Here is a 230,686-nt window from a genome sequence, read left to right as displayed (position 1 = left end):
CTGGTCCGCGGCATTGAGCGGGGCAAGGAGATGCTCGACGAGCTGGCCGCCGAGCTCGGTGGGCCCGACGCGCCGATCCTGGACTATGCCCGGATGCGTGCGCGGGTGACCGAGATGGAGCGATCCCAGGCCCGTGCATCCCGGCTGCAGCGTCGGCAGGAGGCCAGCGAAGCGCTGGCCGCGCTGCGCAAGGGAGACATAATCACCATCACGCACGGACGCCGTGGCGGGCTGGCAGTGGTGCTGGAATCCGCCCGCGATAGCTCCGACCGGAGGCCGTTGGTGCTGACCGAAAACCGGTGGGCTGGGCGGATTTCGTCGGCCGACTACACCGGCGAGTCGCCGCCGGTCGGATCGATGACACTGCCCAAGCGTGTCGAACATCGCCAGCCGCGGGTCCGCCGCGATCTGGCCTCGGCACTGCGGTCGGCCGCCGCGGGTATGACGGCGCCGGCGGCCCGCCGCGAGAAGACGCGAGCGCCGCACCATCCCGATCTGGCGTCGCTCCGCGAAAAACTGCGCCGGCATCCCTGCCACAACGCGCCCGGAGTCGAAAGCCAGATCCGTCAAGCCGAGCGTTACCTGCGCATCGAACGGGACAACGCGCAGCTGGAGAACAAGGTCGCCGCCGCCACCAATTCGTTGGCTCGCACGTTCGACCGGATCGTCGGCCTGCTCACCGAGCGTGAGTACATCCACGGCCCAGCCGATGATCCTCGGGTCACCGATGATGGCCGCTTGTTGGCGCGGATCTACAGCGAGAGTGATCTGTTGGTGGCCGAGTGCTTGCGCACCGGCGCGTGGGCGGGGTTGAAGCCGCCGGAGCTGGCGGCGGTGGTGTCCTGCGTGCTCTACGAAACGCGCGGCAGTGACGGTGGCGGTGGCCGTCCCGGGGTCGAGGCGCCGACGCCGCGGTTGCGTCAGGCGCTCATCCAGACGTCGCGGCTGTCGGTGGCGCTGCGTGCCGACGAACAAGCGCACCGGATCGGCCAAAGCCGCGAACCCGAAGATGGCTTTGTCAACGTCGTTTATCGCTGGGCGCGCACCGGGGACCTGTCGGCGGCATTGGCCGCCGCGGACATCGAGGGCCCCGGTTCTCCCTTGTCAGCGGGGGATTTCGTGCGCTGGTGCCGCCAGGTGCTCGACCTGCTTGACCAGGTGCGCAATGCCGCCCCGGACCCCGAAGTGCGGGCCGCCGCAAAGCGCGCGATCAATGACATCCGGCGCGGCGTCGTCGCAGTTGACGCCGGGTAGGCTGGGCCGCAGCTACGGTTAGATCCGGAAATGTGATCGCAGGACCACCAGAGGACACTTGGGGCCAGTTCGTGGCCAGGACAGACGAACGAACTGAGGAGAAACGATGAGCGGACCGCAGGGACCAGATCCTAGACAGTCGTGGCAACCACCCGGCCAGGGCGGTGACCATTCCTCAGACCCGACCATGGCTGCCGGATCGCCCTGGCAGCAGCCAGGCCAGGAAGGGTCGTGGCAACCGCCGTCGTATCCGGCCGCTGACTACCAGCAGTACCAGCAACCTGTCGAGCCGGCTTATCCGCAGCAGTACCCGGCCGCACCCGGCTATGGGCAGTCCGACTTCGGTTCCCAGCCCACCCAGTTCGGGGCGCCTCCACAGTTCGGCCAGCCCGGTCAATATGGCCAGCCCGGTCAATATGGCCAGCCCGGTCAATATGGCCAGCCCGGTCAATATGGCCAGCCCGGTCAATATGGCCAGCCCGGTCAATATGGCCAGCCCGGTCAATATGGCCAGCCGGGGCAGTCAGGGCAACCGGGGCAATACGGTCAGCCGGGCCAGTACCCGGGCCAATTCAGCCCGTACGACCAGTCGGGTCAGGGATCCAAGCGCTCGATGGCGCTCATCGGCGGGGTGGTCGGCGGAATTGCGCTGCTCTTCGTGGTCGTCATTCTGGTGCTCGGGTTCTGGGTGCCGGGATTCTTCGTGACTACCAAGCTCGACGTCAGCAAGGCCAATGCCGGTGTGCAGCAGGTTCTGACCGATGAGACCAATGGCTACGGCGCCAAGAACGTCAAAGACGTCAAGTGCAACGACGGCACCGAACCCACCGTCAAGAAGGGTGCCACCTTCGATTGCACCGTCAGCATCGACGGCGCATCCAAGCACGTGACCGTGACTTTCCAGGACAACAAGGGCACCTACGAGGTCGGCCGACCGCAATAGCGGTCGGAAGCGTTACGAAGGCAGCGCGTCCAGAGCGTTCTGTAGTCGCGCGATCGACGATCCGACGCCATATTCGGTAGCCAGCTCGGCGGTGCGCTGAGGGTCGGCGGCAACCAGCGGCAGCGCGTCGGTGGGCGTCGTGAAGGTGACCGGCGCATCGGTGGCCACCCGTACCACCGAGCGGGCGGCATCGATATAGGCCGAGGCCGCAAGCAGTTTCGTCCGCACACCCTTTGCCATCGTGGACTTGGGGTCGTGCGCGGCGGCCACGATCCGATCCAGCGAGCCGTGCTGGGCCAGCAAGGTGGCCGCGGTCTTTTCACCGACCCCGGGCACCCCGGGCAGGCCATCGGAGGGGTCGCCGCGCAGCAGGGCCAGCTCGGCATAGGCCGCCCCGGCCCGCTCCGCGGGCAACCCGTACCGTTCGGCGACCTCGGAGGGCCCGAACAGCGTGGCTTTGGACAGCCCGCGGCCCAGGTAGAGCACCCGAACCGGGACCGGGTCGTCGGCCACGACCTGCAGCAAGTCGCGGTCCCCGCTGACCACGACCACCGGGTCCTGCTGTTCCTGGGCTGCCAGCGTTCCCAGCACATCGTCGGCTTCAAAACCCGCTGCGCCCGCGGCCGGGATTCCGAAGGCGTCAAGCAGTTCCATGATCATGTCGACCTGCGGAGTCAGCTCGTCTGGCACTTCCTCGACGTCGGGCTGTCCGGCGGGCTCGGGCTCGGCGACCCGGTGCGCCTTGTAGGACGGGATGAGGTCCACCCGGAATTGCGGGCGCCAGTCCAGGTCCAGGCAGACCGCCAGCCGGCTGGGCCGATGCTGGGTGATCACCACCGCAATGGAGTCGATGAATCCGCGGACGGCGTTGACCGGCCGGCCATCCGGAGCGGTGATCGACGAAGGAACGCCGAAGTAGGAGCGGAACCACATGCTGGCTCCATCCAGCAACAGCAGGGGTGCAGGCATGCGGGCTATCCTGCCAGCGCCGGTGCGGGGGCGGTCACCCTGGCGACGATGTGGGCGCGCAGCGGGTGAGGATGAGGTTGGCAACCGCGCATCCGCCAGTCGCCGGGCATTAGCCTGGCTGGCATGGATTCTGGGCGATTCGACACCGCGGTGTACGCGCGACGTTTGGCCGCGGCGGCGGCCGCGACCGAGCAGGCCGGCCTGGCCGGTCTGTTCATCACTCCGGGCTATGACCTGCGCTATCTCATCGGCTCGCGCGCCGATACGTTCGAGCGGCTCACCGCGCTGGTGTTGCCCGCTTCTGGGGTGCCGACCATCGTCTTGCCGCGCTTGGAGCTCGCGTCGCTCAAGGAGTCGGCCGCATCGGATTTGGGCGTGTGCGTGCGCGATTGGGTTGACGGCGATGACCCGTACCAGCTGGTGGCCGAGGCGTTGGGGGGTGCGCCCGCAGCTACTGCGGTTACCGATTCGATGCCGGCCTTGCACTTGTTGCCGCTGGCCGATGCGCTGGGGGTGCTGCCGGTATTGGCTACCGATGTGCTGCGTCAGCTGCGGATGGTCAAGGAGGCGGCCGAGGTGGACGCGCTGGCCAAGGCCGGCGCCGCCATTGATCGGGTGCATGCCCGGGTACCGGAGTTTCTGGTGCCCGGCCGCACCGAGGCACAGGTTGCCGCCGACATTGCCGAAGCGATTGTCGCCGAGGGGCATTCGGAAGTGGCATTCGTCATCGTCGGATCCGGTCCACATGGCGCCGATCCGCACCACGGATATTCGGACCGAAAGTTGCAGGTCGGCGACATTGTCGTGGTCGATATCGGGGGGACATACGAGCCCGGATACTACTCGGACTCGACCCGAACCTACAGCATCGGCGACCCTAGTCCTGATGTGGCACAACAGTATTCGACCCTGCAGCGGGCTCAGCGTGCGGCCGTTGATGCGGTCCGTCCGGGGGTTACGGCGGCACAGGTCGACGCTGCCGCCCGTGACGTGCTGGCCGACGCCGGATTGGCCGAATACTTTGTGCACCGCACCGGACACGGTATCGGGCTGTGTGTGCATGAGGAGCCCTATATCGTCGCCGGCAACGAGTTGCCGCTGGTCGCGGGCATGGCGTTCTCGGTCGAGCCGGGCATCTACTTTCCGGGCCGGTGGGGAGCCCGCATCGAGGACATCGTGGTGGTTACCGAAAACGGTGCGCTATCGGTCAACAATCGGCCGCACGAGCTGATGGTGGTGCCGGTGTCTTAGCGTCCAGATGTCGGCTGCGCCAAGTAGGTTGGTGGGGTGTCATTGGTGGATCTAGCGCTGCTTCCTTTTCGTATCGCGCGTAGCGTTGCCGAGGCCGTGGTGCCCGTGGGGCAACGTCCGCCGACACCCCCGGCCGAACTCATCGTGGTCGACGGGATGCCCGAGGGGGTGCCACCGGCCGCGCGACGGCCTGAGCCGACGCTTCCGGTACCGGCGGGATGGCCGTTCGGCGAGGAATTCCCGCGTACGTGTGGCGCCGCTCGCCTGGCCGGCGGGGCGCTGTTTTGGACCGACTTCATCTACGACGATTATGGCGCGACGGGTCTGCCGGTCGGCGATCTGAAGATCCAGGCGCCGCCGCGGGGCACTTACGTCTATCCCGATGGTCCAGCGGCCGGCAACGGCGCCGACATTTTTCGCGTGGCGATCGGGCTCACCGAGACGCACACCCGGTGGCGCGTCGACTGGAACACGCTGCAGGACGCCACCGTGCCAGTCGCGCTGTTCACCTTCGACACCGATCGCAGCCGTAGCGCGTCAGCGGACTGGCCGGCTGGGGCCGGTGTGCGCTCGTAGGGCATCGACATGGCGCTGCTGATCTCGGGGCGCAGCGCCCGGCTGATCGATCTGGTCACGCACGTGCAGACTCCCGTCGAACACAGCGTCGACCTGCCGGCACGGTCGTTTCTGGCGCGGGTGCCGCGGTCGGTGGTGGAGCCGTCGGGGACTTGGACGGTTCGGCTGGCCGCCGGATTGGCTAACGCGGCGGGGGACGGGTTCGCCGACGTGCCCGCCGAACGGGGTGCCCTGCCGGGCCAGCCCAACGTCTACAACGTGGCGTTTCGCACCCACGATCAGGAGCAGCCGCATCTGAACTTCTGGTCCGACGAGGCCCAAGCTGCCGCGCTGACCAGTGGTGACGTTTCGGAATTCGGGGTAGCCGTGGCGTGGGACCAGTTGGCAGGCCGCGAAACCGCACCCGAACCGGTGATCACCGGTCCCTCGACGCGCTGGTATGTGTCCTCGGTGGAGCTCGGGCAGGGTGTGGCTGCGGGAAACGTTCTGGACACCGATCCGCAGTTTCTGGGCCGGGTGCAGCCGTACTCGGTGTGCTTGCCCTCGACCTATGCTCCCGGCCGCGCGATGCCGCTTACCTTGCTGCTGCATTCGCTTGCGCTGGGGCAAAACCAGTTCGCTTCGATCGATCCGCGCCTGCTGCACGAGGTTTGCGAAACCCGAGGCTCGGTGGTGGTCACCCCGCTGGCGCGTGGTCCGTCCACTTGGTACTTCGGCGCCGGTGAACTCGACGTGTGGGAGGTCTGGGCGCGGGTGGCCGAGCAGTTGGGGACCGATCCCAACCGCACGGTGGTTTCTGGCTATTCGATGGGCGGCTACGGCGCTTACAAGCTGGGCTTGACCTATCCCGAGGTGTTTGCCCAGACAGTTGTGCTGGCCGGGCCGCCGACGTGTGGGGTGCGCCTGGTGCCCAACGTCGACATCCCGGCCGATTTCAACCTGGACTCGCCCTGCGCCCGGGAGGGCGATAGCTGGGAGCTACTGGGCAACGCGCGCTGGCTGCCGCTTGTGATCGCCCATGGTCTGCTCGACGAGCTGGTGCCGTTCCCGTCGGTGGCCGAGCAGGTGCTCGAGCTGGACCGCCTCGGCTACCGGCACCGATTTACCGTCTATCCGTTCGAATACCACATCGCCTGGATCCTGCAGGACAAGTTCAACGATCCGATCGCGCACATGGGAACCGGCCTGCGCCAATCGGATCCGGGGCACATCACCTTTGCGTCGTATCCGCAGTTGGTGCGGGCCGATTTGGGGATCGGGCCGCACCAGGTGTGGTGGTTGTCGGAGCTGACCGCCGACCCCGCGGTGACGGCGCGCCGCGGGGCCACCGCCGAGGTCGATGCCCGTTCCTATGCCCGACCGGACCCGATGCACAGCATTCGGCGCCATCGCGGTTTCGTTCCGCATTTCGATCCCACACCTGGCCTCTACACCGAGCTGGATTGGCAGGTGGGAGGGCCCGTGGACGAGCTGCCGTATCTCACCCTGCGGCTCACCGGGGTGGCCAGCCTGACCGTCGACGTCAAGCGCGCGGGGTTGGCCTCGCTGCAGTCATCGACGATTCAGGTGGCTACCGACACCGCCGCACAGATCACGCTTGGCGCGTTGCCCGCCGGGGTGGAGGTGAAGCTGGATGATCAGCCAGTAGGTACGACGGTGTCGGTTCCTGTTGGGCGGCATAGTATTACGTTGACGCGTAGCTGAGGCGTTGCGGCGGGTAATGGGCCGGCTAGCCGCCGGCGCAGCGGGCCTTCATTGTGGCGTCCTTGGCGTTGACGTCATCGGCCACGCGTTGTCCGCGCACCCCTTGCTAGGGGCTGTGGACTGGTGGCTGGTGCTCCCCACCGGGCGTCGCTAGATTTAGCGCGCAAAAACAGGGTGAATACCGCGACGCGGCGCTTTGGGCAAAAATCCGGGCGTGGCTCCGTTGTCGGTTGATCCCGAGGCGCTGTCGGGTGCCGGCAGTGCTGTGGCCGCCGCGGGCGATGCCTTGGCGGCGGCATTGAGCTCGCTGACCACGGGCTTTTCGGCCAACACCGGTCAGGATGCGGCCGGCGAGGTGTTCGGGCTGGCTTATCAGGACGCGGCGGAGTCGTTGGTGAAAGCGGCGGGGGCCGGGATCAACGCTTTGCGCCACAACGGCGCCAAGATTCAGCTCTCCGCGTCGAACTACTCGGCTGCCGAGGCGGCCTCGACGCTGGGCGGGGGAGCCGGCGTCTTGCCTGCGCCGTCGGAACCGGCGCAGTTCACGGCTCCCGGAGCGCCGGGGACGCTGGGTTCCGGGGTGCTTGCTCCGGCGTTGTGGTCGGTGGTCGAGGCTTTCGTCGGTGACCTGTGGCCCAACGGGGACGTCGCGGGTTTGCACGCGGCCGCGGGGCACTGGCGCGAATTCGCGGCGGCCCTCAACGGCGTGCAGGGCGCACTGAACTCTCCGAAATCGGTGGTGGCCGGACAAGAGATTCCCGAAGGCGCACAGATTCAGCAGGTCCTATCGGCCATCGGCTCCGATCTGGCCGGGGTGGGGGCACAGTGCCAGAAACTGGCCGGCGCGCTCGACGATTTCGCCGATGAGGTGGCCGACACCCAGAACGCGATCCGGGATCTGTTGGATCGATTCGGGTCCGTCTCGGGGCTGTGGAATCAGGTGGCGGCCCTTTTCGAGGGTGATGTGCTCGACGAGATCAAAGAGATCGCCAAGGACATCCAGGCCGTGCTGAACAACCTGGGGCGTCAGGCCCGCGCTCAACAGCAGCTGATGCAGCAAGGGATGCAGGCCATCGACGGCTTGGTGGTGGGAATGCAGCGCTACGTGCGCGGTCAGCTCACCCAGTTCCTCGGTCAAGACGTCGGCAATCCACTGGCGACCGTGTTCGACACCTACACCAATACGCAGGAAGGAGTTTTCAAAGCCGCTGTCGGGATGGTGGAAGGCATCGAGCAGCTCAACCCGCAACGTTTCCTGATCGACCCGCAGGGGGCGGCGGAAACCTGGAAGGCCATGACCAAGACGGGATTGATCAACCACTTGCTTAACCCTGAGGAGGCAGTCGCCGCGGACAAAGAGATGGTCAAAGGACTTCTCCACCTTGAGGATTGGCGCCGCGATCGGCCGGGACTGGGTTTCGGGGGAAACTTGTTCGACGTCGCGACACTATTTGTTCCGGGAGCCGGGGGAGCCGGCGCGGGTGCCAAGGGCGCTGCGGGAGCCGCGCGGGCAGCCGAGGTTGGTGGCGAGGGGGCCGATGCCGCTGCGGCAGTCGGTCGGGGTGGTCGACTGGCCGGTGAGGTTGGTGACCTCGCGGGCGCCGGCCGCACACTGGGCGACATCGGCAGGACCGGTCGTGGTCTGACCGAGGATCTGGCAAATCTGGGCGGTGATCTACCCAGGCTGATCCCCCCGTCGGCGGTCGCCCGGTGGCCCTGCCGCCCCCGAAGCCGGCAGGTGCCCCGGCCGAGCCGACGCCGCGTCCAGTGGAATCGGTGCCGCCCGGCAAGCCGGCCCTCGAGGCGCCTTCCGGGGCGCCCGGTTCGGTCGTCCCTGGCAGGTCCGAACCTGCGTTCGGCCCGCATGACCCGGCATCGGCGCCAGTGGCCGGATCTCATCCAGCAGCAACGGCGGTGACGCCGGGTGAGCGGGTGTCGCCGGTCACCCCGCACGTGGGTGAACCGGCACGAGCGCCGGGTGTTCCCGTCGGCGCTGCCGCTGGGCCGGTACCTGCTGGCGCTCATTCGGCACCGGCCGCAATACCGGCCGCGCCCGAGGCCCACGTGATGACCGGCGCGGGTCGCCCGGCCGAGCTATCAGCGCCGCACGGCGGTGTTCCACACGGGCTTGGCGACGCCGGTCCGTCCGGGGGACATCCGCACGGATTGCCCCCGCACGGCGGTGGCCCACATGGACCGGGCGACGCGTCCCACGGCGCTCGCGACGCTGAACCACCGCGCGACGGCACGGCTCATGGGACTGCAGATGGAGGTGATGCCCACGGGGACGATGTGTCAGGTCACGGATTGAGCGCGGAGAAGCGTGACGAAATCATCGCGATGCCAAAGGGGAGTCGCCCCGACCCATCCGAGTACTTATCACCCGAATATATTCAGGGTCGTCTCGACAGATTCACCGACGGCGCGACCCGATTTATTCCGGAAAGCAATCTCGATAAATATGGGATCGCCCAACGTGACGGCACCTCATTTGTAATGCCAAAAAGCGAAGCCGACGCTATGATCGCGGGCACGGGCGGTGACTTGCGTCTTATGGAGGAAGAATTGGGCTTGCCCGAGGGATTTCTCGACTCAAACCAGATCGTCAGGATCGACATAGAGGATCCTCGGCAATTTAACCTCCGGATTCCTTCCGGTAATGAAGCGGGTGCCAACGAACAATGGATTCCGGGAGGGCGCCTGCCCACTGGCGCCTCAGAGGCGGTTGTGGACGGCGGAAAAATCCCCCAGGGTGACTACACTGTCACGGATGTCTTCGAGGAGAAATGAGATCGAATGAAGTTTGATGACACATATTTTTCACGAGAAGACAGATACTCGATTGGCATCGAATCCACTTCCGGCCGGTACTACGCATCGATACCGGTCAGCAACGGGATCGTTGACTACGAGGAGTATTACGATCTTACTCGAGACCAATACGATAATTTCTTGCGCGACAGCTCGGCGGCAATTGCCTTCATCGAGGCTTGTCGGCGCCGTGAACACGATGACTTGCTCCTGCAGCGGCCTGGCAGCAACAGGGGGACGCCGGTGTGATGTGGTGCCATTCTGGGCATTGGTCAGACCTGCATTGAAGTCATGAGCGGATCAATTCATCAACATAAGGATAGATTCGAAGACTCATTTGCCCTGACATTGGTTTGAAGGGAATTTTGGTGCATTGCGATAGCGGCGCGAGAAGGGCCTCTGTGGATATTCGGTCGTGCCCTTCTGATGGGTTAAATATGGGATGAATAATACGTGCCATTGACTTTGGTAGATGTTGGCGAATTTTGCGGTGGAGGTCGTTGCCATCGGGGTGGCCGATGGGCTACCGAATTACCTTGATATCGGCGCCGAGGCAAAGCTTGCTGCGTTCCTGGCCCCCGACGCCTGCGCCGGCGCCACCTAACCCGCCGTCCAACAACACGGGTCCATCTCTGTTGCCATCGATCAACGCGCGCCGCCGGGCATACCGGGAGGTTCGTCACGGTGACGCTCAGCTGGTGTGCCGACGAACGCCGGGCTTGGTGCGCGCTGGCGTGCACACCCCGAAAGCACCACAGGCCTCACAATCCACAGAGACACCACAAGTTCGCTGAGTCGGCGCAAGCCTTGGGAGAGCGAACATTCCGCTGACGTCGGTAAACATGCGCGTTGACGAAAATCCCGCCCGACACGGACTGGGCCCACACCAGAGATGTCGCCCTCTTGCCCTATGTTGAGGCGTCCGACCAACTACAGATCGAGGACGCAGATGCACGACGACAACGCGGGACTGTCGGCGACCGAGCTGCTCGATCTCAATCGCGACTTGCAGGGTTCTCGCGCCATTCGCCTGCTCGCCACCACCAACCTCAGCCTTTACGCGACGCTCATGGAGCGCCACCTCAGCGACGGGGCGCTGTCTGAGACTGAGCTCGTCGTACAGCTCGAGCGCGACGTCGAAGACGTCAACGATCCGCAGCCCGGGCTCGCCCTGATCAAGTCCTGGGCCGCGCAGGGCTGGCTGCACCGCATCGTCGACGAGCGCCACGGCCAGAATGTCTGCTATCTGACCCAGGACGCTCGCCGGGCGCTGGACTTTCTCCGCGGCTTGCGTCGCCAGGACACCATCGCCACCGGCGGCTCGATTACGGGGATCGCCGCGCGCCTCAAGCAAGTGGCCGTCAAAGTGGATAACGACCCCGCCCGCATCCGCAAACACATCGAAGCCGAAATCGCCGCGCCCCACGAGGAGCTTGACCAGCTCGATGCCGGCCAGCGTCCCCAAACCGATGTCACCGACTGCTACGACGAGGCCCGGGCGATCGCCCTGCAGATGGAACGCCTGATCACCGATATCGGCCAGTACGGCACGATGATCGAGCGGGCCACTTCCGCCCTCGATGAACCCATCGATTCCAACGCCGAGTACCGCGACCGCCAACGCCAGATGTACAGCGACTACCAGGCCGCATGGGACTCCCAGGGCCGTGACTCCCACCGCGCCTTCCTGCGCATGATCAACGACCCCGACCAACGCGCCGAGTTCGAGGCCGACGTCGCCGCCGTCGCCGACGCCCTGCCCACCCTCGACCCGGCCCTGCGCAAGGTCATGGCCGGCTTCTTCGAGCTCGTCGGCCATCAGATCGACGAAGTCGAGCGCATCCAGCAACGCTGCGCCCAGCGCGTCAAACGCTTCACCGCGTTCGGCACCATGGAACAGAGCCGCGGTGTCGCCAGCCAACTCAACGAAGCCATCGCCGCAGCCCGCGCCCTGCTCAAGTCGTCGTTCACCGACTCACGCCTGGACATCGAGGTCCCGCTGGCGCGGCACGCCATCAGTTCCGTCGGTGCCCTCGGCTTCCGGATCGGTGACCTGTCCAACCCCAAGCCCGCCAAACCCGGCGACACCGAGGTCGACCTCACCAGCTTCGCCGCCTTCACCACCCAGGTCGACGCGCCCGCGATGTCCGACATGCTCAACCACGCGATCACCGCGGGGCCTGTCGCGCTACCCGACGCCGTCGCCATGCTCGACACCGCCTACCTGGGCCACGTCATCGTGCTGTGGTCCTGGGCCCTCAAACAGCCCAACCCCGACACCGCTGAGTCGACCGCCGTCCGCTTCCGCTCCCTGGACGGCCGTGATCTCGAAATCGCGGTACCTCGTTTGACATTCACCGAACCCATCAACACCATCGCCGGAGCCAGCACTTGACCCTCCAAGATGATGAAGTCGACATCGACTTCTCCTCACTCCCTCAGGTCGACCAGAACGCCCGCCCACCCGTTCAGCGCCGGCCGCGCTGCGACGGCGACGTCTCCGAACTGCCGGACCGGGCCTGCTAGGTCCTGCAGCACCTGCTTACCCGCCGCTACATCAGCGCCGAAGCCGACGCCGACGTCTACAGTTGGGTGCTTGAATACCGCAAGGACCTGGCCGTCCGGCTCTCCGAACTCGACTTGCTGCTGCGCATCGTCGACGCCGCCGATGTCGCCTTCGTCGAACAGGCCCGCTACGAGTCTGCGAGGGGAATCAAGCTTTTACGCCGCGAGCCGCTCGGCACCTACGACTCGAGCCTTGCCCTGCACCTGGCCCAGATGATGCGTGCCTCCGGTGGGCAGACCGTCCTGATCAGCCGTGAGGAGATGCACGGCCTATTCTCCGGGGTGCTCAACGACACCGACCGCGACGCGGTCTCGTTCGCCGGCCGCATCGACGGCGCCATCGCCCGGCTGACCGGCCTGGAGATCCTGCGCAAGACCCGCGACGACGAGGACAGCTACACGATCAGCCCCGTCATCACCGCCGTGATGACTGCCTCGGTGATCACCGAGCTGCAGCAGCAGTTCGAGCAGCTGCTCAACGGCGGTGCGCCAGCAGAGGAAGAAGAACCCGAAGGTGACTGAACAGTTCCACCTGTCTCGGCTGCAGGTCATCAACTGGGGCGTGTTCGACGGCTACCACTCGATCCCGTTCAGTGTAGGCGGCGCACTCATCGCCGGAGCCTCCGGCAGCGGCAAATCGGTACTGCTGGGTGCGATTTCGCTGGGATTCCTGCCGTTCAACCGCCGCAACTTCAACGCGTCCGGAGACAACACCGCCGCGGGATCCGGCGCCGGGCGCCGGACTGTCGACAAGTACGTCCGCGGCGCCTGGGGCCAGCGCAGCGACGGCGGCACCAGCCGGGTGATGTATCTGCGCGGCGACGGCACCGCCTGGTCGGCCGTGGCCGTCACCTACGCCAGTGACTCCGGCCGCACCGTCACCGGCCTGGTGCTCAAATGGCTGACGGGCGAGTCCCGCAACGACTCGTCGAGCCGCTTCGTGCTCGGTGACGGTGACCTCGACATCGAGGAAGTCTGCAACCGCTGGGCCTCCGGCCGTTTCGACGCAGGAGTCTTCAAAGAAGACTGGCGGTTTTCCACCAAGGTCGAATCGCAGTACCTCGCTCAGCTCTACGCGGCGATCGGCATTCGCGCGTCCGACGCCGCCCAGCAGCTGCTCGGTAAGGCCAAGTCGCTGAAAAGCGTTGGTGGGCTGCAGCAATTCGTCCGCGAATTCATGCTCGACGAACCCGACAGCCTGGCCCGGCTGCCCGAGGCGCTCAAGCAGATCGACCCCCTGGTCGAGGCTCGCGAACTGCTGGCCGTTGCGCAGAAGAAACGCAAGATCCTGGGCGATATCGAACAGATCCAGCAGCGCTACGCCTCGGAGTCCTCCGACCTCGGCATCATCGACCTCGTCGACGCGCCGATGGTGCGCGCCTACACCGACCACGCCCGGCTTGCGCAATGTCCCGCCCAGATCGCCACGCTCGACGGCACCGTCGACCAGCTCGAGAACGAATACGAGGACGTTACCCGCAGCCTCAATCTGGCCAAGGCCGAGGCGGATTCGCTCAACGCGCAGATCAGCGGTTCCAGCGCGAACATCGCTCCGCTGCAATCGCAGGTCACCGCCGCGGAGACCGAGGCCGAGCAGGTGGAGCGCCGCCGAACGACCTACGAGGACATGCTGGCCGCCCAGGGTATCGAAATACCCGACACCGCAGACGAGTTCTGGAACCTTCGCGAGGAACTGCTCGCGCAGGCCACCGAACTGCTTGCCAAGGTCGAACGAAACCGAGAGGCATCCACCGACGCCGAGTACGCGCAGAAGGCTGCCCGCATCGCCCGCGACGATGTCGCCAAGGGGCTCAAGCGCGTCGAACACGTCGGTTCGGCGCTGCCGGAGTTCGCGCTCGCGATGCGCGACCACATCTGCGCTGCAATCAAAGTCGACGCCACCGAGCTGCCCTACATCGCCGAACTGCTGGATCTCAGGCCCGGCCAGACCCGCTGGCGCCTCGCTGTCGAGAAGGTGCTGCGCGGGGTGGGCCTGCGGCTACTGGTGCCCGACCAGCATTGGGAGAAGGTGCTGCGGTTCGTCAACGAGACTGACATGCGGGGCCGACTGCAGCTGCACCACGTGCGGGCGAAGTTCCTCGGCGCCGAACCTGCTGAGCCCGAGCCGAACACGTTGGCGGGCAAGCTTTTCCCCGTCGATCCGAAGCATCTTTGTGCCGCCGAAGCTGTCGATGTCATCACCGGAGCCGGCGACCACGTGTGCGTCGATACCCCCGACGTATTCTCGCGGTTCCGCCGCGCGGTCACCGACACGGGGCTGTACAAGGACTCCGACCGGCTGGCCGTCAAGGATGACCGGCGACCGGTCAAGCTGTCCGAGTACCTCTACCAGGGCGACGTCACCGCGAAGATCAACGCGCTGACCGTCGAGCTGGCGGCCACCGAGGAGGCCTATCAGAAGGCCCGCCGCACCGCCGACGACATCGCCGCCCAGCGCCAGCAGTGGCGCGACCGGGCGGCGGCGTGCAAGGCGATCTGCGAGCAATACCCGCAATGGAGTCAGATCGACACCGAGACCGCCGACGGGCATGCCGAGCGGCGGCGCGAGCAGTACGAACTGCTGATGGCCGACAATCCCGACATCGAGGCGCTCAACGCCCGCGCCGACGAATGCTGGTCGCAGATTCAGAAACTGATGACGCGCCGCGGCGCGATCCAGACCCGCCGCGACAGCCTCGACGAGCGGCGCACCCGGCTGCTGGAGCTACAGGAGCGGCTGTCCCCGGCGTTCGTGTCCGAGCCGTTGACAGAGCTGCTGCAGCGCTACGCCGCACAGCTGCCCGTCGCGCTAGAGCTGCTCGACCCGGAACCTCACCGCGATGCGCTGTTCGCCGCGATCAAGAAGGAAAGTGAACAACTGCGTGAAAGCCGCCGTCGCTCCTATGACGAATTGGCCCGCATCCTGAACACGTTCGACACGTCGTTCCCCGACGCGATTCCGAATGACTCCGACGATTTTGACGAGCGCGTGCACGACTACGTCGCGCTGTGCCGTCACATTGACGAACGCGAACTTCCCGAAGCCTACGAGCGGATGATGCGGCTGGTCAGCGAGCAGGCGCCCGATGCGATCCTCACGCTGCACCGCGTCGCCGACCAGGAGGCGCGACGGATCAGCGGCCAGATCGACCGCGTCAACACGGGTTTGGCGGCGGTGGAGTTCAACCGTGGCACCAGGCTGACGCTGCGGGCGACCCCGCGGCACCTGGTAGCGGTGGATGAGCTGACCCAGATCGTGCGGTCCATCTCGCGACGCATCGCCGAGGTCGGGCTGGGCGACAAGCAGGCGATCCTCGACCAGTACGCCGACATCCTCCGACTACGCAACCGGCTGGCCTCCACGGCGCCGGAGGACAAGGCGTGGACGCGCGACGCGCTCGACGTGCGCAACCGGTTCACGTTCGACTGCGCCGAATGGGACGTCGACACCGAGGAACTGATCCGTACGCACAGCAACGCCGGCGACAACTCCGGTGGCGAGCAGGAGAAGTTGATGGCGTTCTGCCTCGCCGGCGCGCTCAGCTTCAACCTGGCCAGCCCCGAAAGTGACAACAACAAAACGGTTTTCGCGCAGCTGATGCTCGACGAGGCGTTCTCGAAGTCCGACCCCCAATTCGCGCAGCAGGCGCTGCACGCATTCCGAAAGTTCGGCTTCCAGCTGGTGATCGTCGCGACGGTGCAGAACGCCACCACCATCGAGCCCTACATCGACAGCGTGGTGATGGTGTCCAAAACCGAACCCACCGGCGGCAACGCGCGACCGGTGGCGTCGGTGGTGACCAGGACGATCTCGGAGTTCACGTCGCTGCGACAAGAGATGCGCAAGACGGCGGAACGAGTACCAGCCGGGGTGTGATGCACACCGGACTGGTTCGGTGGCTGGTTGTGGCGCTCCGCGGATCTTCACGCATCGGTTTGCGCGCAAACCGGGTCGAACGCTGACCCCGCGTCGTTACTCGCTGCCGTCCGTCTTCTCATCGGAGATATTGCGTCCGATTTCGTTGCGATCAGGGAGCAGGATTCGCCGCGTCGATCGGGTGACCACGGGTGGTTTGCCGTCGACGGATTTGACCGGGACGCTCGGCGGAACCGTCAAGCGGCCTTTGACCGGCTGGCCATTGGGCACGCCCGGGGCGGTCACCCGCTTTTCGGCCGGCTTTTCCTTGCTGCCCCCGGTGCCGCCGGCACCCATTGCGCCCGGCGGCATCATGGGCATGCCGGTCGCCCCCATCGGTGTGGAGCTCGACGGTGTGCCACCCGTGGACATCATCGATGCGGGCTTGGTCGGCGCCCCGGCAGGAGTAGTGGGCGGCGATGACGTCGGTACGGGTGGCGGGCCCAGATAGCCCGTCGGGATGGTGCCACCGCCACCGCCTCCGCCGCCTGTACCGAGCTCACCAGCTCCGCCGCCGCCGAGACCGGGTTCGCTTTGAAGACTGTCGACCAGCCTGGCCCCGTCCGCGGCCTCCAAGCCCTCAACGCCGGCGGATTGCTGAAGTGCGCCCATCAGCGGCTGCAGCGCGCCCTGCCCGGCCTGCAGCGCCTGCTGGGGTATTTGCGTCAGTGGGCCGAGCACACCGCTGAGCGCACCGCCGATACCCGATGCCATCTGCGGGATCATTTGGGCCATTCCGTCGGCGCCCACGCCTTGGAACTGTTGGGCGGCATCGGCCTCATTCGCCGGGAACTTCGCCGCGGCATCGGCCGCGTGGGCTCGACGATCGGCATCATCGGCGGCGATCTCGCCGTTTACGGGTCCCAGATCGGCGTTGGTGGCCATGCCGAATCCCGCCACCGCAGCATCAACCGGTGACGTTCCGCCAGGGTGGACAGGTCCGGGTGCCAGCGGTATCGGCGCCGGCATGCCTGTCGCGTGGCCATAGCTTTCCGGAACGGAGTTGATGGTCATGTGGGTCTCCTCATTGACATCGCCGCCATTGCCCAGGCTAAGTGATAGTTCGCTGCCGTGCGGTTGCCGTCGATCAGGGCGTCAATGGCTGCCAGCAGCATCCAATCGGTGGCCTCAGCCAAATCATGGTGCGGGTATGCCGCCAGAACCGAACGGTGAATCTCGCTGGCCCTGTCGCGCAGCAACTCCGCCTCGTTGTCCGGAACCCCGTAATTGCGTGCGGCGGCAACCGCCACCACCTGCGCAACCCGGGGCAAGCCGTCGCGGCGACGCACATGCTCGGCCAGCGTTGGCCCGAGCTCGTCGATCTCGGGAGCGATCCGCGCCGCGCGGTCCCCGGCCAGTTTCGGCGCGTCTCTTCCCGGCTCGCCAATGTAGCCGTGCGGTTGGTGCACTGCCGAGATGGTGACCGCACCCAGCAAGTCGACCGCGCGGATATCACTGCGCCGCGTGGCCGGTTCCAGCAGGGTCACGTGCGAGGGCAGCCGAACATGGGGTGGAATCCAGCCGCCAGCGAGGTCGGTGACCAGCAGCGTGGTTCGTCCGTCGTCGCGTAGTCCGGCGGCCCACGATAGTCCCGGTTCTTGACGGGCTACCGCATCGACGATGCGACGCAAGCGTTGCTGCTCGGCAGATCGTTTCGCTGAGTCGCCAGTCACCGCCCCGGTGGCGGCAGCGGCTGTCGCGCCGGCCATCGACGTCGGCCCGCTCGTCGTTTGAGCCTGGGCGGCATCGTGGGCGGCGGATTTTGCGACCGGTGACACCATCGACCCACCGGCGGACGGTGACGATGAGGGTGAGGCCACCGGCGCGCCTGACACTGGGCCGGTCGGTGCTGAAGGGACGGCTGGCGGCGCAACGGTTGGTGGACGCAGATCAGAGCCGTAGGCGGGCAGCGGCCCCGCGGGCGCCCCGACCGCCGGTGCTACCGATCCAGTGACCGGGCCTCCGGCCATCATCGGGGCTACGGTCGTCACGCCGCCGGTCATGTCGCTGGCCGGTGGTGCCACGGGCGGAGGGCTTGCGGGGGCCGTGCCAAGGCCTGCGTCTGGAACATGGGTGAAACCCGCACCAGTGGCTGGGACGGTCGAGGGGGGTATGAGCGGCGCCGCCGGGGGAGCGGCCGTCGGGGGCGGGGGCTCGGTGGCCGCGGTCATTGCGCCGGCAGATATGGAGTTCGCACCGGCTGCCGCCGGGGCGCCCGTCGACATTCCATTCGTAAAAGACTGTGCCAGGGACTGTGGCGATAAAGGGGGAGCAGACGCTGCAGGTGTCGAGACGCCGGGGATTGATGGGCCTCCGACGCCGACTGCGGGGGCGCCGGGTGACGGAGGCGCTAGTGGTGGTGGCATGTTGCCCCGTGGCGCGGAGATGGGCACCTGAGTTCCGCCGTAGGCTAGTGTTGCCGGCGGATCCGTTGGTGCGACATCCGGCAGCGATATATTGAGAGGCTGAGTGCCGCCATATGCTGCTGGTTCAGTCGGCGCGGCGGCGTAGGGGCCTGAGGTCGTAGTCGCTTGAGCATTTGCATACGCTGAAAGTGTCGACGGTGCTGCTAACTGGGCGTTCAGATCCAGAGCGGTGATGGGCCGCGACGGCGGCGCGTTATCGAGGTCCACACCATGCTCTCGCAGCCACGTTCGCGCGTTGCCACCGATGGTTGTGTCGAGCACCCGTTGCGTGGCATCGATGATGTTGGACATCGCGGCTGCTCCCGCGTTGGCGGCATCAGTGTTAGCTCGAGCGATGACTGCGTTCACCGCAGCAACTTTTGCTTCTATTGGTCTTTTCTCGGAAAGAATGCGGTCGATCTCGCCATTGCCGGAATGAGCGATGTCGCGTAGGCGATCACGCAGATTGTTGACTGCATCGACGACACGGCCGCTCTGGACACTCTTGGTGTCACACAGCTCGCCGGTAGTGGCCTGACCCCGATCGGTTGATCCACGGCTTGTGAGAGTCTTGTGGCCCACGTTGTGGGCAGGAAGGCTCGACAAGATCATGGCGACGAGGAAACGGCACAGTCCGGAGCAGATTGTGCGCAAGCTGATGACCGCGGACGGGCTGTTGGCCGAGTGCAAGGACACCGCGGCGGTCTGCCGCGAGCTGGGGGTCTCTGAGGCTACCTACCACCGGTGGCGCAACCAGTTCGGCGGCCTGAAGGCCGAGGACGCTAAACGGCTCAAGGACCTCGAACGCGAGAACGCCGCACTCAAAAGGTTGTTGGCCGATGCCGAGTTGGAGAAGGACGCGCTGTGGGAGATCGCCCGGGGAAACTTTTAGGCCCGGAGCGCCGGCGGGCGGCCGTTCGTCATCTCCAGCGCGTGCTGGGGGGTCAGCGAGCGGTTTGCCTGCCGCGTCACCGGGCAGCACCGCGCCACCCAACGCCACGAACCGGTTGCGGGCACGCCGGCCGATCCTGACGCCGCTCTGAGGGAGTGGCTACGCGACTACGCCAACAAGCATCCTCGTCGCGGGTTCCGACCGGCCTACCACGATGCCCGCGGCGAAGGCTGGGAAGTGAACCATAAGAAGGTGCAACGGCTTTGGCGTGAGGAAGGACTGCGGGTCCCGCAGCGTCGCAAGTGCAAACGGCACGGCACCTCCACCGCCCCGCCAGAGGTAGTCGCCGATGCACCCGATCGGGTGTGGGCGGTGGACTTCCAGTTCGACGTGACCACCGATGGGCGGCCGATCAAGATCGTGTCGATCATCGACGAGCACACCCGCCAATGCCTCGGCGGTATGGTCGAGCGCAGCATCACCGGTGATCACCTCACCGAGGAGTTGGGCCGCATAGCCGCCGGGCGCGGGGCCTTACCCGCGGTGCTGCGGTGTGACAACGGACCCGAATTGGCTTGCAGCGCAATGGCAGACTGGGCCGAGGGCCAGGTCGGACTCCACTTCATCCCGCCCGGCGAGCCATGGCGCAACGGCTATGTTGAGTCGTTCAACTCCCGCATCCGCGACGAGTGCCTCAACATCAATAGCTTCTGGTCACTGGCCCAGGCCCGTGTCGTCATAGGCGACTGGAAGCACGAGTACAACCATCATCGGCGGCATTCATCGCTGGGCTACCTACCGCCTGCCCGCTATGCTGCCGCCTGTACCCACCGATGAATGACTCTCGTTCGCCGCGGACCAGTTCACGGGGTCAGGCCAAACGTGACTGCGATTCGTACTCGACCAATACAGGCCTTCGTAGTTTCGTTTGCCCGGCCAGGAGAAGAACTCGCGGATGGGGGTCGCGCGCTCGAGCGGCACAGACCCGACGTCGGGTGACAACTGCAAGTTCTGAACGGTGCCGTCGACGCACACCAACGCGCGCGTCACGTCGGTGACGTTCCGCGGCAGTGATCGCAGACGTGGAGCTGCCATTCGACCCCTTTCGGCCTTCGCAGCTGACACTACGGCCGGGGTACGACACTAAGCGCCGCCAACATCACTGCGATAAGCGCGATGCACCGAAAACCGCCAGATACTTTGCGATTACCGCCAGATAGACCGACACCGGACAACAAACAGGTCAGGCGTTGATTCATCTGATGCAATATGCAGTGGTTAACTTGACATAATGTCGCTTATCGGCACATACCCAATGGTTGTCGTACGGTTCGATCACTTAATGAATGATTCGGCTGTTAGGTGAACCATGACGGTGACCCGTACCGGTGCGTCCGCGGCTGGCCGCCGGCCCCGTATGGGCGCACTCGTCGCTGACCGCGTGTCGATAAACGCCTGGCTGGCCGGTACCGCCGCTGTTCCTGCACTTCACGCCAACGCATCTCCGCAGTCATCTACGACCGGTTCTTGCCGCCCTCGAGGCCCGGTTGGGCACCCTCAACGAACTCACCCAAACCACGCCAATCGCCATCCTGGCCGAAACACTCGGCTACAGCCCACAGACCTTGGAAGCCCATGCGCGGGCGTCGGCAACCACCTACGCGCGGTACCTGGCCACTCGTCTTGACTGACGACGAGGGTATGGCGCTCGGTCCGCATAGGCCGAGCAGATCGGGCAGAAACTGATGGCGACCGATCGGGCCGCTTGGCAAGGAAGGAAAGGACACCGCGGCGGTGCGCCGCGCGCTGGATGTCGACTCGAAGATCCGCACGTCACCAGTCGCGTCGGTGCATGCTTACGGCATGGTGAATGTTCCCGAAACGCGCTACGCGCGAGATGGCCCATTGAATTTCGCCTACCAGATCGCGGGAGCTGGACCTGATCTTCTTTTCGTTCCTCATATGGCGTTCCCTATTGATCTGCTCTGGGATGAGCCGACTGTTGCCGCCCACCTTCGTCGACTAGCCTCGTTCAGCCGTCTGGTCTTAACGGATCCGCTAGGAGCTGGAAGCTCGGATAAGTTGCCAATTGGCGACCGGCCGGCGATGCAGTCCTGGGCCGATGGGCTAGGGCGTGTCTGCTTAATGTGAATGGTGTTTTGGCTGATGCTGTTTGGGTGATGCGGACGCATGCGATTTCTGATGATTTGTGGTCGCTGATCGTGGCGGTGTTGCCTGCGGGGCGGCGGCGTGGCCGGCCGTGGAACGATCATCGACGTACTCTGGAGGGCATTATCTGGCGTTACCGTACGGGATCTCCGTGGTGTGACCTGCCCGAGCACTTCGGTCCCTGGCAATCGGTGGCCGAGAGGCATCTACGCTGGTCGGTCGATGGCATCTACGCGCGGATCTTCGCGGCGATCGCCTCTGACCTCGACGCCGAGGACGCCGACCTGGGCGCACTGTTGTCGGTCGATTCGACCAGTGTGCGCGCCCACCGACACGCAGCCGGAGCGCGCTCCGGGCGCCGCACAGGGGGATCTGTCGAATTACAAGAAATATCTCCATGAGCCCGATGACCACGCCATTGGGCGTTCCCGCGGCGGGCTGACTACCAAGATCCACGCCTTGACCGACCAGCTGTGCAGTCCGGTCACCCTGGCACTGTCGGCCGGTCAAGCCGGTGATAATCCGATGCTTTGGCCACTGCTGGCCGCCCGGTGCAGCAACTCATACGCCCCGTTTCGCCTGCTGGCGGACAAGGCGTACTCCCATGACTCGACGCGGGCACAGCTGCGCCGGCTCAAGATCGCCCACACCATCCCCGAGCGCAGCGACCAGATCACCCGCCGCAAAGCCAAAGGCCGCAACAGAGGACGGCCTCCGGGGTTCTCAGGCCGAATCTACAAGCACCGCAACACCGTCGAGCGAAGCTTCAACCGGCTCAAACACTGGCGCGCGGCCGCCACCTGCTACGACAAATACGCCCTGACCTACCTCGGCGGTGTCACCCTGGCCGCCATCATCACCTACCACCGCGTCCGCAATTAGCAGACAGGACCTAGTCGCTGTTCTCGATGCGGCCGCAATCGACTGCGCGTCGATCTTCGCTATGACTGGAGCGGCTCTTCCGGCGATGTTGCTGGCCGCGAGTCATCCCGAGCGGGTGCGTTCGCTGGTGCTGTGGAGCCCTTTCGCACGGTTTCTTTCCGCCGCTGATCAACCGTTCGGTCTTCCAGACGTGGCGCTGGAGAACTACCTCGACAGCTTCAGGGACATCGTCGGGACGGGGCTCAGCCTTGATCGCCAGGCGCCCAGCTGGGCTGGCGATCTGGCGAAGCGGCGTTGGTGGGCGCGCGGTGAACGCCTTGCCGGAGGACCCGGCGACTGGCGCGTGATGTTCGACATATTCGCTCGCACAGACGTGCGTCCTGTACTGGAGAGCGTCCAGGCGCCGACACTGATTTTGCGCCGGAGCGGCGACCGCGACGTGCGATCCGGACATGCGCAGAGCATTGCACGGCATATTCGCGACGCGCGATCGGTGGAGTTCGACGGCCATGACAGCGTGTGGTTCGCCGGCGACGCGGATGCCGTCCTCGACGAGGTGGAGCAGTTCCTGACTGGCCAACGAGGCGCCAGACCGTCCAACCGTGTCCTGTCGACCGTGCTGCTGACTGACATCGTCGAATCGACTCAACGCGCCACACAGTTAGGTGACGCGGCTTGGACGACGGTTCTTGCCGCGCATGACCGCATCGTCGAGCGACACGTGACTGCCTGGCGGGGCAAAGTCGTGAAGTTCACTGGCGACGGTCTGCTGGCGACCTTCGACGGGCCGGCACGGGCAATTGAATGTGCGTGCGCAATCCGAGATGTTTTGAAAGATCTCGGGATACAGATCCGTGCCGGATTGCACACTGGTGAAATCGAGATGGTTGATGGTGATATCCATGGCATCGCTGTCTATGTCGCCGCACGCATCATGAGCTTGGCCGCGCCATCTGAGGTGCTCGTATCAGGTGTGATGCCGCCGCTCGTGCTTGGCTCGCAGATCGCCTTCGACGACCGCGGTAGCCACGAATTGAAGGGCGTTCCGGGCACATGGCCGATCTTTGCCGTTCGCGATTGAAATCGCCGACGGCCGGCGGCCCGGTCCTCAACTCACCGAAGCCCTTGTCGTCACGACTCGACGCATGCCCCACATCAGCAGAACTGGCCCGGCCCCATGGCGGCCCATCGTGGGCATCTCGGGTCCCAAGACACTGCCCATCAAATTCTAGATGCAACCGATTTCTGCGCGCCAACCCACACTAACCACCCCAGAGCCACTAACTCGCACCTGTTGAACACGCACCGTTACCAGTTAACCAGTGCGAGTTGTCTTGTGCTAAGAGAGAAGTCAGTCACGGCGGCGGTTGCGCTGTTGCCGATTGGCACTACGCGTACAGCCGGCAGCGCTCGACGAGGATGTTGGCCAGCCGTTCCGGTTCGCCGACCATCAGCATGTGGCACGTGTCGATCTCAATGAGCGTCTGCACTCCGCCAAGCGCGGCGATGCACTCATGTTGAATCTTCATCGAGACGGAACTGGCCTGACCCCGTGAACTGGTCCGCGGCGAACGAGAGTCATTCATCGGTGGGTACAGGCGGCAGCATAGCGGGCAGGCGGTAGGTAGCCCAGCGATGAATGCCGCCGATGATGGTTGTACTCGTGCTTCCAGTCGCCGATGACGACACGGGCCTGGGCCAGTGACCAGAAGCTATTGATGTTGAGGCACTCGTCGCGGATGCGGGAGTTGAACGACTCGACATAGCCGTTGCGCCATGGCTCGCCGGGCGGGATGAAGTGGAGTCCGACCTGGCCCTCGGCCCAGTCTGCCATTGCGCTGCAAGCCAATTCGGGTCCGTTGTCACACCGCAGCACCGCGGGTAAGGCCCCGCGCCCGGCGGCTATGCGGCCCAACTCCTCGGTGAGGTGATCACCGGTGATGCTGCGCTCGACCATACCGCCGAGGCATTGGCGGGTGTGCTCGTCGATGATCGACACGATCTTGATCGGCCGCCCATCGGTGGTCACGTCGAACTGGAAGTCCACCGCCCACACCCGATCGGGTGCATCGGCGACTACCTCTGGCGGGGCGGTGGAGGTGCCGTGCCGTTTGCACTTGCGACGCTGCGGGACCCGCAGTCCTTCCTCACGCCAAAGCCGTTGCACCTTCTTATGGTTCACTTCCCAGCCTTCGCCGCGGGCATCGTGGTAGGCCGGTCGGAACCCGCGACGAGGATGCTTGTTGGCGTAGTCGCGTAGCCACTCCCTCAGAGCGGCGTCCGGATCGGCCGGCGTGCCCGCAACCGGTTCGTGGCGTTGGGTGGCGCGGTGCTGCCCGGTGACGCGGCAGGCAAACCGCTCGCTGACCCCAGCACGCGCTGGAGATGACGAACGGCCGCCCGCCGGCGCTCCGGGCCTAAAAGTTTCCCGGGCGATCTCCCACAGCGCGTCCTTCTCCAACTCGGCATCGGCCAACAACCTTTTGAGTGCGGCGTTCTCGCGTTCGAGGTCCTTGAGCCGTTTAGCGTCCTCGGCCTTCAGGCCGCCGAACTGGTTGCGCCACCGGTGGTAGGTAGCCTCAGAGACCCCCAGCTCGCGGCAGACCGCCGCGGTGTCCTTGCACTCGGCCAACAGCCCGTCCGCGGTCATCAGCTTGCGCACAATCTGCTCCGGACTGTGCCGTTTCCTCGTCGCCATGATCTTGTCGAGCCTTCCTGCCCACAACGTGGGCCACAAGACTCTCACAAGCCGTGGATCAACCGATCGGGGTCAGGCCAGAACGATCGCGCCGAGTGAGTATCCACGTGCGCGGCACCTCGTCGGGCACGTGATGCATCAAGTCAAGATGCCTGCGAAACCTGGTTCATGCATCAGGTAAGGAATGCCCGCGAAATCGGGGTCAGGTGGTGGTCTTGCTTTTGATGCGGATGCCGGCTTTGAGGGCGGGTAGAGCGGCGGGTATGGCGGCGAGGTAGAGCTGTTCGGTCTTGTCTTTGGCGAGTCTGAGCAGGGCGGCTTGCAGGTCGGCGATCTGGTGGGCGATCGCGGCGGGGTTGAGGCTGTTGCGGTAGGTGAGCAGCTCTGTTTGTTGGGCCGCTGAGAGGACTCCGGCGGCCAGCAGCCGGTCCAGGGGGGTCTGGGGCTTGTCGTAGAGCCGGCGGCGGTGACCGTCGCGGCTGCAGCCGTAGCTGATGGGTTTGATGGTGGGGGTCAGGTAGTTGAGCCGGTCGTTGACCAGGTGCCACAGCCGGTTGAGCACGGCGCGTTCTTCGTCGGTGTCGTAGCGGTAGTAGAACCCGTAGCGACGCACGAGGTGGTTGTTTTTGGACTCGATGGTGGCCTGGTCGTTCTTCTTGTAGGGCCGTGAGCGGGTGAAGAAGATCTCCATGTCCGCGGCCCACTTGATGACCGCCTTATTGAGGAATTCGGTGCCGTTGTCGAAGTCCAAACCCGTTACCTTATAGGGATTTTAGTAATTCCGGTTTTGAGGGCGCCCAGGATGTGGGGGTGGGCGTTGTTGCGCACCGTGCGGGTGAACACCCAGCCGATGTGCATGTCGGTGAGGTTGACCGTGCGGGCGAACTCACCTTTCAGTGTCGGGCCGCAGTGCGCCACGGTGTCGCCTTCGAAGAACCCCGGAGATTCTTCGGCCTCATCGCCTGCTTTGCAGATGGTGATCGAGGACCGCAGCAGCGGGGAGGGTTTCGTCGTCGACACACCCGAGATCTGGTCGCGGGCCTTGGCGCCGCGCAGGTAGCGGTCGATCGTGGCGCTGCTCATCGCCAACAGCTCGGCACGCACCGCCGGGCCGTAACGGTCACGGCCGTCCACCAGTTCGCCGTGGCGTTCTAGAGCATCCAACTGAAGTGCCATGGAAGCGGCCAGGTACCGGCCGCACTGCCCGCCTGAGGCCGCCCACACCTTCTGCAACACCTTGAGCGCATCCTAGGAGTACTTCGGATTGCGTTGCCGGCAAATCCGTTTGGCGACCTGCCGACCCGCTCCCGGCGGCGCGGCCGCCGCCCTCAACCGCCGCCGGGCGTTGTCACGCGACCAGCCGGTGACCGCCACCACCTGATCCAGAATCTGCCCCTTGTCCGCCTTCGGCGCCCCCACATACGCCCTGGCGAACTTCGCGGTGATCTCGGCCCGAGACGACATCGACAGCCCACTTCCCATGCCTGCCAAGGATCGACCGTTTCGCGGGCATTTTTACGTGATCCACCGAGGACGCTTCACGGGCATTTCTCGTGATGCTTGCCGGGGCATACCGCTGCGATCAACTTTTTCTATCATGATGGAGGGTGATTCCTGACAAGACCGAGCCAGCGTGAACCTGCGCTGCGCGGGAGTCATTCCGTTGCAAAATACAAACCCCGCCAACGCAGTAGGCAAACCTCCCGCCGGAACCGAACGGCCTTTCTGCACATAACGTTTCGCGGTGCGACGTGCGTACCAGCTCAGCGCCCCGGGAAGCGTGTCCACCAGGGCGCCGCCGTTGGCTGGTACCTGCGCGGTGGCCAATATCATCTCCCGCACCCGCGCCGAGCCGAGCTTGGTGACAACACCGGGGACGGTCACCCCCGCCAGCGAATGGCCGACGATCACGAGGTCGTCGAGCGCAGCATCCTCGATGTCCGACACCACCGAGTCGACCCACTCGTCGATACAAGCCGTGATCAGGTCACCGGCCTTATCTCGCCGACCTGGCAAATCAATGGCCAGCACCCTTAGCTTCGGCTCCATGCCTTGGGTCGCGTCTACGGTGGGCTCCCAACAATCAGCGGCAAAACCGCCTCCGTGCACCAGGACCAAAGCGGGCAGTGCCATGGCGGGCCTCCTTCAGAGCCGTGGGCGCTGGACCGCATCGTAACGCCCTCGACGCGACGGCGCGCCAGTGTTCGCCACCCGAACAGTTGCTAACGCCGCTCGTCGTCGGCTGCACGCCGGGCCGCGGAACAACTCGCACCTGTCGAGCACGCACCGTTACCAGCTTGGGTGGCATATGGAGATCGCCACACACATCTTGGCGACCGCCGCTTGTTGACACAGCCAGCTCTCCGACGTCGCCTGCCAACACCGCCGCGACGACGTCAACGCCGATGTGCACGCACGCCCCTGGGTACATGTCGACTCGGCGATGCATGACATGCCATTCCTTGACCACTCGGCCGCCTACGCCTACCGACCAACCGAAGTGGGCGCCCGACCTTCCCCGCGGCCCGCCATGCGCACACGTTTTCGTCACGTGACAATAGCCAACGTATGCATCTCCACAAACTATCGAGGCGATCATCGCGACGAGTCACCCCGAGCCGACCAGCCGCGGATCCACGCGACCACGGGACCGGGCCCGATTGCATGACCCCGCTTTGACCATCCCTGGATCACCTAGCCGTGCGTACCCCCCACCACCCAAAGGGCCCGCACCCGAGCCCCAGATCGAGGCCTAGCGCTGCACAGTTACGTCACGTGATGTAATGGCAATCGATGGGCGAGATCCCCGAGCTCAATGGCCAGACGCGTCGAGTACGAAGATCGGCTTATGCCCGGCCTGCTTTGAGGTGAGCACCTCCGGCATCTCGTCCCATCCGTAGATCCCGGAGGTCACCCATTGGGGATGCAGCACATTCGCGGCAACCGCGTCGAGTGTCGGCGTCATGCTGGGCCGAGCGTGACCTTTGCCGTTGTGAAAATGGACTCCACGCAGATAGAGCTGCAGCATCGGCAACGCGACATCCTGGAAGTAGATGCCCACACTGTTGATGTGTCCTTCCGGCACCACCGACCACAGCGCCATTTTGAGCCGGTCCGGATCGGCAGAGGCATCGACCGCAAGATCGAAGTCCTTCTCCCGCTTGCCGTTGATGTCGGCGACTTCGGCTCCAAGTTGCTCAGCGACCGCCATCCGCACCGGGTCGTCGTCGTAGTAGACCGTGTGCGCACCAGCGCAATGCACCGCGGCGTCAACGCAGTAGAGCCCGATCGAACCCGTACCCCCGAAGACCGCCACCCGCGGGTCGGCAGTCTCAGCGACCGTGGGCACCACCACTTCCCATCCCAGAGCTAGGTTGTCGCCGATGGAGGCCAGGTGCACGGGATCCACGCCGGCCGGCAGTGGCGCCAAGTTGTAGTCCGCGAACGGCACCCGAATCAATTCGGAGAACGTGCCACCCCACAGGCCGTTTACGGGCAGGCCATATTGCGCATCTCCGTAACGCAGGCATCGGGCGGGATGGTTGATACGGCACTGCGCGCACGTTCCGCAGGCGATATGCCAGGCCACTCCCACTACATCGCCGATCGCGAAATCGGTACATTCGCTGCCGACCTCGACGACGGTACCCACGCATTCATGACCGAGGGCGAACGGTGCAGCCATGGAGAACGGGGTCTTGTCGGCGATGACGTGATGATCGGGGTCGCACGTGGTGGCTGCCAACGGTCGAACCAGCGCGTCGCCCGGATCCAGGATGGTCGGAGCGTCGACCTCATCGAATCGCAACGTGCCGGGTGCAACGAAAGTCAGGCTCCTCATAGGTACTCCTTGGACCAGTTAGTCAGAGCATTCGACCGAAGAGCCGCCGACATCCCAACGGCCTCTTATAACGATCGTCATAGTGTGGTGTCGACGCTAAACTATAACGGTCGTCATAGCAAGGAGTACCGTCGTGGCCGAAGATTCATCCGGAAGACAGCGCATGGTCGCCGGTGCCGCAGAGATGATCAGCCGTCGTGGGCTCAACGCGACCAGCGTTCGCGAACTGGCCAAACACACTCAAGCGCCCCTGGGCTCGACCTATCACTACTTCCCCGGCGGCAAGTACGACCTCGCGACCGAAGCCGTCCGGTGGGCCGACGACCTCACCGTTGGCGTCCTCGCCCGAGAGCTGGCGGCAGGACCACAGGCCGGTTTGTCGGCCTTTCTGGCAATGTGGCGAAAAATCTTGATTGACAGCAATTTTCATGCTGGATGCCCAGTCTTGGCGGTGTCAGTGGAGGACCTCCCCGAGGAGCATCACGCGCCCCGGCGTGCTGCAGCCACCGCGTTCCAGCGCTGGACGTCAATGCTGGCCGATTCCCTGCGCGACGCCGGCGCTGCGGAGCAAGACGCACAACAGGTCGCAACTCTCATCGTGGCCTCCGTCGAGGGCACCGTCGCGATGTGCCGCGCCCAACAAAGCATCGCGCCGCTGGACCTCGTGACCGCTCAGCTCGGCCGTGCCATCGATGCCGTATTGCCCGGGGCCACGTCACCGGACGCCCACAGCTAGATCTCGTAGGGTCAGCCACCATGGTTGTGCGTTCAATACTGCTGTTCATTGTCGCCGCGGTCGCCGAAATCGGCGGCGCCTGGCTGGTCTGGCAAGGGATACGTGAGCAACGCGGCTTGGCCTGGATCGGCGCCGGAGTCATCGCCCTGGGCCTCTACGGATTCGTGGCCACCCTGCAGCCGGATGCCCACTTCGGCCGGATCCTGGCCGCTTACGGCGGTATCTTCGTCGCCGGCTCACTGCTGTGGGGCATGGCCTTTGACGGCTTCCGGCCCGACCGCGCCGATATTGTCGGCGCCCTCATCTGCCTGGCCGGAGTGGGCGTCATCATGTACGCCCCACGCGCACACTAGATCGCGCCTAAACAAGCCGGAATGGCACTGCCCGGTAGCGACATTCCTAGGAATGCTGCGCCGCTTGCTGAGCGAGTTGGACGCGGGAGTTGAAGCCGAGTTTGGTGTAGACGTGGGTGAGGTGCGTCTGCACCGTGCGCGGCGAGAGAAACAGCCGCTGGGCGATGTCCTTGTTGGAAAGACCTTGCCCCACAAGACGTACAACGTTGAGTTCGGCTCGGGTCAGGGCCGCCCAGCCGCTTGTCGCCCGCTTTCCTTCGCCGCGGCCGTGTTGGAGGTAGTCGATCGCTTCCTCGGCGGAGAATGCGGCGCCGTGGGCCCAGGCGGTGTCGAATTCGTCGGTGCTCATCGTGGCGTGCAAGGCGGCTACCGACTTCTGATAGCCGGCGTCATAGATCTTGAACCGCATCGCGCCGATGCGCTGTCGGATGCCCTCGGCCGCGCCGTACACGCGAGCCGCCTCGCGATCTCTGCCCTGATCGGCGGCGAGCGCGCCGAGGCACTCGAGGATATCCGGCAGGCAGGTGCGCGCCCCGACGTCAGCCGCGCACGTGAGCGCTTCGTAAGCCGCACGTTCGGCTTGTTCCGGCTCGCCCTCGGCCATCGCCACCCGGGCGCGGGTGGTCAGCGCCAGCGCACGGTGCCACCCCGTCGTCACCGAGACGGCCTCATCGGCGCAGCGCTTGGCCCCGGCCACGTTTCCACAGGCAAGGGCGATCTCGGCCCGGAAGCTGTGCCAGAACATCGCCGCGTAGGGCTGCGCACTCAGCTTGTGCCAGGCTAGGTCGCTAGCGTTGCGCGCCGTTTCGACGTCACCACCGGCCAGCGCCGCCAGCGCCACCGTCGAATAGCCCAGTCCCAGAGCATATTCGCTCGACTCGGCGGCACGCTCCAGCGCCGCCTCGGCCGCCGTCCTGGCCGCGTCGACGTCGCCGCGATAGGCCAGCGCGTCGCCGAGCCCCTTAGAGCTCAAAGAAGCAAGGTTTTCCGCTTCGGACAGCGCACCGAATTGTGTGGTGGCACCGGTCAAGTCGCCCTGCCAGAGTTGCGCGTATCCCAAGCTGAGCCGACACAGCCACGAATTGAACCGGTCCCCGATCGCATCCGCAAGATCGCGTCCTTCGGTACCGATTCGCCGTGCCGCAATCGCGTCACCGGCCACCACCGCCGCATTGCTCTGCCAGCTCAGAATCTGGCTCAGGCCCCACTGATTGTCCAATTCCTCAGCCAAGCTGGCCGCCTCGGCAAAATACTGCCCCACCGCTTCGGTGTGATGGCTGAAGCTCGCGGTCAATCCGCAGGCGGTCAGTGCCCGGACCAACGAGGCCGGGTCATCGAGCTCACGTGCGATCGCCAACGCCGCGGCGGCGCTTTCCAGACTTGTTGCGACGTCGACGAACATCGTCAGCACGGCCGCGTCGGCAAGCGCCCGGGCCCGCACCGTCGGGCTGACCTCGAGCACGCTCGCGCCGGCCAGGGCCGCATCAAACCAGCTGCGTCCCTCGCTGATCAGGCCCCGGACCAACCACAGCGGCTGCAGCCGCGACGCCAGCATCAGCGCCGATTCACCATCGGAGCTCTCCAACAACCACGCCGACGCGGCGCGCAGATTCTCTAGTTCGCCCTCGACCCGCGCCAGCAGGAAGTCATAGTCGGCTCGCGCGGGTCGATCCAACGGGGCGACCACAGCCGTGTAATGGTCACAATGACGCGCACGCGCGATATCGGCCTCGCCGGCCGCACGCAGCTTCTCCAAGGCCAGCTGGCCTACCCCCTCGAACCGCCGATAGCGCGTTCTGCCGTTCGAGCTGTCGGCTACCACCAGCGATTTATCGACCAGCTGCGACAAATCGCCGAGCACGTCGCGGGGGTGCACGTCGCCGAAGGCGGCCACCGCTTGCGCCGCTTGCAGGTCGAATCCGCCAACGAACACACCGAGGCGGCGAAACAACACTCGTTCGGTATCGGTGAGCAGACCGTGGGACCACTCGAGTGATGCCCGCAGGGTCTGCTGGCGCGGGACGGCGGTACGCGCGCCGCCGGTGAGCAGCCGAATCTTGTCGTCCAGGCCCGCAGAGATCTCGGCCAATGACAGCGTCCGTACCCGCGCCGCCGCCAGCTCGATGCCCAGCGGCTGGGTATCCAGCCGTCGGCAGATCTGGCTCACGGTCCCCGCGTTGTCATCGGTGAGGGCGAAATCGGGTTGGGCCAGGCGAGCGCGATCGGTGAACAATGCGATCGCGTCGTCAACGGCCAACGGCGGCACCCGCCAGGTCACCTCGCCGGCGACCTTGATCGGCTCGCGGCTGGTGACCAGCAGCCTCAAGCCGGGGCAGTCGCGCAGCATGGCGCCCAGACGCGGGGCGCTGGCATCGAGTAGATGCTCACAGTTGTCGACCAGCAGCAGCATCTGGCGATCACCGAGGTGGTGCAGCAGCGTGTCCATCGCCGAGCGGCCGGGCTGGTTCGGCAGACCCAGCGCGCGAGCCATCGTGATCGGCGCGACGGCGGGATCGGTGATCGAGCCCAGATCGACGTAGCGCACACCATCGACGAACTGCGCCGCCAGTTGGGCAACGACCTGTTCGGCTAGTCGACTCTTGCCCACCCCACCGGACCCGATCAATGTCACCAGTCGGTTCTCCACCACCAGCCCGTGGACCTCGGCCAGCTCGCGGCCGCGGCCCACAAATCTTGTCAGGTGCACCGGAAGACCGGACGCGGCAGCGCTTTTCGTAACACAGAGCGGCGGGAACTCGTTGCGAAGGTTGGGATGGCACAGCTGCGCTACGCGTTCGAAGTGAATGAGATCGCGCAGCGGCGCCAATCCGCGGTCGGTTAACCAGGCCTGCTCCGGAAGCTGGTTGATAACCATGTCCTTGGTCGCGGCCGACAGCAGCGTCTGGCCGCCGCGCGCCAGGTCCCGCAGCCGCGCCGTGCGGTCGATCGTCGGGCCGGCATAGGTGCCGTCGTCACGCGGCTGTGCCACCTCACCGGTGTGTATTCCGATACACAACCGAATGGGCGCCAGCGGCGCCTGCTGCAACTGCAACGCGCACTCCACCGCGTCCTGCGCACGTCCGAACGCGACCACCAGGCTCTCACCGGGGGGCTGCTCGACAGCTCGAACACCGCCGTATGCCGACACGGCATCGGCCAGGATCTGATCCAGCCGTTCCAGCGCCGCACCGAGTTCGGTGGGTTGTGTCTGCCGCAGCCGCGCAGAATCCTCGATATCGGCCGATAGCAGTGTCACCGTGTCCGTCAGCAGCAACTCGTCCACGCTCCAGTCAATGACGGCCGGTCTGCAACGTCATCATCTTAACCAGCAGCTCAACGGCGATAACCCAAATATCGGTCGAAGTACGTATGCCCGGACGACGGAGCTCGCAAAGCTACGACCCCCCGACCGACCGAGTTACGCGTTCCGACCGATTTCTGCGGGCAGCGCGCATGGGACCGTCTGATCATCCGCAATTTCCAGTTCGAGCCCTGAAGGAATTCTGTCGTGCGTCACCCCGAAAAATCGCCAATCCCGCACGTGGTCATTGCCGGAGCAGGGATTGCCGGGATGGCTGCCGCGATGATCCTGTCAGAGGCCGGGGTTCGGGTCACGTTGTGCGAGGCGGCACCCGAAGCCGGTGGTAAAGCAAAGAGTCTGCGCCGCCCGGACGGTCACCCCACCGAACACAGTCTGCGGGTCTACCTGGACTACTACCAAACTCTGCTGACGCTGTTCTTGCGCATACCCACCGAAAGCGGCAAAACCGTTCTCGACAATCTCGTCGGGGTCAATGCGGTTCGCGTATACCGTCACCGCACCTTCGGTCGGGCCGCCGCCCCCGCTCCGGCGCGACGCCGGCGGACGACCTTCGCGTTGCTCGCCAGAGTGTTTGAGCCACTTGCGCAATTCAGCCGGATGGTGGTGCGCAGCGCACTGGTCATCGTCGGCATGGCCTCCAGGGGAGTGTCGCCCATCGATGCCATCCGCTACCTGCATGCACACGTGCGGCTGCTCTGGATATGCCCGGAGCGACTGACTGCGGAGCTGGCCGATGTCGCGTATGAGGATTATCTGCGACTCAGCAAGAAGGCCCCTCGCGCGCAGGCGTTCTTTTCAGCGTTGCCACGCATTTTCGTCGCAGCGCGACCTAATGCCGAGGCAGCCGCGATTGCACCGATCATCCTCAAGGGCCTGTTCCACTTCACCAGCCGACCGGCGGCCCTCAACGGCATTACCGCGCCGTCAATCATGATGATGAACGGCCCGACCAGCGAGCGCATGGTCGATCCCTGGATTCGGCACCTGCAGACCCTCGGTGTCGACCTTAAGTTCGACACGCGCATAGACGATCTCGAGTTTCGAGACGGGCGCGTCACCGCATTGGTGTCGACTGATGGGCGTCGGTTTGGCTGCGACTTCGCCGTTCTTGCCCTGCCCTATCTCACGCTGCGCCGGCCAGCCGAACGAGATTGCGTCAGCCGACATCTCCCCCACCTCACCCAGCAACACGCGATCGCGCTCGAGTCATCGAACGGAATGCAGTTCTTCTTGCGCGACATTCCCCCAACATGGCCTGCGCATGTGCGACCGGGAGTCGTCGGTACGCACTTAGAAAGCGAGTGGGCGCTGGTTTCGGTTCTGCAGGGCGAAGGGTTTTGGGCAGATGTCGCGCTGCCCGCGGGCACCAAATACGTTCTGTCCATCACGTGGAGTGACGTCGACACGCCTGGCCCGGTTTTCGGTCGGCCGGCAAGCGAGTGCACGCCGGATGAAATCGCGACCGAATGTCTGGCCCAATGCGGCCTTGATCGCTCGCACATAGCAGGTTGGCACATTGATGATGAGCTGAAACACCTGAGCGAGGCCGACTATCAAAACCTGGCCAGTGATTTGCCTCCGCATCTCGCCAGCGCGCCGGCCCGCCGACAGCGCATGGTCAATCTGTCACCGCTCACCATTTTGCTGCCCGGTGCGCGCGATCGATCGCCACGCATTCGCACCGAGGTAGGCAACCTCTTTCTGGCCGGCGAGGCCAGCTATTCGCCGGACTTGACTTTTCTGGTCCCCACCATGGAGAAGGCCGCAAGCTCAGGCTATTTGGCGGCCCACAACATCCTCAGTGTAGGCGCTGCCGACGCCGCACCCGAATTACGGATCGACTTCAACGATCCCGTCCCATTCGCGGTTCTGCGACGGGTGGATCGATGGTTTTGGAGCCGTCACCGCCCTCCCGAATCACCCTGCGATCCAGCCGGCGCAGCCTGCCCATCAGAGAACGGAGTCCCCCATGGCTGTCCAACCCCTGTCCCCCACCAAGAAAACGCCCCCCGTCGGTGACGCGGAGCCCGATAGACCCGGGCGCCTTGGCGGCCCTCATTTCCGGCTTGGCCGGCGACGCCAGCCTTCCCCGGCGACGGTGTTGCTGGTAGCGGCCTTCGGCGCCTTCCTGGCGTTTCTCGACTCCACAATCGTCAACGTCGCGTTCCCCGATATCCAGCGGTCGGCAAGCATCACGAGAAATGCCCGTGAAGCGCCCTCGGTGGATCACGTAAAAATGCCCGCGAAACGGTCGATCCTTGGCAGGCATGGGAAGTGGGCTGTCGATGTCGTCTCGGGCCGAGATCACCGCGAAGTTCGCCAGGGCGTATGTGGGGGCGCCGAAGGCGGACAAGGGGCAGATTCTGGATCAGGTGGTGGCGGTCACCGGCTGGTCGCGTGACAACGCCCGGCGGCGGTTGAGGGCGGCGGCCGCGCCGCCGGGAGCGGGTCGGCAGGTCGCCAAACGGATTTGCCGGCAACGCAATCCGAAGTACTCCTAGGATGCGCTCAAGGTGTTGCAGAAGGTGTGGGCGGCCTCAGGCGGGCAGTGCGTCCGGTACCTGGCCGCTTCCATGGCACTTCAGTTGGATGCTCTAGAACGCCACGGCGAACTGGTGGACGGCCGTGACCGTTACGGCCCGGCGGTGCGTGCCGAGCTGTTGGCGATGAGCAGCGCCACGATCGACCGCTACCTGCGCGGCGCCAAGGCCCGCGACCAGATCTCGGGTGTGTCGACGACGAAACCCTCCCGCTGCTGCGGTCCTCGATCACCATCTGCAAAGCAGGCGATGAGGCCGAAGAATCTCCGGGGTTCTTCGAAGGCGACACCGTGGCGCACTGCGGCCCGACACTGAAAGGTGAGTTCGCCCGCACGGTCAACCTCACCGACATGCACATCGGCTGGGTGTTCACCCGCACGGTGCGCAACAACGCCCACCCCCACATCCTGGGCGCCCTCAAAACCGGAATTACTAAAATCCCTATAAGGTAACGGGTTTGGACTTCGACAACGGCACCGAATTCCTCAATAAGGCGGTCATCAAGTGGGCCGCGGACATGGAGATCTTCTTCACCCGCTCACGGCCCTACAAGAAGAACGACCAGGCCACCATCGAGTCCAAAAACAACCACCTCGTGCGTCGCTACGGGTTCTACTACCGCTACGACACCGACGAAGAACGCGCCGTGCTCAACCGGCTGTGGCACCTGGTCAACGACCGGCTCAACTACCTGACCCCCACCATCAAACCCATCAGCTACGGCTGCAGCCGCGACGGTCACCGCCGCCGGCTCTACGACAAGCCCCAGACCCCCCTGGACCGGCTGCTGGCCGCCGGAGTCCTCTCAGCGGCCCAACAAACAGAGCTGCTCACCTACCGCAACAGCCTCAACCCCGCCGCGATCGCCCACCAGATCGCCGACCTGCAAGCCGCCCTGCTCAGACTCGCCAAAGACAAGACCGAACAGCTCTACCCCGCCGCCATACCCGCCGCTCTACCCGCCCTCAAAGCCGGCATCCGCATCAAAAGCAAGACCACCACCTGACCCCGATTTCGCGGGCATTCCTTACGTGATGCATGAACCAGGTTTCGCGGGCATCTTGACTTGATGCATCACGGCGGTACTTCCACAGCGGCATCAGCGATTTATCGTGGGTACTCAACGCCTACAACATCGTCTTCGCCGCGTTCCTGGTGGCCGCGGGCAAACTCGCTGACTTGCTGGGGCGCAAGCGGCTCTTCGTCTACGGCGTCGTGTTGTTCACCATCGCGTCCGGGCTCTGTGCGGCCGCCGACAGCGTCGAGCAGCTGGTTGCATTCCGGGTGCTGCAGGGCATCGGAGCGGCGGTGCTGGTTCCGGCGTCACTCGGGCTCGTCGTGGAGAGCTTTCCCGCCGAGCGGCGAGCCCACGGGGTGAACCTGTGGGGCGCCGCCGGGGCGATCGCGGCCGGTCTCGGCCCACCCATTGGGGGCGCGCTCGTCGAGGCGCTGAACTGGCGCTGGGTCTTCTTGGTGAATCTGCCGCTGGGCACCGTGGCAGTGCTGGCCGCGCGCCGGGCGCTGGTGGAGAGCCGGGCTTCCGGGCGTCGACGGGTGCCCGACGTTAGAGGGGCGGCGCTGCTGGCAACTGCGCTGGGATTGCTTACCCTGGGCTTGATCAAGGGTCCGGACTGGGGCTGGTCCAGCCTGCCCGCAATCGGGTCCTTGGTGGCCGCGGCGCTGGCGATGATCGGATTTTTGATGAGCTCGCGAAGCCATCCGACGCCGCTGGTGGAGCCGGCGCTGTTGCGCATCCGCTCGTTCGTGGCCGGCAGCGCACTCACCGCCATCGCGAGCGCCGGCTTCTACGCCTATCTGCTCACCCACGTCCTGTTCCTGAATTACGTGTGGGGTTACACGCTGCTACAGGCCGGCCTGGCGGTGTGTCCGGCCGCGATCATCGCGGCCGTCACCGCGGGGCTGCTGGGCCGGGTTGCCGACCGGCACGGCTACCGCGTCATCGTCGGCGTCGGCGCGCTGATCTGGGCCGGCAGCCTGCTGTGGTACCTGACCTGCGTCGGGACCAGCCCCCACTTCCTCGGCGAATGGCTTCCCGGCCAGATATTGCAGGGCTTCGGTGTGGGCGCCGCGTTCCCGCTGTTTGGCAGCGCGGCGCTGGCCGGACTGGCCTCGGGAAGCAGCTACGCCACTGCTTCGGCGGTGACCGGAACCATCCGTCAGGTCGGAGCCGTGATCGGCGTCGCGCTGCTGGTGATTCTGGTGGGTACACCGGCGCCTGGTGCGGCTGAAGAGTCTCTGCGCCGCGGCTGGACGATGGCGGCGATCTGCTTCGTCGCCGTCGCGCTCGGCGCGGTTTGGCTGGGCCGCATCCGCCCTGCCCCCGCAGAAGCCGTCACGCCCGAATCCATACCGCCAGCGCAGGCGCCCCTACCGCAGCCGAGGGTGGCCCCGGTTGTGTCGACTTCCCGCGATATCGACGTGCTACAGGCCGTGCCCGACCTGCAGCGCCACGCCGAACACGTTGAGCTGCAAGCGGGTTCGTACCTGTTCCGGGCCGGCGACGTATCGGACTCGCTCTACGTGGTGCGCAGCGGGCGCCTGCAGGTGATCGACGAGCACGGCTTGGTGGCCGAACTGGGCCGCGGCCAGCTGGTGGGCGAAGTCGGGGTGCTGCGCGACGCGCCCCGCAGCGCGTCGGTCCTGGCGGTGCGCGACTCGTCCCTGCTGCGCGTGCCCAAGTCCGAATTCGCTAAGATCGCCGACGCGCGGCTGCTCGGTGTGTTGGCCTCGGTACTGGCCAATCGCCAGGTGCCTACATCGCGCACAGCTAGCCGGCCGCCGGCACGCGAGGTCGTCGTCGCTGTCATCGGTGTCGACGCCGGCGCACCCGCGACGGTGGTGGCCACCGAACTGTGCGCCGCCCTGTCCCAGCGGCTGCGGGCGGTGGCACCCGGCCGGGTCAACGCCGACGGGCTGGAGCGTGCCGAGCGGTCCGCCGACCGGGTGGTGTTGCAGGCGACGGTCGGTGACGGACCGTGGCTGGACTTCTGCGTGCGCGTCGCCGATCGGGTGGTGCTGGTGGCCCGGGACTTCATGGCGCCTCCTCGGCGACTAACGGCCCGAGCGCCGGGCGTCGACCTGGTCCTCACCGGCCCCTCGGCGGCTCCCACGTACCGGCGGGAGTGGGAGGAGTTGATCACCCCACGGTCGGTGCATACGGTTCACCCCGCAACGATTGCCGACGACCTACGCCCTCTGGCCGCGCGCATCGCCGGCCGTTCGGTCGGGCTGGTCCTTGGCGGCGGCGGTGCATTGGCGTGTGCCCGCCTAGGGCGTGTCTGCTTAATGTGAATGGTGTTTTGGCTGATGCTGTTTGGGTGATGCGGATGCATGCGATTTCTGATGATTTGTGGTCGCTGATCGTGGCGGTGTTGCCTGCGGGGCGGCGGCGTGGCCGGCCGTGGAACGATCATCGACGTACTCTGGAGGGCATTATCTGGCGTTACCGTGCGGGATCTCCGTGGTGTGACCTGCCCGAGCACTTCGGTCCCTGGCAATCGGTGGCCGAGAGGCATCTACGCTGGTCGGTCGATGGCATCTACGCGCGGATCTTCGCGGCGATCGCCTCTGACCTCGACGCCGAGGACGCTGACCTGGGCGTACTGTTGTCGGTCGATTCGACCAGTGTGCGCGCCCACCGACACGCAGCCGGAGCGCGCTCCGGGCGCCGCACAGGGGGATCTGTCGAATTACAAGAAATATCTCGATGAGCCCGATGACCACGCTATTGGGCGTTCCCGCGGCGGGCTGACTACCAAGATCCACGCCTTGACCGACCAGCTGTGCAGTCTGGTCACCCTGGCACTGTCGGCCGGTCAAGCCGGTGATAATCCGATGCTTTGGCCATTGCTGGCCGCCCGGTGCAGCAACTCATACGCCCCGTTTCGCCTGCTGGCGGACAAGGCGTACTCCTATGACTCGACGCGGGCACAGCTGCGCCGGCTCAAGATCGCCCATACCATCCCCGAGCGCAGCGACCAGATCACCCGCCGCAAAGCTAAAGGCCGCAACGGAGGACGGCCTCCGGGGTTCTCAGGCCGAATCTACAAGCACCGTAACACCGTCGAGCGAAGCTTCAACCGGCTCAAACACTGGCGCGCGGTCGCCACCTGCTACGACGAATACGCCCTGACCTACCTCGGCGGTGTCACCCTGGCCGCCATCATCACCTACCACCGCGTCCGCAATTAGCAGACAGGACCTAGGCGTGTTGGAGGAGCTGGAGGCGGCCGGGATCACCGTCGACCGCTACGCCGGCACCAGTATGGGCGCGCTCATGGCGGCGCTGGCCGCCGACGGCGTGGACGCGGCCGGAGTGGACGCCTACATGTACGAGTACTTCGTGCACAAGAACCACAGCGACTTCACCCTCCCGAGTAAGGGATTCCTGCGGGGGAAGCGCACCGAGGTCGCCCTGCGCAGTGCCTTCGGGGACCGGCTGGTCGAGGAGTTGCCGAAGCAGTTCCGCTGCGTCAGTGTCGATCTACTGGCCCGCCAGTCGGTCGTGCACCGCAGCGGTCTGCTCACCGACGTGATCAGTTGCTCGATGCGGCTGCCGGTGATGTACCCGCCGATGGCCCATGCGGGGTCCCTGCACGTCGACGGTGGCATCCTCAACAACGTGCCCGTGACCGCGCTCGCCGGGCCGGAAGGCCCGGCGAGCGCGGTGAACGTGGCCGGCGACAATCGGGACAGCGCTCCAGACAGTCGGCATGGTAGGCGGCTACAGGTGCCAGGGATCACCGATACCCTGTTGCGCGCGTTAACGATTGGCAGCGCGATGACCTCCTCCGATGTACTAGCGCACGCCGACGTGGTGATTCAGCCCAATCCCAGCGGCATTGGATTTCTCGAGTTCCACCAGATCGACCGCGCCCGTGAGGCGGGACGCATGGCTGCTCGTCAAGCGCTACCGCAGATCATGAAGCTGGTTTTCCCGTGAACCGACAGGCGGCCAACAAATCCCCCCCGGCCTGACACGCCAGGATGCCAGCGGGGTTGGGCACGAACCACCCACCGCCGGTGGCACCGCCAGCAAACTGAGTGGTCCCCCGTTTTCGACGCCCGTCCAATCTCTTGAATGCTGCGCAGAAACTTGCCGCACCGTCAGAGATCGGCGTTTATCCTGGTGCCCATCATGTTTAACCCCACGGTGATGTCCTACGGGCTACGCGAGACTGCGCGCAGGCTCTGGGCGACGAGATAGTGCGGCCATGACGCAGATCTTCGGCGGCTACCCGCGGATGAGAGGCGTCACACGGCAGTTGCTCGGGCCCCACCGTCGGGGAGGCGCCGACGGTGGGGCCCGACCGGCCCAGCGGTAGTCCCGGCAGCCCCGTCACCGCGGGAGCACCGTCGTGACTCACGGCATGGTGCTCGGGAGGTTCCTGCCACCCCATGCCGGACACGTCTATCTCGGCGAGTTCGCAAGCCGATGGGTGGATGATCTGACCATCGTGATCTCGGTACAGGACGAGGACCCGATTTCGGGTACCCAACGATTTGCCTGGATGCGTGAGCTGTTTCCCTTCGACCACGTGGTTACCGTTGCCGTGGAAAACCCACAGCATCCGCCGGAGCATCCGTCGTACTGAGATATCTGGAAGCAGCGCCTCGAGCGGGTACTCCCCGGGCGCCCCGACTTCGTCTTTGCTTCCGAGCCTTACGGCGAGGACGTCGCCAAGGTTCTCGGAGCGCGTTTCGTGGCGGTCGATCAAGCCCGCAACATCGTTCCGGTGAGCGGAACGCGCATCAGAGCGGACCCGCTTGCCTACTGGCGATACATCCCACGGTGCGTGCGGCCTGCCTTCGCGAAGCGCATCAGCATCATCGGCCCCGAATCCACCGGTAAGACGGCCCTCGTAAGTGCACTCGCCGAAATGCTCGGAACGACGTGGGTGCCGGAGTGGACACCGCGGGACCGCAATCACGCCTCGCTAGTGGGGCCGGATTGGACCGAGATCGTTCGCGGCCAAATCGCGTCGGAAGAAGCCTTGGCGCGCAATGCCGATCGCGTCCTGATTTGCGACACCGATCCGCTCGCGACCGCCGTGTGGGCCGAGCTGCTGCTCGGGCGCAGCCCGCGCGACCTCGACTGCTCCGCCCGGCGTCCTTACGATCTCACGCTTCTCACCAAACCCGATCTGCCCTGCAACTCAGACCAGAGGGGTGGCCGGCCCGGCGATCGCGGCGAGTTCTTCGCGCGCTGCCAACACGCCCTGAGCACGGCCAGACGCCCGTTCGTGGTGGTCAGTGGCGACTGGGACGAAAGGACGTCGACGGCTTTGCGCGCCATCGAAGAGCTAACCCCTGCGGTCCGCGTGAAGGACAGCGGTACGGACCGCGCGGAACGCCAAGTTGGGGCGTCGCGCTCCCCGTGAAAAACTCCATCACCCCCAGTCGGCGCCAACCGCCGGCTCTAGCTCCGGCCGCGGACGCGTCCCCGACCCCAACTTCCGGCGTGGCCCAAGGGTTCCGGATCCTATGGTGATGCGCCGCGCGGGCACACCGCGCCGACCGGAATCACCGGACACTCATCCGGACAACCGAGAGCAACACAGCTATCCCGACAGGCTGGACGCCGGACTGTGGCGGATTGCCGGCGTATGCGTTCTGGGCTCGATCATGACCATGGTGGACACCAGCGTCGTCACCGTCGCACAGCGCACATTCGTCGACACCTTCGGTTCGACCCAGGCCGTCGTTGCCTGGACGATCACCGGCTACACGCTCGCGTTGGCCGCCGTGTTCCCCCTGGCAGGCTGGGCGGCCGACCGATTCGGCACCAAACGAATGTTCATGGGTTCGGTATTGGTGTTCACCCTGAGCTCACTTTTGTGCGCGATTGCGCCAAACATCACCCTGCTGATCGCTTCTCGAGTGGTGCAGGGTCTCGGTGGCGGCATGCTGGCGCCGCTGGCCCTGACCATCGTCAACCGCGAGGCGGGCCCCAAACGGGTCGGCCGCGTGATGGCCGTGCTGGGGATTCCGGGTGTGCTCGCCCCGGCTTTTGGTCCCGCCTTGGGCGGCTGGCTCATCGACAGCTATAGCTGGCAGTGGATTTTCTGGATCAACTTGCCGGTCGGGGTGGCCGCGGTGGGTCTGGCCGCGGTCGTGTTCCCTCGAGATACGCCCGCACCGTCGGAAACCTTCGACGTCGTCGGGATGCTGCTGCTGTCGCCGGGCCTGCCGGCGTTTTTATACGGGATGTCGGAAATCCCCATCTATGGCACCGTGGCCGATCGCCACGTGTGGATACCGGCGGGAGTCGGTGTTGCGTTGATAGTCGGGTTTGTGTTTCATGCCCTCTACCGCGCGGACAAGCCCCTCATCGATCTGCGCCTGTTGACCAACCGCGCGCTCACCTTGGCCAACGTGGCGATGTTTCTCTACATCGTGTCGACTTTCGGCGCCGGGGTGCTGTTTCCCAGCTACTTCCAGCAGCTGCTCAACCACACCCCGATGCAAGCCGGGATGAGCCTGCTGCCCCGCGGAATCGGCGCCGCGCTGGCCGTACCGTTGGCTGGAGCGTTGGTGGACAGACGCGGCGCTCGCGGGGTGCTTGTCATCGGCGTCACGCTGATTGCCACCGGTATGGGCATTTTCGCCTTCGGGGTCGCCACCCAGCGCGACTACCTTCCGATGCTGTTGATCGGTCTGACGATCCTGGGTATGGGCATGGGCTGCACCAGGATGCCGCTTGTCGCGGTGGCGATGTAGAGCCTGGCCCCCAATCAGATCGCGAGGGGTTCAATGCTGATCAAAGTCAATCACCAGATGGCCGCCGCGGTAGGCACCGCGCTGATGTCGGTGATCCTGACCAGCCAGCTCAACAGTGGCGAAAATGCCTCCGGTAGGAGCAAGATCGAGACCTTCTATGAGCACCCTGGTGTCCCTCTCGACCAGCCGGTGCTGCACGAACTTTCGCGCGCGTACAGCGTGGTGTTTGTGGTGGCAGTCTTGCTGGCGGTGTTGGCCTTCATCCCGTTGGCTTTCTTGCCGAAATGGTCGGCGCTGACCGCACTGAACCAAACGTCGTCACGCCAGCGGACGCCCGAACCCGACGCTGCACCCCATGGCGGGCAGCCGCTGCCAGAAGGCTCCCGGCGGAGCGCCGGCCGCAACAGCTCATCGAACGACCTGACGCTATCCGGGCCGGATGGCTGAATCATGCCAGCGCATTGACTACCCGGTGTCGCAAGCTCGTGGTTGGCTGGTTGCATGCGAAGAATCGAAGTCGGTGACGTTCTCGCCGCGCATCAACTCAGCGACATCCATGACCAGACGGTGCCAGTGCCCGACCCGGATCACCTGGTACATCTACAGTTCCGCCGCTTCGCCGGCTGCCCGATCTGCAACCTTCATCTCCGGTCGATCAGCGGACGACACGATGAGATCGTCGCCGCCGGAATCCGAGAGGTCGCGGTGTTTCACTCCAGCGCTTCGGCGATGCGTGAGTATCAGGCGGAACTGCCCTTCGCGACGATCGCCGACCCCGCCAAAGAGCTCTACCACGAGTTCGGTGTCGAGTCCTCGCCGAAAGCCGTGCTAAGCCCGCGGGCCTGGATGGCCGCGAGCCGCGGCATGAAGGGCCAATCGTGGCGCGGCGCCGCGGGGATCGGTGAGGGACACTTGGGACTACCGGCCGACTTCCTCATCGGTTCCGACGGCCGGGTGCTGGCCACCAAGTATGGAAACCACGCCGACGATCAGTGGTCGGTAGACGAACTATTGGGCCTGGCCGCCTCCTCCCGCTGAGACGGCTGGTCACGAAAGGTGCGATCGTGATCGATGAGCCACACCGGTCCCTGAGCCGCCGTCACCTTTTCGGAATCGCGATGCCCGTAACCGGCGCGATCGCCCTTTCGGCTTGCAGCGGTTCACCGCAGAAGCCAGTCGACGCGGGCGCATCCTCACCCGAGCAGGCGGCCGTCACCGCTCCCGAAGACCTGATGCGCGAGCACGGGGTCCTCAAACGAATCTTGCTGATCTACCGAGAAGGGATCCACCGCCTGCAAGTTGGCGATCCAGCTCCCACACAAGAACTCAACGCTGGCGCTCAGATAATCCGAGCGTTCATCGAGAACTATCACGAAGCCCTCGAAGAACGATATGTCTTTCCCATGCTGGAGCAGGCCGGAAAATTCACCGACACCACTTCCGTACTGCGCACCCAGCACCAACGAGGCCGGGGAGTCACCGACCGGATTCTCGCCGCTACCGCCGCAGCGGGTAGCGCGCCCGGCCAGCCGGGGCGAGACGCCCTGGTCCGGGACATGACGGCGTTCATCCGAATGTACGAGCCGCACGAGGCACGTGAAGACACCGTCATCTTTCCGGCGTTGCGGGACGTGATGCCGGCCGGAGAGTTCCGCGACCTGGCCGAGGTATTCGAAGACGAGGAGCACCGGCAGTTCGGCCAGGCCGGTTTTCAAGGGGTGGTCGACCAGGTCGCCGATGTCGAGAAAGCCCTCGGCATCTACGACCTGGGCCAATTCACGGCCAGCTAGCCCCGCCTACGCAACGCCTGCCGCCCTGCGCCGAAATCACCCACTCCGAACTGGCGAAATGTATTGCTAAGCAGCATGTCCCGTTCAATCACACCATTGGCACCGAATAATTTTCCAATGCCATGCATACTGTTTGGCATTGGCAGGCATCCAACGAGCGGCTAGCGACGGCACCTGACTCGACGGGGCCGAGCGCGGCCCCGAGTTGTGGCCTGACCTAGAACGCAAACCGGTTGAGCACGTCGAAGTTACGCACCGGTGTGACATAGACCAGCCGCCATAGCAGTCGTATCGGCGCCGAGGGTATGCGTGCGCAAAGCGCCCCAACATGGGTCTGCTCGAGGAAGCGCAGCCGCGGGTTCCATTGCTGGAGGTCCCGCACGTCACTGATACCCCACTTGGTGATGCCCTTGGTAAAGGCCTTGGACAGCCGCGGCCCCAACGGCGACGTTGTGTCAAAGGCAAGCTCCCCGGCGCCAAACCGATCCGTCACACGCTGCAGCAACATCCGGACCTCGGGCTCGGTGAGATAAATGAGCAGGCCGTCTGCGATCAGCAGCGTTGGGCGATCGGTGGGTATCTCGTCCAGCCACGCCTCATCGGTCACCGACGACCCGATCATCCGGTAGCCGGCGCAGTCGTCGTAGAGCTTGCGCCGCAACGCGATCACATCCGGTTGATCGACGTCGTACCATTGCGCGCTCTGTGGCGGGTGCAGCCGGAAGGCTCGGGTATCCATGCCGCACCCCAGGTGCAGAACCACGGCGTTGCGATAGCGCCCCAGGAAGTCTGTGCACCAGTCATCGAACTGCTTGGCCCGCATGGTGACCATGTATTGGCTGGTTGCGGGCCACATGGTGAGGTCCATGCGGCCCCAGTCGTATTCGATGCGCTCCACCGCCTCCGCTGCCGCCGTGTCGCCCAGAATTGGCGCCGGCGAGCGGCTCTCGCATGCCCGCAAGTACAGCGTGCAGAGATTTGTCCACTCCACCGACCCCACACCGCACATCGCTGAAGTCGACCTTGTGCGTCTCGGTCATTGCTGCCTCCGTTTGGCCGATTACGACTGCATCTACAAACGACGCCTTACCCCGAATTGTGCAGTGCCACTCGAATATCAGATTCCTCCCCACCAGGGTGATCTCCACGATGCCACCGATACGAACTACCCGACAGGCCTGGGCCTGCGATCAAGGCCCCGTTCGGCATTGATAGGCGCCGATTGTTGAACCATTCGAGATGAGTCTTGGACGGTCACTCGCCGGCGCTGCGACGATCCGAGGTATGGCAAAGGCATCGGCCCAAGCCGGTTGCCGCTACCGGAGAGGAACCTTCAATGACCACGACGTCCGACCGCCTCACCACCCACGCCATCTCCCTGTGGGATGGCGAAATCGTTGAGGAAAGCGACCTGGGTTCGATCCGCCGAGTCACCGCTGACACCTTCCCGATCCTGCGAGGCATGTCGATCAAGCGAGTGCTGATCAACCCGGGCGCGATGCGTACCCCCCACTGGCATGCCAACGCCAACGAGCTGACCTACTGCGTGTCCGGAACCTCACTGGTGTCAGTGCTCGACAGCGGAAGCCAGTTCTCGTCATTCACCGTCAGCGCCGGCGAGATGTTCCACATCGACTCGGGGTCGCTGCACCACATTGAGAACATCGGCGAGGACGTCGCCGAGTTCATCATCGCCTTCCGCCACGAACGCCCCGAAGACTTCGGCTTGGGCGCCGCGTTCGGCGCGATGACCGATGCCGTGCTGGGCAACACCTACGACCTGGACGCCGCCGCGTTCGGCACGATCCGTCGTCGCGCCTCCGACCGAGCGCTGGCGGCCCGATCCGGCCCTGCGGTGGTCCCCGGCACTGCCTGGTACAACGACCCGCACAAGTTTGCGGTGGAGGCTCAGCAACCGCCCATCAGCGTCGTGGTCGGTTCGGCGCGGCTCGCGCGGGTGCAGTACTGGCCGGCGTTGAAGGACTTGTCGATGTACTCACTGCGGATCAAGGAGGATGGCATGCGCGAACCGCATTGGCATCCCGTCACGGCCGAAATGGGTTATGTACAACAGGGTTCGGCCCAGATGACAGTCATGGACCCCGATGGCACCCTGGACACTTGGCACCTGAAGGCGGGAGACGTCTACTTCATCCCGCGCGCCTATCCGCACCACATCGAGGTGATCGACTGCGACGAGTGGCACTTCACCATCTTTTTCGACCAACCCACACCCGGCGACATCGGCTACCGCGCTTCGGTGAGCGCCTACTCGCGCGAGGTGCTGGCCGCCACCTTCAACACCCACATCGACGACCTGCCGGACTTCCCGTTCACCCGGACTGACCCCCTGGTCGTCAATCGCATCAATCCCGTCGACCGGCACCTGGTAGGTGAGTGACTGCAAGCCGGCCGAAACCGGACAGCTGCGAATGTGAACGCGGGCCCCGACCAGGTAACGACGAAAGTCCCTAGTGGAGCTGGCGAGGTCCTGCGATCGTTTCTGCCATGCCAATGGGTCGATGATGACCGGGCAGGAGGTAGACATGTCATTTCTCACCGTGCTGCCGGACATGGTGGCCACGTCCGCGGAAAATCTGGTGGATGTTTGTTCGACGCTGGGGGTGGCGAACGCGGCGGCCGCCGTCCCCACGACGGGGATAGCGGCCGCAGCCTCCGATGAGGTATCCACCGCCATTGCAACGCTATTCGGCTCCTACGCTCAGGAGTACCAAACCCTCAGCGCCCGGGCGGCAGCATTTCATGACGAGTTCGTGAGCGTGTTGAAAGGCAGCGGGGCCGCATACCTAAGCGCCGAAGTCGCCAACGCCGAGCAGAATCTGATCAAGACGGTGAACGCGCCCGCTCGAGCATTACTCGGGCACCCGTTGATCCCCACCGATGGTTCCGCAACCGCCGGCCCCGGCACTGGCGTCATCGGGACCGCCGGCCTGCGAACCGTCGATGCCGTAGCGACTGCGGTGCGTAGCGGCGCCAACGCCACGCTGGGCCGGGTCACCGCGGCCGAATCCGTGGTTGCCGCCTCGGCCACCCGAGTCGCCAGCGCGACCACGCTCCTTCCCGGGCACGTCGCGGCCAGCGTGGAATCCGTTTCCGCATCATTGCCTGCCTCGCTCGCGTCGCTGTCGCTGCTCGGCTCCACCGCGGCGCCGGCGGTACAGGCGACGGTGGACATTGCCGCCCCGTACCAGGAACTGATCGAGAACACGGCCGCCAACCTGCAAAGCCTGGGCAGCACGTGGGCCGCCAATCCGGCGCCCTTCTTGAGTCAGATCCTCGCCAACCAGCTGGGTTACGGGCAAACGATCGCCACGTCGCTGCAGAACGCAGCCCAGGACCTCGGTGCCGTGCTGTATGATCCGTCGGCGCTGAATCGGGCGTTGGCTGACCTATCCCCGATCTCGGCCATTGGGGGACAGATCCAGCAAAACCTCATCAATCTCGGTGGCACAGCACTCACCGACGTGGCACCCGCGGTGGCGTTCGTGGCAGCAGGTCCCGCGCTCAGCACCCTGCAGGGGTTCGGAATTAGCTTGAACGCCTTCACCACCGCGGTGCAGAGCGGGGACATTGCGGGGGCATTGGGCGCCCTCGTCGATGCTCCTGCTGTCTTGTCCAACGGCTTCCTCAATGGTGGGGTGACGCTGCCGTTGTTGCTGCCGATCGGTCTGGGATTCGTGGTCCTCGATGTCCCGTTCGACGGGATTCTCGTTGCTCCACATGCCACCACAGCGACCGTGACCTGGTTCCTGCCGTATTTTCAGGAGGTCGTCTCGGGTCCCACCGTTGGCGGCATCGTTAGCACGCTATTGACCTCTGTGCCACAAGAATTAGCGACGGCGATCACTCCCGCCTAGCCGTCCAAGCTGCCGCCCTTCACCGACAATCTGTCGGCACGGGTTAGCCGCGGTTGTCACGGTTGCTCCCGATGATCGGGTGCGGGCAACGGTTTCCACGCCGACGACACCGACGCGCTCCAACGGGGGGCGCGGTGCTGCAGGAACGCCTCGACTCCCTCGCGTGCATCGGCACTGCCCATGACCCGCCGATGCAGTTGTGTCTCCAGCTCGGCGACCTGACGCGGTGTGTAGCCGTTGATCAGGGTGTCCCACAGCAGCCGCTTGCTCAGCGCGGCCGACATCGGTGCGGTGTTGGCCGCGATGTCGCGCGCCACGGCCATTGCGTGTCCGAGCACGTGCGGACCCGGCAGTGTCCGGGTGGCGATTCCCATGGCCAATGCCTCCGCACCGTCGAACGTGCGCCCGGTCAACAGGATGTCCGCTGCCACCGCACTGCCCACCAGGTGCGGCAGGGTCCAATGCGACATGCAGTCGGCAATGACTCCGCGACGGACCTGCGCGACCGCGTACTTGGCGGACTCCGCCATGATCCGGATGTCGGCTTGCAATGCGATGATCAAACCGATCCCGATGGCGTGGCCGTTGACTGCGGCGATGACGGGCGTGCGCAACTCGAACGCCGCGGGATCTATCGGTGCTGCGGTAAACCCGCCGCCACCGTCGGGCGCGTCAAAAGGATTTGTGTCCCCCGAGAAATCGGCGCCGGCGCATAACGCATCACCGGCTCCGGTGACCACGATCGCGCGCACCGCATCATCGTCATCGCACTGCCGGTAGGCCGAGCTGAGCGACAGTCCCATCTCGGCGGTGTAGGCGTTGCGGCGCTGCGGACGGTTCAGGGTCAATACCGCGATGCCGTCGGTGACGCTCACGGTGAGATCGGTCATGTCGAGGTACCGATCGCCGGTGACCACCGCCGATCCATCGCCGCACGAACTTCGCCGGCGAGTGCATCGAGCTGAGCGCTCACGCTGGCATCGAAGCCCTGTTCGGCGATGGCCTGCTGAACGCGGACGAGCCGGTCGGCGACGGCACGTCGATGCACCGGCAGCCGCGCCGTCCAGGCTAGTTCGCGAAGCAGCGACAGCAGTCTGGCCAGCACCACCGGATCTCTGGAGCCATACTGCTGCACCTGCGTGCACACGACATCAAGTAGCGCGGCCAGGTCCGGCGCGGCGACGACTACCCGGGGCGCCCCGTCGTCGTCGCGCAGCACCCGATGGCCCAGCCGGTAGTTGACGAGGTCACACAATACGGCCGCACAAGAACTCAAGCCGTGCACCGCGGTGGTCGGGTCGTTGATGCCCGGGGAAAGCGCCCGGATCACGACATCGGTGAGCTGTCGCAGCCCGTAGCTGATGTCTTGGGTGCTGGTGCGCTCCATACCGGTGCGCATCGCGGCGCAGACGCGTTTGCGCAGCGACGCCAGTCTTTCCGCGTCAAGCGGGAACGACGGATCCGCCGACCAGCAGAATGCGGCCGGCACGCCCGCGATCAGCGAAGACCCGACTTGACGGTCGAGCCAGACGACGGCGTCGGCGTCCACCGCTGCGGCCAGGACGGCGCGCTCATCGACTTCCACCAGGAGACCCGACGCTTGGGTCACGATCATCGAATGCGCCGTCGGAGGTGATGGAATGCGGTCGTCGGGCTCGTCGTCATCGAGCGGATCCAGCACGCGGTGGGCGGTCGCGGTCGCCTCAGCCGATACGTGGCCGAGCATCATCTCGATCCGGATCTGACGCACCAGATGCCCCAGAAACAAGACCAGGGCCAGCACACTCACCATGGCCAACAGATAGGACAGCGTTACCGCGATCTGGGGAACGAACTCGGCGTCTTCACCGCGCTTGTTGCGGACGCTGCGCAGGACCGTCAGCGCATAGGCGAACGTGGCGAGGAACACCGCTAGCGTGCGCTGAACGAAATGATCTGCGGCGAAGGTGCGGAGCAGTCTGGGCGTGTACTGACTGCTGGCCAGCTGCAGGGTGATCAGGGTCAACGAGAACGTCAACGACGTCACCGTCACCAACGAGGTCGCGATCGCGCTCAGCAGTTCCCGCGCCGCATCGGCGCCGCCACCGAATATGTAGCTGGTCAGCGCGGGCGGCATGTGCGGATCGACGGCGCTGTCGACTTCGGGTAGCGCCAGCCCAACCGCGATCGCCATCACTACGCCCAGTGCCGGCGTTGGCCACAATCGGCTGCGCAGGCCTTCGGCGATCGCGACTCGACGCTGGGGGAGAGCCTCCAGAAAGCCCCGCAGGCCCGAATTCCGCTCACCCCCGCGCGACATCCGGCTACCCGCCGCCCGAGCCTGATCGATAGGTGCGTTCTCGGGTGTTCGGGTCCGTCATGGGGCCTCCTCAAACATGCAGCCCAACCAGTCATACACCCGGAGTTGCTCCGCAGGCACCCCTGCGGGCTCCCGCGCGTCGCCTGCCGCGGCCCATCCACGGTCGGTCCAGTGGCGCGCGGGCTCAGACTCCATTCGGCGCGGCGTTAGCAAAGGAGCGCTTCGCCAGGGCGACGGTGGGTCGCGTACCGTCAGCGGCTTCAGTGTCGCCCCATACCGATGCGCGAAGGAGAGCATGTGCAGGCGCCAGCAAAAGCCATTGAAGCCGATTACCTCGTGGTGGGAGCCGGTGCAATGGGAATGGCGTTCACCGACACGCTCATCACCGAATCCGATGCGCGGGTGGTTATCGTCGACCGCGCGCATGCGCCGGGTGGGCACTGGACCACGGCTTACCCCTTCGTACGGCTGCATCAACCGTCGGCGTACTACGGCGTCAACTCACGGCCATTGGGCAACAACACCATTGACGCCGTCGGCTGGAACCAGGGGCTGAACGAACTCGCACCCGTCGGCGAGATCTGCGCCTACTTCGACGCCGTCATGCAGCAGCAGTTTCTTCCCACCGGCCGGGTCGAGTACTTCCCGATGAGCGAATACCTCGGTGATGGCCGGTTCCGGACCCTGAGTGGCGCAGAACACCAGGTCACCGTCAGCCGTCGCATCGTCGATGCCACCTACCTGCGTGCCGTCGTGCCGTCCATGCGGCCGACACTATACCCGGTGGCGCCCGGGATCGACTGCATTGCGCCCAACGATCTGCCCAAGTTCACCGGAAAAGACCGGTACGTGATCGTCGGCGCGGGCAAGACCGCCATGGATGTCTGCCTTTGGTTGCTACGCAATGGCGTCGATCCCGGCCAGCTGACCTGGATCAAGCCCCGAGACGCGTGGCTGATCGACCGCGCCACGCTGCAGCCCGGGCCGACATTCATCAAGCAGTTCCGCGATAGTTACGGCATCACTCTCGAGGCAATCGGTAGAGCAACATCGATCCAGGATCTGTTTGACCGGCTCGAAAAGGCCGGAACATTGCTTCGGCTCGACTCTGCGGTACGGCCAACCATGTATCGGTGCGCGACGGTGTCACAGCCCGAATTCGACCAACTGCGCCGCATCGAGGACGTGGTGAGGATGGGCCACGTCCAGCGCATCGACTCCACCGAGATCGTGTTCGACGGCGGATCGGTCCCCTGCTCAGCGTCGGCCCTCTATGTCGACTGCACCTCCGACGGCGCACCGCAGCGCCCGGCCAAACCCGTCTTCGACGGCGATCACCTCACCCTGCAGGCGGTACGCGGATGCCAGCAGGTATTCAGTGCCGCCTTTACCGCGCACGTTGAACTCGCCTACGACGGGGACGAGGTGAAAAACGAGCTCTGTACGCCGATTCCACATCCGGATTCTGATCTGGACTGGATGCGGCTGACACACTCCGACCTTCGAAACTTTCAGCGCTGGCTCGACGATGTCGAGCTCACCGACTGGCTGAGTTCGGCGCGGTTGAACCTGCTAGCCGACTTGCTCCCGCCCCTGTCGCACAAGCCGAGGGTGCGCGACCGGGTGGTATCGATGTTCCGATCGAAGTTGAACATCGCCAGCGAGCAGCTGGAGAAGCTGCTCAGCGATCATGGTCACGACGGCGCAAGTCAACAACAGTGAGGACAGGACGTGCCGGACAACACTGACGCCCAAGCGCCGTTAGTCGCCCTCCCCGGTGCTGGATACGTATACCGAACAAGCTGGCGACTGGCCACCACCGATATCGACGAACACATGCGGCTACGCCTCGATGGTGTCGCGCGCTACATCCAAGAAGTCGGCGCCGAGCATCTCGCCGATGCCGAATTGGCCGAGGTCCACCCCCATTGGATCGTCCTGCGCACCGTGATCGACGTTATCGAGCCGATCGAGCTACCCAGCGAGATCACCTTCCGCCGTTGGTGTGCGGCCCTTTCCACCAGATGGTGCAACATGCGCGTTCAGTTGGAGGGCTCGCACGGTGGACGGATCGAAACCGAAGGCTTCTGGCTGTGCGTCAACAAGGACACCTTGACTCCGTCACGACTCACCGATGCTTGCCTGACCCGCTTCGGCAGCACCACCGACGACCACCGGCTCAAGTGGCGGCCTTGGCTCACCGAGCCGATCACGGCCGGTGTGAACACACCATTTCCGTTGCTTCGCACAGATATTGATCCGTTTGAGCATGTCAACAACACCATCTACTGGCACGGCATACACGAGATACTCAGCCAACAGACGACCTTGACGGCCCCCACCGCGCCGTGCTCGAGTACCGCAGCCCGATCAAGTTTGGCGAAACGGTCACCATCCGTTCCGAACAACGCGACGGGGTGACACACCTCCAGTTCACCGTCGGTGACGACGTTCGCGCGGCGGCCCTGTTGCGTAAGCTTTAGCGCGGTTATCTCCCGTGCCCGATCCCCAGCGGCGATCGGCCGCTCTGGACCGAAACGCCGATCGAGATCGTCCACCCGGATACTTGTGGACCCCCCAAATATCCTTGCGCTAATTCTGGTGATGAATTCTAGTTCTAAATTCCAATTGTGAATTCTAGTTACGCATTCTAGTCATGAATCCAGTATTGGTTGCACGGTGTCGCGAGCTTTGGTAATTTGACACCGACGGCGTCAGAAAAATTGTCCGATTTGCAGACGGCAGAATTTGCATGAGCCTTCACCAGTAACGGTCTCCGCATGTAATGCCAACGTAGCGTTTAGGTTTCGATGTTTGAAGCATCAAAAACAATGGCATCTACGCCAAAATAACGGCAATTGACCGCATAGTTGCTTTTAAAAAAGCGCGAGCCATAGGATTTGACAGTGCCCCATAATAATTCTGGCGTTCTGCCGCCAGGACCACCACTTTCTCGGTCACTACAAGCCGCATTGATGCTGCTGCGCGGGCCGCAATTTCTGGCCGCCTGCCGGCGCCGGTACGGCGACGTATTCACACTGCGGATCGCGAGGATGGGCACGCAGGTATACCTGGCCGATCCTGGCGACATCAAGACGGTGTTTACCGGCGATACCCATATCTTCCACGCGGGCGACGCGAATGCGCTGTTGAGCGGCTTGACCGGGGACAGCTCGTTGATGGTGCTGGATGAAGAAGCGCATCGATGCCGGCGACGCACCATGCTGGCCCCCTTCCACCGCGACGCCGTTGCCCGCCAAGCCGGGCTGATGGCTGAGATCGCCGCGGACAATGTCGCTGGGTGGCCGGCGGGAAGAACGTTCCCGGTCACCGTGAGGATGTCTGAGATCACTTTAGAAGTGATCCTGCGGACGGTGATCGGCGCCACCGACCCGGCTCGCCTCGCGGCGCTGCGCACGGCCGTGCCGCGGCTGCTGAGCATGGGCCCTTGGGGCACCTTGGCGCTCGCCAATCCGAAGCTACTCAGCCGCCGTCCGTGGCGAGGGCTGCGTAAGCGAATTGCCGATGTGGATGACCTCCTGTACGCGGAGATCACCGACCGTCGCAACGACGCTGAACTAGGCAAACGCGCCGATGTGCTGGCGATGCTGATCCGCGCTGAAGGCAACGACAATGCAATGACGGACCGCGAACTACGTGACCAACTCGTCACGTTGCTAGTGGCCGGGTATGACACCAGCGCGACAGGCTTGAACTGGGCGTTAGAGCGCCTGACCCGCCACCCAACGATCTTGACGAAGGCGGTGGCGGCGGCCCACGCCGGCGCGGCGGGCGATGCCGCCGGCGACGAATACCTCGACGCGGTAGTAAAGGAAACGTTGCGGATCCGCCCGCTGGCATTCGCGGTGGGCCGGGTGCTTGCAGCGCCCGTCGAGGTGGCCGGCTACCAGCTACCGGCTGGGGCATGGGTGCTGCCGGGAATCGGGCTGGTGCATGCCAGCGCCGCGTTCTATCCCGATCCCGACCGATTCGACCCAGATCGGATGATAGGCGTATCTCCGGGGCCGACCACCTGGCTACCGTTCGGAGGCGGCGCTCGCCGCTGCCTCGGGGCCACCTTCGCCCTCGTCGAAATGAGAGTTGTCTTACGTGAGATCCTGCGGCGGGCCGAATTGATAACCACAACGGCGGCCGATGAGACGCCGAAGCTAAAGTACGTCACCTTGATACCAAGCCGCGGCGCGCGCATCAGCGTCCGGACGATCAAGAACATCCCGCCGGCGTCGCCGGTGGGAGCGGAAAAGCCGGCAACAACTCCGGGGTGCCCCGCCGCGGAGAATGCTGGCGCTACCCGGCCGGCGTTTTAGCCGGAGACGTCCTGCGCACTAATCATTCGCGCTTGATTCCGGTGGCATCTAGGTCGCAGCTGTCCAAGCACGATGAAAGATGCGGATCAAAAGATCTGGGGGGACGGATATCAAGGCCGAGCAGCCCATTCGACCATAGCGACAGCGCAGGGTGCGGATCGCGCATGTTCGGAGTCCGGACGAACGTCGGCATCGGACGGCCGCATCCAAGAGTCGGGGTAAATGGGTCCGGGCCGCCGTTCTGCCTCGCGACAGTGCCGCACCACGTGATGCATCAAGTCAAGATGCCTGCGAAACCTGGTTCATGCATCAGGTAAGGAATGCCCGCGAAATCGGGGTCAGGTGGTGGTCTTGCTTTTGATGCGGATGCCGGCTTTGAGGGCGGGTAGAGCGGCGGGTATGGCGGCGGGGTAGAGCTGTTCGGTCTTGTCTTTGGCGAGTCTGAGCAGGGCGGCTTGCAGGTCGGCGATCTGGTGGGCGATCGCGGCGGGGTTGAGGCTGTTGCGGTAGGTGAGCAGCTCTGTTTGTTGGGCCGCTGAGAGGACTCCGGCGGCCAGCAGCCGGTCCAGGGGTCTGGGGCTTGTCGTAGAGCCGGCGGCGGTGACCGTCGCGGCTGCAGCCGTAGCTGATGGGTTTGATGGTGGGGTCAGGTAGTTGAGCCGGTCGTTGACCAGGTGCCACAGCCGGTTGAGCACGGCGCGTTCTTCGTCGGTGTCGTAGCGGTAGTAGAACCCGTAGCGACGCACGAGGTGGTTGTTTTTGGACTCGATGGTGGCCTGGTCGTTCTTCTTGTAGGGTCGTGAGCGGGTGAAGAAGATCTCCATGTCCGCGGCCCACTTGATGACCGCCTTATTGAGGAATTCGGTGCCGTTGTCGAAGTCCAAACCCGTTACCTTATAGGGATTTTAGTAATTCCGGTTTTGAGGGCGCCCAGGATGTGGGGGTGGGCGTTGTTGCGCACCGTGCGGGTGAACACCCAGCCGATGTGCATGTCGGTGAGGTTGACCGTGCGGGCGAACTCACCTTTCAGTGTCGGGCCGCAGTGCGCCACGGTGTCGCCTTCGAAGAACCCCGGAGATTCTTCGGCCTCATCGCCTGCTTTGCAGATGGTGATCGAGGACCGCAGCAGCGGGGAGGGTTTCGTCGTCGACACACCCGAGATCTGGTCGCGGGCCTTGGCGCCGCGCAGGTAGCGGTCGATCGTGGCGCTGCTCATCGCCAACAGCTCGGCACGCACCGCCGGGCCGTAACGGTCACGGCCGTCCACCAGTTCGCCGTGGCGTTCTAGAGCATCCAACTGAAGTGCCATGGAAGCGGCCAGGTACCGGCCGCACTGCCCGCCTGAGGCCGCCCACACCTTCTGCAACACCTTGAGCGCATCCTAGGAGTACTTCGGATTGCGTTGCCGGCAAATCCGTTTGGCGACCTGCCGACCCGCTCCCGGCGGCGCGGCCGCCGCCCTCAACCGCCGCCGGGCGTTGTCACGCGACCAGCCGGTGACCGCCACCACCTGATCCAGAATCTGCCCCTTGTCCGCCTTCGGCGCCCCCACATACGCCCTGGCGAACTTCGCGGTGATCTCGGCCCGAGACGACATCGACAGCCCACTTCCCATGCCTGCTGAGGATCGACCGTTTCGCGGGCATTTTTACGTGATGCACCGAGGACGCTTCACGGGCATTTCTCGTGATGCTTGCCGCACCATTGTCCCGCGGTGTGAATTACATTACGATCCGATCGTAATGGAGCTAACGGCATGGACTGACCAGCCCGAGCCTCGAGCTCGATCGCAGGGACGACCGAGGGATGCCCGCATCGATGCCGCGGTGTTGCGTGCGACGACCGAGCTCCTCGAGGAGATCGGGTATGCCCGGCTCACCATCCCCCTGGTCGCGGCGCGGGCCGGCGCCACTCCCCCGGCCGTCTACCGCCGGTTCCCCACCAAGATCGAGTTGGTATACGAGGCGGTCTTTCCCATCCCGACCAGTACCGAGCTGCCGTTGACCGATGGACTCGAATCGGGCATCCGCGCACTACTGCGTGCCGCCATCGATCTGTTCAGCAGACCGGCGGTGCATTCCGCGTTGTCCGGGCTGATGGCCGAATTGCCCTCCGAGCCCGGCCTTTCGGCCCGGCTGCTCAGCCGGCTACAGAGCAGCAGCTACGGTCAACTGCAGCGCTTCCTCGACCACGCCGCGGCCAGCGGGCAAGCCACCCCCGACGTCGACGCCCGGATCTTGCTGGACATGATCGGCGGAACCGTGATGATGGCCCTGGCAAACGAACGCGATCTCGATGCCGCTTGGATGGACCACACCACCACACTGCTGTTGGGCGGGCTGGCCCGGTGAGCGAGTCAACGCGGCGCGCCATGCAGATGATCGCGTCCTGGCCGCCGCGAATGGACCTCAAGGACGTCGCCGCTTGGGCACAGCGGGTGGAGCGGCTGGGCTTCGACGTGATCCATGTTCCGGAAACCATTCATGACGCGTTCACCGTGGCCACGCTGGCGCTGACTCATACCCAGCGAATCATCGTTCGCACCAGCATGATCGTGGCCTTTCCGCGCAGTCCGATGCTTACCGCCTACGCCGCATGGGATCTGGCGAAGTATTCCGATGGCCGCTTTGAGCTCGGGATCGCCTCGCAGGTGCGCGGCAACATCGTCGGCCGATTCTCCACCGAGTGGTCGGACCCGGTGTCGCGCCTGGGCGACTACGTGAATTCGCTACGCGCGATTTTCGATTCGTTCCAGACCGGCGTGCCCCTGCATCACAGCGGACCGCACTACCGATTCGAGCGGCTGCAGCCCTACTTCAACCCGGGCCCGATAGCTCATCGGGCGCCGCGGATCTGGACCGGTGGCGTGAACCGGCGCATGTGCAACCTGGCCGGCGAGTTGTCGGACGGCTTCGTGTGTCACCCCACCAACTCACACCCGCGCGTGCTGCGGGCGAGCACGCTTCCCGCTCTGGCGCAGGGGGCCGCGACCGTCCAGCGAGCCGACGGCGGTCCCGCCGTGGTGACCAATCCCCAGCCCATGATGGCCGCGACCCACGATGGCGTCGAACGCCTCCGCGAGCCCCGTCGCGCCGAGTTGGCGTTCCTGTACAGCACCCCCGCCTATCGCCGACAGCTGGAGTACTTCGGCCTCGAAGATGTCGGGCTGGCCCTCTCCGAGATGGCCCATCGGGCGGACTGGACGGATCTCGCCGGCCACCTCACCGACGAAGTGATGGATCTCGTTGTGCCCCAGGGCAGCTACCCGGAGATCCCCGACATACTGGCCGAATGGTATTCGGGCGTGTGCTCGGGGATCAGCTTGTCGGTTCCGGGCGATGCCGAGGACGACGCCAGCCTCGCTGAGCTCGTCGGACGGTGCAAGCACATCGAGCCCGCGGCCGCACTGGCGCCACCGGAGGTGGACGAATCGGCGGAATCCCGACCAATATGAACCTAGGTTCGGCAACGCAACGAAGCGACGAGGAGAGGCTATGGCTGGGCGGTTGACCGGAAAGGTCGCATTGGTCAGTGGCGGCGCACGCGGCATGGGCGCATCGCATGTTCGGGCGCTGGTGGCCGAAGGCGCTCACGTGGTCCTCGGCGACATCCTCGACGACGAGGGCAGGGCCGTCGCCGCCGAACTGGGCGACGCGGCCCGCTACGTCCACCTCGACGTCACCCAGCCCGAGCAGTGGACGGCCGCGGTGGACACCGCGGTCAACGAGTTCGGTGGACTGCATGTTCTGGTCAACAACGCCGGCATCCTGAACATCGGGACCATCGAGGACTATGCGCTGTCGGAATGGCAGCGGATCCTCGACATCAACGTCACCGGTGTCTTTTTGGGGATCCGCGCCGCGGTCAAGCCTATGAAGGAGGCCGGCCGCGGATCGATCATCAACATCTCATCGATCGAAGGGCTGGCCGGCACCATCGCCAGCCACGGCTACACGGTCAGCAAGTTCGCTGTGCGCGGGCTGACGAAATCCACCGCACTCGAGTTGGGGCCCAGCGGCATTCGAGTGAACTCGATCCACCCCGGGCTGGTCAAGACGCCAATGACCGAGTGGGTCCCCGAGGACCTGTTGCAGACCGCACTGGGCCGTGCCGCCGAACCCATGGAAGTCTCCAATCTGATCGTCTACCTGGCCAGCGACGAGTCGAGTTACTCGACTGGCGCGGAATTCGTGGTCGACGGCGGCACCGTGGCCGGCCTCGCGCACAAGGACTTCAGTGCCGTCGATGTCGCGGCTCAGCCGGAGTGGGTGACGTAATCGGCAAGCGAAGGGGCGACCGAGCCCGCCAGGTCGATCATCAGGCAACGCCAACCGAAACGCGGCCCAACACAGGCGCCAAGAAACCGGTGCGCGACCTTGCGGTGGACTACTACCGCGTCTCCGGTGTGGTGCTCATCGTCGCAGGGCATTGGCTGGCCGGGTCCGTCACCTACCACGATGGGCGGTTCGGTCGGCAGAACCCACTGGTGGAGTTGCCCTGGACGCAGTGGCTGACCTGGCCGTTCCAGGCGGTGCCGGTGTTTTTTCTGGTCGTCGGCTATGCCGGTGCGGTGTCGTGGCGACACCACTACGACGGCGACCGTGCCTCGCGCGAGGCTTGGGTGCGGCATCGGCTGGCCCGAGTGCTCGGCCCCACGGCGGTGTATGTCGGGCTGATCTCGGCAATAGTGGTCGCGCTGCACGGTTTCGGCGTGCCCGGCTCGGTGCTGGATTATGCGGGTTGGGCGGTGGCGATGCACCTGTGGTTTCTCGCCGTCTACGTGGTGCTCGCGGCCCTCACCCCCATTGCCATTGCCGCACATGATCGCTGGGGCTTGGTCGTACCGCTGGCACTGGCGGCGGCCGTGGTGGCGGTAGACGCGGTTTCCCTGGGGGGCCATCTCCCCCAGCTGGGCTGGCTGAACTACTTGTTCTGCTGGGGCATGCTCTACCAGCTCGGAATCGCTTGGCAAACGGGGCTGTTGACGGGCAGCCGACCCGCGGTGCTAGCTGCCGTGTCAGCGATTGCGCTGACCCTGTTGATTTGGATCGGCCACTATCCGATCAGCATGATCGGCGTTCCCGGCCAAGCCGTACAGAACACCACACCGCCCACGGCTGCCATGCTGGCGTTCGGGTGCCTGCAAGCCGGAATCGCGGTGATGGCCGCGCCTACGCTCAATCGCGCACTGCGATCCAGACGGGTTCATCGGGTGCTGTCGTTCGCCAACAACAACGTGATGGCGCTCTATCTGTGGCACATGGTGCCGGTCGTGATCGTGGCCGTCGTCGCCTATCCGGCTGGGCTGTTGCCACAACCGGAGCTCGGAACAACGGCTTGGTGGTTGGCCCGCCTGGAGTGGGAGGTGGTGCTGATGCTGGTCACCGCGGTCGAGATGTTGTTGCTGTGGTGGCTTCAGCGCCTCTTCGAGGCTCCGCTGCCCACGGTCGGTGTGGCGCTGCCGGCGCGGTGGGCCGAGTCGGTCATGCTGACCGGCGCCGCCATGTCGGCGTACTTCCTGTGGTTCATCGCCACCGAGGGCTTCGCGCCGTCCGGCAGATTTCCATGGGTAGCCGCGATCGTTTTCGCCTTCGGGTTGGTGCTAGTGGCCTGCCGCCCGGCTAGGGCCGAGTGAACTCCCCCATACCGCGACGCCAACACCTGACGGGCGAGGGCCGGCCGCGCACCGAAAAGGACCGGCCGTGCCGGAAACCCGCGACGGCAACCACAGTCACTGATTCGCCCGCCAACCCCACGGCGCACCGATAGCATCCAAGGGCAGGGGGGAACGAGGCAAACCAATGTCCAGGTTCGGCAAACATCCCGGGATTGTGGTCGGCGTCGACGGCTCGCCCGGTTCCAAGATCGCGATCCGCTGGGCTGCGCGCGACGCCGAGTTGCGCAACGTTGCACTGACTTTGGTTCATGTGCTGCCCACCACCGCGGGGACCCGGCTGAGTTCCTCGTTAGCTCCGCAACACACCGGCAAACTGCGAGAACGAGGCCAACAACTGCTCGACGAGGCCCTGCAGATCGCCAACGAAAGCTGTCAGCGCGGCCCGAACCAGATCAACCTGGAAATGCCCAGCGGGACGGCGGTGTCTGCGTTGGTCGACATGTCCAAAAACGCCGACTTGCTGGTGGTCGGATACCTCGGTACCGGCACCCTGCGGGGACGCCACCTGGGCTCGGTGAGCGCCGGCCTCATCTATCACTCGCACTGTCCCGTGGTCGTCATCCACGATGACGTCGACTTGAATCCCGACAGGGAGCGGTCCACGGTACTGGTCGGCATCGATGGCTCCCCGACTTCGGAACTGGCGATCGCGCTCGCATTCGACGAAGCCTCACGTCGCAAGGTCGATCTGACCGTGGTGCACACGTGGCAACCGCCGAATGTGTTTGATCCGATCGTCGGCTTTCCCGGTCCGGGCTGGCGGACGCTGCGTTCCCGAGAGGACCAGGTCGTGGCCGAGCGACTGGCCGGCTGGACCGAGAGGTACCCCGACGTCGCCGTTCACCGCATTATCGCGCGCAACAATGCCGCACCTGAGCTTGTCGACAGCTCGACGCAAGCCCAGCTGGTGGTGATCGGCAGCCATGGCAGTGGCGGATTTGCTGCAATGCTGTTCGGTTTGGTCAGCGCCGCGGTGGTGCTGCTGACCCATGTTCCGGTCATGATTGCGCGACGATCGCCGCCGACGCCCGGCTAACTCTGACCGTAAAGCGCTGTGCGACAGCGCTTCTGACGAGAACCAAGCCACCGGCCAGGCGGCCGGCGAGCCATTCGGGTTGCGCGGTTCATATGGGTAGCCTACCCTAACATCCAGTGACAGAAAGGCTGGTTGCACGCCCATGCTGCCCATCGATCCACACGCCGATGCCTCCCGACGGGCTTGGCTGCCGTGCCCGCGCTGCCCGTGGGGCCGCGACGCATGCCAGGACTGCCGTAACGGCCGCAACTGCGGCACCCATTGGCAATATCTACTGAGCAATCGCGCGACCGAGTTGCACCTGCAGTGCCCGAGCTGCGCGGCCCTGTGGTCGACGGATACGCGAAATCGTCCGCGGACCCACGCCTCCGGCCGACACTAGGGCTACCTGCGCGAACAGCGGCAAACACGCCGCCCTAGGGCGGCCATCACGCGGCCGAGTCGGGTTGATCCCAGCCGTCCAGGTCCGGCAGTGGGCGTCGACAGATGGCGCGGGCCTGCTCGGCATCGAGTCCGAATAAGCGCAATAGGTCTTCGGTCACCGCGTCGGCGGCCGCACAGCCGTCCCGTTGCGGGTCGGCCCGCAACAAGGTGCCCAGGCCCAGCAGCGCCCCGCCTGCCATGGCCAGCGCTAGTTCCGGGTCCTCTACCCGAAACCGCCCCGCATCGGAAGCGGCCTTGATGTCGCGCAGGGCCCGAGGAGCCAGTCCCCGGTCCGAGGACAGCAGGGCCGCGCCATTGGCCAACAGGATCTCGCTCTCTTGCGGGCGGCGACGGAAGAGTCTGCCAGTCAGCCGAAAACTGGCAGCAAACGTTTCGGCGGGGTCTTCGATCGACGCGGTGCACCGGTCCAGCAGCGCCCCGTGCGCGTCCAGCACATCGGCGACAGCGGCCTCGAACAACTGCTCCTTGCTATCGAAGTGGTTGTAGAACGAGCCCATGCCGACGTCGGCAGCTTGGGTGATCTCCAGCACCGGCACATTGAGTTTGCCTTCGGCGATCAATCGTTGCGCAGCCCTGAGAAGGGCCGTGCGGGTGCGCCGCTTACGCCGCTCCGAGCGGTTCGCCTGGGCGGGCGCGCCCCGATCCGATGTCGTCACCAAGGCAGTATGCATCACTTGTGATGATTTCGTCAGAAATGTTGACCGAGTGCGGCCTCGTATGTGACGATTTCGTCAGTTAGTGACCAAGGAAGTGGCGGTGGACGCGATGGTCGACATCGGCGGTGACCTGAACAAGGGCGTACATCAGGACATGCACAGCGAACAGGGCGCCCGGCCCGACGAACACCCCGGCAGGTCCGGTAATCCGATCATCAAAGTTGTCGACCTGGCGTGGCTCGAGTTCGAGAAGCCGGACCTGGTTCGTACCGAGGCGTTCGCGCGCGCCTTCGGCCTACAGACCGCATGGCGCAGCCCCGACGAGCTTCGGTTGCGTGGCACCGATGCGGGCGCGGCCTGTGTGATCGTGCGCCGTGCGCCACGGACCCGATTCGCCGGCGTTGCCTACCGGGCCTGCGATGAGGTCGACGTCCTGCGTCTTGCCGATAAATGCGGGGCAACCGCACGACCACTGCCGGAGACCATCGGCGGGCTTACGGTCGATCTGGTCGACCCCAGTGGAATGTCGGTACGCGTGGTCGCGGGCATGGACGAACTGCCCGCGCTTCCAACGCAGCAACCAAGCGTTCTGAATTTCGGACATGATCTGCCACGCGCCAACCTTCCCCAGCGCCCCCCGCGGGTACCCGCCCGGATACAGCGACTAGGGCGTGTCTGCTTAATGTGAATGGTGTTTTGGCTGATGCTGTTTGGGTGATGCGGACGCATGCGATTTCTGATGATTTGTGGTCGCTGATCGTGGCGGTGTTGCCTGCGGGGCGGCGGCGTGGCCGGCCGTGGAACGATCATCGACGTACTCTGGAGGGCATTATCTGGCGTTACCGTACGGGATCTCCGTGGTGTGACCTGCCCGAGCACTTCGGTCCCTGGCAATCGGTGGCCGAGAGGCATCTACGCTGGTCGGTCGATGGCATCTACGCGCGGATCTTCGCGGCGATCGCCTCTGACCTCGACGCCGAGGACGCCGACCTGGGCGCACTGTTGTCGGTCGATTCGACCAGTGTGCGCGCCCACCAACACGCAGCCGGAGCGCCCCGGGCGCCGCACAGGGGGATCTGTCGAATTACAAGAAATATCTCGATGAGCCCGATGACCACGCCATTGGGCGTTCCCGCGGCGGGCTGACTACCAAGATCCACGCCTTGACCGACCAGCTGTGCAGTCCGGTCACCCTGGCACTGTCGGCCGGTCAAGCCGGTGATAATCCGATGCTTTGGCCACTGCTGGCCGCCCGGTGCAGCAACTCATACGCCCCGTTTCGCCTGCTGGCGGACAAGGCGTACTCCCATGACTCGACGCGGGCACAGCTGCGCCGGCTCAAGATCGCCCATACCATCCCCGAGCGCAGCGACCAGATCACCCGCCGCAAAGCCAAAGGCCGCAACAGAGGACGGCCTCCGGGGTTCTCAGGCCGAATCTACAAGCACCGCAACACCGTCGAGCGAAGCTTCAACCGGCTCAAACACTGGCGCGCGGTCGCCACCTGCTACGACAAATACGCCCTGACCTACCTCGGCGGTGTCACCCTGGCCGCCATCATCACCTACCACCGCGTCCGCAATTAGCAGACAGGACTTAGGCGCCCCATTTAGCCGCTTCGGCTTGGTCACGAGCGCTCATGGCCAGGGTATTGGATTCATGGGTGCTTGCCATCGACTGATAGGCGCGCACCAAGTCCTCCATGGCCTGATTCCACTGGGTCTGCCAACCTTGGTAGGTCAGACCGGTATCGCCCTGCCAGGCATTGGACAGCGCGGCCTGCTCGGCGGCGATATCAGCACCCAGGCCGTGCAGCGAGCCGGCATAGCCCGACATGTCGCCGGCATGAGCCAGCATCGCCGGGTAGTTGTACATGATCTGTGACATATGGATCCTTTCCTCGAGGCAACGTGTTGGGAAACTCAGAAGCCGGGATAGCTCGATGCGGCGGCGGCATCGGTAGCCACATACGTGCCCGCGGCATCCCCGAGGTTTGCCTGCGCCACGTCCAGCAGGGTGTTGACTTTTCCGGCGGCCTCCACAAAGCGGGCATGCGCGGCCTGAAAGGCCGTCGCAGACTCGCCGATGTGGAAGGCCTGCGCCGACAGCGCCGATTGCTCCGCCTGACCGATGGTGTGACGCATCAGCCCGACTTTGCCGGCAAACGCCGACTGCGAGGCCACCAACTGGCCGATGTGGGCATCCAACAGACTCATAAATGTCCTTTCTATCGATATGTTTCGGCGTACTACCTATGACAACGCCAGCTCCACCATCCTGTTCTCGCCCACCGGGGCGAAACAGTTTGGTTGCCAGAGACTGGGCAACAGCGGACTGGCTGCACCGCGCCCGTATTCATCACCGCCGAAGAGCACCAGCCCGGCCGGTTGCACCACCGCCTTGCTGGCAGTAGTTCCGGCAAAGCCCGACGTTCCCGCGTGCTGGCTGCCGGCCTCGAGCGGCATCGGCTCTACGCCGGAAGTGTCGTGTACCGATGAAGGCCGCGCAGCCTGGCCCACCCCCGACACCTCATCCGGCCCGCGCAGCACATCACGGTAAGACCCTTGATCCCCAACGGAAATCGGCACGTCTCCGAGATGCTGGGTGATTCCCAGCGGCAAACTGGCCGACAACGAAACCCCGGCTGCCGCCGCCGGCGAGATGGTGGCCGGCGCCACAGCACCGGCCGCGGCGGCCTGAACCATGGACAGGAGACCGACCGCTAGGGAGGGGTTTTCGTTGAGCAGAGCACCGAACTGCGGCAGAAACTGGTACTGCCAATAGTGGACGTAGTACGCAGCACCGATGTGATGGGCAGCAACGGTAACGCAATCCACACCGATGCTCGATTGATCGAACATGGATCCGAAAGCGGTTGAGTAGGAGGCGTCCGAGAGCACGGATGCCGTGTCGATGAAGCTTCCGAATTCGGCGTGTCCCGAGTCGTCGTTGTCAGCAAGCAGGTCCAAGTGGCTGACCGCGACGGCTGGCGCGTCGATACCGGGATTCACCAGCACCGGCGCCGGAACCGCTGGCGGCACTGCCGCCAACGCAGCGGTCGAGCAGGCCTGATACACGCCCATCACGCCAGCGGTCTTGGCCTGACCCCGTGAACTGGTCCGCGGCGAACGAGAGTCATTCATCGGTGGGTACAGGCGGCAGCATAGCGGGCAGGCGGTAGGTAGCCCAGCGATGAATGCCGCCGATGATGGTTGTACTCGTGCTTCCAGTCGCCGATGACGACACGGGCCTGGGCCAGTGACCAGAAGCTATTGATGTTGAGGCACTCGTCGCGGATGCGGGAGTTGAACGACTCGACATAGCCGTTGCGCCATGGCTCGCCGGGCGGGATGAAGTGGAGTCCGACCTGGCCCTCGGCCCAGTCTGCCATTGCGCTGCAAGCCAATTCGGGTCCGTTGTCACACCGCAGCACCGCGGGTAAGGCCCCGCGCCCGGCGGCTATGCGGCCCAACTCCTCGGTGAGGTGATCACCGGTGATGCTGCGCTCGACCATACCGCCGAGGCATTGGCGGGTGTGCTCGTCGATGATCGACACGATCTTGATCGGCCGCCCATCGGTGGTCACGTCGAACTGGAAGTCCACCGCCCACACCCGATCGGGTGCATCGGCGACTACCCGTGGCGGGGCGGTGGAGGTGCCGTGCCGTTTGCACTTGCGACGCTGCGGGACCCGCAGTCCTTCCTCACGCCAAAGCCGTTGCACCTTCTTATGGTTCACTTCCCAGCCTTCGCCGCGGGCATCGTGGTAGGCCGGTCGGAACCCGCGACGAGGATGCTTGTTGGCGTAGTCGCGTAGCCACTCCCTCAGAGCGGCGTCAGGATCGGCCGGCGTGCCCGCAACCGGTTCGTGGCGTTGGGTGGCGCGGTGCTGCCCGGTGACGCGGCAGGCAAACCGCTCGCTGACCCCCAGCACGCGCTGGAGATGACGAACGGCCGCCCGCCGGCGCTCCGGGCCTAAAAGTTTCCCCGGGCGATCTCCCACAGCGCGTCCTTCTCCAACTAGGCATCGGCCAACAACCTTTTGAGTGCGGCGTTCTCGCGTTCGAGGTCCTTGAGCCGTTTAGCGTCCTCGGCCTTCAGGCCGCCGAACTGGTTGCGCCACCGGTGGTAGGTAGCCTCAGAGACCCCCAGCTCGCGGCAGACCGCCGCGGTGTCCTTGCACTCGGCCAACAGCCCGTCCGCGGTCATCAGCTTGCGCACAATCTGCTCCGGACTGTGCCGTTTCCTCGTCGCCATGATCTTGTCGAGCCTTCCTGCCCACAACGTGGGCCACAAGACTCTCACAAGCCGTGGATCAACCGATCGGGGTCAGGCCAGCCTGAATCCACATCCGCACATAGTCGGCTTCGTTTAGAGCGATGGGAGCCACGTTGACGCCAAAGAAGTTAATTGCAACCAACACCTCGTGCACGGTGTGGTTTTCGGCCAACTCCGTCAACGTTGGCATCTCGGCCAACGCGCCGCTGTATGCCGCTGCGGCGGCCTCAAGGGCTGCGGCAGCTTCGGCACACACCAGGGCCGTCTCGGCCAGCCATGCCTTATACCGAATATGTTCGGCTACATAGCTTTCTGCGCCTGCGTCTTCCCATTGCCAGCTGACTTCACCAAGCACAAAGCTGATGTCAACCGCCGCCAGCGCGAACTTCTCGCCGAGGCCCGCCCAGGCGGCCGCAGCCGCCTGCAGCGGTCCGAGCCCGGGGCCGCTGCTCAGTAACGCTGAATGCACTTCAGGCGGAGCAGCCATCCAAATGGGCGACGTCATCTCGAGTGGCTCACATGAACAACCCATAGGTCAACGCTGCAGCGGCGTCACCACTGGCATAGCTCAGACCCGATTCACCCACACCAACACCGGAACGGCCTAGGTCCTGTCTGCTAATTGCGGACGCGGTGGTAGGTGATGATGGCGGCCAGGGTGACACCGCTGAGGTAGGTCAGGGCGTATTTGTCGTAGCGGGTGGCGACCGCGCGCCAGTGTTTGAGCCGGTTGAAGCTTCGCTCGACGGTGTTGCGGTGCTTGTAGATTCGGCCTGAGAACCCCGGAGGCCGTCCTCTGTTGCGGCCTTTGGCTTTGCGGCGGGTGATCTGGTCGCTGCGCTCGGGGATGGTATGGGCGATCTTGAGCCGGCGCAGCTGTGCCCGCGTCGAGTCATGGGAGTACGCCTTGTCCGCCAGCAGGCGATACGGGGCGTATGAGTTGCTGCGCCGGGCGGCCAGCAATGGCCAAAGCATCGGATTATCACCGGCTTGACCGGCCGACAGTGCCAGGGTGACCGGACTGCACAGCTGGTCGGTCAAGGCGTGGATCTTGGTAGTCAGCCCGCCGCGGGAACGCCCAATGGCGTGGTCATCGGGCTCATCGAGATATTTCTTGTAATTCGACAGATCCCCCTGTGCGGCGCCCGGGGCGCTCCGGCTGCGTGTTGGTGGGCGCGCACACTGGTCGAATCGACCGACAACAGTGCGCCCAGGTCGGCGTCCTCGGCGTCGAGGTCAGAGGCGATCGCCGCGAAGATCCGCGCGTAGATGCCATCGACCGACCAGCGTAGATGCCTCTCGGCCACCGATTGCCAGGGACCGAAGTGCTCGGGCAGGTCACACCACGGAGATCCCGTACGGTAACGCCAGATAATGCCCTCCAGAGTACGTCGATGATCGTTCCACGGCCGGCCACGCCGCCGCCCCGCAGGCAACACCGCCACGATCAGCGACCACAAATCATCAGAAATCGCATGCGTCCGCATCACCCAAACAGCATCAGCCAAAACACCATTCACATTAAGCAGACACGCCCTAGTTCCTCAATGCCTTCCGTAGTGACGGCGACATGCTCGACACCGTGCGCGCTGAACCCGATCGCCGCCTCCAGCGACACCGGATCAGCCGCCGGCGGTACCACCGCAGTAATCAGCGGCGCCAATGCAGCATTGGCAGCTGCCAGCCGAGCGGTCAACGCCTCCACGGCCGCGCTGGTCGCGACCAGACCTTCAGGAACTACCCGCAATACCACTACCTTCCCCCTTCTGACTCATCAACGAAATTCGATTGCTTTCCACCGCGTCTCGCACGGAATGCGAGCCAAAGAAACTGAACTTCAATAGACCTACAGCACAGTGCATTCCATACATTCCGCCGTCGTGACTCCACCGATAGCAACAATGGGTCGCCCGGCGGCCTCGCCTGCACCATCCACTCCTCGCATTCCTCGGCCCGTAGCGAGGCATCAGCCCGTCGTAGCCAGTTCAGCCGTGCCCGTGGTGCCGCCACAGCGACACCACAACCGGTCATCGTCAGGACAGCCCCGTGACGGTGGATGTCCACGCCACCTACGGTGCCGCAACACGGCGACCGTCTCTTGACATTCCAAGACATTCTTTTGACTTTTCAGGACTTCGGCGTGTTGCGTACCCCACAGGCCACGCCCACGTGAGAGTCGCGTTACGCCTGGTTACCAGGTCGCCGGCAGCATCGGCTCCCGCAAGCCGCCCTCAAACTCGCTGCCGCCCAAAACCATCAACCCCGCCGGGCGCACAGTGGACCCTTTGGCGGAGGTGCCGGCAAAGTTCGACATGTCGGCACCCCGCTCAGAAGCCACCGCCGAAGCCGGGTTGCTTGCCGGCACCGCCGATCCAGTCGAGGCCAGTCCCGCCGCCGGCGCCGGCGCGGTTGGCTCCGCCAACGACGGCGCCACCCCCCCGCGCGCGCCCACGAACACCACCTGGTCCTGGCCGGCATCGCCCAACTCACCCCTGCGCGACTGGTCCGCCAGGAACGCGGGAATGCCAATCGGCAATGCCGTCGCCAATGAGACCGGCAGCCCCGTCGACAACCCGATCACAGCGCCGTTGAGGAGCAATGGCGCGGCGATCGTAAGAAGCGGGGGCCCGAATAGCAGCCCCAGGAACCCCACGAAGATCGAGAACATGAGCCCCAGAATCGTGAAGACAAACGCCTCCACAAGGATCAGAAAAGGCAGGACAAAGGCCAAGATGATCGTGTAGGCGACGATGGCATACAGGATCTCGAGCAGTATCAGAATGATCTGAACCAGGATCCACAGAATGGACGGCCCGTCGGCAGGCGCGGCGGGCAGAGGGGCCGCAGAAACGCCCTCCGCCGCAACAGCTTTGAGCACCACCGGGGCCGGCACGCCGCGCGGCGCAGCAGCCAGCGCCACAGTCGAGCCCGCCTCATAGAAACTCATAACCTTGGCCGCCTGGACCCACATCCGCGCATAGTCGGCCTCATTAAGCGCAATCGGTATGGTGTTGATCCCGAAGAAATTCGTCCCAAGCAACACCGCGTGAGCGGCGTGGTTGATGGCCAGCTCCGCGAAGGTAGGCATCGCCGCCAGCGCCGCAACATATTCCGCAGCCGCCGCCTCATGCTCAGCAGCCATCACCGCATAGTCGGCACTGGCCTTGGTCAGCCACGCCGCATAAGGCAGATGAGCCGCCACATAGCTGGCCGCGCTCGGCCCCTGCCACGCCTGAGCCTGCACCCCGCCAAGAAAACCAGCGAGCTCCTCGGCGACCGACGCGTACTCAGCACTCAACGACGCCCACGCTGCCGCAGCGTTCTGCAACGCCCCGGTCCCGGCCCCGTACTCAACGAAGCCGAATGCACCTCAGGAGGTGCAGCCATCCAAATAGCCGCCGTCATGCGCGCACACCCGCGCCGGGCGCCACATCACGCACCCGCCTCACGTGGAAAGACTCGACTACAAGCAAGCCGGTCATGCACTCACTCCTTCCGGCACGGCGAACAAATATGCGGTCACAGGTATCTGGCGCATGGCGCGCAGCCATACGTGACGCCACTACGCAGTGATCTACACCATAGACACGAGCATCACCACGCCCGACAGCGCAGGGGTGTGTTGGATGTTGGCGGCTGCGCATGCCTGCGCCCACGAGTAGCAACGCACCCCCAGCCGATCTCGCCGTCGACGGCTGCTTAGGTTTGCTAATCGCTTCCTTAAAGACTGTGGCGCAGAACACAATGTCGGTGGAATCCGCTGCGGGCGGTTCTAGCGGGAGCCAGCGTGCGAGATCGCCGGCGTCGCGCCGCGGTTTTGCCATCGTGCGTGACGGACCGTCACCGGCCGGATGCTGGGCCAGGCCCAACGGCTCGTGCACGAATGCGCAGCCTGCCCTCGCACCGGAGCGCGAAATGAAATCAAGGCGATCATTTTTCCCGCGGCGTGCCATCAATGCGCGAGCTGCCAGAGGATGGCCAGCTCGTGCCACCAGCTCCGCGGCACGCACCCGGTCCGTCCTCGGCGCGACGGACAATGGCGCCGCAGTGGGCGGCGGTCACACGCCAGGCGCGGTCACGAAGTCGATGAGTTCTTCCACCCGGCCGATCAACGCCGGTTCCAGATCGTTCCAGTCCCGCACCTTGGAGCGGATGCGCTGCCAGGCGCTGGCGATGTCCGCCTGATCGGCATGCGGCCAGCCGAGCGCCTCACAGATGCCGTGCTTCCACTCGATGTGTCGCGGCACATTCGGCCACTGCTTCAGACCAAGCCGCTGCGGCTTCACGGCTTGCCAGATATCGACATAGGGATGACCAACGACCAGGGTGTCGCAACCACCCGGTCCCTGGCGTACCGCCTCGGCTATCCGTGCCTCTTTCGAGCCGGCGACCAGGTGGTCCACCAGAACACCCAGCCGACAGTCCGGACCGGGTCTGAAGTCGGCAACGATTTGGACCAGGTCGTCAACGCCGCCGAGATATTCGACGACGACGCCTTCGATGCGCAAGTCTTCGCCCCAAACCTGGGATATCAGTTCGGAATCGTGGCGGCCCTCGACATAGATCCGGCTCGCGCGGGCAACTCGGGCACGCGTCCCCGCGACCGCGACGGAGCCCGATCGCGTCCGGCCCGGGCCGGACGGGGCGGGCCGCTTCGGCGCGGTGAGAATCACCGGGCGACCGTCAATCAGATAGCCCGGGCCGAGTGGAAATCCGCGGGTTTTGCCGTGCCGGTCTTCGAGATCGATGCGGCCGTATTCGACGCGGACCACCGCACCCACGTAGCCCGACTGTGCGTCCTCGACCACCATGCCGAGCTCCACCGGGTGCTCAACGGATCGGGGTTTGCGTCGCGCTCCCGCGGCCAGCACATCGGTTCCATAGCGATCCACCACGCGGCAATAGTAGGAAACCGGACGGGCGATCGTCGCTGCGGCGCGCCGGTTAGACCTCGAAAATCGCTGCGCTGGAAACATTTTGCACGATGTCGGGCAGCTGATGACGGGTTCGGAAGCTAGCTCCTGGAAAAGCGGGATCCGCGCCGGTGGCCGCTGGTCTGGGCACAACAGGTTTGAGGCAGCGCACCCGCAATCGGCTACCCCTACCCGTTCTGCCCGGCCGAGCCGATCAGTCCTCCCCTGCCACCGGAGCCGCCGGCCGCCGGCGGGACACCGGCTCCGCCGTTGCCGCCCGTACCGATCAGGAGCGCGGCATTGCCACCATTGCCGCCGGCACCGCCGGTGCCCGCACCGCCGCCGGTTCCGCCGGCCCCGCCGTCGCCACCGTCACCGCCGTTGCCGAATAACAGTCCGCTTGACCCGCCCTGGCCGCCGACACCACCGTCACCACCGGCGAAGCCGGTTCCACCCACGCCGCCGTCCCTGGCGTTGCCACCGGCGCCACCGTTGCCGAACAGCAGGCCGCCGCTACCGCCGATGCCGCCGTCGCTGCCGGCACCCCCGGATTCCTGGAGTTCGTTGCCGAAGCCGGTCCCACCGGTGGCCCCGTTCCCACCAGCCCCGCCGTTGCCGATCAGCATCGCGGCTCCGCCCTGGCCCGCCACGCCTTCGAAGCCGCTGCTTCCGCCGCTGCCGGCATTGCCACCGTTGCCGCCGTTGCCGTAGAGGAGCCCGCCCTGACCACCGGAACCGCCTGTTTCGCCAAACTGAACGCTGAGGCTACCGGCCCCCACGTCACCGGCGTTGCCACCGTCGCCGCCGTGACCGATCAACCCCACGCCATCGACGCCGATCGGTCCGAGCGTTATGTTGCCAACCCAGCCGCCCTCGCCGCCAAGGCCGCCGAAGCCCGCGAAACCTTTGGCGCCAGCGTCGCCGCCCTGACCTCCATTACCACCGGCGCCGCCATTGCCCAGTACCAAACCACCCGCACCGCCATCCCCCGCGGAGCCGCCATTGCCGCCGCTACCGCCGAAGATGCTTGCACCCCCTAGCGTGGACCCGGCGGCTCCCTTTCCGCCGCTACCGCCGGCTCCGCCGTTGCCGATGACCCCCGCGTCGCCGCCCCCACCGGCGAGTCCGGCGCTGCCGCCGGTGGCACCGTTCATGACACCGGCTTGGATTTCGTCGCTGCCGCCACCGCCGCCACTGTCCCCGCCATTTCCGGCGTTACCGATCAGCCAGCCACCGTGGGCACCGGAGCCGCCATTGCCGCCAGCGCCTCCGACACCGCCCAAATCCGAGCTTGTTGTGGCGCCGGTCGCTTGTCCACCCACACCGCCGAGGCCCCCGCTACCGCCGTTACCGAACAAGAGCCCGGCGTGACCGCCCGAACCCCCGGCACCGCCCGCGCTGCCGGCTTGACCGCTCGCGCCGTCGGCACCGGTGCCGCCCAGGCCGCCGTTGCCACCGCGGCCCCACAGCCCGGCCGAACCGCCGCTACCGCCATTCTGGCCGACCCCTCCGGACCCGCCGTTGCCCCCGTTGCCGATGAGCCAGCCGCCATCGCCGCCGTTTTCGCCGGTCCCCGCCGCCCCGTCGGCGCCATTGCCAATCAGTGGACGCCCGGTCAGCGCCACTGCGGGGGAATTGATCAGGTCGAGCACAGCTTGCTCGACCGTCTGCAACGGTGACGCGTTGGCCGCCTCAGCGGCGGCATATTGCGCGGCTCCACTACTCATCAGCTTGACGAACTGCTCGTGCAATGCCAGCGTCTGAGCGCCGAGCGTCTGATATGCGTTCCCGTGCGCTTCGAACAACGCCGCAATGCCCGCCGAAACTTCGTCGGTGCCCGCCGGCAGTAGCCCCGTTATGGGAGCCAACGCGGCCGCATTGGCCTGGCTGATCGTCGAACCAATAGTTGCCAGATCGTTGGCCGCCATCTCAACTACCGCGGGCACCACGGTGACCTGCAAGATCGACACCTCCCAGTGACTTTTCGTCGCCGGTCGCGACAAAGTGATCCACGACACACTCGGAATTGGTGCAAATGGTACGTTCGTCCGAGGCAAGTTGGGCGGCATTGACCAAAATCGCTCCGCCGATATCCGCTGAGTCCTCTCGTCCAAGCGCGCCGGGGCAAGACGCTAGGGCGAGGGCGCGGCAGGACTCCCGCACTCAGTCAGGTAGTCGGCGTAATTCCAACTCTGCAAAAACTTGCGGCCCGCCTGTAATCCGCGCCGGTAGAGCGCATCCCGTTGTTCGGACGTGATGTCGAAGTCGATCGGGCTCACGCCGTCAGCCGGTACGAAGATGGTGCGTTGCACGGTACATGGATCGTCGATGTAGGCGTTGTCCTGATTGCTCACCAGCGTCTCAATCGCGGCGATTCCCAATGACACTGGACCGTGCACCGGACGGGTGGGAGGAATTCCCGGGCGCGCCGACCGCCGGATTCCGAAGGTCGGCCACCGCGGTTCGCCGTCGGCACGATCGAACAGTGCCACCGGAAAATTGGACAGCAAACCACCGTCGACCCAAGTAGCTCCGCGCACCCGAACGGGTTCGAAGACGAAGGGGATGGCCGAGGAGGCGTGCACCGCCCGCGCCACCGAAAATTCGTCCGGGTCAAGGCCATAGGAGTCCAGATCCCACGGGATGCGGACCAGCCGGCGCCGGGACAGATCACTGGCGGTGACCACCAGCGACCAGGCGAACTGCTCGGGCTGCTCGCCGGTGCGCAGATCGCCAAAAGTGTGCACGGCAAGATCAGCGAGTAAGCCGGCGAGCAGCTGCTCGAGGTACGCGCCTCGATAGACCCCGTCGGACACCAGCAGCGAGAGCCCGCCACCGATCAACGGAATATGCCCGATCAGGTTACGGTCAAGGAACTTCCGGTAATCGAGGGTGCGCATGATCTCCGCGAGCCGCGACAGCGGTTCACCGGCGGTCTGCAAAGCGGCGACCATCGCAGCGACAATGGCACCTGCACTGCTGCCCGCGACACGCGGAAACTCGTAACCGGCCTCGGCCAAGGCATCCACCGCACCGACCAACCCGATGCCGCGGACGCCGCCTCCTTCGCACACCAGATCGACACGCGCTGCGCTCACGGGCGCCAGGGTAGCCCGATCGAGTCGATTTGCCGGTAGGCGGCGCGCCGGACGACGGAGGGTTCCGGCGCCGGGGCATGAACCCGATCGGAACGCTGCGGCTCAAGCGATACGGCGGCCGTCGACGGTAAAGAAGTGCAATTGCGCCGGTTGTGGATACAGCCGCACCCGACTACCCCGCTCGGGCGGGTTGCTGCCATCCGCTCTAGGGCGTGTCTGCTTAATGTGAATGGTGTTTTGGCTGATGCTGTTTGGGTGATGCGGACGCATGCGATTTCTGATGATTTGTGGTCGCTGATCGTGGCGGTGTTGCCTGCGGGGCGGCGGCGTGGCCGGCCGTGGAACGATCATCGACGTACTCTGGAGGGCATTATCTGGCGTTACCGTACGGGATCTCCGTGGTGTGACCTGCCCGAGCACTTCGGTCCCTGGCAATCGGTGGCCGAGAGGCATCTACGCTGGTCGGTCGATGGCATCTACGCGCGGATCTTCGCGGCGATCGCCTCTGACCTCGACGCCGAGGACGCCGACCTGGGCGCACTGTTGTCGGTCGATTCGACCAGTGTGCGCGCCCACCAACACGCAGCCGGAGCGCGCCCGGGCGCCGCACAGGGGATCTGTCGAATTACAAGAAATATCTCGATGAGCCCGATGACCACGCCATTGGGCGTTCCCGCGGCGGGCTGACTACCAAGATCCACGCCTTGACCGACCAGCTGTGCAGTCCGGTCACCCTGGCACTGTCGGCCGGTCAAGCCGGTGATAATCCGATGCTTTGGCCATTGCTGGCCGCCCGGCGCAGCAACTCATACGCCCGTTTCACCTGCTGGCGGACAAGGCGTACTCCCATGACTCGACGCGGGCACAGCTGCGCCGGCTCAAGATCGCCCATACCATCCCCGAGCGCAGCGACCAGATCACCCGCCGCAAAGCCAAAGGCCGCAACAGAGGACGGCCTCCGGGGTTCTCAGGCCGAATCTACAAGCACCGCAACACCGTCGAGCGAAGCTTCAACCGGCTCAAACACTGGCGCGCGGTCGCCACCTGCTACGACAAATACGCCCTGACCTACCTCGGCGGTGTCACCCTGGCCGCCATCATCACCTACCACCGCGTCCGCAGTTAGCAGACAGGACCTAGCCACAACGGATTGATCGATCATCGCGCCGCCGTTGATGATCCGACCGTAAAGGTAGGCGTCGGCGCCGAGCTCTTCGACCACGTCAATTTCCATTTCGACTCCGAGGTTGCCCACTTCGAAGTGCTCGGGCCGGACTCCGACGACGACCTCGGGTGCCGGCACGGTCACCTCCCTGGGTAGCTGAATCAACCAATCCCCCAGCAACACTGACGAATCGACGATCGGCAGAATGAACATGTTCATGGCCGGCGATCCGATGAATCCGGCGACAAACACATTGTCGGGCCGGCGGTAGAGTTCACGCGGGGCCGCGCATTGTTGTAGTACGCCGTCGCACAGCACCGCAACACGATCGCCCATGGTCATGGCCTCTACCTGATCGTGGGTCACGTAGACGGTGGTGGTACCCAACTGCCGTTGCAGTCCGGCAATCTGGTTGCGGGTTTGCACCCGCAGCTTGGCATCAAGATTCGATAGCGGCTCGTCCATCAGGAACACCTGGGGGCGGCGCACGATAGCGCGCCCCATCGCTACTCGCTGGCGCTGGCCGCCCGAGAGGTCTTTGGGCTTGCGATCGAGATAAGCCTCGAGATCGAGCAGCTTCGCTGCCTGAAGGACCCGGTCGCGGATCTCGGCCTTGGGGGTCTTGGCGACCTTCAGCGCAAATCCCATGTTTTGTGCCACGGTCATGTGCGGGTACAGGGCATAGTTCTGGAACACCATCGCCACGTCGCGACTCTTCGGATCGACATTGGTGACGTCGCGCTCAGCGATCCGGATCCGCCCGGCATCTACCCTTTCCAATCCGGCCAGCATCCGCAGCGACGTCGTCTTGCCGCAGCCGGACGGACCGACCAGCACCACGAATTCTCCGTCGTCGACCTCGAGATCAAGGCTGTCGACGGCCGGACGGTCCGCACCCGGGTATCGACGTGTTGCCCCCTCGAAACTCACCGAAGCCACCCGGGTTACCCGCCCAGTCCAGTCACGGCGATACCACGGATGAAGGCGCGTTGCGCGACGGCGTAGACGACCACCAGTGGCAACAGAATCAGCATCGATGTTGCCATCAGTACCGGCCACCGAGCCACGTACTCTCCCTGCATCCGCACCAGACCGAGGGTTAACGTGGCGATGCTGTCGCGCTGGACCATCAACAGGGGCCATAGGAAGTCGTTCCACACATTGACCCAGGTGAGTACACCGAGCACCATCACCGCTGGCCGGGCGTGCGGCAGCAGGATTCGCCAGTAGATCTGCCACGGCGAACAACCATCGAGAGTCGCGGCCTCCTCCAAGTCGCTCGGCAGCGTCCGGAAGAACTGGCGCATCAGATAGGTCCCGAACGCGCTACCAAACAGTCCCGGCACGATCATCGCCCAGGGCGTGTCCACCAAGCCTACCGTTCGCATCAGGATGAACTGCGGAATCACCGTCACGGTGAGCGGCACCATCAAGGTGCCCAGGTAGAGGACGAAAAGTGTGTCGCGGCCTCGAAACTCGAGTTGCGCAAACGCATATCCGGCCAGTGAGCAGAAGAAGATCTGCCCGGCGGTGACGCAACCGGTATAGAGCACGGTGTTGAAGAACATTCGCCAGAAGGGCATCAAGGTGAATACCTCAGCGTAGTTGGACCACTGTGGGTACGACGGCAACAATCTCGGCTCGCTGACCTCACCGCTCTTCTTCAGTGAGCCGGACAGGGCCCACAGAATCGGAAACAGAGCACACCAAGCGATCACGATCAGCGCCGCATAGAGGGCGACAGCACGCACAATCTTGCGCTGCACCACCCGGTTAGCTGAGCCCACTAGGGCGTGTCTGCTTAATGTGAATGGTGTTTTGGCTGATGCTGTTTGGGTGATGCGGATGCATGCGATTTCTGATGATTTGTGGTCGCTGATCGTGGCGGTGTTGCCTGCGGGGCGGCGGCGTGGCCGGCCGTGGAACGATCATCGACGTACTCTGGAGGGCATTATCTGGCGTTACCGTACGGGATCTCCGTGGTGTGACCTGCCCGAGCACTTCGGTCCCTGGCAATCGGTGGCCGAGAGGCATCTACGCTGGTCGGTCGATGGCATCTACGCGCGGATCTTCGCGGCGATCGCCTCTGACCTCGACGCCGAGGACGCCGACCTGGGCGCACTGTTGTCGGTCGATTCGACCAGTGTGCGCGCCCACCAACACGCAGCCGGAGCGCGCCCCGGGCGCCGCACAGGGGGATCTGTCGAATTACAAGAAATATCTCGATGAGCCCGATGACCACGCCATTGGGCGTTCCCGCGGCGGGCTGACTACCAAGATCCACGCCTTGACCGACCAGCTGTGCAGTCTGGTCACCCTGGCACTGTCGGCCGGTCAAGCCGGTGATAATCCGATGCTTTGGCCATTGCTGGCCGCCCGGTGCAGCAACTCATACGCCCCGTTTCGCCTGCTGGCGGACAAGGCGTACTCCCATGACTCGACGCGGGCACAGCTGCGCCGGCTCAAGATCGCCCATACCATCCCCGAGCGCAGCGACCAGATCACCCGCCGCAAAGCCAAAGGCCGCAACAGAGGACGGCCTCCGGGGTTCTCAGGCCGAATCTACAAGCACCGCAACACCGTCGAGCGAAGATTCAACCGGCTCAAACACTGGCGCGCGGTCGCCACCTGCTACGACAAATACGCCCTGACCTACCTCGGCGGTGTCACCCTGGCCGCCATCATCACCTACCACCGCGTCCGCAATTAGCAGACAGGACCTAGACGCCTCCCACGACCGTCGCCGGGTGATCCGGAGCTGCAGCACGGTCAACACCAGCAAGATGGCAAAGATCACCCAGGCCAGCGCGGACGCATATCCGAACTCCAGGAACGAAAAGGCGTGCTGAAAGAGCATGATGCCCAGCACATAGGTTCCCGTTTCCGGTCCGCCGTTGGGACCGGTGAGGACGTAGACGAGGTCGAACGCCTGGAAGGCGTGAATGATCGAGATGACAACGACGAACGACATTGCGCCACGAATCAGCGGGACCGTGATGGACACGAACTGCCTGATCTCGCCCGCGCCATCGATTTTGGCGGCCTCGTAAACGGTCTCGGGGACGCCCTGCATCGCGGCCAGCAAGACGACGGTGGCGAACGGGACACTTCGCCACACGCTGACCAGACACAGCGAGACCATGGCCCATCTGGGTTCGATCAACCACGGGACGGGACCGACTCCGATCCAGCCGAGGATGATGTTGAGTAGCCCGTTGTTGGTATCGAAGACGAACTGCCACACGACCGCCATCACCACCGACGAGATGGCCAGCGGCAGGAAGACGATTGTCCGAAAGACACCGATTCCGGGCACTTTTCGGTTCAGCACAGCAGCCACCACGAGGCTGATCAGAACGGTCGGCACGACGGTTCCCGCGGTGTAGACCACCGAGTTCCGCAGCGCGATCAGAAACAACGGGTCAGACGTGAACAGCTTGGCAAAGTTCTGCAAACCGACAAAGGTGGGAGCGCGGAACAGGTCCCAGTTCTGAAGGCTCATGTAGAGCGAGAATCCCAGCGGGAACAACAGGAACATCGCAACGGCGGCCAGATTTGGAGCCACGAACATGCGGCCGGCCCACGAGCGGCGTTGCCAGCGGCGCGACCGGCCCGTTTCGGCGCCAGGTTCTGGCGTGCTGCGCGTGTCGATGGACGTCATGGGCTGCGCAGCACTTCGTCAAGGGCCCGCGACATGCCGATCAACGATGTCGCGGGCCGAGATCCGCGCAGAACCGGGCCGAAGTTGCGATCCATCAAGGCGTGGACCTTCGGCCACGCCGGTGTGATCGGTAGCCCCTGTGAGTGGCCCGGCCCCGCGGTGAGCACAGCCAGATTGTCAACCCTGCGGTGGGCTTTGGCGTACCCGGCCGAGTTGAGCGCGGACCCCAGCACAGGGACGAACAGATCGGTCTCGCCGATCAACGCCTGCCCGGCCGGACCGGTGGCGAACTTGACGAACTCCCAGGCTTGTTCTTTGCGTGCACTGCTGGCCGCAATCGCCAGGCCGGCGGCGCCGATGTTGGAGCACGCAGCGCGCCCGTTAGGACCCAACGGCAACGCGGTGACCTCGAACTCCAACCCGTCGGCGCGGTCGAAGGTCTGGTATCGCCAATGGCCGCCCAGGGCCATCGCCGCCTTGCCCAACGAGAAGAGGTCGGTGGTGGCTATCGACTGCAGCTCCGATGCGGTGGGGGCCACCTGGTGCTTGGCGGACAGGTCCGCGTAGAACTGCACGGCCTCGATGAAAGCGTCGTCGTCAAAATTGAGGTGGGTCGGATTCATCCGCGGAGTCGACCACGGTACGCCGTTGTTCAACGCGAACAGCCCGGCCGAAAGCGGCGGCACAAACGTGTCGACAAATCCCCACTGCGTGACCCGGCCCGCGCCGTCGCGCTTGGTGAGCGCGCGGGCCGTGTCCAGAAACTCGGCGAAGCTCCAGGGCTGGTCCCAGCTGGTCGGCGGAGGTGGCACACCGCCGTCCGCGAAGAGCCCTCTGTTGTAGAACAGGAAGTTTCCCGACCACTGCTCGGGAAACGCGTACTGACCCCCATTGTAGGCGAAGGTGTCATACAGTGCCCCGATGCTGTCCGCGGCCAGCTCGTCGGCGAACTTCTGGTCCCGCGCCAGCATGGTGTTCAGATCCAGGAACACGCCTCGATCGGCCAGTTCGGCGTAACTCAATTCCCACGCCATCAATACATCCGGACACTTGCCGCCGGCACAAAACGTCGATATCTGCTGCAAGGCCCCCGGACCTGACAACAACGTCCGCACCTTGATGTCGGGATGACTGCGCCCGAACGCGTCGACAACCCGGATCCGGGCGTCCGCTACCTCAGGATTCGCCGCGAAAAAGAACGTCAGGGCGTCATCGTCGGAAGCGCAACCGGCCGCCACCGGTGCCAGGGCCGCTGCGGTGAGTAATCCAGCACCCCGCAGCAGCTCCCGGCGCCGCAGCGGCTTGTCGAACATTTCGCTCCCGATGGTGGCCCCGGCTCCAACGCCGACGGTATCTAGGTCCTTAGTACCCGCGTTGCGCCGGATAGGCCGCGATCAGCTCGGGAAGTAGCGGACTCGGTGGATTTCATTGCCTCGCCAGGGCAACTCGGCGAACATGATGCCCCGCCCGTGATCAGTGACAACTGACACCGTGACGGTGGATCCGGATCCGATCATCTTCGACCAGGTGGCCCGACGAAGCTGCTCGATGAGTTCAGCCAGCTCCAGCACATCGTCGTCACCCAAAGTTATTGTGGCCGTGTCCGATAGGGTCCGCGTTGCGGCCTGGCTGTCGCCACGAACGACGGCGTCGAGGAAGGTCGACACCAGCGCTTGGTGACGCGTACCCGACCGCCGGAATCCGGTCATGAAACCCGCGGTCCCGCGCAACCCCTGATTGCCCAGTAAACCCCGGGAGAGCATGAGTGCGGGCTTGGCTACCTGCGCTCCCCCGCGCAGGAACTGCAGCATCATCGCCGGCAGGTCCCAATACGCCCGCAGCACGGCGATCTTCCATTCGTCGCTGGCCTTTCGCAGGTCGTAGCGAAGAAAGGCGGGGACGAACATCGTGACGCCCGCAGCCATTGCCACCTCGAGTTCGACATCGCGCAGCACCACCGTGCCGCAGACGATGTCGAGGTCCCGGTGGAACTTGATGTCTCGTGGACCGATGAACGTTTCGAAGAACCGGCCGATCTGTTCATGCCCCACGTGTGGCATCGACCCCACTGGGTCTTCGACGCGGCCGTCGCTGGTGAACAGGCTCACCCAGCCGGCGCGATCGTGAGCCGCGGCGGCCCGTGGCGACCGCTCGACGGCGGCCAGGAGATCGTCGCGCTTGGGTAGGGCCATTACCGGCTCCCGACCAACGCGACCCCGGCGGTACGCATCCCGGCCAGCGCCACCTCGGTTGTCTCGGCCGAAATGCCCGCGGTCAGGTCCAGCAGCACCCGGGTAGCGAAGCCGGCCCGAACCGCGCCTTCGGCGGTCTGACGCACGCAGTGGTCGGTGGCAACGCCAACCACGTCGACCGCATCGATACTTCGCTGTCGCAGCCAGTCCTCCAGCGTCGTGCCGTGGTGATCCACGCCCTCGAATCCGCTGTAGGCAGCGTAGTAGGCGCCCTTTCGGAACACCTCCTCAATCGGGGCGACGTCCAGATCCGGACAAAACTGGGCGCCGGTACTGCCGGCACGACAGTGCGGCGGCCACGACGATGAGTAATCCGGGGAATCCGAGAAGTGAGCACCAGGATCGATGTGAAAGTCCTGGGTGGCCACCACCCGGTCATATCCGGGGCCACCAGCCAGATAGTCGTTGATCGCGCGTGCCACGAGGTCAGCGTTGTGCACTGGCAGCACGCCGCCGGCGCAGAAATCGTTCTGCAGATCGACGATGATCAACGCTCGCACAGCGTCCACCATATCGCCAGCGGGACGTGGTTACCGCGCGGCGGGACAAACCGGCCGTGGGTTTGTTCGCCGGCGCAGCGGGTAATACGAGAGTCATGTTGATCCGTAGAATCGCACGACCCATGCTGTCGGCGGCGTTCATCGGCCAGGGCGTCGAGTCGCTGTTGAACCCCAAGCCGGCGGCGCAGGCCGCCGCACCCGCGGTGGCGGGTTTGCGTACCCTGCCGGAACCGATGGGCAGCAGAGTTCCGGCGGATCCCGAAACCGTCGCCCAGATCAACGCCGCCGTGCAGATCGGCGGTGGTCTGCTCCTGGCGACGGGCCGGTTGCCGCGCCTGGCCTCCGCTGCGCTGGCATTGACCGTGGTACCGGGAAGCCTTGGCGCCCAAATTTTTTGGAACGAGCCAGACCCGGACCGCAAAGCCCAGAAGCGACGGGAGTTTCTCACCGACGTAAGCCTGCTCGGCCGACTGATCATCGCGTCCGCCGATACCGCGGGCAAGCCGTCATTGGCCTGGCGGGGCCGGCGGGCCGCAGAGCAGCTGTCCGGCGCGGTGTCTTCGGCTCTACCGGGGTCTGACGACGTGCGGCTGGAGTCCGAGTTGGGCGACAAGATCGTGCATGGCATACAGGCGGGAGCCGAGCGCGGCCGCGAGCTGGCCAGCACCGCAGCGGAGAAGAGCGCCCCCTACGCGGAAGCCGCGCTGGAACGTGGCCGCGAGCTGGCCAGCACCGCAGCGGAGAAAGGCGCCCCGCTGGCCGAGGCGGCACGCAGGCGGGGCGAGCGCCTGGCCCACAGCGCCCGCGTTCGCGGGGCTGAATTTGCCTAGACCGCACGCCACCAAGGCACCCAGCTCGCCGACACCGCGCGTGCGCGGGTCGAGGCCCCGGTTAGGGGCCGTCGGCACTAGCCACTGGCCAGGAACGCCTCGACGATCGGTTCGACATCGCCGCCCACACCGTCGATGTCCACGGTTACACCTCGCTCGTCGTCACCGAGCGGCTCCAATGTGTCCAGTTGGGAGCGCAGCAGGGTGGCCGGCATGAAGTGATCGGACCTGGCGGCCAAACGGCGGCCGATCAGTTCTGCGGAACCGCTCAGATGCAGAAACGCAACCTGCGGACAGTTCTCCCGCAGCGTGTCGCGGTACCGGCGCGCCAGCGCCGAACAACTGATCACGCCCCCGCCGGGATGGTCGGCCAACCAGCGCCCGACCCGCCGCAACCAGGGGCGGCGATCATCGTCGTCAAGGGGTTTGCCGGCGGCCATCTTCGTGACGTTCGCTTTCGGGTGCAAGGTGTCGGCCTCCATGAACGGCACCCCCAACCGCTGTGCCAGCGCCGCCGCTACCGTCGTCTTTCCTGCCCCGCATACACCCATCACCACGATCGGTGACGGCTTTGGCGACGGGTGAACGCTCACACCTGGTTGCGGTTCCATTCCATCCACCCGACGCCGCTGCGACCATCCGTGGTGACCACAGCGACCCACGCGCGCGGGAAATGGCTCACGCGCCCGTCGGAAGCATTCAGGCGTACCGGCGCGTGGGCACGTACGTCGACCTTCGCCGTGATATCACCCGGTTTCAGAATCAACGTCGTGTTCTGCGGTAAGCCGTTGCTGCCGAAGGCTTCCCGAAAGTTCACGGCCTGCAGCTCGGTGAGGTTCCCGCCGGAATCCTGAACATAGCCGACGCTGAAGGCGGGAGTGCCCGGGAGCTGGATGTTCACCCCATGCAGGTGGGTTCCGTCGTCGAGATGCAGCGCACTCCACATCCAGTCCATGCTCCACCAGTCGCGCACGCCCCAGGAATGGTCACGCTGTCCGGGGACCGCATCGACGCGATAGTGCGTCCCGTCGACGGTCACGGTACCCGCTACCGTGCAAGGGATCTCGTAACGCGACGTCAGCCGGTATCGGTAAGGGACTCCGTTGGTAGTCCAGGCCAGGTTCATCGTTACCTCGACCGGATCCCCGGGCTCCCCGCGCAGCAACGCTGACGGGTCCTCGTATGCCTGGCCTCGCGCCCGCAGCTGCACCGCATAGGTCTGCAGCGGTGCCGTGGCATGGTGGCGCAGCTCGATATCACCGGTTCGCACCGCCCACGGGTCATCGGGCAGCGCGACCTCGATGTCGGCAACAGCCACGGTCGCCATGTCGGGCCCGCACAGCAACGCGTGTACCCACGCCTTCTGCTGGTTCGCTATTCGGCCGAGACGAAACCAGCCGCCCAACCCCTGTGCGGCATCAACGAAATCGGCGTACCAGCTTTCACTCCAGAGCGGCTCATCGGTGGGCTCGTGCGCCATTTCGTCTTGCTCACCCGGGCACAACGGTTCCGGCGGTGCCGCATCCGGCAGCGTGGCCAGGGCGTCGGTGTCCAGAACGTGTTCGCAGTGGCGGTGCAGCATCGTCATGAACAGCCGATCGCCCCGGTCGGTCCGTTCCACCAGCATCGATGACACGATCGCCATCATCACGCCGAAAAAGCTCTGCCGCCGCACCTCTTCGGCGACTTGCTCGAGCGTGATCGGCGCTTGCGGGCCCAACGCATCGTGATAGGTCCGCAGCAGGTCGTCGTAGTGCGCGCGCCGCTCATTCGGCTGCAGGGCACAGCCCAGGAAGTAGGCCAGATCTGTCAGAGCCGGGCCCCAAGATACGGTCTGCCAGTCCACCACTGTCAACGGCCGCTCGGCACCGGCGGCGCCGAAAAGCAGGTTGTCCAAACGGTAGTCACCGTGCACCAAGCCCTGGATTGCGCCTCGGGACGACTCCTGAGCCAGGTAGCCGTCGAACGCCGCCACCAACCGTTCACACACCATGCGACTTCGTGGATCGATCTGCTCGCCGTAGCGGTCGAGGAACCCCTTGTACAGCCCGTTGACCATGGCTTGGTTCAGCGGCGAATCACGTTTGAGCCATGGCGCTTCGGCCAGTGCCGCGTCACCGAGCAGCGGACCGTGCAGCCGCCCCAGCTGACTGACCGCGAGCTGCGCCTGTGCGACCGTGGCACCAGCAATCTCGTCGCCGACCAGCGCTGGCCCCGCATCACCGAGCAGCAGGTCGAATGCGCCCGTTTGGGCGTCGACGGCGGCGTGATAGCACGGCGCTATCGGCCCACCCAGACGCGGCGCCACTTCGGCGTAGAAGCGAACTTCGCGTTCGTAGAGCCCCAGCGCCTGGCCGGTCTGGCGGCTCATCGGATCGGTGGCCGCGACCTTGAGCACCACCGATGACGGACCACCGGGCACCGCGTAGGTGAGCTGGACGCGGTAGCATTCGCTCATCTGGCCGGTGCCGATCCGCTCGACAGTGAATTCGGTGACGTCCCCGGCGCCGATCTTTTCGGTCAGCCACGACGCGGTGAGGTCGCCGGGTTCTTCGATGATGCCCGAGTTCTGGTCGCCCTCGTCGTTCATGACGTTCACTGCGCCAGCGAGAAGCCGTCCCACGCCAGCCTGCGATGCTGGTGCGGATCGATCTCGACGCGACTCTTGCGGTCGATCACCATGACCGCGCGACGCGTGTGCGTGTAGGCCGGCCAGTCCTCGCCGGGCGTACCGGTCTGGCTGAACGAGCGCCAGCGCCGGATCACCTCGTCGCTGACCCGCAACGCGTGTCTACGGTCGGCGGCGGCGGTCAGCAGCGCGCCGAACCTGGTTCGATAGATGTCGAAGACGGCGAACAACTCGGTCGCATGCGTGGCCCCGAACCCGGACCAGCGCAATGTCCGTGGCGCGTAGTCATAGCGATAGAGGTACGTGGGAGCGTGCGCTCCTTGGGCTTCGGCGATCTGCCAGGCCGCGGCGTTGAATGCGAAATCACCGCCCAGCTGTATGCAGGCAGCGGACTCCGGATAGTTCGGGTAGGCCGCGGTGATGCGTTCACGGGTAGCCGGTTCGGTGTCGGCGAGCAACTCATCGATCATCGCCTTGTTGGTCGGCAGCATTTTGAGGAACCGGGTGAACAGGCGGCCCTCGTCGGCGTTGGTGCCGACGATGAGCGGCACTTTGTGTGATTGCCCGGCGCGCATGGCCTCGACGGGGTCCAGCGGCAGACAGTCATCACCGAAGGTTGGGCCGATTGGGAAGGCGCCCAAGCGTTTCTGCATGCCCTGATCGATCAGCCGGTGCTGGGTTTGCACCAGTTGGGCCGCGCTCGCCCGCATCAGCGCGCTGGCGGCGTCGTGCTTGCGCGCATCGAGCAGTTGGGCAAAGCGTGTCGCGAATTCGGCCGCGATTTCCCGCGGACGCACCATACCGGCGGCCGGACTCTCCGAGATCGCCCGGGCGAAAAGACCTTTGGCCGCCGGAACCGCCAGCAGCGTGGCGGTGATATGCGCGCCCGCGCTTTCCCCGAAGATGGTGACGTTGTCCGGATCACCACCGAACTCCGCGATGTTGTCCTGGATCCACTGCAATGCCATCACCAGGTCGCGCAGGTACAGGTTGCCGTCGATGGCGATGTCCGGTGTCGACAGCGAAGACAGATCCAGACACCCGAGCGCGCCCAGCCGATAGTTGACCGAAACATAGACGCAGCCTCGCCTCGCCAGTGCCGCGCCGTCATATATCGGAGTCGCCGAGCTGCCCAGGATGTAGCCCCCACCGTGGATGAAGACCATGACCGGCAGCGGTTGATGCGAGGGGGCTTCGGGTGCGACGACGTTGAGGGTCAGGCAGTCTTCACTCATCGGCTGGTATTTGCCCAGGCCGAGCATGGTGTAGCGGCGCTGCTGAGGCGAGCAGTGAGTGAACCCATGACAGTGGCGGACACCCGACCAGGGTTGCGGGGGCTGCGGCGCGCGGAACCGGAGCGGGCCGATCGGAGCCCGCGCGTAGGGGATGGACCGCCAGCGGTGCACGCCGTCGCGAGTGAAGCCTTCAACGATGCCGGTGGCCGTGCGGGCGCGGACGGTGCGCTCATGCATAACCCGACGTTAGCGGACCCGAAACGCACACGGCGTGCGTACCACTTGAAATCTCCTCAGGGCGGCTAGCCTGACGGGATGCGAATCGCCGCGCTAGTCGCAGTACCTTTGCTGGTTGCCGGGTGCGCACATGACGTCGACAGCAACTCGGGTCGTTCGCAGACCAGCACCCCAGCGACGCCGAGCAGTAGCGTTTCTTCCTCGACTAGCAAACTTCCCACAGCGTTGAAGGTGCCGTCGACCGGGGCGCCGATCTCCGAGGCCATTGCCTGGATAGAGGCTGGTCAGGCCGCTGATCCGGCGCGCTATCACGGTGTGACGCGAGAGGATGTCACCACCGAGCTCGGCGACGATATCGCATTCAGCGCCCAAGGCGGCAAAGTGTCCTGCCTGACCGACACCAAGCACACCGGTGACGCGATGGCCTGCCTGGTCAGCCTGACCAACCCATCTCCCCCACCCCCCACCGCCTACGGCGAATGGAAGGGCGGCTGGGTCGATTTTGACGGCACCAACTTGCGGGTCGGGGCCTCCCGAGGCGACCCGGGACCGTTCACCAACGGCAACGGGCCCGAGTTGGCCAACGGCGATTCCCTGTCGTTCGGCGACTACCGCTGCCGCGCCGATCAGGCCGGCGTTTTTTGCGTCAACTACGCCCATCAGTCCGCCATTGGGCTCAGCAGCGCCGGCGTCGAGCCGTTCGGTTGCCTGCGGTCGGTGCCGCCGCCCGACGGTGTGGGCGCCGCGTTCAGCTGCTGAGGCGTGCCTGTCGCCCGTGCCGCCTCGGCGATTGCCAGTGCAATGGAAAGGTAGCCCCTCCTTGGCGGGCGACGCGGTGGGGCCGACGACTTGCCCGACTGTGGCGGGTTTGTAGACATATCAACAGATTTCACCTCGCGATCTCGCCCGCATCGGCCAGCTACGGTTGACGTCGTCACCTGATTTGCGCAGTGTGGGTGCGGGGATCCGGCGGCGATGCCATGCCGAATTGCTTCCGCTTCCACAAGGTGGCCCCGTTGGTCGGCACCCGCCCCTGAGGGGGGCCGGTGGGCATCGTCGGATTTCCGCCGCTCAGGATGGCGGTTCGCTCACCGCTCCCAACCTCGCCTTCCGCAACACGTCCGGCGCCGCCGACGCGGAAGCAAAGTGTTGCGCCAGACATCGAAATCTGGAAGCATCCGGCGGCGGTGCGATAGGGGCATGATCCGCGGTTGGAGTGCGCCGTAACCGTCGCCATGGAAGCCCTCACGAAGAACCCCCGCGCCCGCGCCTGCAGAGCCCGTCTATCCCAACTACGCGAAGTAGATCATGATCGAATACGACTCGCACAAATGGCTGGACCACTTTTTGACATCCGCGGCTCGCTGGTCCGGGAGATCAGCGGTCGAGTCTCCCTATGTGTCGCGTGGTCGGCGGCGGTTGTTGCCTTTCACAACTATGTCGCTCCGGTCGGCATGCCGTTCCAGCTGCACACCCTGATGGGCCTCGCTCTCGGTCTCCTTCTGGTTTTCCGCACCAATTCCAGCTATGACCGCTTCTGGGAGGGGCGCAAACTCTGGGGAGGCATCGTGAATGAAACACGGAACCTCGTCCGGAGCGCCAGCGTATATATGAAGGGGGATTCGGCGCTGGTGGCCCGGCTCACCCGATGGACAGCCACCTTTGCCTGGGCTTGCATGCACCGTCTGCGCGGTACCGAAGGCCTCGGGCCACAAATCACCGAACTTCCGCCCGCCGAGGCGCAGGAGGCGCTCGACGCCCAGCATCCCGCTCTCGCTGCCGCCGGCAACATGTCCGATTGCCTCCGGGAGGCGCGCGAGCGCGGCCTGATCTCTGACATCATGCTCACGTCGATGGACCAGAACATTCAGCTCCTGGTCGACTATCTCGGTGGCTGCGAACGAATTCGCAAGACGCCCATGCCCTTCGCCTACGCCGTTCACCTGCGCCGGGCGCTTGTACTTTATTGCTTCACCCTTCCCTTCGCCATGGTCGAGACCTTCGGCTGGACCACCATTGTCGACGTCCTGATCATCGCCTACACGTTCTTCGGCATCGAGGAAATCGCCGTCGAGATCGAAAGCCCCTTCGCGAATGACGCAAACGACCTACCCCACGAGGAAATCTGCGAAACCATCCACAAGAATGTCTACGCCCAGGCGGGCATTTAGCAGCTCGCGTGCCCGAGGGGCTTCAACGCATGGCCCGCCGGGCCGGCTGGCGGGTCGACAACGAGCGCATCCGCCAGCTCTGGCGCGAGGAGGGGCTGCGGGTTAGCGCCCGGGTGATTTCTGTGGCTACTAACTCGCCGCCTAGCCCAAGTCAGCGGGATCGCTCTGCGTAACCGATGAATCGCCTTCGGCCGCCAGCTCAAGCACTTGGATCTCCCCGGTGGTGCCGTCGACCTCGATGAGCGCGCCCGGCGGCAAGAACCGGGTGGCCCCCTGGGCGTCCACCACACAGGGGAACCCGAACTCGCGGGCCACCACAGCCGCATGCGACATGGGGCCACCCAGTTCGGTGACGACGGCCGCCGCATAGCAGAAGGCAGCCGTGTAGCCGACGTCGGTGACCTCGGCGACCAGAATTTCGCCCGGCTCTAGTTCGTCGATGGTCTCCGGACGCACGATCCGCACCCGGCCACGCACCCGTCCGCCGCAGACGCCGACTCCGCGCAAGCTGCCCCCGGCCGTTAGCGCCGCCGCCGAGGCGGTCGACGGCTCCCACTTCCCACTGAACACCGTGGGTGGGACGACGGCGGTCAGCCTGCGTTGTTCTGCGCGGCGGCGGGCCACCAACTCGGCCACGTCCGCGGGCAGTGCGTCGAGTTCGTCGACCAAGAGGTAGAAGACATCGTCGGGGGCGTGCAGCACACCGGCCTCGGCCAGCCGGCGCCCATGCTCGCGCAGCAGGGCGCGCAGCACCCAGATCGCGCGAACCATCTTGTTTCGGCGCGCTTCCCGGTCACGCAGTTGACGTGCGGCCAGCACCGCAATCGGCTTGGCCTGCAAGGGAATCGACGGCTTTGGCGGCTGCGGCACCGAGGAGGTGCTCAATGTCTTGGCCACCATGCCGACCAACAATTCCGGGTTGTCGGCGTAGCTGGTCGACATCATCTCGACTTCCGCCGGACCGCGGTGCCCAATCAGCGAAAGCTCTTGGCGCACTGCGTCGTAGAAGTGCGGCGCCGCCACCGCCAGCTTGCCGAGGCGGTCCCCGGGTTCGGACAGCAGCCGAATCACGGCTTCGTCGTGGCGCGCCGCGGCCACCAGGCGCTGTACCGCTTCCACCGAACGGGCGCTGACCAGTTCGGGCCCCGCGGCCGGGGCGGTGTCGCGGCCGCTCACGGCGCGCAACAGCACGTTGAATGCGGCACAGAGCATGAAGGAACCCGAAGCCAGCACCCAGCCGTGCACCACGTGGTCGCGGGCCAGCAGAATCAGGCTCAGCAGGCGCCGATCGTCAAGCGTGGTGACATCGCCCCCGGCAAGCTGTTCCAGGCGGTCGACATCGGCGATGAAATCGTTGGTGTCCAAGGCCGAACCGGCGCTCAGGCCGACCAGGTTGACGCCGAAGACGCCGATATTGCGGACGGTGCGCAGTTGCCGGCGCACGAAGCTGGATTCTGACGGTGGGCGTTCCTCGCCGAAGATGGGCAGCGAGCCCATGCTCGGGCCGAAGAACCCGCTGTTGCTGACGATCATCGCCGGCTTGGCGAATGGCACTGTCTCGGCCATGAAGTGCGCCGATGTAATGGCGCCGTAAAGCCGGTGGGCGAACACCGCGACGGTGCGCATTGCGATCTCGCGCTGAATCACTCCACCTGGCCGCAACCGTTCGGCAATACCGACGCCGCCCGCACGCAGGCCACGCACGGTGACCGATGCCGATGAGGGCGAGAACGGACCGGGCAACGCTTCGGACAGATTGGTGGCCAGAAACGTCGGGAAACGCGGATCGATAGGTGTGTCGAACTCCCCGTTGACGCCTTCCGGGCCCGCCAGCCGCGGAACCACACCGTCTTGCGCGGGAGCGTCGACGGCGGGCAGGTCCTGGATGTTGGCGAGTCGCCAGGGCAGCGATACCACCCGTCTGCCCAACGAGACTCGGCCACGCACGGCCAGCGCGAAGTCCTCGACGGACTCCTCGGCGGTGAAGGCCGGCTGGAATTTCCATTCATCGTGCAGCCGTGCGGTATCCATCACGGGAACGGCATGCACCAATTGGAATTCGGCGACCGACCCAATGCGGCGAAGCGCCGCGCCGACCGGCAGGATGGGGCGTCGCAGTGCCGTGGCGATCTCGCGCAACGTGGGCAGCCCCGGGGCGGCCAGATTGACCCGACCGGTGCCCGCACCGACGTCCGATACCGCGCGCGTCAGCAGCCGAAGTACGTCGTCGAAGTGCACTACCTGCAGTACGTCATCTGCCGAACCGTCGGGGAACGCCGGCAGAGCAAACAACCGGCGCACCCAGTTGTCGATGTTGCGCCCGACGATGAGCGCCGAACGCACGGCAACCCATTGCGCACCGGACTCCTGCAGCATCTGCTCGACGTCCGCCTTGTGCCGCCCCTGGGCCGAAGCTGGCGCCACCGCAACGTGTTCGGTGGCCGGCATCGGCAGACCCGGCCGGTAGACGTGGGGGGAGCTGGTGAACACGATGCGGCCGGTACCGCAGGCTGCCATCGCATCCAAGACGTTGCGGGTTCCGTCGATGTTGATCTGCTGGCTGATCCGGCCGTCCGGACCCGGGTTCCGGGCCCATGCGCAGTGGGCGACCACGTCCGCGCCCGTGATCGCGCGCCGGACCGCGGCCGCGTCGCGGATATCGCCGGCAACGAAGTCGGCCTGACTCGGCCAGCTGTCGGGCCGCCGGCGCGAAATCCCGACGACTTCGTGGCCCTGGCTGAGCAATCGGGAGGCCAGGCCACGGCCCAGTACCCCGCCGGCCCCGGTGACCGCGACCCTCACTGAGTTTCCTCGCTAGTGAGCACCGCTCCTCCTCATCGCTTTACTCTGCACCTCTGCGGGTGCGGCTCATGTCTACTCGTCGTCGTTCATGAACGCCGCGTTGACCAAGGCGTCGAGGTCCATGTCCGCTAGATCTTCCTCGCTGGTCTCCGCGGTCACCGCGGCCTGCCCATTGCCGCCGGTCTCATTTGCCAACGCGAGCAACAGTTCCAGCACCCCGGCTTGGCGCAGGCGCTTGACCGGAATCGAGGCGACCACCCGCTGCAGTTCGGCTTCCCCGGGTGCCTCGGCCGTGGTGTCGCTTTGCGGCGACGCGCCGACCAGTTCCCGGTGCATGTAACCGGCCAAAGCGGCGGAGTTCGGGTAGTCGAAGATGAGCGTGGGCGAAAGCGCCAGCCCCGTCGCCGACTTGAGTCGGTTGCGCATCTCGACCGCGGTCAGCGAATCGAAGCCAAGTTCCTGGAAGGCACGGTCTGGGTCGATCGCGTCCGGGCTGGAGTTGCCCAGCACGGTCGCGATGTGGGAGCGCACCAAGTTCAGCAAGATGGCGTGCTGCTCATCTTCGTGCAGTCCTTCGAGGCGTTGCAGCAGAGCCGATTTCGACTTCGCCGCGGCCAGTGAATCATCGACCTGACGTCGAGTGGGCGCGTTGATCAGATCAACGAACATCGGCGGCAGGGTCCCGCCGTCGAACTTCACCCGCAATGCGGCAAAGTCGATGTGGGCGGGCAACATGAATGGTTCGCCGAGGACCATTGCGGTGTCGAGCAATCCGAGCGCTTCATCGGAGGACATGGCCACGATGCCGTCTCGGGCGAACCGCTTGAAGTCGACCGCTGCCAATCCGCCGGTCATATTGCTGGCCTGATCCCACAGACCCCACCCCAGCGAAATCGCCGGCAGGCCGTGCGCTTGCCGGTGTACGGCCAGCCCATCCAGGAACGAGTTGGCGGCCGCGTAGTTGCCCTGGCCCGACGAACCCACCAGGCCGGCCATCGACGAAAACATCACAAACGCGGACAAATCCATGTCGCGGGTGAGCTCGTGCAGGTTCCACGCCGCATCCACCTTTGCCCGCAGCACCGTTTCCATGCGCTCGGGCGTCAGCGAGGTGACCACCGCGTCATCCAGCGCCCCAGCGGTGTGAATCACGGCGGACAGCGGGTGCTGCACCGGAATATCGGCAATCAGCTTGGCCAGCGCCGCCCGGTCGGCGGCGTCACAGGCGACCATCTGGACTTGGGCGCCAAAGGCGCTCAACTCCTCGGCCAGCTCCGCGGCCCCCGGAGCGTCCGGACCACGCCGACTGACCAGGACCAACTGACGCACCCCGTGGTGAGCCACCACATGGCGGGCCAGCGCCGAGCCTGCCATCCCGGTGCCACCGGTGATGAGTACCGTGCCTGCCGCCCACGCGTCGGGCATGGTCAACACGACCTTGCCGACATGGCGGGCCTGGCTCAGGTAGCGCAAGGCCGCCGGCGCGCGCCGCACGTCAAATGTCATCACCGGAAGAGGCCGCAGCACATCCTCGCTGAACAGCGCGGCGAGCTCGGCGAGGATCTGCGCGATGTGATCCGGCCCTGCCTCGAAGAGGTCGAAGGCCCGGTAACGCACACCGGTGTGCTGCTGGGCGACCACCGCGGCCTCGCGGATGTCGGTCTTGCCCATCTCCAAGAAGACACCGCCGGGGGCAACCAGCCGTAGCGACGCGTCGACGAATTCGCCCGCCAACGAGTCGAGCACCACGTCCATGCCGCGCCCGCCGGTGGCCGCCCGGAACTTGTCATCGAATTCCAGGCTGCGCGAGTCACCGATGTGGTCCTCGTCAAAGCCCATGGCCCGCAACGTGTCCCACTTGCCCTTGCTGGCCGTGGCGAATACCTCGAGACCCCAGTGCCGGGCCAGCTGCACGGCCGCCATGCCGACGCCACCGGTGGCCGCGTGCACCAGGATCCGCTGTCCGGGCTGCACCGAGGCCAAGTCCCGCAGCGCGTAGAAGGCGGTGGCGAACACGACCGAGGTGGTGGCGGCCGCGGTGTCAGACCAACCCGCGGGGATCTTGACCAGCAGCCGGTGGTCGGTAATGGCGATTGTCCCGGTGCCTTCCGGGAACAGACCCACGACCCGGTCGCCCACCGCGAAACGCCCGTCTGTCGAGGCGGTTTCGACGACAACACCGGCGCCTTCCACGCCCATCGCCGCGTCCGGGTCGGGGTAGAGACCCAGCGCGATCATGACGTCGCGGAAGTTTGCGGCCATCGCCGACAAGGCGACCCGAACGTGCCCCGGTTGGAGCGCGGCGTCGGCGTCGGGAATCGTTTCCAGGCGCAGGTTTTCGAACGTGCCCGCGGTGCTCATACCCAAGCGCCACGGGCCATCACCCGGTGGCATCAGCAGGCCGGCAACCGCGCGGCTGCCGTGTACCCGCGCGGTGTACACCTCGCCGTTGCGCCACAGCACCTGCGGCTCGCCGGCGGCCAACACCGCCGCCACAGCATGTTCGTCAAGTTCCGTATCGGTGTCGACCAACACGATTCGACCGGGGTGCTCGGTCTGTGCCGAGCGCACCAATCCCCATACCGCCGAGCCTGCCAGATCGGTGACATCCTCGTCCGGCAGCGCCACCGCGCCGCGCGTGGTGATGACCAATTGCCCTGCCCCATCACGGGACAGCCAGGATCGCAGCACCTCGAGCACGGCGGCGGTGGCCGCATACACACCCGCCACCGCCTCACCGGCCTGAGGCACGGACTCGAACACCACCGAGGCCCCGGGGTCGTCATCGCCTTCGGACTCCGCTGCGCCCCAGATACGTACCGGCACAGGCTGCAATTCGGCCGAGGGCTGCGCCGTCCAATCCACCCCGAACAGGCGATCGGGTCCGGGCCCTGATACCGCAGCCCGCAGCTGCTGATCGGTCACTGGCCTTGCCAGCATCGACGCAACCGAGAGCACCGGTAGTCCCAGCCCATCGGACAATTCGATGGAGACCGCGGATGGCCCCGCGGGCGCGATGCGCGCCCGAACCGCCGAGGCTCCCGCGGCATGCAGCGTCACGCCCTGCCAGGCGAACGGAACCAGGACCGAACCCTCGGGGACCCCGAAATCGTCGGCGCCATCGGAAGCCAGTATCACCGCGTGCAACGCGGCGTCCAGCATCACCGGATGAATACCGAAGCCGGACACCGATACCCCGGCGTCGGCGGGCAAGGCAACCTCGGCGAACACTTCGTCGCCGCGACGCCACATCGCATTCAGGCCACGGAACGCCGGGCCGTAGCCGTACCCACGTTCGGCCAACTGCTGGTATCCGTCGGCGTTTTCCACCTCGACGGCGCCGACCGGCGGCCACGTCGACAGATCGGTGGCCGGCTCCGGCGAACCAGAACCCAGTGAGCCCTCGGCGTGCAGTACCCAGTCCGAGCCGGCGTCGCCACGCGAGTACACCGACACCGCGCGGGCACCAGAGTCATCGGGGCTACCGACTACCACCTGTACCGCGACCGAGCCCCCGGGCGGCAGTACCAGCGGTGCGGCCAGCGTCAGTTCGTCGACCACTCGACAGCCCACCTCGTCGCCGGCGCGAATGGCCAGCTCGACGAAGCCGGCACCCGGGAAGATCACCACACCGCCGACGGCGTGGTCGGCCAGCCAGCCCTGCGCCGCAAGCGACAAGCGGCCGGTGAGCACCACGCCGCCCGATGCGGGGAGCTCCACCACCGCGCCCAGCAGTGCGTGTTCGCCGGCCTGCAGCCCCAAGCCGGCCGCGTCGGCGGCAACTGCATCCCCCGAGAGCCAGAACCGTCGCCGCTCGAAGGCATAGGTCGGCAACTCCACAAAGTTGGACTGCCCCACCACGGCTCGCCAGTCCACGGCGGTGCCGGCGACGAATACCCCTGCCACGGCGCTCACCAGGCTCACCGGCTCCGGTCGATCCTTGCGCAGCGCGGAGGCCGTGGCCACCGGGTTGGTCACCGCAGCATCGGAGAGCACCTCTTCGATCGATGCGGTAAGACCGCTGCTGGGGCCAACTTCCAGGAATCGGGCGGCACCGGCTGACTGCGCGAAGCGGATGCTGTCGGCGAACCGCACCGCATCCCGGACGTGACGCTTCCAGTAGGCCGCCGAGCCGAAGTCCTCTCCGGCCAGCTGCCCTGTCAGGTTGGAAATGATCCCGATGGTGGGCGCACCGACCGTGAGTTCACCGGCCACCGTTGCGAATTCGTCGATCATCGGATCCATCAGCGGCGAGTGGAAGGCATGCGAGACGGCTAGCCGGTGCACCCTGCGGCCGTCGGCGCGAAGCTGCTCGGCCAAGGCGCTCACCGCGTCCTGGGCGCCCGAGATCACCACCGACGCCGGTCCGTTGATGGCCGCGATGGTGACCTGGGCACCGAGTAGCGGCAGAACTTCCTCTTCGGTTGCCTGCACGGCAATCATCGCGCCACCGTCGGGCAGCGCCTGCATGAGCCGGCCGCGCGCGGCCACCAGTACCGCCGCATTCTCCAGCGACAAGACACCGGCGACGTGGGCGGCCGACAATTCACCGACCGAGTGCCCCATCACGAAATCGGGTCGCACACCCCAGGACTCCAGCAGCCGGTACAACGCGACTTCCACGGCGAACAGCGCCGGCTGGGCGAACTCCGTTGTGTTGAGCAGATTTTCGTCGTGGCCCCAGATGACCTCACGCAGTGGGCGCAACAGATGGCGGTCCAGCTCTCCGACAACGGTGTTGAACGCCTCGGCGAAGACCGGGTATCCGGCGTGCAGGCCCATGCCCATTCCCAGCAGCTGGGAGCCTTGGCCGGGGAAGACGAACACCGTCTTACTCGCGGCACCAGCCACACCCCGAATCACCGAAGCCCCACCGAACTCGTCACCGGCCAACTCATCCAACCCGGCCAGCAACCCATCCCGATCAGCCCCAAGCACCACCGCACGATGCTCAAAGGTCGACCGACCCGCCAACGACCACCCCACATCAGCAACATCAAGCTCATCGTGAGACCGCACATGCGCCGCCAACCGCGCCGCCTGCGCCCCCAACGCCGAACCCGACTTCGCCGACACCACCCACGGCACCACCGGCACCGCACCACCAGAGGACCCACCAACCTCAACCCGAGGAGCAGCCTCCACAATCACATGCGCATTAGTGCCACTGATCCCAAACGACGACACCCCCGCACGCCGAACCCGATCCCCCGCCGACTCAGCCGGCCACGGCTGCGCCTCGGTCAACAACTCCACCGCACCCGCCGACCAATCCACATGCGGAGACGGCACATCCACATGCAACGTCGCAGGCAACACCTCATGGCGCATCGCCTGCACCATCTTGATCACACCCGCAACCCCCGCCGCGGCCTGAGTATGACCCATATTCGACTTGATCGACCCCAACCACAACGCTTTTCCAGCCGCCCCAGCCGACCCACGATCCTGCCCATAGGTCGCCAACAACGCCTGCGCCTCAATCGGATCACCCAACGTGGTCCCAGTCCCATGACCCTCGACCACATCAACCTCAGCCGCACTCAACCCCGCATTGGCCAACGCCGCACGCACCACCCGCTGCTGCGACGGACCATTGGGAGCCGTCAACCCATTGGAGGCCCCATCCTGATTCACCGCCGAACCACGCACCAACGCCAACACCGGATGCCCCAACCGCTGCGCATCCGAAAGCCGCTCCACCACCAACATGCCGCCGCCCTCGGAGAACCCGGTGCCGTCGGCCGCGCCCGCGAAGGCTTTGCAGCGTCCATCCGCTGACAATCCACGCCAACGACTGAATTCAACGAAGATGTCCGGGGTGGCATTGATGGTGACGCCGCCGGCCAGCGCCAGATCACACTCACCGGACCGCAACGACTGCACCGCCATATGCAACGCCACCAACGACGACGAACACGCCGTATCCACCGACACCGCCGGGCCCTCCAACCCCAGCACATACGCCACCCGACCCGAAGCCACGCTGGAGAGCTGCCCGGTCAGACGGAAGCCTTCGACGGGTTCGGCAGCGAACACCCCGTAGCCCTGCGTCATCACCCCGGCGAACACACCGGTGGCGCTGCCACGCAAACCGCCCGGCTCAATCCCGGAGCGCTCCAAGGCTTCCCAGGACAGCTCCAGGAACATCCGCTGTTGCGGGTCCATCGCCAGCGCCTCACTGGGCCCAACACCGAAGAAGGCGGGATCGAAATCACCAACTCGGTCTACGAAACCGCCGGTGCGGGTGTAGCAAGCGCCGGGCACGTCAGGATCCGGGTTGAACAGGCCGGCCAGATCCCAGCCTCGGTCTGCCGGGAAGTCAGACAGCACGTCGCGACGAGCCATCAGCATGTCCCACAGGTCGTCCGGCGACTCGATGCCACCGGGGTAGCGACATGACATGCCGACGATCGCGATCGGATCGTCACCGGTGACGCGTACGGCCGGGGTGTGCTTGATCTCTTGCGGGGCACCAGCGAGTTCGGCACGAATGTAGTTGGCCAAACCGTTGGGGGTTGGGTAGTCGAAGATCAACGTCGGCGAAAGCGAAAGTCCGGTAACCGTTTTGATCCGGTTGCGCATTTCGACGGCGGTCAGCGAGTCAAAGCCCAGCTCCTGGAACGCCTTGTCCGGGTCGATGGCCTCGGGCGTGATGGTGCCCAGCACGGTGGCGATGTGCGACCGCACCAAGTCCAGTACCACGGCGTGCTGCTCGGGCTCCGGTAGTCCGTGCAGGCGATGTGCCAGCGCGGATTTCGATTTCGCCGCGGCCAATGCGTCGTCGACCTGACGCCGGGTCGGAGCGCTGACCAGATCACTGAACATCGGCGGTACCGCCACCGCGTGAGCGCGCAGTGCGGTCAGATCTATCCGGGCCGGAGCCAGGAACGCCTGGTTGACGATGAGGGCGGTGTCGAACAGTTCCATTGCCGAATCGGAGGACAGCGCCAAGACACCCTCACGACCCAGCCGGGCCCGGTCGGCGGCATCCATTCCACCGGTCATGTCGCTGGCCTGATCCCACAGGCCCCAGCCCAGCGAAATAGCCGGCACGCCGTGCGCCCGTCGATGTGCGGCCAGGCCGTCGACGAACGTGTTGGCCGCCGCATAGTTGGCCTGGCCCGAAGATCCGACCACGCCGGCCATTGATGAAAATATCACGAACGCAGAAAGATCCAGATCACGAGTCAACTCGTGCAGGTTCCACGCGGCATCGACTTTGGCTCGCAGCACCGTGTCGACACGTTCGGGGGTCAGCGAAGAAATCACCGCGTCATCAAGCACACCACCGGCGTGGACCACGGCGGACAGCGGCCGCTGCGCGGGAATCTCGGCGATCACCTTGGCCAGCGCCGGACGGTCGGCCGCGTCACAGGCCACCACCTCGACCTGTGCTCCGGCAGCGCTCAACTCGGCTACCAGCTCGGTGGCCCCCGGTGCGGCGGGGCCCCGCCGGCTGATGAGCACCAGATGGGCCACGCCGTGGTGGGCCACCAGGTGCCGCGCGAGCGCCGAACCCGCCATGCCGGTTCCACCGGTGATTAATACCGTTCCGCCACCCAGCGCACCACCTTGGTCGGCAGGCATGGTCATCACGACCTTGCCGATGTGGCGGGCCTGGCTCAGGTAGCGCAACGCCGCCGGGCCGCGCCGCACGTCGAAGGCCGTGACCGGCAGTGGCCGCAGCACTCCGGCGTCGAACAGCCCGGCCAGGTCGAGCATGTACTGGTGCATGCGCGGGCGACCGGGTTCGAACAGGTCGAATGCGCGATAGCGCACGCCCGGATATTCCTGGGCGATGACGCCGGGGTCGCGGATGTCGGTCTTGCCCATCTCCAGGAACACCCCGCCAGGGCCCAGCAGGCGCAGCGAAGCATCCACGAATTCGCCGGCCAGCGAGTCCAGCACCACATCGACGCCACGGCCGCCGGTGACCTCGCGGAATTTCTCCTCGAATTCCAGGCTGCGCGAATCCGAGATGTGGTCTTCGTCAAAGCCCATGGCCCGCAAGATGTCCCATTTGCCCTTGCTGGCGGTGGCGTACACCTCCAGACCCAGGTGCCGGGCCAACTGCACGGCCGCCATGCCCACCCCGCCGGTCGCGGCGTGGACCAGTACCCGTTGGCCTGGCTGGACATTGGCCAGGTGCACGAACGCGTAGTAAGCGGTGGTGAAAACGGCTGAGATTGCGGCCGCTTCAGCGTAGGACCAGTCGGCGGGCTTGGGCAGCAATAGCCTGACGTCGCCGGCCACCAACGTGCCGCTGCCGTCCGGGAAGAATCCGTATACCGCATCGCCGACCGCGAATTCGGTTACTTCCGGCCCGATTTCGACGACAACGCCGGCACCTTCGCCGCCGATCAAGGCGTCGTGGGTGAACATGCCCAGCGTGATCATGATGTCGCGGAAGTTGGCGGCGATGGCGCGCATGGCCACCCGCACCTGGCCCGGGCCCAGCGGCGCGCCGGCATTGGGAACCGGCTCCAGCTGCAAATTCTCGAAGGTTCCTGCACTGCTCAGCCCCAACCGCCACGGCCCGTCGGCAGGCGGCACCAGGATGCCGTCTGCGGCGCGGCTGGCGTGCACCCGCGCCGTATAGGGCTGCCCGTTGCGCAGCAATACTTGTGGTTCGCCGACCGCCAGGGCCGTCGCTACCGCCGCAGCGTCGACCGCAGCGTCGGAATCAACCAGGACCAGCCGGCCTGGGTTCTCGGTCTGCGCCGAGCGCACCAATCCCCATACCGCCGCGCCGGCCAGATCGGTGACGTCCTCGCCGGCCAGCGCCATGGCGCCCCGGGTGGCCACCACCAGCACGCCCGAATCATGTTCGGTCAGCCACGACTGCACAGCCGCCAGCGCCTGATGGGTGCGCTGATAGGTCCCGCTGAGCGGATCTCCTTCAGCCGCAACGGATTCAAAGAGTTCATAGGCGGGTGCCGCATCGGTGGCGGCAACCGTCATCGGCGTCCAGACCACCTCGAACAGCCGGTCTGGACCGGATGCGGACACCACGGCGCGCATCTGCTGCTCGGTTACCGGGCGGGCCACCATCGCCTTGACCGAAAGCACCGGCAGACCAAGGTCGTCGGCGAGTTCCACCGAGACCGACGAGGGGCTAACCGGCGCGATCCGTACCCGCACCGCCGCGGCCCCCGCCGCGTGCAGAGACACGCCCTGCCAGGAGAACGGCAACACCAGCTCCGCGTCGGGATTGGCGATCACCGCGGTGTGCAGCGCGGCATCCAGCAGCGCCGGGTGCACGCCGAAACCGCTGGTAGATCCGGCCGCCTCGGGCAACCGGACTTCGGCGAACAGCTCCTCGCCACGCGCCCACATCGCAGTCAGTCCACGGAACGCGGGCCCATACCCGTACCCACGTGCATCCAGCCGCTCGTACCCGTCAGCCACGTCGACCGCGATGGCTCCAGCGGGAGGCCAGGCCGACAGGTCGGCCGCGGGCTGGGCGGAGTCGGCGCCCAGGGTTCCCTCGGCGTGGCAGACCCACACCGAGCCGGCATCGGTGTCGCTGCGGGAGTAGATCGAAACGCTGCGCTCCGCCGAATCGGCGGCGGCACCGACGACCACCTGTACCGCAACCGAACCCGATGCCGGGAGTACCAGCGGCGTGCGCAGTGTGAGCTCGTTGACCACCGAGCAGCCGACTTCGTCGCCGGCCCGGATTGCCAGCTCGACAAACCCGGTGCCGGGAAACACCACTACCCCCGACACCGCGTGATCGGCCAGCCAGCCGTGCGCGCCGAGCGCCAAGCGGCCGGTCAACACGACACCGCCCGATTCCGGAAGCTCCACGACAGCGCCCAGCAGCGCATGCCCGCCGGCGCTCAACCCCAGTCCGGATGCGTCGACGCTGACGCCCTCTCCGGAGAGCCAAAAGCGCCGCTTCTCAAAGGCATACGTGGGAAGCTCGACCAGACCGGCGCCGTCGAGCAGGCCGCGCCAGTCCACATTCACGCCGGCCACGAAGGCCGCGGCGGCCGACGCCAGGAATCGCTGCAGCCCACCGTCTTCCCGACCCAAGGTGGGCACGACGATGGGGTCGGCACCGGAATCGGCCGCGCAGTTGCGGTAGGTGTCCTCGATACCGGCGATCAGCGCGGGGTGCGGGCTGGATTCGATGAAGGTGCGGTATCCGTGGCCACACGCGCTGCGCACGGCCTGGTCGAACTGCACCGTCTGCCGGATGTTGCGATACCAGTACTCGGCATCCAATTCTGCTGTGTCCAAGCGACTTCCGGTCACCGACGAGAAGAACGCGGTCCGCGACGAAAGCGGCTCGATCCCGGCCAGAACTTCGGTCAGCTGGCCTTCGATCGCCTCCACCTCGACCGAGTGCGACGCATAGTCCACGTCGATGCGACGGGTGCGCAGCTCCCGGTCCGCGCACTGCGGGATCAGTTCCTCGAGCGCTGCCACCTCGCCGGAGACCACTACGGCCGAGGGGCCGTTGATGGCGGCGATGCTGACCCGATTGCCAAAGGGCTCCAACAACTCCCGCGCCTGTTGCTCGCCACAGGCCACCGACACCATGCCGCCCGGTCCGGCCAGTCCGACAAGCAGCTTGCTGCGCAGGGTGACCACCTTGGCGGCATCGCGCAACGACAGCGCACCGGCCACGTATGCGGCAGCGATCTCGCCCTGGGAGTGCCCGATGACGGCATCCGGGCGCACCCCGACCGACTTCCACAGTTCGGCCAGCGACACCATCACCGCAAACAGCACCGGCTGCACGACGTCGACCCGGTCAAGCCCGGGCGCCCCCGCAGCGCCGCGGAGCACGTCGAGCAGCGACCAGTCGACGAATTCCGCGAGGGCCTGGCCGCATGACTCGATGTGGCGCGCGAAGACCGGTGCGGTGTCGAGCAATTCGATACCCATGCCGATCCACTGGGAGCCTTGGCCGGGGAGGACGAACACCGTCTTACCCGCGGCACCAGCCACACCCCGAATCACCGAAGCCCCACCGAACTCGTCACCGGCCAACTCATCCAACCCGGCCAGCAACCCATCCCGATCAGCCCCAAGCACCACCGCACGATGCTCAAAGGTCGACCGACCCGCCAACGACCACCCCACATCAGCAACATCAAGCTCATCGTGAGACCGCACATGCGCCGCCAACCGCGCCGCCTGCGCCCCCAACGCCGAACCCGACTTCGCCGACACCACCCACGGCACCACCGGCACCGCACCACCAGAGGACCCACCAACCTCAACCCGAGGAGCAGCCTCCACAATCACATGCGCATTAGTGCCACTGATCCCAAACGACGACACCCCCGCACGCCGAACCCGATCCCCCGCCGTCTCAGCCGGCCACGGCTGCGCCTCGGTCAACAACTCCACCGCACCCGCCGACCAATCCACATGCGGAGACGGCACATCCACATGCAACGTCGCAGGCAACACCTCATGGCGCATCGCCTGCACCATCTTGATCACACCCGCAACCCCCGCCGCGGCCTGAGTATGACCCATATTCGACTTGATCGACCCCAACCACAACGCTTTTCCAGCCGCCCCAGCCGCCCCAGCCGCCCCAGCCGCCCCAGCCGCCCCAGCCGACCCGCGATCCTGCCCATAGGTCGCCAACAATGCCTGCGCCTCAATCGGATCACCCAACGTGGTCCCAGTCCCATGACCCTCGACCACATCAACCTCAGCCGCACTCAACCCCGCATTGGCCAACGCCGCACGCACCACCCGCTGCTGCGACGGACCATTGGGAGCCGTCAACCCATTGGAGGCCCCATCTTGATTCACCGCCGAACCACGCACCAACGCCAACACCGGATGCCCCAACCGCTGCGCATCCGAAAGCCGCTCCACCACCAATATGGCGCCGCCCTCGGACCAGCCGACCCCGTCGGCGGCGCCCGCATAGGCTTTGCTGCGCCCGTCCGGCGCCAGCCCACGATGCCGGCTGAACTCCACGAAGACCGTCGGGGTGGCATTGACGGTGGCACCGCCGGCCAGCGCCAGATCACACTCACCGGACCGCAACGACTGCACCGCCATATGCAACGCCACCAACGACGACGAACACGCCGTATCCACCGACACCGCCGGGCCCTCCAACCCCAGCACATACGCCACCCGACCCGAAGCCACGCTGGAGGTCATGCCCGTCAGGCGGTAGCCCTCGATCTCCTCGGCGAACATGCCGTAGCCCTGGACGATCAGTCCGGCGAACACACCGGTGGCGCTGCCGCGCAAGCCGGTCGGATCGATGCCGGAGCGCTCCAGTGCCTCCCAGGACAGCTCCAGCAGCATCCGGTGCTGCGGGTCCATCGCCAGCGCCTCGCTGGGGGCGATACCGAAAAAGCCGGGGTCGAAGTCGGCCACGGCGTCGACGAAGCCGCCGGTGCTCGCGTAGGACTTGTGCGGCGTGTCCGGATCCGGGTCGAATAGGTCGGCCAGATCCCACCCGCGGTCGGTGGGAAAGTCCGACATCACGTCGCGGCCCTCGGCCACCATCTGCCACAGGCCTTCGGGGGAATCCACCCCGCCCGGGAAACGGCATGACATTCCGACGATCGCGATCGGCTCACTCGACCGCTCCAGCAGCGCACGATTGGTGCGCTTGAGGCGCTCAACCTGGACCAGCGCTTTGCGCAACGCTTCGGTCGCATGCTGAAGTTGATCAACCATTACTGACCTCGCCTAACCCTCATCTAGCAATTGGTCGTCGACCGCCGGCCTTCGCCGGATCACGGAAGTTGCTGCACGAAGCGATGTCGCTGCATTTTCGACCACCGTCGTGCTGCGTTCCGACCGAAGAATGTCGCTGGTGAGTATCGCCAACTCCGGCAAGATTTCAAAACGTCCAATAGTCCCAGCTATTTGCGAAACGGGCGGGCGCCAATGCGGCCGGATAACCCGTGGGCTGGATTTCCGTTGCACTGTGGTCCCGTATACCCCTGCGTACACCAGGCCCGCCGTCCATGGCGCGACTTTACCCGGCGCGCCGAGGCCAAACGGTCAGACACCCACTCGGCGCCAGCCGTCGGCGGCCCTGGCGGCCCGCAGCAGCTCGTCGCACAACTCACGCAGCTCGTCGACGCCGGCTCCCTCGTCAAGCGCGGTGGCGACGTCCTCGGCTGCGCATCGCACCTGGTAAACGCGATCCGACAGGTCGGCCGCCTCGTCCGCCGACAACACCACGGCATCGGCCGGCAGCGCCAATGCGGCCCCCGCATCGCCCCGGGTCATCATGGCCCGTTGCTCGTAGGCCCGCTGCCGGCATGACTGCCGGCAGTACTGACGACGACGGCCCATACCCGCGTCGGTGACGTCACGGCCGCACCAGCGGCATGGTTGAGGGCGAGGACGACGACTCACGCCTGCCGACTTTAGTCGGCCCCGCTCGACGCACTCGGTATCATTAATGGTCGCGTCGTGCGCCCGGGAACTATGTAGCCGGTCGCGACGTTTGGCAATCGGAAAGAATCACCAGTACGGAGCCCACCAGCTCGATGATCCGGAGGAGTAGCGGCGATGGCTGATCGTGTCCTTAGAGGCAGTCGATTGGGGGCCGTAAGTTACGAAACCGACCGCAACCACGACCTCGCCCCGCGTCAGATTGCTCGGTACCGCACCGAGAACGGCGAAGAGTTCCAGGTGCCGTTCGCCGACGATGCCGAGATTCCCGGCACCTGGCTGTGCAAGAACGGCATGGAAGGCACCCTGATCGAGGGTGATCTGCCGGAGCCGAAGAAGGTCAAGCCGCCGCGCACGCACTGGGACATGCTGCTCGAGCGTCGCTCGGTCGAAGAGCTCGAAGAGCTGCTCAAGGAACGTGTTGACCTGATCCGGTCGCGTCGCCGCGGCTGATGCCGCGGCCGGACCGCCGGCTAGCTGTGGTCGTGGGTGTGGGCTCGGTCGCCCCCACCCTCAGAACCCGCGAACCTGCCCTTGACGCCCCACCGGGTGACTTTGAACAGCGCCTCGCGGATGTTGGACCCGCTCATCTTCGATACACCGATCTCGCGTTCGGTGAAGGTAATGGGAACCTCGACGACGACGAAGCCGCTGTTCACGCTGCGCCAGGTCATCTCGATCTGGAAGCAGTAGCCCTTGGAGTCGACGCTGGCGAGGTCGATCTTCTCCAGCACCTCACGGCGGTAGGCGCGGTAGCCGGCGGTGATGTCATGCACCCCAATGCCGAGCGCGAGCCGCGAATAGGTGTTGGCCGTCTTGGACAAGGCCAGGCGCCGCCACGGCCAGTTTCGTACCGTGCCCCCGGGGACATAGCGCGAACCGATGGACAGGTCCGCACCGGCGTCGACGGCGTCCAGCAGGCGGTGTAGCTGTTCGGGCGCGTGGCTGCCGTCGGCGTCCATCTCGACCAGCACCGAGTACCCCCGGCTCAAGCCCCAGGCGAACCCTTCCAGGTAGGCAGCACCCAGGCCGTTCTTGGCCGTGCGATGCAGGACATGAATGCGATCGGGATCGGCGGCGACCAGCTCGTCGGCAAGCCGCCCGGTGCCGTCGGGGCTGTTGTCATCGACGATCAGCACGTGTACGTGCGGGCACGCGTCGACCACCCGCCGATGGATCAGGGGGAGGTTCTCCCGCTCGTTGTAGGTGGGAATGATCACCAGGGTGCGCTCGCTGGGACGAGGTCCCGGGCTCTGCGGCGCAGGTTGGCCGGTGGTCATGTAGCTCCTTATATGTCGCCCGAAATCAGGTTGAGTGGTGGCCGCCCGCCTCAGGCGGGGTGCCGGTTGCTGTCTGCAGGTCGTCCTCGGATTCGTTCCGGGACGCCGCGCCCGAGTCGTCAGCTTCGTCCTGGGGCGCATCGGACTGATCAGCTTCGCCCGCGGGCCCGGACCGCCGACGCGTCGGACGCGGGAACCACCCATTGTGCCGCATCGCGACCAGAATCAGCACGCCAGCCGCCCCTACCATCAGCCATTGCAGGATCGGAGCCCAGCGTGTTGCCGGGGTGAGTCTGGTCTTGAGACGGACCTGTATGTCCAGATACGCGGGCTCGAAGAAATCGGTCCGAACCAGCTCGCGGCCGTCTGGCGCTATCACCGCGCTGATTCCGGTGGTGCCGGCGACCACCACATATCGGTCGTGTTCGACGGCCCTCACCTTCGCAAAGGCCAACTGCTGCTCGCTCATCGTCTTGTTGAACGTGGCGTTGTTGCTGGGCACGGCCAGCAGTTGGGCCCCGTTTCGGACGGCCTTTCGCGGAGCCCTGTCAAAGATCACTTCCCAACAGGTCGACACGCCCACCGGTACGCCTGCGATGTTCACCACATCCGAACCCGGCCGGGGTACGAAGTGCCCGGCCCGGTCGGCATACCCGGAAAGATGCCGGAACAGCCACGGCATGGGCAGATATTCGCCGAATGGCTGCACGATTTCCTTGTCGTGGCGGTCGCCCGGTCCGGTGGTGGGATTCCAGACCAGCACGGTGTTGGTGTACTCCGCGTTCTCCGGGTTCTTCTGGCTGCTGCCGGGCGCGTCGAGCACCGTTCCGACCAGGATCGGCGCTCCGATCGCCACGGCGGCCTTCGAGATCTGCTGCGCAGCGTCGGGGTTGATGAGTGGATCGATATCCGAAGAGTCCTCCGGCCAGATGACGAACTGCGGCTGCGGAGCTAGGCCGGCTCGGACGTCCTCGGCCAGCTCGAGTGTCTCGCGGACGTGGTTGTCCAGGACCGCGCGACGCTGCGCATTGAAGTCCAGACCCAGCCGGGGCACGTTGCCCTGGACCACCGCGACGGTGATGGTGGGTTCTCCGCCGGATCCCGCACCGGCGTGGCGCACCTGCGGCCACACAATGACCGCGGCGAACAACACCAGACAGACGGTGATACCCGGCAGCAGGACCGCGGGGGGCTTGGCCGGCTCGGGGTCGGCCTGCGGAGCGGCCGGGCTGCCGGTGCGCCACCACTTCTCGATCTCCAGGGCGATAGCGGCAAAGCTGGAGCCCACCAGCACTATCCCGGTGGACAGCAGCGGCACACCGCCGAGCTGCGCCAACGGCAGCAGCGGCCCGTCAACCTGGCCGAACGACACCGATCCCCAGGGGAAACCGCCGAACGGAACGATCGACTTCAGCCATTCTTGTGCGCCCCACAGCACCGCGAACCAGATCGGCCAGCCCGGCAATCGGCGCACCACGACCGCCGACAGGCCGAACAAACCCGGGAACAGCGCCGAGGTGGTGGCCAGCACCAGCCAGGGCACCGGCCCCACCAACGTCCCGATCCACGGCAGCAGCGGCACGAAACAGGCCAACCCGAACACGAATCCATAGCCCAGCCCACCGACAGGGGTGGTGGCTGGGTGCATCAGCACCCAGGTCAGCAGCGCCACCGAGACGATGGCAGCCCACCACCATTTGGTGGGCGGGAAGCTGGCATACATCAGGAATCCGGCGACAAGCGACACCACCAACCGCACCAGCCGCGGGCGAGTTGCGGCCCACAGGCCGGGCAGTCGAGCCGCCGCTCCGGCGCCAAATGCCACCAGCCCTTGGCGCGCGGCAGTTCCGAGCCGAACGGCAGCGCTCGGCCCGGCGCTCACCTGCGTGGTCTCGGCCTCGGTCTCGGAATCCTGCACCTCGTCCTGCGCCTCGTCCTGCTCGTCGGCGAGATCGTCGGCGATCGCGGCGTCATCGCCCGGGTCAGCGGTATCGGCGTCGGGCTGTCGTCCATCGCCTAGCTGACCTGTTTGGTCAACGCCGGGCTCAGGTTGCACAACCTCCGGATTGTCCTCTTGAGCATCCACAGGCAGCCTTTCGCGACCGAGCCAGTCCCTAGCCATAAATGACCGCACCTCGATGCACGGTTTGACGACACCGCGGCAGCGGATCCGCCGGATCCAGCCGCGGCAGCGCGGGCACGCGCGACCGCGGGTCGGTAGACCAACGCTGGACGGCATCGCGGGGTGCGCTCACGGTCAGAGCGCCGGCGTCCCACACGGCGTACGAAGCGGGCGCCCCGGGAACCAGGGTTCCGGTCTTTCCGTCCCGCACGCCCGCGGCCCGCCAGCCGCCGCGCGTTGCTGCCGCGAACGCCGCCCGCGCTGACACCGCGCTGCCCGCGGTGTGGTGGTTGACCGCCGCACGCACGCTCGCCCAGGGGTCAAACCCGGTGACGGGTGCGTCGGAACCAAACGCGAGGGGCACGCCTTGGGATGCTAACAGCGCAAGCGGATTGAGCAGGCGAGCTCGCTTCGGACCAAGGCGCCGGGCGTACATGCCCCTAGCGCCTCCCCACAGCGCGTCAAAGTTTGGCTGCACGCTGGCGATGATGCCCCACGCGCCCAGCTTCGCCGCTTGTTCAGCGGTGACCATCTCGGCGTGTTCCAAGCGGTGGCCGCAACGAGCCACGGAGACCACCCCGAGGTCGGCCACGACCCGCTCGAACGCGTCGACCACTGTCGCGACGGCGGCATCACCGATGACGTGAAATCCTGCGGTCACTTCCGCCTCGGTGCAGGCTCGCGCGTGTGCTTCCACCGCTGGCCCGTCGAGGTGGCAGGTTCCGACGCAGCCGGGCTGATCGGCATAGGGCTCATGCAGCCAGGCGGTGCGCGACCCGAGCGCCCCGTCCACGAAGAGATCACCGGCCAGGCCGCGCGCGCCCGTTTCGGCCATCAGCGTGCGCGCCTGGGCGGCAGTGGTGACCGCCTCACCCCAGTAGCCGATCACCTCGACACCGTGCGGCAGGGCGGAGAGCTGCAGCCAGTCGTCGAGGCCACCGATTTCGGGGCCGCCGCACTCATGCACCGCGACGATGCCGGCGGCCGCCAGCGACCCCAGCGCCGCGGTCCGCGCCTCGGCAAGCTGTGGTTGGGTCAGCAGATCGCGGGCGCGGGCGCGGACCAGGTGGTGGGCTTCGCCGGTCAGGGGCCCCTGCTCGGTGAACCCGGCGGCCTCCGACAGCTGCGGGACCAGCCGGCGCAGGCCCGAGGAGGCCAGCGCGGAATGGACGTCGACTCGAGCCAGGTATGCGGGCCGCTCACCGAGCACCGCGTCGAGTTGAGCGGTGCTGGGGGCGATGTGCTGCGGCCATGCCGACTCATCCCAGCCATGGCCCCACAGCGGCTGGCCCGGGTGCGCCGCGGCGTGGTCGGCAGCCAACTGCAGGCACTCCGCCAGTGAGCTCGCGGGCCGCAGGTCCAGCCCACTGATCGTCAGACCGGTCGCGGTCAGGTGGATGTGGCTGTCCACGAACCCCGGCGCAACCAATCCGCCGTCGAGATCCTCTACCTGCGCATCGGGGAACTGGTTGCGGCCGACGTCGTCGCTGCCCAGCCAGGCAACGGTATCGCCGCGCACCGCCATGGCGGTGGCGTCAGGATGCGTCGGGCTGTAAACCCGGCCCTTGACCAGCAGCTTGGTGGAAATCCGCGTCACACCGCAAAACTACGTGGGCGGGCCGGCCAGCTACCTGGCACCCGGCGCCGAGCGGTGGCGCGTCGAGCTACGCACGTTTCCGAAACTGTCGAAGCGAGTGAAGCCGTTGAATCGATCGAAACCATCGAAATCATCGAATTCGTCCAATTCGTCGACCTCGACCACCGCCCGCGGCAAGGTCGGCGGCTCACCATCGATGACGTCGATAACCTCGCCGTCGATGAAGTCGCGCTGCTCACGGGCGTTGCGGCGGTTGAACGCATCAGCCATGCTCGCCGCCGCGGCGCCGGTCAGCGGCACCCGTCGCAGCAAACCTCGCACCGCGATAGCGGTCAGGCCGGGACGGGCTGCGGCCCGGATCGGCGGGGCCAGCAGCAACAACCCGAACACGGTGGTGACCAGTCCGGGAACCAGCACCAGCCCGGTGGCCACGGCAACCAGCGCGCCGTCGCTGAGCACGCTTCGCGGTTCCTGCAGGCCGGAGCGCAACTGCCCGAGCTGACGGCTCAGCTGCCAGCCGCCCATTGGGGCCCAGAGCACCAACCCCAGGACGAAGCTGGCCAACAGCACCAGAACTGCCCAGGCGAACCCGATCGCTGCCGTAAGCCCAATCAGTGCCATGAGCTCGACAACGGCGTAGATGAGAATTAGCCGACCTACCATGTGACGCCAACGTATGGGAACTGCGCCCGAATTCCGCGTACGGTCGCAACACGGCTGCAGTTAGATGACGCTATGACGACGATTGATATCGACACCCCCGCCGGACCAATCGACGCACTGCTGGGCGTTCCCACCGGAGAGGGTCCGTGGCCGGGGGTAGTCGTGGTCCACGACGCGATCGGTTATGCCCCCGACAACGAGGCGATTTCCGAGCGCATCGCTGCGGCAGGCTACCTGGCGCTGACTCCCAACATGTATGCGCGCGGCGGCCGCGCTCGTTGCATTACCCGCGTCTTCCGCGAGCTCTTGACCAAGCGGGGCCGCGCGCTCGATGACATCTTGGCCGCCCGCGACCACCTATTGGCCATGGCCGAATGCTCCGGCCAGGTCGGCATCGCGGGCTTCTGTATGGGCGGTCAATTCGCCTTGATCCTGTCACCCAAAGGCTTTGGCGCATCGGCACCGTTTTATGGCACCCCGCTGCCGCGCCACCTCAGCGAGACGCTCGACGGGGCGTGTCCGATCGTGGCGAGCTTTGGCAACCGCGACCCGCTGGGCCTGGGCGCACCCAGCCGGTTACGCGAAGTGACCCAGGCCAAACAGATCCCCGCCGACATCAAGGGCTATCCGGGTGCCGGGCACAGCTTCGCCAACAAGCTTCCCCGACAACCGCTGCTGCACATCACCGGCTTCGGCTACAACGAAGCCGCGACCGAAGACGCGTGGGGCCGGGTCTTCGCGTTCTTCGGCGAGCACCTGGCCGCCGGGACTTCGCGGGGCTGAGCACCGCCAGAGCGGTTGGCGTTCGGCCCGCGGGCGTCGGTGCGAAATCGCCAGCGCGAGGTTGCATTACGGCAAACGCCGCGGCGTGTCGCTGCCCGAAAACCCGGCAAATTGTCACACTGCCGGTATGTTTCGTCCCTCAACAGACGATCACCGCCAGCAAAGTGGCTGGTGCAGAGTGAGATCCGCACCCCGACCGCGATAGGCGACCCGACTGATGACGGTGGAGCTGCCCCCCAAACCGATGCTGACCGAAATTCCCGGCCGCAGCGCCATGGGCGAGTCCGATGACCGGGCCACAACCGACCCCAAGGGCAGGGCGGTTCCCTGGCGACCAAAGCTATTGCCGGTCGAGGACCGTCGCTCGATCATGGACACGCTGATGGTGACGCTGTCGGGCGGGGCGCTGTGGCGCTTCGCGGCCCTGATGTTCCTGTCCAGCATGGTCGCCTCGATCGGCCTGCTACAGAATTCCGCGGCCGTCGTCATCGGTGCGATGATGATCGCCCCCTTGATGGCCCCGATCATGGGGATAGCCGCCTGCCTGATCATGGGATGGGGACACCGGCTGCTGCGTGGACTGGCGCTGGTAGCGGTATCGGCCATGGTTGCCGTCGGGGTCGGATGGATCACCGCCACGTTGCTGCCCGCGACCGGCACCGGTCTGCCCAGCGAGGTTGTCGCCCGCTCCAGCCCGGACATCCGCGACCTTCTGGTCGCGATGGGTGCCGGCGCGGTCGGAGCGCTGGCCACGGTGCACAAGAAGATCTCTGCGGCCCTGCCGGGCGTCGCGGTCGCCGTCGCGGTCGTTCCCCCGCTGGGCGCGGCCGGTGTCCTGCTCGGGCGCGGACAGCCACAGTTGGCCCGCGGTGCCGTCATCCTGTTTTCGACGAACCTCGTCGGCATCGTGGTGATGGCGGCGGTGGTCTTCCTGCTGAGCGGACTGGTCCCGCTCCGCAAGTTCCGCACCCACCGCCGCCAGATCGTTGCGTCGCTGGGTTTGGCGGCGGTCAGCGCCGTGGCGGTTGCCACGATCCTCACCCCGCGGTTCATCGCGCTTACCGGCCATGCCCGTGATCTCGAGATCGTCACCCAAACGCTGACCGACATGCTCAGTCCGGGCAGCGTGCTCAGCCACATCACCGCCACGGGCAGCACGGTCCGAGCCGACATCACCAGCCCCACCTCGCCCCCAACGGTGCAGACCGTGGCCGCCAGTCTCAGCCGTGCCCTGGGGCACCCAGTCACCGTGGAGTTGAGCTGGATTCCGGTGCGCGATCCCGAGCACAGTCGCCCGGACACACCCCAGCCACCGCTGAACGAACTGGGCCCGGTGATCCGAAGCTGGCTGGGTGCTCAGTCGTTGACCCTGCAAGGGCTCAGCTACGAGTCGGGGACGCTGGTGGTTTCCACCGCCGGGCCATTTCCACCGAAACGGGCCGAGGAGCTGACGTCGCTGATCGACTCGCGGTTCAACTACCGCATCCCGATCAGCCTGGCCTGGACTCGCACCTCAGGCCCAGCCAAGTCCGATGGCACTCAGGCCGCGCTGGATACCGCGCGCGCAACCGCGACCGCCTGGGCCGCCAAGAGACCGGACGTCGCGGTGTTGAGCACCAATGGCACCGCCAGCGCCATCACCATCACCCTGATCGGCCAAACCCAACCGGAAGTCGACTCGTTGGAAGCCGACCTGCAGACCGCCCTGCCGCAGTCCACCATCACCATCCAATGGATTTCCGGCGGCGTGCTGGTCGTCGCCACGCCCACCCCCGAACCCACGCCGGCTCCGGCGCCAGAGCCCGATCCGACGCCCGCAAAGGTGTCCGCCTCGACGCGCTGACCGAGACGGCCGGCTAGGACGGCTAGGACTCGTCCCGGTGACCACCGTGACCGCCGTGCCCCCCGGTTCGGTCGTTGTCCTCGGCGGCGTCGGAGTGGTCGGTCGACGCCGGCTCGAGCGCGACACTTCGCGATTGTTGGCCTCGGGTGTTGGTCGACTGCGCGTTCTTGGTCGGTTCCAGGCGCACCACTCGGCCGACGGCCCGACGTAGTCCGGGCGGACCCTCGATCCGCAACAAATGACGGATCCGTCCGGCGCGATACCTCAGTGGTGAGCCGACGAACTCACCCAGCACTACCCCACTGCCCAAGGCGAGCGCGGTCGCCGCCGCCGACAACAACTGGCTTTGCGCCTCATCGAAATGCGAGTCGGCAGCGAAGTAGAAGACAGCGCGGAAAACCGCCAGACCGGGCAGCATCGGCACGATGCCCGCTGTGGCGGTCACCAGCGCGAGGGCTTGACGGCGAATGGAGATCAGGGTCGCCAGAAAACCGACCCCGACCGCAGCGATCCCGGTGGCGATCACCTGACCGAAACCGGCTGTGCCAAGACCGATCAAGACCAGGTCGGCGAGTCCGGCCGCGAACCCGGCGGTGACGGCCGACCGCAGCGGCGCGTAACTCGCCACGGTCAGGCATGCCCCGGCCAGCATGGCTCCGAGCACCGTGAGCAGGATCGGCAGCGGCCCCTGCGGAACGACGAACCCGCCACTCCCATGGACACGCAGCTCGATCTCGACGCCCGCGGTCTTGGCGATCTGCAGGCCGGCAAGGATGCCGACGACGATTCCCGACGTCAGGAACAATGCCTCGCCGATCCGGGCAACCGCGGTGACCATGTAGCCGGTTATCGCGTCCTGCATCGCACCGACCAGCGTCAATCCGGATAGCAGCATCACGATCCCGGTGGCCACCAGGGCCGCCAGCCCCTCACCGGTGAACAGATAGGCCGCCACCGCGACCAAGGTCGCGACGGCCGCTCCGGTCACCCGCTGGAAGAAGTACGGGGTCCCGATCCGGTTCAGCACCCGGCCCAGTCGATCGATCGTCGCGGCGGTCAGCGCGGCGATGGCGCAGGTCCGCCAGTTGGCTCCCAGCATCATGGCGATGCCGAGGGAAAAGCCCGCCCAGCAGACGGTCTCCAGCCAGCGCGGGTATGGATGCGGCCGTTGGGTCAACTCGTCCATGGCTTCGTGTGCCTCGTCGACGGTGACCCCACCGGCAGTGATCTCCTGGACCAGCCGGTCCAGTTCGGCCAGCCGGGTGAAGTTGGTGGAGCGGGTCCGCACCGAGCGCACGATGGTGACCGGCGCACTCTCCGCGGTCGGCAGGGCCGACACGATGATCGTGGTGACCGTGATGTCGACGACGCAGTCGGTGATCTGATACGCCTGAGCCACGTCGTTGGCGGTGGCGACGACGTCGGCGGTACCCGAGCCGGAGGACAACATCACCTCGGCTAGTCGAATGGTGAGGTCCAAAACCTTGCGGACGTGCTGATCACCCATACCGCTCGAGGTCCGGCTGCGCTGTCCGGCGACAGGCACCGGGTCGCGCCGCCCGCGCAGCGCGATCCGCAGCCCGCGCCGCGAGCCGGCCACGCCATCCAATCGATCCTGCACCCCAGGCAGGATACTGATTTTTGAGGGTGAACCTCGGACCGCGAACACAACCGCCACGACCGTCAGCGGGGCCAGCCCGCCTATGGTGGCCGTCCGTAGCTCGAGTCCGCCGCGCTAGCGCAGGTCAAGACCCCGCATCGGGGTGCGGCGAGCTCAATTTCCGCGATAACACCTGCGCAAACGTGTGCGTATCACCTGGCCAGCGCGCTGACACGTAGCCGCCGTCGTCGACCACAAACGCCGGCCGCGAGTCGGTCGCGGTGTCACGCACCATGCCGGAAGTCTTGAGCCGCCGGTGCGGGGCAGTGCGAGCAACATCACAGAATTCGGTGGGATCTTCAAGCGCGCGGGTGACTTCCGCCTGCACCGACATGTATCCGCGGGCCTGGCCCGGCTCCTCGGTATAGGTGCGGTAGTAATCGGGATCCCAGCGGCGGGTGCGGCGGGTGAGCTGCCAGGCCCGCCGCTCCAACGCCCAGGTCAGTGAGGTCGTCCGGCGCCCGTAGAGCACCGATCTGCCGGTAGCCGGATCGATGCTGCGAGCGGCGAGCAAGACGCCATGACAGATCGCGGCCACGATCAGCCCACCCGCAAAGGCCTCTACCACCAGCCCCTGCAGTGTCTGGCTGTCGATGTAGCTGCGCATTCCGCGGGCCCGGTGCCCGCCCGGAAGCAGCAGTGCGTCGACCCCGGCCAGAGTGGCTTGTGCCCAGCTGAGGGGGTGCTGGAACTCGACCGACTGCCGCATCAGTTCATAGCAGCGGCGACCGTCTTTGTTGGCTCGAAGCATCCGACCGATGAGCGAGACGGAACCCAAGATGGGAAGCGCCGACCAGATGTCCAAACCTCGGCCGCTCACCATGATGTCGTCGGCGATCCCCGCAGCACCGCTTTCGGTGGCAAAAATGACCCGATGGCCGTCTTGGGTCAGCACGCGCCAGCTGACCGCAACCTCAGTGGGGTCGAAATCACGGTCCGGGATCGGAATCAGGACGGTGCCCATGCGGTCGGCCCTAGGCCACCCTGAGCTCGAGTCCGACGTTGTTGTCCATGCCGCCGCGCAGTTTGCTGAATAGGTTGAAGACCTTGCCCGCGATGCCGTAGCGCTTGCCGATCGCGTCGTACACGGCCGCCGTTTGCGACTTGTCCAGGATGGCGGCGGTGCCTTCGACGGCCTCGCTCTTCGGGCGACCGCGCATGTCGCAGATGGCCAGCGTGACCCGCGGTGTGTTGCGGATCCGCTTGACCTTCCACGACTTTCCCTCGGTGATCACCAGCAGGCGGTCACCTTGGTCACCGTCCAAAGCGGCCCAGACCGGCACCGGCTTGGGCCGGCCGTCCTTGGTGAAGGTGGTGAGCAGGATGTATTGCGCCTTGGCCAGGTCAGCGAACGTGGGTGTCACGCTGTCAACCTACCGCGGGCCGGTTCCCCTAGCTCGCGAGCAGACACAGAATCGCGCTCGGAGGGCTGTCCGAGTGCGATTCTGTGTCTGCTCGCGCCGGGGGGGCTACCCCTCCAGATCACCCTCGGTTTCCAGTAGCGCCTGGCGCAGACCGTCGAGCGTCTCGGGCTGCGGCTGAGCCCACATCCCGCGCCCGGCCGCCTCCAGCAGTCGCTCGGCCATGCCGTGCAGCGCCCAGGGGTTGGACTCCGTCATGAACTTGCGGTTCTCCGGGTCCAGCACATAGCGCTCGGTGAGCTGCTCATACATCCAGTCGGCCATCACCCCGGCGGTCGCGTCGTAGCCGAACAGGTAATCGACGGTCGCCGCCATCTCGAAGGCGCCCTTGTAGCCATGCCGGCGCATGGCGGCCATCCAGCGGGGATTGACCACCCGCGCCCGGAACACCCGGGTGGTCTCCTCCGACAGTGTTCGGGTGCGGATCGCGTCGGGGCGAGTGTTGTCGCCGATGTAGGCGGCCGGCGCTTGGCCGGTCAGGGCACGCACGGTGGCCACCATGCCGCCGTGATACTGGAAGTAATCGTCGGAATCGGCGATGTCATGTTCTCGGGTGTCGGTGTTCTTGGCGGCCACGGCGATGCGCCGGTATTGGCGGTTCATGTCGTCGACCGCTTCGCGGCCCTCCAGGTCGCGTCCGTACGCGAATCCGCCCCAGGCGGTGTACACCTGAGCCAGGTCGGCGTCGTCGCGCCAGTTGCGGCTGTCGATCAGCTGCAACAGCCCGGCGCCATAGGTTCCCGGTTTGGAGCCGAAAATCCTTGTGGTGGCTCGCCGTTGGTCGCCGTGCTGAGCCAGGTCGGCCTGGGCGTGCGCGCGTACGTAATTGTCTCCGGCCGGCTCATCGAGTTCGGCCACCAGCCGCACGGCATCGTCGAGCATCGTCACCACGTGCGGGAACGCGTCGCGGAAGAACCCGGAGATCCGGACCGTCACGTCGATGCGCGGCCGGCCCAGCTCGGCCAGTGCAATGGGAGTCAGGTCCACCACGCGCCGGGACGCCTCATCCCACACCGGCCGAACGCCCAGCAGCGCGAGCACTTCGGCGATGTCGTCACCAGCGGTGCGCATCGCCGAAGTGCCCCACACCGACAGCCCCACCGACTGCGGCCACCGCCCGTGGTCATTGCGGTATCGAGTCAACAGTGAATCCGCTAGCGCCGCACCGGCTTCCCAGGCTAGCCGGGATGGTACGGCCTTGGGGTCCACCGAGTAGAAGTTACGTCCGGTCGGCAAGACGTTGACCAGACCGCGCAACGGCGACCCCGACGGACCCGCGGCAATGAAGTGCCCGTCCAGGGCCCGTAGCACCTGGTCGATCTCGGCTTCCGTCCCGGCCAGCCGCGGCACCACTTCGGTAGCGGCGAACCGCAGCACCGCCGCCACCTCGGGATTGTCGGTGATCTGTTCGACGGCAGCGCAATCCCAGTCCGCGGCCTGCAGCGCGGCCACCAGACCACGGGCGGCCGCCTCGATCCGGTCCACTGCCGCACGCTCGTCGGTGCCGTCCTCGGCCAGGCCGAGTGCCTGGCGCAAACCGGGTAGCGCCTGCGCACCGGCGAACAGCTGGCGGGCCCGCAGAATGGCCAGCACTAGATCGAGTTCGGTCTCCCCCGTTGGCTTTTGCCCGAGGATGTGCAGGCCGTCGCGGATCTGGACATCCTTGATCTCGCAGAGCCAACCATCGACATGCAGCAGCATGTCATCGAAGCAGTCCTCTTCCGGGCGCTCGGTCAGCCCTAGGTCGTGGTCCATCTTGGCGGCCCGGATCAGCGTCCAGATCTGCTGACGGATGGCCGGCAGCTTGGCCGGGTCCAGCGCCGCGACGTTGGCGTGCTCATCGAGCAACTGCTCCAGCCGGGCGATGTCACCGTAGGTTTCGGCGCGGGCCATCGGCGGGATGAGGTGATCGACCAGAACCGCGTGTGCCCGCCGTTTTGCCTGGGTCCCCTCACCGGGGTCGTTGACCAGGAACGGATAGATCAACGGCAGATTGCCCAGCGCGGCATCGGATCCACACGCCGCCGACATGCCCAGCGTCTTGCCCGGCAACCATTCCAGATTGCCGTGCTTGCCCAGGTGCACCACCGCATGAGCCCCGAAGCCCGCATCCAGCCAGTGGTAGGCGGCCAGATAGTGATGACTCGGCGGCAGGTCCGGGTCGTGGTAGATCGCCACCGGGTTTTCCCCGAAGCCGCGTGGCGGCTGCACCATCAACACCAGGTTGCCCGACTGCATCGCGGCGATGACGATTTCGCCATCCGGATCATTGCTGCGGTCGACGAACAGCTCCCCCGGGGGCGGACCCCAATGCTGGGTCACCGCATCGGTCAGCTCGGATGGGAGCGTGCCAAACCAGCGCCGATAGTCCTTGGCGGATACCCGGATCGGGTTACCGGAAAGCTGACCTTCGGTGAGCCAGTCCGGATCCTGGCCGCCGCGCTCGATCAGCGCGTGGATCAGCGCGTCGCCATCGGCCGCTTCGACACCGGGTAGCTCGCCCACCTGGTAGCCACGTTCGCCCATGGCTCGCAGCAGCGCCACCGCGCTGGCTGGGGTGTCCAAGCCGACCGCGTTGCCGATGCGCGCATGCTTGGTCGGGTAAGCCGAGAACACCAACGCGACCCGTTTGTCGGCGGGGTCAACGCCGCGCAGTCGCGCGTGCCGCAGCGCCAGGCCCGCGACCCGGTCGCAGCGCTCCGGATCGGCGACATAGGCGATCAGGCCGTCGTCGTCGATCTCCTTGAACGAGAACGGAACTGTGATGATGCGGCCGTCGAACTCCGGTACCGCGACCTGAGTCGCGACGTCGAGCGGGGACAGTCCGTCGTCGTTGGCGCACCATTGCGCCCGCGGGCTGGTCAGGCACAGCCCCTGAAGGATCGGAATATCCAGGGCCGCGAGGTGTTCCACGTTCCAGCTGTCGTCATCGCCGCCGGCGGATGCGGTTGCCGGCTTGACCCCACCGGCGGCCAGCACGGTGACCACCATGGCATCGGCACTACTCAGCGTTGTCAGCAGCTCCGGCTCGGCGGTGCGCAACGAGGCGCAGTACACCGGAAGCGCACGTCCGCCCGCGGCCTCGATCGCCCCGCACAACGCCTCCACATAGGCGGTGTTGCCGGCCAGGTGTTGCGCGCGGTAGTACAGCACGGCAATGGTGGGACCGGTGCTGCCGGCATCCGGTCGCCGCAGCACCCCCCAGGACGGGATGGAAACCGGCGGGCCGAAACCAACGCCCGTCATCAGCACGGTGTCGCAAAGGAACGAGTGCAACTGGCGCAAGTTGTCCACGCCCCCCTGCGCCAGGTAGATGTGCGCCTGCAGCGCGATACCCGCCGGGACCGAGGAGCGGTCCATCAACTCCGCGTCGGCGGCCTGCTCGCCGCTGACCATGACCGCGGGGACGCCGGCGGCCAACACGGCCTCGATGCCGTCTTCCCAGGCCCGGTAGCCGCCGAGAATCCGCACCACCACGATCGCGGCGTCGGTTAGCAGGTCCGCCAGCTCCAGCTCGGACAGCCGTGCCGGGTTGGCCCACCGATAGGCCCTGCCGCTGGATCGGGCACAGATCAGGTCGGTATCCGACGTCGACAACAGCAGGATGGTCGGCTCAGCCACCAGTCATTCGTACCGCAGCGCCCTCATGGCGACGAATCGGGTAGGGTTCCCATATGAGCAGGGGTTTCGTCGTTACCTTCGCGGTCGGGCTGATCATCGCGCTATTCGGGTCGATCTGGGCGCTGCAGGGATTCGGAGTGCTCGGCGGTAGCCCGATGAGCAACACCACCACCTGGTCTGTCATCGGGCCGATCACTGCGCTGGTCGGCATAGTGATCGCGGTGATCAGTTGGCGCAGGATGTCGTCTAAATAGACCTCACTTGTCCACCACGGTGAAGGTCACCGTATGCCAGCCGGTAGCGCCATCGGGAACCGGATCGGCCCGATCTTCGGTTTGCACCGCCCCGGTGTTGTCGATGGCCCGCACAGTAATGGTGTGAGTCCCGGGGCTTTTGGCCTGCCAAGGCAAACTCCACAACCGCCACGTCGCATTGGAATAACTCGCGCCCAGTTCAGCGCGCTGCCACCCGCCGTCCCCGATACGGACCTCCACGGCCCGCACGCCACGATTCTGCGCCCATGCGACACCGCCGAACACCACGGGCCCCACCGGCACCTTCTGACCTCTTTTCGGCACATCGATCCGCGACTCGGTCTTGATCGGCGCCCGCGCCGCCCAGCCCTGCCGCGTCCAGTACGCCTTGGCCCTGTCGAACCGGGTCAGCTCCAGCTCGACCACCCATTTGGTTGCCGACACGTAGCCGTAAAGTCCGGGCACCACCAGGCGGGCGGGGTAGCCATGCTCGACCGGCAGGGGCTGGCCGTTGAGGCCCAGCGCCAGCAGCGCTTCACGGCCGTCGGTGAGGGCCTGCACCGGAGTACCGGCGGTGAACCCGTCGATTGAAGTCGAGAGCACCATATCGGCGTCTTTGTGCACACCTGCGGCCGACAACAGATCCGCGACCCGGTATCCCGTCCAGATGCCCGTTGAAATGAGGTTTCCACCAACGGGATTGGATACGCAGGTCAGTGTGGCCACCGTTTCGACCACGTCGAATTGGGTGAGGTCGTCGAACGTGTAGCTGATTTCGCGGTCCACCATGCCGTGAATGCGCAGCCGCCAGTCACCGCGGCTGAGTTGCGGCACAACAAGTGCGGTGTCGATCCGGTAGAAGTCGGCGCTAGGTGTGATGAAGTCCGGGAGCGCAACACCTTTCGGTTGCACATCGGCCGGTATTGGCGGCGCCGTTGTTCCTGGCTGGGGAAGGGTGAAGGCCTTGCGGTCGGCCGCCACCGAATGCGCCAGGCGCGCGAGCACCGCACCCGTCACCCCGGTTACGACTCCGAATCCCAGCAAGCCCAACATGATCAACCTGCGCCTGCCGGCATCCGACTGGTCGCCGCTGCCGTTCGGATCCTCTGCGTCGGGCCAGAACCGGCGCATCAGCACGCGCAGCAGCAGCACACCGCAGGCGGCGCCGGCGATGGTGGGAATCGTGTCCAGGAGGGTCCCACCCTGGCGCGACAGCACGGCGGCGCAGCCGAGAACACCCGCCGCGGCGATCACGGCGCTGCCGAGCGGGCGGCGCTGGGTCTCGAGGGTCCCGGCCAGCGCCGCCAATGTCGCGATCACTACGAGCACCACGATGGCCAGGAAGGGTTTGTCCAGTTGACCGAGGGCCTGGATCGCCCACTCTTTGATCGGCCCCGGGGTGATATCGATGACCGCAGAGCCGACCGCCGTGCGTGCGTCGGCGCGCGTCCCAAACGGGATGCTGACCACCTGGGCGACACCGAGCGCGACGGACGCAGCGGCAACCCCGGCAAGCATCCGCTCGTTCGCCGAGGGCCCCACCATCCCAGCGACTCTACTCGCGCCGCTCGCTGCCAGCGCAAGAGTTCCGCCGCACAAGCAAACCAGCGCATTCGGCACGTTGCGTCGGCCACTGGCGGCGCCGATGCGGATCCCTCCGTTGATGTGGGTTCCTGGGGACAGTCGCCAAGTCGTACCGTGTAGCGATGACATCTTCGGTTGCCGGAAAAGTCGTCGCCATCACCGGTGGGGCTCGCGGAATCGGTCTGGCTATCGCCACGGCGCTACACGGCTTGGGCACCAAAGTCGCCATCGGCGACATCGATGAGTCCACGGCCAAATCATCCGGCGATCGGCTCGGGCTGCTGCTGGCCTGCGGATTGGATGTGACAAACCGGCAGTCGTTCACCGCCTTCCTCGACACCGTCGAGGACAAGTTGGGGCCACTGGATGTCCTGGTGAACAACGCCGGTTTGATCTCGGTGGGCAGCGCGGTCGATGAGCCCGACGATGCCACTCACCGCCTGTTCGACGTGAACGTCCACGGCGTCATCCTCGGCACCAAATTGGCCACGCAGCGGATGCTGCCCCGACGCCGCGGACACGTCATCAACATCGGCTCGGTGGGCAGCATGCTGCCCACCGAAGGCATCGCAACCTACTGCGCCACCAAGCATGCCGTGCTCGGCTACACCGACGCGGTCCGAATGGAAAACCGCGGCAAGGGAGTCCATTTTTCGGTGATCATGCCGACGCTGACCAATACCGAAATGGTCGCCGGTGTCGGACATGCGAAGGGCTTCAAGAATGCCGAGCCAGAAGACGTCGCGCGGGCGGTCGTCGGCGTGATTGCGAAGCCGGAACCCCATGTGGCCGTGCCCCGTTCGCTGGGTGTGACGCTGTGGGCGCAGCGTCTGATGCCGTTGGGCCTGGCGGAGGCGCTTGGCCGCGCGCTGGGGTCCGGGCGCGTTTTCACCACCGATCTGCGACGCGACCAGCACGACGTCTACACCCGGCGGACCGGCATTTCGTGACCCCGGTGAACACTCGCGTCGACCTGGGGCCGCAGTCGCTGCTCTGGCGCTGGGCGGGCGACATGCGAATCGCTTTCGAGGGCGGTACGGCGGGGCTGATCCAGACGATGCATCCCGCGATCGGCCAAGGGCTCATCGACCACTCGAACTTTTTCGACGATCCGGTCGACCGGGTATTCCGTTCACTGCCCGGCATTCTCGGCACCATCTACGACGGACCCGACGCGGACGCGACCGGGATCAGGGTGCGCGACTTCCACCGCGACATCAAGGGCCAACTGCCCGACGGGCAGCGCTACCACGCACTCATACCCGAGACGTACTGGTGGGCACACGCCACCTTCCAGATGATGGTGCACCGGCTCGCCGAGCACTGGGATGTCCACCGATTGACCGAACGCGAACGCGAACGTCTCTACCTCGAGGGCTGCGAATGGTACCGGCGATACGGCATGACCGACTCGGTGCTGCCCCCGACGTTTGCTGATTTCAACCGTGAATACGAGCGCTACTGCACCGAAGTGCTGCAGCCCAACGCTGCTTCGGATTTTCTGATCGAGTTCATCCAGCGCACGGCGATCCCCGACATGAGCACCTCGCCGGATTATCCGAGCACTCCGCTGCTGCGCCCGATCATGGACGCCCTGCTGCCCACGATGCCGGTTCGCACCGCGCTGGCAACGCCGATGCGCCTGGTCATCTTTGGCGGTCTGCCTCCGGTTGTGCGGGAGCGCTTCGGGATTGGGTGGTCCGGCGTCGACGAGGCAAGCTATCGCGCGTTGCGGACCACCATCAAACAAGGTTGGCGCACCGTGCCCGCGTCGCTGAAGTGGCATGACACCGCGCGCCGGAGCTGGCTTCGTGAGCTGGGCCGCATTCCACGCCGGTTCTAGCCGGGGGCAGCGCAGCACCGTGCTTCGCCGGGACCGACCACCCGCGACAACCGCTAGTTGCCGATCTGGGCCCCGCCGTTCCCGATTTACCCGGTCCGCTCCCCCAGCACTCGAAAGTGGGTGATCGGCGCATCGATTTCCGCCATGGCCACAGCTGCGCACCCCTCCAAGTCGAAATGGTCACGCACCAGGGCCGCAACGGTGTGCGAGACCACCGCGGCGCCCGGCGGCGCCTGGCCGGACACCCGGGTAGCAACGTTGGCGGCCAGCCCGTAAACGTCGTCTCGAGTGATGTCGGAATACACCAGCCCGCGATGCACCCCGGCGCGCACGGCGATGCCCACGCCGAATCGGCGTTGCGCGTAGTCGCTGAGCTTGCTGACCTCTCGGGTGATCTCCAAGCTCGCCCGCACGGCACGGTGCGCGTCGTTGTGCTGCCCCGCCCGATGCCCGAAAACCACCAGCAGCCCATCCCCCTTGGTCGAGGCGATGCGCCCGTCATGGCGGTCCACGATTCGCTGGACCAGATCGCGGTAGCCGCCCACCAGTAGCCGATACGGTTCGGGATCTAGCCGGGTCGACAGCACCGTGGAGTCGACCAGGTCGGCGAACACGATCGTCAAGCGCCGGATCTTGCCCCCGTCGCCCGGGGCCGCCGCCAGCACGCCCTGGGCCTCGATGTTTCCTCGTTCGACCGCCAGCACCTGCTGCGCGAGGGCATCAGCCCAACCACGGTCGCCCCGGTTGAGGGCCAGCACGGCGCGGTCCAGCAGCTCGTCGAGCGCCCCAGCGGCGCGGTTGGGTTGCTCGGGCGCGGCTGACCCTCGCTCACGTCAATATCGTGTCACCTACCCGCATCGGCGTGAAGTAGCGCGATCGGGCACCCGGCGTCGGAGCAGCGCGGCCCGGGGCATTTTCCTTCCCCGATCACCCGCCGACGGTGACACGATTGTTGGCGATGCCCGACTCCAGGCCGCGCGGTGCGGCGAACGACGACGTTGACCATCCAGCTGGGACGTCGATCGATGAATTGCTGGATCAGGCGGTAGCGGCGATCAACCGTGGTGATCGAGGTGCCGCCAGTGAGCTGGCCGGGCAGGTGCTTGCCGTCGACTTGGGCAACGCCGATGCCGAGGATCTGCTGACGCTGCGCAGCACCGGCGGTGAGATCCGCCGCTTGACCATCCTGTTCGCCGACCTGGCCGACGCCACCATTCTTTCGACCCGACTGGAGCCCGGTAGCTACGGGCTGTTGGTGGGCCGCTATCGAGACCTGGTGCTGGACATCGTGAACCGGTTTGGCGGCCACATCGGCTCGCCGAAGGGCGAGGGGCTGCTGGCGGTATTCGGCTACCCCCAAGCCCATGAGGATGATGCGCGCCGCGCCGTGTGGGCGGGTTTGGAAATCAGCCACCAGGTGGCCCGCCTCGGTGAACAGCTGCGCCGCCGCGTCGGGAGTCAGCTTGCGGCCCGGGTGGGGATTCATCGCGGGCTCGTCTATCTGGACACCGGCCAAGACGACGTCTACGGACTCGGTGCCAACCTGGCCGCGCGCGTGGCGGGCCTGGCCCCGCCCGGAGCGGTCGTGGTCTCCGACGTCGTTGCGCCGTTGCTTCAGGGCGCCTTCGAGCTGCAGGAGTGCCCGGCTGCGGCGGTCAAGGGAGTCATGGAGCCGATCGTGCATCACCGGGTACTGGGCGAGCGGGAGACTGCTGCCAGATCCGCGCGGGGGCCCCTGGTGGGGCGCGACCGCGAGGTCGCGCGGCTGCAAGACAACTGGGCAGATGTTCAGGCCGGCACTCGCACCACTGCCGGGCTGGTGTTGTGGGGCGAGCCGGGGATCGGGAAGTCCAGCTTGGCGGCCGCGGCCGCCGGGATCGCCGAGAACTCGTGGGCGGTGGTGCTGGAGTTGGCTGGATCGTCGCTGCACGCCGACGCCGGTCTGCACCCCATCCGGACCTTGCTAGAACATCGCAGCGGCATCAGCCGGCTCACCCCGCAGGACGAGCGGCTACGGCTGCTGGAAGCCGAGGTCAGCGCCCGTGGCCTGGATCCGCTGACCACGGTGCCGCTGTTGGCGCCGGTACTGAGCATCGCGCCCGAGTACGGATATCAGCCGGCGCCGGCCGAAGGCCGCCGGCTCTACGAACTGATCAAGCAAGCGGTGCAGGACTATGTGCTGGCCAGTGTGGGTGATCGCGCCGGACTGGTGATTGCCGAAGACGCGCACTGGTTCGACCCGTCGACCATCGAGATGCTCGGCTCATTGCTGGCCAACGGAGCCGGTCGACTACTGCTGGTAATCACCGGGCGCCCCGGAGACTGGCTTCCGCGGCAGTGGCCGGTCGAAGTGATCGAGTTGAAGCCATTGACCCAGGAACAGACCGACACCCTGATCGACGCTCTGGATCCCGGCCTGTCCTCAGACGATCGCGCGGCGATAGCCGGCCGCTGCGACGGCGTGCCGTTCTACATCGAGCAGGTCGTCACCGGCCTGCGCACCAGCGGAGTTCCGGAGGGCCTCTACGAGCCCCTGCTGGCCCGGCTGCGCGCGGGCGCCAACGTCGTCCCGGTCGTGGAGGCCGCCGCGCTCATCGGCCGCCACCTGGATCGTGGCTTGTTGACCTCGGTGGTCGACCTGAGTGACGAGGTGCTCGACGATGTCCTGGGCGAACTCGAGGATGCGCAGGTGTTCGAGCCGTGGGGTACCAACGGCTGGCGATTCCGCCACGAGTTGCTTCGCGAGGTGGCCGCGGAGTTGGCACCGCCCAGCGTGCGCCGCGAACTGCATTCCAAGGTGGCCAACGCTTTGATCGGCGGGGCGGGCGGCGAACCCGACTGGCAGCTGGTGGCCGCACACTACGAGCGGGCCGAGAACCACGGCGGGGCCGTATCGGTGTACCAGCGGGCATCCACCGCTGCCAGACGCCGCGGCGCCGTCGGCGAGGCCCGCGGCTACCTGACAAACGCACTCACGCAGATCGATCGACAGGGGGCCGAGCGCGCCCGCGATCTGAGGGAGATGGCGGTGCGGCTGGAACGGGGGTTTCTCGCCAGCGTTGCCGAGGGCCCGCTCAATCGCGCCACCGCGACCGACTTCCAGTGCTGCCTGCGGTTGGGCGGGGCCGAGGTCCGTGATGACGAGGTCTTCGAGACGTTGCTCGCCCTGGCCGGGTATTACTTCGCGGTGGGCGACCTGGCGCGCTCTACCGGAGTATTCGAGGCGTTACGCGCTGGCCTCACCGATGGGCGGGAGTTCTTCGGGTTGTTGATCAGGATCTGTCTCGGTATCGCGGCGTGGCTTCGCGGTGCGTTTGCCACCGCGGGCCCGCAGATACAGCGCGCCGCCGAGGAGTTGCTGGCCGCAGACCAGCACACAATCGAGGCCATGTGGTTCGCGCCGACAGATCCGCTGACCATGGCACACGGTGTGCTGGCTCTCGATCGGATCGCCCACGGCGATCTGCGCGCGGCACAGGCCCAGGTTGCTCAGGCCGCCCGGCGGGCTGACGGACTCAGCTTCCCGCACGGGCCCTTCAGCGTCGGCTTTGCGCGGTTCTTCGAGATTTGGGTGGACGTCGAAGCCCACCGGTTCGACCACGCCGCGGCGGCGGCCTTCGGCCTGATCGACCACGCCCAGCGGCACGGGTTCGAGGTGTGGGCGCTGTGGGGTAGGGCGCTGCGGGCCACGGTCGACGCGCTGGCATCGATTGGGTCGGATGACCCGGCTGTGATCGGCGCGAGCATCGCGCGCGCAACCGAATTGGTGCAGACCGTTCGCGCGGCCGGTTTGACGGTGTACATCACCCTGTTCGAGGGTGGACTCGGGCAGGCGCTGGCCGCCGTTGGGCATCGCGAGCAGGCCCGCGCCCGCTTGGAAGAGGCGATCGCGCTGGGCCGTAGCACCGAAATGTGCTTCTACGAAGCCGAATTGTTGCGGCTGCGCGCCCATACCCAGGACGACCCCGCCACCCGTAGGTCGGAGCTGGCCGCCGCCCTGGACCTTGCCCGCCGACAGGGCACCCCGCTCTACGAATTGCGCGCCGCACTTGATGATTTCGAACTACGCGGGGGGCCCGCCCGCCAGGCGCTCGTGGAAGCTTTCAACCGGATGCCCACCGATAGCCCGCTGCCCGAACTGGCGCGTGCCCGCCGCATGCTGGCCTGAGCCGCTGCGTGGGTCACCCCACTTTCGGGGCCGCACCCGGAGTCGGTTGATACGGCGCTCTTGCTGCGTCCCGTACCGTGAGCAGGTGACCCGTGCGCGTGATGCCGACGCCTGTCCGGGTGCGCTGCAGGTGCATCAGGCCGCCGACGGCGCTCTGGTCCGGGTTCGGTTGCCCGGCGGCCGGCTCACCGCCGACGAGTTGGCGGCGCTTGCCCGCGCCTCCAACGAGTTGGCATCGGCAACGCTGGAGCTGACCGCCCGCGGCAACCTGCAACTGCGCGCGATCACCAACGTGATGGCGGTGGCCGACGCCATTGCCAATGCCGGGCTGTTGCCGTCACCCACCCATGAGCGGGTCCGCAATATCGTGGCCTCGCCACTGTCTGGCCGCGTCGGCGGGCTGGCCGACGTGCAGTCGTGGGTCGGCGAGCTGGATGCCGCGATTTGCGCCGAACCCCTGCTGGCGCAATTGAGCGGCCGGTTCTGGTTCAGCATCGACGACGGGCGCGCCGATGTGTCCGGGCTGGGTGCCGATGTGGGTGTGCACGTGTTGGCAGACGGATGCGCGGTGCTGCTGGACGGGCGTGACACCGGTGTCCGGCTGGCCCCCGACGACGTGGTGCCAACCCTCACGGAGCTGGCCGTGAGATTCACCCAGATGCGCGGAAAATCCTGGCGGGTAAACGAATTGATCGATCCGAGCGTCCTGGTTCCCGGCGCCGCGCCGGGCTCGCGATTTCCGGCCGTCACCAAGGCTCCGGTGGGCTGGATACCGCAACAGGACGGCCGCGTCACGCTGGGCGCTGCGGTGCCGCTGGGGATTCTGCCCGCCCGCGTCGCGGAGTTCCTCGCCGCGATCGAAGCTCCGATAGCGATCACCCCGTGGCGATCGGTGCTGGTATTTGATCTCGATGAAGCCGTCGCCGACACCGCACTGCGGGTGCTGGCACCGCTGGGGTTGGTGTTCGACGAGAACTCTCCCTGGCTCAACGTCAGCGCGTGCACCGGCAGCCCCGGCTGCGCCAGCTCGGCCGCCGATGTTCGGGCCGATGCGGCGCAGTCGGTGCGTATCGAAGCCGTAGCTTCCGGGGTGCACCGGCACTTCGTCGGCTGTGGACGAGCGTGCGGGAGCCCACTGGCGGGCGAGATAGTGGTAGCCACCGCGCAGGGCTACCGGCTGCTGCGAAAAGCCTGACGTCTTAGGGTGAGCGAGTGCTCGACTACATCCGTGACGCCGCGGAGATCTATCGACAGTCGTTCGCGACCATCCGCGCCGAGGCCGATCTGAGTCGGTTTCCCGCCGATATCGCACGGGTGGTGGTGCGGCTGATCCATACCTGCGGGCAGGTCGATGTCGCCGAGCACGTGGCCTACACCGCTGATGTGGTCACCCGGGCCGGGACCGCGCTACGCGATGGCGCCCCGGTATTGTGTGATTCCTCGATGGTGGCCGCTGGGATAACCGTCGCACGGCTGCCCGCCGACAATCAGGTGGTGTCGCTGGTCGCCGATCCCAGGGCGGCCGGGCTGGCCGCGCGTCGCGAGACGACCCGCTCGGCCGCCGGGGTGGAGCTGTGGGCGGATCGGCTGGCCGGCGCGGTACTGGCGATTGGCAACGCACCCACCGCCCTGTTCCGGCTACTCGAGTTGATCGACGAGGGGGCGCCAGCACCGGCCGCGGTGCTGGGCGGTCCGGTGGGCTTCGTCGGCTCGGCCCAGTCCAAACAGGAACTCATCGACAGGCCGCGCGGCATGTCCTATCTGGTGGTAGGTGGCCGCCGCGGCGGTAGCGCCATGGCCGCGGCCGCCGTCAACGCGATTGCGAACGACAGCGAATGACCGATCGGGGCACACTGTGGGGTGTCGGGCTGGGGCCCGGTGATCCAGAGCTGGTGACGGTCAAGGCCGCCCGGGTGATCGGCGAGGCGGATGTGGTGGTTTACCACAGCGCCCGGCACGGCCGCAGCATTGCCCGCGGCATCGCGGAACGGTATCTGCGGCCCGGCCAGATCGAGGAGCATCTGATCTATCCGGTGACCACCGAAACCACCGATCATCCCGGCGGTTACGCCGGCGCGCTCGAGGACTTCTATGAGCAGGCCACCGAGCGCATTGCCGCGCACCTCGATGCCGGGCGCAACGTGGCGCTGCTCGCCGAGGGAGACCCGCTGTTCTACAGCTCATACATGCACCTGCACACCCGGTTGACCCAGCGGTTCGACGCCGTCATCGTGCCGGGGGTGACCTCGGTGAGCGCCGCCTCCGCGGCGATCGCCACCCCGCTGGTGGCCGGCGACGAGGTGCTGTCGGTGCTGCCCGGCACCCTGCCGGTTGCCGAGCTGACCCGTCGCCTCGCCGACGTCGACGCGGCCGTGGTGCTCAAGCTGGGACGTTCGTATCACAATGTCCGCGAAGCACTTTCGGCTTCCGGCCAGCTCGATGACACGTTCTACGTGGAGCGAGCCAGCACGCCGGGGCAGCGCGTGTTGCCAGCCGCCGACGTCGACGAAGCCGGCGTGCCCTACTTTTCGCTAGCCATGCTGCCTGGCGGCCGCCGGAGCACGGCGGTCGCCGGCACCGTTGCCGTGGTCGGATTGGGCCCCGGCGACACGGACTGGATGACGCCACAGAGCCGCCGGGAGCTAGCACGGGCGACCGACCTGATCGGCTATGGCCCCTACCTGGACCGGATTTCGGTCCGTGACGGCCAGCGGCGTCATCCCAGCGACAACACCGACGAACCCGCCCGAGCCCGGCTGGCCTGCTCGCTGGCCGAGCAGGGGCGCGCGGTGGCGGTGGTGTCTTCTGGCGACCCGGGCGTGTTCGCAATGGCCACTGCCGTGCTCGAGGAGGCCAAACAGTGGCCGGGGGTGCCGGTTCGGGTCATTCCCGCGATGACGGCGGCCCAGGCCGTGGCCAGTCGGGTCGGCGCCCCGCTGGGACACGACTACGCGGTGATCTCGCTGTCGGACCGGCTCAAGCCGTGGGAGGTGATCGCGGCACGCCTTGGCGCTGCCGCCGCGGCGGACCTGGTGCTGGCGATCTACAACCCGGCATCGAAGACTCGGACGTGGCAGGTCGGCGCGATGCGAGAGCTGCTGCTGCAACATCGGGACCCAGGCACTCCGGTGGTGATCGGCCGCAATGTTTCCGGAGCCGATGAGGATGTCCGCGTGGTGCGCCTGGCCGACCTGAACCCAGCCGACGTCGACATGCGCTGCCTGCTGATCATCGGCTCGTCCCAAACCCATTGGTATGCCGTTGATTCGACCGACCGGGTGTTCACGCCCCGCCGCTACCCCTAGCCAGCTGGGCCGGTATTAAGCGCCACCGCAATGAAAGCCAGCCGCCACAGCGACTTGAAGAGGTGGCGGCCGAACTCTTCGAGTTCGGCGATGCCGCCCCCGGGGCCCTCGCCGCTTTGCGCGACACCGGCCGCGATTTCTCCAATGGTGCGACGGCCGTCGACGTTGCGTAAGAAGGCCAGCTGCTCTGGCTTGGGCGTCATCTGGAAACCGGGCCAGATCATTTCGTTGCCCGATACCGCACAGCGCGTCCGCAGCATCGGAACGTAGTCCAACGCGTCTGCGGCCGAAAAGTCAATCGTGTAAGACTCTTTGGGCCGATCCGGGTGGCAGGCCATGAACAGATGGACGCCGTTCAATGTTTCCACGCGCTCCATCACCGACCACAGTTTCGGCTCCGGCAACGCGTTCACCGCCGCATAGAACTTGCTGTTGGGCACGAAGAAGTCGTGCGGATAGCACGGTGTCTTCTGAAACCAGCCCTGGAATACCAGTCCGGCGTCCGCGACGAGGTCGACGCACTCCTCCACGGTGTAGCTGCGTTGGCGGCCGTGCAGAAACGTATCGACCAGGGCGGCATCGGAGGTCAGGTCTCGAGCCTTTTTCAGATAGTTCTGAACCGGATGGTAGGGCGGCATCAAAGCGATCGCTTCCTTGACCATCGTCACCGAAGCGTCGTCCTGGCCCAGACCCAGGTCGCGGAAAACCGAATCCAGCAGATCGACGCCGATGCGACCGTACTTGCCGTACAGCATCGCCGCGACCACTCCATCGGAGCGCAGGCAACCGGCCAGCGCCTTCATTCCGGTCAGCAGATCTGCCATGTGGTGCAGGACGCCGCTGGATACCACGAGATCGAAGTCACGTCCCAGCGTGCGCAGGTCTTCGATTGGCAGCAAATGCAACTCGAGGTTGGTCAGCCCGTACTTGTCTTTCAGATACTGCTGATGATCCAGTGAAGTCTGACTGACATCGACGGCGACGACCTTCGCCGATCGATTCGTGAACGCGAAAATAGCTGCCTGGTTGGTTCCGCAGCCGGCGATCAAGATATCGAGATCGGGCTGGTATGCCCGGTCCGGCCACAGAATCCGGTGGGAGTACACCGGATCGAACCACTCCCAGTTGGCTGAGGTCCATGCCGGCAAATCCTCGATGGGATGCGGGTAGACCCAGCGCTGGTACTGACGAGAGACGATGTCGGCACGCGGATCGTCGTTCACTTCGGCGCTGGCTCCTTCGGTTGTCGGGCCAGCTAACGAGCGTTCCCGTCAGCACCGCCCGTCTCCGGCGCCGGTGCAGCTGCTGGGACAGTGGCCGGATCGCCGTTAGAACGTTCAGGCGAACCACCGTATCCAGCCGGCTGGGAAGTCGCCACATCTGTGGGCTCGCCCAGCAGCAGGGAACGAACCAGCCGGCGCGGCCCGAAGGGACGCAGCATGTAGCTGGCCGGGCGCGGCCGCACTCGCAGCGGCCACCAGAACCAGCGTCCGAGCAGCGCGGCCACCGATGGCGTCATCAGCGAGCGCACGATCAGGGTGTCGAACAACAGGCCGAGACCAATCGTGCTGCCGGCCTGGCCAATCGAGCGCAGGTCGCTGGCAACCATGGACAACATGGTGAAGGCGAACACCAGTCCAGCCGCGGTCACCACCCCGCCCGTTTCGCCCATCGAACGAATGATGCCGGTCTTCAGTCCCGCGCCGATCTCTTCCTGGAAGCGCGAAACGAGCAGCAGGTTGTAGTCGGATCCGACCGCCAACAGAATGATCACCCCGAACACCGGCGCGATCCAGTTCAAGTCTAGGCCCAGGATGTGCTGCCAGACCAACACGGACAGCCCGAATGCGGCGCCCAACGACAGCAACACCGTACCGACGATCACCAGTGAAGCCACCAGTGCCCGGGTGATGATCACCATGACCACGAAGATCAACGTCAGCGCCGCGATTCCCACGATCAGGATGTCGTACTTGGAACCGGTTTGGATGTCGTTGTAGATCGCCGCTGTCCCGGTGAGATAGAACTTGGCATCGGCCAGCGGCGTCCCCTTCACCGCTTGGCGCGCGGCATTGAGTTCCGGCTTGACCGCCGCGATACCTTTCGGAGTTGCCGGGTCGGAGTCGTGGGTGATGATGAAGCGCGCGGCCTTACCGTCCGATGACAAGAGCAGTTTCAGACCCCGCTGGAAGTCAGGGTTGTCGAACGCTTCCGGCGGCAGATAGAAGTAGTCGTCGGCCTTGGAAGCGTCAAACGCCTGACCCATCGCGCTAGCGGTGTCGGTCATCCGCGACATCTGTGTGACAAGCCCCGAGAAGCTGCTGTGCAGGGTGAGCAGCGTGCCTCGCATGGAGGTTGCCACCGCGATCATCGACGGGAACTCGGCCTGCATCCGGGGCAGGATCGAGTCGACGTCGTTCATGTCGCCGATCAGCGCGTCCATGTTCTCGCTGAACTTGTCGACGCCGTCGATGGCGTCGAAGACCGATCGCGACGCCCAACAGACCGGGATGTTGAAGCAGTGCTGTTCCCAGTACAGGTAGCCGCGGAACGGTCGCGCGAAATCATCGAAATCGGCCAGATGATCCCGCATTTCGTTGAGCGTGACCCGCATTTCGCCCATGTCGCCGACCATCCGGTGCGTCGTGCCGCTCATCTGACCCAGCAGACCCTGCATGCGCTGCATCGAGGCGATCATGGCGCCCAGGTCGTCGCTCATCTTGAGCATGTCGGCCGTGCGCTCATTCATGAACTTCAGATTCTGTTGTATCGGCAGCGCTTGCATGCTGACCTGGAACGGAATCGACGAGTGCTCGATGGGGCTGCCCAGGGGCCTGGTGATGCTTTGCACCCGCGCGATACCCGGTGCCCGGAACACCTCCTTGGCGATCCGGTCCAGCAGAATCATGTCCGCCGAATTACGCATGTCATGATCGCCCTCGATCATCAGGATGTCGGGATTCAGTCTCGCCGCACTGAAATGCTGCTCCGCGGCGACGTACCCAACGTTGGACGGCAAGTTACGCGGGATGTAGTAGCAATCGTTGTAGCTGATCATCATGCCCGGCACGACCATCATCCCGACCAGGGCAATCAGCAGTGACGCCGCGAAGACCGGCCCAGGCCAGCGGACGGTCGCGGTACCGATGCGCCGCCAGCCGCGGACCTTGATCATCCGTCGCGGATCGAGCAGGCCGAACCGGGTGGCCACCGCGACGATGGCCGGCGCCGCCGTCAGCGCACCGGCAATGACAACCAACAACCCCAACGCAGAGGGGATGCCCAGTGCCTTGAAGTAGGACAGCCGCGCCAAGTGCAGACAGAATGTTGCGCCAGCGATCGTCAGCCCCGAGCCCAAGATCACGTGATAGGTGCCGCGGAACATCGAATAGTAGGCCGTCTCGCGATCTTCACCGGCCTGGCGTGCCTCTTGGTAACGGCCGATGAGAAATATCGCGTAGTCGGTGCCCGCCGCGATTGCCAGCGATGACAACATGGCCACGACGAACGTCGAGAACCCCAGCAAATGGTGGTGCCCGAGCAGTGCGATGACTCCCCTCGCGGTGCCCATCTCGAAACCGACCATCGCCAACACCAGCAGCACCGTGCTGACCGAGCGATAGACGATGAACAGCATGATCATGATGACCACGCCGGTCACGCCCATCATCTTGAACATGCTCTTGTCGGCGGCCTCGTTCATGTCCGTGGTCAAAGCCGCCGGACCGGTGATGTAGACCCGCATTCCGTCAGGTGGCGGTGACCGGTCCACCATGGCGCGCACCGCGTCGACAGACTCGTTGCCCAGGGTGCTGCCTTGGTTTCCCGCGATGTTCAGTTGCACGTAGGCGGCTTTGCCGTCGCCACTTTGAACACCCGCGGCCGTGATTCGGTCCGCCCACAGGTTGTGGACGTGCTGGACGTGTTCGGTGTCGGCCTCCAGCTTTTGCACCAGGCCGTCGTAATAGCGGTGTGCGGCGTCGCCGAGTTCCTTGTCGCTCTCGAGGACGATCATCACGATGCTGTCCGAGTCGGACTCGTGGAACGTCTTGCCGATGCGCTTGGCGGCGATCATCGCGGGCGCATCTTGCGGCGACATCGTCACCGCGTTATCCCTTGCGACAAAATCGATTTGCGGCACGAAGACATTGACCGCGATGGTCAGCAACAGCCAGATCAGGATGATCGGTATCGCGAACGCGCGCACCATCCGCATGAATCGGGGGCGGTCGTTGCCGCTCTTGCCGCTCATGCTGCTTTCACCAAGCAGAAGGTCTGGGCGTGGTGTCCCTGCGCGGATTGCTCGTCCTTGACGTCACCGTTGACGGTGATGCGACAACCAATGCTGTCGCTGTTGCCCTGCGCCACGATGTTGGCGATGATCGCCGGGATTGTCGTCGTGATCGTGCGGGTCCAGGGCAGGGTGCTGAAATCCGCTTCCTCGGGCTCGGCGTTCTTGTTCAGATAACTCACGCTGCCGGCCGTACCACTTGGCCCAAAAACCTCGTAGGTCACTTGTTTTGGGTTGAACGGCACGATGGTCTCCACGCTGCTGCCGGCCGACGAGAAGATCTCGTCGGAGCCGAACACACCCCGAAGACGATCGACCGCTGTGCCCCCGATGGCGACCGCGATAACAACAACGATCGGCACCCACGCCCGCTTCAGAAAGGTGAACACTTACGTTTCCCTTCGCTCATGGCCCCTAGCCACCGAATTAGTCTGGCTCGCCCGCTGTCGCGTGGAATAGGGCCATTTGCCCCTGCGAGCGGTGGTCATCAGGCCCAAAGAACGCCCCGCCCTGACCACGTCAACACCACTTTCAGCGCCCCACGCATGCCCGAACGACACGGGACTATCAGTTGCTGACATGCGCCAACTCACCCGTCCCCTCCTTCGCTCACGACATCCGTCCGACGACCATTTATACCATACCCCGTAGGGTATATCGGAGGGCTGGCGGAGCGAACCAAGACGATGCCGATACATGCGGCTAGCGCACGCCGCCGGCCAATTCAGGCAAATACAGGCTCAGGCAGACCACTGTGCGAGAACGTCGGCCACGCACTTGGCCGCGTCGGCTACCAGCGGATCACACCAGGGGGCCTCGGGGCCGCCGCCGACTCGATCGGTCATGATCGCCACCACGTAGGGCGTGCCACCGGGTGACCACACCACCGCGACGTCGTTGGCCCGTCCGTATTCGCCCGAGCCGGTCTTGTCGATCACCCGCCAGTCAGCCGGGAATCCGGCCCTGATCCGCTTGGCACCGGTGGTGCTGCGCCCCAACCAGTCGATCAGCTTGTCGCGCTTCTCGGGGGGCAACGCGTCACCGAGAACCACCTGTTGATAGTCCATAGCGATCGCATGGGGTGTGGTGGTGTCGCGCGCGTCTCCGGGCGGATTGCGGTTCAGCTCTGGTTCCATCTGATCAAGCCGGCTTACCGAGTCACCCAGGCTCCGCAGGTACTCGTTGAAGGCCGCGATACCGCCGATGTCCTGGAGCAACAGATTGGCCGCGGTGCCGTCGCTGTAGCGAATCGTCGCATCGCACAGCCCGCCGATGCTCATCCCGGTTTCCAGATGCTGCTCGGTGATCGGCGACGTCGACCGGATATCGGCACTGTTGTAGGTGATCACCGTGTCGAGATGGACAATCGGATACCGGTGCAGGACCGCGGCACCGAGCAACCCCTTGAACGTGGAGCAGAAGGCGAATCGTTCATCGCCGCGATGCTCGACCGCCGCCGTCGCGCCGGTTCCCGGCACGTATACCCCCAGTCGTGCCTCGTACTTCTGCTCGAGTTCAGCAAAGCGGCTTTCGAGGTCCGGGCTGGGCACCGCCATCGTCGAGGCCATGTGTTGATCACTGGCCGCTTTGGCGCATGCCGAAAGCGGGACCAACGCAGCCATCGCCGCTAGCAACTGACGCCGGTTTACCGCCGACCGCGGGTTTGAGGGACGCATATCGCGAACGAGTGTGCCACGATCCCGGTTTCAGCGTGTCGCTTCCCCGGCGCTGCGGCGTGGGGCGGCCCCGCCGCGGCACTCTACGACGGCCGGCCGTAGGGCGCTGCACCTGCCCGGTTAAGGTATTTGCCCATGACCACGTCACCGGACGACGAGGCCGTCACAGCATTGGCTCTGGCGGCCGCGGATGGTGACGCGCGCGCATTCGAAGCATTCATCAAAGCCACCCAGCAAGACGTGTGGCGTTTTGTGGCCTACCTGTCGGACGCGGGCAGCGCCGACGATCTGACCCAGGAGACCTTCCTGCGCGCCATCGGCGCCATCCGGCGGTTCGGCGGGCGGTCCAGCGCTCGAACCTGGCTACTGGCGATCGCACGGCGGGTGGTGGCCGATCACATCCGCCACCTGCAAGCACGGCCCCGCGCCGCACACGGGGTGGACCCCGAGCTGCTCCTTGACCGTGGACGGCGCGCTCGCGGCTTCGAAGACCTGGTGGAAGTGACCACGATGATCGCCCAGCTGACTTCCGATCAGCGGGAGGCGCTGCTGTTGACCCAGCTGCTGGGCCTGTCCTACACCGACGCTGCCGCCGTGTGCGGCTGCCCGGTGGGGACCATCCGGTCCCGTGTCGCCCGGGCGCGCGACGCGCTGCTCGCCGACAACGAGCGCGACGATCTAACCGGCTGACGTAGCTAGCGCAGGCGCGCGACCCAAGCGGCGGCCTCCTCGACCGTGCCGACACTGCTCACGCCCGCCGGTAGCCGCGGTCGCGCCACCATCACCACCGGGACATCGAGTGCGGCAGCGGCGTCCAGTTTGGCGCGGGTCGTGGCACCGCCGCTGTTCTTGGTGACCAGTGCGTCGATCCGGTGTTCACGCAGCAGCCTCACCTCGTCGTCGTAGTGGTATGGCCCCCGGGAGAGCACCAGCTGGTGACGACGCGGCAACGAGGCGCCGTCAGGCGCGGTGACCGCGCGAATCAGAAACCATGCGTCGCTGTCGATGAAGGCCGCCGTGCCGGATCGGCCGGTGGTCAGAAATATCCGCGAGAACCGTTGTTGTGCTACCGATTCCGCCGCTTCGACGTCGGATCTCACCACCAGGGCCGCCCCGGGATCCCACGGTGGGCGAGCCAAGACGATGTGGGGTAAGGCCAGTTCGGCACAGACTTGGGCGGCGTGGGCGGTCATGGTCGCCGCGAACGGATGGGTGGCGTCCACCACGGCGTCGATGCGCTCGTCAACGAGCCAGCGTCGCAGCCCGTCGACACCGCCGAACCCGCCGATGCGCACCGGGCCAACCGGCAGCGCGGGGTCGGGCACCCGCCCGGCCAGCGAGCTGACCAGGTCGACCCGCGGATGTAGCCGGGCGGCCAGGGCGCGCCCCTCGCTGGTGCCGCCGAGCAGCAATAGCCGCGTCAATGCGCCCCCCGGCGGGCCACCGAGTACAGGTAGCTGTCGGTGAAGCCGTCGGCCGCCAGCACGTCGCCCACGACGATGACCGCTGTCTTGGTGATGTTGGCGTTGTGCATCTGTGCGGCGATGTCGGACAGCGTGCCGCGCAGCACGGCCTGTTGCGGCCAACTGGCGAAAGCGACTACCGCGGCGGGTGTTTCGGGTCGGTAGCCTCCGGCCAGCAGTTGCGGGACGATGGCATCGATCTGCGCGGCGGCCAGGTGTAGCACCAGCGTGGCGCCGGGCTTGGCCAGGGCAGCCAGGTCCTCCCCCGGCGGCATCGGGGTGGACAGGGTGGAAATCCTGGTCAACGTGACGGTCTGTGACACCCCGGGCACGGTGAACTCCCGCTTGAGTGCGGCCGCGGCTGCGGCGAACGCCGTTACGCCCGGAACGATTTCGTAGCCGATGCCCAGCGCGTCGAGTCGGCGGCACTGCTCGGCCAGCGCGCTGTACAGCGACGGGTCACCCGAGTGCAGCCGGGCCACGTCGTGGCCGGCGGCGTGAGCGGCGGCGAGTTCGGTGATGATCTGCTCGAGGGTGAGCGGACCGGTGTCGACGACTTTCGCCTCGGGCGGACAGTAAGCGAGTAGGTCATCGGGCATGATCGAGCCTGCGTACAGGCACACCGGGCAGCTTTGGAGCAGCCGCTGACCGCGCAGCGTGATCAGATCCGCCGCCCCCGGCCCGGCGCCGATGAAATAGACCGTCATCGCTTGGTCACCGCCCATTGGGTGACCGGCATCTGCGGGCGCCAGCCGGTGAAGCCGCCCAGCGGCTCGCCCTGATAGTGCTGGAACCGTCGCAGCTGGCCGCCGAGGCGCGAGTGCGCGTGCACCAACGCGGCTTCCGACTCCGCGGTGACCGCGTTGGCGACCAGGCGCCCGCCCGTGGGCAGGTGGCCCAGGCAACTGTCGAGCAAACCGGGCTGGGTCAGGCCACCGCCGAGGAAGATCGCCGATGGTTCGGCGGTGCCCTCGAACGCCAGCGGCGCTTCGCCACGCGCATCGATGCTAACTCCGAAGGACACCGCGTTGGATTCGATGTTGGCCCGGCGCCGCTCGTCACGCTCGAAAGCCACCGCGGTGCAGCCCGGCCAGCTGCGGCACCACTGGACGGCGATGCTGCCCGAGCCCGAGCCGACGTCCCATAGTCGCTCACCCGGCCGCGGCGCCAGGGCCGCCACGGTCAGCGCGCGGATGCCGTGTTTGGTGATCTGGCCGTCATGAGCGAAGGCGTCGTCGGGCGGCGCCAGTACCCGCGCCTCGGGCAGATAGCGGATGGCGATGACGTTGAGGTCGTCAACGTCGACGGGGGCGTCGGCGGCCCACTTTCCGGCGGTGCCGTGGCGGTGCCGCTCGGCCGGACCGCCGAGCTGTTCGAGCACGCTGAATTCGGAGTCGCCACGGCCGTGCGCGTGCAGGAGCGCCGCCAGCTGCGAGGGCGTGGTCTTGCTGTTGGACAAGACGATCGCCTGCCCGCCGTGGCGTAGCGCGGTGTGCGGCGGCGCGGTGACCAGGCTGATCACCTCGGTGTCATGCACGTTCCAGCCCATCCGGGCGCACGCGAGCGTCACCGCGGAAACGTGCGGCACGACCCTGACGTGTTCGGAGCCGAACAGCCGGATGAGGGTGCCGCCGATGCCGTGCATCAGTGGATCGCCGCTGGCGACAACGTGGATGTCGGGCCCATCGGCGGGCAGTTGTTGCAGCGCCGGCAGCATCGGCGACGGCCACTCACGACGGCTGGTGGTGACCGTCTCATCGAGCAGGTCAAGCTGCCGTTTGGAGCCGTAAATTATTGTGGCTCTTTGCAATTCGGAGCGCGACGCATCGGATAGCCCGGGCATGCCGTCGGCGCCGATACCGACCACGACGATCATCGCGGCATCTTTCGCCACACGAATTGCGGCAGTAGCCGCAGCACGAAGAACATCGGTCGCAGCGCCCACGGAATCCAGACGGTGCGCCGGCCTTTGGCCAGCGCCCGCGTGGTGGCGGCGGCCACCTGGTCCGGGGTGCTCGATAGGGGTGCGGGGGCCATGCCCTCGGTCATCCGCCCGATAACGAAACCGGGCCGCACGATCAGCAACCGCACCCCGGTGCCGTGCAGCGCGTCGGCCAATCCGCTGGCGAAGCCGTCCAGGCCGGCCTTGGCCGATCCGTAGACATAGTTGGCGCGACGTACCCGCGCCCCGGCCACCGAGGAGAACACCACCAGCGCCCCGCGCCCGGCGGACCGCATCGCCGCCGCCAGGTGAGTGAGCAGACTGATCTGAGCGACGTAATCGGTGTGCACAATGGCGATGGCATGCTCGGCGTCGCGCTCCGCACGCGCCTGATCACCCAGAATCCCGAAAGCCAGCACCGCAGTACCGATCGGCCCATGATCGGCGACGATCGAGGCAACCAACGGGCCGTGGCCGGCCACGTCGTCGGCGTCGAACTCGCGGGTGTGCACCGCCGCCGCACCGGCGGTCTTCAGGGCGGCGACCTGCACGTCAAGCCGGTCGGCGCCCCGCGCCGCCAGTATCACCGTCGCCCCCGGAGCCAGCCGGCGCGCGAGTTCACTGCCGATCTCGCTGCGACCGCCGAAAATTATCACCGGACCTGCGCTCGTGTCGTCCACGGCTGCGATTATCACCTGCGCTAGCGTGGGTAGCGATGGCCAAGACGACTACCCGGCTTACCAATGACGCGCTGGCGTTTCTCTCCGAGCGCCATTTGGCCATGTTGACCACGCTACGGGCCGACAACTCACCTCACGTGGTGGCGGTGGGGTTCACCTTCGATCCCCACACCCACATCGCACGCGTCATCACCACCGGTGGTTCCCAGAAGGCGGTCAACGCTGACCGGGGCGGGATCGCGGTGCTCAGCCAGGTAGATGGTGCGCGGTGGCTGTCACTGGAAGGCAATGCCCTGGTGAACAACGACCTCGACGCTGTGCGTGACGCGGAATTGCGTTACGCACAGCGCTATCGCACCCCCCGGCCCAACCCGCGACGGGTGGTCATCGAAGTCGAGATCCAGCGGGTGCTGGGGTCCTCGTCGCTGCTTGACCGCGGCGACTAGGTCCTGTCTGCTAATTGCGGACGCGGTGGTAGGTGATGATGGCGGCCAGGGTGGCACCGCCGAGGTAGGTCAGGGCGTATTTGTCGTAGCGGGTGGCGACCGCGCGCCAGTGTTTGAGCCGGTTGAAGCTTCGCTCGACGGTGTTGCGGTGCTTGTAGATTCGGCCTGAGAACCCCGGAGGCCGTCCTCTGTTGCGGCCTTTGGCTTTGCGGCGGGTGATCTGGTCGCTGCGCTCGGGGATGGTATGGGCGATCTTGAGCCGGCGCAGCTGTGCCCGCGTCGAGTCATAGGAGTACGCCTTGTCCGCCAGCAGGTGAAACGGGGCGTATGAGTTGCTGCACCGGGCGGCCAGCAATGGCCAAAGCATCGGATTATCACCGGCTTGACCGGCCGACAGTGCCAGGGTGACCGGACTGCACAGCTGGTCGGTCAAGGCGTGGATCTTGGTAGTCAGCCCGCCGCGGGAACGCCCAATGGCGTGGTCATCGGGCTCATCGAGATATTTCTTGTAATTCGACAGATCCCCCTGTGCGGCGCCCGGGGCGCTCCGGCTGCGTGTTGGTGGGCGCGCACACTGGTCGAATCGACCGACAACAGTGCGCCCAGGTCGGCGTCCTCGGCGTCGAGGTCAGAGGCGATCGCCGCGAAGATCCGCGCGTAGATGCCATCGACCGACCAGCGTAGATGCCTCTCGGCCACCGATTGCCAGGGACCGAAGTGCTCGGGCAGGTCACACCACGGAGATCCCGTACGGTAACGCCAGATAATGCCCTCCAGAGTACGTCGATGATCGTTCCACGGCCGGCCACGCCGCCGCCCCGCAGGCAACACCGCCACGATCAGCGACCACAAATCATCAGAAATCGCATGCGTCCGCATCACCCAAACAGCATCAGCCAAAACACCATTCACATTAAGAAGACACGCCCTAGTCGTTGCCGGCCACCCGGACGTAGTAGTCGCGTCCCAACCGCACCGAGGTCACCGTCTCGACCGTGGGCGCAGCGGCGGCAGGGCCAGCATCTGAGCCCGGTCGGCATCCAGGAAGTCGACCGGACGCCCATCCAACACGCGCACCCGACGGGCGTTGGCGATGGGAAGCCATTGATCCAGTTGATTATTGAAGTCATGCGGTGAGGTGAAGCTGCGTCCGGGCAGGAACGAGGTTTCCAGATACCGGTTGGCTCGCTCCACCATGCCCCTTGATTCGGGGTCATAGGGTTTGAGTTGCACCAGCCGCGACCCGAGGGTGCCCATCAGGGCGGTGACCGGATCGGTCAACCGGCCGCGACGTCCGATCCCGACCTCGTTGTCCCACCACAACTCATGGGGCACCGCAGCGAAGTTGGTCGAGAGCAGCTGCCACATTCCGGCCACCAGGTCCATGGTCTGGCGCGACGGCAGCATCACCGCGGCGACGAACCGGGAAAACGCCGCGACCATCACCAGCACCGGCAGCATCGCCTCCTGGCCGAATCCGACCGGAATCTTCGGTGCGGGAAACCAGAGGTCGCACTGGATGGTTCGCCCAGGTGGATGGGCGAGGCGGTCGACCGGATCGGCGGGCAGGCACTCCGGGCGGATCGCCCGAACTCGTTCCCGGAACCAGGAGATCGAACCCGTCCAACCAACCCGCTCGGCGAGCACCGTCGCGGGCAGCTGAGGATAGGCCGTCAACAGCGCTCGGATCCGCGGCTCGACCTCATCGATCGCCGACGGCGTCGAGGCCCGCCGATATTTCGGTGGCCCGTCACTGGCCAGCGCCCCGGCCACGGTGTCACGTGCGATATCGAGTTGCCGTGCGATGGCCCGCTGCGATAAACCCTCGCTGCGGTGAAGATGCCGGATCAGAGCTCAGTCTTCCAAGGAGATCACCCATCCAATCTGATTGGGTGGCCTACTTTTCAGCCGTCGCGACTGGCCGGACTTTCAACCGTCGTCAACAGCCTTTTCAGCCGTCGCGACTGGCCGGACTTTCAACCGTCGTCAACAGCCTTTTCAGCCGTCGCGACTGGCCGGACTTTCAACCGTCGTCAACAGCATCTCCATGCTCCACTCACGGCAACACATTTACGGCAACGAATAGCCTTGTGGCGTGACTACTAACCCCCCACCCGCCGCGCAATGGGTACCGAACTATCCTCCCAAGCCGGTAGCAAGCCCGCGCACGTGGCCACTCGTCGCCCTGGCCATCATCGCCATAGTGGGTGTTGTGCTCGGGGCCGCAGCACTAGTTGTGGCACTCACGCGCCCAGGGAACGCAGGATCCGCCGCGGCCCCAACAACGACAGCCTCGCCGACATATACAGCTGAGGAGATCGCCGCAGCGCATCAGAAGTTGTGTGACGTGTACAAGCTGGCTGCGCGTTCTGTGCAGATTGACACCAATGGCGGCGATCCAGCGCTCGCCCGCGTAACCAGCGTGAACGGGGCTCTGATGCTAGATCAAGCCGTCAATGCGGCTCCCGCGTTGACGTCCGCGGACCGGACCACTGCGACGACACTGGCCGAGGCGTACACCAGAGCCAGCGCTATGGCGAGCTCCTTGCATCGTGACGATCCAGCGTGGCAAGAGGTGGTCGACGATGTCAACACCACGGCAAGCATCACGAGAAATGCCCGTGAAGCGTCCTCGGTGGATCACGTAAAAATGCCCGCGAAACGGTCGATCCTCGGCAGGCATGGGAAGTGGGCTGTCGATGTCGTCTCGGGCCGAGATCACCGCGAAGTTCGCCAGGGGGTATGTGGGGGCGCCGAAGGCGGACAAGGGGCAGATTCTGGATCAGGTGGTGGCGGTCACCGGCTGGTCGCGTGACAACGCCCGGCGGCGGTTGAGGGCGGCGGCCGCGCCGCCGGGAGCGGGTCGGCAGGTCGCCAAACGGACTCGCCGGCAACGCAATCCGAAGTACCTAGGATGCGCTCAAGGTGTTGCAGAAGGTGTGGGCGGCCTCAGGCGGGCAGTGCGGCCGGTATCTGGCCGCTTCCATGGCACTTCAGTTGGATGCTCTAGAACGCCACGGCGAACTGGTGGACGGCCGTGACCGTTACGGCCCGGCGGTGCGTGCCGAGCTGTTGGCGATGAGCAGCGCCACGATCGACCGCTACCTGCGCGGCGCCAAGGCCCGCGACCAGATCTCGGGTGTGTCGACGACGAAACCCTCCCGCTGCTGCGGTCCTCGATCACCATCTGCAAAGCAGGCGATGAGGCCGAAGAATCTCCGGGGTTCTTCGAAGGCGACACCGTGGCGCACTGCGGCCCGACACTGAAAGGTGAGTTCGCCCGCACGGTCAACCTCACCGACATGCACATCGGCTGGGTGTTCACCCGCACGGTGCGCAACAACGCCCACCCCCACATCCTGGGCGCCCTCAAAACCGGAATTACTAAAATCCCTATAAGGTAACGGGTTTGGACTTCGACAACGGCACCGAATTCCTCAATAAGGCGGTCATCAAGTGGGCCGCGGACATGGAGATCTTCTTCACCCGCTCACGACCCTACAAGAAGAACGACCAGGCCACCATCGAGTCCAAAAACAACCACCTCGTGCGTCGCTACGGGTTCTACTACCGCTACGACACCGACGAAGAACGCGCCGTGCTCAACCGGCTGTGGCACCTGGTCAACGACCGGCTCAACTACCTGACCCCCACCATCAAACCCATCAGCTACGGCTGCAGCCGCGACGGTCACCGCCGCCGGCTCTACGACAAGCCCCAGACCCCCCTGGACCGGCTGCTGGCCGCCGGAGTCCTCTCAGCGGCCCAACAAACAGAGCTGCTCACCTACCGCAACAGCCTCAACCCCGCCGCGATCGCCCACCAGATCGCCGACCTGCAAGCCGCCCTGCTCAGACTCGCCAAAGACAAGACCGAACAGCTCTACCTCGCCGCCATACCCGCCGCTCTACCCGCCCTCAAAGCCGGCATCCGCATCAAAAGCAAGACCACCACCTGACCCCGATTTCGCGGGCATTCCTTACCTGATGCATGAACCAGGTTTCGCAGGCATCTTGACTTGATGCATCACGGCGATGAATGCCGCCGATGATGGTTGTACTCGTGCTTCCAGTCGCCGATGACGACACGGGCCTGGGCCAGTGACCAGAAGCTATTGATGTTGAGGCACTCGTCGCGGATGCGGGAGTTGAACGACTCGACATAGCCGTTGCGCCATGGCTCGCCGGGCGGGATGAAGTGGAGTCCGACCTGGCCCTCGGCCCAGTCTGCCATTGCGCTGCAAGCCAATTCGGGTCCGTTGTCACACCGCAGCACCGCGGGTAAGGCCCCGCGCCCGGCGGCTATGCGGCCCAACTCCTCGGTGAGGTGATCACCGGTGATGCTGCGCTCGACCATACCGCCGAGGCATTGGCGGGTGTGCTCGTCGATGATCGACACGATCTTGATCGGCCGCCCATCGGTGGTCACGTCGAACTGGAAGTCCACCGCCCACACCCGATCGGGTGCATCGGCGACTACCTCTGGCGGGGCGGTGGAGGTGCCGTGCCGTTTGCACTTGCGACGCTGCGGGACCCGCAGTCCTTCCTCACGCCAAAGCCGTTGCACCTTCTTATGGTTCACTTCCCAGCCTTCGCCGCGGGCATCGTGGTAGGCCGGTCGGAACCCGCGACGAGGATGCTTGTTGGCGTAGTCGCGTAGCCACTCCCTCAGAGCGGCGTCAGGATCGGCCGGCGTGCCCGCAACCGGTTCGTGGCGTTGGGTGGCGCGGTGCTGCCCGGTGACGCGGCAGGCAAACCGCTCGCTGACCCCCAGCACGCGCTGGAGATGACGAACGGCCGCCCGCCGGCGCTCCGGGCCTAAAAGTTTCCCCGGGCGATCTCCCACAGCGCGTCCTTCTCCAACTAGGCATCGGCCAACAACCTTTTGAGTGCGGCGTTCTCGCGTTCGAGGTCCTTGAGCCGTTTAGCGTCCTCGGCCTTCAGGCCGCCGAACTGGTTGCGCCACCGGTGGTAGGTAGCCTCAGAGACCCCCAGCTCGCGGCAGACCGCCGCGGTGTCCTTGCACTCGGCCAACAGCCCGTCCGCGGTCATCAGCTTGCGCACAATCTGCTCCGGACTGTGCCGTTTCCTCGTCGCCATGATCTTGTCGAGCCTTCCTGCCCACAACGTGGGCCACAAGACTCTCACAAGCCGTGGATCAACCGATCGGGGTCAGGACACCGACGCTGCCGCCAAAGAGTGGGCACAGGCTGTACAAAACATTGACCTAGAGCGCCTTGAGCGCAATTTTGCCGAGCAGCTCCCCCGGCCTGGCGAACACGTGCTGTTCGTCATGTACATGGTCGCCCAAGTGCGAAGCGATGAAGTGTTGTCATTGCTTGCGAGTTACGAGGAGACGTTCGGTGCCATTCACAGGTACCTAGTCCACACTCATCCAGAGCTGTCGGTACGGCTCGTTGAGCGTGGGCTCCCCATGGATCTTGGTTTATACGACCAACGATACGATGCGGCAGCTGAGATGATCGAGCTTGTGAGCGCGCAGAAACCACACGTTGCTCGCGAAGTCATCTTGGCGAACAACGAAGCATTCTGCGAAGGGCTGACCCGAAACTTTCAACCCCCCTTTGCGGGTTTGTCGAATTGGGTTACAGCAGTAGACCATTTGGCGCCCGGTCACATCGATGAAATTCTCGCACAGCTTCCCGAGGAAACTATCGCCGGCTGGACGGCGGCACTCCGAAAGCAGCAGTCAAAGAAAGAAATTGGCCCATTGGTGGCACGCGCAGCCGCAACAGGTCACGCGCAGGCAGTAAAGGTCATAAAGCGATTTCCAAGCCTCGCGTCGATCCCCCTCGTATCCTGAGCGGCGCGAGCTTAGCCGGAACCGCCGTATTAAATGAGACATGCGACGGCTGCCATGTCTCAAATTGAATGGCGGATAGCAGTTCAAGACCGCCAACTAAATTGAGACCGGACATTTGTCGCCACCGCTCCTCCCGTCGTTTCGGCTGCGTTGCAGGACTTTTCGCCCGCCATGCCGGTGGCGAGCGGCCGTCACCCGCCGCGTCGGCCAAAAAGCCTCGTATCCATTGGCTATAGAGAGGCTGCCGGATACTCATAGATCGAGGACGATGCGCAGTGCCGCATCAACTCGGCGCATCTCATCGAAGCTCAGGAACCCGACGCTCGTGCCGAGCCGGCCCGGGTCGACCGCGGCGGCCTGTTCGGCAAGCACTCGGGTGTTCACGCCGGCGATTTCAACTTCGGGACGAAAGCTCGCGGCGCGAGCCGACGTGGATGTTGGTGCAACCAGCCAGGTCGACAAGGGCAGTTGATCTGACTGGACTACTACGGCGTAGCGGGAACCGGACTGCTCGTGACCGCGACTCCCCCGCGGGGCACGCAACTGAAAGACCTCACCACGCACGCAACGTCTCCATGTCGCGGAGCACCTGCATGGCCTCAGCGCGGTCGGACTCGTCTTCAGCAAGCCTTTCCGCCTCGGCACGAATCGCCGCGCTGGCCTTCCGTCGTGCGGCATCGATAAGTGCAGATCGAACGGCTACGGACACGGCAGTTCCATCTTTGGTCAAGACCTCCAGCGCCTTCGTTGTGTCTTCGTCGGGCCTGAAGGTGATGGTGTCAGCCATTGCAACAGTGTACGATATTTTGTAAGACGATCGCTGGGGTCACATGAGCGGTTTTCTCCTGGCAGCGGCAACCCCAGTAGCACCAGTCCTGCCCGGTGCCCGCGTCGCGCTCGATTCAAGTGGAATGCGGCGGGATCGAATATGGCGGGCTACCAGCAAAGTTCGTCGTATTACCCTGCGGTCCAACGGTTTTCGGTCGTTGACGACGATGATGAATACGCCGGTAAGCCCTTGGCGGCGTCAGCTAGGTCGCAGATCCCTTCCGGAGCCAGATTGTCTATAGAGGGCGGTTGAGGCTCTTGGCTGCCGCGACAACGGCTGGATGGTCGAGGTTCAGATGCTCGAGTTCGACGAGCTTGGGCCGTTCCCAGCTGGCGATGACGGTCCAAGTCGGCCGGTGGAAGGACCACCACTGCACCGCCTGCCATTTTCGGTCATCAATGGCAGGAGAACGCTGCGACCAGATCCGGTGCGCCCACTCCGAAGTGACTGCCAGGTTGCGAGTGACGATCTGTGTCGGTCGAAGCCCTAGCTCTACTAGGCGGTGCGGATCATCAAGGTCGCAAACGCGCAGATCGTCGGGCAGTTCATACAGTCCGAGAGTCTTCCGTGCACCGGGCACTGCCGGAAAATCGAACATTGAGTCGATCCAGCGCGACAGGTTGCCGAACGCCTCGCCGCACGCGGCTTCGGATTGGCGGGCCACGTACCACACGTAATAGTCGGGGTGGTCAGCCCGGCCACCGCGCTGCGGGCGGTGCTCATAGAGAGGATGCCCCGGCTCGCCAAGCGGAGCCGCTTCAAGGTAGGGAAAGACGCGATATACCAGCACTCACGCCGCCCCGCCCCACATCTCTGCGTCAAGCGCTTGAAGGACCCGAGAGGCTCCTTCGGTTATTAGAACATCAAGCGGTCGGGCTCCCCCGAGGAAGGCGTTAGCGCTTTCCATCCAGATACGCGCTGAGTCGCCACCCCACACCAAGCGCGCGCGCGAATACATATGTTCTAGATCAATTAGCGCCGGAGCTGCGGCGGGGCCAGGACGCTCTTCGCCTGATGCCCATCGGGAGGTCTGCGATGGGCTGACGCCAATCAACTTCGCCAGCTGTGCACGCGAGAACACGTTCGCGAGGTACAGGACCCGCTGTTCAGACAGGGGATCATCAGCCGCCACCCGGCTCTTCCGGGCCCCCACTGCGGCCGCCTTTGCTGTGGGCGCCCTCTTCACCGGAGCTCTGACGGCCACCTTCTTCGACGCACTCTTAGCGCCGCCAGCCTTCTTTGTAGCCATATCATCACTGTACCCAATTTTTTTCGTGGGCTGCAACGTGACGACCAACTGGGCCCCAGCGTAGGCGGGAAGTCTCGCCACTCGATCCGAGCAAACCGAAGGATCACTGATGCACCAGACGATCGCACACGCTTCAGCGAACTAAGTTGCCTCAAACCTCTGCAGGGACTCTCCGGTTGATCCGGCTGCAGCCACGCCGGCGATCAGTGCCGCTCCGCCACCACATCTCAAGTGATGCATCGCTGCGTGTCGGGAGGAATACGGCGGAATCGAATATGGCGGGTTACCAGTAGTAAGTTGGTTATTCGCGCAGCGTGCGAATATCGCCAAACCTGATACTCGTAGTGGTCTGACGCATGTACGTCTCCATGGTGGCGTGGAATCGAAGCTGGCTTTCGCCGCATCGACGGCCATGTCGGTATCGAGAAGCAGCACTCTCACCTATTGATCAGCCCTCCGTATTCAAGCTCGTCAGGAACGGACACTCGCCTATCGCGCAAGGCCGAGGAATGCCATCATCACTCGCTCGACCTCGACGACTTGCTCCGCTGTCAGCCGACCGACTCGGGCATGGACGTTCGACCTTTTCACGGTTGTGAGCTTGTCGATCATCACGTCACTGTTGTGATCAAGTCCGGATAACCGGCCGTCTCCGCCGGCTATTCGGATGCGCATCAACGGCGCATCCAACAGGGTGCTGGACATCGGAGCAACCGTCACCGAACTCGTGGCATCAAAGAGATCATCCTGAACAATCACCGCGGGATGCGGTTTGGTCGCGTAGACGTCCCCCGCTACGGTCCAGATCTCCCCTCTATTCACTCCTCATCCCATGGCGTCGAGATGGCCTCAATGAAGTCCTGATCATCGCCGCGTTCGTCCGCTCGTGCGACCAACGAAGCCTGACGATGCGCCTCGGCAGCAAAACTCTCAGTGCGCACGTCAGGCACCCAGACCTGCAGCGGCCGCAGGCCCCGCTCCCGCATCCGCCGTCGGTACTCGCCGACCCTGTCCCTAACCGCCATGCCGCCGTGTTACATGTAACGCATGATCTGCGCGGCCGGATAGTCAGATCGGCCGGGCAGCAAACAGACATCCATGCCACAGCTCCCGCTCGACGGTTCGCCTGAGCTACCTGAAGATGGTCGTCAGCACTGCGCATTTCGTCGAGGCTTAGCAACCCGACACTTTTGCCGAGTCGGCCTGGGGCGACCGCTGCGGTTTGCTCGGCAAGTACCCGGTTGCTCACGCAAGATAGCGTTTGTTCCTCGCGGTCTCGCTGCACTCCTTTCGCGGCCATGGGTGACCCAGCTACCATGCGGCGGTCATCCGGCACAACCAGTGAATGGAGGCTGGCATGCCAGACCAGGAGCTCGCCCAGTATGGCGGCGGTGTTGCCGCCATCGACGTTGTCATGGAGACGCCCGACCTTCGCGTCAGCCGCTTCACCCTGGCGCCGCACGGGGTGCTGCCATGGCACCTGCACAGTCAGATCGTGGACTATTTCGTCGGCATCACCGGCAACGTCGAGGTCGAGACCCGGGATCCGGTCGAGCGGATCGAGCTAGCCCCCGGAGTCGAGTTCCGGGTCCGACCTGGGCGGCCCCATGTTGTACGGAACAACGGGGCCGAGTTGGCCACTTACCTGATCGTCCAGGGGGTTGGCGCCTACGACCGCATTCCGGCGCCGCCCACCGACGAGGTTTGAGTGGTGACGGGCATCCTGAGGGGGCGTTGAGCGTGACGTCCTCGGATACAACCCCGATCGGTGACGTCCGCTGCAACGAAGATGAGGACACCGTCGAGACAGTCGCGCTACGACCATGTCTCTGAAGATGGCATTCTGCAGTTGCCGGATGACAAGACTGATGCCGGACAGCCCTATCCGACTGGCGTCGGATAGGGCTGTCTTCGCGTGACACTAGAACACGCATGAGATGGAGGACCGATGCCGCAATGAGCCCGGTCGCCGAATTCGACTTCATCATCGTAGGAGCAGGCAGTGCGGGCTGCCTGCTCGCCAACCGGCTCAGCGCCAACCCTGATCACCGTGTGCTCTTGATCGAGGCCGGCGGCAAGGACAACTGGTTCTGGATCAAGGTGCCGGTGGGCTACCTGTACACAATTGCCAACCCCCGCACCGACTGGTGCTTCACGACCGAGGCTGACCCGGGTCTGGCCGGCCGCAGCATTCACTACGCACGGGGGCGCGTGATCGGCGGCTGCTCATCGATCAACGCCATGATCCACATGCGCGGACAGGCCAGCGATTACGACCTATGGGCGCAGGCCACCGGCGACGACCGATGGCTTTGGGGCGGCCCGGACAGCTCCGGCGAGACACTGGCGATCTACCAGAAGTTGGAAAACTACTTCGGCGGAGCCGACGACTGGCACGGCGCCGGTGGCGAGATTCGCGTCGAGCGGCCAAGAGTGCATTGGAAGATCCTCGACGCCTGGCAGGCCGCTGCTGCCCAGGTGGGCATTGCCCCGATCGACGAGTTCAACCGGGGAGACAACGCCGGTAGTGCGTACTTTCATGTCAACCAACGGCGTGGCCGGCGCTGGTCGATGGCCGATGCTTTCCTGCATCCCGTCGCCCACCGGTCTAATCTCACCATCTACACCCAGACTCAGGCCTTAAAGCTACTGGTGGACAACCAGGTTCACGAAGATCAGCGTCGCGGTGCCTGGACCACAGCTCAGCACCGCGCCACCGGCGTGCGGCTGCTCAAAGATGGCCAAATCGTCGACGTCCAAGCCCGCCGAGAGGTGATCCTGAGCGCCGGAGCGATCGGGTCGCCGCAGCTGATGCAGGCCTCGGGTCTGGGCCCGGCCGGGCTGCTTACCGAGCATCAAGTGCCGGTGGCCGTCGACCTGCCGGGAGTGGGTGAAAACCTCCAGGACCACCTGCAGCTGCGAACGATCTACCGGGTCCGGGGCGCCCGGACCGTCAACACGCTGTACCGGAATTGGATCAGCCGTGCAGGCATGGGACTTCAGTACCTACTGCTGCGATCGGGGCCCTTGACCATGCCGCCCTCCACGCTGGGCGCCTTCGCCAAAAGCGAACCCGCGCTGGCCAGTCCCGATTTGGAGTGGCATGTGCAGCCCTTGTCGTTGCCGAAATTCGGCGAACCCCTGCACCGTTTCGGAGCGATCACTCCCTCGGTGTGCAATCTGCGACCCAGCTCGCGTGGCCACGTGCGCATAGCCAGTGGAGATCCGCTGACCAAGCCAAAGATCCTCTGCAATTACCTGTCCACCGACCAGGATCGTCAACTAGCCGTGCGCGGCCTCCGGATGACCCGGCAGATCATGGCGGCACCGTCGCTGGCCCGCTACTGCCCAGAAGAGTTGCTTCCCGGCCCGCAACTGGTGAGCGACGAAGACTTGGCAGAAGGCGGCCCGCGAACTCGGCACAACTATCTTTCATCCAGTGGGCACCTGCGCGATGGGAGCCTTTGACGTACGCGGTAGGCCGAGGTCGGCCGCCACGGTGCTCGACACCGACTGTCGCGTGTACCGCGTCGTCGGTCTTCGAGTGGCTGATGCGTCGGCGATGCCCACCATCACTTCCGGGAACACCAACGCGCCAGTCATGTTGGTCGCAGAGCGCGCAGCGCGGGCGATCCTGGGATGAGTCGGTCAATACCGCGTGGTCGCCAACCGCCACTCCCAAGCATCACTTGGCAGCTCGGAGTCGCGGGCGTTGGCCGCACTTTGGACGCACACTCGAGACTATTCGGACACTTGGGCCGAATGACTATGCAGAGACCGAAGATGGCGGGTTACCAGTAGCCGCAAGCTTAAGCGTACGTCGACGGCCCCACCAACGACACGCCGAGGCGTTCTCATTCGGCGTGGCCATTGCCGAACGGTCACCGCTTGGTATCCATTTGGGAACGCACCCGCGTTTCGGCTGGCGCAGGTCTATCGGCAACAGCAGTCACATCGTTAACATCGCGCGATGCACAATTTGCCCCTGCCGCCCAGTGCTGTTCGATTGCGAGCGATTTCCCGGCGCGACGCGCTGCGCTACACGACTGCGTTGGCCGGGCTCGGTGCCGCATCGGCGGCCTGCGGCATGCCCACCGCGGCCGCCGCCGCTCCCCCTCGACTGATCGACTTCGCCGCGCAGCAGATTCCGGCGCAGCAGATCCGAGCTGCCGGCTACAGCGGTGTGGTCAACTACGTTTCGCTGTCGCGGCCCGGCTCATCGTTTGGCGCTAAGCCGATTACCCGGCGCTACGCCGATTCACTGACGGCCGCGGGCTTGGTGATAGTCAGTAACTACCAATACGGCAAACCGGGTGGGTCAGCGCCGTCGGACTTCACGCGGGGCTATGCCGGCGGCGTCGCGGATGCGCGCACCGCCTGGCAGCTGCACACCGCCGCGGGCGGCGGCCAAGGTGCGCCGATCTTCTTCACGGTCGACGAGGACATCAATCGCGATACCTGGAACCGCGTTGCGCTGCAATGGTTTCGCGGAATCAACTCGGTTCTTGGGGTTCAACGTACCGGGGTTTACGGAGGAATCGATGTGTGTCAGTGGGCCGCGGCCGATGGTGTTATCGGGTCTTCGGGCACACCCGGCCGCCGGTGGGCCTGGCAAACTCGAGCCTGGTCCGGCCATCGGATCTACCCGGCCGCCGTTCTCTACCAGCGCGTCGTGAGCACCAAGTCCAGTCCTGGCCCGCGGGTCGGCGGATTCGAAGTCGACGTCAACGACGTTCTGGCACCGGACTGCGGACAGTGGAACCTCCATCAGGGGCATCGGACTGGCGATGCGCGATAGCCGCTGCTGGCGTTCGCTGAGCTCGGCATCATCGCGTGCGACATACAGACCCCAAGAGCCTCACCGGTGTTATTACGCCAACCATCGATTCGTCAGGGCTGCACGTTCGGGGGCGTACTAGCGGGTCGACCCAACAGGTCGCGTTCCAGGAAGTCTTGGAAGACTCGCGCGAGATTGGTCGCGATGGTGTCGTGGCAATCACCGAGCCGCGTGCCGCCTTGGAAAGCCTCATTTATGACGGCACGGCGCGGCACCTCGGCGCGGACTTCGTCGCCAAACTCGCGGTACGCCTTTTCCCGGATCGACCGCTCGATGCCGATCCGACTGTCGAAGGCGGACAAGACAACACCGCACCATCTGAGTGGATGTGTTCGTTGGACACTTTCCACCCTGTTCCGCGCCTCCTTGGCTTTCCGTACCGCATCGAGGGTTGGGGTGATCGGCGCGTATGCCACATCACCTAGATGCATTGCCAGCGCTTCCAAAGAGCCGGTGCGACCGCCGGTGTCGATCAGCAGAGGTTCATAGCGGTCGAATATCCCCGCAACTGTAAAGATGCGCTGCAACAACCCGGTGTCCGATACGCCTATGCCCGCGACGCGGCCTAACGAAGCGCCGGCGGGCACCAAATCCACCGAGGGCCATGCGGTTTCAATAATCTCTTCGGGTATCCGCTTGGCGCCCTGGTCGGGCTTGCCCCAAAAGTCGATTCCGGCATCTTCTAGGACGGAACCCAAGCCGGTTGAATGCTGCGACACCCCAAAGTGATTAGGTCCTGTCTGCTAATTGCGGACGCGGTGGTAGGTGATGATGGCGGCCAGGGTGACACCGCTGAGGTAGGTCAGGGCGTATTTGTCGTAGCAGGTGGCGACCGCGCGCCAGTGTTTGAGCCGGTTGAAGCTTCGCTCGACGGTGTTGCGGTGCTTGTAGATTCGGCCTGAGAACCCCGGAGGCCGTCCTCTGTTGCGGCCTTTGGCTTTGCGGCGGGTGATCTGGTCGCTGCGCTCGGGGATGGTATGGGCGATCTTGAGCCGGCGCAGCTGTGCCCGCGTCGAGTCATGGGAGTACGCCTTGTCCGCCAGCAGGTGAAACGGGGCGTATGAGTTGCTGCACCGGGCGGCCAGCAGTGGCCAAAGCATCGGATTATCACCGGCTTGACCGGCCGACAGTGCCAGGGTGACCGGACTGCACAGCTGGTCGGTCAAGGCGTGGATCTTGGTAGTCAGCCCGCCGCGGGAACGCCCAATGGCGTGGTCATCGGGCTCATCGAGATATTTCTTGTAATTCGACAGATCCCCCTGTGCGGCGCCCGGAGCGCGCTCCGGCTGCGTGTTGGTGGGCGCGCACACTGGTCGAATCGACCGACAACAGTGCGCCCAGGTCGGCGTCCTCGGCGTCGAGGTCAGAGGCGATCGCCGCGAAGATCCGCGCGTAGATGCCATCGACCGACCAGCGTAGATGCCTCTCGGCCACCGATTGCCAGGGACCGAAGTGCTCGGGCAGGTCACACCACGGAGATCCCGTACGGTAACGCCAGATAATGCCCTCCAGAGTACGTCGATGATCGTTCCACGGCCGGCCACGCCGCCGCCCCGCAGGCAACACCGCCACGATCAGCGACCACAAATCATCAGAAATCGCATGCGTCCGCATCACCCAAACAGCATCAGCCAAAACACCATTCACATTAAGCAGACACGCCCTAGACAGATTCCGCTCTGGGTCTGCGTCGACCAGCAAGGTCGAGATCCCGGCTCGCGACGCTTCCCCTGCCAGCATCATCTGCCAAAGCGTTTTCGCTGTTCCGCCCTTGCCGGAAAGCACCAGCGCCGACACGGCTACCACTGCGTGCCTCCGCCGAGTGCCTGACTCACCTGCGCTACATCCCTCCGTCACGTTCGTGCTATGGCCATACATCGCGCGCGGTAGTTAGCCTATAGGTTGCCGGAATTCTGCACAGCCGATCATCGAGCTCAACTTGGCGGCTTCGGTCGGACGCCCAGGCGGGACATGGCATATCCAGCGCCGATGCTGCACCGGCGCATCGCGAGGGCTGATGACTTCTGGACCTCGGAGTGCTCCTAGGAGCAACGATATTGTCGGTTGAGCATGCAATTGGTCGGTGGCGAGTACGTGCCGAGCAACACTCCTCGGAATCCACCGGTAGCTGAACCGCCAGGTGCAATGACGCGATTCCAGTTCGCGGGGCTCACAACATAGTGCGTGCCGGATTGCGCGACGGTGCTATTCCACGCGTGCGAGATTGATTCTCCCGCCGGCAAGTCGAATTCAAGCCGCCAGTCGCTCATCGGTACCAGGCTCGCGTTGGTGATCGCGAAGCGCGCGATGAAGCCGGTCTGCCACGTATGTTCCACCGTCAACGTTGCCGTGGCCGCGGCTGCGTGAGCCTCGGGGCTAATGGCGAGTCCGGGGATGGCGACCATCAACGCCAACAGGGTGACGTGAAGCGCTGTACGCCAGCGCTTCACGAAGCTGTCCAGTCTGGCCATGACAGCCAACACTAGAGACATCAAAGCGATATTGGCCGTTGCGTCGCGGGTGGGCTGCAGTACCTTTGCGCAACCGAAACCGTCATGAGATGTTGGCGTCGCCGCACTCGTCGGGCCCCGGGGTGCCCTGCATTGGCCCCGCACTGTCGCGCAACTGACCGTCGGCACAGTCAAAGTGCCCGGCAGACGATCTCAGGGCTCGAGGATCAGTTTCCCGGTCATGCGGCTGGTCTGGCTGAGCCGGTGGGCCTCCTCGGCGCTGGTGAGTGGGAGCTTCTGGGCGATGCTCACCCGCAGCTTGCCGGCGGCCACAGCATCCACCAGCGGTTCCAGCCGCGCGCCGTTGGGTCTGCCCAGGATTGCCTTGGATTTGAACGGGGGCACCACCACTTGCACGGCGGAGCTGGGCTCGTCGCCGGCCACCATGATGTGGCGACCGCGCGAAGACAGCAGAGCCCGACACCCGTCGCCGGAGTAGCTGCCCACGCAGTCGATCACGACGTGAAATGGGGCATGCGGCTTGGCCTGCGCCAGCGCGTCGCCCTGGTTGTAGTCCAGAACGAGGTCGGCCCCTAGGTCCTTGACCATCTCGACGTTCTTTGTCGAGCACACGCCGACCACGAAGGCCTCCTGCAGCTTGGCGATCTGCACGGCCAGCTGGCCCACGCCCCCGGAGGCACCCAGCACCAGCACCCGCCGGTCGGCGGGTGGCACTTGCCGGATGCGGCCCAGCTCCACGACCGCCATCCAGGCGGTGACACCGCCCACGGGCAAGGCGGCCGCCACTGCGATGTCCACCGTGTCCGGGACGCGGCAGAGCTGGTCCTCGCGCACCAGTACGGTGTCGGCGTAAGAGCCGCGCTGACCACGCGAGAAGTTGGTGCCGCCCACCACCCGGTCTCCCGGGGCGGCGCGCGTCACGCCCGGACCGACCGCCTCGACCACTCCGGCGAAGTCCACCCCCACCACCACCGGTGGCTTTGGTCCGATCAGGCGTGCCGCCAGCCGCAGGGGGCCCGAGCTGCGCATTTTCCAGTCGACCGGGTTGACCCCGATCGCCTGGACCTGTACCCGGACTTCGCCGGCTTTCGGTTCGGGCGTGGGTAGCTCGATGAGTTCTAGCGATTCTGCCGGATTCCACGTTCGCTGCGCCATGGCCTTCATGCCCCAGAGGCTAGTGAAACGGGTTCCCTACCGGTGACACCGGACCGGTCCCCGGGTCTCGGGTCGGTCAGGCGCCGGCGGGACTTACGGCATGGAAGATCGCCGTGCGATATGCATCGTTTTCCTCGGTACCATTGATGGCGCTAGAGAAAGAAGGATTATTTCGATGAGGTTGACGACGTTTTCTGGTGCCCGCCGTGGCTTTGGAAAAGTATTGGAAATAGGCGCTTTTTGCGCCGCATCTGCCCTCCTTGCTGCCGCCCCCGCCAGCGCGGACCCGGTCAACCCGTTTGACCCTGCGGATTGCATGGCGAATGCGGATGCCCTATGCAACCTCGGCCCGTATGGGCCGAACAGTCCTCTCAACCCCGCGAGCCCGATGGATCCGGTAAACCCGATGAACCCGGCAAATCCGGCAAATCCGATGAACCCGGCAAATCCGATGAGCCCGATGAACCCCGCTAATCCCAGCCATTTCTGAGCGGTTCCAAAGGGCACAGCTCAATGCGCCGCGTGGCACCGCCGCTTCGCCTGGTCGGCTATGGCAGGGCTACCAATTGGGGCGGTGACCAGTGGTTGTAGCCTGAGCGCCGTGAAGTCTTTCCGGGTTTATTCCTCCGCTGTACTTGCCGCCTGCGTCGCGGCAATCGGCGTTCCGCTCGCCGCATCGGGAACGGCAACCGCCGCCGCTTCGTGTCCAACCGCGGCGCCGTCCAGTGGCGCGACGCCGGAGTGGACGCTCAACGGGGCCACCGGCAGCGTTGCCGTCACCGGATCCACCGAGACGGCGGCTCCAGTCGTGAAGGTGTCGACCCCGTTCAGCGTGAATCAAACCCAGGTGCATACGCTGCAAGCCGGCGACGGCCCCGTGGTCCCGGGTACGGCGAGGGTTTCCGTCTGCTACATGGGCGTCAATGGGCGCGACGGGTCGGTCTTCGACAGCAGCTACTAACGGGGTGCCCCGGTCGTCTTCCCGCTCAATGGGGTGGTGCCGGGCTTCCAAAAGGCCATCGCGGGACAAAAAGTCGGCTCCACGGTTGCCGTCGCAATGACCTCCGCCGATGGTTACCCCGACGGCCAGCCCAGCGCTGGCATCCGTCCGGGCGACACACTGGTCTTCGCGATCAAGGTCCTCAGCGCCTCGAACTGATTCGCGGCCCGCGGGCCGTGCGACCTGAGTTGGCGGTCCCCGTCGTTTGGTTGCCTCGACTAGGGCGAGCCGTTGAGCCCTTCGTCGCCTAGCAGGACCCCACCTGACCCACCGGCGCCGGGGGTGCCGGTTCCAACGTTGCCGCGGTTGCCGCCGTTGCCGCCGTTGCCGATCAGCACGGCGTTGCCGCCAGTGCCGCCGTCGCCTCCAACGCCGCTCGATAGCGACTGTCCGCCGGCCCCTCCGGCCCCGCCGATTCCCAACAATTGACCGCCGGCACCGCCGTTGCCGCCCGAGCCCCCGTCGCCTGCACCGACCACGCCACCGAACCCGCCGGCTCCACCGGCCCCACCGAAGCCCAGCCACCCGGCTGCCCCGCCCATCCCGCCGTCACCAGCGGTTTTCGTGCTGGAACCGCCAAATCATCCAGATCCCGCACTGGAGAACAACAGGCCGGCGTTGCCGCCGTCCCCGCCGTGCCCACCCACGACACCCAGGCCAAATCCACCGTCACCGCCGGCCCCGCCGCTGCCGAACAGCATCCCGGCATTGCCGCCGGTGCCACCAATCCCCCCAGTCGCATCGCCAAATCCGTCGCTCCCGCCCGCACCGCCGGGCCCGCCGAACGCTCCGGCATGGCCGCCAGCCCCGCCGGCCCCGCCGTTTGCCGACTCGCTGGCTCCCCGGGCCCCGCCGTCGCCGCCACCGGCGCCGACCAGCCCACCCAGTAGGCCGCCGGCCCCGCCGCTCCCGCCGCCACCACCGTCTCCGTTGACGCCAGCCCCGCCGGCACCGCCCAGCCCGGCCGCACCCAACAGCCCGCCGGCCCCGCCGGCCCCGCCGGCCCCGCCGCTCCCGCCGGTCAGTGAGAATCCGCCGACTCCGCCGACCCCGCCGGCACCGGATAGCCACCCGCCCGCCCCACCGGGGCCGCCGCCGCCGTCATCGGAGGCCGAGCCAGCGCCGGCGCCGCCGGTGCCGCCGGTACCGATGAGCCCGGCTGCCCCGCCGTCACCACCGGCGATACCCGAGCAGGCAGCTCCGGAGCCGCCGGCCCCGCCGTCACCAAGCAACCAACCCCCGGGCGACCCACTCGCGCCGCTGCCGGTAGCCCCCGGGGCTCCATTGCCGATCAGCGGGCGCCCGGTGGCCGCCTGAATGGGGGCATTGACCGCGGTCAGCGCTTGTTGCTGCAAACTGTGCAGCGGTGAGCTGCTCGCCGGGGCGTTGAATCCGTCGGCCCCCAGCAGCACACCACCGGTACCGCCGACACCATTGCCACCGTTGCTCGGACCCGCTCCGCCGGTACCGGCGTTGCCACCGTTACCGATCAGCACTCCGTTGCCGCCGTTACCGCCGTCGCCTCCAGCCGCCGTACCTTCGCCACCCGCGCCACCGGCGCCTGCGTTGCCGATCAGCAGGCCCGCCCGGCCTCCCGTTCCCCCCTGGCCCCCAACACCGCCGGTGCTGGAGCCGCCGACTCCGCCGACGCCGCCGTCGGAGAACAGCAATCCGCCGGCCCCGCCGCCCCCACCCGGGCCGGCGGTCGCGCCGGCACCGCCTTCCCCGCCGGCCCCGCCGCTGGAGAAGAACAACCCGCCGTCACCGCCGGTCCCCCCGGCCGCCCCGGATGTACTGCCGAATCCTCCGGTCCCGCCCGCCCCACCGGTGCCGAATAGCCCCCGCACGCCGAACATCCCGCCGGCGTCACCGCCGGAACCACCGCTGCCGCCTGTCGCACCGCCGTATCCGCCGGTGCCGCCGGCCCCGCCTGGGCCACCGAGCACCCCAGCGCTGCCACCCGTCCCGCCGGCTCCGCCATTGTCTTGTCCCATCCCGCCGATGCCGCCATCGCCTCCTCCCGCACCGACCAGTCCGGCCCACGGCCCCCCCGGCTCCCCCGGCTCCTCCGGCCCCGCCGGTCGCGCCACTCCCGAGACGGCCCGCTCCGCCTGCCCCGCCGGTTCCGCCGGCACCCAGCAGAACCCCGGCCCCGCCATCGCCGCCGGCCCCGCCGACCGCGCCAACGTCGCTGGTCGCCCCACCTGCCCCGCCGACTCCGCCACTACCCGACAACCAGCCCCCGGCCCCCCCAACCCCTCCGGCACCACCGTTACCGACCGTGGAGCCGCCCCCGGCCCCGCCCGCACCTCCCGATCCCAGCAGCCCGGCCGCCCCGCCGTTACCTCTCACTTGGCCGGTGGCGCCCGACCCGCCGGCGCCGCCATCGCCGAGCAGCCAGCCGCCATCGCCACCGTTGGCGCCATTGCCCGGCGCACCGTTGGCGCCATTGCCGATCAGCGGCCGCCCGGTCAACGCTTGTACCGGCGAATTGATCGCCTCCAACAGCTGCTGAAGCGGTCCGGTGTTGGCGGCCTCCGCAGCTGCGTAGGCGCCTCCGGCGCTGCTCAGCGTCCGCACAAACTGTTCGTGAAAAGTTATCGCCTGCGCGCTCAACTGCTGATAGGTCTGACCGTGAACAGAAAACAGCGCCGCGATCGCCGCTGATACTTCGTCTTGGGCCGCGGCGACGATGGTTGTGGTCTGCGTCGTCGCCATGGCGTTGGCGGTGTTGACCGAAGAACCTATGTTCGTTAGCTCGGTGGCCGCCTAAACCACGATTTCCGGAACCGCCGTCAGCGCGGTCATGTCGAACCTCCAGAAGGCTCACAACCAGCCGGGGGGTTCCCGGCTGGTTTCGACGAGCTCGGGTCAGCAACAGCCTATTGTGATGCGGGCCACTTTCGCTTCGGATTCCGGCGCGAACTCAGCGCTCCGTGTCGCTGTGGTGCACGGCGTCAATCGCCCGGTAGATCCGCTGTTCACTGACCGGACGCGGGGTGCCGAGCTGCTGGGCCCACAGGCTCACCCGCAACTCCTCGATTTGGCGGCCGATGTCGCGGACGTCGGCGGCGCTGGCCCGTGCCAGCGGCAGCGTGTGCACAAGTTCGTCGTCGGCCTCCACAACGGCCTGTACCCGCTCCATCCGGTCCCGGTCGGCCGCAACGGCATGCGGCAACCGGTCAAGGCGTCGACGGATCGCGATCAGGTAGCGGGCGAGGTCGCCGAGATGTGCCCGCCCGGTTGCGGCCACGAAGCCCGGTGGAACCAACCGGTCCAGCTGGGCGCGGATATCGGCGATCGCGTCGGTCTGCGCCGACGGTGGCTTCGCGGGCAAGGCGAGCTGCACCTCCTGCGCGGCGGCGAGTACCTTCGTGACGCGCCCCACGATGTCGATGGTCATCGGGACCAGCGCTTTCGCCACGTTGGCGCACAAGGCGGCGAACTCGGCCCGCGTCCATACCAGCCCCGGTGTCAGTGCGTCGGTCGCCGCGTCGGCGCAGTCGGCGAGCAGCGCGGTCAGCGAACCATCCGGGTTGGTCCCGAGCAGCAGGCGGGTGCGTGGGTCCAGCTGGCGTTCGACGGCTTTCAGCGGTGCGGCCACACCGAGCCGCACCAGTCGCCGGGTGCCGGGTGCCATCGCATGGTCACGTTCGGCCGCCGTCGCGAACACTCGCAGGTCCACGTGCGAGCCTTGATCGACGAACCCCGGGAACCCTCGCACGGCCCGCCCGCCGACGCTGCGCTCGACGACGCGCGCCAGTTCGTCCACGCCATCGGGCCAGGCGCGCAACCCTTTTCGTTCCAGATCGCCGGCAACCGCGTCGGCGACCGCCCGCTGGGCGGGGGCCGCCAGCTCGGCTTGCAGCGCCTTGAGGTCCTTGCCGCGGGCGACCTCGGTGCCATCGGCGGATTCCACGGCGAAATTCACCCGCAGGTGCGGTGGCAGCTTGGTCAGGTCGAAGGCATCGATGGGTACCAAAACGCCGCTGCGACGGCGTAGTTCGCGCTGCAATGCCTGCAGTAGCGGCTCTTTGGCCGGGTCGATCCCGGCCAGCACCGACCGGGCGGCATCGGGGGCCGGAACGAAGTTGCGGCGCAAGTCTTTCGGGAGTGAGCGGATGAGCTCGGTGACCAGTTCTTCGCGAAACGCCGGCACCTGCCAGGCGAACTGGTCGTCCCCCAAGCGGGCAAGCACGTCGACCGGCACGTGCACCGTGACGCCGTCATCGGCGGCGCCGGGCTCGAACCGGTAGGTCAGGGGCAGTGCCGCGTCGTCGGTCTGCCAGGCGTCCGGCCGATCGGTGTCGGCAGGATCATCGCTGCGCAGCAGCTCATTTCGGGTAAAGGTGAGTAGATCCGGCGTCTGGTGGCGCTGCTTTTTCCACCACGTGTCGAAGTGCCGTGCGGAGACGACCTCGGCGGGGATGCGGGCGTCGTAGAGCTCATAGACGTCATCGTCATCGACCAGCAGGTCGCGTCGGCGGGCCCGCTCCTCCAGTTCTTCGAGTTGCGTGCGCAACCGCGCGTTGTCGGCAAAGAAGTGATGACGAGTCTGCCAGTCGCCCTCCACGAGCGCATGGCGGATGAACAGCTGCCGTGCCACCGTGGGCTCGACCCGCGAGTACCCCACGCGTCGGCGCGCGGCCAGCGGCAAACCGTACAGCGTCACCCGTTCGTAGGTCATCACCTCGCCGCGCTTGGCGTCCCAGTGCGGTTCGCTGTAGCCGCGTTGGGCCAACTCCCCCGCAACTCGCTCGACCACTTCCGGCTGGATGCGGGCGGCGATGCGCCCGTAGAGGCGACTGGTCTCGACCAGCTCGGCCACCACGACCCAGCGTGGCGGTCGCTTGGTGAGCACCGATCCGGGCGCCAGAACGAACCTCGAGTTGCGCGCACCCAGATACTCCCGGCCGTCTTCACGGCGCATCCCAACATGCGAGAGCAGCCCGGCCAGCAGCGCCGCGTGCACCCGGGCGGGCTCGGCCGGATCATCCGATTGCGTTCCTGACTCGGCTAGGCCGAGGTCGCGACAGATGCTGCGCAGCTGTCCGACCAAGTCCTGCCACTCCCGGATGCGCAGGTAGTGCAGGAACTCGTTGCGGCACATCCGCCGGAAAGCGCTGCGTGACAGAGCTCTTCGCTGCTCGCCGAGGTACCTGCAGAGGTTGAGGTAGGACATGAAGTCCGAGTCCTCGTCGGCGAATCGGGCATGCTTCTGGCGGGCTGCCTCTTCGCGGTCGGTTGGTCTTTCCCGCGGATCAGGGATCGTCAGCGCCGCGGCAAGGACCAGGACCTCACGCAGACACCCCTCCACCCCGGCCTGCAGAATCATCCGGCCCAGCCTGGGGTCAACCGGCAGCCTCGCCAAGCGAAGGCCGAGATCGGTGATCGCGCCGGTTGGGTCGAAGGCGCCGAGTTCCTGCAACAGCTGTACGCCGTCGCGAACGCTGCGCCGATCCGGCGGGTCGAGAAATCCGAAGTTCTCGATCTCGCCCAGCTGCAGCGCCGCCATCTGCAGGATCACCGCGGCCAGGTTGGTCCGGAGTATCTCCGGGTCGGTGTATTGCGGTCGGGCGGCGAAGTCGTCCTCGGAGTAGAGGCGGATGCAGATGCCGGGGGCAACCCGACCACATCGGCCGGCCCGCTGCGCGGCGGACGCCTGGGAGATCGGTTCGATCGGTAGCCGCTGCACCATGAGGCGGCGGCTGTAGTGCGAGATGCGAGCATTGCCCGGGTCGACGACGTAGCGGATGCCCGGCACGGTCAGCGATGTTTCGGCCACGTTGGTTGTCAGCACGACGCGGCGCCCGGTGTGCGGCGCGAACACCTTCTGCTGCTCGGCGGTCGGCAGCCGGGCATACAGCGGAAGCACCTCGGTGTGTTCGAGGCCGCTGAGTGCCTCGGCCGTATCGCGGATCTCACGCTCCCCGGACAGGAAAACCAGGACGTCTCCGGGGGCTTCGTTTTGCAGTTCGTGGACCGCGTCGACGATCGCCTCCACCTCGTCGCGGGTCTCGGTGCGGACGATTTCGTGGTCCGGGTCGTCCGGGTCGCGGGAGTCTTCCGGGGACCCCGTCGAAACGGGACCCTCCAACGGCCGGTACCGAATCGCGACCGGGTAGGTCCGTCCGGACACCTCGATGATCGGCGCCCCACCGAAGTGGGCGGCGAAGCGTTGCGGCTCGATCGTCGCCGACGTCACGATCAGCTTCAGGTCCGGGCGGCGCGGCAGCAGCTCGCGCAGGTATCCGAGCAAGAAATCGATGTTGAGGCTGCGCTCGTGGGCCTCATCCAGAATCAGCGTGTCGTAGCGCAGCAAGCGTCGATCGCGCTGGATCTCGGCGAGCAGAATCCCGTCGGTCATCAACTTGACCAGGGTGCGCTCGCTTACCTGGTCGGTGAACCGGACGGCGTATCCGACCGCGTCGCCCAGCGGGGTTTGCAGCTCGTCGGCGATGCGTTGCGCGACCGTGCGGGCGGCTAGCCGCCGAGGTTGGGTGTGTCCGATCGTCCCGCGGACCCCGCGGCCGATGTCCAGGCAGATTTTCGGTAGCTGGGTGGTCTTGCCCGACCCGGTCTCCCCCGCGACGACGACCACCTGGTTCGCCCGTATCGCCTCGGCGATCTCCTCGCGACGCTCGCTGACCGGCAGGTCGGGGTAGGTGATCGCCGGAACGGCGGCTTGTCGCGTCGCAATCAGCACCTCGGCCGCAGAAATCTGGACAGCGATCTGCTCGGTCAGCTGCTGCAGCTTCTCCGGCTTGGCGCCGCGAAGCTCCTTCAGGCGCCTCCCCAGACGCACGGCGTCACGGGTGCTCAGACCGTCGAGACGGCTGCGCAGCTGCGCAACGGACAGATCGGCCACTCCGGTCAGGGTAGGCGGTGCCGCGTGGCCCCTCGATAGCGCGGTCCGCGGATCTGACCGGCCACCGAAAATTCGTTGCCAGCTACCTGATTTGGAGCCATCATGCTAAGGGCTTGCGGCCGGGCCTTGGCGAGAGCCGGCGCTTGGGCTGACGAACTGAGGAACAGGGATTGTGAAGCTGGCAGAGGCGTTATCGCTGCGCGCGAACGCGGCGCGGCGGGTCGAGCAGCTGCGCACGCGCATCGTGGGCAACGCCCGCTATCAAGAAGGCGAGGAACCGGCCGAGGATGCCGCGGCTCTGCTCGCCGAAGCCGGCGAGACGCTGGATGAGTACGAGACGCTGATCCGGCGCATCAACCGCACCAACGCCGCCACGGCGATCGGCGCGGACGGCACGCTGACCGACGCGCTGGCCCGCCGAGACGCCCTGCGTCTGCGTCACTACGTGCTCACCGCCGCCGCGGACGCGGCCGCCGGTAGCAACCAGCCCACCTACTCGCGCTAACTGCGGTCCGAGCTCAAGATGCTGCCGGCCCTGCCCGTTGCCGAACTGCGCGCCCAGGCCGACGAGCTCGCCCGCGAACTTCGTGAGCTCGATGTTCGGATCCAACAGTCCAACTGGGAGGTCGAGCTGCTGGATTAGCGGGCCGAGGTGGAGCAGATAGTTGTCGGGGAGGCGTGCACAAGCCCAAGATCGGCGGGCAAAGTCCGGTCTCTGCTGTTGCGCGGAGGGCAGCGCAGAGGGTTCGATTCCCTCCTTGACATCGCAGCCCAGCATTGCGCACCGGTGATAGGGCACAGCACACAGCACATCACCACGTGCAGATCCGTGATGGCGAGGGCGGGTAAGGGGCACCCACCTTGGCGTAGCAGTGCGGGCGGCACCGGGGTGCAACACGGCACCCCGGTGCGCGCTACCGCGGCCCGTTGGTGTGCAGGTAGAGCGTCGGTCCCACTGGCAGCCGGCCGCTGGTGGTCAGGTCGAGCAGGGCGGCCATCGCTTTGGCCGTGTAGACGGGTTCGAGATCGAGATGCTCGGATTCGCGCGCGAATTTCAGTGCCAGAGTCCCCTGGCTGGTCGGGTGGCCGTAACCGGGCCCCAGCCAGTCGCGCAGCAGGGTCAGCCGCTCGGCAGGCAGGTCGATGGACGGTAGCTTGGCGCCGCGATCTTGCAGCAGACGTGCGGCCCGTCGAGCCAGCGATGTGATCGATCGATGGTCGAGTCGCAGCTTGTCGTTGACAACGACGCCGATCACCTGAATATCGGTCAGGCCGGCGAGCGCGAGGCCCAGGTGCAGGCCGGCCACCGTACCCCCAGACCCGACCGCGGTGACGATCGACGATGGCGTCGGCAGCGCACCGTCTCTAAGCTGCGCGGCGAGTTCGAATGCTGCCTCGACATAGCCGATGACTCCCAGGGGTGAGGACCCGCCGGCCGGTAGCAGGTAGGGACGTCGGTGGCGCAGGTATAAGTACGGGGCGGCGGCCACCGTTCGGGCCTTGGAGCGCGTCAGATAGATGTCGGCACCGGATGCCCGAAGGCGGTCGAGCTGGGCTTCGACATGCTCGTCTACCGGCTGGTCAATGAGTGCCAGAGCGGTGTGAATCCCCAGATCGGCGGCGTAGAGCGTGGCCGCGAGTCCCCAGTTGGTGCCCAGCCCACCGAAGGTCAGGATCGTGCTTCGCCGTTGGCGCCTTACTTCGGGCAGCAGCCATTCCAGTTTGCGGACTTTGTTGCCGCCCCAGCCCCCGTTGCCGTAGGCGCCGTCGTCTTTGATCCAGATCGACGGGCAAGCGCTGATCAGATGGGACAGGGGGCGCACGGGTGTGGGACCGTCGCCGAGGGTGACGCGCTCGAGGGTGGTGCGCAGCTCGGGGAATCGCTGATGCAGGTAGGCGTTCACGCGGCTACCGGGCCTAGGGAGCCTCGCATCCGTGACCTCGCGAACAGCCACCTCTGGGCCGGTCGAACATCAGCATCATTGGACGTCCACACTTCGGCCATTATCACCGATGCCAGCGCGGCGGCGGCGAGTATGAAGCCCGGTCACGGCAGTTGTGACCCAACCTCAGCAAACTCGTCGCCAACATGGCTGTTCCAGCCGCTCCCCCTCGAACGGATTTGATGCTGCCGCCGAGGGGGGTCACCCCATCTACATTTGGATCTCAATCCGCATCAGCGTCGCCTATCCGCCTGGCTTCCCGCTGTGATTTAGGTGTGAGCGTTGGGCCCAAAGCGTGCGCGTCGAGTAATCTAAGCCGCGTAGCTGGTTTGCTGGCGGCATTCTGAGTGTTGTCGGCATCAAGCGGCGGAGGCTTTCGCGGCTTCGTCGTGAGAGGGAACCCGGTGGGAATCCGGGACTGTCCCGCAGCGGTATGCAGGAACGAACACCGTCATCGGCACTGGCCCCACAGCCTGGGACAGGGAAGCGACGGTTAGTAGGAGCACCATCGTCGGTGCGGGCCTGCGAGTCCGAAGACCTGCCAGTTGCGCCGGGCACGTTGTGTTCGGCGCGCGTCGCCTCGTGGATTGGGCGGATGGTCGTAGGTATGCAGACACGGTGCCGGGCAGACGGCGCCATTCATCGGCTCTAGCGGCTACCACGGTTCACCAGGCGCGGGCATCCCGTCGTACCGGAGGACTATTGATGGCCCCACGTGCCCACACCGTCAGGATGTCGGCCGCGCCTCACATCGGTGAGCATCGGTTCGCTGGCGGTGATCGATGACCGCGCCGATCTGGATGGCGGCGCCGCCAGAGGTGCATTCGGCCCTGTTGAGCAGCGGCCCGGGCCCCGGTTCGTTGCTGGTGGCCGCGGGCGAGTGGACTTCGCTGAGCATCACCTACGCCGAGGCGGCCGAGGAACTGGCCGCTCTGCTCGCCGCCGTACAGGCCGGAGCGTGGGACGGTCCGACCGCCGAAATCTACGTGGCGGCCCACGTGCCATATCTGATGTGGCTGATACAGGCTGTCAATGGCCAAGTTGAAGTATCCGCTGGTGGCCAGATAGAAGTATCCACCCCGGGCGGTAGTTCCTAGGTTGGTGTGGGTTGCTCCTTCCGGTGCTGGGCGTCCTTCATGCGGTAGGAGTCGCCGTCGGTGATGACGAGGCTGGCGTGGTGTAGCAGGCGGTTGAGGATGCTGACTGCGGTGGTCTGCTCGGGCAGGAACCGGCCCCATTGTTCGAAGGGCCAGTGTGACCCGATGGCCAGGCTGCGGCGTTCGTAGGCGCCGGCGACCAAGCGGAACAGCAGTTGGGTACCGGTGTCATCGAGTGGGGCGAAGCCGAGTTCGTCCAAGATGATCAGGTCGACCCGCAGCAGCGATTCGATGATCTTGCCGACGGTGTTGTCGGCCAGGCCGCGGTAGAGGGTCTCGACGAGATCAGCGGCGGTGAAGTAGCGGACCCTGAGCCCGGCGTGGATCGCCGCGGTCCCCAACCCGATCAGGGTGTGGGATTTGCCGGTGCCGGCCGGGCCGATGATCGCCAGGTTCTGTTGGGCCCGTATCCATTCCAGACTCGACAGGTAGTCGAAAACCTTCGGCGGGATCGACGAGGCGGCCACGTCGAAGGACTCCAACGTTTTCGAGACGGGGAACGCGGCGGCCTTGAGCCGGTTGACGATGTTGGAGGCATCCCGGGCGGCCAGTTCGGTCTCGACGAGCGTGCGCAGCACTTCCTCAGGAGTCCAGCGTTGGGTCTTGGCGGTCAGCAAGACCTCGGGTGCGCTGCGCCGCACCGCGGCCAACTTCAACCGCCGCAGCCCGGCATCCAGATCAGCGGCCAGCGGCGGCAACGACGGCGGCGCCACGGGTTCGACGGCAGTCGTTGGTGATGTCGTGGTCATGAGATCACCTCGTCATCGGCTCCGACGGGTCCGATCTTGTAGGCGTCCAGGGAACGCATCGGGGCGACCGGTAGGTCCAGAATCAGCGCATCCCTGGCAGGGCGGGGTTGTGGGGTTCCGGTGCCGGCGGCCAGGATGGAGCGCACGTCGGCGGCCCGGAACCGGCGAAACGCTACCGCCCGGTGCAGCGCCGCGATCAGCGCGTCGGTGCCGTGGGCGACCCCCAGGGCGAGCAGGATCTCCAGCTCTGCGGCTAGGCGGGTGTTGCCGATCGCCGCGGCGCCGACGAGGAATGCCTCGGCGTCCGCGCCGAGGGCGCAGAACTGCTTCTCCACGCTGGTCTTGGGCCGCGGGCCCCGACTCGGTGCCAGCCTTGGCCCGTCGTAGTGCTCATCGAGGATCGACGCTGAGTCTGGGGCGACCAGTTCGTGTTCGGCCACGATCATCCCGGTAGCCGGTTCGACTAGGTCCTGTCTGCTAATTGCGGACGCGGTGGTAGGTGATGATGGCGGCCAGGGTGACACCGCCGAGGTAGGTCAGGGCGTATTCGTCGTAGCAGGTGGCGACCGCGCGCCAGTGTTTGAGCCGGTTGAAGCTTCGCTCGACGGTGTTACGGTGCTTGTAGATTCGGCCTGAGAACCCCGGAGGCCGTCCTCCGTTGCGGCCTTTAGCTTTGCGGCGGGTGATCTGGTCGCTGCGCTCGGGGATGGTATGGGCGATCTTGAGCCGGCGCAGCTGTGCCCGCGTCGAGTCATAGGAGTACGCCTTGTCCGCCAGCAGGCGAAACGGGGCGTATGAGTTGCTGCACCGGGCGGCCAGCAATGGCCAAAGCATCGGATTATCACCGGCTTGACCGGCCGACAGTGCCAGGGTGACCAGACTGCACAGCTGGTCGGTCAAGGCGTGGATCTTGGTAGTCAGCCCGCCGCGGGAACGCCCAATAGCGTGGTCATCGGGCTCATCGAGATATTTCTTGTAATTCGACAGATCCCCCTGTGCGGCGCCCGGAGCGCGCTCCGGCTGCGTGTCGGTGGGCGCGCACACTGGTCGAATCGACCGACAACAGTACGCCCAGGTCAGCGTCCTCGGCGTCGAGGTCAGAGGCGATCGCCGCGAAGATCCGCGCGTAGATGCCATCGACCGACCAGCGTAGATGCCTCTCGGCCACCGATTGCCAGGGACCGAAGTGCTCGGGCAGGTCACACCACGGAGATCACGTACGGTAACGCCAGATAATGCCCTCCAGAGTACGTCGATGATCGTTCCACGGCCGGCCACGCCGCCGCCCCGCAGGCAACACCGCCACGATCAGCGACCACAAATCATCAGAAATCGCATGCATCCGCATCACCCAAACAGCATCAGCCAAAACACCATTCACATTAAGCAGACACGCCCTAGTCCGCCGGCGGTGCCGGGTGCCCTGACTCGCGATCAATGTCGGCAGACGGCCCAATCCATTGCTTCCGCACAAGAACCCTCGGGCGCCATCCCGTGGTTTGTGGGTGGCCACACCGACCCGTGGGATCATGTGGAGTGTGCGATGGCGCTCACCGCTGCCGGACTTCTCTAGCAGGCGCGCGCCGCATTCGACTGGAGTCGCCGCGCGCAGCGGGCCGACGGGTCATGGCCGATTCAAATCCGCACGGGCACTGTCGAAGATGAAAACAGTGACAGTAACTTCTGCGCCTACATCGCGACCGGAATCTGGCACCATGTGCTCGTGACCGGCGACAAGTCATTCGCCGTCACGATGTGGCCGGTGGTGCGCAAGGCGATCGACTTCGTCATCGACCTGCAGGTGGGTAATGGCGAAATATGTTGGGCTCGAAGTGAGCCCGGGCCACTGACGGAGGCCCTGATGACCGGGTACGCCAGCATCTTTCACGCCATGAGGTGTGCGCTGGCGCTGGCGGCTCTTGTCGGGGAGCCCCAGCCGGAGTGGGAACTGGCGCTCGTTCGGCTTGGCCACGCCATCGTCGCGCACCCGGAGGCGTTCGCTGAAAAGGAGCGCTACTCGATGGACTGGTACTACCCCATCCTCGGCGGTGCGCTACGCGGACCGGCGGCGGCCGCCAGAATTGACCACCGCTGGAATGACTTTGTTGTCGGCGGCCTCGGTATTCGCTGCGTCGACGACCGGCCGTGGGTGACGGGAGCCGAAACATGCGAACTGGTGCTGGCGCTTGATGCCATCGGTCACCGCGCCGCGGCGCATGAACAGTTCGCGGCGATGCAGCACCTGCGCGAAGACGACGGGTCCTATTGGACGGGATTGGTCTTCGCAGACGGGAAGCGTTGGCCCGAGGAACGCACCACCTGGACCGCTGCGGCGATGATCCTCGCCGCGGATGCGCTATCGAATACCACTCGGGGTGCCGGCATCTTCCGTGGGCATGCGCTGCCCACGGGCCTGCAAACCGACTTCGACTGCGAGTGCGTCGTCAGCAGGCCCGGCCGCTAACCTCGATCTGTTCGCCGGGGCCCCCGCTAGTGCGCTCGAGAAGCCTTAGTGACCCGGTTGCCGAAATCTCCTGAAATTGACCGGAATCGATGGCACGGCGGTAGATGTGGTACGGCGCCCTGCCACCGTCTGCGGGGTTGGGGAACACATCGTGGATGATGAGCGCTCCCCCTGGGCTCACCCATCTGGCCCAGCCCTCGAAGTCCTGCGCGGCGGCAGCCTCGGTGTGACCTCCATCGATGAACAGCAACTGCAGGGGTGATCGCCACCCCCGGGCCACGATCGGCGATTTGCCCACGACGGTCACCACATGGTCGTCCAGGCCGGAAGAGTCCAGCGTGCGCCGGAAGGTTGGAAGGGTGTCGAACAGTCCAGTGATCTCATCGACCAGTGAATCGTCGTGGTATTCCCAACCGGGCTGGTGTTCCTCAGAGCCGTGATGATGGTCGACGGTGTAGAGGACGCTGGAGCATTGTTGCGCCGCGGCGCCGAGCAACAGGGTGGACTTGCCGCAGTAGGTCCCGATTTCCACACCGAGCCCGCCATTGAAGTACCGCAGCGCGGCGTTGAACAGCGCCTCCCCTCATCGGCCGGCATGAATCCAGGCACCTGGTCGGCCAGCGCGAAGATTCGCTGCACCGCACTGGGGATGTCGCTGCTCATCACCAAAATCTAGCGTCACGCCAATTCTGGTGACGCCGTGGTCCCGCAGGTTGCTGGGTGATAGCCAATACGTCCCGTCCTGGACAGGCGTCCGGCCAAGATGGTGCTAGCCGTGTGGCGCTTCGGAGATCTTGGTGTCGGGCTTGCCCAACGTTTGGCAGTAAGTCATTGCGGACAGACGGGTGGCCGAGATCTCGAGGTTCGTCGGGTCTTTGCCGCTCTTGTCCTTGAGCATCTTGCCGACTTCTTCGCTCTGTTTCTTCTCGTCTTGCGTGGTGAAGTCCTTGCACTTGGTGTCACCGCCGGTGTTGACGATCTCGGAGGCAGAGCATCCGGTGAACAGCAGCGCTGCGGTCGCTACGGTGGTTGGCACAATGAGCCGCATTGTCGCCCCTCCTCAATTCGGGGTATGCGTTATCTATAGACCAAAAGCCGCAGTCGCAAACGCTCGGTTCGACTAACCCCTAGCACGCTACTGGCGTCGTCGCCGCGGTGCAGGGGCAGAGACTGCCTCAGCTGACCAGTTGAGAAGGATCTAGCGGTGCATGCACGTCCCTGACTATGGTGCAAGAGTGGGTCAGCGCCGGTCGATACGTGGTAGCGCCGCACTCGCATTCCCAGCAGGTGTGCCGACCACACGAGCATCGGATGACCGCAACGATCATGTGCCCCGGAAGCAGCCAGTGGCCACGCTTACACCGCCGGGGCGGGGCGTCCATCCACTGCGTGCGGGAGCCGTACTCGAAACGGCCGACGTCAACACTCACCGCAACACCGTCGCACCAGTGGTCAGGCGATGCCAGTGCCGTGTGCCAATCGTGATGAATTGTGGCCGTTCGTTGACCGTGTCGTTGTAGTCTAAGCTGCGATGGCGCGCCGACCTCGAGAAGATGCAGCGCCCGGCACGCCGATCGCGGGCTAGTTCTGCAGGGTGAACTGATTGACGTCAATGTGACCGCGGCGGAAGGCATCTGCGCAGCCGGTCAGGTATTTCAGGTAGCGCTCATAAACTTCTTCGGATTGAATCTCGATGGCCTCGTCCCGGTAGGCGTACAGGGCCTGAGCCCACAGAGCCAGGGTTCTGGCATAGTGCGGCTGCAGCGACTGGCGACGGGTCAGCGTGAAGCCCGCCCTGCCCGCGTGCTGCAGCACCATTTCGATCGACGGCAACCGGCCGCCCGGGAAGATCTCGGTCACAATGAATTTGACGAACCGGATCATGTCAATCGAGATCGGTATTCCCCGATCGCTGATCTGCTCTCGGGTTAAGCCGGTGATCGTGTGCAGCAGCATCACCCCGCCGCGCGGTAAGACCCGATGCGCCATCGCAAAGAAGTCGTCATAGCGGTCGTGACCGAAGTGTTCGAACGCGCCGATCGAGACGATGCGGTCGACGGTCTCATCGAACTGCTCCCAGCCCTTCAGCAGCACCCGCCGGGTGCGTGCGGTGTCCAGCTGGTCGAACGATTTCTGCACGTGGGCGGCCTGGTTATTGGACAGGGTGAGGCCGACGACGTCGACGTCGTATTTCTCGATCGCGCGACGCATGGTGGCGCCCCAGCCGCAGCCGATATCGAGCAGTGTCATGCCGGGCTCCAAGCCCAGTTTGCCCAGCGCCAGGTCGATCTTGGCGATCTGCGCCTCTTCAAGTGTCATGTCGTCGCGCTCGAAGTAGGCGCAGCTGTAGGTCTGGGTGGGATCCAGAAACAGTCGGAAGAAATCGTCGGATAGGTCGTAATGCGCCTGGACGTCGTCGAAATGCGGTACCAGCCGTTGAGCCATGGTTGTGTGCCTTTCCGGGCCCACCGGCCCCCCAAATTTCCCGTCCCCCAACCCCTGCAGGGTTTCCCGCCAGCCGAGAACGGCAAACACGGCCACCTCCGATTCGGTGCTGGCCTGCACTTATCCGTCAGAACCGCGCGGCGAAAAGCCACCGTAGGGACATCGACCGCCCTGGCGCGATGACTTCCGGCCGCCGCGGCGGTCATAACAAGTGATCACCAAACATCGACATCAAAGGCGGATTCCATGGCAAAGGCCCTGCCAGCAAGCGTTGATCACCAGACCTGGCGCGCCGCGCTCGACGAACTGCGCGAGCGCGAGAAGGCTGCCACTCGCGAACTGGATGCGATTGCCGCGCAGCGGCGCCGGTTGCCGATGGTGCGGCTGGCCGACTACACGCTGATCGGTGCGGACGGGCCGGTCCGGCTGGTCGATGTGTTCGACGGCCGCGCGCAGCTGATCGTCTACCACCACATGTGGACCGATGGCGCCGAGTGGCAGTGCGGCGGGTGTACCGGCTTCACGTCGCAGTTCACCCGGCTGGAGTTCCTAGCTCACTATGACGCGCGTTTTGTGATCGTCACGACCGGGCCGATCAACGACGCGCTCGCCTACAAGCACAAGGTGGGCAACAGGATGCCGTGGCATTCGTCCTCGGAGAGCTCGTTCGCCGCTGACCTGGATGCGCCGGCCGGCGGAGGCTTTGCGGTCAATGTGTTACTGCGTGACGGTGACACCGTCTACCGCACATGGCATACGACCGGTCGAGGCACCGAGCAACTCAGCTACATGTTCGGGCTGATCGACCTGCTGCCGTGGGGGCGCCAGGAGCAATGGCAGAATTCGCCCGCCGGATGGCCGTACCGACCGACCTACTCGGGCTGGCTGGGCTCACGCGAGATCGCCTTGGCCTACGGCCCCGGCGACACTGCTGGCCCCTAGCCACTGGTCGCGGGGTCGGGACGGTGCGTTCGTCGCACCGGCGACGGGTACTCGGGAGGTATCCGTAGGCTCATCGGTGCGTGTCGCCAGCTCGCAGAAGACTCCTGAGAAAGAGGTGGACAGGTGCAGGCTAGAGGGCAGGTGCTGATCTCTGTGGCTGAGTTGACCGACCACATCCGGGCCGGCTTGCCGGTGACGATATTGGACGTGCGATGGCAGCTCGGTGAACCCGACGGGCACCCGTCCTACCTGCGCGGCCACCTACCGGGAGCGGTGTATGTGTCGCTCGAGGCGGAACTCAGCGACCATACCGTCGCCGGGCGCGGCCGGCACCCGCTACCGTCGGGGCGCAATCTCGAGATCGCCGCGCGCCGATGGGGAGTGCAGCAGGACGAACTGGTCGTGGTCTACGACGACTGGAACCGGGCCGGTTCGGCCCGAGCATGGTGGCTGTTGACCACGGCAGGGGTAGCGAATGTGCGCATCCTGGATGGAGGTCTGGGCGCGTGGCGCCGCGCCGGTGGGCACTTGCAGACGGGAGCCGTTCACCCCCGCGCCGGCAATGTGTCCGTGCTGTATGAGGATTTGTACGTCGGAAGCCGTCCGACATTGACGGCGAGCCAAGTTGGCGCCGGAGTCACGACACTGCTCGATGCCCGCGCGCCCGAGCGCTTCCGTGGTGATGTCGAGCCGATCGACCCGGTCGGCGGCCACATTCCCGGCGCGAAGAACCTTCCCAGCGGCGCCGTCCTGACCGCGGACGGAACGTTTGTGGACACCGGCGCGCTCGACGAACTCCTGTCCGGATACGGCATTGATCGGGACGGCGCCATGGGCGCCTACTGCGGCTCGGGCATCACCGCCGCAGTCACCGTGGCGGCCTTGGTCGCCGCGGGCGGCGACGCGGCGCTGTACCCGGGTTCATGGTCGGAGTGGTGTTCGGATCCCAATCGTCCCGTGGAACGCAGCACCGAATGAACCGGCGGCCACCCCGCAGGTTCCGCTAGCCGATCACCGCGCCAGATCCCACTGCCCGAAGTCGGCGGCGAGGACCTCGTTCACGTCCACACGTATCCCGCCTAACAGCGGACTTGGGTGTGTGGGACTGTTGACGACCTCTTGATACAGCACCGCGGCGGGCTCGCGCTGACCATGCGACCACGACCTCGTCTGCCATGCCCACCGGTGCTCCGGCGTGGTCGAGCTTCCGATCACCCCGTCTCTGACCGCCCACGCGCAGGCCCGGGAATGTCCATAGATACCGGTGCGCTCGACGCCGAGTACCGAGTTGATTCCCCGGAACCACTCCACGGCAGCGGTGTCCCAGGTGTGCGGGTCGATGTCTTCATCGACACTGAAGAAGATCGGGGCCGACGCTGTGCCCCCTGCCGCGCTGTGCAGGCTCAGGGCAGTCTGGGCGTCTTGCACACCACCGGAACGGCCGCGGGTGAAATCCGACGGCGCTGAGCCACCGGGCTTGCCGTACTGGTAGTTGCTGACGATGTGCAGGTCCGCCGCTCGCAATCCGTCGGCGTATTCGCGTGTGATCGGTTTTGCTTGGAAGTTCGCTCCCGGGCGCGATTCGGATACGTAGTTCACGACGCCGTCATAGCCTGCCGACTTGATCAGCTCTGGTGAGATGCGCTGCTTGGCAAAGTCGATCAACCTCACGCCGGTGGCGGCGGCTTGGGGTGCGTCGACGCTTTCGGCGAGTGTCCCGAGGCCGAACAAAGCCGGTGCCAAGGCAAACTTGCATACCTTGAGGACGTCGCGCCGGGACACCGATTGCGCCCCGATGCGGCTACTCGGTGCAGCCGGTTTGTGCACCGCGCGATGGTACCAAATTCCGGTTCCCTCGGTGTCGTGCCGCGGCGACCGCATTCCGTCCAGGTGCATTTGCCGGAGCAGTCGAACTGGATCGAAAGGTTAATCAGCCCAGAATATTTCGTGCGGGAAGCGAGACTCGCTGCGCGGACTTCCGGGCGGATCTTGGTCGACATCGCCCGAAACCGGCACCGCGGTGGCGGCGACGAGGCTCGTGGATAGGGCTAGTTCTGCGCGGTGGGGTCGAGCCGGAAGACGGCGCACTGCCCGGCCAGTGCGGCAAACTCTTCGGCCGTTCCTTGCCGCACCAAGCCGGAGCGCTTGAAGAAGCCGACGCCCCGAGGAACTTTGTGCGGAAACGCGGCCAGCACGGGAACCGCCTGCGCTGCGGTGAGTTCGGTGAAGACAACCTGTTGCTTCTTGCGTCCCCGGGTAAAGGTTCCGCTGCCGGCCGCGCGAGCGTTGCGCACCCAGTCCGCACCTGGATATCCGCCGACCACATACACGCAGTCATCGAGTACGAACGGGGTTGCCGGGGTGCTGCGCGGCAGCCCCGTCTTGCGGCCGGTCACGGTGAGTACCCGTACCGGGCCCGCGACGACGCCGATCTTCTGCAGGGTCACCATGGCTTTGTTCATCGGCTTGAGCCAAGCCGGTGGCTTCGGATTGGACATTTCAGATCCCATCTCTGAACATTGCGGCCCCAACTATATCAGGGTGTCTGATATCAATCTACCTGATAGATGGCCGGCGTTCGGAGCGGCCTGACGGTGTTGTCGTCAACCCTGCCGGCGCGCGACCGTGTGGCGGCACCGGTGTCTGAGTGTGCTTGTTGTGCAATCGTTTTCAACTGGCAATCGGCTACGGGCGCGACCGTCGCAGGGCGCGGTGTGATGCGGGCCCGAAGGTGCCGGAGCAAGGGGCTGAGCGCGCCGGCCCAATTGTGCGTTGATGGCGAGCGGAAACTCCGTGATGCATCAAGTCAAGATGCCTGCGAAACCTGGTTCATGCATCAGGTAAGGAATGCCCGCGAAATCGGGGTCAGGTGGTGGTCTTGCTTTTGATGCGGATGCCGGCTTTGAGGGCGGGTAGAGCGGCGGGTATGGCGGCGAGGTAGAGCTGTTCGGTCTTGTCTTTGGCGAGTCTGAGCAGGGCGGCTTGCAGGTCGGCGATCTGGTGGGCGATCGCGGCGGGGTTGAGGCTGTTGCGGTAGGTGAGCAGCTCTGTTTGTTGGGCCGCTGAGAGGACTCCGGCGGCCAGCAGCCGGTCCAGGGGTCTGGGGCTTGTCGTGGAGCCGGCGGCGGTGACCGTCGCGGCTGCAGCCGTAGCTGATGGGTTTGATGGTGGGGGTCAGGTAGTTGAGCCGGTCGTTGACCAGGTGCCACAGCCGGTTGAGCACGGCGCGTTCTTCGTCGGTGTCGTAGCGGTAGTAGAACCCGTAGCGACGCACGAGGTGGTTGTTTTTGGACTCGATGGTGGCCTGGTCGTTCTTCTTGTAGGGTCGTGAGCGGGTGAAGAAGATCTCCATGTCCGCGGCCCACTTGATGACCGCCTTATTGAGGAATTCGGTGCCGTTGTCGAAGTCCAAACCCGTTACCTTATAGGGATTTTAGTAATTCCGGTTTTGAGGGCGCCCAGGATGTGGGGGTGGGCGTTGTTGCGCACCGTGCGGGTGAACACCCAGCCGATGTGCATGTCGGTGAGGTTGACCGTGCGGGCGAACTCACCTTTCAGTGTCGGGCCGCAGTGCGCCACGGTGTCGCCTTCGAAGAACCCCGGAGATTCTTCGGCCTCATCGCCTGCTTTGCAGATGGTGATCGAGGACCGCAGCAGCGGGGAGGGTTTCGTCGTCGACACACCCGAGATCTGGTCGCGGGCCTTGGCGCCGCGCAGGTAGCGGTCGATCGTGGCGCTGCTCATCGCCAACAGCTCGGCACGCACCGCCGGGCCGTAACGGTCACGGCCGTCCACCAGTTCGCCGTGGCGTTCTAGAGCATCCAACTGAAGTGCCATGGAAGCGGCCAGGTACCGGCCGCACTGCCCGCCTGAGGCCGCCCACACCTTCTGCAACACCTTGAGCGCATCCTAGGAGTACTTCGGATTGCGTTGCCGGCGAGTCCGTTTGGCGACCTGCCGACCCGCTCCCGGCGGCGCGGCCGCCGCCCTCAACCGCCGCCGGGCGTTGTCACGCGACCAGCCGGTGACCGCCACCACCTGATCCAGAATCTGCCCCTTGTCCGCCTTCGGCGCCCCCACATACCCCCTGGCGAACTTCGCGGTGATCTCGGCCCGAGACGACATCGACAGCCCACTTCCCATGCCTGCTGAGGATCGACCGTTTCGCGGGCATTTTTACGTGATCCACCGAGGGCGCTTCACGGGCATTTCTCGTGATGCTTGCCGAACTCTTGACCGATTCAAGATAGCGAGTCATAGTGGTTAAGTGGGGTCAACGGCGGACTACACAGAGAAGCTGCGTATGGCCGATCTGCGCGTCACCCGGCCGAGGCTTGCTGTGCTCGAGGCCGTGGGCGATCACCCACACGCCGACACCGAAACGATCTACTCGGCGGTTCGCGAAATCCTGCCCGACGTGTCCCGGCAGGCCGTATATGACGTGCTCGGCGCACTTACCTCGGTGGGCCTGGTCCGTCGCATCCAGCCGTCGGGATCGGTCGCCCGCTACGAATCCCGCGTCGGCGACAACCACCACCATGTCGTCTGCCGATCCTGCGGAGCGATTGCCGACATCGATTGTGGCGTCGGTGAGGCTCCGTGTCTGGCCCCCTCGGACGACAGCAATGTGCTGGATGGCTTCGTTGTCGACGAGGCCGAAGTCATTTATTGGGGCATCTGCCCCGATTGTTCAACCGCAATGCCCCGGTCACAGCCGTGATCGCAGCCCGATTCACCCACCCCTGGAAGGAATGCTGTGTCATCCGATAGCCGCCCACCTCAACCCGACACCTCGACCCAGAGCAATAGCGAAAGCGAAAGCCCCGCAATCTCCTCCCCCACCCCGCAGGATCACGCGCCGATGACCAACCGGGACTGGTGGCCCAACCAGATCGACGTGTCGATGCTGCACCCGCACCCGTCTCAGGCCAGCCCGCTCGGTGCTGATTTCGACTACCCGAAAGAGTTCGCCAAGCTCGACGTCGATGCGCTCAAGGCCGACGTCATGTCGGTGATGACCACCTCGCAGGACTGGTGGCCCGCCGACTATGGCCACTACGGTGGCCTGTTCATCCGGATGAGCTGGCACGCCGCCGGTACCTACCGCATCCAAGATGGTCGCGGCGGCGGTGGCCAGGGCATGCAGCGATTCGCTCCGCTCAACAGCTGGCCGGACAACGTCAGCCTGGACAAGGCACGCCGACTGCTGTGGCCGGTCAAGCAGAAGTACGGCAGCAAGATCTCCTGGGCGGACCTGATTATCTTCGCCGGGAACTGTGCCTTGGATTCGATGGGATTCAAGACCTTCGGCTTTGGGTTCGGTCGTGAGGACGTCTGGCAGCCCGAAGAGGTCATGTGGGGCGAAGAGGACGTCTGGCTGGGCACCGATAAGCGCTACTCGGGCAAGCGCGACCTCGCCCAACCCTACGGCGCGACCACCATGGGTTTGATCTACGTCAACCCCGAGGGGCCCGAGGGCAAGCCCGATCCGGTTGCCGCCGCGCATGACATTCGGGAAACCTTCGCCCGCATGGCGATGAACGACGAGGAGACTGCCGCACTGATCGTCGGCGGCCACAGCTTCGGCAAGACCCACGGTGCCGGCGACGCAGACCTGGTCGGTCCCGAGCCGGAGGCCGCCCCGATCGAACAGCAGGGGTTTGGCTGGAAGAGCTCGTTTGGTAGCGGCAAGGGCAAGGACGCGATTACCAGCGGTCTCGAAGTCGTCTGGACCCCGACCCCCACCCAGTGGGGTAACGGATTCCTGGAGCTGCTCTACGGCTACGAGTGGGAGCTGACCAAGAGTCCGGCCGGCGCGTGGCAGTTCACGGCCAAGGATGGTGCCGGCGCAGGCACGATCCCCGATCCGTTCGGCGGGCCGGGGCGCGCCCCGACGATGCTGGTCACCGACATATCGATGCGCGAGGACCCAATCTATCGGCGGATCACCCAGCGCTGGCTGGAACATCCGGAGGAGCTGACCGAGGCGTTCGCCAAGGCCTGGTACAAGCTGTTGCACCGGGACATGGGACCGGTCAGCCGCTACCTCGGACCCTGGGTTGCCGAGCCGCAGCTCTGGCAAGACCCGGTGCCCGACGTTGACCACGAGCTGGTTGACGCCAAGGACGTTGCGGCGCTGAAGAGCAAGGTGCTCGCGTCCGGCCTGACGGTTGCGCAGCTGGTCAAGACGGCATGGTCGGCGGCGAGCAGCTTCCGGCGCACCGACAAGCGCGGCGGTGCCAATGGAGGGCGGTTGCGTCTGGAACCGCAGAAGAGCTGGGAATCCAACGAGCCCGCAGACCTCGACCAGGTGCTGTCTGTGCTGGAGGGAATCCAGCAGGACTTCAACAGCTCGGCGGCCGGCGGCAAGAAGATTTCGCTTGCCGACCTGATCGTGTTGGCTGGCTCGGCAGCGGTCGAGAAGGCGGCCAAGGATGAGGGTCACGAGGTCTCTGTGCTGTTCTCCCCCGGGCGCACCGACGCATCGCAAGAGAACACCGACGTGGAGTCGGTCGCGGTGCTCGAACCGCGCGCGGACGGATTCCGCAACTATGTCCGGGTCGGTGAGAAGGCTCCGCTGGAGCACCTGCTGATCGAACGGGCGTATCGGCTCGGGGTGACGGCTCCGGAGATGACGGTGCTGGTTGGTGGGTTGCGTGCGCTGGGCGCCAATCACGGCGGCTCCAAGCATGGCGTGTTCACCGACAAGCCGGGCGTGCTGTCCAATGATTTCTTCGTGAACCTGCTCGATATGGGCACGGAGTGGAAGGCCTCGGAAGCGGCGGAGAACGTCTACGAAGGGTGCGACCGCTCCTCGGGGCAGCTCAAGTGGACGGCCACCGCCAACGATCTGGTGTTCGGTTCGAACTCGGTGCTGCGCGCACTGGCCGAGGTCTATGCCCAAAGCGACGCCAAGCAGAAGTTCGCTGAGGACTTCGCCGCGGCGTGGGCCAAGGTCATGAACAACGACCGGTTCGATCTCGAGTAGTCCGGTATCGATCGCTGCCTCGTAGTGACCCCCGTGAACCAATAGTTCGCGGGGGCCACTGCGAGGGCCGGCGTCGGCCGGTTGGCGCTTCGCGGCCTACGCCGACGATGTTGGATTTCTTTGGCCGTCTTGCTCGCTGGTGTCAAACATGTGCCCGCCCAACGGATCTGGTGGAGTTATGACGGTTAGCGCGCCGGTGTCGGGGTGCACGCTGCAGGTACCGCTATCGACGTCGCGAACCGCGATAAGCCCGGCCAGGGTCGCGGAGATGTCGCGGCGCTGCCGGTTGCCGTCCGATACCACGTCGGGCACGTTGACATGCAGCAGCCTGGGCGTGGTGAGTAGATCGAAGCGGAACGCTTTTAGCATGGCGTAACACGCCACCACCATGACGATGTAGAACGGCAGGGCGGTGGCAATGGAAGCGGTCTGCAACGCGGTCAGCGACCCGGAGCAGCCAACCAGCAGCAATGTCGCGGCGGCGGTCCCCTCGAGCACCGCCCAGTACACCCGGGTCAGCTTGGGCGGATCCAGCTCGCCACCCGCGGACAAGATGTCGATCACGAGCGAACCCGAGTCCGACGACGTGATGAAGAAGAACACGATCACTAGCACCGCAAGAACGCTGGTGATGACGCCGATGGGCAGATCGCCGAGCAATCGGAACAGCGACGTGTTGGTGTCCGCGGCGCCGTTGACCAGCATGTCGCCGTCGTTTCGCTGGCGCAACAGCGCGGCGTCACCAAAGATGGTGAACCACAGCGAGGCAATCACGGTGGGTACCAGCAGCACCGCCCCAATGAACTCTCGGATCGTGCGCCCGCGCGATATCCGCGCGATGAACATCCCGACAAACGGCGCCCAGCTGATCCACCAGCCCCAGTAGAAAATGGTCCAGTTGCCGAGCCAGCTGTCGTGCGAGAACGGCGCGGTGCGCAGCATGAACTGTGGCAGGGACTGGGCGTAGCCGCCCAAGTTCTGCACCCAGGACTGCAGCAAGAAAAGTGTCGGTCCGAGTAACAGCACGAACAGGGCCAATAGGGCCGCCAATGCCATGTTGATGTTTGACAGCCACTTCAAACCCTTGCTGACACCGCTGACCACCGATGCCGTCGCGGCGGCGGTGATCGCGCCGATCATGGCGATGATCCACCAGTTGTTCGTCTTGATCCAGCCGAGATACTCCAGGCCGGAGGCAATCTGGGTGATGCCAAAGCCCAGTGATGTGGCGACACCGAACAGTGTTCCCACGATGGCAACGACATCGACCGCGTGTCCCAGCACGCCTTCGACTCGGCGCCGCCCCAAGACCGGCTCCAGCAGCCACCGCACCGACAAGGGGCGTCCCCGCCGATAGGTCATGTAGGCCATGCCGAGGCCAACCACCACGTAGATCGCCCACGCGTGCAGACCCCAGTGGAACAGGGTCAGTGCCATCGCCTGGTTGGCCGCCGCATCGGTGAGTGCGGGCACGCCGCGGGACTGAGGTGGATGGGCGTAGTGGCTGAGCGGCTCGGCCACACCGTAGAACACCAAACCGATGCCCATACCCGCGCTGAACAGCATCGCCAGCCATGCCCAAAAGCCGTACTCGGGTACCTCGTCGTCGCTGCCGAGCCGGATGGTGCCGATCTGCGAGATACCGCAGTAGAGCGCGAACACGACGAAAGCCGTGGCGACCAGGATGTACCACCACCCGACCCCAGCGGTGATTGCGGCGTTGAGCTTCACGAATGCATTGGCGGCGGTCTGCGCGTAGACGACCGAAACAGCGATCATGGTCACGATCACCAATGACGCCGGAACGAAGACCGAGGGTTTGATACTTCGCCAAGCCTCGGCAACCACATTCGGGCGACCCGGATCGTTATCGGGCAGGTCGGGCAACGCCATCACACTCCCTTCTAGGGAGGTCCTGGTCACCGACGTCGCTTCGCGGCTAACGCGAATCGACCGTGACGAACGTGCGTGTCGAGTGGCCTCCGGCCGGAGCTCGCGAGCCTGATCTGTCACCGCCGTTCGAGCGGCCACGCGAGTAGGGAGACCCTCTTGGTGAACCTTCAGAGTTTGAACTCTGCCGGGCTGATATTACCGAGATGGCCGGAGGTTGTCGGGTGCAGGTGAAATTACCGATACGGTTATCACATCCCCGAGTGGTTTTGCAACGCAATCGATACTGCCGGTGTCGCCGCGCGATATCACCTGTTCGTCGCAACGAAAGGGCAGGTGATACGGGACGGGGCCGAACGGTATTAGGTCAGGGCCTCGGTGAGGACCGACAGTATTTGCTGCCATATGCGTCTATGGAAGTACATGCGGCCGGCACCTTTGAGAACGGTCAGATGAGCGTTCGGCAGGGAGTTGGTCAGGATCTGTATATTCCCGATGTTCGATGCCAACTGGTCCTTTTCGCCGTAAATGAAGTGTATCGGGATTTCGAGTTCGCTTAGCTCGGTCCAGATATCGTCGATGCCCACCTGAACCTTGGTGTGATTATATGCTGGCTCGATGACTTCCGTTTCATAGAGGCGCTTGGTGTATTCATCGGCTAAGTCGGTGTCCAATTCAAAGCTGCCGTTGAGGTATCGCCAGACTTTGAAAAATTCTTCTTTGCCACGTTTGTAATCTGGGTACATCTTGTTGGACATCAGCACTTGCCACATGGCGGCGAGCGTCTCGCTATCCGTCTCGGCGTATATGTTGTTACCCGTGGCGATTATCGGCGATGACATCAAGAACAGCTTCTCGACCCGTTCCGGGTATTTGACCGCGAACAGTTGAGCCACGGTGCTGCCGAGTGAATGTCCGATGAGTACAACGGTATTCAGATCATGGTCGGCTAGTATGGCTCGAACATCGTCAACCATTTCATCGATGGTGTATGGCGGATCAGCGTCGGCATCCCTTGCCGGGGGGAAATGCGTTGAATCACCGATGTCACGGCTGTCGAAGCGTAAGACAAAATATCCTAGATCGGCGAGACGCTCGCAGAAGATGCTGTTCCAGAAGATAGCTGGAGCCATCGCGCCGGATATTAGAAGGATTGCCTTGTCGGCACGGCTCCCAAAACTCTGCGTCCAGATTATGACGCCCAGATTTTCAACGTAACGCCCCATGGGAACATCCTATGTCGACGGGTAATGGGGGTAGGCCTGACGTGTATTCTGCCGTACGGGGATAACCAATCCCGCTGAATTGAGGTCGCGCTAGGGCGGGTGTCACATCCCGGGATTGGTGCCCAAGCGCCGGCGTCGAGCACTCGGGCGGGCTAGCAGCCGCGCAGTTGCTTGAGGGCGCGCGTCGGCGCTTCCCAAAGCCCGAGCGGGGCAACATGTTTCGCTACCTGTATGGAAATGGAATTGCGTCGGCGCCGCAAGCTGCGCCGGGCGCGGCGGACAACAACCAGCGCAATGACCGTGAACGCCATGCCAGCCAGTGCCGTCCTGCGCCTGCGCCTGATCCGGCCCGAGCGGGTTGAGCCGGCCCGGCGGCCGCATTGGTAGCCGATGCAAAGTGCCGCCATGACCAGCACTGAGGTGACGGCAAGCGCTGGCATGAACTGAGCATCGTTGTCCGCCGTCGCGGCGAGATCACGGGGCAGATACACCTTGGCCACCATGTGAACGCGGTGGTCCCCGGCGTGGGCGGACCCCCGAAGGCGATCAGCGCTCGACGCGGAAGCGCTTCAACCGCGACGTCGCCGCCGCCACCAATTCAACTCGGCTTCTCGGCAGTTGAAGGTGGGCGGCGAGCAACCGGGCTGCGGCTTCGTTGGCCTTACCGTCGACCGCCCGCTCGCGTACATAGATGGTCAACTCGGCATCGGAACCCGTCTCGACCAGGGGGCCTTTGCGACTACCCGGCTTGACCCGGACGACGACGATGTCGGTCATGCTTGGTGAGGCTACCGACCGGCCAACCGCTGATGCGTCATCCGCGCCCGAAGGCCATGCTGGCCAACCGAGGGCGGCGCACCGTTCGAGTAGGCCTAGCGATGGTGGCTGCCGGAACGCCAGGACCATAGTGCTCGGCCTCGTGCCACCCGGCGCCGATGCCCAAGTTGAGTTGACCGACGCAGATGTGGTCGACGGTCACTGCCCTTTTCGCCAGGATCGCCGGATGGCCATAGATCACACCGGTTACCAGAGGGACGATCCTCGTCCGTTGGGTAACAGCTGCCATGGTGGCCAGCGTCGTCCAGCCCTCGAACGTCGGCTCGGCGAGTTCTGCCGGCCCACAAAAATGGTCGTAGTCCCAAATTCCTTCGAAGCCACAGTGATCCGCGGCTTGCCGCAACTGCTGCAGCGCGGAGTATTCGAAGCTCAGGTGGAACTCGACCGATATCCGCATGCGGCGATATTTAGGCCGTTGCGGTGTGTGTGCGGCGCGGTCATTGAGTATCAAAGTGCAGTGCGGTGCATGGCGTGGGGGCAAATTCTTCAAAGCCTGCCAACAGGTGCCGAAGTGGCTAACATCTTCCTGTGCGCGCTTTGTTTGCCCGTAGGTCGGTCCAATTTGGAGTTGGGGCGGTCGCGGTAGCCGCGGCCCTAACGATCGCCGCAGCGGTGCTGCCGCCGGGAACGCCCGGTGCGGCGCCGTCAACCGATGCGGCGAACTGCCCTCAGGTGGAGGTTGTCTTCGCCCGGGGCAGATTCGAGTCGCCGGGGCCCGGGGTGCTGGGCAACGCGTTCATCAGCTCGCTGAGCTCCAAGGTCGGCGGCAGAAGCATGGGGTCCTACGCCGTGAAGTATCCGGCCGACACCGAGGTCGACATCGGTGCCAACGACATGAGCGGGCACATCCAGTACATGGTCAACAGCTGTCCGGACACCCGACTGGTGCTAGGCGGATATTCCCTCGGCGCGGCCGTGACCGACGTGGTGCTTGCGGTGCCGATGTCGGCGTTCGGATTCGAGAATCCGCTGCCGCCGGGCACCGATCAGCACATCGCCGCGGTCGCGCTGTTCGGCAACGGCAGCCAGTGGGTGGGGCCCATCACGAACTTCAGTCCGCTCTACAACGACAGAACCATCGAGTTGTGCCATGGCTCCGACCCGGTCTGCAGCCCCGCTGACCCCAATACGTGGAAGCAGAACTGGCCACAGCACCTCGCCAGTGCCTACATCCAGGACGGCATGGTCAACGAGGCCGCCGACTTCGTCGCAGGCAAGCTCTAGTCCCGCTGCGGCATGGACGTCGGGCCGCTGATCACGCGCTATGCCCGCCGCTTCTGTCGGGTGCATGCGGGTCTGCACTCGGTCGCGTCACCGCTGGGTGCGTGGTTGCTCCTGGCGCTGGTGGCGCCGGTCGCCAGAGGTGCCGCTCGCGAGCAGCTCGAAGAGGCCCTCGGTACTGACGCTAAGCATGCGCACCGGGCGCTAGAGGACCTGATGGTCGCGCCACCCGAGGTGATCAACGCGGCGTTGGCCCTGTGGGGCCCAGCGGACTTGGCGGGGTTGTGGTCGGGCCGCATGCCCTCCGAAGTGGAGATCGGGCCGATTCCCAGCCAGGCCCAAGCCGACACGTGGGCACGCAACCACACCGATGGCATGATCGAGCGCTTCCCCGCCGACTTGTCGGGCATAGCGGCCGTGTTGGCCAGCGCTCTGGCCACGCGGATCAGCTGGTTGCGGCCCTTCGGCGTCACCGATGCCGGCCAGCTGCGCTCGCCCTGGAGCAAACGGGTTTGCGATGCGCTCACGGTCGCCGGCCACAGCGCCTACCTCGCCGATGCTGAGGGTGTGGGAACTGTCGGCGTGCATACCGCGGTCGGTACCGGCGAATTGCACGTCACCTCGGTCATCGCGAGTCGAGGTACATCGTTTCAGGCCGTGCTGGCGGCGGCGCACGACATCGCCTGCCGGGAAGTGACCGGCTCCCGGGTGCGTCGCCGTGAGCTCTGCGACCTGCCGCTCGGCGACGGCGAATTCTGGACGATCACCGAGGGGGCCCGTGGCCGCGAGGACGACGTGCGGGTGGTGATGCCGGCTTGGCAGGTGTCGTCGGATCACGACCTCACCGCTGATCCGGCGTTGGGTTTCGGTGCGGCCGGGCAAGCCCTGGCGGTGGCGCTGAAGGGGACTGCGGATACGCGGGCCCGGCAGTCCGCGGTGGCCCGCTACGGCCGGTATGGCTTCGAGGCCGCGGCCGTCACCGCGATCGCTGTGCGTGGCGCGATCGTTTCGCGGCTGCCGTCGCGGTCAGCGACGCTGCGCTTCGGTCATCCCTATGCGGTGGTGGCGGTGGTAGGTGGCGGGCGGCGACGCGATCCGTGGGCCGGTGTGCCGGTCTTCGCCGCCTGGGTCAGCGAACCCACCGAAGTCGGATCCGTCCAAACCGGGTAGCCGGATCCGCTATTTCGGGTTGTGCCGCCACTCGTTGATGTTGCGGCCCAACGAATCGGCCACGCTGGTGGCGGCCCGGCCCACGCCGTCCACGATGCCGCCCAGACCGTCGCGTATGCCCTTGATCAGCGGGTCGTCGGACTGGTCGAACCCGTCCTTGTAGTGGCGGGCGGCCTCGCCGAGGTCATCGGCGATTGAGGATTGGCCATCGTCGACGCGCAGCGGATAACTGCCCGACATCACCTTTCCATAGCCGCCGGTGTCCACCCACTTGGTCAATTCGGCGACCCGCAGCACCGAGAACGGGTGGGTCTGAAGTTCGAGGTTAAGCAGCTTGAGCAGCCCGTCGCGCATGTCCCCAGATCGCTCGTACTCCGCGGCCTGGGCCAAGAACGCTTCGGAGTCCAGCTTGTCCAACCGGCTTCCGCCGGCCAGCTTCATCTCCACCCGAATCGCGGTGTCCAAGTCCTGGCAGCAGAGCAGTCCCGCCCGGTCCCCGGACAGCTCGGACTTGCGTTGCCATTCCAGCAGCGCCGCCACGATCGCGCGTAACGCCCAGCCGCCGATCGGGAGAAAGCCCAGGGAACCCGCCAGCCGCATCAGGTGCATCAGCATCGTGCGGTAGGTGGCGTGACCCGATAGCGCGTGACCGAGCTCGTGACCCACGACAAAGCGCAGCTCGTCATGGGTCATCAGGTCGTAGAGCCCGGAGGTGATCACGATGAACGGGGCGTCCATCCCGATGGTGTACGCATTCACCACCGGCGACTGCGTGACGTAGACCTCGGGTTTGGTCGGCGCGTCCAGGACATCCACGCATTCATCGAGCAGTGCGTCGAGGTCTGCGAACTGGCGTGGGCCGACTCGTGCCGCGCTGGCCAGATACAGCAGCCGGTGTTGGCGCTCCCGCAGCATTCCGGAGAGCAGTTTCAGGATCTGGTCGAAGCCTTTGAGATGGCGCAGTGCCGATAAAGCGGTTCGGTCGGCCGGATGCTCCCACGCCCTGGAGCTGATACCGCCAAAAGTGGTGCGGGTGGTGGCCGGTGTCTGAGACATGACGCGAACTCCTCGGTAGTCCGTATCAGAATACGGACGCCGTGCCACCGCGATTTCGCAGTAAAGGAATTCCCAGACCGCGCCGAAGTGGGGCGCGAGAGGTCAGGCCGGCGAATCCGCGCTGGGCCATGCCCGGGCGCGGCGCTACCCATGCTGCTGACGTCGACTCCCATCGCGGCAGCACGCTGACGGCCCAGTTAGGCGGGGTGACGGCGCATCTCTTCAAGGCGCTGATTTTCGCGCTGCAGAGCTGCAAGCCACATCGGATGTGACTGCAGAGAAATGACCTCCGCCTCTGGTGCATTCGTCACTGCTCGTCAACTCCTCTCGTTCAACCCGAGTTCGGTACATACGCCGCGAACACCTGTCCGTTAAGGATTGACAGCAAACCTGTGATCAAACCGTGTCTTAATATAAGAATTAGCCGTGAATTCCACGCATTCCTGACGGTTCCGTCAAACCGCCGGGGTCTGGGCAAGCGCCCGAAATTCTCTGGAAAACCCGAATTACCTGCTTGTTTAGGGTCGGGTGACGGTTCGGGCCGGGCAGCGGCGGATCACTGCGAAATGCACGCAGGCGTTAATTGACAGTTCTCCGAACTCAATGAGTCTCTCAGTTACTCATTGAGTAAGGAGCGTAACCGCGCTCCAGGGCCTGCGGCCCGGATGGCGCGGATTCGGCTGCGGAAGCCAGCCGAGTGAGCGCATTGATATCGGCAGGCGGCGGAACCGCTGCGTGGCCGTAAACAGGGATTCCGCCTCTGCTACGTGCCAACCCAGTCCTTCAAAGAAGGCCAAACCGTTGTCGGGTGCAAACTTGAACGGCGCGTTCTGCAGCATGCCGGCCATCTTCTTGTTCATCATTTTCTTGAGGGCAGGGCGGGCTAAATCAAGCATCCACCAACCCACTTGAGGTTGTCGTATCGCCTCAGAGAGGGCAATCACGTCCGGTTCGTCGAGGTACATCAGCAGGCCCTCGGTCAGGACAAGTGCCTTGGCGGCACCGGCCAGTGCCTCGGTGAAGAAGGCATCGCGAGCGGCTGGATCGGCTAGATCCACGGCGCTGCGGGTCAGCTGGCATCGCGGGGTTTCGCCGCTGAGCAGCTGTGCTTTTTCCGCCAACAGCAGCGGTAGATCCGCTTCGATCCAGGTCAATTCGGCGGGCAGATCCAGCCGGTACGGCCGGGTATCCAGGCCGGCAGCCAAGTTCAAAACCCGGTCACAACCGTTGGCGATCGCGCGGGCAATGGCGTCGTCAATGATTTTCGTCCGCGCGACGAGCCACCAACCGTTACGGGTGGTGCGCGGAACTGTGGCGACGATAGCGCGGCCATGCTCTCCGGCAAGCCGATTGGCGAGGGGGTCGCTGAACAATGCATCCGGACGCGCCGATTCGGTGGCCCGATATAGGGCCGTCCATCGGGCCGTATCGGAGACGTGGGTAATCACTTGCCCTTCGCCGGAATCCGAGCCTGCCATGTATGCGTTATAGCACCGGCAGACGAAACCACCCACCGCCCCAATCGGAATTGTGCCGATCGCGATGTCGCACTATCGGTCTGGGGTAGCGTGCGCTCATGTCCGATCGAAACCGCCGATTCCTTCTTCGCGAACGTCCCACTGGGCGCATCGGTCCGAATACTTTCGAGCTCAGCGAAGCCCCGATCCCCGAAATCGGCGATGGCGAGGCGCTGGTACGCGTCACCTGGATATCCCTGGATCCGACCAACCGCGGCTGGATCAACGACATGCCGTCGTATCTGCCCCCGGTTGGCATTGGCGAGGTCATGCGCGCGGCCGGGCTCGGCGAGGTTGTCGAGTCGAGGAATCCGAATTATCCGGTGGGTTTGACCGTGCAAGGTCTGGTCGGTTGGCAGGACTACGCGGTGGTCTCGGACACGACGCCGCTCTTTCCGGTCGAGGTCGCCGACGGCGTCTCCCCCAGCGCCTACCTCGGCGCACTCGGGATGACCGGGCTCACGGCATGGATCGGGATGCGCGAGATAGCCAAACCACGGCCCGGCGAAACAGTCATCGTATCCGCCGCGGCCGGCGCCGTCGGTTCGGTGGCGGGCCAGCTCGCCAAGGCGGATGGTGCGCGGGTAGTCGGGATCGCCGGTGGGCCGCAAAAGTGCGCTTTGCTCACTGAGCAGCTCGGTTTCGACGCGGCCGTCGACCATCGGGCCGACGACTGGGCAGCTCAGCTTGTCGCCGCGACACCCAACGGCATCGACGTCGACTTCGAGAACGTCGGTGGCGACATCATGGACGCGATCTTCGCGCGGCTCAACGTCCGCGCGCGGGTAGCGCTGTGCGGCCTGATTTCGGGATACAACTCCGCCGATCCGCCACCCGGACCGCGAGCGTTCGGAAACCTGCTGGTCCAACGCGCCACACTGCAGGGCTTCATCATTCTTGATCACCTGGGCCGCGCGGCCGAGGCGACCGCGGAGATCGCCGGTCTGATCGCGCAGGGCAAGCTCACGCCGCTGGAAACGGTGGTGACCGGCTTCGAACAATTGCCCACGGCGATCAACATGCTCTTCGACGGCACCAACGTGGGCAAGCTCGTCGTGCGGACATCCGAGTAGTCGACTGAGCGGTTGACGCCGTTCGTGCTTTAGCGCAGCAGGTGCCGGGCTGCTATCGTCGCTGGCTTATGCCCGGGATGGACCGTCGTCGGATGATGCTGATGACCGGATTTGGTGTGCTCGGGGCGGCACTGCCCGTCCCGGCGGCCCGCGCCGACTCGTCTCGACGGGACATGCCTCTGGCGCCGGCGCCCAATGGCCAATCGGGCCCCTACCTGTTTCACGACGAATTCGATGGTCCGGCCGGCTCTGCCCCCGACTCGTCGAAGTGGACGGTGGCGCGAGCCCGCGAGGAGATGAAGGACCCGACGTACTGGGAACGGCCCGAGAACGTCGGCCAGTACCGCGACGACCGGCAGAACGTCTTCCTGGACGGTAAGTCGAATCTGGTCATCCGAGCCGCGAAGGACGGCGGCACCTACTACGCCGGCAAGATCCAAAGTCCGTGGCGGGGCGGCATCGGCCATACCTGGGAAGCCCGTATCAAATTCGACTGTCTGACCGCCGGCTCCTGGCCGGCCTGGTGGCTGGGTAACAAGGATCGCGGCGAAATCGACATCATCGAGTGGTACGGCAACGGGAGCTGGCCGTCGGCCACCACTGTCCACGCGAAGGCAAACGGTTCGGAGTGGAAGACCCGCAACGTCGCGTTGGACAGCGGGTGGCACACCTGGCGATGCCAATGGGACGAGACCGGTATGCGGTTCTGGCAGGACTACGCCGAGGGGGCACAGCCCTACTTCACCGTCGCGGCGCATTCGCTACCTGACTGGCCGTTCAACGATCCCGGCTACACCGTGTTCCCCGTCCTCAACCTCGCGGTTGCCGGATCCGGCGGCGAGGATCCCAGACCGGGCAGCTATCCGGCACAGATGCTGGTCGACTGGGTACGCGTCTGGTGATCGCGCCGGGAACCTGAGTATCTTCGGGAGCCTAAAGCGGCGCGACGATCAGGACCTTGGAATGGTCCGTGGGGTCAACCCGGACCGGTAGGTCCAGACCAACCCTGAGGTGTGGAGCGCTCGACAGTTCGAGCGCGATGCGCCGAATGGCGCGGTATGGGTCCTGCTGCGGCAGTACCACGTCCAATTCGAGCTCGTGCCAAGAACCCAACGTCGTGCTCGCGACATTGCGCCGAATGCTGACGATGGTTGCTACGCCTTCCAGACCCTCGCGCAGCAGTCGCTCGCGCTCGGTGGTGAGTGCGTTTAGTTCGGCGGCCGCGTTATGAGCCGCGGCCTTGTCCGCGCGCGTCACCCGTTGTCCGGCGCTGGCTCTGCGCGCTCGCTGCAGCCAACCCATGCGGGTCAGCGTACGGTGGCCAGCCGACACCCGTCGATGGCGTCGGGCGGGTAGCGTGCCGCACATGTTTCGCATGACTGTTCAGGACGTGTTCTTCATCCGGGGGCGGGGCATCGTGGCTACCGGGCGCGTGGAACACGGCGAGTTGCGGGTCGGCGACGAGGTGCGAATCAACGATGGTTCAGGCGTGCGAGTCGACGCCATCGAGGCATTCCGCAAGAAGCTGGACACGGCGAAAGCCGGGGACAACGTCGGCCTGCTGTTCAAGAAGCTCACCAAGAGCGATCTGGCCGCGGGAGACGTCATCACCGCGGCGGGTGCATTCCTGGCCTAGCGCCGAACCTGCGCTGCTGGGCAGCCTCGCCCCGCTCCCCTGGCCTGGGGCGATGCCCTCGCGGGCTGACGTTGTTGGGATCGGTAGCTACCCCGTCGATCTGTACTTGTGCCAACGACGACGCCACCGAGGCGGCGCCCCACGGAAGGAATAGCGCAGATGAACATCGTCCCCGCCAGCATCGAGGAGAAGATCAGCCGGGTTGATCGGCAACGAAGCCTGGCGATCGGAATCAGCTGTGGAGTCTTGGCGGCGTGGTCCTTCTTCCGGTTGGTTTGGCTGCTCTACGTGTCGATGACGTTTGGTTGGTTCATGGGGGCGGTGGCCTTCCAGTTCGTGCTGTGGGCAGTCGTCGGCTCCTTGGCCACCATCGCCGCAGCCGGGTTCTTGGCCCGCTACTTCAAGGAATCTGACCCGGATCTCTGACAGCCGGGTTGGGCGAATCGTTTCGGACCGGGTTCACGCCCGTCCCGAACGATTCCCCATTTCGGGGGCGCTGATTTTCGGGGGGTGCCGCACGCCGAGGGATTCGGCGAGTCAACGGTTTGTGATTCGTTGCAGCGTGGTCTCGAAGATCGAGTCGAAAGGTTGTTGGTGGCCAGTACTGGCCATACCGGTCAGGATCAGCCCCGATGTGCGGGCGTAGGAGTAGTAGTCGGTCCGCGTCGTGTCGGTGGGCTCGCCGGGGATCGTGGTGGTGACCGAATACCGGAAGCGCTGGGATGCCCCGGCGGGGTGGGTGTTCTCCAGAATGTTGACCGCATAGGAACCGGCAGCGGCGCTGCTGAACCGCGGGCAACGCGACACCAGGGCCATGAATTTGTCGAATCCCGACGGGTCGAACTCCCGGCCCACCATGACGCGGATGTCTCTGCGGTCGGCGACCTCCGCTGGATCGGTGGGGTCGTGGCCGAACACCTCAGCGGCATCGAAGGCCCCGGTAGAAGCCACGCCCACCACCGCGAAACATTCGACGGGATCAAAGCCGAGGCCCTCGTCGTACAACTGGTATCGGAAGTAGCCGAAGGTGCCGGAGAGCTCCTTGATGTCACTGACCGTCCACCGAGGCGGAAACTCTGCCTGCGTGGGCAGCAGCTCGGCCAGTTTCTGGTCGCTCAGACCGGCCAGTCCCGGGGCCAGTGCCTCGGGGCCGGAGCCCCGATTACCGGGCCAGGCCCGGTCCACGACCGGGGCGGTGATCACCACCCCCACGACCGCAAGCGCACACAGCGCCGCCGCGATCGCCCATGGTCTCCGGCGTGACAAGTTGGTCATTACGCCCGTAGGTTTCGCAGCGTCTGGTCGGCGAGCCGCTGCACCAGATCCCGCTCGGAGCCCTCCATGTAGATGGTGCATTCCAGCAGCACACCCCGCACCGCGTAGTAGCTGACCTGGTAGATCGATGCGGGGTCGCGACTGCCGATCGTGGCGAACGTCTTGGTGACAGTGACGGCGGCGTCGGCATCACGTGCTGTGTGGGACTGGATCTGGGTGCTAACGGTGCGACGGTCTTTGACCTGGCCGTCGACGTAGTAGTTGGTGACCCGATAGGAGCCGCAGCGGTCCAGCCAGTGCTGGTAATTTCCAACCTGCTCCGCCGCGTCCGAGTTGACCCAGAGCGCGAAACGGGCGTTGGGCCCGTGCTCCCGTCCCTCTCCGGTCGCCGCGAAATCGGATGCGGGGGCATCCTGCACAAACAGTTGGGCGTATCGGTCGACTTGGACGTAAGCAGCCAAACTATCCCCGGAGTGATTGAGGATCTTGGGTATCGCGCCACACATGTCCGGTTCGTAGGTCGCCGCGGGCCCCGCATCGGGCTGGACACTCAGCGTCGCCGGATCGCTGGCAGCGGCACGCTGCAACAGTCCGGTCACTGAATATCCCCAATCTGGCGGGAAGTCTGTGCTGGTTGGTAAGGCGGTCGCCAGGACCCAATCGCTGTGCGATGCCAAATCCGTGGTGTCCGACAGCGATGGCACCGCCAGCAGCATCACGCCGCAGGCACCGAGGACGGCTAGGGCGAGGGCACCCACCACCCGCGGCCAGGGCCGGCCGGGTGAAGCGACGGGCTCTGCGGCCACCGATCCCATCCGTGCTCCTCCCCGCGGGCCGGTCTGCGCGGCCTTCGCATCACCACCGGGGTTGCCGGCGTAACACTATCGCGGCAGCACGGGGGTAAAGCCGACGGACACAGCGGCACCCTTCGACCGCGATCTTCGGTGGCCCCGGGTGGCTCCGGCGGCGGGCGCTAGTGCTGCCGTACGCGGTTCACAGCCCGGGTGCCTCCGGATGGAACTTGGCTACCAGCCGCCGCATTCCGTCGTGCCAGTCGACAGCGGTGTTGCCGATGAGCTCGTGCATCCGGGTGACGTCAACCGGATTTGGGCGCAATGCGCTGTCGCTCTCCTGGAAAACGGTCTCTTTGCCGATCAGTGTCCCTAGGTAGCCGCACCAGTCCTGCAGGCTGACGATCTGGTCGCCGGCCCAGTTGACCGTGGTCGCCGGAACCGCCGCCGCCGCGAACAGCTTCGGGATGGTCGCGATGATGTCGTCTTCGTGAATCGGGTTGTAGCGTGCCGGCCCACCCGGCGGAACCGGGATTGGAATTCCGGCCAGCATCATCTCCATGTGGAAGAACGGCCACCCACCGTTGTTGCCGTAGGGGACGTTGAGGCGCGCGATGGTGGCGGGTACTTCGAGAACGCGCGCCATTGACCGAACGACCACCTCGCCGGCAATCTTGGATATCGAATAGGTGGGGAACAGGAACTTGTGGTTGTCGCCGAGAGCGGCGTTTTCGGTGCGCAGTTCATTGTCTGGCGGGTCGTACACGGCCGCGGATGAACAGTGCAGAAAGGCCTTTGTGGCGCGGCAATGAGCCATCAGCAGTCCGACCGATTCGGCGTTTGCTCCCAGGTCCTTGTCCCAGTTGCCGCTCTTGGCCACCGCAAAGTTGAGGACGTAATCGAAGTCGGAGGGAATTTCGGTGAAGTCACCAGCGGCCAGGTTGACCGCTTGGCAACGAATGCCCGCCTGCTCGAGGTCTGCCCGCGCGGTGGCATCGGTAAAGCGAGCGATGCCCCAGACCTCGTTAGCTGCCGCCAGGGCCCGGGCAACGGGACTAGCGACCTGTCCGGTCACGCCGGTGATCAGTATTTTCGAGTCGCGCATGAGGGTGATGCTAGGGCCCGCGCGGGCAGCCGGCGCAAGGCGCCGCGGCCGGCGGGCGTTAAGGGTCGATGGTCCCTACCGGTGCGGCTCTCGGCGCGACATCATCGAAAAGATGAGTGATCCGTCGCAACCCGCAACAGGCGCGACTGAACAACCTGGCCCACCCAGCCGTGTTGTTCAAGCCGCGGCTTGGGTGGGAATCGTTGCCGGCATCGTGTTCATCGTCGCAGTGGTTTTCTTCTCCGGATTCTTCGTGGCGTGGTCCGCCGGTTACGGCGGTGGCGGCGATCGGGCCACCGGCTCCACAGGTCAGAGTGCTCCGGGCCCGATGATGAACAAGTGCCCCATGATGGGCGGTGAAGGCGGACGCGGCCCTGGCCCGTCACCAGCAACCAGCGCGCCCGGTCCGTCGCGGCCGTAGCCCCCGGTGATTGGGAAATGGTGATTGGGAAATGGTGATTGGGAAATGTGGTGCGGCCGATAAACGAATCCTCGCGGCCCACTAGACCTTTATTGTCGGTGGTTGATCTCGTCGCACGCGGATTCTGATTGCTTTGGTTCGGCACCCCCGTGGACACCCGCCCTTAGCGGGTAACACAGGATGTGCTGCCCAGGTGGCCGGCAGCATCGGCACACGTGGATCGCCATCGCACTGATCGCCAGCCAAGGTGATCAACCCACCAGGTCGCGGGAGTGTTTCCTTGCCGGCGGCCCCGGAAAATCCCATCGACTCCGCTCCCCTGTCGCTCACCTCTACGGCGGCCGGCGACAGTGCATGCACTTCCCGGAACAGCGATGATGCTACCGACCGCCGGGCCGATTCGCCATCGGATGCCTTCGTGTCCTCCTCCGCCAGCCGCGCGTCATGAACCGCCCGATCAACACCAAGCGGCACGCTGAGCGGGACGGCGATGGCGGTCGCCACTTCGAGGGCCAGTGCCGGAGGAAGGGCGAGTAGCGCCAGCAGACCTGCCGGCACGAGCCACGGATTCGCGATGATAAAATCAATAAAGCTGAAGAAAGCAATGTACACTTCGACGTAAATGGCGAATAGCGCTACCTGGATTGCAAGTATGATTCCGGAAAGGCTCAAGGAAAACGCTGCAATAACGATGCTGATAATCGCCTCGATAATTCGCCAAATTATGTTGAACAGCGCGGTGAGCAAGACGGTGATTATGCCCCCCAGCGTGCCGACGGCCGCCGCTTCGGCGCCGCCGACTGCGGCGGCGGCTTCGCCGGCGCCGGGGGCCAGCAGCATCGGTGCGGGGGTCTTGGGTGGTGTCGAGAGCACCGCCGCGTCACAGGCCGCGCCGTAGGCGATCATCGCGAGCGCGGTCCGGATCCACTGCGCGGCATACCAGGCCTCATTGACGGCGATCGGGATTGTGTTGATCCCGAAGAAGTTTGTCGCGATCAGTACGCCGCGAAGAGTGCGGTTGGCGATCAGCTCGGCCGAGGTGGGCGTGGTGGCCAGGGTGAGTTCATAGGCCGCAACGGCACTTTCGTATGCGACGGCTGTTTGCGCGCAGTCGGCGCTGGTCTTTTCCAGCCACGCCACATACGGCAGGTGCGCGGCTTGATACCGCCCTGCGCTTGGGCCCTGCCAGGTGTCGGCCTGCACCTGGGCCAAGAGGGCGGTCAGTTCCGTGGCCGCGGCGGCGTGTTCTGTGCTCAACGCGGTGTAGGCCCCGGCGGCGGCGAGCATCGGGCTAGGGCCCACACCGCTTTCCAGTTGAAATCGGTGCAACTCCGACGGCAAGGCCATGGCATAAAGCGCTGTCACCGACATCTGGCTGCCCCCGATCCACATCGAGCCGTCGTCTCCAAGGGGACGGCAAGCCCCAACCGCAACGTCACTTCGCAATCCCCCTCTGTGGCTCAGCTGCTACGCCGTCGATAACTTGCTGTCCTGACTCGTTGCCCATCGGGCGTCCTCGGCAGAAGGCTAATACACAGTACGGTAGCGTTCCTTCGGGTCGCATTTGCTGCGGCGCGTCTCCGGCGAGGGGATTTCGGGACGCAATGGCGTGTCCCGGTTGGCGTGGCGGTAGCGATACGCACCGTTAGCGCGGCAGGCGGGAGGTGCGGCCCAGCTGGCCGGCAGCATCGGCACATTTGGATCGCCATCGTGGTTGGCGGCCACCGCGACCAACCCGCCGGGATGGGCGAGAGTCTCCCCGTCGGCAATGCCGGTGAGCCCCATCATCCCGGCACCCCTATCGCTCACCCCGGCCGACGCCGGCCGGGTTGTGGTCACTTGTCGAACCGTCGGAGATCCAACCGATCGCCGGGCCGGCGTGTCTTTGGGCGCCTTCGGATCTTCGTCCGTGCGCGACTCGGCGGCCGCGTCCTGGACAACGCGCTCTTGGTCGCCGACCCCATCGGAACGGAGTGAATGTACACGACAGGAGTGGTTCTCCTGGTGGCTGTCTTGTCACCCCGTAGCACCGCTTTGACCAGTCGGTTTGCCTCGTGGCGGCGTGTCAGCTTGCGAATCTGGCCGGCGATGCTTGCATCCGGTGACGTGACTGTCGGGCTGCGCTACGGCACCGGCGGATCGCCCGGGCAAGAACCTGTCGGGATCAACGACCAAACACCTCGGTGGGCCGTCGAATTGTGTCCGTGATCGCCACGACTATTTGCGCCCGTTGATTGTCCCGGAGGATTTCGCAAGTGCCGGTGAAGTGAACCCAGTCGTGGCCGGTTCCGATTACCGGAAAAGGCCGGGAACCGGTTATCGGAAAGCGGGTGAATGGGCCATTGCCGACGGCGAGCTGGTCGGATTCGGGGCACCCGCGGGCGATGCGTGCAACGGCCATTGAGCTGGCCGCACGCTGGTCGGCGGCCGGTACCGTCCGCGTGACGTCCGCGAGGGTGGACGAGCGCAAGGCTGGTGCGACGATTTCGTCCCGGGCTGGGCGGAATGACCGCCATCGTCTCTGCCACGCGAAGCCGGCTTTTGATATGGGAGAGAAACTTGCAGGTTGCGAGGTTCTTGTTGGGTCTTGGGCCACCATATGGTTCGGTCGCGCACCCGCAGCGCCTGTGAGTGGATAGTCGGATTAAGCCGTGGCTTCCTGGTTCTGTGCATTGCGCTCACCCGCGAACCCGCCGGGGCCGGCGGTGCCGATCGTCCTCGGCGGCGAGGGCGGGCACTCGGCGGTGATTTACACGACAATTCGCCCGTAATTGCGGGAGCGGTCACACTTGGCACAGTGAATTTCCTGCATGTTCTCAGGTGTTGGCCCTGGTAATCGTCCTGATCCAGAAAACCTGCTGGCTAGTGGTCCAGTCCGTCGTAGAATTGAGCAATCGTCCAGCAAAGCTGGGACGGGGTGTGCGGCGACAGTCGCGCGACGAATCAGTTGGTCGTTGGACTGCAAGGGCACGAACGATTCGTGCAGCGCACAATTACACAGGAGCGTGCAAATGGATCCCATGTCACACGACCCGGCCGCAGGCGACATTGGCTCTCAGCTGGTCGACATCGGTACCCAGGGCATCAGTGCTGGTACCACGGCAGCGATGACTGTGCTGACCGGTTTGATCCCGGCGGGAGCTGAAGAAGTCTCGGCGCAGGCCGTCCTGGCCTTTGCTCAGGAGGCGGCCACAATGTTGGCGTCCAATGTGGCGGCTCAAGAAGAGTTGATGCGGACCGGCGCCGCGCTCAGCGACATCGCGCGCATGTACGGAGACGCCGATGACGTTGCCGCGGACGCCTTGACCTTCCGTGGCGCGGCAATGTCCAACCCCGCTGCCGCGGGCAGCTCTGGTTTTGCAACTGGTGCGGGCCTGCGCGCCGGCGCGTTTGCCACCGAAGCGGGACCCGCGGCCCAGCCGCTGGTGTCCCAACTGATTGGGTCGCAGTCCTCGCCGATGATGGCCGCGGCCGCCAACGCGGGATCATCGGCGATGAGTGGTGCCGCGCCGATGGGCAGCGGGATGGGCGCGGGCTCGTCGGCAGGCGGCGCATCCAAGCCAGGGCTGGTATCAGCCACCGGGCCCGCCGACGAGGAAGAAGAACGTAAGGACTCCGCGGCTGCGGGCGAACAAAACGGGCTGGCGGACGTGGGCCAGCGAGAGGACGCGAGCGGCTCTCACCCGGTCGAACGCTTGATGTAGCGGGCCATCGGCAACCAGCGCGGGGCCGGCGCACTGTTGTGCGCTGCGGTGGTGAGTTCAAGACCGTCGCCAAGCCGTCGAGAATGCTGCGCTGGCCCACAGACACTTCGGGGCGCCGGTCTCCTACGCTTGCGCTGTGACGTGCTATTCCCGGAAGCGAAAGAGAGGCTGTTGTGACCGACCCCGACATGGCCACAATCCTGCGGAACATGAAAGTCCCGGTGCGGATGACCGGCAGCCAGGCGCTTCGTGACTTCTTGCTCATCTACGTCGACGATGAAGAGTCGCTGGCGACCCCAGAACGGCTCAAGCAGTTGAACGGCCTGCTGATCCTGTCCCACCTCGAGGTCGTCAATGCCCTCGGTGCGATGGAAGCGGCGGCCACCGAGCAGCATGTTGAGCGATTCCGCAACGAGATCAACAGGAAGTTCCGCAAACGCAGATGGTGGTAACGGGCTCGGCGCCGCCGCGAGATCGCTAGGCGAGGATTCGGCGGACGCGTCCCCCGCTCGTCGTCGTACGGTGAAGTGTGCATTGGATCATCGACGGCATGAACGTAATCGGCTCGCGGCCTGACGGATGGTGGAAGGACCGCCACGGCGCGATGGTCGCGCTTGTGCACAGACTCGAGCGTTGGGCATCGGAGCAGGACGGAGCCGGCGGAAAGGACGTCACCGTGATATTCGAGCGGCCTCCGTCAACGCCGATCTGCTCGTCGGTTCTCGAGGTAGCGCACGCGCCCAAGGCGGCGGCCAACTCGGCTGACGACGAGATCGTGCGCCGGGTCGCAGCGGAACCGCAACCGCGCGACGTTCGGGTGGTGACGTCGGACAAGCTATTGGTCGAGCGGGTCACAAAACTGGGTGCATCAACCTATCGGGCGGAAAGTTTTCGTGACCTCATCGATCCGCGTGGTGCCAAGCATGGGGGCGAGCGCTGAGGCCGCGTTCGCCAGCGGCCCGGGTGGTCAGCGCCAAATTGGCCTCCTAGATCCTGTTTATCCGCCGGTCGTTGCTGGATAGGATGGCAGCCATGGCGCATCGCAGTTGGCCGATTGCCTTGGCAGCCGCCACAGTTGCCCTGGGCACGACCCCCATGGGTATGGCCACGCGAGCATATGCCGCGCCGGCCCCAGAAGTGGAATACGTCTACAACGTGATGGTGCGGCGCCACTACGATTTTCCGAACAATGACGCGATCGGCTACGGACACGGGATCTGCGACAAGGTCAGTGGCGGTCAAAGTTACGCCCAGGTGATGGGTGACGTAAAGAATGATGTGACCCCTAACGACGAGTTCGCGGCCAACTACCTGGTGTCCTACGCGGTCAATCTCCTTTGCCCCGAGCAAGTCTGGCAGCTGCGGAACTCGGCGGCGAACTACCGGCCACCGGCGGAGTAACTCGAGACCCAACGTTGGCGCCGGTACGGCAGCCGTGGGCAGAAGTGCGAGTCAACTTCTGAAGGTGTTGCACCCCTAGCCTATTCGGGTGGCATGGCGGGCGGCGGGTAGACCCCGCGCAGAATCCAGGGAAGCCAGTTGATCCCGTATTGGATCTCGTCGCTGGCATCGTAGTCAGGGCTGGGGTCGATCGGAACGTTCTCGGGCAAAGCCACCGGTGGCGGCGGCTCGGTTGGCGCTGTAACCGGTGGTGTCTCCACCGGGCGGTCGAGCTGTCCGTATATAGCCACCACGACCGTGCGATCCGGGCTGTTCTCTGACCACACCCCGATTTCGGTGTTGGCGCAATCCGACATGATCGCGAAATACGCCGGGTTGTAATACCACTGGTTGAGCAACTCCACGCCGCTGATCGCCAGGGCAGGATTGATGGCCACGGTTTCGGCGACTTGTCCGTGGAAGCCGGCGGCGCTGGCGCGGTCGGAAGGTGCGGATCCGTCAGAACCAATGTCGCCATCGAGGTCGCGGTTGTTCAACACATCGAGGGTGTGCCATTGCGCGGCCAGCTGCAGCTGCGGGTTGATTCTCACGTCATTGGTGCAGCCGGCTTGATGCTGGACGGTGTAGACATTGGCGACCACTCCGTCATTGAGCCGCTTGTTGTCGGCGCGCGCCGCGGGCATGCCCAGCGCAGCGCCGGACACCATGGCGACCAATGCGGACAGAATCAGGTATCGGTGTCGCATTGTCGTCTTCCTTCCCATGCTGGCTCTTCGTGACCGGTCCGCCCCCTCGTGTCTGGCCGACTCACACCGGGTCAAATCGCGAAATCAGCCACCGGCCGTCGACCTTGTCGAGGGTGACCCGAACGCTGGATGCGGTGCTGGTGGGCGGGTCCTGGCTCACGATGATGGTCTGGTTCACAAACAGCAGAGCGATCGCGTGCTCGCCGGTTGCCGACACCGAGGCCGCGGCTGGCACGGTGGCCACCGCAGAAATATCCTTCTGTTTGCCCCCCGGGATGACCACATCGCGGGTCAGCGATGTGTAGTCGCTCAGGAATGCGCCGGTCAATTTGGCTCGTGCGGCCTCGAGGTCACTCCGCACGGTGTCAGGCCGGTAGGACAGCAGCGCGATGGTCCCCGCGGTGGCGGCCTGGACGGATTCCGCACTTGCCTGTGCCGCATCGCGAACGGCGCCATCCTGCCACTTCGCAAACCCGGTTCCGCCTGCCAGCAGGAGCGCCAGGGCAGGCAGCAGGGCGTAGGCGATCACCGGCCACCAGCGAAGTCGACGCCGCACCACCGCCGGTGGTTCGCCGCTGCCCGCGGTGTCGGTGTCGCCGCACTCGCCCGCGCCGGGCCGGCTGACGGCGGTCACGGTACGAATCCGACCTTGGCGGCTTTGAATCCGTAGTCGACCCTCTCGAGGGTGATGCGTATCCGCCATATTCGCGGCATCGGGTCGGGTTCACCGCCATTTGAGGTCTGCACCGAAACCGCCACCAGCGCCTGGGCCGTGTCGGCTGTCTCCGACTCCAGTCCGGCCTCGGTTACGGTGCCCACCGTGGTGGCCTTGGCCTGCCGCAGGACCTCGATGAAAGGCTTTGAGCGTTCGGCGAAATCGTCGTAGAACTCCCCCGTCGCGCTGTCCAGAATGCGGTGCACGTCGGAATCGCCATGTTGCCAGTCGATGGTCGTCAGGTTCAGCGCAACCTGCCTGGCGACTCGCAGAGCTTGACCCTGTCGGGCTTGCGCCTGACCGGCTAGATGAACGCGAAATCCAAACCACCCCAGTGGCGCTGCCAATGCAACAACCACGGCCAGGCCGAAGAGCGTGGCGCGCAGCGGCGCGGACCGGTGCTTCTCGGCGGGGGAGTCCGCGCAACGGTGTTCGAGTGCTTCGTCTGGGGGCGGTCCGGGACTGGTCACCACGCTCATGAGGCCCTCCGTTCCATCGAGGTGATCGTGTGCACCCTTGGCTTCAGGGCACCGGTGGTGGCAACAGCATCGATTGCCATGTCTGGTCTTTCGGAGCGGTTTGGGCCAGGTCGGACCGGGTGTACTGGCGGCCGTCCGGTCCCGTGTAGGTGCCGGTGGCCGGGTCGTACTCGGCGGCGGCGATGGGCGGCGGAGGAGCCCCCCCGGGCCCAGCGGCGGCAGGCGGCGGCGGGCCGGGTGGGAGTTGTGGGATGTCTTGGCCGGAAAGGGTGGAGTTGGGGTCGCCCTTCCAGTTGTAGCCGTCATTGAGCGGCGCGTACTGTTCGTTGCTCTCGCACAACTTCACCGTTGGTGCACGCTTGCCGGGAACGGTTTCGCACGGGATATTGCGCGCCCCATGCACATTGAGCGGCGAATCCTGCGGCACCCGGCAGTACAGGTCGCCGGCCGGACGGTTCGGGTAGTCCTCGAAGGTGGGGACTCGCTGCTGCTGGGCTGGCAGGAATCCGGTGGAGCACGGCGGTGGCAGGTTGAGGTTGAGGTTAAAGCTCAGATACTGGCCGTGGTAGGCCTCGGCAAGCATCACGAGAAATGCCCGTGAAGCGTCCTCGGTGGATCACGTAAAAATGCCCGCGAAACGGTCGATCCTCAGCAGGCATGGGAAGTGGGCTGTCGATGTCGTCTCGGACCGAGATCACCGCGAAGTTCGCCAGGGCGTATGTGGGGGCGCCGAAGGCGGACAAGGGGCAGATTCTGGATCAGGTGGTGGCGGTCACCGGCTGGTCGCGTGACAACGCCAGGCGGCGGTTGAGGGCGGCGGCCGCGCCGCCGGGAGCGGGTCGGCAGGTCGCCAAACGGACTCGCCGGCAACGCAATCCGAAGTACTCCTAGGATGCGCTCAAGGTGTTGCAGAAGGTGTGGGCGGCCTCAGGCGGGCAGTGCGGCCGGTACCTGGCCGCTTCCATGGCACTTCAGTTGGATGCTCTAGAACGCCACTCAGTTGGATGCTCTAGAACGCCACGGCGAACTGGTGGACGGCCGTGACCGTTACGGCCCGGCGGTGCGTGCCGAGCTGTTGGCGATGAGCAGCGCCACGATCGACCGCTACCTGCGCGGCGCCAAGGCCCGCGACCAGATCTCGGGTGTGTCGACGACGAAACCCTCCCGCTGCTGCGGTCCTCGATCACCATCTGCAAAGCAGGCGATGAGGCCGAAGAATCTCCGGGGTTCTTCGAAGGCGACACCGTGGCGCACTGCGGCCCGACACTGAAAGGTGAGTTCGCCCGCACGGTCAACCTCACCGACATGCACATCGGCTGGGTGTTCACCCGCACGGTGCGCAACAACGCCCACCCCCACATCCTGGGCGCCCTCAAAACCGGAATTACTAAAATCCCTATAAGGTAACGGGTTTGGACTTCGACAACGGCACCGAATTCCTCAATAAGGCGGTCATCAAGTGGGCCGCGGACATGGAGATCTTCTTCACCCGCTCACGGCCCTACAAGAAGAACGACCAGGCCACCATCGAGTCCAAAAACAACCACCTCGTGCGTCGCTACGGGTTCTACTACCGCTACGACACCGACGAAGAACGCGCCGTGCTCAACCGGCTGTGGCACCTGGTCAACGACCGGCTCAACTACCTGACCCCCACCATCAAACCCATCGGCTACGGCTGCAGCCGCGACGGTCACCGCCGCCGGCTCTACGACAAGCCCCAGACCCCCCTGGACCGGCTGCTGGCCGCCGGAGTCCTCTCAGCGGCCCAACAAACAGAGCTGCTCACCTACCGCGACAGCCTCAACCCCGCCGCGATCGCCCGCCAGATCGCCGACCTGCAAGCCGCCCTGCTCAGACTCGCCAAAGACAAGACCGAACAGCTCTACCTCGCCGCCATACCCGCCGCTCTACCCGCCCTCAAAGCCGGCATCCGCATCAAAAGCAAGACCACCACCTGACCCCGATTTCGCGGGCATTCCTTACCTGATGCATGAACCAGGTTTCGCGGGCATCTTGACTTGATGCATCACGGGCCTGTTTGGTGTTGACGTTGGCCAGGATTCCGGCTTGTTCGGCGCTGATGGCCATCGGGAACACCACCAGCAGCTGCTCGATGTCGTTCTGGTAGGCCAGCGCGACCTGGCCGACGCTGACGAGGTTGGCAAGCAGGATCGGCAAGGTGGTTTGCACCCGTTCGAGCAGTGAGTTCACCTCGTCCAATGCTGGGCCGCCATTGTCGATGGTTGCGGCGACGGCTTGGTCGTGGGTCTGCAATTCGGTGGTGACCGCGGCCAGGTGCGACGCCCATCCGGCTATCGCATCCGAGCTATGGGTTTGTGAATCCAGCACCGGCGGGGTCTGGTCGATCAGTGCGATCAGCGGGTCGAGGTTCTTGCGCGCGTCGATCGCCAGGTTGGAGGTGCCCGTGATCAGACGGGAGAGTTCGGGACCGAGGCCGCCGACGGCCGTGTACGACTCATTGATGACGGTTTGCAGGTTCTCGTGCGGGATGGCTCCCAGGGCGGTGTTGGCCGCGCTGAGCAGGGCGTTGATGTCGGGCGGAACCGAGGTGTTGACCAGTCTGATCACGTCGCCGTCCTTGAGCGGGGGTGAGGTGGCGTTGCGGGGCAATAACTCGACATAGGTTTCGCCGATGGCGGTTTGGCTATGCACTTCGGCTTTGAGGTCGGACGGAATGTCGATGCCCGACTTCAGCGACAGGACGGCCACGACCCCGGTGTCGGTCAGCTGCACCGACTCCACCCCGCCCACTTCGGAGCCGCGATAGGTGACATTGCCGGAGCTGTACAGCCCACCGGACTTCGTCAGCTCCATTGTCACCGTGTAGCGGCCGACGCCGAAGAGCATGGCCGGCAGTTTGGCGAAGTGCAGGAACGTGATCGCCAGTACGCTCAGCGCGATTACGGCGGAGATGGTCAGCTGAATCATGACGCGGCGCTCTAGATGCATCTAGGGCCCCTGGTCCCAGTGGTACGGCACGGTGAGTGGATTGCCTGGGTTTCCGCGGTATCCGGCGGTGCACGGGCTCGGGAACTGACCGATGGTGCGTCCCCACTGCAGTTCGAGTTCGGTGAGGTGGCATTCCCAGCGGGTGCCGGTCAGTAGCCCTTGATCTATTCGACTCAGCGTGAGGTCGACGATCGCCGTCAAGTTGGCGTAATCACCACGCTGGAAGTTCTGGAACGTTTCGTTCGGAAAGGGAAAGGTCGCCAGCAGTGATAGCGACCGGGTCAGGCTGGGTCCGGCGTTGGCCAACGATTCCAAAACCAGTCAGAGCTACCGCAGTTCGCTGACCAGGTTGGCCTTGGTCTTGTTCACCGAGTCGGCGGTCAGGGCGCTGAACTTGCTGAGCTGGTCGGCTGCCGTAACGAGCTTGTCCCGCTCGTCATTGAGCACGGCTAGGGCGTCCGGAATGGTGGCCAGCGCCCGATCCAGGACGGGCTGCTGTTCGGCGAACTTTCCCACCAACCGGTTCAAGCTCTCAGTGGCTTCGATGATGTCATCGGATTGGTCGTCGAGGGTCGCGGTGAAGCTATCCAGCTGTGCGATCAGGCTGCGCACATCGTGCTCGCGCCCGCGGAATGCGGTGCTCAATGCCTCGGTGATGTCTTGGACTTGGCCCAACCCGCCCCCGTTGAGCACCAGCGACAGCGCCGCCAGGGTTTGCTCGGTGCTCGGGTAGGCTCCGCCGCGGGACAGCGGAATCAGCGATCCCTCGCGCAGCCTGCCTTGCGGTGCATCATGTTTCGGGGCAGCCAGCTCGATGTGATAAGAGCCGAGCAGGCTGGTGGTCCCGATCCGGGCGGTCGCGTTGGCCGGCAGCGCGACGCCGGCATCCAGCCGGATCGTCACCAGCGCGTGCCAGCCCTGGCGCTCGATTCTTGCCACATGGCCGACCGTCACGTCGGCAACCCGCACCCTCGAGTTCGGCTGGATGTTGTTGACGTCCGGCATCTGCGCCTGGATGACAAACGAACCCGGCCCGTTGCCCTCGGTGCCCGGCAGTGGTAGCGAATTCAGACCGCGCCAGCCGCAGCCGGATACTGCGGCCAAGGTAACCATCGTCACCAGGACTGTGGCCAGACGCGGCGCCACCCGGCGCCGGTGGCGGACGCGCATCAGCCACCTCCCGGCGGGACCATCATGCCGCGTAGCCCGGCGGCGGGGTCGGGTTCCACAGTCACATCTGCTGGCGGTTCCGCAGGCGGCATATCCGGCTGCGGCGGCACGTAGTCCGGTCTCATCCAGTCTTCGCTGTAGGTGACTTCGTTGGGCCGGGCCTGGGCGCCGACGAACAGGTTCTCCCCCAGCGGGGGAAAGTTGTATTGGCGGTTCTTCAGGATCGGAGCCAGATATTGCACGCAGAGTTTGGTTGCCTGTTCGCCGCCCAAGCGGGAGGCGGACTGAATTGCACCGCACAGAAAAGAGATTGGGTTGGCGAAGTCGTTGGCGGCCAGCGCGCCGGTGAGCGCCCCGTTGGCCGGTTCAAAGATGTTGTTGAACTTCTGCAGCACCGTGGGCCCGATGTGCAGGGTCTGCTTGATGTCGTCGAGGCTGGCCACCAGCGCGTTGCTGATCGACGCCAGCTTGTCTGAGGCGGTGCCGACCGCCTCCTGGTTCTCGGCGGCGAAGCTCTGCACATCGGCGACCACGGCGTTGATGTCTTCCACGGCCTGACCGACCTTGTTCGGATCGGTGGCCAGCAGCGAGGAAACCGCGGCGAGGTTGTGGTTGAGCTGCTCGAGCAGGTAGGCACTGTCGTGCAGTGCAGACACCAGCGTGGACAGGTTTCGTACGGTGGAGAAGATGTCATTCCGGTGATCGCTGAGAGTCGAAACCGTCTGTGAAAGTTCGACAATCGCGTCACGAATGGTGGATCCCTGGCCACGTAGATTGTCCGCGGCGGTATTGATGAGGGCACCCAACGTGCTGACGCCGCCCGGCTCGGTGGGCTTGAGCAACTCGGTCAGTCGTTGTAGCTGGTTGCGTAGGTCATCCCACTCCACCGGCACCGCGGTGCGCTGCTGCGAGATGATCGCGCCGCTGGCCATGGTGGGTCCACCTGAGTAGGGCGGGGTGAGCTGGATCGCCCGACCCGTCACCAATTGTGGCGACAGGATCGCCGCCTTGGCGTCGGCGGGAACCTTGTACTTGCGGTCGAACCAGAACGAGATCTTGGACCGCAGCGGCTGCGGCTCGATCTTGACTATCTTGCCTACTGGCACGCCCCGGATGAGGACGTCGTCACCGGCGAACACCCCGTTGCTGTTGTCGAAGTAGGCGACCACGAGCGTTCGGGTCGCGTCCCCGGCGGTGCGCATTGCCGCGATCACTCCGGCGACCAACACCAGGATGAGTGTGGTTGCCAGCACCGAGCGGGTCCGCCGCAACCTCGTGGTCATGACGGACCACCCGGCTGCGGGGCCGGCACCTGGACCGGTCCCGGGGTGGACGCCAAGCCCGGCGGTGCGACCGCGGGCGGCCCCGGTGGTGGGCCCCCGGGCGGTGGAGCCGGCGGTGGCTCCCGGTATGGGTAGCGCGGATCGCCGGGGTTGCCGGTAATCGCGTCCGGCAGCGTCAACCGCGGCTCGCCGCCCTGACCGGTGCGCGGGTAGGGCATCGGCAGCGGCGGGGTGCCGGGTTGCCCAGTGGGCGGATCGGTCAGCTGCGAGGGCAGCAAGGTGGCCGGGTCCAGCCCCAGATCGGAGAATGCGGCGCCGATGAACGGTTGCACGAACTGGCCCGGTAGCAGGTTGACCACGTAGGCCTTGAAGAAGGGGCCCGAGGACACCGATTCGCCGAGTGACATGACGTAGGTGTTGATCAACGGAATCGCTTGCTGCAGGAGTTCTTTGCGAGCCTCGACAATGTCGAGCACCCCGTTGAGTTTGTCCAGCGCCGGCCGTAGCTCCTGGCGGTTGTCGGCGATGAAGCCCTTCAATTGCCGTGCTACCGCGGAGATGTTCGCCCAGATCTGGTCCAGGGCCGCACTTTGGGTCCGAAGCTGCACCAGCAGTGCATTGGTGTCGCGTACCAGGCCCGCGATCTGATCGGTGCGGTTGGCCAGCACGCCAGTGGCTCTGGCCGCGTTGTCCAGCAGGCTGCGCAGTTGCACGTCACGCTGGTTGAGTGTTCGTGCGAGGCGGGCCACTCCCTGTACCGCGTTGCGGAAATCGGCCGGGGTGTCGGCAAATGTCTGCGCCAGGGTGTCCAGTGATTCGGACAGCTGACCGGTGTTCAATCCGCTGATGGTGCTGGCCAAGTCGCCCAGCGCGTCGGGCAGCTGGTAGGGCGACATGGTCCGCTCGACCGGGATCGGGCCGGTGAGATGGCCCTCTCCACGCGGTATCACCTCGACGAACTTGCTACCCAGCAGGCCTTTGGTCTTGATAGCCGCCTCGGTGCGCTCACCGAGGCTGTTGTTCTTGTCGACCTTGAACGTGACCCGGGCGCCGGGCTCGTCGAGCTCGATACTGGACACCTTCCCGACGGGATAGCCGGAGACCTCGACCGTGTTGCCGGTCCGCAACCCACCCACATCGGCGAAGTATGCGCAGACGTTGGTGCCCTGGTCGAAGAACGGGAGCTTCTGGTATTGCAGGGCACCCCCCACGACGCCAGCGGCGGTAAGGATGCCCACAGTGCCGACCAGCAGTAGGTTGTGTTCAGCGAATGACTTCATTTCGGCGTGCACCGACCTGTGGCCTGACCGGCGACGTTGATGTACACCGGCTGCCCACCTTTGCCGTTGACCTTCAGCACGACGTCACACAGGTAGGAGGCGAAGAAGTCACCGTACATGCCCTGCCGTACCAGCGCCTGGTATCTGTCCGGCAACGTGTTGAGCAGATTGTCGAGGTAGTCATGATCGGCCAGCGCGATGGTCGCGACCCGGTCGGTCTCGTGCAGCGCCTTCGAAAACGGTGCGCGGGCTTGCGAGAGCAAGTCGGCGACCGATCCGGCCGCGGCGTTGGTGTATGCCACCGCGTTGGATATGTCGGTTCGGCGTGCGGAGAGCCCCGCAATCAGCTGCGACAGCGACGCCACGGCCTTGTCCAGCCGTTCGCTTTGACCCCCCAGCGAACCCAGCACCACGTTGAGATTGGTGACCACCTGACCGATCAGCTGATCCCGATCGGCCAATGTGTTGGTCACGGCCGCAGCCTGGTCCAGAAAAGTTCCGATGGTGGGGCCCTGGCCCTGAAATGCTTGCAGCAGTTGGTCGCTCAGCGCATTGACCTCGTGGGGGTCCAGGGCGCGAAACAGTGGCCGGAAGCCGCCGATCAAGGCGTCGAGATCCAGTGCCGGTTTGGTGTTGGCCAACGGAATTGTCTGACCGGGCTTGAGGATCGTGAGCCCGCCGGCTCCTTCCTCGAGTGCCAGATAGCGGTCGCCGAAGAGATTGTCGTAGCGGATCACCACCTGGGTTCCCTGGGTGAGGGTGACCGAATTGTCGGCGGTGAAATCGACTTTCACGGTCGCATCGGGATTGATGGAGATCTTCTCGACCTTGCCGACCTCAACCCCTGCGATGCGGACCAGCTTGCCTTCTCTGAGGTTGGAGACATTGCTGAACTCGGCGTAGTAGGTGTTGCCGTCGCCGAAGCGCACCTGACCGAAGACAGCGACCAGCAGAAAGGCGGTCAGCGCGCAGACCGTCAGGAACACGCCGAGGCGGATCACGACGCCTCTGAGGTCTTCCCGCATTGCTACTCCCCTGCTTGTCTTGATTGGCACGCACCGGCGCCGCCCTGGTGCCGTCCCGGTGCCGTCATGGGTCTGTCATGGTGATGGAGTCCCCGTCTCCTGCTGGGGTGCAAGGGGTTCGGGTATCGGTGCGGGCTCAGTGGGAGACGGCGGGACCCCCGGAAATAGCGGTACCCCGCCAGGGCCGTACAGCGCGGCTCCATACGGCGGCCCCCCGGGGTTGGGGCCGATCGCCGGCCCCGGCAGGCAGGGGCGCACCGAAGTAGGCTGGGGCACAGCGCGGGTCACGGGCAAGTAGTCGGCCCAGCAGGGATGCCCGATTCCGGGGTTGGGCCGGATGTCGAGTCCGGTTCCCCAACCGGTGTCGGTGACGAGCTGACGCACCGGGAAGTTCTTGGTCGCATCTGGCAATGATCCGCAGCCCGGCGCTCCGCCGGGGCCGCCCTTTGCGGCGACGAGCGGCAGGTTGTCGGGAAAGACATAGGGGTCATTGCCCAGCAGCAGTGCGACATCGAGCTGCAGGGTGCGGCCGTCGGCGCCACCCCAGGCCGCATAGCCGCCATTGTCGAGGTACCACTTGGTGCCCTGTAGCAAGCAGGTGTATTCGGGGTTGTACTTGAGTAGCAGATTCGTGGTCGGCTCTAGGATATTGATCGATGTGGTCAGGTTCTCTCGGTTGTTGGCGAGCAGAGTGGTCCCGGTGTCGGCCAAGCCGATCACGTTGAGCAGCAGGGAATCCAGCGACCTCGCGTGGTCCACCACGGTGGTGCTGGTGGTGCTGGCCGCATCGAGGATCGTCAAGATGTCGCGCGCGGCCGCGTCATAGGTGTTGCTGAAATCTCGCAGCGACCGCCAGTTCTGGCGCAGCGTGTCTCGACGTGCATTGAGTGCCTGCAACACCTGGTTCAGATCGGTGGTTGCCTGACCGATGCGTTCCCCCTGTCCGCGAACGCCTTCGGCCACCGCGCTCAGCACGGCGTTGAGCTTCAGCGGATCGATCATGTTGAGCAGGTCGACGACGTTCTCGAAAACGGTGTTGATCTCGGTGCTGACGTTCTTGGAATGCAATACCGCCCCGGCAGCCAGCCGAGCGCGACTCGGGGTCGGCGGTATCACCAGGTCGACGAACTTCGCGCCGAACGCGGTGGTGGCGCTGATCTGCGCCTCCACATTGGCAGGGATGTAACGGATCTGGTCGGGGTCGATTTCCAGTTCGAGACTGGCGCCATGGTTGCTGTCGATCTGACGGACCCGGCCGACCTGCACCCCACGTAACATGACCTTGGCGCCGGTGTCCATCACCAGCCCGGATCGTTCCGAAGTCAGGGTGACCGCAACATACGGTCGCAAGGTGCCGGTGAAGGACACGGTCGTCACGAGGATGGCCGCGACGATCGCCGCGAACAGGATCACGGTCCACCAAGCATTGTGCAGACGGTGTTTTCCCGGCCCGCGACCCATGCCACTAGGTCCTGTCTGCTAATTGCGGACGCGGTGGTAGGTGATGATGGCGGCCAGGGTGGCACCGCCGAGGTAGGTCAGGGCGTATTTGTCGTAGCAGGTGGCGACCGCGCGCCAGTGTTTGAGCCGGTTGAAGCTTCGCTCGACGGTGTTGCGGTGCTTGTAGATTCGGCCTGAGAACCCCGGAGGCCGTCCTCTGTTGCGGCCTTTGGCTTTGCGGCGGGTGATCTGGTCGCTGCGCTCGGGGATGGTATGGGCGATCTTGAGCCGGCGCAGCTGTGCCCGCGTCGAGTCATGGGAGTACGCCTTGTCCGCCAGCAGGTGAAACGGGGCGTATGAGTTGCTGCACCGGGCGGCCAGCAGTGGCCAAAGCATCGGATTATCACCGGCTTGACCGGCCGACAGTGCCAGGGTGACCGGGCTGCACAGCTGGTCGGTCAAGGCGTGGATCTTGGTAGTCAGCCCGCCGCGGGAACGCCCAATGGCGTGGTCATCGGGCTCATCGAGATATTTCTTGTAATTCGACAGATCCCCCTGTGCGGCGCCCGGGGCGCGCTCCGGCTGCGTGTTGGTGGGCGCGCACACTGGTCGAATCGACCGACAACAGTGCGCCCAGGTCGGCGTCCTCGGCGTCGAGGTCAGAGGCGATCGCCGCGAAGATCCGCGCGTAGATGCCATCGACCGACCAGCGTAGATGCCTCTCGGCCACCGATTGCCAGGGACCGAAGTGCTCGGGCAGGTCACGCCACGGAGATCCCGTACGGTAACGCCAGATAATGCCCTCCAGAGTATGTCGATGATCGTTCCACGGCCGGCCACGCCGCCGCCCCGCAGGCAACACCGCCACGATCAGCGACCACAAATCATCAGAAATCGCATGCGTCCGCATCACCCAAACAGCATCAGCCAAAACACCATTCACATTAAGCAGACACGCCCTAGCTCGCCAGGTGGAAGTTGGGTGACTGGCCGTAGATGGCCAGCGTCATGATGACGATTGCTATCGAGGCGACGACAATTGACGCGCGTACGGCCCGGCCGACGGCCTCGCCGACCCCGGCCGGCCCGCCTTGCGCGTTGTACCCGTAGAAGGTGCAGACCAACATGATCATGAGTGCCACCACGACGACTTCGAAGGACGACCAGAGCACGTCGGTGGGACGCAGGAACGTATTGAAGTAATGGTCGTACACACCGGACCCCTGGCCGTAGATGGCGGTGGTGCCAGCCCGCGCGGCCAGATATGCGGTGATTAGTCCGACGCAGAACAACGGGATGGCCACCACCACTCCGGCCAGCACCCGGGTGCTGGCCAAGTAGCTGACGCTGCGGATACCGATCACCTCGAGCGCGTCGATCTCTTCGTTGATCCGCATCGCACCCAGCTGCGCGGTGGCGCCGGCGCCGACGGTTGCGGCCAGCGCGACCATGACGGTGCCCGGCTGAATTTCGCGAGTATTGAAGAAGGCCGACGCAAAGCCCGTCAGTGCTTCCACACCCACCGAGGCAAACTGGTTGTAGCCCTGCACCGCCACGATTGCGCCGGTCGTCATCGCCAAGAACCCGACGATGACGACCGTCCCGCCGATCACCGCGAGCGTCCCCGCGCCAAAACCCATTTGCGCGATCACCCGCAGCAGCTCGCTGCGATAGTGCATGACCGCATCGGGGATCCCGGTCAGCGTAGTGACATAGAACCGCATCTGTGAACCCAGCCGATTCCACTCGCGCACCAGGCTTTTCGCCGTGCGTCGCAGGCGATGGCGGGAGCTTCGCGAAGCGCTGACTGTCATGGTTTCACCTCACGACACCATGAACGGGATGCCGACGGCGGTCACGACGATGTTGATGACGAACAGCACCACGAACGCGAAGACCACGGTCTCGTTGACCGCTCTGCCGCCGCCCGCCGGACCGCCGCCCACCGATATGCCCTTTTAGCAGGCGATCAGCCCGGCCATCAGCCCGAAAAGGGTCGCCTTGATCATCGAGATGACGACGTCGACCGTGTGAGTGAGTGTGGTGAGTCCGGTGACCCACGCACCTGCCGAAACATGCATGAGGAATACCGAACACAAGAATGCCCCGATGAGTCCCGTCGCGATCACCAACGAACTCAGCGCCAGGGAGACGGTGGTGGCGGCCAGCACTCGGGGAACCACCAGAGCCTGGATCGGGTTGATTCCTATCACCCGTAGCGCATCGAGTTCCTCGCGGATGGTCCGCGCACCCAGATCGGTGCACATTGCGGTGGCGCCCGCGCCCGCGACCACCAGGACGGTGACGATGGGAGCGCTCTGGTCCACGGTGAAGATCGCGCAGCCGGTGCCGGAGAAGTCCGCGGCGCCGATATCGGTGAGCAGCACGTTGAAGAGGAACCCCGAGATCACCGCCCACGGGATTGTCATCAAAACCCCGGGGAGCGTGGATACCCGCGCCACGAACCAGCACTGGAGTAGATATTCACGCCATGCGAACGGCGGCCGGAACATCGACACGAACGTGTCGAGCGTCATGGCGAAGAAGTCGCCGAGCGCTCGGACCGGCTTGGTGACCGACCCGGCCAGCGGACGTGCGACCGGGTCGGCTACCGGATCTGCTACCGGGCTGGCCGCCCGATCGGTCAGAGTCACCATGGTGTCGCGCACCATCTGGCATTGATGCCGAGGCCTCGGGTGGGGTTGCTCACGCTGACCATCCGGACAGGTCGAGTTGGACGGGTGACATCGGTGAGGGTACGCGGCACAAGCTGCACATGTCCATAGAAAATACGCTTCTTTGAAGCCACAGTATCCGCAAATATCGAAGCAAGATGCCAGTTATGGCTACTGATGTATCTTGCTAGTACCCTAATGATAGGCGCGCTTGAGGGAGATTGAGTGTGGCGGATGTCCGCGGCGTTCGCGCGCTCTGGGCAGGTGCTGACTTCGCCGTCGAATGCGGCGCCGGGCCACATCCCCTCAGTCCGACATCAGCTCGAGCGCCCCCGACGGGCACAGTTTGACCGCATTTCGCACCCGGCGTTCTTCGTCGGCGGGCACCTCATGGGCGGCCAGTACCACGATGCCGTCGGCGTCCTTATCGAAGAAGGCGTCGGCCGTCATTACGCACATGCCGGTCGCCATGCAGATCTCCCGGTCGGCGGCGACCCTAATGAGAAGGCCTGCAGGGTGAGGGCGGAATTCATGAAGTCCCGGAAGTGCAACCAGCGACCGTCGCGCAACGTGATGATGTGCGCGAACTCCGATTCCCATTCGTGTCCGGTAGCCAGCTGCCGGAACCGCTGCCGGCCCCAGGTCGCGAGATCGTCACCTTGCGCGATGAACTTCCACGGCTCCATCTCGACGATCTCGATCGCCTGGCCAACCTTGGCGAAGAATGTCATCGCCTCGTCGATGCCGCGGTAATCGCCCGCGTAGGGGATCTTTTCGGTCCCGTAGTAGGTGATGCGCACGTCGGGGTCGAGGTGGTGCAGCGCGGTATCCAGGTCGCCGGCCGGCACCGCGGCATAGATGGCCTTGGTTGCCTCGATGTTGCGCGACTCCCGTGACTCGGTGGTCACCGTCATGACAGGTGCAGGGGTAGCCGGACAAATGCGTGGGTCAGCAGGCTGGCCGTCTGCTTGGTGCCGGGGTCGTCGGTCAGCGCGATCTTCTGATAGCGATCCAGCACGGCGTTGAGGACGGCGAGCACCTCCAGTCGGGCCAGTGAGGCACCGAGGCAGAAGTGCAGGCCATGCCCCAGCGAGAGCTGCTGGCGAATGTTCGGCCGGTCGATGTCCAATCGTCCCGAGTCGGGGAACACGGCGGGGTCGCGGTTGGCCGAGCCGAAGAACAACGCGACCCACTCCCCCTTGCGGATCAGCTTGTCGCCGACCTCGACGTCGCGCGTGGCGATGCGGAATAGGCGCTGTGGCGGCCCGTCGAGCCGAAGCGTCTCCTCAACGAAAATGTTCAGCAAGGTCCGATCGGCGCGGACGCGTGCCTGCACCTCGGGCTCTCGGGCCAGCGCGTGCAGCAGATTTCCGATCAGGAATGTCGTTGTTTCGCTACCGGCTACCACCAGCGTCACACAGAACCGGACGATCTCTTCGGGGGTGAGCCGCTGCCGTCCACCTCGGCGCGCAACAGCGCCGAGATGAGGTCTTCGGCATCCTCAACGTCATCGCTGGCTTCGCGTTCGGCCAGCCGGGCGGTGTGTTCGGCGAGCCGGGTGGCGAAGGTGCCCACCATCTCCTGGTTGCTCGCCATGCGTTCTTCGGGGGTGAGCGACGAGGACAGCATGAAGGCGTTGGCCCACCGCCGGAACCGCACGTGGTCGCCATCGGGCAAGCCCAGCAGTCGCACCATCGCCCGGGTGGGAATCTCGGCGGCGAAGCCCATGACTTCTACGACCCCGTCCGGTGAGCCGTCTTCGGCCCCATCCCGAGAATCCTTTTCGAGATCGTTGAGCAGCTGCGGGATCAGATCATTGAGCCACCCCTCCAGTCGCTTGACCCGGCGCGGCGAAAACGCCTGGCTGACCAGTTTGCGTTCAACTTCGTGCTTGGGCGGATCGGTGTTGACCAGCATCAGGCTCGGCGCCGACGACGCCTCCTGCAAGGGATCGCGGGACGAGAAGGTTGCCGCGTCGCGCGCCGCGGCAAAGACCTGGTCGTAGCGGAACAGCGCCCAGGCGGTAACCGGTTCGTCGGCGCCCGGGACGATTCCAGGGGGCCAGTCCCGATACCCCGCAACAGGCGAGAGCCCTCTGAGTTCGTCATAGAGCGGATAGGGATTGGCGATGCCTTGTGGGGTAGTCAGAAGTTCGACGGCTGGCACCGTCCCTGAAACGGTCTCTGTTGACATGTCATCCAGCCTCTGACAACCCCGGTGGCAGGTCGATCCCCCGTTGGGGAGGACTCTTGCCCCCGTAGGAGGGGAGTTTGGGCTTTTCGCCGCGACGGGCCATCCCGGAGAGGACAGTGGGAGGGGTGATCGATGCGGTCGATATGCCCGATCCCCCCGCATTCCCCACGTTGGCCGACGACGAGCACCCCGGCTGGGCGTCGCGTCCGATACGGGAAAGCGATGCCACTCGTCACTATCGGGAAGCGTTCGGCGATTGCAACGTCGATCCCACCGACGACCCCATGGCGGTGGTTGCCGAGGCCATCGACGTCAACGCCGCCGCGGTGCGCCACGCCCTGGAGTCCCTCGGTGACGTGCATGCGGTCAACGCCCTCGAAACGCTGTTGGATTTGTCCTCGCTGGAACGGGAGATGATCGAGGACGGTGCCGCACGCCGCACGCTGGCGCTGTTGCAGGTGCAGGAGGCTTTGAGCAAGCTGCGCGCCGTGGACGACGTCGCGATGATTGTTGACCGGGCGCCGCGTGAACTGGTGGAGTCGTGCGGGTTCGATCGTGCTGTGCTGTTTCGAGCGCACGAAGGCCGAATGGTGACGGAATCGGCCTACTTTGGGGAAGACCGTGAAGGTGCGGAGAAGATGGTCGCCTTCGCGCAATCGGTGGCACCGCTGTTGGATCACATGCTGATCGAAACCCAGATGATTCGCCGGCACGCGCCCGCGATCGTGCGCGATGCCCGCAATGATCCGCGGGTGAATCGACCGATCGTGGACTTTTCGCTGACGCATTCCTATGTGGCGGCCCCGGTGATGCCGACCGGCAAAGTGATCGGTTTCCTGCACGCCGATCGGTTGTACTCCGGGCGCATAGTCGACGAGATCGACCGAGACACGGTGTGGGCGTTCGCCGAAGGCTTCGGATATGCCTATGAGCGAACGGTTCTGCTGGAGCGCATGCGGCGCCAGCACGCCGAGGTGCGCAGTGCGCTTGCGTCCGCGGACGAGGCGGCGCGCGCTCTGCAGGATGCCGATCTGGACCTGCGCAAGATCGAGCCGGTCGAACGTTGCCCCGCGGCACGGTCGTTGGCCGAGGTGCAGACGCGAGTGATGGCCATGCTGACCCGCCGGGAAGTGGAGGTGCTGCGGCTGATGGCGGCCGGCCGCACCAATCAGCAGATCGCCGACGAACTGGTGATCTCGGCCGGCACGGTGAAATCTCATGTCAAAAGGGTGCTGCGGAAGCTGCATGCGACGAATCGGGCCGAGGCGGCCTCGGCGTACGTCCGGTTGGCCAGCGTTCCCGAAGTTGGTTGACGTCAACCGGTTTCGGGGTGGCCGAGTAGGACGTCGTAGGGTTTTGCTTCGCGTCCGCCGGACAGGTCCAGATGGATCGTCTTGACCTCCGCGTAAGCATCGAGCGCATCGGGGCCTAGTTCGCGACCGACTCCGCGATGCTTGTAACCGCCGAACGGGAGCCGACAGTTGATCTGGTGGGCATCGTTGATCCACACGCTGCCGGATTGGATGCGTTCGGCCATCGCCAGTCCCCTGGCGTTGTCGGACGTCCAGATGCTGGCGGCCAGTCCGTAGTCACTGTCGTTGGCGATCGCGATGGCCTGTTCGTCCCCGTCGTAGCCGATGACCACCAATACCGGGCCGAAGACTTCCTCCCGGGCGATCGCCATGTCGTTGTGCACGCCGGTCAGGATCGTCGGCGCCACCCAGAACCCCTTGTCGAACATTCCGCCCGTCAGTGCCTCTCCCCCGAGCGCCACGGTCGCTCCGTCGGTCTGCGCACCAAGGATGTGGTTGAGGATGCGAGTGCGTTGTGCGGCGTCGATGACCGGCCCCAGGTCGGTGTCCCAGTCCCTGGTCGGGCCTACCACGATGGTGGCGGCGCGCTTGACCAGCCGATCGACGAATTCGTGGTAGAGCGTCGTGGGGACCAGTGCGCGGGTGCCGGACTCGCAGACCTGACCTGAATAGGCGAAGCATCCGTAGAGCACACCTTCGACGGCCATCTCGAGATCGGCGTCGTCGAGGACGATCGTCGGGCCCTTACCGCCGAGTTCGAGGGTCACCTGTTTGACCGTGCCGGATGCCAGCCGCATGATCTCGCGTCCTACCGCGGTGGAGCCGGTGAACGCAATCTTGCCCACGTCGGGATGCGAGGCCAGTCTGGCCCCGGCCTCGGGCCCCTCGCCGGGGACCACGTTGATCACTCCGGGCGGTAGTCCGCTGCGTTCGGCGATACGGGCGAACTCGAGTATCGACAGTGGTGTGTGCTCGTCGGGTTTGACCACCACGCTGTTTCCCGCCGCAATCGCAGGTCCGACCTTCCACAGGGTCAGTAGTAGCGGAAAGTTCCATGGCGTGATCGCACCGACCACCCCTATCGGCTCGCGGTGCACGACACTTTGATTGAGCACCGGGAACGTCTCGATTGGTGCCGGACGCTGGTAGGCGTAGCTCTCGGCAAGGTCTGCGAAATAGCTGAAATGACTTAGTGCGTAACCGATGTGGAATCCAGTGGCCAGCCGGATGGTCGCGCCGTTGCACGCCATCTCCAGCTCGATCAGCTCATCACTGACCTGGTCGGCCGCGGCGACGATGCGGCGCATCACGGCGGCGCGCTCCTGTGGCGTGGCCCGCGACCAGCTACCGTCCTCGAAGCTGGCTTTTGCGGCCGCCACGGCGGCATCGACGTGCGATGCATCACCGCAGGCCACCGTGGCGACCGGGCTCTCGTCGCCGGGGTTGACCAGCGACAGCCGCCGATCGGAGTCCACCGACTCGCCGCCGATCAACATCGCATAATGCGGAACAGCGACCGTCGTCATCGGGTCAGGCCACCTCGGGACTGTTCGCGATCTTTCTCGGCGATCTTTTTGCGGTAGCTGCCGAACAGCGGTTTGGTCAACGGGATCAGCCGCAGGATCTTTCCGATCGGGCCCTTGGCCTTGGCCTGGCCCTTGGCCAGGCCAATGGTGAGATTGTAGTTACCGCGCCAGAATTGGTCGGCGACATCGGCGGGCATGGTCATCGTGACGTCGGGTGTGAGATTGCTCGGGCCGCAGACGACTCGGAAATCGTCGCGCAGTGCGACGGTGAGTTCGCAGTCGGGATTTGTGTAGACCACCCGCATGACGATGTTGGCGGCGCGGAATTTCGGCCCCGACTGTGGGTGGTCGCCGGCATCGCGAAAGACCCCGCCGATGTACTTGTCGATCTCGCTGCAATCCTTGAAGAAGCCCATGATTGGTCCTGCTCCTGCGCGATGTGCGGTGCTCGATGGCACCGGATGGTGCGTGGATGGTGCTCACGCAATGCAATCACCGTGTCGAGGCCGTGGTCAGCCCCCAAAGGAGAAGTCTTGGTGCCCCGAAGGGGGGAAAGCGCGGATTGGCAGCTCTTGGCCGATACCGGCGCAAGTGGGCCGCGCAGTCCCATGGATAGCCGGCATGTCTATAACTGATACGCGATATTGGCCAAGGCGTGGACGTTAAACATCCATGTAATCTCGTTTTAGCGTCGGATAATGTATTTTGATAATCCGATGTTATCTGTCCCGACTGGGGTGCTGCGGCCACGACCGGAGGAGCTATCCACATGATCGATGCCTGGCGAGCTGACAACAAGTTTGTCCTGATCCGGCGCGGGACGAAGCCCTAGGCGGTGCTTCTGGCAGGATTTGGAACCCCGATGTGCAAGAAGGGAGTTCGAGTCGATGGACTCCGTCGTCGCGCCCGTTAGGCGCCGGCCGAAGGATCGAAAGCAGCAAATTCTGGAGCAGGCCGTTGGGCTCTTCATCGACCGTGGCTTTCATTCGGTCAAGTTGGAGGACATCGCCGAGGCGGCGGGAGTCACCGCGCGTGCGCTCTATCGCCACTACGACAACAAGCAAGCGTTGCTGGCCGAGGCCATCCGGACCGGTCAGGATCAGTACCAAAGTGCGCGCCGACTCACCGAGGGCGAGCAAGAGCCGACGCCTCGCCCGTTGAGTGTTGATCTTCCGGACCTGATCGCTGCGGCTGTTGCGTCGCGGTCCTTGACGGTGTTGTGGCAGCGCGAGGCGCGCTATCTCAATGACGCCGACCGTATCGAGGTCCGGCGCCGCATCAACGCGATCGTCGCCGGCATGCGCGAAAGCGTCTTGCTGGAGGTGCCCGGTCTGAGCCCGGCGCACTCGGAGTTGCGGGCGTGGGCGGTGTCCAGCACGCTGACCAGCCTCGGTAGACATAGTCTGACGCTTCCCGCCAAGGAGCTCAAAGAGCGCCTGTACCAGGCGTGTATGGCCGCTGCCAGGACGCCCTCGGTGTGCGAGCTGGAGCCACTTGGAACGGCCGCTGGCGGGCGCGACGGGCAGGACGTGCTGTTCTCCCGCTATGAAACCCTGTTGGCCACGGGTGCACGGCTATTCCGTGCGCAGGGCTATCCGGCCGTTAGCACCAGTGAAATCGGCAAGGGTGCCGGAATCGCGGGGCCCGGGTTGTATCGCTCGTTCTCGTCCAAACAGGCGATCCTGGACGCGCTCATCCGCCGCCTTGATGAGTGGCGAAGCCTGGAGTGCATCCGCGCCTTACGCGCGAATCGGCAAGCGGCGCAGCGGCTACGCGGGCTGGTCGAGGGACACGTCCGGATCAGCTTGGACGCACCGGATCTGGTTGCGGTGTGCGTGACCGAGCTGAACCACGCCTCCGGCGACGTGCGGGACGGATATGTTCGGAATCAAGCCGACCGTGACACCCTCTGGATTGATCTCATCGGCGAGCTGGTTCCACAGACCAGTTCGGTCGAAGCGCGACTTTTGGTCGCGGCGGCCATCAGCTTTATCGAGGATGTGGCGCGTACCTGGCATCTCACGCGCTACGCCGCGGTGGCAGACGAAATCACCGCGATCGCACTATCAATCCTGACCAGCCGGTCCTGACTTCGAACTTGGTAGCGCACTGTTTGCGCGGTGGAACGGGAGTGTCGCGACCCTCATCGGATCGGAATCTCTTCTGGTGATGGTTTGGATTGGGTTGGGGTCCTTCGCGATCCAAGTGCACAGGTGGGATCCACACGGTTTCACGAACAATTAGGTCGGCGGGTACAGCTCGGTGCCCTGGTGCATTTCGTGCCTGCCGATCGTCCTGGCCGCGCGGTAGCAACGAGAACACGAACAGGCCAGATGATTCCAGAGGGAGCCGCCCGCCGGGGCCAGACGTCGCGTTGGGTGAATGGCGAGCAGACCCCGGTCAGGCTCGAACGGAATCAGTGTGCGAGCTTGAGGCCGATCACGCTTCCAATGATCATTGCCAAGAACGCCACCTTGAGAAGCGACGCCGGCTCATCCCCGGTGGCCATCGCGTAGACCACGGTGAGAACTGCCCCAATGCCCACCCAGACGGCGTATGCGGTCCCGACCGACAGGTCCCGCATGGCGTAGGCCAACCCGGCCATGCTGACGATGAACGCCACCAGAAACACCACGCTCGGCGCGGGCTTGCTGAACCCTTCGGACTTGCCAAGGGCAGTTGCCCACACGGCTTCTAGAACACCAGACATGACCAGCACTATCCACGACACGGCGTTTCTCCCTGGGCCGTCTTGTCGCGCACCGGGTACGGCACCCATCGTCCGGAAGCCTTGATCAAGGCTCTGTCACCAACTTCTCACACCCGCGGTCGGGTGGCAATGTTAGCCCAGTCACCACAGCGGCCCGCGGAAACTGTCAACTGGAATCAGGCACCGTTTCGGGTATTGACCGGACATCCCGCGCTGGTTGGTTGGGGGCCAGCCACTCGACCGTGGGGTGGTGAACACGCCAAAAGTCAACTCGCACAGGCGCTCCAGGCCCGCAGCGAGAACTGCCTTGGTGCGACATCTGAAGCCGCAGTGGCACAAGGAATTACAGTGACTTGGAGGCGGGCGGCGGGGAACGTTGGCCGAGCGGTGGAGGTGCAAACGAACTATGACAACGCTTCTATGAGTTCGCCCACGGTGTGGCTGGCTTCCAGGGGGTGGCGCAGTCTGCCCTTGGGATTGAGGGTGTAGACATTGCGTCTGCCGTCCTTGGACTTGATCAGGTAACCTTCATCGGTCAAGTCCGCCAGGATCTTCTGTACTGACCGCTCGGTGATGCCGATTCGCATCGAGAGTTCACGGGCGGTCAAATGTTCACTGACTGATACGCACAGCAGTACATGTCCGTGGTTGGTCAGGAATGTCCATCCGCGTTCGGAGTCGCTATTGTGCGGTCGGCTTTGCTTCCCGGCCCTGGCAGCGCTCACAATTTCGATGTTACTACACCGAGCTTTCATGTAAATTATTTCGCTAATTCAAATAGACGAAAGATTGCGCGACTTTGCTGTCACGATCACCCTGGCGCGCCCGCGCCGTCTCGCGGCCCGCTCGGCGCCGAGGCTGAAGTCGGCGATCCCGGGTTGGCGGCGCGTCATCGGTGTGGGCGCTCTGGCCAAACTCATACGAAGAACTATTGGCGAAGATGATTTCGTCATATTACCTTCGTAGTAGTCCGATGATGCTGCAGCACGGAAAGCGAAGCCTCATGAAACCCCACCCCGGCACACGACCGCAGTCGTTGGCCACGGGACACGACGGCCACCTCTCCTCCAAGAGGGTCCTGCTCAGCTACAGTGGCTCACTGGCCTTCATCGCAGGCTTTGTCAATGCGGTTGGCCTGCTGCTGGCCTTCCCGGTCGGCAACCTCACGGGAGTGACAACCCAGCTTGGCATGAACACAGCCAATCCCTGGCTGTATGAGGGTCACATCCTGGCCGCGATCTTGATGGGGTTCTGGATTGGCGCGATCACGGCCGGAGCGATTCTCGGCAATAACCAGCATCCCCGGGGGTCGCATCACGCCATCGTGCTGACCGTGGAGGCGATATTGCTGATGCTCGCCTCGCTCGGTGTGGAGGAAACTCAGGTCAAGGCGGGCATTCAGGCGCTGGGCGTCGAGGAACCCGTCGTGCAGGCCCTGTTTATCGCGGCGGCCCTTGGAATGCAGAACGGCCTGACGTCAAGCTTCCACGGGATGGCGGTTCGCACCACCCACTTCACCGGCACGGTGACCGATCTCGGCTTGATGCTTGGCCGCGCCCGTCGGGAAGGAATCGAGAGCTGGAAGGCCGCAGTCCTTGCGCTGACCTTGGTGCTCTTCTTGGTGGGTGGCGCCGCCGGCCTGCTGATCGGAACCTGGCTTGGCGGATATGCGCTGCTTCTTCCGGCGGGGGCGTGTGCGGTCTTTGCGGCGACGTATTTGCTGCGTCGCCGGAAGACCAAAGTGGCCACGGCGACAACGGCCGAGAACCCAGCGCGAGACGTCGGCGAAACCGCAACAGTGACTGTGTGAGTGCTGGGCGAGCGACGCTCACCACAGTGCGGCGATGGTTCCGCCGTCCGCGATCTGGGTTGTTCCGGTAATCATCGACGAATCGTCGGACAGCAGGAACGCCACGATGCTAGCCATCTCCTCGGGTCTGGCCATGCGGCCCTGCAACCTGGCAATCATGGTGTTCGCGCCCCCCGTTCCGAGCGCCTCGTCGAACATCGCCATCGCACTCTGTTGCATGGGGGTATCCACGAACGCGGGCAACAACGCATTGGAGCGCACATTGGCCGAGCGCAGTTCGGCGGCCGTGACTCGGCTGAGGTGGCTGATCCCGGCCTTCGACATGCCGTACGCCGCGGTTCCGCCCACCCCGATATGGCCCGCCAGTGACGACATGTTGACGATCGCTCCCCCGCCGCGCTCGACCATCTTGGGTGCCGCATGCTTGGTGCACAACCAGGCTCCACGCAGGTTGATGCCGATGACCCGATCAAAGTCCTCGACCGCGGTGTCGAGGATCGGGGCCAGATGAACGACTCCGGCATTGGCGACGAGCTTGTCGAGCCCGCCGAACGCTGTGACGCAGGCTTCGACCATGCCGGCGACCTGTTCCTCGGCACTGACATCGACCTGATACCCGACTGCGCCGGAGCCGATTTTCGCCGCTGCTTGCTCGGCCGAAGCGCCGTCGATGTCCGCGCAGAGTACCGCGGCGCCTTCGGCGGCCAGCCGCTCGGCGATCGCGAGGCCGATCCCGGCCCCGGCCCCGGTCACGATCGCGGCTTTGCCGGCCAGGTCCGGGTACCTCATGGGCTAGCCCGCGGCCGCGAGCGGCGTGTCTGCAGGCCCGGCGGCCCCACCAGCCTCGCGAATGGCTCCGAAGATCACAAGGCCAAATCCTGGCATGTCGTCGGAGAGTTTGATCGCATACACCCCAAGATCGCGCAGCATCCAGGTCACGGTCTCGGACATGAAGTCAGCGGGGGTCTCCTCGTCAGAGGCGAACAGGCCGCATGCGCGCGGCGGTCCTGGGGCCGCAGGTACAGGACCACGCCGCTGCCCTGGGCTGACATTGCGCTGAGTGCGCCGTTGAGTTCCCCGCCGCATCGGCACCCGGTCGACCCGAAGACGTCGCCGGTGAGGCACTCGATGTGGACGTGCAGTGCCACGGGCACGCCGGAGTCGGGGGCACCGATGATCACCGCCAAATGCTCGCCTCCTAGGTTGGCTGGCCCCAGATCACGAAAGCCGATGACGCGGGAATTGCCGGCCCACGTGGGTAGGGTCGTCTCCGTCAGCCGGATGACCTGCGGTTCGGTCCGTTGCCGATAAGCCAGGAGTTCTGCAATGGACACGACGGCCAATCCGTGTTCCACGACGAATTCGACCAACTCGGCGCCGTGCGCCATCAGAGTGGGGTTACGGCGAGAGACAATCTCACACAATGCGGCGGCCGGCCGGTGTCCGGCTAGGTCCTGTCTGCTAATTGCGGACGCGGTGGTAGGTGATGATGGCGGCCAGGGTGGCACCGCCGAGGTAGGTCAGGGCGTATTTGTCGTAGCGGGTGGCGACCGCGCGCCAGTGTTTGAGCCCGTTGAAGCTTCGCTCGACGGCGTTGCGGTGCTTGTAGATTCGGCCTGAGAACCCCGGAGGCCGTCCTCCGTTGCGGCCTTTGGCTTTGCGGCGGGTGATCTGGTCGCTGCGCTCGGGGATGGTATGGGCGATCTTGAGCCGGCGCAGCTGTGCCCGCGTCGAGTCATGGGAGTACGCCTTGTCCGCCAGCAGGCGAAACGGGGCGTATGAGTTGCTGCACCGGGCGGCCAGCAATGGCCAAAGCATCGGATTATCACCGGCTTGACCGGCCGACAGTGCCAGGGTGACCGGACTGCACAGCTGGTCGGTCAAGGCGTGGATCTTGGTAGTCAGCCCGCCGCGGGAACGCCCAATGGCGTGGTCATCGGGCTCATCGAGATATTTCTTGTAATTCGACAGATCCCCCTGTGCGGCGCCCGGGGCGCTCCGGCTGCGTGTTGGTGGGCGCGCACACTGGTCGAATCGACCGACAACAGTGCGCCCAGGTCGGCGTCCTCGGCGTCGAGGTCAGAGGCGATCGCCGCGAAGATCCGCGCGTAGATGCCATCGACCGACCAGCGTAGATGCCTCTCGGCCACCGATTGCCAGGGACCGAAGTGCTCGGGCAGGTCACACCACGGAGATCCCGTACGGTAACGCCAGATAATGCCCTCCAGAGTACGTCGATGATCGTTCCACGGCCGGCCACGCCGCCGCCCCGCAGGCAACACCGCCACGATCAGCGACCACAAATCATCAGAAATCGCATGCGTCCGCATCACCCAAACAGCATCAGCCAAAACACCATTCACATTAAGCAGACACGCCCTAGGCGGGCAAGGTCTACGGCGGCTTCGGCGGGCTCGCACTTGGCGAGCACCCCATGCGGCTCGGCCAGTAGTGGGGCCACGTGCCCGGGCCGGAGAAAATCCGCAGCTTGCGAGCCCGCCGACGCGAGAGCCGCGATGGTGCGGGCACGGTCGCGCGCCGAGATGCCGGTGCCGGTTGCTCGCACATCGACCGATACCCGATGTGTCGGGTTGTCATGGCACATCGGCGGTAGGT

Annotated in this window: 169 protein-coding genes, 52 pseudogenes and 2 riboswitches (2 of these 223 running past the window's edge); of the genes and pseudogenes, 95 read left to right on the top strand and 126 right to left on the bottom strand. The window is 65.4% G+C overall.

The window, feature by feature from the left end; translation table 11 throughout:
- Together G6N41_RS20260 and G6N41_RS20255 are read left to right on the top strand one after the other, a co-directional pair.
- Nucleotides 1-1,254 carry the final stretch of a DEAD/DEAH box helicase gene (locus G6N41_RS20260; protein ID WP_198967941.1) on the top strand. 1,503 nt of this gene lie to the left of the window's left edge, so only the last 1,254 of its 2,757 coding nucleotides appear in the window; its start codon lies beyond the left edge, outside the window; it ends in the stop codon at nucleotides 1,252-1,254.
- Between the two features lie 106 nt (nucleotides 1,255-1,360).
- Nucleotides 1,361-2,197: a DUF4333 domain-containing protein gene (locus G6N41_RS20255; RefSeq protein ID WP_198965486.1), complete on the top strand. Its 837-nt coding sequence runs from the start codon at nucleotides 1,361-1,363 to the stop codon at nucleotides 2,195-2,197.
- A gap of 12 nt (nucleotides 2,198-2,209) precedes the next feature.
- Here the strand turns inward: G6N41_RS20255 and G6N41_RS20250 are convergent, their stop codons facing one another.
- Nucleotides 2,210-3,166, bottom strand: coding sequence for a 5'-3' exonuclease (locus tag G6N41_RS20250; protein WP_198965485.1), 957 nt, complete (start codon nucleotides 3,164-3,166; stop codon nucleotides 2,210-2,212).
- 123 nt (nucleotides 3,167-3,289) lie between these two features.
- Between G6N41_RS20250 and G6N41_RS20245 the strand changes: the two genes are divergently transcribed.
- The 9 genes and pseudogenes from G6N41_RS20245 (at nucleotide 3,290) to G6N41_RS20215 (ending at nucleotide 15,950) form a co-directional block, all read left to right on the top strand.
- Entirely contained in the window at nucleotides 3,290-4,417 is a 1,128-nt protein-coding gene (locus tag G6N41_RS20245; RefSeq protein ID WP_198965484.1) for a M24 family metallopeptidase, read from the top strand.
- A gap of 36 nt (nucleotides 4,418-4,453) precedes the next feature.
- Nucleotides 4,454-6,697, top strand: a pseudogene (locus tag G6N41_RS20240) (alpha/beta hydrolase-fold protein).
- A gap of 196 nt (nucleotides 6,698-6,893) precedes the next feature.
- Entirely contained in the window at nucleotides 6,894-8,615 is a 1,722-nt protein-coding gene (locus G6N41_RS20235; protein WP_231608619.1) for a WXG100-like domain-containing protein, read from the top strand.
- Between the two features lie 389 nt (nucleotides 8,616-9,004).
- The gene (locus G6N41_RS28940) at nucleotides 9,005-9,487 is read left to right on the top strand and encodes a hypothetical protein (protein ID WP_231608618.1); all 483 of its coding nucleotides are present in this window, start codon (nucleotides 9,005-9,007) and stop codon (nucleotides 9,485-9,487) included.
- Nucleotides 9,488-9,493: 6 nt separating this feature from the next.
- Nucleotides 9,494-9,757 (top strand): hypothetical protein, encoded by a 264-nt coding sequence (locus G6N41_RS20230; RefSeq protein ID WP_198965483.1) that lies wholly within the window; start codon nucleotides 9,494-9,496, stop codon nucleotides 9,755-9,757.
- Nucleotides 9,758-9,980: 223 nt separating this feature from the next.
- Nucleotides 9,981-10,112: a hypothetical protein gene (locus tag G6N41_RS29630; protein ID WP_258035696.1), complete on the top strand. Its 132-nt coding sequence runs from the start codon at nucleotides 9,981-9,983 to the stop codon at nucleotides 10,110-10,112.
- 345 nt (nucleotides 10,113-10,457) lie between these two features.
- On the top strand, nucleotides 10,458-11,903 hold the full coding sequence (locus G6N41_RS20225; RefSeq protein ID WP_198967940.1) for a DUF3375 domain-containing protein: 1,446 nt from the start codon (nucleotides 10,458-10,460) through the stop codon (nucleotides 11,901-11,903).
- Nucleotides 11,900-12,595, top strand: a pseudogene (locus tag G6N41_RS20220) (DUF4194 domain-containing protein). The gene G6N41_RS20225 and the pseudogene G6N41_RS20220 overlap by 4 nt, the downstream one beginning before the upstream one ends.
- Entirely contained in the window at nucleotides 12,588-15,950 is a 3,363-nt protein-coding gene (locus G6N41_RS20215) for an ATP-binding protein (protein WP_198965482.1), read from the top strand. The pseudogene G6N41_RS20220 and the gene G6N41_RS20215 overlap by 8 nt, the downstream one beginning before the upstream one ends.
- A gap of 96 nt (nucleotides 15,951-16,046) precedes the next feature.
- Here the strand turns inward: G6N41_RS20215 and G6N41_RS20210 are convergent, their stop codons facing one another.
- Together G6N41_RS20210 and G6N41_RS20205 are read right to left on the bottom strand one after the other, a co-directional pair.
- The gene (locus G6N41_RS20210) at nucleotides 16,047-17,003 is read right to left on the bottom strand and encodes a hypothetical protein (protein WP_198965481.1); all 957 of its coding nucleotides are present in this window, start codon (nucleotides 17,001-17,003) and stop codon (nucleotides 16,047-16,049) included.
- Nucleotides 17,000-18,928, bottom strand: a pseudogene (locus G6N41_RS20205) (DUF5631 domain-containing protein); the annotation flags it as partial. The pseudogene G6N41_RS20205 and the gene G6N41_RS20210, both read right to left, overlap by 4 nt.
- A 76-nt stretch (nucleotides 18,929-19,004) precedes the next feature.
- Between G6N41_RS20205 and G6N41_RS20200 the strand changes: the two are divergent.
- The 5 genes and pseudogenes from G6N41_RS20200 (at nucleotide 19,005) to G6N41_RS20180 (ending at nucleotide 23,418) form a co-directional block, all read left to right on the top strand.
- A pseudogene (locus G6N41_RS20200) lies at nucleotides 19,005-20,123 on the top strand (IS3-like element ISMyma1 family transposase).
- Between the two features lie 644 nt (nucleotides 20,124-20,767).
- Nucleotides 20,768-20,977, top strand: a pseudogene (locus G6N41_RS20195) (hypothetical protein); the annotation flags it as partial.
- Nucleotides 20,978-21,080: 103 nt separating this feature from the next.
- The gene (locus tag G6N41_RS20190; RefSeq protein WP_231608617.1) at nucleotides 21,081-21,437 is read left to right on the top strand and encodes a hypothetical protein; all 357 of its coding nucleotides are present in this window, start codon (nucleotides 21,081-21,083) and stop codon (nucleotides 21,435-21,437) included.
- Nucleotides 21,438-21,463: 26 nt separating this feature from the next.
- Nucleotides 21,464-22,337 (top strand): annotated as a pseudogene (locus tag G6N41_RS20185) (IS5 family transposase).
- A gap of 61 nt (nucleotides 22,338-22,398) precedes the next feature.
- Nucleotides 22,399-23,418, top strand: a complete 1,020-nt coding sequence (locus G6N41_RS20180) for an adenylate/guanylate cyclase domain-containing protein (protein ID WP_198965480.1) — start codon at nucleotides 22,399-22,401, stop codon at nucleotides 23,416-23,418.
- Nucleotides 23,419-23,725: 307 nt separating this feature from the next.
- Here G6N41_RS20180 and G6N41_RS20175 read toward each other — a convergent pair whose 3' ends face one another.
- The 7 genes from G6N41_RS20175 to G6N41_RS20145 all read right to left on the bottom strand — a co-directional run bounded on the left by G6N41_RS20175 (nucleotide 23,726) and on the right by G6N41_RS20145 (nucleotide 28,876).
- Nucleotides 23,726-23,923 carry a hypothetical protein gene (locus tag G6N41_RS20175; RefSeq protein ID WP_198965479.1) on the bottom strand — a complete coding sequence of 66 codons (198 nt, stop codon included), beginning with the start codon at nucleotides 23,921-23,923 and terminating at the stop codon, nucleotides 23,726-23,728.
- Entirely contained in the window at nucleotides 23,920-25,035 is a 1,116-nt protein-coding gene (locus G6N41_RS20170; RefSeq protein ID WP_231608616.1) for an IS3 family transposase, read from the bottom strand. Before G6N41_RS20170 ends, G6N41_RS20175 begins: the two co-directional genes overlap by 4 nt.
- Before the next feature lie 202 nt (nucleotides 25,036-25,237).
- The gene (locus tag G6N41_RS20165; protein WP_231608476.1) at nucleotides 25,238-25,786 is read right to left on the bottom strand and encodes a hypothetical protein; all 549 of its coding nucleotides are present in this window, start codon (nucleotides 25,784-25,786) and stop codon (nucleotides 25,238-25,240) included.
- A gap of 5 nt (nucleotides 25,787-25,791) precedes the next feature.
- The gene (locus tag G6N41_RS20160; RefSeq protein ID WP_198913147.1) at nucleotides 25,792-26,211 is read right to left on the bottom strand and encodes a hypothetical protein; all 420 of its coding nucleotides are present in this window, start codon (nucleotides 26,209-26,211) and stop codon (nucleotides 25,792-25,794) included.
- 72 nt (nucleotides 26,212-26,283) lie between these two features.
- The gene (locus G6N41_RS20155) at nucleotides 26,284-26,499 is read right to left on the bottom strand and encodes a hypothetical protein (protein WP_198968072.1); all 216 of its coding nucleotides are present in this window, start codon (nucleotides 26,497-26,499) and stop codon (nucleotides 26,284-26,286) included.
- Between the two features lie 51 nt (nucleotides 26,500-26,550).
- A complete protein-coding gene (locus G6N41_RS20150; protein ID WP_198965478.1) occupies nucleotides 26,551-27,168 on the bottom strand; it encodes an alpha/beta fold hydrolase in 618 nt (205 codons plus the stop codon).
- A 679-nt stretch (nucleotides 27,169-27,847) separates the two neighbouring features.
- Nucleotides 27,848-28,876, bottom strand: a complete 1,029-nt coding sequence (locus tag G6N41_RS20145) for a zinc-dependent alcohol dehydrogenase (protein ID WP_198965477.1) — start codon at nucleotides 28,874-28,876, stop codon at nucleotides 27,848-27,850.
- A gap of 133 nt (nucleotides 28,877-29,009) precedes the next feature.
- On the opposite strand from G6N41_RS20145, the gene G6N41_RS20140 reads away from it, so the two are divergent.
- Together G6N41_RS20140 and G6N41_RS20135 are read left to right on the top strand one after the other, a co-directional pair.
- Complete coding sequence (locus G6N41_RS20140; protein ID WP_198965476.1) at nucleotides 29,010-29,612, top strand: TetR/AcrR family transcriptional regulator; 603 nt, start codon at nucleotides 29,010-29,012, stop codon at nucleotides 29,610-29,612.
- Between the two features lie 20 nt (nucleotides 29,613-29,632).
- Nucleotides 29,633-29,965: a YnfA family protein gene (locus G6N41_RS20135; protein ID WP_038579785.1), complete on the top strand. Its 333-nt coding sequence runs from the start codon at nucleotides 29,633-29,635 to the stop codon at nucleotides 29,963-29,965.
- 46 nt (nucleotides 29,966-30,011) lie between these two features.
- Here the strand turns inward: G6N41_RS20135 and G6N41_RS20130 are convergent, their stop codons facing one another.
- The gene (locus tag G6N41_RS20130; protein WP_198965475.1) at nucleotides 30,012-33,248 is read right to left on the bottom strand and encodes a LuxR C-terminal-related transcriptional regulator; all 3,237 of its coding nucleotides are present in this window, start codon (nucleotides 33,246-33,248) and stop codon (nucleotides 30,012-30,014) included.
- A gap of 225 nt (nucleotides 33,249-33,473) precedes the next feature.
- Between G6N41_RS20130 and G6N41_RS20125 the strand changes: the two genes are divergently transcribed.
- The 13 genes and pseudogenes from G6N41_RS20125 to G6N41_RS20070 all read left to right on the top strand — a co-directional run bounded on the left by G6N41_RS20125 (nucleotide 33,474) and on the right by G6N41_RS20070 (nucleotide 45,357).
- On the top strand, nucleotides 33,474-35,306 hold the full coding sequence (locus G6N41_RS20125; protein WP_198965474.1) for an FAD-dependent oxidoreductase: 1,833 nt from the start codon (nucleotides 33,474-33,476) through the stop codon (nucleotides 35,304-35,306).
- Nucleotides 35,257-35,472: pseudogene (locus tag G6N41_RS30120) on the top strand (hypothetical protein); the annotation flags it as partial. The gene G6N41_RS20125 and the pseudogene G6N41_RS30120, both read left to right, overlap by 50 nt.
- Before the next feature lie 100 nt (nucleotides 35,473-35,572).
- Nucleotides 35,573-35,788, top strand: coding sequence for a hypothetical protein (locus G6N41_RS20120; protein WP_198968072.1), 216 nt, complete (start codon nucleotides 35,573-35,575; stop codon nucleotides 35,786-35,788).
- A gap of 72 nt (nucleotides 35,789-35,860) precedes the next feature.
- Nucleotides 35,861-36,142: a hypothetical protein gene (locus G6N41_RS20115; protein WP_198965176.1), complete on the top strand. Its 282-nt coding sequence runs from the start codon at nucleotides 35,861-35,863 to the stop codon at nucleotides 36,140-36,142.
- A complete protein-coding gene (locus G6N41_RS20110; protein ID WP_198913342.1) occupies nucleotides 36,118-36,279 on the top strand; it encodes a hypothetical protein in 162 nt (53 codons plus the stop codon). The genes G6N41_RS20115 and G6N41_RS20110 overlap by 25 nt, the downstream gene beginning before the upstream one ends.
- 5 nt (nucleotides 36,280-36,284) lie before the next feature.
- A complete protein-coding gene (locus tag G6N41_RS20105) occupies nucleotides 36,285-36,833 on the top strand; it encodes a hypothetical protein (RefSeq protein ID WP_231608575.1) in 549 nt (182 codons plus the stop codon).
- A 71-nt stretch (nucleotides 36,834-36,904) separates the two neighbouring features.
- Nucleotides 36,905-39,121: pseudogene (locus G6N41_RS20100) on the top strand (MFS transporter); the annotation flags it as partial.
- 44 nt (nucleotides 39,122-39,165) lie between these two features.
- Nucleotides 39,166-40,039 (top strand): annotated as a pseudogene (locus G6N41_RS20095) (IS5 family transposase).
- A gap of 10 nt (nucleotides 40,040-40,049) precedes the next feature.
- Nucleotides 40,050-40,790: pseudogene (locus G6N41_RS20090) on the top strand (patatin-like phospholipase family protein); the annotation flags it as partial.
- 415 nt (nucleotides 40,791-41,205) lie between these two features.
- Nucleotides 41,206-42,228 (top strand): annotated as a pseudogene (locus G6N41_RS20085) (AAA family ATPase).
- A 109-nt stretch (nucleotides 42,229-42,337) separates the two neighbouring features.
- Nucleotides 42,338-44,014: pseudogene (locus tag G6N41_RS20080) on the top strand (DHA2 family efflux MFS transporter permease subunit).
- Between the two features lie 54 nt (nucleotides 44,015-44,068).
- Nucleotides 44,069-44,605 carry a peroxiredoxin-like family protein gene (locus G6N41_RS20075; RefSeq protein ID WP_036455705.1) on the top strand — a complete coding sequence of 179 codons (537 nt, stop codon included), beginning with the start codon at nucleotides 44,069-44,071 and terminating at the stop codon, nucleotides 44,603-44,605.
- A gap of 26 nt (nucleotides 44,606-44,631) precedes the next feature.
- Nucleotides 44,632-45,357, top strand: a complete 726-nt coding sequence (locus tag G6N41_RS20070) for a hemerythrin domain-containing protein (protein WP_198965473.1) — start codon at nucleotides 44,632-44,634, stop codon at nucleotides 45,355-45,357.
- Between the two features lie 217 nt (nucleotides 45,358-45,574).
- Here G6N41_RS20070 and G6N41_RS20065 read toward each other — a convergent pair.
- A pseudogene (locus G6N41_RS20065) lies at nucleotides 45,575-46,397 on the bottom strand (class I SAM-dependent methyltransferase).
- A gap of 296 nt (nucleotides 46,398-46,693) precedes the next feature.
- On the opposite strand from G6N41_RS20065, the gene G6N41_RS20060 reads away from it, so the two are divergent.
- A complete protein-coding gene (locus G6N41_RS20060) occupies nucleotides 46,694-47,758 on the top strand; it encodes a cupin domain-containing protein (protein ID WP_198965472.1) in 1,065 nt (354 codons plus the stop codon).
- A 145-nt stretch (nucleotides 47,759-47,903) separates the two neighbouring features.
- Nucleotides 47,904-49,235, top strand: coding sequence for a PE family protein (locus tag G6N41_RS20055; protein ID WP_198965471.1), 1,332 nt, complete (start codon nucleotides 47,904-47,906; stop codon nucleotides 49,233-49,235).
- A 56-nt stretch (nucleotides 49,236-49,291) separates the two neighbouring features.
- On the opposite strand, the gene G6N41_RS20050 is transcribed toward G6N41_RS20055, so the two are convergent.
- Nucleotides 49,292-50,125: an enoyl-CoA hydratase/isomerase family protein gene (locus G6N41_RS20050; protein ID WP_198967939.1), complete on the bottom strand. Its 834-nt coding sequence runs from the start codon at nucleotides 50,123-50,125 to the stop codon at nucleotides 49,292-49,294.
- A complete protein-coding gene (locus tag G6N41_RS20045; protein ID WP_198965470.1) occupies nucleotides 50,122-51,534 on the bottom strand; it encodes a DUF2254 domain-containing protein in 1,413 nt (470 codons plus the stop codon). Before G6N41_RS20045 ends, G6N41_RS20050 begins: the two co-directional genes overlap by 4 nt.
- Nucleotides 51,535-51,813: 279 nt before the next feature.
- Here G6N41_RS20045 and G6N41_RS20040 point away from each other — a divergent pair, with 279 nt between their 5' ends.
- Together G6N41_RS20040 and G6N41_RS20035 are read left to right on the top strand one after the other, a co-directional pair.
- Complete coding sequence (locus G6N41_RS20040; RefSeq protein WP_198965469.1) at nucleotides 51,814-53,256, top strand: NAD(P)-binding protein; 1,443 nt, start codon at nucleotides 51,814-51,816, stop codon at nucleotides 53,254-53,256.
- A 9-nt stretch (nucleotides 53,257-53,265) separates the two neighbouring features.
- Nucleotides 53,266-54,017 (top strand): annotated as a pseudogene (locus G6N41_RS20035) (acyl-[acyl-carrier-protein] thioesterase).
- 317 nt (nucleotides 54,018-54,334) lie between these two features.
- Here G6N41_RS20035 and G6N41_RS28935 read toward each other — a convergent pair.
- On the bottom strand, nucleotides 54,335-54,595 hold the full coding sequence (locus G6N41_RS28935) for a hypothetical protein (RefSeq protein WP_231609063.1): 261 nt from the start codon (nucleotides 54,593-54,595) through the stop codon (nucleotides 54,335-54,337).
- On the opposite strand from G6N41_RS28935, the gene G6N41_RS20030 reads away from it, so the two are divergent.
- Entirely contained in the window at nucleotides 54,510-55,862 is a 1,353-nt protein-coding gene (locus G6N41_RS20030) for a cytochrome P450 (protein WP_231608615.1), read from the top strand. The genes G6N41_RS28935 and G6N41_RS20030 overlap by 86 nt on opposite strands.
- A gap of 338 nt (nucleotides 55,863-56,200) precedes the next feature.
- Here G6N41_RS20030 and G6N41_RS20025 read toward each other — a convergent pair whose 3' ends face one another.
- The 3 genes from G6N41_RS20025 to G6N41_RS20015 form a co-directional block, all read right to left on the bottom strand.
- On the bottom strand, nucleotides 56,201-56,746 hold the full coding sequence (locus G6N41_RS20025) for a hypothetical protein (RefSeq protein WP_231608614.1): 546 nt from the start codon (nucleotides 56,744-56,746) through the stop codon (nucleotides 56,201-56,203).
- A gap of 5 nt (nucleotides 56,747-56,751) precedes the next feature.
- Complete coding sequence (locus tag G6N41_RS20020; RefSeq protein WP_198913147.1) at nucleotides 56,752-57,171, bottom strand: hypothetical protein; 420 nt, start codon at nucleotides 57,169-57,171, stop codon at nucleotides 56,752-56,754.
- Nucleotides 57,172-57,243: 72 nt separating this feature from the next.
- Nucleotides 57,244-57,459, bottom strand: coding sequence for a hypothetical protein (locus G6N41_RS20015; RefSeq protein WP_198968072.1), 216 nt, complete (start codon nucleotides 57,457-57,459; stop codon nucleotides 57,244-57,246).
- A gap of 229 nt (nucleotides 57,460-57,688) precedes the next feature.
- On the opposite strand from G6N41_RS20015, the gene G6N41_RS20010 reads away from it, so the two are divergent.
- The 5 genes from G6N41_RS20010 (at nucleotide 57,689) to G6N41_RS19990 (ending at nucleotide 62,575) form a co-directional block, all read left to right on the top strand.
- Nucleotides 57,689-58,213 carry a TetR/AcrR family transcriptional regulator gene (locus G6N41_RS20010; RefSeq protein ID WP_117425195.1) on the top strand — a complete coding sequence of 175 codons (525 nt, stop codon included), beginning with the start codon at nucleotides 57,689-57,691 and terminating at the stop codon, nucleotides 58,211-58,213.
- A gap of 20 nt (nucleotides 58,214-58,233) precedes the next feature.
- A complete protein-coding gene (locus tag G6N41_RS20005) occupies nucleotides 58,234-59,316 on the top strand; it encodes an LLM class flavin-dependent oxidoreductase (protein WP_020729221.1) in 1,083 nt (360 codons plus the stop codon).
- Nucleotides 59,317-59,356: 40 nt separating this feature from the next.
- Nucleotides 59,357-60,139 (top strand): SDR family oxidoreductase, encoded by a 783-nt coding sequence (locus G6N41_RS20000; protein ID WP_198965466.1) that lies wholly within the window; start codon nucleotides 59,357-59,359, stop codon nucleotides 60,137-60,139.
- A 104-nt stretch (nucleotides 60,140-60,243) separates the two neighbouring features.
- Nucleotides 60,244-61,497, top strand: coding sequence for an acyltransferase family protein (locus G6N41_RS19995; protein WP_198967938.1), 1,254 nt, complete (start codon nucleotides 60,244-60,246; stop codon nucleotides 61,495-61,497).
- 166 nt (nucleotides 61,498-61,663) lie between these two features.
- Nucleotides 61,664-62,575, top strand: a complete 912-nt coding sequence (locus tag G6N41_RS19990) for a universal stress protein (protein WP_198965465.1) — start codon at nucleotides 61,664-61,666, stop codon at nucleotides 62,573-62,575.
- A gap of 428 nt (nucleotides 62,576-63,003) precedes the next feature.
- Here the strand turns inward: G6N41_RS19990 and G6N41_RS19985 are convergent, their stop codons facing one another.
- Entirely contained in the window at nucleotides 63,004-63,690 is a 687-nt protein-coding gene (locus G6N41_RS19985) for a TetR/AcrR family transcriptional regulator (RefSeq protein ID WP_081435712.1), read from the bottom strand.
- 94 nt (nucleotides 63,691-63,784) lie between these two features.
- Here G6N41_RS19985 and G6N41_RS19980 point away from each other — a divergent pair.
- Together G6N41_RS19980 and G6N41_RS19975 are read left to right on the top strand one after the other, a co-directional pair.
- A pseudogene (locus tag G6N41_RS19980) lies at nucleotides 63,785-64,351 on the top strand (VOC family protein); the annotation flags it as partial.
- 38 nt (nucleotides 64,352-64,389) lie between these two features.
- Nucleotides 64,390-65,261: pseudogene (locus G6N41_RS19975) on the top strand (IS5 family transposase).
- A 10-nt stretch (nucleotides 65,262-65,271) separates the two neighbouring features.
- On the opposite strand, the gene G6N41_RS19970 reads toward G6N41_RS19975, so the two are convergent.
- The 13 genes and pseudogenes from G6N41_RS19970 to G6N41_RS30115 all read right to left on the bottom strand — a co-directional run.
- Nucleotides 65,272-65,562, bottom strand: coding sequence for a WXG100 family type VII secretion target (locus G6N41_RS19970; RefSeq protein ID WP_198965464.1), 291 nt, complete (start codon nucleotides 65,560-65,562; stop codon nucleotides 65,272-65,274).
- Nucleotides 65,563-65,597: 35 nt separating this feature from the next.
- Nucleotides 65,598-65,891, bottom strand: a complete 294-nt coding sequence (gene esxG / locus G6N41_RS19965) for a type VII secretion system protein EsxG (protein WP_012394694.1) — start codon at nucleotides 65,889-65,891, stop codon at nucleotides 65,598-65,600.
- A gap of 36 nt (nucleotides 65,892-65,927) precedes the next feature.
- The gene (locus tag G6N41_RS19960) at nucleotides 65,928-66,818 is read right to left on the bottom strand and encodes a PPW family C-terminal domain-containing PPE protein (RefSeq protein ID WP_231608613.1); all 891 of its coding nucleotides are present in this window, start codon (nucleotides 66,816-66,818) and stop codon (nucleotides 65,928-65,930) included.
- Nucleotides 66,815-67,932: pseudogene (locus G6N41_RS19955) on the bottom strand (IS3 family transposase). Before G6N41_RS19955 ends, G6N41_RS19960 begins: the two are co-directional and overlap by 4 nt.
- A gap of 79 nt (nucleotides 67,933-68,011) precedes the next feature.
- Nucleotides 68,012-68,458: pseudogene (locus tag G6N41_RS19950) on the bottom strand (PPE family protein); the annotation flags it as partial.
- Between the two features lie 10 nt (nucleotides 68,459-68,468).
- Nucleotides 68,469-68,567 (bottom strand): annotated as a pseudogene (locus G6N41_RS19945) (PE family protein); the annotation flags it as partial.
- Between the two features lie 4 nt (nucleotides 68,568-68,571).
- Nucleotides 68,572-69,443: pseudogene (locus G6N41_RS19940) on the bottom strand (IS5 family transposase).
- A gap of 41 nt (nucleotides 69,444-69,484) precedes the next feature.
- A pseudogene (locus tag G6N41_RS19935) lies at nucleotides 69,485-69,706 on the bottom strand (PE family protein); the annotation flags it as partial.
- Between the two features lie 438 nt (nucleotides 69,707-70,144).
- A pseudogene (locus tag G6N41_RS19930) lies at nucleotides 70,145-71,358 on the bottom strand (PPE family protein).
- A 653-nt stretch (nucleotides 71,359-72,011) separates the two neighbouring features.
- Nucleotides 72,012-72,848 carry a DUF3097 domain-containing protein gene (locus G6N41_RS19925; RefSeq protein WP_020729239.1) on the bottom strand — a complete coding sequence of 279 codons (837 nt, stop codon included), beginning with the start codon at nucleotides 72,846-72,848 and terminating at the stop codon, nucleotides 72,012-72,014.
- 206 nt (nucleotides 72,849-73,054) lie between these two features.
- Complete coding sequence (locus G6N41_RS19920; RefSeq protein WP_407663835.1) at nucleotides 73,055-74,794, bottom strand: PE family protein; 1,740 nt, start codon at nucleotides 74,792-74,794, stop codon at nucleotides 73,055-73,057.
- A gap of 204 nt (nucleotides 74,795-74,998) precedes the next feature.
- On the bottom strand, nucleotides 74,999-75,973 hold the full coding sequence (locus G6N41_RS19915; protein ID WP_198967937.1) for a patatin-like phospholipase family protein: 975 nt from the start codon (nucleotides 75,971-75,973) through the stop codon (nucleotides 74,999-75,001).
- Nucleotides 75,974-76,066: 93 nt separating this feature from the next.
- Nucleotides 76,067-76,171, bottom strand: a pseudogene (locus tag G6N41_RS30115) (hypothetical protein); the annotation flags it as partial.
- Between the two features lie 48 nt (nucleotides 76,172-76,219).
- Here G6N41_RS30115 and G6N41_RS19910 point away from each other — a divergent pair.
- Nucleotides 76,220-77,090: pseudogene (locus G6N41_RS19910) on the top strand (IS5 family transposase).
- A 9-nt stretch (nucleotides 77,091-77,099) separates the two neighbouring features.
- Here G6N41_RS19910 and G6N41_RS19905 read toward each other — a convergent pair.
- Together G6N41_RS19905 and G6N41_RS19900 are read right to left on the bottom strand one after the other, a co-directional pair.
- Nucleotides 77,100-78,068 (bottom strand): annotated as a pseudogene (locus G6N41_RS19905) (ABC transporter ATP-binding protein); the annotation flags it as partial.
- A gap of 5 nt (nucleotides 78,069-78,073) precedes the next feature.
- Nucleotides 78,074-78,916 carry a carbohydrate ABC transporter permease gene (locus tag G6N41_RS19900; protein ID WP_198965462.1) on the bottom strand — a complete coding sequence of 281 codons (843 nt, stop codon included), beginning with the start codon at nucleotides 78,914-78,916 and terminating at the stop codon, nucleotides 78,074-78,076.
- A 49-nt stretch (nucleotides 78,917-78,965) separates the two neighbouring features.
- On the opposite strand from G6N41_RS19900, the pseudogene G6N41_RS19895 reads away from it, so the two are divergent.
- A pseudogene (locus tag G6N41_RS19895) lies at nucleotides 78,966-79,839 on the top strand (IS5 family transposase).
- A 9-nt stretch (nucleotides 79,840-79,848) separates the two neighbouring features.
- Here G6N41_RS19895 and G6N41_RS19890 read toward each other — a convergent pair.
- The 4 genes and pseudogenes from G6N41_RS19890 to G6N41_RS19875 form a co-directional block, all read right to left on the bottom strand.
- Nucleotides 79,849-80,790 (bottom strand): annotated as a pseudogene (locus G6N41_RS19890) (carbohydrate ABC transporter permease); the annotation flags it as partial.
- Nucleotides 80,787-82,103, bottom strand: a complete 1,317-nt coding sequence (locus tag G6N41_RS19885) for an ABC transporter substrate-binding protein (protein ID WP_198965461.1) — start codon at nucleotides 82,101-82,103, stop codon at nucleotides 80,787-80,789. The gene G6N41_RS19885 and the pseudogene G6N41_RS19890, both read right to left, overlap by 4 nt.
- Before the next feature lie 81 nt (nucleotides 82,104-82,184).
- Nucleotides 82,185-82,982, bottom strand: a complete 798-nt coding sequence (locus G6N41_RS19880) for a nuclear transport factor 2 family protein (RefSeq protein ID WP_198965460.1) — start codon at nucleotides 82,980-82,982, stop codon at nucleotides 82,185-82,187.
- Nucleotides 82,982-83,542 carry an isochorismatase family protein gene (locus G6N41_RS19875; protein ID WP_198965459.1) on the bottom strand — a complete coding sequence of 187 codons (561 nt, stop codon included), beginning with the start codon at nucleotides 83,540-83,542 and terminating at the stop codon, nucleotides 82,982-82,984. The genes G6N41_RS19880 and G6N41_RS19875 overlap by 1 nt, the downstream gene beginning before the upstream one ends.
- A gap of 95 nt (nucleotides 83,543-83,637) precedes the next feature.
- Between G6N41_RS19875 and G6N41_RS19870 the strand changes: the two are divergent.
- Nucleotides 83,638-84,369, top strand: a pseudogene (locus G6N41_RS19870) (DoxX family protein); the annotation flags it as partial.
- Nucleotides 84,370-84,449: 80 nt separating this feature from the next.
- Here G6N41_RS19870 and G6N41_RS19865 read toward each other — a convergent pair.
- From G6N41_RS19865 to G6N41_RS19855, 3 genes are read right to left on the bottom strand one after another with little or no spacing between them, the layout of a single operon-like run.
- Complete coding sequence (locus tag G6N41_RS19865; RefSeq protein WP_198965458.1) at nucleotides 84,450-84,965, bottom strand: gluconokinase; 516 nt, start codon at nucleotides 84,963-84,965, stop codon at nucleotides 84,450-84,452.
- Nucleotides 84,962-86,962, bottom strand: a complete 2,001-nt coding sequence (locus G6N41_RS19860) for a DUF7064 domain-containing protein (RefSeq protein ID WP_198967936.1) — start codon at nucleotides 86,960-86,962, stop codon at nucleotides 84,962-84,964. Before G6N41_RS19860 ends, G6N41_RS19865 begins: the two co-directional genes overlap by 4 nt.
- 5 nt (nucleotides 86,963-86,967) lie before the next feature.
- A complete protein-coding gene (locus tag G6N41_RS19855; protein ID WP_198965457.1) occupies nucleotides 86,968-88,473 on the bottom strand; it encodes a carboxylesterase/lipase family protein in 1,506 nt (501 codons plus the stop codon).
- A gap of 78 nt (nucleotides 88,474-88,551) precedes the next feature.
- Between G6N41_RS19855 and G6N41_RS19850 the strand changes: the two genes are divergently transcribed.
- Nucleotides 88,552-89,232 (top strand): hypothetical protein, encoded by a 681-nt coding sequence (locus tag G6N41_RS19850; protein WP_198965456.1) that lies wholly within the window; start codon nucleotides 88,552-88,554, stop codon nucleotides 89,230-89,232.
- 572 nt (nucleotides 89,233-89,804) lie between these two features.
- Nucleotides 89,805-90,644 (top strand): bestrophin family protein, encoded by an 840-nt coding sequence (locus tag G6N41_RS19845; RefSeq protein WP_231608611.1) that lies wholly within the window; start codon nucleotides 89,805-89,807, stop codon nucleotides 90,642-90,644.
- Nucleotides 90,645-90,785: 141 nt separating this feature from the next.
- Here G6N41_RS19845 and G6N41_RS19840 read toward each other — a convergent pair whose 3' ends face one another.
- The 3 genes from G6N41_RS19840 to G6N41_RS19830 all read right to left on the bottom strand — a co-directional run bounded on the left by G6N41_RS19840 (nucleotide 90,786) and on the right by G6N41_RS19830 (nucleotide 106,808).
- A complete protein-coding gene (locus G6N41_RS19840; RefSeq protein ID WP_198965455.1) occupies nucleotides 90,786-93,446 on the bottom strand; it encodes a sugar epimerase family protein in 2,661 nt (886 codons plus the stop codon).
- Nucleotides 93,447-93,518: 72 nt separating this feature from the next.
- Nucleotides 93,519-106,118, bottom strand: a complete 12,600-nt coding sequence (locus tag G6N41_RS19835; RefSeq protein ID WP_198965454.1) for a type I polyketide synthase — start codon at nucleotides 106,116-106,118, stop codon at nucleotides 93,519-93,521.
- Nucleotides 106,119-106,448: 330 nt separating this feature from the next.
- Nucleotides 106,449-106,808: a hypothetical protein gene (locus tag G6N41_RS19830; protein WP_081651020.1), complete on the bottom strand. Its 360-nt coding sequence runs from the start codon at nucleotides 106,806-106,808 to the stop codon at nucleotides 106,449-106,451.
- 156 nt (nucleotides 106,809-106,964) lie between these two features.
- Here G6N41_RS19830 and rbpA point away from each other — a divergent pair, with 156 nt between their 5' ends.
- Nucleotides 106,965-107,300 carry an RNA polymerase-binding protein RbpA gene (gene rbpA / locus G6N41_RS19825; RefSeq protein WP_198965453.1) on the top strand — a complete coding sequence of 112 codons (336 nt, stop codon included), beginning with the start codon at nucleotides 106,965-106,967 and terminating at the stop codon, nucleotides 107,298-107,300.
- A gap of 20 nt (nucleotides 107,301-107,320) precedes the next feature.
- On the opposite strand, the pseudogene lnt reads toward rbpA, so the two are convergent.
- The 3 genes and pseudogenes from lnt to G6N41_RS19805 all read right to left on the bottom strand — a co-directional run.
- Nucleotides 107,321-110,249: pseudogene (gene lnt / locus G6N41_RS19815) on the bottom strand (apolipoprotein N-acyltransferase).
- On the bottom strand, nucleotides 110,242-111,846 hold the full coding sequence (locus tag G6N41_RS19810; RefSeq protein WP_198965451.1) for an amidohydrolase: 1,605 nt from the start codon (nucleotides 111,844-111,846) through the stop codon (nucleotides 110,242-110,244). Before G6N41_RS19810 ends, lnt begins: the two are co-directional and overlap by 8 nt.
- A gap of 156 nt (nucleotides 111,847-112,002) precedes the next feature.
- Nucleotides 112,003-112,509: pseudogene (locus G6N41_RS19805) on the bottom strand (FxsA family protein); the annotation flags it as partial.
- Nucleotides 112,510-112,581: 72 nt separating this feature from the next.
- On the opposite strand from G6N41_RS19805, the gene G6N41_RS19800 reads away from it, so the two are divergent.
- A complete protein-coding gene (locus G6N41_RS19800; protein ID WP_198965449.1) occupies nucleotides 112,582-113,292 on the top strand; it encodes a dienelactone hydrolase family protein in 711 nt (236 codons plus the stop codon).
- A 217-nt stretch (nucleotides 113,293-113,509) separates the two neighbouring features.
- Nucleotides 113,510-115,135, top strand: coding sequence for a DUF389 domain-containing protein (locus G6N41_RS19795; protein WP_198965448.1), 1,626 nt, complete (start codon nucleotides 113,510-113,512; stop codon nucleotides 115,133-115,135).
- A 22-nt stretch (nucleotides 115,136-115,157) separates the two neighbouring features.
- On the opposite strand, the gene G6N41_RS19790 is transcribed toward G6N41_RS19795, so the two are convergent.
- From G6N41_RS19790 to cobN, 4 genes are all read right to left on the bottom strand, one after another.
- Complete coding sequence (locus G6N41_RS19790) at nucleotides 115,158-116,840, bottom strand: threonine/serine exporter family protein (protein ID WP_198967935.1); 1,683 nt, start codon at nucleotides 116,838-116,840, stop codon at nucleotides 115,158-115,160.
- Between the two features lie 40 nt (nucleotides 116,841-116,880).
- The gene (locus tag G6N41_RS19785; protein ID WP_198965447.1) at nucleotides 116,881-117,759 is read right to left on the bottom strand and encodes a type 1 glutamine amidotransferase domain-containing protein; all 879 of its coding nucleotides are present in this window, start codon (nucleotides 117,757-117,759) and stop codon (nucleotides 116,881-116,883) included.
- Nucleotides 117,760-117,769: 10 nt separating this feature from the next.
- On the bottom strand, nucleotides 117,770-118,159 hold the full coding sequence (locus G6N41_RS19780) for a PPOX class F420-dependent oxidoreductase (protein WP_198965446.1): 390 nt from the start codon (nucleotides 118,157-118,159) through the stop codon (nucleotides 117,770-117,772).
- Between the two features lie 105 nt (nucleotides 118,160-118,264).
- Entirely contained in the window at nucleotides 118,265-121,837 is a 3,573-nt protein-coding gene (gene cobN, locus G6N41_RS19775) for a cobaltochelatase subunit CobN (RefSeq protein WP_198965445.1), read from the bottom strand.
- 53 nt (nucleotides 121,838-121,890) lie between these two features.
- Between cobN and G6N41_RS19770 the strand changes: the two genes are divergently transcribed.
- The gene (locus G6N41_RS19770; protein ID WP_015355697.1) at nucleotides 121,891-122,091 is read left to right on the top strand and encodes a hypothetical protein; all 201 of its coding nucleotides are present in this window, start codon (nucleotides 121,891-121,893) and stop codon (nucleotides 122,089-122,091) included.
- Nucleotides 122,092-122,094: 3 nt separating this feature from the next.
- Here the strand turns inward: G6N41_RS19770 and G6N41_RS19765 are convergent, their stop codons facing one another.
- Complete coding sequence (locus G6N41_RS19765; protein ID WP_198965444.1) at nucleotides 122,095-123,636, bottom strand: molybdopterin-dependent oxidoreductase; 1,542 nt, start codon at nucleotides 123,634-123,636, stop codon at nucleotides 122,095-122,097.
- Nucleotides 123,637-123,797: 161 nt separating this feature from the next.
- Here G6N41_RS19765 and G6N41_RS19760 point away from each other — a divergent pair, with 161 nt between their 5' ends.
- Together G6N41_RS19760 and G6N41_RS19755 are read left to right on the top strand one after the other, a co-directional pair.
- A complete protein-coding gene (locus G6N41_RS19760; RefSeq protein ID WP_198965443.1) occupies nucleotides 123,798-124,625 on the top strand; it encodes an SDR family oxidoreductase in 828 nt (275 codons plus the stop codon).
- The gene (locus G6N41_RS19755) at nucleotides 124,622-125,518 is read left to right on the top strand and encodes an oxygenase MpaB family protein (protein WP_198965442.1); all 897 of its coding nucleotides are present in this window, start codon (nucleotides 124,622-124,624) and stop codon (nucleotides 125,516-125,518) included. Before G6N41_RS19760 ends, G6N41_RS19755 begins: the two co-directional genes overlap by 4 nt.
- Before the next feature lie 86 nt (nucleotides 125,519-125,604).
- Here G6N41_RS19755 and G6N41_RS19750 read toward each other — a convergent pair whose 3' ends face one another.
- Nucleotides 125,605-126,276, bottom strand: coding sequence for an adenylate/guanylate cyclase domain-containing protein (locus G6N41_RS19750; RefSeq protein WP_231608610.1), 672 nt, complete (start codon nucleotides 126,274-126,276; stop codon nucleotides 125,605-125,607).
- A 200-nt stretch (nucleotides 126,277-126,476) separates the two neighbouring features.
- Between G6N41_RS19750 and G6N41_RS19745 the strand changes: the two genes are divergently transcribed.
- From G6N41_RS19745 to G6N41_RS19730, 4 genes are all read left to right on the top strand, one after another.
- A complete protein-coding gene (locus tag G6N41_RS19745) occupies nucleotides 126,477-129,686 on the top strand; it encodes an AAA family ATPase (protein WP_231608609.1) in 3,210 nt (1,069 codons plus the stop codon).
- A gap of 85 nt (nucleotides 129,687-129,771) precedes the next feature.
- Nucleotides 129,772-130,881, top strand: a complete 1,110-nt coding sequence (cobG, locus tag G6N41_RS19740) for a precorrin-3B synthase (RefSeq protein ID WP_198965440.1) — start codon at nucleotides 129,772-129,774, stop codon at nucleotides 130,879-130,881.
- Nucleotides 130,882-130,898: 17 nt separating this feature from the next.
- Nucleotides 130,899-131,525 carry a precorrin-8X methylmutase gene (locus G6N41_RS19735; RefSeq protein WP_012394735.1) on the top strand — a complete coding sequence of 209 codons (627 nt, stop codon included), beginning with the start codon at nucleotides 130,899-130,901 and terminating at the stop codon, nucleotides 131,523-131,525.
- Entirely contained in the window at nucleotides 131,522-132,991 is a 1,470-nt protein-coding gene (locus tag G6N41_RS19730; protein WP_198965439.1) for a precorrin-2 C(20)-methyltransferase, read from the top strand. Before G6N41_RS19735 ends, G6N41_RS19730 begins: the two co-directional genes overlap by 4 nt.
- Here G6N41_RS19730 and G6N41_RS19725 read toward each other — a convergent pair.
- The 4 genes from G6N41_RS19725 to bla form a co-directional block, all read right to left on the bottom strand.
- Nucleotides 132,988-134,214 carry a class I SAM-dependent methyltransferase gene (locus tag G6N41_RS19725; protein WP_198965438.1) on the bottom strand — a complete coding sequence of 409 codons (1,227 nt, stop codon included), beginning with the start codon at nucleotides 134,212-134,214 and terminating at the stop codon, nucleotides 132,988-132,990. The genes G6N41_RS19730 and G6N41_RS19725 overlap by 4 nt on opposite strands.
- A 32-nt stretch (nucleotides 134,215-134,246) precedes the next feature.
- On the bottom strand, nucleotides 134,247-137,243 hold the full coding sequence (locus G6N41_RS19720) for an MMPL/RND family transporter (protein ID WP_198965437.1): 2,997 nt from the start codon (nucleotides 137,241-137,243) through the stop codon (nucleotides 134,247-134,249).
- A complete protein-coding gene (locus G6N41_RS19715) occupies nucleotides 137,240-137,671 on the bottom strand; it encodes an MmpS family transport accessory protein (RefSeq protein WP_020729278.1) in 432 nt (143 codons plus the stop codon). Before G6N41_RS19715 ends, G6N41_RS19720 begins: the two co-directional genes overlap by 4 nt.
- A gap of 351 nt (nucleotides 137,672-138,022) precedes the next feature.
- Nucleotides 138,023-138,958, bottom strand: coding sequence for a class A beta-lactamase (gene bla, locus G6N41_RS19710; RefSeq protein WP_198965436.1), 936 nt, complete (start codon nucleotides 138,956-138,958; stop codon nucleotides 138,023-138,025).
- A gap of 135 nt (nucleotides 138,959-139,093) precedes the next feature.
- Between bla and sigC the strand changes: the two genes are divergently transcribed.
- Nucleotides 139,094-139,648: an RNA polymerase sigma factor SigC gene (gene sigC, locus G6N41_RS19705; RefSeq protein ID WP_012394740.1), complete on the top strand. Its 555-nt coding sequence runs from the start codon at nucleotides 139,094-139,096 to the stop codon at nucleotides 139,646-139,648.
- 5 nt (nucleotides 139,649-139,653) lie between these two features.
- Here the strand turns inward: sigC and G6N41_RS19700 are convergent, their stop codons facing one another.
- The 4 genes from G6N41_RS19700 to G6N41_RS19685 are packed head-to-tail and all read right to left on the bottom strand — an operon-like array spanning nucleotide 139,654 to nucleotide 143,043.
- Nucleotides 139,654-140,382: a cobalt-precorrin-6A reductase gene (locus G6N41_RS19700; protein ID WP_198965435.1), complete on the bottom strand. Its 729-nt coding sequence runs from the start codon at nucleotides 140,380-140,382 to the stop codon at nucleotides 139,654-139,656.
- Complete coding sequence (gene cobM, locus G6N41_RS19695; protein WP_198967933.1) at nucleotides 140,379-141,128, bottom strand: precorrin-4 C(11)-methyltransferase; 750 nt, start codon at nucleotides 141,126-141,128, stop codon at nucleotides 140,379-140,381. The genes G6N41_RS19700 and cobM overlap by 4 nt, the downstream gene beginning before the upstream one ends.
- The gene (gene cbiE / locus G6N41_RS19690) at nucleotides 141,125-142,297 is read right to left on the bottom strand and encodes a precorrin-6y C5,15-methyltransferase (decarboxylating) subunit CbiE (RefSeq protein ID WP_198965434.1); all 1,173 of its coding nucleotides are present in this window, start codon (nucleotides 142,295-142,297) and stop codon (nucleotides 141,125-141,127) included. Before cbiE ends, cobM begins: the two co-directional genes overlap by 4 nt.
- Nucleotides 142,294-143,043 carry an SDR family NAD(P)-dependent oxidoreductase gene (locus G6N41_RS19685; protein ID WP_198965433.1) on the bottom strand — a complete coding sequence of 250 codons (750 nt, stop codon included), beginning with the start codon at nucleotides 143,041-143,043 and terminating at the stop codon, nucleotides 142,294-142,296. The genes cbiE and G6N41_RS19685 overlap by 4 nt, the downstream gene beginning before the upstream one ends.
- 35 nt (nucleotides 143,044-143,078) lie before the next feature.
- Here G6N41_RS19685 and G6N41_RS19680 point away from each other — a divergent pair, with 35 nt between their 5' ends.
- Nucleotides 143,079-143,489, top strand: coding sequence for a F420-dependent biliverdin reductase (locus G6N41_RS19680; RefSeq protein ID WP_012394745.1), 411 nt, complete (start codon nucleotides 143,079-143,081; stop codon nucleotides 143,487-143,489).
- 10 nt (nucleotides 143,490-143,499) lie between these two features.
- Here G6N41_RS19680 and G6N41_RS19675 read toward each other — a convergent pair.
- Nucleotides 143,500-144,371: pseudogene (locus tag G6N41_RS19675) on the bottom strand (IS5 family transposase).
- A gap of 52 nt (nucleotides 144,372-144,423) precedes the next feature.
- Nucleotides 144,424-145,340, bottom strand: a pseudogene (gene istA / locus G6N41_RS19670) (IS21 family transposase); the annotation flags it as partial.
- A gap of 848 nt (nucleotides 145,341-146,188) precedes the next feature.
- On the opposite strand from istA, the gene G6N41_RS19665 reads away from it, so the two are divergent.
- From G6N41_RS19665 to G6N41_RS19650, 4 genes are read left to right on the top strand one after another with little or no spacing between them, the layout of a single operon-like run.
- Complete coding sequence (locus G6N41_RS19665; protein WP_198968071.1) at nucleotides 146,189-146,530, top strand: hypothetical protein; 342 nt, start codon at nucleotides 146,189-146,191, stop codon at nucleotides 146,528-146,530.
- Nucleotides 146,475-146,756: a hypothetical protein gene (locus G6N41_RS19660; RefSeq protein WP_198965176.1), complete on the top strand. Its 282-nt coding sequence runs from the start codon at nucleotides 146,475-146,477 to the stop codon at nucleotides 146,754-146,756. Before G6N41_RS19665 ends, G6N41_RS19660 begins: the two co-directional genes overlap by 56 nt.
- Nucleotides 146,732-146,893 carry a hypothetical protein gene (locus tag G6N41_RS19655; protein ID WP_198913342.1) on the top strand — a complete coding sequence of 54 codons (162 nt, stop codon included), beginning with the start codon at nucleotides 146,732-146,734 and terminating at the stop codon, nucleotides 146,891-146,893. Before G6N41_RS19660 ends, G6N41_RS19655 begins: the two co-directional genes overlap by 25 nt.
- A 5-nt stretch (nucleotides 146,894-146,898) precedes the next feature.
- On the top strand, nucleotides 146,899-147,447 hold the full coding sequence (locus G6N41_RS19650; RefSeq protein ID WP_231608476.1) for a hypothetical protein: 549 nt from the start codon (nucleotides 146,899-146,901) through the stop codon (nucleotides 147,445-147,447).
- A gap of 68 nt (nucleotides 147,448-147,515) precedes the next feature.
- On the opposite strand, the pseudogene G6N41_RS19645 reads toward G6N41_RS19650, so the two are convergent.
- Nucleotides 147,516-148,588: pseudogene (locus G6N41_RS19645) on the bottom strand (IS3-like element ISMyma1 family transposase).
- Here G6N41_RS19645 and G6N41_RS19640 point away from each other — a divergent pair.
- Nucleotides 148,587-149,312 (top strand): hypothetical protein, encoded by a 726-nt coding sequence (locus G6N41_RS19640; protein WP_198968070.1) that lies wholly within the window; start codon nucleotides 148,587-148,589, stop codon nucleotides 149,310-149,312. The pseudogene G6N41_RS19645 and the gene G6N41_RS19640 sit on opposite strands and share 2 nt — an antisense overlap.
- A 252-nt stretch (nucleotides 149,313-149,564) precedes the next feature.
- Here the strand turns inward: G6N41_RS19640 and G6N41_RS19635 are convergent, their stop codons facing one another.
- The 6 genes from G6N41_RS19635 to G6N41_RS19610 all read right to left on the bottom strand — a co-directional run bounded on the left by G6N41_RS19635 (nucleotide 149,565) and on the right by G6N41_RS19610 (nucleotide 152,415).
- Nucleotides 149,565-149,876: a type II toxin-antitoxin system PemK/MazF family toxin gene (locus G6N41_RS19635; RefSeq protein ID WP_020729190.1), complete on the bottom strand. Its 312-nt coding sequence runs from the start codon at nucleotides 149,874-149,876 to the stop codon at nucleotides 149,565-149,567.
- The gene (locus G6N41_RS19630; protein ID WP_020729189.1) at nucleotides 149,866-150,099 is read right to left on the bottom strand and encodes a hypothetical protein; all 234 of its coding nucleotides are present in this window, start codon (nucleotides 150,097-150,099) and stop codon (nucleotides 149,866-149,868) included. Before G6N41_RS19630 ends, G6N41_RS19635 begins: the two co-directional genes overlap by 11 nt.
- A gap of 277 nt (nucleotides 150,100-150,376) precedes the next feature.
- Complete coding sequence (locus G6N41_RS19625; protein WP_020729188.1) at nucleotides 150,377-150,931, bottom strand: RES domain-containing protein; 555 nt, start codon at nucleotides 150,929-150,931, stop codon at nucleotides 150,377-150,379.
- A complete protein-coding gene (locus tag G6N41_RS28925; protein WP_259594304.1) occupies nucleotides 150,932-151,099 on the bottom strand; it encodes an MbcA/ParS/Xre antitoxin family protein in 168 nt (55 codons plus the stop codon). It lies immediately after the preceding gene.
- 780 nt (nucleotides 151,100-151,879) lie between these two features.
- Nucleotides 151,880-152,212 carry a type II toxin-antitoxin system PemK/MazF family toxin gene (locus tag G6N41_RS19615; protein ID WP_198965432.1) on the bottom strand — a complete coding sequence of 111 codons (333 nt, stop codon included), beginning with the start codon at nucleotides 152,210-152,212 and terminating at the stop codon, nucleotides 151,880-151,882.
- Entirely contained in the window at nucleotides 152,209-152,415 is a 207-nt protein-coding gene (locus G6N41_RS19610) for an antitoxin MazE-like protein (RefSeq protein ID WP_036455700.1), read from the bottom strand. The genes G6N41_RS19615 and G6N41_RS19610 overlap by 4 nt, the downstream gene beginning before the upstream one ends.
- A 332-nt stretch (nucleotides 152,416-152,747) precedes the next feature.
- Between G6N41_RS19610 and G6N41_RS19605 the strand changes: the two genes are divergently transcribed.
- From G6N41_RS19605 to G6N41_RS19595, 4 genes are all read left to right on the top strand, one after another.
- Nucleotides 152,748-153,098, top strand: a complete 351-nt coding sequence (locus G6N41_RS19605) for a cupin domain-containing protein (protein ID WP_198965431.1) — start codon at nucleotides 152,748-152,750, stop codon at nucleotides 153,096-153,098.
- 248 nt (nucleotides 153,099-153,346) lie between these two features.
- Nucleotides 153,347-154,858: a GMC family oxidoreductase gene (locus tag G6N41_RS19600; protein ID WP_407663649.1), complete on the top strand. Its 1,512-nt coding sequence runs from the start codon at nucleotides 153,347-153,349 to the stop codon at nucleotides 154,856-154,858.
- Nucleotides 154,830-155,033, top strand: a complete 204-nt coding sequence (locus G6N41_RS30110) for a GMC oxidoreductase (protein WP_407663647.1) — start codon at nucleotides 154,830-154,832, stop codon at nucleotides 155,031-155,033. Before G6N41_RS19600 ends, G6N41_RS30110 begins: the two co-directional genes overlap by 29 nt.
- A gap of 327 nt (nucleotides 155,034-155,360) precedes the next feature.
- Complete coding sequence (locus G6N41_RS19595; RefSeq protein ID WP_020729183.1) at nucleotides 155,361-156,188, top strand: DUF1906 domain-containing protein; 828 nt, start codon at nucleotides 155,361-155,363, stop codon at nucleotides 156,186-156,188.
- Nucleotides 156,189-156,280: 92 nt separating this feature from the next.
- On the opposite strand, the gene G6N41_RS19590 is transcribed toward G6N41_RS19595, so the two are convergent.
- From G6N41_RS19590 to G6N41_RS19570, 5 genes and pseudogenes are all read right to left on the bottom strand, one after another.
- Nucleotides 156,281-156,946: a ParA family protein gene (locus G6N41_RS19590; RefSeq protein WP_231608608.1), complete on the bottom strand. Its 666-nt coding sequence runs from the start codon at nucleotides 156,944-156,946 to the stop codon at nucleotides 156,281-156,283.
- Nucleotides 156,947-156,970: 24 nt separating this feature from the next.
- A pseudogene (locus G6N41_RS19585) lies at nucleotides 156,971-157,844 on the bottom strand (IS5 family transposase).
- 48 nt (nucleotides 157,845-157,892) lie between these two features.
- A pseudogene (locus tag G6N41_RS29625) lies at nucleotides 157,893-158,105 on the bottom strand (nucleotide-binding protein); the annotation flags it as partial.
- A 164-nt stretch (nucleotides 158,106-158,269) separates the two neighbouring features.
- Nucleotides 158,270-158,698, bottom strand: coding sequence for a cellulose-binding domain-containing protein (locus tag G6N41_RS19575; RefSeq protein ID WP_012394646.1), 429 nt, complete (start codon nucleotides 158,696-158,698; stop codon nucleotides 158,270-158,272).
- 192 nt (nucleotides 158,699-158,890) lie between these two features.
- Nucleotides 158,891-159,862, bottom strand: coding sequence for an NAD(P)-dependent alcohol dehydrogenase (locus G6N41_RS19570; protein ID WP_198965430.1), 972 nt, complete (start codon nucleotides 159,860-159,862; stop codon nucleotides 158,891-158,893).
- 91 nt (nucleotides 159,863-159,953) lie between these two features.
- Here G6N41_RS19570 and G6N41_RS19565 point away from each other — a divergent pair, with 91 nt between their 5' ends.
- Both G6N41_RS19565 and G6N41_RS19560 read left to right on the top strand, forming a co-directional pair.
- Nucleotides 159,954-160,343 (top strand): hypothetical protein, encoded by a 390-nt coding sequence (locus G6N41_RS19565; protein ID WP_231608607.1) that lies wholly within the window; start codon nucleotides 159,954-159,956, stop codon nucleotides 160,341-160,343.
- Nucleotides 160,344-160,445: 102 nt separating this feature from the next.
- A pseudogene (locus tag G6N41_RS19560) lies at nucleotides 160,446-161,012 on the top strand (FKBP-type peptidyl-prolyl cis-trans isomerase).
- A 59-nt stretch (nucleotides 161,013-161,071) separates the two neighbouring features.
- Here the strand turns inward: G6N41_RS19560 and G6N41_RS19555 are convergent.
- Both G6N41_RS19555 and hrpA read right to left on the bottom strand, forming a co-directional pair.
- Nucleotides 161,072-163,571 (bottom strand): annotated as a pseudogene (locus G6N41_RS19555) (PE family protein).
- A 208-nt stretch (nucleotides 163,572-163,779) separates the two neighbouring features.
- Nucleotides 163,780-167,721, bottom strand: a complete 3,942-nt coding sequence (gene hrpA, locus G6N41_RS19550) for an ATP-dependent RNA helicase HrpA (protein WP_198965429.1) — start codon at nucleotides 167,719-167,721, stop codon at nucleotides 163,780-163,782.
- Nucleotides 167,722-167,893: 172 nt separating this feature from the next.
- Between hrpA and G6N41_RS19545 the strand changes: the two are divergent.
- A pseudogene (locus G6N41_RS19545) lies at nucleotides 167,894-168,364 on the top strand (DIP1984 family protein).
- Nucleotides 168,365-168,635: 271 nt separating this feature from the next.
- Here the strand turns inward: G6N41_RS19545 and G6N41_RS19540 are convergent.
- A complete protein-coding gene (locus tag G6N41_RS19540) occupies nucleotides 168,636-169,625 on the bottom strand; it encodes a 1-aminocyclopropane-1-carboxylate deaminase/D-cysteine desulfhydrase (protein ID WP_198965428.1) in 990 nt (329 codons plus the stop codon).
- A 386-nt stretch (nucleotides 169,626-170,011) separates the two neighbouring features.
- Nucleotides 170,012-170,224, top strand: a riboswitch (cobalamin riboswitch).
- A gap of 222 nt (nucleotides 170,225-170,446) precedes the next feature.
- Between G6N41_RS19540 and G6N41_RS19535 the strand changes: the two are divergent.
- A pseudogene (locus G6N41_RS19535) lies at nucleotides 170,447-170,692 on the top strand (PPE domain-containing protein); the annotation flags it as partial.
- 65 nt (nucleotides 170,693-170,757) lie between these two features.
- Here G6N41_RS19535 and istB read toward each other — a convergent pair.
- From istB to G6N41_RS19520, 3 genes and pseudogenes are all read right to left on the bottom strand, one after another.
- The gene (gene istB, locus G6N41_RS19530) at nucleotides 170,758-171,570 is read right to left on the bottom strand and encodes an IS21-like element helper ATPase IstB (protein ID WP_198965343.1); all 813 of its coding nucleotides are present in this window, start codon (nucleotides 171,568-171,570) and stop codon (nucleotides 170,758-170,760) included.
- A pseudogene (locus tag G6N41_RS19525) lies at nucleotides 171,567-172,037 on the bottom strand (IS21 family transposase); the annotation flags it as partial. The gene istB and the pseudogene G6N41_RS19525, both read right to left, overlap by 4 nt.
- Before the next feature lie 10 nt (nucleotides 172,038-172,047).
- A pseudogene (locus G6N41_RS19520) lies at nucleotides 172,048-172,921 on the bottom strand (IS5 family transposase).
- Between G6N41_RS19520 and G6N41_RS19515 the strand changes: the two are divergent.
- Nucleotides 172,907-174,034: pseudogene (locus G6N41_RS19515) on the top strand (prenyltransferase). The pseudogenes G6N41_RS19520 and G6N41_RS19515 sit on opposite strands and share 15 nt — an antisense overlap.
- Here G6N41_RS19515 and G6N41_RS19510 read toward each other — a convergent pair.
- From G6N41_RS19510 to G6N41_RS19500, 3 genes and pseudogenes are all read right to left on the bottom strand, one after another.
- Nucleotides 174,015-174,697: pseudogene (locus G6N41_RS19510) on the bottom strand (class I SAM-dependent methyltransferase). The pseudogenes G6N41_RS19515 and G6N41_RS19510 overlap by 20 nt on opposite strands.
- A 106-nt stretch (nucleotides 174,698-174,803) precedes the next feature.
- A complete protein-coding gene (locus tag G6N41_RS19505; protein ID WP_012394618.1) occupies nucleotides 174,804-175,082 on the bottom strand; it encodes a hypothetical protein in 279 nt (92 codons plus the stop codon).
- Between the two features lie 533 nt (nucleotides 175,083-175,615).
- A complete protein-coding gene (locus tag G6N41_RS19500) occupies nucleotides 175,616-176,479 on the bottom strand; it encodes a cyclopropane mycolic acid synthase family methyltransferase (protein ID WP_198967930.1) in 864 nt (287 codons plus the stop codon).
- Nucleotides 176,480-176,725: 246 nt separating this feature from the next.
- Here G6N41_RS19500 and G6N41_RS19495 point away from each other — a divergent pair, with 246 nt between their 5' ends.
- Nucleotides 176,726-177,421, top strand: coding sequence for a DUF899 domain-containing protein (locus G6N41_RS19495; protein WP_198965427.1), 696 nt, complete (start codon nucleotides 176,726-176,728; stop codon nucleotides 177,419-177,421).
- Between the two features lie 123 nt (nucleotides 177,422-177,544).
- Entirely contained in the window at nucleotides 177,545-178,399 is an 855-nt protein-coding gene (locus tag G6N41_RS19490; RefSeq protein ID WP_036455694.1) for a sulfurtransferase, read from the top strand.
- A gap of 33 nt (nucleotides 178,400-178,432) precedes the next feature.
- Here G6N41_RS19490 and G6N41_RS19485 read toward each other — a convergent pair whose 3' ends face one another.
- The 5 genes from G6N41_RS19485 to G6N41_RS19465 all read right to left on the bottom strand — a co-directional run bounded on the left by G6N41_RS19485 (nucleotide 178,433) and on the right by G6N41_RS19465 (nucleotide 181,546).
- Entirely contained in the window at nucleotides 178,433-179,248 is an 816-nt protein-coding gene (locus tag G6N41_RS19485; protein WP_198965426.1) for a DUF1906 domain-containing protein, read from the bottom strand.
- A gap of 221 nt (nucleotides 179,249-179,469) precedes the next feature.
- Entirely contained in the window at nucleotides 179,470-179,919 is a 450-nt protein-coding gene (locus G6N41_RS19480; RefSeq protein WP_198965425.1) for a nitroreductase family deazaflavin-dependent oxidoreductase, read from the bottom strand.
- Between the two features lie 338 nt (nucleotides 179,920-180,257).
- On the bottom strand, nucleotides 180,258-180,833 hold the full coding sequence (locus tag G6N41_RS28920; protein ID WP_231608605.1) for a hypothetical protein: 576 nt from the start codon (nucleotides 180,831-180,833) through the stop codon (nucleotides 180,258-180,260).
- A 5-nt stretch (nucleotides 180,834-180,838) separates the two neighbouring features.
- Nucleotides 180,839-181,258, bottom strand: coding sequence for a hypothetical protein (locus tag G6N41_RS19470; protein ID WP_198913147.1), 420 nt, complete (start codon nucleotides 181,256-181,258; stop codon nucleotides 180,839-180,841).
- A 72-nt stretch (nucleotides 181,259-181,330) separates the two neighbouring features.
- Complete coding sequence (locus G6N41_RS19465; RefSeq protein WP_198968069.1) at nucleotides 181,331-181,546, bottom strand: hypothetical protein; 216 nt, start codon at nucleotides 181,544-181,546, stop codon at nucleotides 181,331-181,333.
- A gap of 142 nt (nucleotides 181,547-181,688) precedes the next feature.
- Here G6N41_RS19465 and G6N41_RS19460 point away from each other — a divergent pair, with 142 nt between their 5' ends.
- Complete coding sequence (locus G6N41_RS19460; RefSeq protein WP_198965424.1) at nucleotides 181,689-182,141, top strand: Fur family transcriptional regulator; 453 nt, start codon at nucleotides 181,689-181,691, stop codon at nucleotides 182,139-182,141.
- Between the two features lie 36 nt (nucleotides 182,142-182,177).
- Complete coding sequence (gene katG, locus G6N41_RS19455; protein WP_198965423.1) at nucleotides 182,178-184,409, top strand: catalase/peroxidase HPI; 2,232 nt, start codon at nucleotides 182,178-182,180, stop codon at nucleotides 184,407-184,409.
- A 96-nt stretch (nucleotides 184,410-184,505) separates the two neighbouring features.
- Here the strand turns inward: katG and G6N41_RS19450 are convergent, their stop codons facing one another.
- From G6N41_RS19450 to G6N41_RS19430, 5 genes are all read right to left on the bottom strand, one after another.
- A complete protein-coding gene (locus G6N41_RS19450) occupies nucleotides 184,506-186,302 on the bottom strand; it encodes a BCCT family transporter (protein ID WP_198965422.1) in 1,797 nt (598 codons plus the stop codon).
- A 359-nt stretch (nucleotides 186,303-186,661) separates the two neighbouring features.
- Nucleotides 186,662-187,525 carry an alpha/beta fold hydrolase gene (locus G6N41_RS19445; RefSeq protein WP_198965421.1) on the bottom strand — a complete coding sequence of 288 codons (864 nt, stop codon included), beginning with the start codon at nucleotides 187,523-187,525 and terminating at the stop codon, nucleotides 186,662-186,664.
- Nucleotides 187,526-187,677: 152 nt separating this feature from the next.
- Nucleotides 187,678-188,028, bottom strand: coding sequence for a hypothetical protein (locus tag G6N41_RS19440; RefSeq protein ID WP_198965420.1), 351 nt, complete (start codon nucleotides 188,026-188,028; stop codon nucleotides 187,678-187,680).
- 43 nt (nucleotides 188,029-188,071) lie between these two features.
- A complete protein-coding gene (locus G6N41_RS19435) occupies nucleotides 188,072-188,302 on the bottom strand; it encodes a DUF167 domain-containing protein (RefSeq protein ID WP_198965419.1) in 231 nt (76 codons plus the stop codon).
- A 37-nt stretch (nucleotides 188,303-188,339) separates the two neighbouring features.
- Nucleotides 188,340-188,759 carry an LLM class flavin-dependent oxidoreductase gene (locus G6N41_RS19430; RefSeq protein WP_198965418.1) on the bottom strand — a complete coding sequence of 140 codons (420 nt, stop codon included), beginning with the start codon at nucleotides 188,757-188,759 and terminating at the stop codon, nucleotides 188,340-188,342.
- Between the two features lie 131 nt (nucleotides 188,760-188,890).
- Between G6N41_RS19430 and G6N41_RS19425 the strand changes: the two genes are divergently transcribed.
- Nucleotides 188,891-189,586, top strand: coding sequence for a cutinase family protein (locus G6N41_RS19425; RefSeq protein WP_020729146.1), 696 nt, complete (start codon nucleotides 188,891-188,893; stop codon nucleotides 189,584-189,586).
- A gap of 12 nt (nucleotides 189,587-189,598) precedes the next feature.
- Nucleotides 189,599-190,753, top strand: a complete 1,155-nt coding sequence (locus tag G6N41_RS19420) for a serpin family protein (RefSeq protein ID WP_198965417.1) — start codon at nucleotides 189,599-189,601, stop codon at nucleotides 190,751-190,753.
- Between the two features lie 9 nt (nucleotides 190,754-190,762).
- On the opposite strand, the gene G6N41_RS19415 is transcribed toward G6N41_RS19420, so the two are convergent.
- Together G6N41_RS19415 and G6N41_RS19410 are read right to left on the bottom strand one after the other, a co-directional pair.
- The gene (locus G6N41_RS19415) at nucleotides 190,763-191,809 is read right to left on the bottom strand and encodes a M48 family metallopeptidase (protein WP_198965416.1); all 1,047 of its coding nucleotides are present in this window, start codon (nucleotides 191,807-191,809) and stop codon (nucleotides 190,763-190,765) included.
- A 620-nt stretch (nucleotides 191,810-192,429) separates the two neighbouring features.
- Nucleotides 192,430-193,287 (bottom strand): class I SAM-dependent methyltransferase, encoded by an 858-nt coding sequence (locus tag G6N41_RS19410; RefSeq protein ID WP_198965415.1) that lies wholly within the window; start codon nucleotides 193,285-193,287, stop codon nucleotides 192,430-192,432.
- A gap of 98 nt (nucleotides 193,288-193,385) precedes the next feature.
- Between G6N41_RS19410 and G6N41_RS19405 the strand changes: the two genes are divergently transcribed.
- Both G6N41_RS19405 and G6N41_RS19400 read left to right on the top strand, forming a co-directional pair.
- Nucleotides 193,386-194,399: an NADP-dependent oxidoreductase gene (locus G6N41_RS19405; protein WP_198965414.1), complete on the top strand. Its 1,014-nt coding sequence runs from the start codon at nucleotides 193,386-193,388 to the stop codon at nucleotides 194,397-194,399.
- A 68-nt stretch (nucleotides 194,400-194,467) separates the two neighbouring features.
- Nucleotides 194,468-195,301: a glycoside hydrolase family 16 protein gene (locus tag G6N41_RS19400; protein ID WP_198965413.1), complete on the top strand. Its 834-nt coding sequence runs from the start codon at nucleotides 194,468-194,470 to the stop codon at nucleotides 195,299-195,301.
- A gap of 31 nt (nucleotides 195,302-195,332) precedes the next feature.
- Here G6N41_RS19400 and G6N41_RS19395 read toward each other — a convergent pair whose 3' ends face one another.
- Nucleotides 195,333-195,701 (bottom strand): hypothetical protein, encoded by a 369-nt coding sequence (locus tag G6N41_RS19395; RefSeq protein WP_036455689.1) that lies wholly within the window; start codon nucleotides 195,699-195,701, stop codon nucleotides 195,333-195,335.
- A gap of 64 nt (nucleotides 195,702-195,765) precedes the next feature.
- Here G6N41_RS19395 and G6N41_RS19390 point away from each other — a divergent pair, with 64 nt between their 5' ends.
- Nucleotides 195,766-196,035, top strand: coding sequence for an EF-Tu/IF-2/RF-3 family GTPase (locus G6N41_RS19390; protein ID WP_011740756.1), 270 nt, complete (start codon nucleotides 195,766-195,768; stop codon nucleotides 196,033-196,035).
- A gap of 159 nt (nucleotides 196,036-196,194) precedes the next feature.
- Entirely contained in the window at nucleotides 196,195-196,461 is a 267-nt protein-coding gene (locus G6N41_RS19385) for a hypothetical protein (RefSeq protein WP_198965412.1), read from the top strand.
- A 111-nt stretch (nucleotides 196,462-196,572) separates the two neighbouring features.
- Here the strand turns inward: G6N41_RS19385 and G6N41_RS19380 are convergent, their stop codons facing one another.
- The 5 genes from G6N41_RS19380 to G6N41_RS19360 all read right to left on the bottom strand — a co-directional run bounded on the left by G6N41_RS19380 (nucleotide 196,573) and on the right by G6N41_RS19360 (nucleotide 201,436).
- Entirely contained in the window at nucleotides 196,573-197,310 is a 738-nt protein-coding gene (locus G6N41_RS19380) for a hypothetical protein (protein ID WP_198965411.1), read from the bottom strand.
- Nucleotides 197,310-198,125 carry a hypothetical protein gene (locus G6N41_RS19375; protein ID WP_198965410.1) on the bottom strand — a complete coding sequence of 272 codons (816 nt, stop codon included), beginning with the start codon at nucleotides 198,123-198,125 and terminating at the stop codon, nucleotides 197,310-197,312. The genes G6N41_RS19380 and G6N41_RS19375 overlap by 1 nt, the downstream gene beginning before the upstream one ends.
- 178 nt (nucleotides 198,126-198,303) lie before the next feature.
- Nucleotides 198,304-199,206 carry an NAD-dependent epimerase/dehydratase family protein gene (locus G6N41_RS19370; RefSeq protein ID WP_198965409.1) on the bottom strand — a complete coding sequence of 301 codons (903 nt, stop codon included), beginning with the start codon at nucleotides 199,204-199,206 and terminating at the stop codon, nucleotides 198,304-198,306.
- A 502-nt stretch (nucleotides 199,207-199,708) separates the two neighbouring features.
- Nucleotides 199,709-201,019, bottom strand: coding sequence for a PPE family protein (locus G6N41_RS19365; RefSeq protein ID WP_231608604.1), 1,311 nt, complete (start codon nucleotides 201,017-201,019; stop codon nucleotides 199,709-199,711).
- A 135-nt stretch (nucleotides 201,020-201,154) separates the two neighbouring features.
- The gene (locus tag G6N41_RS19360) at nucleotides 201,155-201,436 is read right to left on the bottom strand and encodes a PPW family C-terminal domain-containing PPE protein (RefSeq protein WP_220075330.1); all 282 of its coding nucleotides are present in this window, start codon (nucleotides 201,434-201,436) and stop codon (nucleotides 201,155-201,157) included.
- Nucleotides 201,437-202,638: 1,202 nt separating this feature from the next.
- On the opposite strand from G6N41_RS19360, the gene G6N41_RS19355 reads away from it, so the two are divergent.
- The 4 genes from G6N41_RS19355 to G6N41_RS19340 all read left to right on the top strand — a co-directional run bounded on the left by G6N41_RS19355 (nucleotide 202,639) and on the right by G6N41_RS19340 (nucleotide 204,732).
- Entirely contained in the window at nucleotides 202,639-203,331 is a 693-nt protein-coding gene (locus G6N41_RS19355) for a type VII secretion system ESX-1 target, MMAR_2894 family (protein ID WP_198965408.1), read from the top strand.
- Nucleotides 203,332-203,504: 173 nt separating this feature from the next.
- Nucleotides 203,505-203,783, top strand: coding sequence for a hypothetical protein (locus G6N41_RS19350; RefSeq protein WP_020729132.1), 279 nt, complete (start codon nucleotides 203,505-203,507; stop codon nucleotides 203,781-203,783).
- Between the two features lie 77 nt (nucleotides 203,784-203,860).
- Complete coding sequence (locus G6N41_RS19345; RefSeq protein WP_012394591.1) at nucleotides 203,861-204,271, top strand: NYN domain-containing protein; 411 nt, start codon at nucleotides 203,861-203,863, stop codon at nucleotides 204,269-204,271.
- A gap of 92 nt (nucleotides 204,272-204,363) precedes the next feature.
- Complete coding sequence (locus G6N41_RS19340; protein WP_198965407.1) at nucleotides 204,364-204,732, top strand: DUF732 domain-containing protein; 369 nt, start codon at nucleotides 204,364-204,366, stop codon at nucleotides 204,730-204,732.
- A gap of 80 nt (nucleotides 204,733-204,812) precedes the next feature.
- On the opposite strand, the gene G6N41_RS19335 is transcribed toward G6N41_RS19340, so the two are convergent.
- The 4 genes and pseudogenes from G6N41_RS19335 to G6N41_RS19320 form a co-directional block, all read right to left on the bottom strand.
- Nucleotides 204,813-205,478 (bottom strand): CAP domain-containing protein, encoded by a 666-nt coding sequence (locus G6N41_RS19335; protein ID WP_198965406.1) that lies wholly within the window; start codon nucleotides 205,476-205,478, stop codon nucleotides 204,813-204,815.
- Nucleotides 205,479-205,539: 61 nt separating this feature from the next.
- Complete coding sequence (locus G6N41_RS19330) at nucleotides 205,540-206,034, bottom strand: hypothetical protein (protein WP_456320226.1); 495 nt, start codon at nucleotides 206,032-206,034, stop codon at nucleotides 205,540-205,542.
- A 74-nt stretch (nucleotides 206,035-206,108) separates the two neighbouring features.
- The gene (locus G6N41_RS19325; protein WP_198965404.1) at nucleotides 206,109-206,672 is read right to left on the bottom strand and encodes a mammalian cell entry protein; all 564 of its coding nucleotides are present in this window, start codon (nucleotides 206,670-206,672) and stop codon (nucleotides 206,109-206,111) included.
- A gap of 43 nt (nucleotides 206,673-206,715) precedes the next feature.
- Nucleotides 206,716-207,246 (bottom strand): annotated as a pseudogene (locus tag G6N41_RS19320) (MCE family protein); the annotation flags it as partial.
- 101 nt (nucleotides 207,247-207,347) lie between these two features.
- Between G6N41_RS19320 and G6N41_RS19315 the strand changes: the two are divergent.
- The 4 genes from G6N41_RS19315 (at nucleotide 207,348) to G6N41_RS19300 (ending at nucleotide 208,633) form a co-directional block, all read left to right on the top strand.
- Nucleotides 207,348-207,563: a hypothetical protein gene (locus tag G6N41_RS19315; RefSeq protein WP_198965403.1), complete on the top strand. Its 216-nt coding sequence runs from the start codon at nucleotides 207,348-207,350 to the stop codon at nucleotides 207,561-207,563.
- A 109-nt stretch (nucleotides 207,564-207,672) separates the two neighbouring features.
- Complete coding sequence (locus tag G6N41_RS19310) at nucleotides 207,673-207,942, top strand: hypothetical protein (RefSeq protein ID WP_198965402.1); 270 nt, start codon at nucleotides 207,673-207,675, stop codon at nucleotides 207,940-207,942.
- The gene (locus tag G6N41_RS19305) at nucleotides 207,918-208,079 is read left to right on the top strand and encodes a hypothetical protein (RefSeq protein WP_198913342.1); all 162 of its coding nucleotides are present in this window, start codon (nucleotides 207,918-207,920) and stop codon (nucleotides 208,077-208,079) included. Before G6N41_RS19310 ends, G6N41_RS19305 begins: the two co-directional genes overlap by 25 nt.
- Before the next feature lie 5 nt (nucleotides 208,080-208,084).
- Nucleotides 208,085-208,633, top strand: a complete 549-nt coding sequence (locus G6N41_RS19300) for a hypothetical protein (protein ID WP_231608603.1) — start codon at nucleotides 208,085-208,087, stop codon at nucleotides 208,631-208,633.
- A gap of 73 nt (nucleotides 208,634-208,706) precedes the next feature.
- On the opposite strand, the pseudogene G6N41_RS19295 reads toward G6N41_RS19300, so the two are convergent.
- The 12 genes and pseudogenes from G6N41_RS19295 to G6N41_RS19240 all read right to left on the bottom strand — a co-directional run.
- Nucleotides 208,707-209,645, bottom strand: a pseudogene (locus G6N41_RS19295) (MCE family protein); the annotation flags it as partial.
- Nucleotides 209,646-210,815 (bottom strand): annotated as a pseudogene (locus tag G6N41_RS19290) (virulence factor Mce family protein).
- The gene (locus tag G6N41_RS19285; RefSeq protein WP_198965401.1) at nucleotides 210,815-212,098 is read right to left on the bottom strand and encodes an MCE family protein; all 1,284 of its coding nucleotides are present in this window, start codon (nucleotides 212,096-212,098) and stop codon (nucleotides 210,815-210,817) included. The pseudogene G6N41_RS19290 and the gene G6N41_RS19285 overlap by 1 nt, the downstream one beginning before the upstream one ends.
- The gene (locus G6N41_RS19280; RefSeq protein WP_198965400.1) at nucleotides 212,095-213,378 is read right to left on the bottom strand and encodes a virulence factor Mce family protein; all 1,284 of its coding nucleotides are present in this window, start codon (nucleotides 213,376-213,378) and stop codon (nucleotides 212,095-212,097) included. The genes G6N41_RS19285 and G6N41_RS19280 overlap by 4 nt, the downstream gene beginning before the upstream one ends.
- Entirely contained in the window at nucleotides 213,375-214,403 is a 1,029-nt protein-coding gene (locus G6N41_RS19275) for a virulence factor Mce family protein (RefSeq protein ID WP_198965399.1), read from the bottom strand. Before G6N41_RS19275 ends, G6N41_RS19280 begins: the two co-directional genes overlap by 4 nt.
- 75 nt (nucleotides 214,404-214,478) lie before the next feature.
- Nucleotides 214,479-215,864, bottom strand: coding sequence for an MCE family protein (locus tag G6N41_RS19270; protein WP_198965398.1), 1,386 nt, complete (start codon nucleotides 215,862-215,864; stop codon nucleotides 214,479-214,481).
- An 18-nt stretch (nucleotides 215,865-215,882) separates the two neighbouring features.
- Nucleotides 215,883-216,756: pseudogene (locus tag G6N41_RS19265) on the bottom strand (IS5 family transposase).
- Nucleotides 216,757-216,802: 46 nt separating this feature from the next.
- The gene (locus G6N41_RS19260; protein WP_198965397.1) at nucleotides 216,803-217,657 is read right to left on the bottom strand and encodes an ABC transporter permease; all 855 of its coding nucleotides are present in this window, start codon (nucleotides 217,655-217,657) and stop codon (nucleotides 216,803-216,805) included.
- 9 nt (nucleotides 217,658-217,666) lie between these two features.
- A pseudogene (locus tag G6N41_RS19255) lies at nucleotides 217,667-218,500 on the bottom strand (MlaE family ABC transporter permease).
- A gap of 324 nt (nucleotides 218,501-218,824) precedes the next feature.
- Entirely contained in the window at nucleotides 218,825-218,989 is a 165-nt protein-coding gene (locus G6N41_RS19250; RefSeq protein WP_231608602.1) for a ferredoxin, read from the bottom strand.
- Nucleotides 218,968-219,432: a nuclear transport factor 2 family protein gene (locus tag G6N41_RS19245; protein WP_198965396.1), complete on the bottom strand. Its 465-nt coding sequence runs from the start codon at nucleotides 219,430-219,432 to the stop codon at nucleotides 218,968-218,970. The genes G6N41_RS19250 and G6N41_RS19245 overlap by 22 nt, the downstream gene beginning before the upstream one ends.
- A pseudogene (locus G6N41_RS19240) lies at nucleotides 219,429-220,711 on the bottom strand (cytochrome P450). Before G6N41_RS19240 ends, G6N41_RS19245 begins: the two are co-directional and overlap by 4 nt.
- Nucleotides 220,712-220,827: 116 nt before the next feature.
- On the opposite strand from G6N41_RS19240, the gene G6N41_RS19235 reads away from it, so the two are divergent.
- Nucleotides 220,828-222,024, top strand: a complete 1,197-nt coding sequence (locus tag G6N41_RS19235) for a LuxR C-terminal-related transcriptional regulator (RefSeq protein WP_198967927.1) — start codon at nucleotides 220,828-220,830, stop codon at nucleotides 222,022-222,024.
- 2 nt (nucleotides 222,025-222,026) lie between these two features.
- On the opposite strand, the gene G6N41_RS19230 is transcribed toward G6N41_RS19235, so the two are convergent.
- Nucleotides 222,027-223,550 carry an aldehyde dehydrogenase family protein gene (locus G6N41_RS19230; RefSeq protein WP_198965395.1) on the bottom strand — a complete coding sequence of 508 codons (1,524 nt, stop codon included), beginning with the start codon at nucleotides 223,548-223,550 and terminating at the stop codon, nucleotides 222,027-222,029.
- A complete protein-coding gene (locus G6N41_RS19225; RefSeq protein WP_198965394.1) occupies nucleotides 223,547-223,966 on the bottom strand; it encodes an SCP2 sterol-binding domain-containing protein in 420 nt (139 codons plus the stop codon). The genes G6N41_RS19230 and G6N41_RS19225 overlap by 4 nt, the downstream gene beginning before the upstream one ends.
- A gap of 471 nt (nucleotides 223,967-224,437) precedes the next feature.
- Here G6N41_RS19225 and G6N41_RS19220 point away from each other — a divergent pair, with 471 nt between their 5' ends.
- Nucleotides 224,438-225,640, top strand: coding sequence for a TetR/AcrR family transcriptional regulator (locus G6N41_RS19220; protein WP_198965393.1), 1,203 nt, complete (start codon nucleotides 224,438-224,440; stop codon nucleotides 225,638-225,640).
- 326 nt (nucleotides 225,641-225,966) lie between these two features.
- Here the strand turns inward: G6N41_RS19220 and G6N41_RS19215 are convergent, their stop codons facing one another.
- A complete protein-coding gene (locus G6N41_RS19215; protein WP_020729115.1) occupies nucleotides 225,967-226,281 on the bottom strand; it encodes a DMT family transporter in 315 nt (104 codons plus the stop codon).
- Nucleotides 226,282-226,291: 10 nt separating this feature from the next.
- Nucleotides 226,292-226,357: riboswitch (guanidine-III (ykkC-III) riboswitch) on the bottom strand.
- Between the two features lie 307 nt (nucleotides 226,358-226,664).
- Complete coding sequence (locus G6N41_RS19210; protein ID WP_198965392.1) at nucleotides 226,665-227,015, bottom strand: helix-turn-helix transcriptional regulator; 351 nt, start codon at nucleotides 227,013-227,015, stop codon at nucleotides 226,665-226,667.
- Between the two features lie 248 nt (nucleotides 227,016-227,263).
- On the opposite strand from G6N41_RS19210, the gene G6N41_RS19205 reads away from it, so the two are divergent.
- Entirely contained in the window at nucleotides 227,264-228,070 is an 807-nt protein-coding gene (locus G6N41_RS19205) for a YoaK family protein (protein WP_407663834.1), read from the top strand.
- Between the two features lie 18 nt (nucleotides 228,071-228,088).
- Here G6N41_RS19205 and G6N41_RS19200 read toward each other — a convergent pair whose 3' ends face one another.
- The 4 genes and pseudogenes from G6N41_RS19200 to G6N41_RS19185 all read right to left on the bottom strand — a co-directional run.
- Nucleotides 228,089-228,859, bottom strand: a complete 771-nt coding sequence (locus G6N41_RS19200) for an SDR family oxidoreductase (protein WP_038579732.1) — start codon at nucleotides 228,857-228,859, stop codon at nucleotides 228,089-228,091.
- A 3-nt stretch (nucleotides 228,860-228,862) separates the two neighbouring features.
- A pseudogene (locus G6N41_RS19195) lies at nucleotides 228,863-229,521 on the bottom strand (3,4-dihydroxy-2-butanone-4-phosphate synthase); the annotation flags it as partial.
- A gap of 10 nt (nucleotides 229,522-229,531) precedes the next feature.
- A pseudogene (locus G6N41_RS19190) lies at nucleotides 229,532-230,403 on the bottom strand (IS5 family transposase).
- A gap of 47 nt (nucleotides 230,404-230,450) precedes the next feature.
- Nucleotides 230,451-230,686, bottom strand: a pseudogene (locus G6N41_RS19185) (3,4-dihydroxy-2-butanone-4-phosphate synthase); its annotated part runs 205 nt beyond the window's last position; the annotation flags it as partial.

The organism is Mycobacterium shottsii (assembly GCF_010728525.1).
Taxonomy (GTDB): domain Bacteria; phylum Actinomycetota; class Actinomycetes; order Mycobacteriales; family Mycobacteriaceae; genus Mycobacterium; species Mycobacterium marinum.
This window is presented reverse-complemented; position numbering and strand designations above follow the sequence as displayed.

Excerpts from the sequence above, each read along its gene's own strand:
- G6N41_RS19730 (WP_198965439.1), top strand. The coding sequence starts at position 131,522 with ATGACCGATCGGGGCACACTGTGGGGTGTCGGGCTGGGGCCCGGTGAT.
- G6N41_RS19985 (WP_081435712.1), bottom strand. The coding sequence starts at position 63,690 with ATGCATACTGCCTTGGTGACGACATCGGATCGGGGCGCGCCCGCCCAG.
- G6N41_RS19465 (WP_198968069.1), bottom strand. The coding sequence starts at position 181,546 with ATGTCGTCTCGGGCCGAGATCACCGCGAAGTTCGCCAGGGGGTATGTG.
- G6N41_RS20030 (WP_231608615.1), top strand. The coding sequence starts at position 54,510 with ATGCTGCTGCGCGGGCCGCAATTTCTGGCCGCCTGCCGGCGCCGGTAC.
- G6N41_RS19390 (WP_011740756.1), top strand. The coding sequence starts at position 195,766 with ATGTTTCGCATGACTGTTCAGGACGTGTTCTTCATCCGGGGGCGGGGC.
- G6N41_RS19495 (WP_198965427.1), top strand. The coding sequence starts at position 176,726 with ATGGCAAAGGCCCTGCCAGCAAGCGTTGATCACCAGACCTGGCGCGCC.
- G6N41_RS19600 (WP_407663649.1), top strand. The coding sequence starts at position 153,347 with ATGAGCCCGGTCGCCGAATTCGACTTCATCATCGTAGGAGCAGGCAGT.
- G6N41_RS19745 (WP_231608609.1), top strand. The coding sequence starts at position 126,477 with ATGCCCGACTCCAGGCCGCGCGGTGCGGCGAACGACGACGTTGACCAT.
- G6N41_RS19470 (WP_198913147.1), bottom strand. The coding sequence starts at position 181,258 with ATGGCACTTCAGTTGGATGCTCTAGAACGCCACGGCGAACTGGTGGAC.
- G6N41_RS19405 (WP_198965414.1), top strand. The coding sequence starts at position 193,386 with ATGTCCGATCGAAACCGCCGATTCCTTCTTCGCGAACGTCCCACTGGG.
- G6N41_RS19270 (WP_198965398.1), bottom strand. The coding sequence starts at position 215,864 with ATGGGTCGCGGGCCGGGAAAACACCGTCTGCACAATGCTTGGTGGACC.
- G6N41_RS19210 (WP_198965392.1), bottom strand. The coding sequence starts at position 227,015 with ATGAAAGCTCGGTGTAGTAACATCGAAATTGTGAGCGCTGCCAGGGCC.
- G6N41_RS19220 (WP_198965393.1), top strand. The coding sequence starts at position 224,438 with ATGGACTCCGTCGTCGCGCCCGTTAGGCGCCGGCCGAAGGATCGAAAG.
- G6N41_RS19575 (WP_012394646.1), bottom strand. The coding sequence starts at position 158,698 with ATGGCCAGACTGGACAGCTTCGTGAAGCGCTGGCGTACAGCGCTTCAC.
- G6N41_RS19720 (WP_198965437.1), bottom strand. The coding sequence starts at position 137,243 with ATGAGCGGCAAGAGCGGCAACGACCGCCCCCGATTCATGCGGATGGTG.
- G6N41_RS19440 (WP_198965420.1), bottom strand. The coding sequence starts at position 188,028 with ATGGTGGCCAAGGTGTATCTGCCCCGTGATCTCGCCGCGACGGCGGAC.
- G6N41_RS19280 (WP_198965400.1), bottom strand. The coding sequence starts at position 213,378 with ATGAAGTCATTCGCTGAACACAACCTACTGCTGGTCGGCACTGTGGGC.
- G6N41_RS20160 (WP_198913147.1), bottom strand. The coding sequence starts at position 26,211 with ATGGCACTTCAGTTGGATGCTCTAGAACGCCACGGCGAACTGGTGGAC.
- G6N41_RS20225 (WP_198967940.1), top strand. The coding sequence starts at position 10,458 with ATGCACGACGACAACGCGGGACTGTCGGCGACCGAGCTGCTCGATCTC.
- G6N41_RS20040 (WP_198965469.1), top strand. The coding sequence starts at position 51,814 with ATGCGCGAAGGAGAGCATGTGCAGGCGCCAGCAAAAGCCATTGAAGCC.
- G6N41_RS28925 (WP_259594304.1), bottom strand. The coding sequence starts at position 151,099 with ATGTATTCGCGCGCGCGCTTGGTGTGGGGTGGCGACTCAGCGCGTATC.
- G6N41_RS20145 (WP_198965477.1), bottom strand. The coding sequence starts at position 28,876 with ATGAGGAGCCTGACTTTCGTTGCACCCGGCACGTTGCGATTCGATGAG.
- G6N41_RS20250 (WP_198965485.1), bottom strand. The coding sequence starts at position 3,166 with ATGCCTGCACCCCTGCTGTTGCTGGATGGAGCCAGCATGTGGTTCCGC.
- G6N41_RS20255 (WP_198965486.1), top strand. The coding sequence starts at position 1,361 with ATGAGCGGACCGCAGGGACCAGATCCTAGACAGTCGTGGCAACCACCC.
- G6N41_RS19505 (WP_012394618.1), bottom strand. The coding sequence starts at position 175,082 with ATGCGGCTCATTGTGCCAACCACCGTAGCGACCGCAGCGCTGCTGTTC.
- G6N41_RS19400 (WP_198965413.1), top strand. The coding sequence starts at position 194,468 with ATGCCCGGGATGGACCGTCGTCGGATGATGCTGATGACCGGATTTGGT.
- G6N41_RS19605 (WP_198965431.1), top strand. The coding sequence starts at position 152,748 with ATGCCAGACCAGGAGCTCGCCCAGTATGGCGGCGGTGTTGCCGCCATC.
- G6N41_RS19435 (WP_198965419.1), bottom strand. The coding sequence starts at position 188,302 with ATGACCGACATCGTCGTCGTCCGGGTCAAGCCGGGTAGTCGCAAAGGC.
- G6N41_RS19845 (WP_231608611.1), top strand. The coding sequence starts at position 89,805 with ATGGCTGGACCACTTTTTGACATCCGCGGCTCGCTGGTCCGGGAGATC.
- G6N41_RS20155 (WP_198968072.1), bottom strand. The coding sequence starts at position 26,499 with ATGTCGTCTCGGGCCGAGATCACCGCGAAGTTCGCCAGGGCGTATGTG.
- G6N41_RS20055 (WP_198965471.1), top strand. The coding sequence starts at position 47,904 with ATGTCATTTCTCACCGTGCTGCCGGACATGGTGGCCACGTCCGCGGAA.
- G6N41_RS19880 (WP_198965460.1), bottom strand. The coding sequence starts at position 82,982 with ATGGCCCTACCCAAGCGCGACGATCTCCTGGCCGCCGTCGAGCGGTCG.
- G6N41_RS19275 (WP_198965399.1), bottom strand. The coding sequence starts at position 214,403 with ATGCGGGAAGACCTCAGAGGCGTCGTGATCCGCCTCGGCGTGTTCCTG.
- G6N41_RS19835 (WP_198965454.1), bottom strand. The coding sequence starts at position 106,118 with ATGGTTGATCAACTTCAGCATGCGACCGAAGCGTTGCGCAAAGCGCTG.
- istB (WP_198965343.1), bottom strand. The coding sequence starts at position 171,570 with ATGACCACGACATCACCAACGACTGCCGTCGAACCCGTGGCGCCGCCG.
- G6N41_RS20245 (WP_198965484.1), top strand. The coding sequence starts at position 3,290 with ATGGATTCTGGGCGATTCGACACCGCGGTGTACGCGCGACGTTTGGCC.
- G6N41_RS19375 (WP_198965410.1), bottom strand. The coding sequence starts at position 198,125 with ATGGGATCGGTGGCCGCAGAGCCCGTCGCTTCACCCGGCCGGCCCTGG.
- G6N41_RS19595 (WP_020729183.1), top strand. The coding sequence starts at position 155,361 with ATGCACAATTTGCCCCTGCCGCCCAGTGCTGTTCGATTGCGAGCGATT.
- G6N41_RS20000 (WP_198965466.1), top strand. The coding sequence starts at position 59,357 with ATGGCTGGGCGGTTGACCGGAAAGGTCGCATTGGTCAGTGGCGGCGCA.
- G6N41_RS19395 (WP_036455689.1), bottom strand. The coding sequence starts at position 195,701 with ATGGGTTGGCTGCAGCGAGCGCGCAGAGCCAGCGCCGGACAACGGGTG.
- G6N41_RS19785 (WP_198965447.1), bottom strand. The coding sequence starts at position 117,759 with ATGGGCACCGTCCTGATTCCGATCCCGGACCGTGATTTCGACCCCACT.
- G6N41_RS19770 (WP_015355697.1), top strand. The coding sequence starts at position 121,891 with ATGAGCAGGGGTTTCGTCGTTACCTTCGCGGTCGGGCTGATCATCGCG.
- G6N41_RS19610 (WP_036455700.1), bottom strand. The coding sequence starts at position 152,415 with ATGGCGGTTAGGGACAGGGTCGGCGAGTACCGACGGCGGATGCGGGAG.
- G6N41_RS20180 (WP_198965480.1), top strand. The coding sequence starts at position 22,399 with ATGACTGGAGCGGCTCTTCCGGCGATGTTGCTGGCCGCGAGTCATCCC.
- G6N41_RS19285 (WP_198965401.1), bottom strand. The coding sequence starts at position 212,098 with ATGACCACGAGGTTGCGGCGGACCCGCTCGGTGCTGGCAACCACACTC.
- G6N41_RS20120 (WP_198968072.1), top strand. The coding sequence starts at position 35,573 with ATGTCGTCTCGGGCCGAGATCACCGCGAAGTTCGCCAGGGCGTATGTG.
- G6N41_RS19640 (WP_198968070.1), top strand. The coding sequence starts at position 148,587 with ATGATCTTGTCGAGCCTTCCTGCCCACAACGTGGGCCACAAGACTCTC.
- G6N41_RS19760 (WP_198965443.1), top strand. The coding sequence starts at position 123,798 with ATGACATCTTCGGTTGCCGGAAAAGTCGTCGCCATCACCGGTGGGGCT.
- rbpA (WP_198965453.1), top strand. The coding sequence starts at position 106,965 with ATGGCTGATCGTGTCCTTAGAGGCAGTCGATTGGGGGCCGTAAGTTAC.
- G6N41_RS19245 (WP_198965396.1), bottom strand. The coding sequence starts at position 219,432 with ATGACGGTGACCACCGAGTCACGGGAGTCGCGCAACATCGAGGCAACC.
- G6N41_RS29630 (WP_258035696.1), top strand. The coding sequence starts at position 9,981 with ATGTTGGCGAATTTTGCGGTGGAGGTCGTTGCCATCGGGGTGGCCGAT.
- G6N41_RS19385 (WP_198965412.1), top strand. The coding sequence starts at position 196,195 with ATGAACATCGTCCCCGCCAGCATCGAGGAGAAGATCAGCCGGGTTGAT.
- G6N41_RS20020 (WP_198913147.1), bottom strand. The coding sequence starts at position 57,171 with ATGGCACTTCAGTTGGATGCTCTAGAACGCCACGGCGAACTGGTGGAC.
- G6N41_RS19230 (WP_198965395.1), bottom strand. The coding sequence starts at position 223,550 with ATGACGACGGTCGCTGTTCCGCATTATGCGATGTTGATCGGCGGCGAG.
- cobM (WP_198967933.1), bottom strand. The coding sequence starts at position 141,128 with ATGACGGTCTATTTCATCGGCGCCGGGCCGGGGGCGGCGGATCTGATC.
- G6N41_RS19355 (WP_198965408.1), top strand. The coding sequence starts at position 202,639 with ATGGATCCCATGTCACACGACCCGGCCGCAGGCGACATTGGCTCTCAG.
- G6N41_RS19445 (WP_198965421.1), bottom strand. The coding sequence starts at position 187,525 with ATGGGGCGTTACGTTGAAAATCTGGGCGTCATAATCTGGACGCAGAGT.
- G6N41_RS19365 (WP_231608604.1), bottom strand. The coding sequence starts at position 201,019 with ATGTGGATCGGGGGCAGCCAGATGTCGGTGACAGCGCTTTATGCCATG.
- G6N41_RS19420 (WP_198965417.1), top strand. The coding sequence starts at position 189,599 with ATGGACGTCGGGCCGCTGATCACGCGCTATGCCCGCCGCTTCTGTCGG.
- G6N41_RS19450 (WP_198965422.1), bottom strand. The coding sequence starts at position 186,302 with ATGGCGTTGCCCGACCTGCCCGATAACGATCCGGGTCGCCCGAATGTG.
- esxG (WP_012394694.1), bottom strand. The coding sequence starts at position 65,891 with ATGAGTCTGTTGGATGCCCACATCGGCCAGTTGGTGGCCTCGCAGTCG.
- G6N41_RS19990 (WP_198965465.1), top strand. The coding sequence starts at position 61,664 with ATGTCCAGGTTCGGCAAACATCCCGGGATTGTGGTCGGCGTCGACGGC.
- G6N41_RS19260 (WP_198965397.1), bottom strand. The coding sequence starts at position 217,657 with ATGACAGTCAGCGCTTCGCGAAGCTCCCGCCATCGCCTGCGACGCACG.
- G6N41_RS19480 (WP_198965425.1), bottom strand. The coding sequence starts at position 179,919 with ATGTCCAATCCGAAGCCACCGGCTTGGCTCAAGCCGATGAACAAAGCC.
- G6N41_RS19205 (WP_407663834.1), top strand. The coding sequence starts at position 227,264 with ATGAAACCCCACCCCGGCACACGACCGCAGTCGTTGGCCACGGGACAC.
- G6N41_RS20075 (WP_036455705.1), top strand. The coding sequence starts at position 44,069 with ATGCGAAGAATCGAAGTCGGTGACGTTCTCGCCGCGCATCAACTCAGC.
- G6N41_RS20170 (WP_231608616.1), bottom strand. The coding sequence starts at position 25,035 with ATGGCGACGAGGAAACGGCACAGTCCGGAGCAGATTGTGCGCAAGCTG.
- G6N41_RS19855 (WP_198965457.1), bottom strand. The coding sequence starts at position 88,473 with ATGCATGAGCGCACCGTCCGCGCCCGCACGGCCACCGGCATCGTTGAA.
- G6N41_RS19430 (WP_198965418.1), bottom strand. The coding sequence starts at position 188,759 with ATGCGGATATCGGTCGAGTTCCACCTGAGCTTCGAATACTCCGCGCTG.
- G6N41_RS19410 (WP_198965415.1), bottom strand. The coding sequence starts at position 193,287 with ATGGCAGGCTCGGATTCCGGCGAAGGGCAAGTGATTACCCACGTCTCC.
- G6N41_RS19225 (WP_198965394.1), bottom strand. The coding sequence starts at position 223,966 with ATGGGCTTCTTCAAGGATTGCAGCGAGATCGACAAGTACATCGGCGGG.
- G6N41_RS19960 (WP_231608613.1), bottom strand. The coding sequence starts at position 66,818 with ATGAATGACTCTCGTTCGCCGCGGACCAGTTCACGGGGTCAGGCCAAG.
- G6N41_RS19315 (WP_198965403.1), top strand. The coding sequence starts at position 207,348 with ATGTCGTCTCGGACCGAGATCACCGCGAAGTTCGCCAGGGCGTATGTG.
- G6N41_RS19325 (WP_198965404.1), bottom strand. The coding sequence starts at position 206,672 with ATGAGCGTGGTGACCAGTCCCGGACCGCCCCCAGACGAAGCACTCGAA.
- G6N41_RS19630 (WP_020729189.1), bottom strand. The coding sequence starts at position 150,099 with ATGGCTGACACCATCACCTTCAGGCCCGACGAAGACACAACGAAGGCG.
- G6N41_RS20015 (WP_198968072.1), bottom strand. The coding sequence starts at position 57,459 with ATGTCGTCTCGGGCCGAGATCACCGCGAAGTTCGCCAGGGCGTATGTG.
- G6N41_RS19970 (WP_198965464.1), bottom strand. The coding sequence starts at position 65,562 with ATGTCACAGATCATGTACAACTACCCGGCGATGCTGGCTCATGCCGGC.
- G6N41_RS20175 (WP_198965479.1), bottom strand. The coding sequence starts at position 23,923 with ATGAATGACTCTCGTTCGCCGCGGACCAGTTCACGGGGTCAGGCCAGT.
- sigC (WP_012394740.1), top strand. The coding sequence starts at position 139,094 with ATGACCACGTCACCGGACGACGAGGCCGTCACAGCATTGGCTCTGGCG.
- G6N41_RS19850 (WP_198965456.1), top strand. The coding sequence starts at position 88,552 with ATGCGAATCGCCGCGCTAGTCGCAGTACCTTTGCTGGTTGCCGGGTGC.
- G6N41_RS20115 (WP_198965176.1), top strand. The coding sequence starts at position 35,861 with ATGGCACTTCAGTTGGATGCTCTAGAACGCCACGGCGAACTGGTGGAC.
- G6N41_RS19250 (WP_231608602.1), bottom strand. The coding sequence starts at position 218,989 with ATGGCGACCGGCATGTGCGTAATGACGGCCGACGCCTTCTTCGATAAG.
- G6N41_RS19370 (WP_198965409.1), bottom strand. The coding sequence starts at position 199,206 with ATGCGCGACTCGAAAATACTGATCACCGGCGTGACCGGACAGGTCGCT.
- G6N41_RS20150 (WP_198965478.1), bottom strand. The coding sequence starts at position 27,168 with ATGGCACTGCCCGCTTTGGTCCTGGTGCACGGAGGCGGTTTTGCCGCT.
- G6N41_RS19200 (WP_038579732.1), bottom strand. The coding sequence starts at position 228,859 with ATGAGGTACCCGGACCTGGCCGGCAAAGCCGCGATCGTGACCGGGGCC.
- G6N41_RS20135 (WP_038579785.1), top strand. The coding sequence starts at position 29,633 with ATGGTTGTGCGTTCAATACTGCTGTTCATTGTCGCCGCGGTCGCCGAA.
- G6N41_RS19885 (WP_198965461.1), bottom strand. The coding sequence starts at position 82,103 with ATGTTCGACAAGCCGCTGCGGCGCCGGGAGCTGCTGCGGGGTGCTGGA.
- bla (WP_198965436.1), bottom strand. The coding sequence starts at position 138,958 with ATGCGTCCCTCAAACCCGCGGTCGGCGGTAAACCGGCGTCAGTTGCTA.
- G6N41_RS19380 (WP_198965411.1), bottom strand. The coding sequence starts at position 197,310 with ATGACCAACTTGTCACGCCGGAGACCATGGGCGATCGCGGCGGCGCTG.
- G6N41_RS19415 (WP_198965416.1), bottom strand. The coding sequence starts at position 191,809 with ATGTCTCAGACACCGGCCACCACCCGCACCACTTTTGGCGGTATCAGC.
- G6N41_RS20230 (WP_198965483.1), top strand. The coding sequence starts at position 9,494 with ATGAAGTTTGATGACACATATTTTTCACGAGAAGACAGATACTCGATT.
- cbiE (WP_198965434.1), bottom strand. The coding sequence starts at position 142,297 with ATGATCGTCGTGGTCGGTATCGGCGCCGACGGCATGCCCGGGCTATCC.
- G6N41_RS19860 (WP_198967936.1), bottom strand. The coding sequence starts at position 86,962 with ATGAACGACGAGGGCGACCAGAACTCGGGCATCATCGAAGAACCCGGC.
- G6N41_RS19335 (WP_198965406.1), bottom strand. The coding sequence starts at position 205,478 with ATGCGACACCGATACCTGATTCTGTCCGCATTGGTCGCCATGGTGTCC.
- G6N41_RS20060 (WP_198965472.1), top strand. The coding sequence starts at position 46,694 with ATGACCACGACGTCCGACCGCCTCACCACCCACGCCATCTCCCTGTGG.
- G6N41_RS19565 (WP_231608607.1), top strand. The coding sequence starts at position 159,954 with ATGGAAGATCGCCGTGCGATATGCATCGTTTTCCTCGGTACCATTGAT.
- G6N41_RS19800 (WP_198965449.1), top strand. The coding sequence starts at position 112,582 with ATGACGACGATTGATATCGACACCCCCGCCGGACCAATCGACGCACTG.
- G6N41_RS19340 (WP_198965407.1), top strand. The coding sequence starts at position 204,364 with ATGGCGCATCGCAGTTGGCCGATTGCCTTGGCAGCCGCCACAGTTGCC.
- G6N41_RS20050 (WP_198967939.1), bottom strand. The coding sequence starts at position 50,125 with ATGACCGATCTCACCGTGAGCGTCACCGACGGCATCGCGGTATTGACC.
- G6N41_RS19660 (WP_198965176.1), top strand. The coding sequence starts at position 146,475 with ATGGCACTTCAGTTGGATGCTCTAGAACGCCACGGCGAACTGGTGGAC.
- G6N41_RS20210 (WP_198965481.1), bottom strand. The coding sequence starts at position 17,003 with ATGACCATCAACTCCGTTCCGGAAAGCTATGGCCACGCGACAGGCATG.
- G6N41_RS19665 (WP_198968071.1), top strand. The coding sequence starts at position 146,189 with ATGTCGTCTCGGGCCGAGATCACCGCGAAGTTCGCCAGGGGGTATGTG.
- G6N41_RS19570 (WP_198965430.1), bottom strand. The coding sequence starts at position 159,862 with ATGAAGGCCATGGCGCAGCGAACGTGGAATCCGGCAGAATCGCTAGAA.
- G6N41_RS19500 (WP_198967930.1), bottom strand. The coding sequence starts at position 176,479 with ATGGCTCAACGGCTGGTACCGCATTTCGACGACGTCCAGGCGCATTAC.
- G6N41_RS20045 (WP_198965470.1), bottom strand. The coding sequence starts at position 51,534 with ATGTCGCGCGGGGGTGAGCGGAATTCGGGCCTGCGGGGCTTTCTGGAG.
- G6N41_RS19795 (WP_198965448.1), top strand. The coding sequence starts at position 113,510 with ATGACGGTGGAGCTGCCCCCCAAACCGATGCTGACCGAAATTCCCGGC.
- G6N41_RS19680 (WP_012394745.1), top strand. The coding sequence starts at position 143,079 with ATGGCCAAGACGACTACCCGGCTTACCAATGACGCGCTGGCGTTTCTC.
- G6N41_RS19765 (WP_198965444.1), bottom strand. The coding sequence starts at position 123,636 with ATGGTGGGGCCCTCGGCGAACGAGCGGATGCTTGCCGGGGTTGCCGCT.
- G6N41_RS20005 (WP_020729221.1), top strand. The coding sequence starts at position 58,234 with ATGCAGATGATCGCGTCCTGGCCGCCGCGAATGGACCTCAAGGACGTC.
- G6N41_RS19920 (WP_407663835.1), bottom strand. The coding sequence starts at position 74,794 with ATGGCGGCCAACGATCTGGCAACTATTGGTTCGACGATCAGCCAGGCC.